The following is a 230,686-nucleotide window of genomic DNA, read 5'->3' as shown; positions in this document are numbered from 1 at the left end:
GACCTCGATAAAATGGATACACTTGCGCTAAGCAAGATTGCTGCATCTAAAGCAACTGGTTCTGCTGGGGCAAAAGCAATAGAGCCAGGTAAATATACAGTAATCCTTGAGCCGCTTGCAGCCAGTGATATGCTAGGTAATATGTTCCGTGGTTTCGATGCCAGAAGCGCAGACGAAGGGCGCAGTTTTATGAGTAAAAAAGGCGGTGGTACGCGTATCGGTGAGCAGCTTTTCTCAGAAAACGTAAATATATATTCAGATCCAATGAATCCGGATGTACCTACAGCTGCCTGGAATAATGATGGTGTTCCAATAAATAAAACACAGTGGATAGAGAATGGGGTGGTTAAAAACCTGTCTTACTCCCGTTACTGGGCAGAGCAAAAAGGCGTAAAACCTTTACCATTCAATCGCAGTATAGTTATGGAAGGTGGGACTCAATCATTAGAAGAGTTGATCAAAAGTACAGAAAAGGGTATTCTGGTAACACGTTTCTGGTATATCCGCTCCGTAGATCCACAGACTTTACTTTTGACAGGTCTTACACGTGATGGTACTTTTTATATCGAAAACGGAGAGATTAAATTCCCTGTCAAGAACTTTAGATTTAATGAAAGTCCGGTTATCATGCTGAATAACGTTGAAGCTCTCGGAAAACCAGTACGTACCGGAAATGGAATGATACCTCCGATGAAAATAAGGGACTTCACGTTCACTTCGTTATCTGACGCTATTTAAAAATAATTTTCTTATAACCGGCCAGCTGTATAGACAGAGCTATCGCTTTTGTGATACGGCCGGCTGGTTGAAAAAAAGAACAAGCACATGAGAAGAAGAGATTTTCTATATATGACCGGCCTTGGCCTGGGTGCATCGATGCTGGAAAGCGTTCCTGTTTTTGGAAGAGCGATCAGCATTGAAGAAGCACTAACTCCGGTGGATGTGAAATTAAAAAAACGCATGGCCGATGTAGCATTGAATTCCGCTAAGAGTAAAGGAGCGACGTATGCTGATGTAAGAATCGGCCGTTATCTCAATCAGGTAGTTGCGACACGTGAAAAACAAGTACAGAATATTGCGAATACCGAGTCCTATGGATTAGGTGTACGTGTAATCGCAAACGGAAGCTGGGGTTTTGCAGCAACAGATAATCTGAGTGATGACAGTATTGCAGCAGCAGCTGCATCAGCAGTGGCGATTGCGAAAGGTAACTCCAAGTTGCTAACGGAACCTGTCCAACTTGCCCCACAGCAGGGTTTTGGAGAAGTAAGCTGGAAAACACCTTTTGAAGTTAATGCGTTTGAAGTACCGATTAAAGAAAAGGTAGATCTGTTACTTAATGTAAACAGTGAAGCCCTGAAAGGCGGAGCAAAGTATGTAAACTCCAATTTGTTTATGGTCAATGAACAAAAGTATTTCGCGTCAACAGACGGTTCTTATATCGACCAGGATATCCATCGCCTGTGGCCAACTTTCACCGTTACTAAAATTGATTCAGCAGGTGGTAAATTTGAGACCAGGACTGCGATGAGCTCACCAATGGGAATGGGATTTGAATATCTTACGCCGAAAGACAGCGAGAAGATCAAAGGCGGCCCGGTAACCATGTACAAAAAGCGTTACGATATGCTGGAAGACGTTACAGAGGCTACAGTACATGTAGAAGAAAAGCTTAAAGCAAAACCAGTACAGCCAGGTAAATACGACCTGGTATTAGACCCGACCCACTTATTTCTGACTATCCATGAATCTGTGGGACACCCGACAGAACTTGACCGCGTTTTAGGTTACGAAGCGAATTTTGCAGGCACAAGCTTCCTGACACTCGATAAATGGGAGAGCAAGAAGTTCAACTTTGGTAGTAAACAAGTAAATGTTATAGCTGATAAAACAGAACAAGGCTCACTTGGCGCGGTAGGGTATGATGACGAAGGTGTGAAATGCGGTAAATGGGATATTATCAAAGACGGCATCCTTGTCAATTACCAGACCATCCGTGACCAGGCGCATATTCTGGGTTTAAAGGCTTCCCAAGCTTGTTGTTATGCAGATAGCTGGGATAGCATCCAATTTCAGCGTATGCCAAACGTTTCCCTGGCACCTGGGAAAGCGCCTTTAAGTGCGGCGGAGATGGTTAAGAATGTAGAAAAAGGCATTTATATGTTTGGCAGAAATTCATATTCCATAGATCAGCAGCGTTACAACTTCCAGTTCAGCGGACAGTTGGCTTATGAAATCAAGGAAGGTAAGATTGTTGGAATGCTTAAAGATGCATCTTATCAGTCCAATACCCAGGAGTTCTGGAATTCCTGTACACAGCTGTGTGGACAGGAAGACTATAGGCTTGGCGGTACATTCTCAGATGGTAAAGGCCAGCCAGGACAAGCCAGTGCCGTTTCTCATGGTTGCCCAACCTCCCGTTTTAACGGGGTAAATGTTATCAATACCGGAAGACAATTAGGCTAAAGCCATCTTCCTTGTTTAAATAACGATCCGGTACAGGTAATTAAAGCCTGTACCGGGTTTTTTTATGCAGGGAGATGCGCTCATCCGGTTATTCCGACAGGACAGCACAGGTTGCAATGTAAGGGGGTAAATGTTATTTTGCAGATTAGTTCTGAATAAAAGAGTAGCCAAATACAAAAATCCATATGAAAACCAAAATCTTCTTGTTGTCTGTTTTCCTGACTTCATTATTTTCTTTGCCAACACTATCGGCCCAGTCAATTCTTCGGCCGGTTCAGTTGAGATGCGAATACCTGGAAACACCTCTGGGTATAGATGCAAAATACCCACGCTTAATGTGGAAATTAAAAGACAGCAGGCAGGGGGCAAAACAAACTGCCTATCAGATTCAGATTAGTACCGATTCTGTATTTTCCGGTACATCCAACAGAGCAGAGGTTTGGGATTCAGGGAGGAAAACCTCCGCAGACAACCTCGTCTCTTATAATGGTAAACCACTGGAAGCATTTACTAAATATTTCTGGCGCGTAACGATTTGGGATAAAGACGGAAAACAAGCAGCACCCGTGGTGTCCAGTTTTGAAACCGGAATGGTGGATATGAAGAACTGGCAAGGCAATTGGATTAGTGACCGCGGTGATATCAATAAATTACCAGCACCCTATTTCCGCAAATCTTTTAATGCGGGAAAGACTGTAAAATCTGCCAGGGCGTATATCGCTGCCGGTGGGCTTTATGAATTGTATCTGAATGGAAAGAAAGTTGGAAATCACCGTCTTGACCCCATGTATACTCGCTTTGACCGCAGAAATTTATACGTGAGTTATGACGTTACCCCGCAGGTAAAGAACGGAGATAATGCGATAGGTGTGTTGCTGGGTAACGGATGGTATAACCATCAGTCTCTTGCAGTCTGGAATTTTGATAAGGCGCCATGGCGTAACAGACCAACATTCTGCCTGGATCTTCGCATTACCTATACGGATGGTACGACAGAAGTTGTTTATACAGATCAAAGCTGGAAAACACATGACAGTCCTATTGTTTTTAACAGTATTTATACAGCTGAACATTATGATGCCAGGCTGGAACAGAAAGGATGGAATACTGCTGGATTCGATGACAGTAAGTGGAAAGGATCTTCTTTGCGTGCTGCTCCTTCAAGAAATGTGGTTAGCCAGGCTATGCATCCCATTAGAAATGTAGAAACTATTCCGGCGAAAAGCATTAAGAAGATCAACGATACGACCTACCTGTTTGATCTGGGAAGAAATATCGCTGGCGTGAGTCAGATTAAAGTGAGGGGAGAACGCGGAACACGATTAAGTATTGCACATGGAGAACGTCTTAAACCAAACGGACGGCTGGATTTATCTAACATAGACGTGTATTACAAACCGGTATCCAGCAATGATCCCTTTCAAACTGATATATTTACCTTAAGTGGTGAAGGCGAAGAAGAATTCATGGCTAAGTTTAATTACAAAGGATTTCAGTATGTTGAAGTAACCAGTAATAAACCTGTTCAGCTGGATCAAAAGAGTATTATCGGGCATTTTATGCATAGCGATGTACCGGTAACCGGAGAGGTGAAAAGTTCGAGTGAAATGATAAATAAATTATGGTGGGCCACCAATAACTCCTATTTATCTAATCTTTTCGGTTATCCGACAGACTGTCCTCAAAGAGAGAAAAACGGGTGGACAGGAGACGGGCATTTTGCGATTGAGACAGGACTATACAATTTTGATGGGATTACTGTCTATGAAAAATGGCTTGCAGATCATCAGGATGAGCAACAGCCGAACGGTGTTTTACCCGATATCATACCAACTGGCGGTTGGGGTTATGGAACAGCAAACGGTACAGATTGGACAAGCACAATTGCAATTATTCCATGGAACATTTATATGTTCTATGGTGATTCCAGGTTACTGCATAACGTTTATCCGAATATAAAATCTTATGTGAACTACGTCACACAGATTAGCCCCAATGGATTAACCACATGGGGACGTGGAGACTGGGTACCTGTGAAATCTGAATCTCCACTCGAGTATACCTCGTCGGTCTATTATTATGCAGACGCTGTGATTTTGGCAAAAGCAGCTAAGCTGTTCGGGTATGATAGCGATTATCAGGAATATACAGCATTGGCGGAAAAAATTAAAAAGGCTATAAATGATAAATATTTTCATGCTGAAAAAGGTATTTACGGAACCGGATTGCAAACAGAACTCAGTGTTGCCCTTTTCTGGGGCATTGTTCCTGAAGAGTTAAAAGCCTCGGTAGCAGAGAAATTAGCTGAAAGAGTGAAAGCAGACCATATGCACCTTGACGTAGGCGTGCTGGGTGCAAAGGCTATTTTAAATGCATTGAGCGAAAACGGACAGTCCGAGATTGCTTATCAGCTTGCCGTGCAGGATACCTATCCGTCATGGGGCTGGTGGATTGCTAATGGTGCCACTACACTTTATGAAAACTGGAATATACAGGCAGAGCGTGATATTTCCTTAAATCACATGATGTTTGGCGAAATTGGTGGTTGGTTCTTTAAGGGATTGGGTGGAATTATGCCGGATGAAAAAGCACCTGGATTTAAACATATCCGGTTAATGCCGCACTTCTCTGGCAATCTGGCCGAGTTCGAGGCGAGCCATAACGGTCCGCAGGGATTAATCCGTTCGTCCTGGAAGAAAAAAGGTAAGCAGGTTTCTTACCAGGTAACTGTGCCTGCAAATTCTTCGGCAACAGTCTATTTCCCACTTAAAGCTGGTCAGTCTGCCTGGTTGGGTAAAAAGAAGTTGCCAGCTCAGTTCGAGATTGAAGCTGGTGAGTATCAGTTCGAAATCAGATAACCGGTAACGGAACCACAAAAGACTCGAAAGGGAGTGCCTGTTTTTTACAGCACTCCCTTTTTTTGTTTTTATATCCTTTTTGCAGGATGGAGCAGGTTGCCGCAGCAGGAGGGTTGCTCTATTTTTAGGTAACCAAATATATTCTGATATGACAACCCAAAGAAATTTACACCAATGGATTTCTGTTGTGATCTGTGTAACTATACTCGCCTTTGGCAATATAGATTCCGCATTTGCGCAACAGCATCGGGTTACTGGAAAGGTAACCGACAAAAACGATGGCAGCCCGATACCGGGCGTAACAATCAAAGTGAAAGGCAGCAATGCCGGTACCACCTCTAATTCCAATGGAGAGTACGTCTTGCAGACGAATAAAGAAGCGACTTTAACCTTCAGTTATGTGGGCTATGATGAACTTAGCCTGCAGGTTAATGGACAGTCTGCTTTGAGTGCAGTACTTGTTCCCAATAATCAGCGGCTGGATGAAATTGTTGTAATCGGTTACGGAACGACAACTAAAAAAGATGCAACCGGTGCGGTAGCGACATTATCTGCAGCACAAATCAAAGACATCCCTGTAAGTTCCGTAGACCAGAAATTAAAGGGACAAATACCAGGAGTACAAATCAGTACGACTACCGGAACACCCGGCGGTGGAACTTCCATCAAAATACGAGGTTCAGGATCCATAGGAGCAGGAGACAATCCTTTGTTTGTCGTAGATGGATATCCAATTTCAAATACATCCGGGCAGGTCTCTAATCCACTGAACGTGATCAATCCAAACGATATAGAGTCTATTACAGTCTTAAAAGACGCTTCCTCTACCGCTATCTACGGGTCCAGAGGTTCCAATGGAGTTATCGTTATTACAACCAAGCAAGGTACCAGAGGAGCTCCTGCAGTAAATGTCAGCGCTTACACGGGCGTGCAGACTGTTCCTCAGAAAGGCAGACCTCAGATGCTTAACGCAACTGAATTTGCGCAATTTAGAAAGGATAAGATTATTGACGATTTTGCTTTCAGAGGTTTAACAGCAACTGATGCAGATATACCAGAGGCATTTAGAAATCCCGCCCAATACGGAGAAGGAACAAACTGGTATAATGAAATTCTGCATACCGCTCCCCAGCAAAGTATAGATGCAAGTATTAGCGGCGGATCAGAAAACTCTAAATATGCTTTCTCGTTAGGTTATCTCAATCAGGATGGGACACTAAAATATACCGGGTTTGAGCGGCTCTCCGTGCGTATGAACACTGAAAGCAAGATCGGTAAGAGACTAAGAATCGGTTTGAGCCTGGCACCAACACACAGCGTACAGAGACTGAATAGTTTTGAAAATGACTTTGTAGATGTATTAAGCCGCAGCCTTTGGCTAAGCCCGCTTGTTCCGTTGACCGATGGGAATGGGAACCGTACTCCTTATGTTATTTCACCAGATATGTATGCCGGGCCTAATCCATTAAATTCATTGGAATTTGCGGGTACAAAAAGCAAGAGCTTCAGAGGACTTGGAACTGCATTTGCTGAGCTGGAGATTATGCCTGGTCTGAAGGCGAGGTACAGCTTTAACGTAGACTACATTCAAAACTCCTCTTTTGTATTTAACCCTTCTTTTGTGGGTGGTATTAATGCGCCGCCACCAGTAGTACCCAATTCATCAACCAATAAATCAAATAGCTTCAACTGGCTCTCAGAAGCACTGTTAACCTACGATAAATCATTTGGAACAGATCACCGGTTAAATGCTGTACTAGGTTATAGTGCGCAGCAGGAGCGGGCGGAGTCTTTAAGCTTGTTTGCTGATAATTATCCCGACGATAAAATCCAGACTATTAATGCAGCGTCAATTATAAGTTCCTTTGGAGAGGACGTACAGAAATGGTCTATTATTTCCTATCTGGCCAGATTGAATTACTCCTACAAAGATAAATACCTCTTTACGGCCACCGTACGTACAGACGGATCCTCCCGTTTTGGACAAAATAACCGGTACGGAACATTTCCTTCTGCGGCACTTGCCTGGCGGGTTTCACAGGAAGACTTCATGAAAAACATCAGCTGGATCAGTGACTTGAAACTGAGAGGAACCTATGGTTTATCCGGGAATTATAATATTGGTAATTACACCTATATCACCAATATAGGCTCATCTAACTATGCCTTTGGCGGTAACCTTGCAGGCGGCAGAGTTCCTACATCACTTAATAATCCAAATTTAACCTGGGAAGAATCATCGCAGCTGGACCTGGGTATTGATATGGGGATACTGAAAGATCGTGTCAACTTTACGCTCGACTATTACCGCAGAATTACTAAAGGGATGCTTTATAATAGCGAAATACCCCTTTCTTCAGGTTATTCTAATGCTATTATAAATTCTGGAGAGATCGAAAACAAAGGTTTCGAATTTGGTATCACTTCCAGTAACCTGCAGGGTGAGTTTAAATGGAATACCAGTGCGAATATAGCCTTTAACCGTAATAAGGTACTGGCGCTGAATGAAAATAATGACCCGATTTTCAGCGGAAGGAGCGGTGAGGGTTCCTACCAGCATATTACCCAGGTAGGGCGCCCCGTTGGAGAGTTCTATGGTTATGTTTTGGAGGGGATTTATAAAAACCAGGCCGATCTGGATAACTCGCCGAAGCATGTAACCTCAGTTGTTGGATCTATAAAATATAAAGATGTCGATGGTAATGGGATTATAGAGGCTGTAAAAGATTTTGATGTGATCGGCTCGCCTCAACCTAACTTTATCTGGGGTTTAACCAACAATTTTGCTTACAAAGGATTTGACCTGAACATATTGCTGGTCGGTTCTCAAGGGGGGCAAATCCTCAAAACAGCCAATCAGTTCCTGTTAAATACCGATGGAATTTTCAACGTAGATCGTAAAGTATTAAACCGCTGGAGATCTGAAGCAGATCCAGGTGACGGGATAACCCCCACAACCAATGGTGCCAGGGTTATATACAGAGATGTCAATTCATCCTGGGTTGAAGATGCAAGTTTTATGCGCATACAAAATATCACACTTGGCTATAAAATAAATGAAAAATTGCTGGCCTCTTCCAAAGTCATTAAAGGTGCACGAATTTATACCAGCGTGCAAAATCTGGCGACATTCACTAAATACAGCGGATCGAATCCGGAAGTCAGCAGGAATACGATTTCAGGAAATGCGGTGAGCAATGCCTTGGTTCCAGGAGAAGACTTCACCAATTATCCATTGCCAAGAACATTCATTTTGGGCGTTAATCTGACATTTTAAAAAGACAGACATGAAGAATCATTTAAAAACTATTATAACAGGCATCTTTATGGTAAGTCTTGCGGCAGCAGGCTGTAAAAAGAGCTTTCTCGATCAGACGCCGGAGGCTTCTCTGGCTGGCAATAATTTCTATCAAACCGAAACAGATTTCAAACAAGCCGTGAATGGCGCGTATTCGTCCTTGCGCGAAATGGGGTCTGTTAATTACTGGTTGTTTGGAGAAATGCGGTCCGACAATACTTACTATCAGTATAACCCGTCCGACAGAGGTTATGAACAACGTGAATTTATTGATCAGTTTCTCGTCGGTGCAACTGCAGAGCCGCTAAGTTCTTACTGGCAGCAGAATTATACGGCCATTGCCAGAAGTAATGAGATTATTTTCAGGATTGCAGACAAGCCCATCGCAGAGGAATTAAAGAAGCAGTATACTGGAGAAGCACTGTTTCTGCGTGCCTTCAATTATTTCAATCTGGTTAGACAGTATGGAGGAGTTCCTTTAAGACTCGAACCGACCAATTCCCCAGATGAAGCGCAATCTAAAGGCCGTGCATCAATAGACGAAGTATATGCACAAATTATCACCGACCTGAATGCCGCTGCAGAATTGCTTCCCGCAAAATATCCGGTAGCAGAAGCTGGCAGAGCAACAGCAGGTGCCGCGAGGACGGTACTAGGCAAAGTCTATCTCACCCAGAAGAAATATACCGAAGCGCTGACAGAATTCCGTAAAGTACAAGGACTAGGCTATGCACTGATGGCGAAATATGCCGATGTATTCAGTCCTGCCAATAAAAACAATAGCGAATCTATATTTGAAATTCAATACCTTGGAGCTCAGCCAGCTCTGGCGAGTAACTTCATGTATCAGTTTGCACCCTGGAATTCACTGAGCATTGTTACAGGAGATGCAGGCACTACACTGGGCGGTGGAAATGGCTGGAACGTTCCAACGCAGGATATGATAGATGCTTACGAGCCCGGTGATCTTAGAAAAGACATCTCTCTGGCCGTTGGCTTCACTGATCTTAGCGGTAAATTTCAACCCAATCCATATGTAAAAAAATACAACCATGGTTTTGTTGACAGGGGTAGAACAGACGATAATTTTCCGCTGCTACGGTATGCAGATGTCTTGCTGATGATCGCGGAGTGTCTTAATGAACAAGGGTTTGCGGCCAACGGAGAAGCATTTTCTCTACTGAATCAGATCCGTGAACGGGCACAGTTGAAACCAAAAACTGCCGGTAACGCCGATCCGGTATTGCGTGTGGAGACACAAGAAGCATTTCGCCAGGCTTTACTTCAGGAAAGAAGGGTAGAACTGGCTTTTGAGAATCACCGCTGGTATGATCTTGTACGCGCAGGTAAAGCCGTTGAGGTAATGAACGCGCATGGGAAGAAAGAAATGGTTGGTAAGATAACGGTACCTGCGGGCTCTTACCAAGTCAATGCGGCTAAACTGTTGCTACCTATTCCACAAAGAGAAATTAACCTGGATAATTTGACCCAGAATCCCCAATAAATAAAAAGAAGATGTTATGATGAAAAAAGAGCAGGTTACCCAGTTCTCCATTAGCAGAGCCGGTTCTGCCTTAATCCTGTTGAGTTCATTACTGAGCTCCGGGGTAATGGCACAGCAAATTCAAATAGAGGAGCTGAGAACAGAATACCAAAGCAATCCGATGGGCATAGACGAAGCCTCGCCGAGATTAAGCTGGAAAATCAAATCGGAACAACGTAATACCCTTCAGAAGAGCTACCAGATCAGGGTGGGGAAAGACTCTGCAGCGTTAATCAAGGGAAATCAGGTGTTATGGGACAGCGGGCAGCAACAGAACGAAACATCTGTACTGCTACCTTATTCCGGCCCTGCGCTAGAATCTTCCACTAAGTACTACTGGCAGGTTAAAATAAAAGATAACCACGGAAATGAGTCTCCATGGAGTATGGTCAGGAACTGGCATACCGGTTTACTCAAGCCATCTGACTGGACAGCACAATGGATCGGCACTACAGCAACAGATACACTTGCAGGACCATCACCGATCTTTAGAAAGACTTTTAACGTCGACAATAATATCCGGACTGCAACACTTTACATAACGGCGCATGGGATCTATGAAGCCAGAATCAATGGAAAACGGGTCGGTAAAGACTATATGGCGCCCGGCTGGACAAGTTACCATCAACGGCTACTCTACCAGACCTATGATGTGAGTGACCTGGTAAAAAAAGGACAGAATGCTATTGGCTTCATGTTGGGCGACGGTTGGTACCGTGGTAACATCGGGTTTAATGGGCAGCGTAGTTTTTACGGCAAAAGACTAAGCGGATTGGCACAGCTGCAGATCACTTATCAGGATGGCAGCACTAAAACCATTAATAGCGATGGAACCTGGAAATTCAGTAAAGGACCGGTACTGTATTCCGATTTGTACAACGGCGAAAACTACGATGCGAGACGCGAGAAAGCAGGCTGGTCTTTACCCGGATATTCAGATACAGAATGGAAATCCGTCAGTATTTTACCGGCTGGACCAGAAAAATTGATGAGTAGCATTGCGCCCCTTGCCAGAAAACAAGAAGAGTTTAAGGTACTGAAGGTCATCCGGACACCTAAAGGAGAGACCGTTCTTGATTTCGGGCAGAATCTTGTAGGCTGGGTACAGTTTAGGATGGCTGGTAAAGCTGGTTCGGTAATTAAGCTTGAGCACGGCGAAGTGCTGGATAAAGAAGGTAATTTTTACGATGCCAATCTACGAACTGCAAAACAGCATGTTAGTTATACATTTAAAGGTTCAGGCACAGAGACTTATGAGCCGCATTTCACCTATCAAGGATTTCGTTATGTAAAAGTAACAGGGTTAAATGGTGCGGCAGATCCTGCTGCGTTTAAAGCTATAGCCCTTTATGCTGATATGAAACCTACCGGCACTTTCAGTTCTTCTAACCCTTTGCTCAACCAGCTTCAGCATAATATCCAATGGGGGCAGAAAGGTAATTTCCTGGATGTACCAACCGATTGTCCGCAAAGAGACGAACGTCTGGGCTGGACAGGAGATGCGCAGGTCTTTTTCCGTACTTCCGCTTTTAATATGGACGTAGCTGGCTTTTTTACCAAATGGATGAAAGATGTAGCTGGCGACCAGTTGCCTAACGGAAGTATTCCATTTGTAGTGCCCAATGTAATGGGATCTGACGCAACAGGATCTGCCGGATGGGGAGATGTAGCCACTGTAGTTCCATGGAATATGTATCTCTCTTACGGTGATAAAGACATCCTTACTAAACAATACCCGAGTATGAAAGCATGGGTAGATTTTATGCAGCAGCGCAGTAAAAATGATCTTTGGAATGTAGGTTTCCACTTCGGAGACTGGCTTTATTTTCATTTGCAGGATGATAGTGACGGGCGGTCTGCCGTTACCGATAAATATCTGATTGCACAATCGTTTTATGCCTACTCCACACAATTACTTATAAATGCTGCAGAGGTACTTGGCAATAAAGCAGATGTAGATAAATATAAAGAGCTGCTTGGACGTATTAAAAAGGCATATATCAAAGAATATGTAACGCCAAATGGAAGATTGGTGTCGGGTACACAGACGGCTTACGTACTTGCCCTTCAGTTTGATCTGTTGCCCGAAGATTTAAGGGCGCATGCAGTAGAACAGCTCGTGGCCAACATTAAAAATTACGGAACCCATCTGACCACAGGATTTTTGGGTACTCCATATCTGTGCGAAGTACTGACCAGATTCGGCCGGAATGATGTTGCCTATGAACTGCTGTTGCAGGAAACTTATCCTTCATGGCTCTATCCGGTGAAAATGGGGGCGACTACAATCTGGGAACGCTGGGATGGTATAAAACCTGACGGAACTTTTCAGACTACGGGAATGAATTCCTTCAATCATTATGCTTATGGTGCTATCGGCGACTGGATGTACCGTACAATTGCAGGTCTGGATATGGATATTTCCGGTCCTGGGTATAAAAAGATCAATATCGCACCACAACCAGGTGGTAAACTTACCCAGGCTGCGGCGCAGCTTGACAGTCCCTATGGTTTGACGGGAAGTGACTGGAGTATTTCCGACGGGAAATTTAAAATCAAAGTAACTGTGCCGGCCAATACAACAGCACAGATTACTTTGCCAGGGGCTGCTGCCGCTGAAGTTTTGGAAAGCGGAAAAGCAATAGCCAGGGTAGAAGAAATCAACCAGGTCAAAAAATCAGGTAACGATTTAGTTCTGAAAGCCGGATCCGGCACCTATTCATTTGAATACACTTATAAATTGTAGATATTATAACCCTTAAACAGCGGAATGCATATTCCGCTGTTTAAACAAACCAGATATTACCAATGAATCAAGGTCAAAGACTAAAGCTTATCCTGCTATTGAGCTTATTTAGCTTTAACGGTTTGGCACAAAATATAACCAGTCCTTTTAACAATACTGCTGCCGGGCTGGAAGAAGGATTTCATAATCCACCAGACAGTATTCAGACCTCTATATACTGGTACTGGATGTCCGATAATATTTCGGCTGCTGGGGTAATTAAAGACCTGCACGCTATGAAAAAGGTAGGGATTAACCGTGCATTTATCGGAAATATTGGCTACCCATCCACGCCGTACGGAAAAGTGAAGCTGTTTTCTGAGCAATGGTGGGCAATCCTGGATACTGCCCTGCATACAGCCACGAAACTCAATATTGAGATCGGTATTTTTAACAGCCCTGGATGGAGCCAGTCCGGAGGACCATGGGTTAAAACAAGCCAGTCCATGCGCTACCTGACTTCCACCGAAAAAAAGGTGAAAGGCGGATTGAAGGTTAATATCAAACTGGATAAACCAAAAGATGAATTTCAGGATGTTAAAGTTCTTGCCTTTCCTGCGCCTGAAGGATATGGTCAGCATCTTTCAGGCTTAAAGCCAGTTATCAAAACAAATGTTGCTGTTTCTGGTGCAGCCGCATTAGCTGACGGTGATTATACGCATACAGTTAAATTACCGGCAGGCCAGCCAGTACAGATTGATTTGAAGATACCTGGTAAATTCACAGCAAGAAGCCTGGTTATTTATCCTGCTCACCGTTCTTTAAAAGCTAAAGCCGAACTTCAGGTATTTGATGGAACTATCTATACGACAATTAAAAAATTTGATATTGATCGCAGCAATCCTGCGCTTAATGTCGGGTTCGACCCCTTTGCGCCTGTCTCGGTAAGCTTCCCTGAGATCGCTTCAGGAGACTTCAGATTAATCATCAGTTCCGCTTCAGAAGGATTCGGATTGAATGAAATTGAAATTTCAGCAGCTCCTGTTATCGAAGACTATTCTGGCAAGACACTAGCCAAAATGTTTCAGTCTCCATTACCTTACTGGAATGAATACCAATGGAAAGCACAGGCTGTAGTGGGTTCAAGTGCCATGCTTATCGATCCCGGGAAAGTTATCGATGTCAGTGCCGGATTATCTACGGACGGCAGTTTTAGTTGGAAATTTCCTGCCGGTGACTGGATTGTAATGCGCACAGGCATGACGCCGACTAAGGTAACTAATAGCCCGGCCTCAGCAGAGGGAACCGGTCTTGAAGTAGATAAGATGAGCAAAGAACATATTGCCAGTCACTTCGACAGTTTTCTTGGAGAAATTCTCCGCAGGATTCCTGCAGAACACCGTAAAACGTGGCGGGTAGCTGTTGAAGACAGTTATGAAACAGGCGGCCAGAACTGGACAGATCAGATGCAGGAGAAATTTGTGGCGGCATATGGTTACGATCCGACTCCTTACCTCCCGGTTATCACTGGGAAAGTTGTAGGTAGTCAAGATCGTTCGGACCGTTTTTTATGGGATTTAAGGAGATTGATCGCCGACAGGGTGGCTTACGATTACGTGGGCGGCCTGAAGGCAATTAGCAATAAGCACGGACTAACCACCTGGCTGGAAAATTATGGACACTGGGGCTTTCCGGGAGAGTTTCTCCAATACGGCGGACAGTCCGATGAGATTGGTGGTGAATTCTGGTCTGAGGGTGAATTGGGAGATATTGAGAACCGTGCTGCATCATCAGCGGCGCATATTTATGGAAAAAATAAGGTGTCTGCTGAATCATTTACCGCTGGCGGTAAATCTTATGCCCGTTATCCCGCTCTGATGAAACAACGCGGTGATCGCTTTTTTACTGAGGGCATTAACAATACCTTGCTGCATTTATTTATTCAGCAGCCAGACGAAAGGGTTCCGGGTATCAATGCTGAATTCGGCAATGAGTTTAACCGGCATAATACGTGGTTCAGTTATATGGATCTTTTTACAGCTTATCTTAAACGCTGTAATTACATGCTTCAGCAAGGTAAATATGTGGCAGATGTCGCCTATTTTATTGGTGAGGATGCACCTAAAATGACCGGTGTAACCGACCCAGCTTTACCGGCAGGGTACGCTTTCGACTATATCAATGCAGAAGTTTTAATGACCCGTACGGTAGTTAAAGACGGCCGGCTGGTATTACCGGACGGTATGAATTACGGCTTGCTCGTTTTACCAAAACTAGAAACTATGCGTCCCGAACTACTTGCAAAGATCAGAATTCTGGTTGAGCAAGGGGCAAATATTTTGGGGCCAGCCCCCTTCAGATCACCGAGCCTGCAGGGTTATCCAAATGCAGATCAAGAAGTTAAAAAGCTTGCTGCAGCGTTATGGGGCGGGGTGCCAGCTACAGAAAAATCATTCAGAAAGTATGGAAAAGGGCAGGTTATGCAGAACGTCGGTATGCAGGAGGCTTTAAATCAGCTGCAGATCAGACCCGATTTTAGTTTGACACAAGAAGTACCCGTACTCTACATCCATCGCCGGCTTGCAGATAAAGACATATATTTTATCAGTAATCAAACTAGTAAAGAACTTCAGATCAGTCCTGCTTTCCGTGTGTCGGGTAAGGAGCCTTCATTATGGGATCCGGTTCAAGGCGTTACCCGTGCGCTACCGGAATATATTGCGGCAGACGGTCAGATAACTGTTCCACTAAAACTTGCGCCCTTAGAAAGCCTCTTTTTAGTTTTCAAGGCAACAGAAAAGCAGCGGGTTCATAATCAGCGTCAAAATTTGCCATCGGAGCGTCGGATAGTTAAAAATTTCCCAGAATTACAACTCGTAAAGGAGCTGACAGGTAGCTGGGAACTTTATTTCGAAGATCAGCAGCGTGGACCAAAAAAAACCGTCGTGTTTAACCAACTAGAAGATTGGACAAAAAGAGCCGAAGACAGCATCAGATATTATAGCGGTACGGTCAGATATCAAAAAATGTTTACTCATAAACCTCATAGCGGATCAGAAAGAATAATCCTTGAGACGGGTGAAATACGGGGAATGGCGAAAGTTAAAGTTAATGGAAAAGAAATTGGCGGACTGTGGACTGCGCCATGGCGTATTGATATCAGCCCGGCATTAAAACCTGGTGAAAATAAGCTAGAAATTTTTGTAGTCAATACCTGGGTAAACCGGCTTATCGGGGACAGTATGCTGGAACCAGAGCAAAGGACCACCTGGACCAGTGTCAATCCGTTTAAACCAGTAAATCCGCTGGAACCTTCGGGCCTGACAGGCCAGGTACGGTTATATAGCCTGCCTGTTGCAGGGAAATAAATTCAGACAATATTAGAAAAATACATGATGATAGTTAATTTACGCGCCTTCCTTTTCCTTCTGCTACTGGTCATTTCAAGCAGTATTTACGCACAGCTTCCACCAGTTTTTAAAGGCAGAGACACCGCTGGTATTTCCAGAGACCCCAGAACAAGGATGTATTTGAGTCCGACCCGTATTCTCTGGAAATCAGATAGTAGTGGTACTTATGTTAAAGATGCACATCAACTTCTGAAACCCGGTAACGGACAAGCAGAACTGGTCAATAAAGATCTGGTAACTCTAAAAAATGACGGCGTACACCAACCTGGTATCCTGCTGGATTTTGGCAAAGAAATACATGGGGGTATCCAGTTGGTCACTGGGTTAATGGCAAATCAAAAACCGCTTAAAGTGCGTATTCGTTTTGGGGAATCAGCTACTGAAGCAATGTCAGATATTGATACTTTGAGCGGTGCAACCAATGATCATGCGATCCGCGACATGATCGTAGAGCTGCCTTGGCTAGGCGGCATGGAGTTTGGCAATACAGGGTTCAGGTTCGTCAGGATCGACCTGATAGATCCGGGAAGAGAGCTCCTGTTGAAAGAAGCCAGGGCTATTTTCGTCTACCGCGATATCCCGTATAAAGGCTCCTTTCACAGCAGTGATGAGCGGTTAAACGAGATTTGGGCAACAGGCGCCTATACCGTTCATCTGAACATGCAGCAATACCTCTGGGATGGAGTTAAAAGAGACAGGTTGGTCTGGGTAGGTGATATGCATCCTGAAGTAATGACTATTAATAGTGTTTTTGGCTATAACGAAGTAGTTCCGCAGAGCCTGGATCTCATTAGAAATGTTAATCCTTTACCATCCTGGATGAATGGAATCAGTTCCTATTCTATGTGGTGGATCAGGATTCAGCGGGATTGGTTTAAATATCAGGGACGCAGAGACTACCTGGAAGCACAGCGCGGTTATCTGGTAGATTTACTGGGACATCTGATTAGTAAGATTAACGGTAATCAGGAGGCACTCGATGGAAATCGTTTTCTGGATTGGCCATCCTCAGAGAATAAAGCGGCCATACATGCTGGTTTACAGGCTATGATGATTATGACCTTACAGGACGGTGCCGAACTTTGCCGGGTTCTGGGTGAAGAAAAAACGGCAGTCCGTTGTGATCAGGCCATTTCCAGGTTGAAAAAACATGTACCTGAAATTGGCGACAGTAAACAGGCTGCCGCTTTAATGGCTATGGCAGGTCTGATTCCCGCAAAAAAAGCGAATGAATATCTGAAAATCGGAGGCACCAAAAACTTCTCGACCTTTTATGGCTATTACATGTTGCAGGCGAAAGCCAAAGCAGGAGATTATCAGGGTGCGATTGATAATATCAAAGAATACTGGGGCGGTATGCTCGATCTAGGCGCCACTACTTTCTGGGAAGATTTTGATTTAGACTGGACAAAAAATGCGGGCCGGATCGATGAGCTTGTTCCTGCCGGAAAAATAGATGTACATGCCTGTTACGGAGCTTACTGTTATAAAAACCTAAGACACAGTCTGGCACATGGATGGGCTTCCGGGCCTACGGCCTGGCTTACAGAACATGTTTTAGGTATTCAGGTTCTGGAACCAGGTAGTAAAGTTATTCAGGTGAGGCCACATCTTGGAGACCTGACCTTTGCACAGGGGACGTTTCCGACTCCGCATGGTCTTGTTACCGTAAAACACACACGGTTGGCGGACGGTGAAATTAAAACAGAGATTGATGCGCCGGAAGGCGTTCGTATAGTCAGGTAAAACGAAGAGATTTTGCTAATCAAAAATGAACATACACACAAAATAAATAATAAATGAAACCAGTAGATTATTTTAAATTTATTAAAGTCGATGACTATTCTGCAACCCCAAAATATTTACAGCTGAGTGATTCCATCATAGAGGCAGTTGAGCAGGGACTGCTTTTAAAGAATGATATTTTACCGTCTATAAATGAATTGAGCTGTGTTCTGGAAATATCAAGGGATACTGCAGAAAAAGGTTATAAGTATCTGAAAAATAAAGGCGTAATTGTTTCTGTGCCAGGTAAGGGATATTATATAGATCAAACTGATTTCAAAAAGAAGGTCAAAATATTTCTGTTATTCAATAAGCTTTCAGTCCATAAAAAGATGATATACGACTCCTTTGTCAGCGCACTGGGGGAAGATGCAACGATAGATTTCTATATCTATAACAATAATTTTGCGCTCTTTAAAAAGCTGATCCAGAATAAGCGCACAGTTTATACCCATTATGTAATTATCCCACATTTCGTAGAGGGTGGGGAAATGGCTCATGAAATAATAAACACGATACCGCCGGAGAAACTAATCCTGCTGGATAAAAAGATACCGGGTATTACAGGGGAGTATTCAGCGGTATACGAAGACTTCGAAAAAGACATCTATAATGCGCTTGGGGAAGCCCGGGATGCTTTAGCGAAATATCATACCTTGAAGATTGTCTTTCCAAAACACAGCTATTTTCCAAAGGAAATTATCAATGGATTCAGGCGGTTCTGCCAACAGTATGCCTTTAATCACGCAATTGTCCATGAAATGAAAAACGAGAAGATCACAGCCGGAGAAGCCTATATTATTCTGGTCGAAGATGATCTTGTTGTATTGATGGAGAACGTATTAGCGTGGGATCTGACGGTTGGTAAGGAAGTCGGTATTATTTCCTACAATGAAACTCCGCTTAAGAAATTCCTGCTTAACGGAATAACGACAATTTCAACAGATTTCAAGATGATGGGGACAATGGCAGCGGCAATTGCGCTGGGACATTCCGTTCAAAGTTATGCTGCCCCTTTCAAGCTTCAGTTAAGAAAATCCCTTTAATTTCAAAAAAGAGCTGTAGGGCAGGACAGTCAATGACAGTTAAGCCGGGCTAAAAAATTAATATCGCTGAATATTCTAACCAAATAAAGAACTTATGCAAATTATACTCGGTGTGTTATTCCATTTTATTGGTGGTTTTGCGTCTGGCAGTTTTTATATCCCTTTTAAAAAGGTCAAAGGATGGGCTTGGGAGAGCTATTGGATAGTGGGCGGCATTTTCTCCTGGTTAATTATCCCACCACTGGCTGCTTACCTGACTATACCCGATTTTTCGGCGATAATTAGTCATACGTCTGGTAATATATTGCTTTTCACCTACCTGTTTGGTGTGTTATGGGGTATTGGAGGGTTAACCTACGGATTAGGTGTCCGGTATCTTGGCGTGTCACTGGGAAGTTCAATTATCCTGGGACTAAGCTCTGTCTTCGGTGCTTTATTGCCCTCGGTTTATTATAATTTCTTTCCAAAAGCAGGAAAGGATACGTTTACAGATATGATCAGCAGCCCCTGGGGACAGCTGGTTATCCTTGGACTTGCAGTTTGTGTTGTTGGTATTATCATCTGCGGAAAGGCAGGTATGGCTAAGGAAAAGGATCTTGAAGGGCAGCACCCGACCGCAGAAAGCAAGGAATTTAAAATAGGATTGGGACTAACCGTAGCCGTTATTTCAGGGATTCTGAGTTCCTGCTTTGCCTTTGGTATAGATGCTGGGAAAGATATGGCGCATGAGGCCAATTTATATTGGCAGACGCTGCACCCCGGAGAAGGTGAATTTTTATTTCAGAATAATGTAACTTATGTTATTATACTTTGGGGTGGGTTGACCACCAATTTGTTTTGGTGTATGGTACTGAATACCAGAAATAAAACATTTAAAGATTATACAAATACCCAAACACCTTTGGTATCAAATTACATCTTTTCTGCCCTAGCTGGAATTACCTGGTTTTTACAGTTCTTCTTTTACGGTATGGCAGAGAGTAAATTAGGTAACGGTGCAAGTTCCTGGATTCTGCATATGGCTTTCATTATCCTGGTAGCCAATGTTTGGGGGCTGGTTCTTAAAGAGTGGACTGCTGTGAGTAAAAAAACTTTCAATACCGTACTAGCCGGAATAGCATGTATTATCCTTTCCATTCTGATTGTAGGGTATGGAAATTCAATTAAATAGAAAAAGAAATCAAATTAAATTTTATGTCTGACGAAAAAGACCGTTTCAAGCACGTCAATTATTTATGGGACAAGGCAGAAGCCGATAAACTGGAAGGTGATGAGGTTGGCCTGCTCATTTACAGGTCTAACTTATTAGGGGCCGACCTGAGACTAACAAATTACGGCGGTGGAAATACCTCCTGCAAAGCTATAGCAGCCGACCCGCTTAGTGGCGATCCGGTAGAAATCATGTGGATTAAGGGTTCAGGAGGCGATATAGGCACACTTAAACGCAATGGCCTGGCTGCATTATATGTAGAACGGTTACGTGAGCTGCGCAAAGTATACCGGGGAATCGCACATGAAGACGAAATGGTAGAGTTATTCAACCATTGTATTTACGACCTGGATTCCCGTGCGCCTTCAATTGATACGCCACTTCATGGCTTTTTACCCTTCAAACACATTGATCATCTGCACCCGGATGCTGCTATTGCAATTGCAGCGGCGAAAGATGGGAAGAAGATTACAGAAGAATTATTTCAGGGTCAGATAGGCTGGGTTGACTGGCAAAAACCAGGATTCGATCTCGGACTGCAACTGAAACAATGTCTGGATGAGAACCCGGGTATCCGGGGTATCATGCTTGGATCACACGGATTGTTCACCTGGGGCGACACAGCTTATGAAAGTTATGTGAATACTCTGGAAGTAGTAGAAAAATGCGCCGCTTATCTGGAGGAAAATTTCGGTAAGAAATCTCCCGTTTTCGGTGGTCAGCGGATCAGTTCCGCATCTTTAGAACAACGCAGAAATCAGGCAGCAGTTCTTGCGCCCGTTTTGAGAGGATTCTGTTCTAGTGAACGTCATATGATTGGGCATTTCAGCGATGATGCGCGTGTTCTGGAGTTTATTAATTCCCACGACCTGGAACGTTTGGCGCCGCTGGGTACGAGTTGCCCAGATCATTTTCTGCGTACTAAGATCTCCCCTTTGGTACTGGAACTCGAACCGGATGAAGATCTGCGGGATACTGAAGCAGTTAAAAATAAGCTGAAAGGTGCATTTGAAGCCTATCGTGAAATGTACAGAACTTATTACCAGACCTGTAAACAGGAGAATAGCCCGGCTATCCGCGATGCCAATCCTGTTATTCTGCTTTACCCTGGCATCGGACTGTTTTCTTTTGCGAAAGATAAGCAGACAGCCAGGGTGGCAGCTGAATTTTATACCAATGCAATTAATGTAATGAAAGGAGCGGAAGCAATTTCAAACTATACCGCACTACCGCGTCAGGAAGCCTTCAATATTGAATACTGGTTGCTCGAAGAGGCTAAGCTACAGCGGATGCCTAAACCTAAAGCACTCTCCGGAAAAATAGCATTAGTTACCGGAAGCGCAGGCGGAATAGGCAAAGCAATTGCTAAAAAGTTTGTAGAAGAAGGAGCTGTTGTATTGATCAACGATAACGATGCTGCGCGACTGGAACAGGCCGTTGCAGAGTTTAGTGCCAATTACGGGAAAGATGCATTTGCTTCTGCCTTGCTAGATGTAACCAGTCAGGCGGCTATCACACAAGCATTCGCAGAATCAGCTATCGCTTTCGGCGGTGTGGATATTGTGGTTAACTGTGCCGGGTTATCGATATCCAAGCCAATCGAAGAGCATACCGACAAAGACTGGGATTTATTATATGATGTATTGGTGAAAGGACAGTTTAATGTAACTAAGGAAACTGTTTTGATGATGCGTAAGCAGGGAACCGGAGGTGATATTATCAATATAGTTAGTAAAAATGCACTAGTCTCAGGACCAAACAACGCAGGATATGGTTCTGCGAAAGCCGCTCAGTTACATTTGAGCAGGTTGAATGCTGCTGAATTAGGCGCAGATCAGATTCGGGTGAATGTTGTAAATCCGGATGCCGTCATTTCAGACAGTAAGATTTGGGAAGGTGACTGGGCCGCCGGCAGGGCTAAAGCTTACGGGGTTAAAGTAGAAGACCTGCCGGCATTTTACGCTAAAAGGACTTTGTTGAATCAAATTATTCTGCCGGAAGATATAGCGAATGCTTGTTTTGTCTTTGTCGGAGGACAGCTGAATAAATCAACAGGTAATGTATTAAATATTGATGGCGGGGTTGCCATGGCATTTGTGAGGTAAGGAAGCCTAAAATTGAAGAATTAAAAAGAGGACCGTATGGAAATTACACAGAATCAACTGGAAGCGCATAATGATAGGGCTTCTAAAGCACATCAGCAGAGCTTTAACTTTATAGCTGCTACACAACAACGGGTTGAAGAAGTAATCAGTAAGCTCATTAGCTTTCAGGTCGCGATTCCAAGCTGGGCTTTAGGCACAGGAGGAACCCGCTTCGGACGTTTCTCCGGCGGAGGAGAGCCACGCAGCCTTGACGAAAAGCTAGCTGACATTGGCCTGCTGCATCGTTTAAACCAGTCTAGCGGTGCTGCCTCATTGCATATTCCATGGGACGTACCGCAGGACTACGCTGCAATCAGACAGCAGGCGCAACACTATAATCTTCGCTTCGACGCGATGAATTCCAATACTTTTCAGGATCAGCCAGATCAGGCACACAGTTATAAATTCGGCTCTTTACACCATGCAGATCCTGCTGTACGTAAACAGGCAGTTGAACATAATATTGAAGTGATCCGCCAGGGCATTGAGCTCGGCTCAGATACATTGTCTATTTGGCTGGCGGACGGTTCTTGTTTTCCGGGGCAGTTAAATTTCAGAAAAGCATTTCAGCGTACACTGGAGAGCCTGCAGGAAATATATGCGGCTCTACCGGAACACTGGAAAGTTTTTGTGGAGTATAAAGCATTTGAACCGAATTTCTATTCTACTACAATTGGCGATTGGGGACAATCACTGCTTTTCGCGAATAAACTCGGACCAAAGGCGTTTACGCTGGTAGACCTGGGACATCATTTACCAAATGCAAATATTGAACAGATCGTTTCTTTATTACTGATGGAAGAGAAACTCGGCGGATTCCATTTCAACGACTCTAAATATGGAGATGATGATCTTACTGCAGGAAGCATTAAACCTTATCAGTTATTTTTGATATTTAATGAGCTCGTCGAAGGTCTGGATGCCAGAGGACTCGACCATGCGACTGGTCTGGGCTGGATGATTGACGCGTCTCATAATGTGAAAGACCCCCTGGAAGATCTCTTACAATCGGTAGATGCAATAATGCTTGCTTATGCGCAGGCATTATTGGTAGATCGCGACGCTTTAACAGCGGCTCAGGACAATAACGATGTTACTTTATGTCAGGAGATTTTGCAGGATGCCTTTCGTACAGACCTCAGACCCGTGGTTCGTGAAGCGAGGTTGCGGGCGGGAGGAGCAGCGAATCCGGTAGGATTGTATCGTGAACTGCAGATACGTCAGCAACTGATCAGCGAGCGCGGATTGAAAACGGTAGCAACAGGATTATAATGATGGCAGTTCCGGTTATAGTTATATTCGATGTCGGTAAAACCAATAAAAAGGTTTTTGTTTTCAACGAAGATTATGAGATCGTTTATGAACGTTCTGCACGTTTTACCGAAACTTATGATGAAGATGGAGATGTCTGCGAAAATCTGGAAAGTCTTCGCTCTTCGGTTTTTAATGCGCTGCATGAATTATTGGCAAGAAAGGATTTTATGGTCAGGGCCGTGAATTTTTCCGGATATGGTGCCAGTCTCGTTTTTACCGATGAATCAGGAAAGCCGCTGACACCCCTATATAATTATTTGAAGTCTTACCCCCTTGACCTGCAAAATGAATTTGACAAGAAATATGGGCAGGGAGATAGGATTGCAGCTGAAACCTCGTCTCCGGCACTGGGGAGTTTAAATTCGGGAATGCAGCTTTACCGTGTCAAAAATGAAAGACCAGCGCTATTCAATAAAATCCGTTATGCCCTGCATCTGCCACAATACCTTAGTTTTATGGTAACTGGTCAGGCGGTTTCCGGCCTCACCAGTATTGGTTGTCACACCCGGTTATGGGATTTTGGCAAACAGAACTATCACCCTTGGGTTATCGAAGAAGAACTTGATAAGAAATTAGCTCCCTTGATGACCGAAGATCAGGCATTTGATGTTGAATTAGATGGACACAGCTTTAAGGCAGGTCCCGGCTTACATGACAGCTCTGCTGCTTTGATTCCTTATCTGATTAATTTCCACGAACCATTTATATTGATCTCTACAGGGACCTGGTGTATTACAATGAATCCGTTCAGGGAGGAAGTGCTTACCGCTCAGGAGCTCGATCAAGACTGCCTTTGTTATTTACAGTACAAGGGTAAGGCGGTAGCAGCTTCGAGAATATTTGCGGGTTATGAACATGAGCAACAGGTAAAACGAATTGCAGAACATTTTAACGAGCACACCGGATTTTACCGCGGATTTCATTTAAATGCAGAATTAGCTGAAAGGATTTTTCAGGAAAACGCAGAGAAAACGGAGAATTTAAAATGGAGCAAGACCTCTGGTTTTGACAAGAAAATGTTAAACAGATTTAAGACTGCCGAAGAAGCTTATTATTATTTTATACTCGATATTGTGAAGCAGCAATTTGTATCTTCCCGCCTTGTCATGAAAAGTAAACAGCTCAAACGAATCTTCGTTGACGGAGGTTTCAGCAAAAACCAAATATACATGAACTTTCTTGCACGTTTTTTTTCTGAAATGGAAGTCTATGCTGCATCGATGGCTCAGGCTAGTGCTATTGGAGCAGCTCTAGCTATACATGAGCACTGGAATACACAACCCATACCGGATCACATTATTGAATTGAAATATTATGCCGGAAAGATACCCTTCAAACCAACACATCTTTAACAAATGCCCGATAACCCTTTATCTCTCCGCATAGGGCTGTTCGTTCCCTGCTATGTAGATCAGTTTTACCCGGGAGCAGCAATAGCCACTTATCAGTTGCTCACTAAACTTGGAATGGATGTAACTTATCCGGAAAATCAGACCTGTTGTGGTCAGCCTATGGCAAACAGCGGATTTGAACATCTGACGGACGGATGTAATACCCTGTTTATAGATCAGTTCAGTGAGTTCGATTATATTGTTTCACCTTCAGGCAGTTGTGTACTGCACGTCAAAGAACACCTCAAGGACAAAAAACAGCCTGAAATGGCCATCGGAATTCGTAAAAAGGTCTATGAACTCGTCGAGTTTCTGGTCGATATTCTCGGCGTGCAGGAGCTCAATGCCAGCTTTCCACATAAAGTCGGTTTGCATCAAAGTTGTCACGGTCAGCGTGGGCTAATGCTTAGTCAGATGTCAGAACTGGCAGCACCATTTTATTCCAAACCTCTTCAATTACTTAAACTGGTGAAAGGACTTGAACTCGTTGAACTCAGCAGGGAAGATGAATGCTGCGGTTTTGGCGGAACATTTTGCGTGGCCGAAGAAGCGGTTTCTGTAAAGATGGGAAAGGACAGATTAAAAGATCATCTCAGCCATGGTGCAACTTTCATAACCGGATCAGATATGAGTTGTCTGATGCATATGGAAGGGATATTAAAAAGAGATGGGAGTAAAGTACAGGTATTGCACATTGCAGAAATCCTAAATGCAGAATAATGGCTATAGAAGCAGGAAAACAAACACATTCAGAACTTGCCGGTGGTTTCAATGCAGATGAGCAGCGTGTAGACTGGCATGATGAAACCCTATGGTGGATCAGGCAAAAAAGGGATAAAGCTGCACATGGGATTCCGGAATGGGAGCTTTTGCGCGAGACCGCGTCTCAAATTAAAAATAATGTATTATCAGGACTGGCAGCTTATCTGGAGAACTTTGAAGCACGTGCGTTAGAGAATGGCATCAAGGTACACTGGGCCGCCGATGCTGCCGCACATAATCAAATCGTATATCGTATTCTTAAAGAAAAAGAGGTTACGCAATTGGTGAAGAGCAAGTCTATGCTCACCGAAGAATGTCACCTGAATACTTTTCTTGAAGAAAAGGGAATAAGTGTGATTGACTCAGACTTAGGCGAGCGGATCGTGCAGCTTGCCAAAGAACCTCCAAGCCATATTGTGCTACCGTGTATTCATAAAAAAAAGGAGGAAATAGGTGAGTTGTTCCACGAACATCTCGGAACTGCAGCTGGCGAATCAGATCCGCAAGTTTTAACCGAAGCTGCCAGACAGCATTTACGCGAAGTATTTTTAACCAGCAAGGCAGCATTGACCGGAGTTAACTTTGCAATTGCAGAAACAGGTGAATTTGTAGTCTGTACAAATGAAGGTAATGCAGATTTAGGAGCCCACCTTGCCGACGTTCATATTGCAAGTATGGGTATTGAAAAAATTATCCCGGAGAGAGCACATTTGGGTGTATTCCTGCGTTTGCTAACCAGAAGTGCGACAGGACAGCCCATTACAACCTACTCAAGCCATTTTAAGAAGCCTGCTCCCGGTCAGGAAATACACCTGATCCTGGTCGATAACGGTAGAACTGAGCATATGGGCCGGGAAGATTTCAGGGCATCCCTGAAATGTATCCGTTGTGGTGCTTGTATGAATACTTGTCCTGTTTATCGCAGAAGTGGGGGACACAGTTACCATTACACTATTTCTGGTCCGATAGGAGCTATCCTTGCACCAAATCTGGACCGTAAAAAATATGCAGACCTTCCATTTGCATCTACACTGTGCGGGTCATGCAGTAATGTGTGCCCGGTAAAAATTGACATTCATCAGCAGCTTTATAAGTGGCGTCAGGTAATTGTTCAGGAAGGCCATGCCGATCTGGCTAAAAAATTAAGTATGAAGGGGATGAGTTTATTATTGTCTTCGCCTTCTGCATATCGTATCGCTGGTAAATCCGGCAGGTGGTTACTCAGGCATGCGCCGTTTGCGATGAACAATAAATTCAATCCCTGGTATAAGCAACGTGAAATGCCGGCTCCGCCTGAGCAGTCATTCTCTGAGTGGTACAAAAAAATGAAGAAATAATTTCCCAGAAATTCCATCCCATGCAAGATCCGCTATCACTACAAAGCCGGGCAAATATTCTGGCTGCCTTAAGACATAACCAACCAGAAAGTTCTGCACTTCCTCCTTTACTGTATTTTCCGCAGGCTCCGGCAGCTGAATTAAAGGAACAGTTTATTCGCATTGCAACTGGAATCGGTTCAGTGGTACTTACCGCAGATACATTTGAAGGTGCCGTGGAGCTTCTGCAAAATACTATAAAACCAGGTCAGAAAGTACTGAGTACAGTTCCTGAACTGTCATCTGACGAATTCATTTATCCTGGAAAAGACCAGGATCCACACCGCTACGCCGACCTGGATATAGCTATATTCAAACCTCTTGTCGCTGTAGCGGAAAATTCAGCCTTATGGATCACCGACGAGCAATTGATTACCAGAGCGCTGCCTTTTATTACGCAGCATATCTACATGCTTGTCGATATTTCGGTATTGGTTGCTGACATGCATGAAGCCAGCAGGATAACCGGTCTGGAATCTCAGAAATATGGTTTTGGTACTTATATCGCGGGGCCTTCCAAGACAGCGGATATTGAGCAGTCGCTGGTTCTGGGTGCACACGGTCCGAGAAGTATGACCATTTTTCTTTATGGGTCAGGGGCGTAAACAACCACCATATACGCTATCTGAGACCTCATCATCAAGCAAATTCTTAAAACAGAAATACAGATGGTAGGTATAACCCAGTTCGGTCCTTGTTTTTAACGCGAGAGTCTGCTGCCTGTCTTTTTTACTGCCTTTATAAATTTCTGAATACACTTGTTGTGTGTCGGTACAGTAGAGTAATATCATAGTCTGCTGGTTGGCCTCATCATGCATTAATTTAGTTTTGGTTTCCCAATGGAGTGTGATGTTTTGATCCTGTAGGCTTACGGTTAAGTTTTCCGGAGCAGGCAATGATCCGGAACTCAGCTGCACCATTTCCCAGTTTATCTGCTGTTCAGGAAAGGTGCCGGTTACTCCGTGTTTCAGATGATACGACTGACTTAGATTGTGGGTCGTTTTATTGTGTGTTATGCTTTTGGCTCTGTATCCTATTTTTATAAAATCTATGCAGGAGTTTAGTAAACCCGTTATTAACTTCAGTTTGTAGTTCTGTGCCTGTTGTGCCAGAGATCTTAGTTTCCCGGAAACTACAGATGGAGTCGTTCTCGCATAAACCTTTCCATGCATAGAATAAACAACCAGTGGCCCGATTTTCCCTGTTACCATGCCTAGAAGGCCATTTTTCACTCTCGCCATATTTTTTATTTTATTTTATTAAAAATGTTTTCTTTTCTGAGATATAATATAGTGTTTTTATGCTTAATAAGCAATTAAGTTTACATCTAATTCTTGTTTTGTGCATTTTTTATTCGATATTTCTTCAATTCCGATTGAAGGAACAATGAACGAAGTATGAACAAACTCCGAAGGAACTTTGTATTAACCACAAATTAAACCAGCAGAATACTGGGGCATATAGTTGATAACAACGAAAGTCTCCAAATAATATCGATGACAAACATTCCTCTGACCGTAGTGTTTCTATAAAAACCATTTTTTATGTCTATTTCATCTATTAATCCAGTTAACGGAGAGCTTATTCAAGAATATCCGGCAGACACTGTAAATCAGCTCCGAGAAAAAGTAGAACTTACCCATCAGTCCTGGCTGGATTACCGGAAAACCTCCTGGCAGACTCGTTCAGCCGGTTTGGATAGAATGGCCGAACTGTTACTGGAACGAAAACAGGATCTGGCCAGATTAATGGCCTTAGAAATGGGAAAGCCATTAAAAGATGGCGTTGCAGAAATTGAGAAGTGTGCAGCAGTCTGTCAATATTATGCAGCTCAGGGAGAAGGTTTTCTGAAGGATGAGACAGTCGAAACTGCTGCAGGAAAAAGTTATGTCACTTTTCAGCCAATAGGAGTAGTCCTGGCTATCATGCCCTGGAATTTCCCCTTCTGGCAGTTATTTCGTTTCCTCGCTCCGGCTTTAATGGCCGGTAATGCAGGTCTGCTCAAACATGCATCTAATGTTACTGGCTGTGCACTAGCTATTTCGGCTTTAGTGGAAGACGCAGGGTTTCCCGAAAATATCTTTAATGTATTAATTACCAGCAGTAAATATATACAGGAAGTGATTGCGCATCCGCTAGTTAAGGCTGTTACGCTCACCGGCAGTACAGCTGCAGGAATGAGTGTGGCAGAACAATCGGGTAAATTACTGAAGAAGACTGTGCTTGAGCTCGGTGGTAGTGACCCTTACCTTGTGCTGGCTGACGCCGATATCGAACTGGCAGCCAAAGTATGTGCCGAAGCAAGGCTAATTAATAATGGGCAGAGTTGTATCGCAGCTAAACGTTTTATCGTAGTGAAAGAAGTGGAAGAAGAGTTTACCACACTCTTCAGATCCCACATGGCCGCTAAAAAAACGGGTGATCCACTGCTCGCCGGTACAGATCTGGGTCCAATGGCCAGGGCAGATCTAAGGGACGAATTACATGGTCAGGTCCAAGAATGTATTAGTCAGGGTGCAAAATGCATATTAGGTGGAAATATTCCTGATTTCCCTGGTGATCATGCCTTTTACGAGCCAACCATCCTTAGTGGAATTAAACCGGGAATGCTCGTTTATAAAGAAGAGATATTCGGACCTGTCGCCGCCATTTTTACCGCAATAGATACTGATGATGCCGTCAGGATCGCGAATGACACAAATTTCGGTTTGGGTGCGGCCGTATTTACCAGAAATGCGGCATTAGCAGAAGACATTGCCAGAAATCAGTTGCAGGCAGGTTCTTGTTTTGTAAATACGAATGTCAAGTCAGACCCTAAATTACCTTTTGGAGGGATTAATCAAAGTGGCTACGGCAGGGAACTCGGTTTATATGGGATCAGAGAGTTCGTAAACATCAAAACCGTATTTATACAATAAATCGGATTGTTGGTAAACAGGAGTCTGCTATTATGTTTAATTAGGCAGGCTCCTGACTTCTTTTTCTGTAATCGGTTGGTTTGATGCCTGTTTTTTTCTTAAAAATTTTTGAAAAATAGAAACTGGAGTCAAAATTCAATTCGATAGAGATTTCTTTGATTGGTAAATTTGTCCCGCATAACATTTCCTTTGCTTTTTCTATTTTAAGCTGCAGATAGTATTGTCCCGGAGAAAGTCCGGTATAGTTTTTAAATAACTTACGGAAGGAAGAGTATCCTATATTAAGCTGCTGAGCTGCAAGCTGGGGTGAATATGAATTGTTAATATTTGAACGAAAAAGTAACATCGCCTTGTTAATAATGGTTTCTTCTTCTTTGTTTTCGGTTGAACTTTGCTTAATTACCGCGTGACATGCCCCAATCAAATGCAGTACCGCACCAGATACCAGCGGTTGATAACCTTGTTTTTCTTCTTTTGTCTTGTCGATTATACAATTGTAGAGATTAAAAATATTTTCATTAAAACCCACGTATAGGCAGGGTTTTTCAATGCTTAAATACCCGGATTGGACGAGGTTGTCTATAATGTTGCCCTTAAGTCCCACCCAATATTCATCCCATCCGGTTTGATTGTCTGGTTTATAACGATGCCGTTCATTGGGGAAAATAACAATTACGGTACCTGCTTTGACCTGTGTCTGTTTTAGACTGGCAGATTCAAACAGACCTTGTCCTTTAGTGATATAAATTATCTGATATTCCTGCAGAACTCTCCAAGTGTTCCAGTTAAAATTATGCGGTGCAGGATGCCCTTCAAACGGATAACAATCAGAGGCTTCAGTACGCGTACATCCCGCATTCAATACACTTAAACCCCAATTCTCATCTTCTTTACTAACAGGCAGGTATTTGTAAAAATTTATCATGGCCATTCATTCAAATTCCCGGTTTTATATTTGGTTGTTTTTTGCGGTTTTTAAAATATAAAAATAAGCATCCTTTGTAGAAGGGAGGCCTTTGTATCAAAAAATATATACGAATTATCAGTTTGTTAATTCTTCTCCCGGAAATTATCATTAAGCGAAAGCATCGTTAACACGACAGCCTGTTTCAGCCTGCAGAAATGATTCACTATTAATCAGAAACAGCAGTTCATTTATCAGAATAACCATTTAACAGAAGGAGCTATTCGGATACTTTTGAAATCAACCAAATATTAACCTAATTATTAAACCATCTTCATTATGGGAAAAAGACTTTTGCTTTTTGCGACGGGTAAACATTTCGCAATAATGGCTCTCGCATTATTATTTTATTTACAAGGTCAGGCACAGACCGTTGTGAAAGTGTCCGGTACTTTAACCGACGCCGCCGGTTCAGGACCGGTCTCAGGTGCTTCTGTTGCAGTGATGGGTTCAAACACCATTACACAAACTGATGGCAAAGGACACTTTTCCATCAGTGCCACTAAGGGATCAACGCTGATCATCCGTTTTATTGGTTATACAGAACAACGGGTCCTTGTCACAGATCAGACAAATCTAAAAATTCAACTCTCTGCATCTGCTGAAGGATTGCAGGAAGTTGTGGTCCTTGCCTACGGATCACAACGTAAAGGAGACATCACCGGTGCTGTATCTGCAATAGACTTGTCCAAATCTCAGGGTATTCCTGCATCTAATGTCGGCAGACTATTGCAGGGACAGGCAGCGGGTGTGGTCGCTAAACAAACCACAGGAGAGCCTGGACAGGAGTTGCAGGTAGAAATCCGGGGAAATAGTTCCCTTGGTGCTACCAGCGATCCCTTGTATGTTGTCGACGGTTTTCCAGTTGGTACCAGTGTCGGTACGGCATTAAACTCAAACGATATAGAAAGTATCACCGTTTTAAAAGACGCCGCTTCAACTTCAGTTTACGGTTCCAGAGGAGCGAATGGTGTCGTGCTGATTACCACTAAGAGTGGCAAAAAGGATGGGTTTAAACTAACGGTAAGTTCCAATAATGGATTTGCCAATGTACCGGATTCTCGTCGTGTTAAAGTGCTGAATGGCCCTCAATTTGCACAATTTCAGCAAGAAATTTTCACAGATAAGATTCGCTATTTTCAAAACAGGGAACCGTTAATCTCAGAAATTCCCGAAGATTTCCGCTACCCTGAAAAGACAACTGTTTCGACCGATTGGTATAAAGAAATTTTGCGTCAGAATGCGCCCTTCAGTGATTACAATATTTCATTGAGTAACGGTTCAGAGAAAACCAGTTCTTATTTGTCTATGGGTTATCTTAGTCAGCAGGGTGCCTTAAAGAATACCGGTTTTAACAGGGTTACCGCCAGAGCCAACCTAGATGGCAGACCTAATGACTATATCAATTTAGGTTTAATGTTATCCGGAGCATATTCCTGGGCAAAGAACAGTGATGCTGTTGCTGGAACTTATGGTAATAATATTGTAGACCAGGCCTTATTAATGGATCCAAGGGAACCTGTTTATAATGAAAACGGATCTTATAATAATTACATCGGGGGTCATGATAATATTTTCGGATTTCCCAATCCCGTGCAGCGACTTTACGAAGAGCAGCACAGGCAGTATAAGGGTAATTTGACCGCTAATGCTTATATCGAAATTAAACCTGTGAAGGATCTATCTTTCCGCACTAACCTGAACGGAAAACTGGAGGATGTTCGTAATCATGATTTTACACCTTCGGGGATTGCTGGCTTTAACAATGCGCCACCGCGAATGGCCAGTGCCAATGAAGCTTTCTATAATTATCTGAATTATGGAATGGATAACCTGCTTACCTATTCACCAAAATTTGAAGATCATAAACTAGAAGTAACAGTTGGACATATTTTTCAGAAAAATACGGTAAATACTGGTAGTGCAAACGGGACAAATTTCCCTGATGATCTGGTCGAATATGTTTCTGCTGCAAACCAAAGAGATGGGAGTTCTGGAATGGCTGCTTATACTATTGAGAGCTTTTTATCGCGTGTTAACTATTCCTACAAAGGAAAATACCTGTTTACTGCTGCGTTTAACCGGGAAGCAAGTTCCAGATTTGGGAGTAACAACCGCTGGGGAAGTTTTCCTTCGGCATCTGTCGGCTGGCGTATTTCGCAGGAGAATTTCTTTCCTAAGTTAAGCTGGGTTGATGATATGAAATTTCGCGCAAGTTATGGGATAACAGGCAACAATAATATAGGGAACTATACTCCGCAGGCTAATATCAACAACAGTAATTATGTGTTTGGAAATACTGTTGTACCAGGTGCGACAGTGGGTTCTTTTCCTAACATTAATTTAGGTTGGGAGCAGTCTAGACAGCTTGACATTGGTTTGGATCTGAGTCTGCTCAAAAATAAAATAAGTGTGACTGCAGAATATTATCGCAAACTGACCACAGATATGCTTCTGAACGTGGAAGTGCCTGCAGTAGCGGGCTTCAGTAATATTATCACTAACATAGGGAAATTGCAGAATAAGGGCGTGGAGCTTGGTATAAATTACAGAGACCGATTTAATCAGGTTACTTTTAATACTGGATTTAACATTTCCTTTAACCGAAACAAAGTTCTGGAAATTGACGGCGATAGAAATTCGCTGTTGAGCGGCGCATTCTATGATGGTTATAATATCACTCAGGTGGGCAAACCAGTAGGATTATTCTATGGTTACAAAGTGTTGGGTATCTATCAGAACCAGGCAGAAATTGATAACAGTCCGCATAATCCTAACCATATTCCCGGTACCTATCAATATCTGGACGGCAATGGAGATGGAGCTATTTCGTATGACACTGAAGATATGGTTGTTATAGGTAATCCAAATCCAAAGTTTACCTGGGGGTGGAATTGGAATGTCGGTTACAAACGATTTGATTTAAGTGTTTTATTAAATGGATCATATGGTGGAGATCTTTACCGCGCTATTGAAATGAATCTCGCTAATATTGATGGGGTATTTAATGTGCTTTCAGAAGTGCAGAACCGCTGGAGATCTGAACAACAGCCTGGAGCGGGAAAACAGGCAGGATCCAACACCTACTATTTCACCAGGGAATCAAATTCAAGGTATGTTTATAAGGGCACTTACGCATGGGTCAAAAACATCACACTGGGTTACACCATTCCGAGAGTCAGAAACCTTTTTGATGCCAAACTATTCGTTAGTGTTGACAACGCCTTCCTGTTCACAAAATATCCCGGTAATAATCCAGAAGTTAATGGGGCGAGAGCTAATAATGGCAACGATGTGATTAGTCCGGGCAGAGATATGGAGGCATATCCTGTACCGAGAACAATTTCTGTGGGCACAAGAATTAATTTTTAATCCAATTCTATTATCAATTAAATGAGATCATCATGAATTATCTATATAAAATATCATTGTTATGCTGTGTACTGACAATTACTTCCTGTAAAAAATCATTCCTCGACCTCTCTGACCCTACGAAGAAGACAGCGGACAGGTTTTATAAGAATGAACAAGAATTTCAGCAGGCCGTAAACGGTGCATACAGTTCTTTACAGGATCATGTGAATAGTCAGTACGTTTTTGCAGAGATGCCATCAGACAATACAACCATTCAGCTTAATCCCTCTGACAGGGGACAGACTGACCGGGCGGAAGCATTCGAATTCTGGAACTTAACTGCGACTAATGTCAATATTTCAGAGCTGTACAGTCAGAGTTATAACGCCTTATATAATATCAACTATGCGCTTTTGAAACTAAATGACGTGCCTGGAATCAGCGAAAAGAAAAAAAAACAGTATCAGGGTGAGCTTCAGTTTATCCGGGCGTATTATTATTTTAATCTTGTACGCTATTTCGGGCCTGTGGTTTTAATGACTGAACCACTCGAAAATTCTGCTGAAGCATTTAAAACCGTCCGGAGTGACGAGCAGGTCGTTTATAATCAGATTATTAAAGATTTGACAGAGGCTGCTGCCAGTTTACCGGCCAGAAGTGAATATGCGGCTGCGGACGTCGGACGTGCTTCTAAAGGTGCGGCTCTGGGGTTGCTGGGGAAAGTTTATCTGACCATCAAAGATTATCCAAAAGCTGAGCTAACTTTAAAAGAGGTTTTAACACTAGGTTATGCCCTGGTGGGAGATTACGCTGCTGTGTTTGATCCAGCCAGAAAAAATAACATTGAGTCTTTATTTGAGGTACAATACCAGGGAGGTAATAACCTTGGAGAATGGAGTAGTTTTATCTATGCATTTGCGCCGCGAGGTTCGGAGGGCGCGATTACCGGTTTTCCGACGAGTCGTCCTCAGGGGTGGAATATTCCAACCAGAAGCATAATCAACGAATTTGAAACCGGAGACTTGCGCAAGGCGGTTGCGTTGAAAGAAGGATATACTAACGCCAAAGGAGAATTTATAGGGATTCCTTTTGTCAACAAATATAACCATCCGCATACAATAGATGGAAGAACTGATGATAACTGGCCGGTACTGCGTTACGCAGATATTTTATTAATGCTGGCAGAAGCTATTAATGAACAGGGTGGGCCAGGGAATGCCTATCAGTACATTAATCAGGTGAGAACCAGGGCCGGACTTAAAAGTCTGAATGCATTGGGACAGGAAGATTTCCGGATTGCGATCCGTCATGAGCGCCGTGTAGAGCTGGCTTTTGAAAATGACCGCTGGTTTGATTTGAAAAGAGCATTGACAATTACACAGTTAACGGCTTTAATGAATGCACATGGACAGTCCGAGAAAGCCAATCCGACGGTAGATCGAAGCGGGGTTTCCTTTTCTCCGAATGACTATAAATTTGACGGTTATGAAGCATTCTTTCCTATACCGGACAGACAGTTATTCCTGAATTCAAATTTAACACAGAACCCGGGATACTAATATTGACGAAATCGAAACTTAGCTATGAATTTAAAAATGCATTTACTTCCGCGGATTTTCTTTGTCCTTCTGTTATCTGGCGTACCTACTACCTATGCACAATTACCGCTTCAAAACCTGCGCGTAAATTTTATTAAACCACCCGATGTTTACAAGCCTGGTGTTTATTGGTATTTTATGGATGGGAATATGACTGCAGCATCTATCACTAAAGATCTGGAGTCTATGAAAGAAGCCGGGATCGGGAACTTGATTTTTCTGGAAGTAAATGTTGGCGTTCCCAGAGGTAACGTCGATTTTTTAAGTGAAACCTGGAAATCGCTTTTCGTATTTGCCGAAAAGGAAGCCAGAAGACTGGGGATTGAAATAACTTTAGGTATCGGACCAGGCTGGACAGGGAGCGGGGGCCCCTGGGTTAAACCAGAGCAATCTATGAAGCATTTGGTCTCCAGCCAGGTTTCGGTATCAGGCGGCGAAGGTAAAAAGATCGTATTGCCTGTGCCACTACCTAAGAAGCCATTTTTTGGTGAAGGGAATCTCACTGATGATTTCAAAAAGGACTGGATGCATTATTATGAAGATGTGGCAGTACTGGCATTTCCGGAAGTGGAAAAAGGAAGTCCCATTGAAGATTATGAAGAAAAGGCGCTTTTTTACCGTGCACCATACAGTTCAGGAGAGGTGAGAGCATTAATGCCCTCGCCGTCCGCGCTGAAAGGAAACAGCAAGTCTGCTATTCAGAAAAGCAAAATTATAGATCTGACTGGAAAAATGCAGGCAGATGGTACGCTTAACTGGACTCCGGCCAGCGGACGTTGGACTGTAATGCGTTTTGTCAGCCGTAATAATGGGGCTATTACCCGGCCTGCATCCTTTCCTGGTCTAGGTTTTGAAGCAGACAAATTTGATACTACTGCGATTAATGCACATTTGGATGTCTACGTAGGCAGCTTGCTGAAAAGAATAGGGAAGACTAATAAAAGTAATGGCGGCGGATTAAAGCGTTTACATATGGATAGCTGGGAAATGGGCGCACAGAACTGGACCGCGAATTTCCGAAATGAATTTTTGCGGCGAAGAGGTTATGATCCGATCAGGTATTACCCGGTTTATGCCGGGAGCGTTGTGGGGAGTTTAGAAGAAAGTGAAAGATTCTTATGGGACCTGAGACAGACTTCTCAGGAACTGGTTTTAGAGAACCATGCAGAACATGTGAGGAAATATGCCCATCGTCATGGTTTGGAATTGTCGATTGAGCCTTATGATATGAATCCGACTTCAGATCTTGATCTGGGAAGTGTCGCAGATGTGCCCATGGCAGAATTCTGGAGTAAAGGTTTTGGGTTCAATTCGACTTATAGTGTTATTGAGGCAACTTCAATAGGCCATATAATGGGGAAATCACTAATTCCTGCGGAGGCTTTCACCGCGCAAGGGGGGGAAGGCTGGCAACAACATCCCGGGTCAATCAAAAATCAGGGCGACTGGGCTTTTGCGGCTGGGATAAACCGTTTTGTATACCATACTTTTCAAAATCAGTTCTTACCTGACTCTTTGAAACCCGGAGCGACTATGGGGCCTTACGGTGTGCACTGGGACAGAAGTCAGACTTGGTGGCCTATGGCAGGCAGCTATCATGATTACGTAACACGGTCTCAATATCTGTTACAACAGGGGCGTACGGTAGCAGATATACTTTACCTGACACCTGAAGGTTCACCGCTAGTCTTTGTACCGCCTTCAACAGCCATCGTTGGAGATACTATCGGCGACCGCAGAGGTTATAATTTTGATGGTTGTTCACCATTACAATTATTAAAAGCTTCTGTGAAAAATAAGCAGGTAGTATTTCCTGGTGGTGCCAGTTACCGGATTTTAGTATTACCTGCTTATGAATCTATGACGCCGGCATTGTTGACAAAAATAGGCGAACTGGTCAGTGCAGGAGCAACAGTCGTAGGCAGCCCTCCACGTAGATCGCCAAGTCTCGTTAATTATCCGGCCTGCGATCAGCAGGTGCTGACGATGAGTAACACTATCTGGGGAGGTTCACAAAATCCGGCTCAGGAAACATTTCGCAGTTATGGAAAAGGGCAGTTGATCTGGGGTGGACAAGTAAGTAGAAATCTCGATGATCTTTATCCACGTTATGAAACGACTGCTAAAATATTGAGTGCCCTGGATCTAATCGAAGATTTTAAAGCAGACGGCCCTGTTAGGTACACACACAGAACTGATGAGAACTGGGATCTTTACTTTGTTTCCAATACAACAGACAGACAAGTGGATTTGACAGCAGAATTCAGGTCTGTAAAAGGATCACCTGAATTCTGGAATGCGGTTACAGGGAAGATTACACAGACAGATCAGTTTGAGACGATTGGACAAAAGACATTGGTTCCTCTGCAACTGGATGCTTATGAAAGCATATTTGTGTTATTCTCAGCAGATAACACCTGGAAACCTGCTCTAATTAAAAAGAAAAAAAGTCTGGATCCGGTTTTGACGCTTGGAGGTCCCTGGGAAGTAAAATTCGACCCGGTATGGGGCGGGCCGGCAAATCAGGTTTTTCCTACACTAACGGACTGGTCTAAAAATGAGAATGAGGGCATTAAATATTATTCAGGTACAGCAGTTTATCAAAAGGAGTTTGATCTTTCAGCGTCGGATCTTAAAGCAGAAACACCGGTCTATCTGGATTTGGGTAAAGTCAAAAATATGGCAAGAATAAAACTTAATGGAAAGGACCTGGGCGTCGTCTGGACCGCGCCATGGCGAGTTGATATTTCCGGCCTTTTAAAGAAGAAGAATAAGCTGAGCATTGAGGTAGTTAATTTATGGCCGAACAGATTGATCGGTGATGAGCACAAACCATTTGACGGCGTGGTTAATGACCAGTGGCCGGCATGGTTACTAAACAATCAACCGCGTACCAGTGGGCGGTATACTTTTACGTCATCGCAGCCTTACAAGGCAGATACACCATTGTTCGAGTCTGGCCTGTTAGGACCTGTGACTATAGTCAGAGAGAAAATCAGAGAAATAAAATAAAATACATGTATACAAAAACAAAGGTGAAAGCCGGCCTCTTCGGTATAGGTCTGGAGGCTTATTGGGAGCAGTTTGACGGTTTAAAGGCGAGACTGACAGATTATTTGAATCAGGTCGCAGTAAATATGGAGGGTTTCGATGCCGAAATTGTAAATCTGGGTTTAATAGATACCCCGGAAAAAGCTTTTGAAGCTGGAACGACATTTAAAATCAAAGATGTAGATATTATATTTTTATACGTTCCTACTTATGCATTATCATCTACGGTATTGCCAGTAGTTAGAAAAGCAAATGTGCCGGTTATTATACTTAATCTTTCACCTGAGGCGAGTATAGATTATAAAAGTTTTAATAATTTAACTGATAGAACGGTAATGACCGGTGAATGGCTGGCACATTGTTCATCCTGTGCTGTTCCGGAAATAGCAAATGTTTTTAACCGCAGTAAAATTCCGTTTTTCCAGATAACGGGTATGCTCCGGAATGACGATCATGTCTGGAACCAGGTCCGGGAATGGATTGAAGCTGCCGGTGTAGCAAAGACAATGTATTATAACCGGATGGGAATAATGGGCAACTATTATAGTGGAATGTTAGATATTTATACTGATCTGGCTCTGCAGCTTGCCACATTCGGCGGGCATATGGAGGTGATTGAAGTGGATGAATTATCAGGTATAAGAGCGGAAGTTACAGAAACAGAGGTTTCTGCTAAGCTTTTGGATATTCATTCGGAATTTGATGTTCAAGATGATTGCCAGCAGGAAGAGTTACATAGGGCAGCTCAGACTGCGGTAGCACTGGATAAGCTGGTCAGCAAATATCAATTGGGGTCCCTGGCTTATTACCATAAGGGAAGTGGAAATCCGGTTAACGAGAATACTACAACTTCAGTTATTCTTGGTAATTCGCTCCTGACCGGACGTAATGTACCTGTAGCTGGCGAATACGAAATCAAAAACGTTCAAGCTATGAAAATTCTCGACAGTTTTGGCGCAGGTGGTTCCTTCACAGAGTATTATGCTATGGATTTTACCGACGACGTAGTGCTGATGGGGCATGACGGTCCCTGTCATCCGGGGATAGCAGAAGGGAAGATCAAAGTGCGGCCCCTACAGGTTTATCATGGTAAAGTTGGTAGTGGTTTGTCCGTGGAGATGTCTGTGAGCCATGGTCCTGTTACGTTGCTTTCAGTTGTCGAAACAGGAGATGGTCAATTGAAACTTCTGGTGGCTGAGGGTGAATCTGTGCCTGGCAGTATTCTGGAAATTGGCAATACCAACAGTCGTTACCGGTTTTCTTTGGGTGCAAGGAATTTTGTCGAAGCATGGAACAGGCAGGGACCAGCGCATCACTGTGCGATTGGTAAGGGACACCTAGCATCACGTATTGAAAAACTGGGAGAAATATTAAAAGTGAAAACGATACAGGTTTGCTAGGCTTCCAGGACTGATATTTATAATCGAGAAACAAAAAAGCAACCATTATTTAATGGTTGCTTTTTTATGGAATTACCTACAGGGGCGTTGTTGATCGTTGAGCGGGTGGGCTAAGGATCATAAGGTGGGGCAATCGGGACTATTTTTGTTCATATGACTAATATTGCTATGATATTTGTTATATTTGGTATATGGAAATACTAAGTGTTCAGGGGAAAAGAGTAATCGTAGTTTTTTGGAAAAATAATACAGAGAATCCTTTTGAAGTATTTTCTAATCTAAAGAACTTTTGTTTAAGCTATCCACAGTTTAATTACAATACCATTAGTAATTATTTGAGTAAGGCTAAAGTCGCTTATGAAAACCAGGAAATACGAATAGAACGTAAAAATATTATTTTAAAGCCTAAACCTGCTCCTGAACCCCGAATAAGGAAGATAGCGCCTGTATTAAGAAGGGTTATGCTGAAAGATGCAAATGATGAACAACATGATCTGATATATTGGTTGGGTCGGCCGGTAAAAGAGCGTGCTGCTGCAGTTACTCATATCATTTCTCAATCTTTAACAAAGGGACAAAGAATGGATAAAACTAAACTGGTAAAGAAAAGAATTTACGCATGACATTAGCCGAAGATTTTGAAGATTTTGTTAAATTGTTAAACCAATATAGTGTTGAGTACATGGTTGTGGGTGGTTATGCATTGGCATTTCATGGTAAGCCTCGTCACACAGGTGATCTCGATATTTGGATCAACGTATCTGAAGAAAATGCAATTCGAATGCTCAAAGTCGTCAATGATTTTGGGTTGCAATCTCTAGGCTTCCAGAAGGAGGATTTTTTAACAGAAGGATTAATTAGCCAGATCGGATATCCACCATTAAGGATTGACGTGCTGAACCTCATTGATGGAGTTAAGTTTAGTGATGCAATCTTAAACATGGAAAAGATAGAACTCGAGAATGATCTTGTCATCAACTATATTGGCCTTAATGATCTGGTGAAAAATAAACAAGTCTCCGGCCGCAGACAAGATATTACAGATGTTAAGACATTACAAAAGTTAATGAAATCTAAAAAGGGCAATTTTCTGGATCCTGCCGATGAAAATTAAAGATAAATTAATTGAATTATCGAATCGATACCCCAAAGACGTTATATTGCATAATTAGTAAATTAGGCGGTGCGGAGTTGAGCTTTACAGGACATTCGTTTGGCGGAGGATTAGCTCAAATCGCCCGATAATAGGTGCAGACTTAATGATTTTTTAGCCAGGCAACCTGTGACCATTTCAGTCCGTGATATCCCATTACATTTCGAAAAGTAAACAAATTAATATATTTATCGCAGCGTAAGGCCGCTGGTCTTTCCTAAAAGATTCTGGTCTTTTGAAAAGCCGCGGCCATTGACTTTATTACATGTGTTCTTAATTTATAGAAACTAACTACAGTTCAATTTACCCCTAAGGGCTTACTGTTTCTATATCACCCTCAGGATTCTCTTCGTCGTGATCTTCCGGCAATTCTGCGTCGGGTTCCTCCTGATCTTGTTCTGTATTTTTAATTGGCTTATCTTCCTGATCATCCGATAGTGTTTCTTCAGGACTGTTATTATTCTTCTGATCATTTGGTTTTCCATCTTTCTCTGTGTCTGGCGTAACCGTTTCGATATTTTTCTGGATCTCTTCTGTAGGATCGGGATGTTGTTGTGTGTTTTTTGATTCTTCCATTGCTTTAGGGATTTGTTTAAGCTGTCGTAATACAATCGTTATTTTGGAGAAATTGTTTTCAGGAGAATTTTTAAACAAATTAAAATGCTGAGGGTTAATGCTAAATACCAAATAAAAAAAAGATGGCGGACATAAATGTACAACCCAAGAGGAAGAGCTCATGGTGGTTCTGGTTAGTTTTGATTTTTATAGCAGCAGGTTTGCTTTACTTCCTGTTGAATAAAGACGGAAGAGAATCCACAGACCGAATGCGGACGATTCCGGCGACTTCAAATCCATAAAATTATTAAACAAACAAAACAGACCATGACTGCAGCAGAAAATTATGAATACAGGCGTTTAGAAAGTATTACCGGCAGCGATTTTGAAGTTGCGGACGGCGATCCCAATATAAAAGGGTGGGAAATTAAAGATCTTTTAGGGGAAAGGCTAGGGGAGGTCGATGATTTATTATTTAGTCCCGCCGCGTTGAAGGTAAGATACCTGGTGGCCAGACTAGATGCTGTTGCTGTTGTAGATGAGCCGAGAAAGATCCTGATTCCGATAGGCTTGGCAGAACTGCATGAAAGTGCAGACCTGGTATTTATACCGGGTGTTTCTATAGCACAGTTAAATTCGGCCCCGGTTTATGATCCGGACCAGTTTACTCCTGAAGGTGAGCAGGCAGTGCTCCAGACTTTTAGAACCGAAAGAGATCTCATCCCCGGCTTTGATGAAGAACGTTTATATGACCATGCGCATTACGACTTAAGGCATCTTTACGGAAGGCGCTTTCCCGACAGGGGAAGAACGGTTTAAATCTAATCTCAATTCTGGTCCGCACAATACCTATATTTCTGAAGTAAAGCGTAGACGGAAATATTTTCTGTACTAAATGTTGTGAGGCTGCATTGCGGACCAGCATTGAAACCTGCGTGCTCAATGCTTAAAAACTCAATTTTATCAGAAGTTCTGTTGGCTACAAGATAATGCGTCCCATCGGGAATGACTATACCCTTTCCGCAAGGGATATCCATCTGCCTGCCGTCAGTATAAAAAGAAACTATCCCATAAAGTGTATAAAGAATCGTTTGACAAGTGGTCTGGTAATAAAGTAGGTCGCTGCCATTAACTTCGACAAACATGTGTCTCACAGAGAGCGCATCATCTTCTCTGAACGTATGACCGCCTTCTGAATTACCCCAGAAATAATGTTTTATTCTACGTTTATCAGGCACCGTGTTCATCACAATTCAATTTTACATAGCCTACTATATTAAGTAGATCTCGTATACCAATTTATGGAATAATAAACGCTTAAAATCAAGTTTTTTAGTAAACATTTGTCATCTTAACGTTTGAAATAGCTTTTTTACCCAGAATTATAGGTATAGTTTGTCCCGTGCCATTTAAAAAAATATCTTTGGGGAGATCATGCAGATAAACACTCCGTATAGTTTTCATTCTGTGAGCTGGCTTAAATTCATTTTGCTGGCTTTAGTGGTTTCCTCATTTACGTTTTTTGAATCCGATCAGGCGGCTGTAAAACAAATACATCATTCCTATTATTATGATGATCCGCTTGATGACGAAATGCTGGAGCCTGCATCGACATTTGCCGGAAGCCGTTTATTCCGGCATATTCAAGCAACAATTACCCATAATCGTACGAATTCTGGAAATGGCAAAAACATTAAGTTTCAGCTGGATAATTTCATTTTCTGTGAAAATCAGTTTTTCCATCCTTATCGTATCTTTGACGATTACACCTTAACAGGCCACAGGTATGAACCTGAGTGGTTTCCTAAAGCCCAGCATATCAACCTGTTTCGCCAAACACTTTTCTAGACCTTTTCTTTTAAAAAATTTATTGATCCGGATCTATGCTGATCCGGAGGTTTCGAACAGTCTTTTTTACAGGACTGTCCGTCTTTTTATTGATTTTTAAGATAGTATCATGAAATTTAACTGGTTAATATTAGCCTTGATTATACTTGCGGGATGTTCCCGTCAGGAAAAGAAAACAACGACTGCCGAAGTGCCCAGCGAAATTCCGGTCATTAAACTACTAGCAAGAGACACTTCGTTGGCACATAATTATGTCACAGATATACAGTCTATTAAAAATGTTGAAATCCGTGCGAGAGTACAAGGTTTTATAGAGAAAATTTTAGTAGATGAGGGCCAATATGTAAAAAAAGGCCAGCTGCTTTTTCAATTGAATGACCAGGAGTACAGAATTGCACTTAGCAAAGCCGAGGCTGGTCTCAGCAGTGCCATGACCACGGTTAAAATTGCTGAGGTAGAAATGGAGCGGATTAGGACACTGGTTGATAAAAAAGTGATTTCAAAATCAGAACTTGATTTGGGCATGGCAAGACTCAACGAGGCAAAATCAAAGGTTGCAGACGCAAGAGCGACGATCGCTGATGCTAATCATAAACTTTCGTATATAGCTGTTCGTGCTCCCTTTGACGGTATAATTGACCGTATTCCATTAAAAACCGGAAGTCTGGTAAGTGAAGGAGCCCTTTTTACCACAGTGTCTGACAATCAGGAGATGTATACTTATTTCGATATCACAGAAAATGAATATCTGGAATACAAACGTACCGTTGACGGCAAATTTGCTCAAAATAAAGTTGCCAGGCTGATTTTATCTGATGGTTCACTTTACCCGATAGAAGGTAAGATTCAGACTCATGAATCCAAATTTTCGGATAATACCGGATCCATCGCCTTCAGGGCTAAATTTCCCAATCCAGATCACATGCTGAAGCATGGGGCTTCGGGTAAAATTCAGCTGGTTTCCGAATTGCAAAACAGCATCTTAGTCCCTCAGAAGGCAGTGTTTGAAATTCAGGATAAAAACTATGTATTTGTAATGGATTCTAAACAGCAGGTAAAAATGAAAAGCTTCGTGCCTTCGATGAGAATTGCAGAATACTTTGTAGTTGATTCCGGCCTGAAAGATGGTGATGTAATCGTTTACGAGGGCGTCCAGAATATCCGGGATGGTGTACAGATCAAGCCTGTTTTTCAGCAGGAGGATACCAAATTGGCTAGCAAATAATTTTCTAATTTTCATGGGTAGTCCAACCTTTTTAAAGGGGGATGGCTGCTGCATTTATTTTTTTCCGAGATGGTTGAAAACTTTATAAAAAGGCCAGTGCTTTCACTGGTGATTTCCTTGATTTTTATTTTACTGGGTCTGCTCGCTTTATTCAGATTACCTATTACCCAGTTTCCGGACATCGTACCGCCCTCAGTTGTTGTGACAGCCAGTTACAATGGTGCAAATGCTGAGGTCTGTGCAAAAGCCGTCGCTACACCGCTTGAAAGGGCAATTAATGGTGTGCCGGGCATGACTTATATGAACTCCGTGAGCAGTAATAACGGGGTAACACTAATCCAGGTTTTCTTTGATGTGGGAATAGATCCCGATCAGGCAGCCGTAAACGTGCAGAACAGAGTAACTACCGTTCTGGATGAATTACCAGAAGAGGTTATTAAGGCCGGCGTAACTACAGAAAAAGAGGTGAACAGCATGTTGCTTTATCTGAATGTAACCAGTTCTGACAAAGATATGAACGAGGAGTTCATCTATAATTTCTCCGACATCAATATCCTTCAGGAATTAAAAAGGATTGATGGTGTAGGATTTGTGCAGATTATGGGCTCCAGGGACTATTCTATGCGTGTTTGGCTCAAACCAGACCGGATGTTATCTCACAATATTTCCACAGAAGAAGTAATTGACGTGCTTCGCAAACAGAATATCGAAGCCGCACCTGGAGTAGCCGGTGAAAATTCAGGAAAGGATACGCAGGTTAAACAGTATGTGTTAAAATACGGAGGTAAATTTAATAAAGAGGAGGATTATGAAAAGATCGTACTTAAGGCAGATGAAACCGGTGCGGTTGTCCGCCTGAAGGACATTGCAGATATTGAGTTTGGTACCATGAGTTATGATATGGTGTCCAGAACCGATGGTAAGCCTTCTGCTTCTATTATGATTAAACAAAGGCCTGGATCCAACGCAAGCGAGGTTATCGAACAGATTAAACTCAAAATGGCGGAACTGAAAGAGACCAGTTTCCCACCCGGAATGGAATATAATTATGCTTATGATGTATCCCGGTTCCTGGATGCCAGTATTTCCGAAGTGGTTAAAACACTTGTGGAGGCATTTATACTAGTTTTTATTATCGTGTTTCTTTTTCTTCAAGACTTCAGAAGTACACTAATCCCGGCACTGGCCGTACCTGTCGCTTTGATTGGAACAATGGCATTTTTCCAGGTGCTGGGCTTCTCGATCAATATCCTCACCTTGTTTGCATTGGTATTGGCTATTGGCATCGTGGTAGATAATGCGATAGTTGTGGTTGAGGCGGTCCATGTAAAAATGGCTGAAAAGCATCTCCCACCTATGGAAGCAACGATTGAAGCCATGCGTGAAATCAGTGGAGCAATTGTAGCGATTACTTTAGTTATGTCGGCGGTATTTATTCCGGTCGCTTTTCTTTCCGGTCCGGTCGGCGTGTTCTACAGGCAATTCTCATTGACACTGGCAATCTCAATTGTTATATCCGGTATTAACGCGCTCACGCTTACTCCTGCGTTATGCGCTATCTTATTGCGTCCGCATGATCCTTCGTCTCCCAAAAAGAGCTTAATGGGTAAATTCTTTAATCGCTTTAATAAGGGATACGACAGAACAGAAAGAAAATTTGCCGGAACAGTATCTGCATTGGTTGGCCGTAAACCGGTTACCATTGCTTTATTTGTGTTTTTCTGTTTTGCTGCCTGGTTGGGAAGCTCAATATTACCTTCCGGATTTATACCTACAGAAGATCAGGGTATGATCTATGTCAACGTAACCACTCCGCCGGGTTCTACGGTAGAAAGGACTGAAAAGGTTCTGATCGATTTTGAGGAAAAGATCAAAGGATTTAAATCCGTGGAAAATGTGAGTACCCTGGCCGGTTACAGTTTAATGAGTGAAATATCCGGTGCTTCTTATGGAATGGCCATGATAAACCTGACAGCCTGGGATCAAAGGGAAGAATCTGTAGATGAGCTGATACAGCAGCTTCAGAAAGCCACCGGAAGTATTAGCGACGCTACAATTGAATACTTTCTTCCGCCAACAGTACCTGGATTCGGAAATGCCGGAGGGTTTGAATTACGCTTACTCGACAAAAATAAGGGAGAGGACTTGAATAAAACTGCAGAAATTACTAATGGATTTGTTGCCGCACTTCGTGCTGATGAAAAAATAGCTGGAGCATTTACCGGTTTCGATCCGACTTTCCCGCAGTATATGATTCATATAGATCAGGATGCGGCTGCTCAGAAGGGGGTAACTATAGACAATGCGATGAGCAATCTGCAAACCCTGATCGGTAGTTATTATGCGACCAATTTCATACGTTTTGGACAAATGTATAAGGTTATGTTACAAGCCTATCCACAATACCGGAGTAAACCAGAAGATCTGTTATTGCTCTACGTGAAGAATAGTATGGGGGAGATGGTGCCGTATTCTTCTTTTATTAGCCTGGAAAGAATATATGGTCCGGAACAGATTAACAGGTATAACATGTATACTTCTGCGATGATCAATGGTGATGCTGCAGCGGGTTTCAGCAGTAGTGAAGCGATTGCCGCTGTGGAAAGGATTGCGAAAGAAAAATTACCCAGGGGGTTCAGTATCGAATGGTCAGGGATGACCAGAGAACAGATTCTTTCGGGTAATCAGGCAGTCTATATTTTTATAGTTTGTCTGGTCTTTGTATACCTGCTGCTTGCCGCACAGTATGAAAGTTTTCTACTGCCGCTTCCGGTATTATTGTCTTTGCCGGCGGGTATTGCAGGGGCATTTTTTACCTTGAAATTCGCTGGCCTGGAAAATAACATCTATGCTCAGGTCTCGCTGGTCATGTTAATCGGCTTACTGGGGAAAAATGCAATTCTGATTATCGAATTTGCGGAGCTCAAAAGGAAGGAAGGGGCCACTGTAATTGAATCTGCGATTGCAGGGGCAGTGTCCAGGTTGAGACCAATTTTGATGACCTCCTTTGCTTTCATCGCTGGTTTGATCCCATTATGTCTTGCTTCGGGTGCAGGAGCTTTGGGTAACCGTTCTATCGGTACTGCATCGGTTGGGGGAATGTTATTCGGTACCATTTTCGGAATCTTCCTGATCCCCGGCCTTTACGCCATTTTCGCTGCATTGGAACAGCATAAAAACAAGAAAAAGAAACCTCTAAAAGAAATTACTGCTCATGTATAAAATCAATTTTAAAATATGGAACAAGTCCTGCATGGCGGGCAGCCTGATGCTACTTTTACTGCTCACAGGTTGTGGAGGAATGAAAGAAAGTGCGCTAACCGGACACCAGGCTATACCTGAAGCCTTTGAAGGGCAGACGGATACCACGCAGAACGGTCTCAGCTGGAAGGAGCTTTTTAGTGACCAGCGTCTTCAGGAATTGATTGATACTGCTATGCTGCACAATTATGAGATGAAAACGGGGTTGCAGCGCATTAATGTCGCAGAAGCAAATCTGAGACTTGCAAGATCCAGACAACTGCCATCAGTACAAGCCGATCTGTCTGCCGGACTTGATAAGTTTGGTAAATACACCATAGATGGGGTGGGAAATTATGATACCAACTTTTCACCGAATATTGACAGCAAAAGAAATATCCCGAATCCCACCGGGAATTTCTTTGCTGGCTTTAGAAGTTCCTGGGAGTTAGATATATGGGGTAAGCTAAATAAGCGAAAACAAGCTGCTTTTCTTCGGTATCTGGCTAGTAAAGAAGGGCAGCGGTGGTACCAGACCCAGCTGGTCAGTCAGGTTGCACTTTTGTATTTCGAATTGCTGACATTGGACAAGGAAGCCCATATTTTACAGCAAAACATAAGACTCCAGGAAAAAGGAGTGGAGATCATAGAAGCGCAGTTAGCTGGCGGAAGGGCTACAGCTTTGGCCGTAAGTCAGTTCAGGGCTCAGTTAATGGGAACTAAAGGCAGGGCATATGAAATTAGACAGTCTCAGAAAGAAACATAAAATGAACTGAATACGCTGATGGGCAGATATCCGGTAAAGATTGCCAGAGATACTAATACGCTTAATGTGGCAATCCCGCAAAGACTTCATATGGGCCTGCCTTCTACAGTATTGTTATCCCGTCCGGATATCCGCGAAGCTGAACTGGAACTGAAAGCAGCTAAAGCTGACATTTATGCAGCAAGAAAAGCAATGCTGCCAGCGCTAACACTAACGGCATATTCCGGGTACAATGCCTTTAAATTGCCTTTACTATTTTCTCCGGGCTCCTTAGCATCTGGATTTTTGGGTGGCTTAACAGCACCTGTGCTGAATAGAGCGGCTATAAAGACCGAATTCAGTCAGGCAAACTCTGCCCAGTTAAATGCATATTATAACTATCAGCAGAAATTATTACAGGGCTATCAGGAAGTGAGCACACAGTTAAGTGCAATGGATAATTACCATCAGGCTATGCTGTTGAAGGAAAGACAGGTAAAGGAATTGAAGGAAGCACTCTCTACGGCCAACGACCTTTATCTCGCAGGATATGCAAGTTATCTGGAAGTTATCGTTGCACAGGGAAGTGTACTTGATGCTGAAGTGGAATTTGTACGGATGAAGAAGGCTTCAGGAACTGCGCTGATAAGTCTGTTCAGGTCTATCGGGGGCGTCTGATTTTAAAAATAGTTTTTTTAGTTTTGTTTTGGAGAGCCCTGTTGCTAACGCGCAGGGCTCTTTTTTAATTTTCAGACTTGATTCACTTCAGCGGCAGGCTGAAGTGAAATTCTGAGCCACTTCCGATGTTACTTTCTACCCATATTTGCCCCTGATGGCGGGATATAATTTCAGCACAAAGGTATAAACCGATGCCAAAGCCTGAGATATGTGCAGTGTGTTTGTTCTCTACCCGGTAAAATCGTTCAAAAAGTTTCTGCTGATCGTATATTGAAATACCTATTCCATGATCCTTAACCTGTAGTTCTACCTGTTTTTCTTTTAGAGAGCAGCTGATGGTTATATCTTTTCCGGCGGGCGAGAATTTCACTGCATTACTCAGAAAATTTGAAATCACCTGCCCGATTTTGTCCCTGTCTGCAGACACAATAATCTCAGGACAGGGTATAAAGATAAACTTATGTGTATTAGTAAAAAGCAGCATTTCATCAAGAACCTCGCTAACCAGTGCAGAAAAATCAAATTCCTGTGTAGTCAGATAAATTTTACCAGATCCTATTCTTGATACGTTTAGAAATCCGTTGATCATAACAGCCATTTTTTTAACCTGCTGGTTTGCTTTGGATAATGCGTTTACTGCAAAATCATCCTGTCGCTTTTCTGCCTTATTTAATAGGAGCTGGATATACGCAGTTAGAGAAGTCAGGGGTGTTTTTAATTCATGACTTACCATACTGATAAAATCATTCTTTCGCTGTTCGTCCTGTTTTCTTTCTGTAATTTCGAGTATGGTTCCTGAGAAATTCGCCGGTTTGCCTTGCTCCTCAGGATATAATCTTCCGGTAGATTTAAGCCATCTTAACTTTCCGTCATTACGACCTGTAACCGGATGTTCAATATCGAAATTAGTGCCGGTCGCAATCGCGTCCTCTACAGCCTGAATAACCAGATTTCTGTAAGGTTGTTCAATTTGCTGCATTGCAGCTTCGTAGGTCATTTCTTCTGACTCTTCGAAGCCAAAAAACTCTTTCATCCTCGTTGAAGGAATGAAATCCCTGGTGTTAATGTCAATGTACCATGTGCCCAGTGCGGCGGAGTTAATTGCCAGGCGCAGCATTTCTTCTGCTCTTTCAATTGACTTACGGGAAAGCACAGTTTCAGTTACATTTACAGCAACAACCATAATATGGTCTACCTGGTGCGCCTGATTAGTCATTGGCTGATAGACGAAGTTGAGATAGACTTCTTTGAGTTCCCCTTCATATTCTAAAACAACCATCTTCTCATTGCCATAATAGGGTATGCCCGTAGTATAAACCTCATTTAGGATGTCGGGAAAGGACTGGCCTATGATTTCAGGAAGTGCCTCCAGCACTGGGAGTCCGATAATTGATTCATTTTTACCCCAGATCTCCAGCATTTTATTATTAGCGGAGTCTATGATCATATCCCGTCCGGACAACAGGCCTATCGCTACAGGTGCCTCAGAAATTAGGTATTTAGCCCTGGATTCGCTGATTTCCAGCTTTTGGTTAAGTTGCCTTATTTCTATATGCCTTTCCTGCTGCTGTAAATACCCAATTTCTCTGTTTTTATATTCCCGGATATTTATTAACTGTTCTGTGATATTATAGGTGCTGAAAAGTAAGAAGTCGACTTTGGTGCCGTCAGCTGATACCGGGACGATCTCAATATGCCACCATTGTGGTTCTAACGTTCCATCGGGGTTTGGAACACTATATTTGAATTCTTTAAGTATGATTTTTTCATTCTTTTCTGCTGCGCTGATTAACGCCCCGCGGAATTTATTCAGACTTTCCATATCTGATTTTTCCAGCACAAATGCGTCCCAAAGACTTTGGTTCGTAATATCTCTTCCCTGTAGATTCTTCCCTTCTTTAAATGCTTGATTGCATGCCATTATCGTAAAATCCGGGACATTGGCTTTCAAGATCATTCTGGGGATTGGTGTATGAAATAAGGCCTGGAAAAAAGGGTCTTTCGGTAAATTCATCTGAGCATGTTTGGCTCTCTTCTATGCCAATTTTTATGCCACAATCAGGTTTTTCTTGTTTTAGTGACAGGCAGGGAAGCGTGGAAACCTTCGGAATTTTCATTTTACAAACCAATTTTGCATCTTGATAGTTATTAGTTTATAGATTTACACCATGTCAGAACGCCGCTTGAGGAGCCCTTATTCTTTCTTTCTGTTACTCACTATACTTTTAAGTCTTAATTTCTCTGAAGTATTTGGCCAAATCCAGCTTCTTCCGGTTAGGGATACGCTTCCTGCGTCTCAGGATACTGTTTTGTACCAAATCCAAAAAGCACAGGCAACACTTGACGAAGTAAACATCAATAATCAAAAAGGATTTAACATCGCGCGTATCCGGAGTGGTCTGGAAGAAATGGAACAGAATTTGGAACCTCTGGAAGCCGATCTGGAAACAAAAGATAAGACGCTGGATATGAAGAGTCTCCAGAGTTATGGACTCATTTTAAAAGACTCCCGTGCAAAATTAATGGACTGGCAGTCATTTCTGGCATCACATCATCACGACCTGCTCGCGCAGCAGCTCCGGCTAAAAACTTTCAGTAAAGATAGTACCCTGGCTCAATACGATGGCGACAGCAGTTACCGGCAATTATATGCCACTCAGATTGTGGATGTCCGTGGAAAATTAGCACTGGGGTTAATCACGGTAGCTACAGAATTAGATTCGGTGAGTACACTGCTTGCCGATGTTTCAGCTAGTTCCAGCCGGGTAAATAACCTGCAGGCTATGCTGGATGAACAGTTAAAGATATCAGGTAAGTCGCAATTAGGTAAAGAATCCCCTTATATCTGGTCTGCGCCACGCGTAGCCGAAGATATCAGCATTAAAGATTTACTGAACTCAACTTTTCAGGGGCAGAATAAGATCCTGAAGTACTTTATCCGTTCTACCTGGGATAACCGGATCCTGCTATTGCTGATCTCGGTTGCATTTTTTGTATGGGTTTACAGAAATTTGAAAAAAGTTTCCTCCCCGGAATTGAAGGAGGCTGTAGGAGAGGTTAACCTGCTCTACCTGAACCGGTATCCAATACTAGCGTCATTAATTTTTCTTTTTAATCTTACACCCTTATTTGAACCGGAGTCACCGGCATTTTATATTGAGTTGAATCAATTCTTCTTGCTACTGGTGCTCACAGCCTATTTCTGGAAAAAAGTAAAACCTGAAGAATTAAAACACTGGCTATTGAGTGTCGTACTTTATATGATAGTCATTCTCACTACTGTGGTAGTACATAGTGCTATATGGATGCGGTTATGGCTGCTTATTCTCAATTTAGGTTCGCTGTACCTGGGCGTTGTGTTTTACAGGAGGTTGCAAAGGGCAAATTTTGATCAGAAGCTCGTTCGTCCTGTGTTAATTATATACCTCATATTTAATGTACTGTCTGTATTACTTAATGTGTTTGGCAGGGTAAGCTTGGCAAAAGCTTACAGTATCACCGCTATTATCGGCCTGACCCAAGTGATAGGCCTCGCCGTATTTATTCAAGTGGTCATCGAAGCAATTGAGATTCAGATTAGGATCAGCGCCTGCAGTAATGGATTGTTTTCCAGAATCAACATTGCCAAATCGAGAGCTACCTTCTACAAATTGCTGACTGGTCTGGCTATATTACTCTGGATGCTTGTCTTTTTGATCAATCTGGGAATCGCTTCCGGGGTCTATAATTTTATTGAACAGGTACTTACTAAAAGCAGGAGTTTCGGCAGTATCAGCTACCAGTTGAGCAATGTTCTTTATTTTGTAATTATCATTTATATCTCTAATCTGCTACAGAAGTATGTGGGTTTACTTTGGTCGGGAAACAATCTGACTTTCGCCGGCAAAACAGAACCCAAGAGCTCCAAACTTGCGCTGTTCAGATTACTGATTATCGTAATTGGTTTTCTTTTTGCAGTGATGGCATCGGGTATTCCAGTAGATAAACTAACTGTTATGCTAGGTGCTTTTGGTGTAGGTGTAGGTCTGGGTATGCAGAATATCATCAATAACTTCGTTTCTGGGATTATTCTGATTTTTGAGAAACCATTTCGTATAGGTGATTATATCGAACTAGCAGAAAAAAAAGGTAAGATACAAGATATTGGTATCAGGTCAAGTAAAATGCTTACGGCGCAGGGTTCTGAAGTTATTATTCCCAACGGAGACCTGCTTTCAGGGCGGGTGGTCAATTGGACTTTGAGTAACGATTACCTTAAAACAGAACTTTTATTTAAAGTAAGTAATGAGACAGATCTGGATATGCTGCGCAAGCTCATTGAGTCCGAGGTTAAGAAGTCGACGGTAATTGTTAAAAGGCTTGCTCCTGAAGTATTGGTTAATGCGATCACTGCCGACGCTGTGGAATTGAAAGTGATGGTATGGGTAAACAGCGTATATCAGGAAGCTAATTTCAAAAGTCAGCTGTTCACGGCATTACTTGCGCAGTTTAAAACTTTAGGTATAAAAATTCTTTAATCATTGTATATCTTTATGCTGAAACCTTTTAATCAAGTATTTATATGACATCGTCCCGTTTGAAAGCCCTGCGTTTTTCAGGCTTAATCCTTTTATTTTTCACTGTTTTTAATTTTTCAGCTTCTGCATCTTCGGCGAAGCGCCAGTTTTATCAATTACAGGTGTTTCATGTAAAAGACCAAATGCAGGAAAAAGAACTTGACCAATTTTTGGCTGATGCCTACCTGCCTGCAGCGCATCGGGCAGGTTTGAGCCAGGTTGGGGTTTTTAAGACATTTGGAATTGATACGGCTGCAGTCAAGAAAATTTATGTGCTTACTGCTTTTAATTCACTGGATGAGCTTTTGAAAATTAATAAGCGGTTGGAACTAGACGGGGAATTGATCAAAAACGGTAGCAATTTTGTAAATGCTACTTATAATAAGCCTGCCTTCATCCGTAAAGAAGTTATCCTGATGGAAGCTTTTACCGGGATGCCTGTATGGAAAAAGCCTGAGCTTAAGGGGCCGAAGGAGAACCGGATTTATGAACTCAGGAATTATGAAAGTACTTCAGACAAACTTTACCGGAATAAAGTCGCAATGTTTGATAAAGACGAGATGGAAATTTTTGAAAGGATTGACAGTCATCCGATGTTCTATGGAGAAGTAATCGCGGGGAGCCGCATGCCCAACCTCATGTATATGACTGTATATGCAGACCGTACTTCCAGGGATGAGCATTGGAAAACATTTTCCGGAGATCCGAAATGGAAGCAGATTTCTACATTACCCGAGTATCAAAATAACGTTGCCGTTGTTGATATTACATTTTTAAGTCCCGCTGCGTACAGCGATTTATAGTTTTTTATTAAATTGCTTTTTTTGAATCCTATCTGTCTTTTATTTATGCTATTTCTACGTTCCCGTTATATTTTGGTATCTTTTGGTTTACTATTATTCTCCTGTAAAAGTTCAGTCGACACTGTAGTCCTGCAATCTCAGGTTCTTGAAACTGATACGGTTTTCAAAGCGCAAAAGAATGAAAAATCTGAACTTCGTGTTTTTAATATTCCGAACGCCGACGCGTCTGCTGGAGAGAATACCGGGCCGCAGGTTTTTAAACTAAATCTGGGTGATCAGCCGCTTGCTATACAACCTGATGCAAAGAATCCTGAAAAACTGATTACCGAATTTGCATTTGCTAGCTTTATTAATAGTCAGCATACTGCTGCTCTAGTACAGTTACAGGATAACAGCGGTCTTGTTGCTCCATTTTATATTATAAGTCTTGATGGTGAAAAGGCGAAAGCTTATAGCCTCTATCGCGGGTCGGAAGGTCCACAAGATTCGAGATTTACCAAGGGACAAAGTGAAATTGGACGGTCGGGATACCTGATTAACAATGATTTTTTTGTTACCAGGGTGGATGGAAGAGTCTATAAATTGGCGAGACAAGAGCCCGGGCAGCGAATTCAAGGTCTGCATTTTATGAATTCTGCAGATCGGCAGACACTTGTATTCCTGGTTAATTCTGCCTTATATCAGGTGCATTATCCGAGTGGGAAGACCTATACACAGCCATTACCAGCTTCAGCTCCTAAAAAGCCCTCTGGACTATTTGCATGGATTCAGCAAAATATGGTGTGGGAACGTGATAAGGATCAGATTTTATGGTTAAAATCCAGTGCTGCTGACAACAGGGTCAGAAATTTAAATGAGTTCAAAAAATAAGACTAAATTTTCTACTTTTGGGGCATGACCAGGTTTCTGCTCTTCTTATTGCTTTTTCAATTTGCTACTGATTCTAATATACTGATTCAGCTGGCAAAATTTCCTGTGCTCATTGAGCATTATCAGGAACATAAGCAGTTGAACAGCAAAGTAAGGTTCACTGAATTTCTCTCCATGCATTACTGGGGAACCGATCTGGATGACGACGACGATGATAGAGATAGTCAGCTCCCTTTTAAAAGCGTAGACGCTAAAATTGTTCATTTTTTATATTTTCAACCAGCCCGGATAATAGCCGTTAAAGCCGCCGCTTATGGTTTCTCCCGGTCTTATCCGCTTTACCGTTTTCAGGATTTTTCTGATCCTTTGGTTGGTGTGCTCTTCAAGCCGCCGCGCGTTTAATTTTAATCAGGATTTCTAATTTTTGCTGTGCCGGATGTGGTTTTACCATCCGATATGCGGGTGTATTCCTGTGCACAGTGTATTTCTGTTAAAATTGAAAAGCAGCACTATGCTCAATAGAATTATTCAATTTTCCGTTCATCATAAACTGGTGATAGGAATATTTATGGCTATCTGGATTCTTTATGGAATTTTTGAAGTAAGCCGTTTACCGATAGATGCAGTACCTGACATTACAAGTAATCAGGTACAGGTTATTACTACAGCCCCTGCACTGGGTGCACTGGATGTGGAAAGATTAATTACTTTTCCGCTTGAACAGGCACTCAGTAGTATTCCCGGGCTCAAAGAGAGCAGGAGTCTTTCCCGTTTCGGACTTTCGCTGATTAGTATCACATTCGAAGATGATGCTGATATTTACTGGGCCAGACAACAGATCACCGAACGTTTGCAGCAAGCAGAAATTACCGCAGCTGCAGGTAAACCGGAACTTGCCCCGGTGACCACTGGATTAGGCGAGATTTATCAGTATGTGCTGCGGCCAAAGCCGGGTTACGAAGGCAAGTATTCGCTGTCCGAGCTGCGTTCTATACAGGACTGGTCTGTCAGGCGGCAATTACTTGGCACTAAAGGCGTCGCGGATGTTTCCACTTTTGGCGGGGAATTAAAACAATATGAAGTCGCTATAAATCAGCACCGTTTACAGGCGATGAACCTGACTATCACCGATGTGTTCACAGCTCTTCAGGCCAATAACGGAAATACCGGGGGTGGTTATATTGAGAAGGGCCCTTCAGTTTTATACATTCGAACAGAAGGTCTTGCCGGGAGCATAGAAGACATCGGACAGATTGTAGTTCGCCAGAATACCAACGGATCTGTTGTTCTGGTTCGTGATATTGCAGATGTAAAAATTGGTGCTGCAATTCGTTACGGAGCACTTACATTTAATCACACAGGTGAAGTTACCGGCGCTATTGTCATGATGCTGAAAGGAGAAAACTCTTCCGAAGTAGTAAAAAATGTAAAACTTAAAGTTCAAGAGATTCAGAAAACCCTGCCGGAGGGATTACAGATCGAACCTTTTCTGGACCGTTCCAAGATGGTTAAAAATGCAATTTCCACGGTTGAGCATAATCTGCTGGAAGGTGCATTGATTGTGCTATTTGTTCTAGTCTTATTTTTAGGCAATCTGAGAGCAGGTTTAATTGTTGCTTCTGTGATACCGTTGTCGATGCTTTTTGCCATTATGATGATGAATCTTTTTGGTGTAAGTGGTAATCTAATGAGTCTTGGTGCATTAGATTTTGGATTAATCGTTGACGGAGCAGTAATTATTGTAGAAGCGATTCTGCACCATATGCATTTCTCCAGAAAATATCAGTATTCCGATGCGCTCAGCCCGGCTGAAATGAACGAGGAAGTTTCATTTTCTGCTTCCAGAATGATGAATGCAGCGGTTTTTGGGCAAATTATCATTCTGATCGTTTACCTACCTATTCTTTCGCTACAGGGCATAGAAGGAAAAATGTTTAAACCGATGGCTCAAACTGTAGCTTTCGCTATTTTAGGTGCATTTATCCTCTCACTAACATATGTGCCGATGATTAGCTCACTTTGCCTGAGCAGGAAAGTTAAGCACAAGCCTAATTTCTCGGACCGCATTATGGCCAAACTGGAAAATTACTATACCAGAGCTTTAACCCGCGTTCTTAGATTCAGAAAAATGGCGGTATTGTTCGCGGTGGCTTTGTTTGTTATTGCAATTGGCTTATTCATGAGAATGGGTGGCGAATTTATTCCGCAGTTGGAGGAGGGCGATTTTGCTGTCGAAACAAGGTTGCTGGTGGGTACAAATTTGAAAAAGACCACAGAAACTTTTTTGCAGGTTTCCAAAATAATAATGGATGAATTTCCAGAAGTGGAAAAAATTGTTTCCCGTATCGGAAGTGCGGAGATCCCAACTGATCCCATGCCTATTGAAGGCGGGGATATGATTATTGTAATGAAAGATAAAAAGGAGTGGACCTCTGCACATACTTTTCCTGATATGGCGACGAAAATGGCTGCTGCCGTACAAGAAGCAGTTCCAGGTGTAACAACGGGTTTTCAATTTCCTGTCCAGATGCGTTTCAATGAATTGATGACCGGAGCCAAACAAGATGTGGTATGTAAAGTCTACGGGGAAGATCTTGATCGTTTATCTGACTATGCGGAAATTATCGGTGGAATCAGTAAAACCGTTTCCGGTACAGCAGATTGGTATATTGAGAAGGTTACCGGTATGCCGCAGATAGTAATTCGTTATAACCGTGCCGAAATGTCGAGGTATGGGTTGGACGTCGAAACGGTCAATCGCGTTGTCAATGCTGCTTTTGCAGGTGCAGCCGCAGGGAAGGTCTATGAGGGAGAAAAAAGTTTTGACCTTGTGGTACGTATAGACGAAGCCGGACGCAAAAGTGTCGACGATGTAAGGAATTTACTGATCGGGAACCGGGTTGGGCAACAGATACCATTGAACCAGATTGCCGATGTTAATGAGATTGAGGGACCTAATCAGATCCAGCGGGAGAACGCGAGGCGTCGTATCCTGGTTGGTTTCAATGTTAGAGGGCGGGACGTACAGTCCATCGTCATTGAGCTGCAAGAGAAGATCGCAGCTAAATTAAAAATGGAACCTGGGTATACAATTGAGTATGGCGGTGCTTTTGAAAATCTTCAGCAGGCAAAACAGCGACTTAGTATTGCCGTCCCAGTTGCGCTGTTGCTCATTTTTGTGATGCTTTATTTTGCATTTTCTTCTGTAAAGGAAGCTGCGCTGATCTACTCCGCTATTCCGCTTTCTGCGATTGGTGGTGTATTTGGTTTGGTACTGCGCGATATGCCGTTCAGTATTTCTGCTGGTGTGGGCTTTATTGCATTGTTCGGTGTGGCTGTGTTAAACGGTATCGTTATGATTGCAGAGTTTAACCGGATCAAGCTGGAAGGTAAGGTAACAGATACGCTGGAGCTGGTCATTTCCGGTACAAGGAACCGGTTAAGGCCTGTATTGATGACAGCCGCAGTGGCTTCTTTAGGGTTTTTACCGATGGCCCTGAGTAACGGAGCAGGAGCAGAAGTTCAGCGCCCGCTGGCGACAGTTGTAATAGGTGGCTTGATTACAGCTACACTACTTACTTTATTTATACTGCCGGCTTTATATATGCTGCTGGATAAGGTCTCTGTGAAAGTCACAAAAAGTAAGACCTTGGTGTTGCTTCCTTTGTTCTTGCTGATGAGCCCCCTGATGGGACATAGCCAGCAGGTAAATATTGATTTAACTCAGGCGATCCGGATTGCCGAAAAACATAATTCAGGAATATTGTCTGCCAGGCTTGCCGAACAAGCAGCCGGTATCCGGAAAAATGCTGGTGCAGATCTGGCTAAAACGCAATTTAGCGCTGATTACGGCCAGATGAACAGTGTGCAGCGTGATACCAGGTTCGGTGTTTCACAGGCGCTGAGTTTTCCGGCAGTATACCGTAATCAACGTGGGCAGTTCGAGGCACAATATAACGTGTCTGCCTCCAGGAATAAACTCACTGTAATTCAGGTAAGGTCTGCGGTCAGATCTGCTTTTTCAGAAGTGATCTGGTTAAAAGAGAAACAAAGACTATTGCTTTACGCAGATAGTATTTACACTTTATTCGCAGCGAAGACAGGTATTCGTTTCAAGGCAGGTGAAGCAAATATTGTAGAAAAAACTACAGCTAAGCTGCACAGTGAACAGATTACCAGCCAGCTGGCACAACTGCAGGGGGATTTAAAAATCGCCCTGGAGACGTTTAACCTTGTTCTCCAGGATTCCGTTACTTATGTTCCATCCAGTAGTTCTCTGCGTTTGAAGGGAATTAGTGATTTGCAGGTTTATCCTGAATCGGAACATCCTCAGGTTCAGCTCGCAAGGGCGGCGGCCGAAGAAGCGAACTGGCGGTATAAAACCGAAAAAAGCAAGCTTTTGCCAGATTTTTTTATTGGATATAATAATCAGAGTATTAACGGTATTCAGAACGAAAATGGAATCGAGAAGTTGTACGGCAGCAGCAAACGGTTTTCATACGTAAGTGCAGGAATAAATATCCCGGTTTTTTCAGGTGCACAAACGGCCAAATCAAGAGCAGCGCGAGTGGAATGGGAGCAGGCAAAAGCGGATTTGAACTATAGCAGTAATGCTGCACGTGTTAATTATTTGAACGCGCTGTCTGGCTTAAAGAAGCATCAGGACGCACTCGACTATTATGAAAAACAAGCACTTAAAGATGCGGAAGTGATTATGACCGCGGCAGATCAGCAATTTGCAGGGGGAGATATTGATTATCTGCAATGGGTAATTCTTGCCGATCAGGCTGTAAGAGTCCGTAGCGAATATCTGGACACACTTAGTGCTTACAACCAGTCTGTTATCAGGCTTTTAGAGTTAAATACCCGGGATTTTAATAATTAAAAAAATAATCAGAATGAAAAACTATATCATATTAGGTGTTACCATTTGCTGTCTTGCATCTTGCTCTTCGCCAAAAAAAGAGCCTGCTGCTCTGCAGGTCCAGGAAGATACGACACTGGTGAGCCTCAATCCAGCGCAAATTAAGAACGCAGGGATTGTAATTGGTTCTCCAGTGGAAAAAGATGTAAATCAGGTTTTAAAGGTACAGGGAACGGTTGAGGTTCCCCCGTCAGGACTGGTTAGCGTGAGCTTTCCTCTAGGTGGCTACTTAAGAAGAACAACCATGGTGGCAGGTATGCCTGTTAAAAAAGGTCAGGTGCTCGGTATGCTGGAAGATATTGCTTTTATTCAGCTCCAGCAGGATTTTCTGCAAACTAAAGCTACTGAAGATCTCGCTTTACTGGAGTATAAAAGACAGGAAGAACTTAATAGGAGTAAAGCAAGTAGTGATAAGGTACTGCAACAGGCAAAAACGGCCTGGGAAACCCAAAGGATCAGTAGAAAAGCGCTAGCTGAGAAGCTTTCCCTACTAGGTATTAACGCTGGTGGACTTACAGCATCAAATATTTCAGGAACGCTTGCAGTTCGATCTCCGATAGATGGTTTCGTTTCTAAAGTGAATGTAAATCCTGGAAAATATACAGCGCCTACAGATGTTCTTTTTGAACTGATTAATCCGAAGGATATTCATTTGTCTGTTCAGGTATATGAAAAGGATCTTTCACGTTTGCGTACAGGACAAAAATTACTGGCCTACACTAACGCAAATCCGGATCAGAAATACTTGGGAACTGTTGCGTTGATTAGCAGGGATCTGAATGCCGACCGCATGGCGGAAGTACACTGTCACTTTACTCAGTCTAACTTATCGCTTGTACCTGGGATGTTTATGGTAGCAGAGCTTGCATTAGAGGGGCAACGGGCTTTGACCGTTCCCGAGGAGGCTGTAGTGAGATGGCAGAATTTATATTATGTATTTGTAGCTGGCGGCAAGCAAAGTTTTAATATGGTTCCGGTGCAACTGGGTAACCTGCAGGACGGTGGACAGCAGATCATATCAGCAGCAATTAGTCCGGATACCAAATTGGTAGTGGCTAATGCTTATGCACTCTTGATGAAAATGAAGAATACTGCGGAAGAAGAATAATGGAATCCTGGCGCAGGCTCTGCTTATTTAAGTCTATTGAAATACTAGAAATAAATCAATAATGCTTAGCTTGCGCCAAATTTGGCTAAATCGTATAAAATGTCTTTGATTGAATTAAAGCAAATCACTAAAAGATTTCATCAGAAGGGCAGGGTTACCACAGCACTTGATCAAGTATCATTAACTGTACCGGCAGGTAAAATTGTCGGCGTAATCGGGGCTTCAGGTGCAGGAAAAAGTACACTGATCCGCTGTGTAAACTTGTTGGAACGGCCTGATGAAGGAGAAGTGATTTTGGGCGGGGTAAATTTAATGCAGCTTAAACCTGCTGCCCTCGCAAAAGAAAGAAGGAAGATCGGAATGATCTTTCAGCATTTTAATCTGATGTCTTCCAGAACGGTTTCTGAAAACATAGCTTTCCCGCTCGAACTTGATGGTCTTTCGAAAGGAGAAATTTCGACAAGGGTGCAGGAATTACTGCAATTGGTTGGTCTGCAGGACAAACAGCATCAGTACCCGTCAAATCTTTCCGGCGGACAGAAGCAAAGAGTGGCCATTGCCAGATCGCTTGCTAGTAATCCGGGTGTTTTATTGTGTGATGAGGCTACAAGTGCACTCGACCCGGCAACTACCGCATCTATTCTTACGTTGTTAAAGGATATTAACCGAAGACTGAACTTAACCATACTGCTTATTACACATGAGATGGATGTCGTTAAAAGTATCTGTGATCAGGTTGCAGTGATTAGCGAGGGAAAGCTCATTGAACAAGGAACCGTAAGTGAGATTTTTGCGCATCCGCGCACCGATCTGACACGCGAGTTTATTGCTTCTGCTATTAATCTGGATATTCCAGAAGCTTATCTGGAACGTCTTAAAGAATTTCAGGAACCCGGAACCCGGCCTTTACTGAAACTCGAATTTACTGGTGGTTCGGCAGATAATCCAGTAATCTCGGAGGTGAGCAGGCTATTTAATCTGGACAATAATATAATCTGTGCACAGATTGAAAATGCTGGCGGGGTTAAATTCGGTATTATGGTAGTCGAAGTATTCGGTGAGGATAAAGATCATTTGGATGCATTGAATTTTTATAAGGAGAGAAATATAAAAGTGGAGGTCTTGGGCTATGTCTGAACAAATGATAATGCTGCTCATTAAGGGCACATGGGAAACTATAGTAATGACTTTTACAGCCGGTTTCTTTGGCTTCGTTATTGGTTTGCCGACGGGTGTGATGTTATATCTCACACAGAAGGGACAGTTGCTGGAGCGCCGCTCACTAAATAATGTTATCTCTTTTATTGTTAATATATTTCGTTCAGTACCTTTTATTATTCTGATTGTCTGGATGATTCCCTTTACCAGAATGCTGGTCGGTACGTCCATAGGTGTAGAAGCCGCGCTGGTTCCTCTGAGTATAGGAGCCGCCCCTTTTATCGCTAGAATGGTGGAGAATAGCCTGATGGAAGTTCCACTGGGGCTTGTCGAAGCTGCGAGAGCAATGGGCGCTTCTCCTTTTCAGATTGTAAGAAAAGTTTTATTGCCGGAAGCATTGCCTTCTCTGATTAATACAGCGTCTATTACCTTAATTACTCTGGTAGGCTATTCTGCAATGGGCGGGGCTGTTGGTGCTGGCGGACTAGGGCAGATTGGTTATCAATACGGTTATGTAGGTTATGATGTTTTCGTGATGAATACAGTCTTAATCCTGCTGGTTATCCTGGTGTTTATTATCCAATATTCTGGTGACTTTATAGCGAGAAAAACAGATCACAGAAAATCATAATATAAAAAGCAGATAAAGCCTGATCCGGTTTATATTTGTAATTAGAAAAAAGCAATTCATTTGATATGAAATCTACAATTCAATCTTCTCTGGCTGCAGCAGCCTTTATTTTAGTGTCCATTTGGGGATGTGGTAATGGAAAGAAAAATGCCGACAATAATGTATTGAAGGTGGGTGTGGAATCTGGCCCGGAGTATGTAGTTGCTTTGACAGCACAGCAGGTAGCCAAAGAACAATTTGGACTGGATGTGGAACTTGTACAGTTTAACGATTACGTGATGCCTAATGAGGCTTTACATCAAGGAGATATTGATGTCAATGTCTTTCAGAACAGACCATATCTGGATGTTCAGGCAAAACAAAGAGGTTATAAGTTCGCGATCCAGGGGAATACTTTTGTTTTTCCGCTGGCTGGATACTCCCATAAAATTAAGAGTGTTAAAGAATTGAAAGACGGAAGTACTATCGTTATTCCGAATGACCCGACCAACCTGGGCCGGGCTTTATTGTTATTGCAGGCCAGTGGATTACTAAAGCTAAATCCAGCTTCTGGTTTGCTACCTAATGCAACTGATATAGTTTCCAATCCAAAAAATCTTAAAATTCTTGAACTGGAGGCTCCTCAATTGCCCAGGGCATTAGATGATAAACAAGTAACTATCGCAATTATCAATAATACTTTTGCCACACCGGCGGGTCTGGTAGCTAATAGAGATGGTCTGTTTATGGAAGGAAAAGAATCACCATACGTAAATATTATTGTCTCCAGGGAAGATAACAAGACTGATGAAAAGATTGGAAAGTTTGTGAAAGCTTACCAATCCAAAGAAGTTGAAAAAGTAGCTGAACAAGAATTCAAAGGGGGAGCTGTTAAAGGTTGGTAAATGGTTATTAATAAGCCTTCAGGGCTAATTTGTTCGGCGTTTTTGCTGATCAATATATTTTCGGCCTGCCGCAACAGTAAATCTGATGCACAGGCCGCTTTTTATTACTGGAAAACAGATTTTAATCTAACCGGGAAGCAACAGTCGTTACTGAAAGAAGTGGCTGCCAACAGGTTATATGTTCGTTTTTTTGACGTCGTATGGGATACCCGGTTGAACCAGTCTGTCCCGCGAGCAGTTTTAAAGGCTTCTGATATTTCTAAAGATTTGAAAATTATTCCTGTAGTTTATCTGACTAATCAGGTATTTGAGAGCACAAAAAAAGGCCCGGAATTAGATTCACTGGCGTCGCGGGTTAACCGTGAGATTTTGCATCTTGCAGAGAAGGCTGGTGTTAACTACGAGGAAGTTCAGATAGATTGTGACTGGACTGTGAGTACAAGGCCTGCCTATTTTTCTTTTTTATCGTTATTCAGAAAATATACAGGTAAAAAGCTTTCGGCGACAATAAGATTGCATCAGGTTAAATACCCGGAAAGGACCGGTATTCCTCCAGTGGATAAAGGGATACTGATGTTCTATAATATGGGTAAAATTTCTGCAGATCCTAAGCTTGCAAATTCTATATATAATATAAAAGACGCGTCACGGTACCTCCAGCGTATACGCTATTATCATTTACCGCTGGATGTGGCACTGCCTTTGTTCTCCTGGACTCTGCAGATCAGAGAGGGAAAGGTGATTCAGCTTTATGCGAAGATTACCCGCAAGGAACTGTCTGATGCTGATCGTTTTACTAAAACTAAATATCAGGATGTTTACCGGGCGAGAAAAAGTTTTTTCACCGGGGGTGTCTATATTAAGGAAAATGATCTGCTTAAACTGGAAGAAATTAATAAAAACACATTGAAAGAGGCTGCCCTTCAACTAACATCCGAACTGGCGGTTCTCAAAAAAAGAAATATCATTTATTATGAACTATCGTCCGAAAATGCCGCTGATTTTGATGCCAAAGATCTCCAGGAAATTTCTTCTTATTTTTAGTTTCTGCAGCGTTGCCATTGCAGGAATAGTATATGCTTGTGGCGATGGTGGCTGGGATGATCAGGACAATTCAAGTTTTGCACCGCAGGCTTTTGTTTCCGAAGACTATTCGCCATTTTTTTATACGAGCTGGACAACTTTATATATAAACGGCAGTAGCAGTAACAGCCGCTATAATGAAAGTATTGTTACGGAATGGCAGCAATGGTTCAAGAATAAAATTGATTCTACTACACTGGATGCGTTATTGTTACGCTCTTCTGAGTCAAGAGTGGATTCAGCTGCACTTTATGTGAAGGGAAAAATTAAAGTATTACCTGATGGATTGCCTGAGCTAAAGCAGTTTAAATCGGAGAAAAAAAAGGCAGCTCTCTTCTTTAATTATTTACAGATTGCTAAGGCGGCAGAAAGTTATGCAGTGGGTCCCGGGGAATATTCCTGGTATGCACCGGAAAAACAAGACAGACAGATTAGTGCTGAACTGGAACAACGTCTTTTAATAGCTATGAAAAAGGAGAAAGACCCTTTTATCAGAGAACGTCTGTGGTTTCAGACGGTTCGTTACTATTATTTCCTTTGTCGTCTGGACTGGGAGCGTTATAATAATGAAAAATATGACCTTCCGGCATATTTTGCTTCTACAGAGTCCGAATTTCCGAAGAATATATTGTATTACCGATCCCTTGGATATCTTGCCGGCTATTATTACCTGCGTAATGACTATAGTCAGGCGAATTATCTCTATAGTAAAGGATATGATTATGCCCTGAACTTTAAAATTCCAAGTCAATGGAGTTTTCATCCACAGGAAGAAAAAGATTGGGAGGCCACATTGGCCCTTGCTAAAAATAAGGATGAGAAGATCACACTCTGGCATTTATTAGGTACTACCAAAGATGAGCTCCGCGCAATTAACGAAATCTACAAGTTAAATGCCGCTTCTGAGAAGCTTGATCTTTTACTCAGCAGGTTAATTAACAAACGCGAGCTTAATGGTTCTGGATTACGTGATCAATCGGAGGGTGGCCAGGCGATACGTGCCGAAGCAGTAAGAGAAATTGAAGTTGTGAATAGTATCGCACGCAGCGGCCAGGTACACCAGCCTATTTTATGGAAAATGGGTGCAGGTTATTTAAACGCACTAGCTGGTCATTATATCGATGCACGCAAATTTTATGATGAAGCCGAAAAAATGCTTCCGGCGGATAATAAGTTATTACAGGCGCAATACCGGTTGTTAGACTGGACTTTGTATTTAAACACGCTTCAGAAGATTGATGCTAAAGCTGAAGCGAAAATGGTAGTTCCTTTAAACTGGCTTGCAGAACTTAGTCAGGAGAAAGGAGTGATTTCAGATCTGCGTTACAGTCGTGCACTGGGAGAAAGCATGACTATACTGGCGAATCTATATACCAAACAGGGAGAATTGGTTAAAGCTAATTGTTTTAGGCCGACGTCTCAGTTCTACCAGTCAAATACTCACATTAACGAGCTTAAAGCATTGCTCGGTAAAACTAATCAATCTGCATTCGAGAAAGCAATGCTTCGATTTTATCCTGTGAAGCTGGAGCAGCTTAACTATTTGCAGGCTTCACAGCTAGTTTACAGGGATCAGCCAGAAAAAGCGCTGGAACTTATGCAACAGGCTGGGGCAGGCGCTGGTTTTACTTTCCTGGGAAACCCTTTTAATATGAGACTTGTAGACTGTCATGATTGTGACCATGCGCAGGTGCTAAAGACACCTTTTACGAATCTGTCTTTTGTGGAGACACTGGTTAAAATTAAAGCACAACTTGCTCAGGGTAAAGATGTATCTAGAAATGCTTCTCTTTTAGCTAATGCTTACTACAATATTTCTTACTATGGGAATGGAAGAAGTTTTTACCAGTCTGATATCACAGGAAGTTTAGGAAATCTACCTTCGGATATTTCTGCACCTTTCCGGGATATTTTTACCAGCAATAAACTTGCTGAAAAATATTATCTGCTTGCCAGAAAAACAACTGAATCGAAGAATCTTCAGGCTAAATATACTTTTCTGGCCAGTAAATGTGAACGCAATGCGTCTTATAACGCAGTTTATTTCGCGCCTGAAAATAAAGGCACTTATTATGGTTATAATGATTTGTTGAAAATACCGGCTGGCCAGTATTATGCGCAGCTGAAAAAGGATTTCGCTAGTTCTGCATTTTACAATGATATCATTAATGAGTGTGGATATTTCAGGACTTATTTGTCTACAAACAATAACTAATCTTTGCATGAAAAAAATATGGATTGCCGCTTTTCTCCCGATTTTACTTTTTGCCTGTAAAGGGAATAACCATAATGGCAGGTTAGCTGAGGATGCTGTATCTCAGGAATTTTTAGCTACCGATTCGGTTTCGGGAAGCAAAATCAGTAAAACCTCAGAAATGCGTTTTCGGGTAAAGAATGTCCAGAATACAAAGGAGAAACTCAGTGAAGTGATTCAGTATGAAGGTGGATTTCTGGTTGAAGCATCAACCCAGAGCAATATTGTTGAAAATGAAAAGGTTGCTTACAGCATTGATTCTTTATTGGAATTGAATTCTTACCGTACTGACGGATTAGTGATTGCCAGAATACCCGCAGACCGTCTGGATGACTTTACTTCAAAGGTTGTGAAAATGGCTGTCTTTGTCGATTTCCAATCAATAAGAATGGAAGACCTCAGCGGAACATTTAAGGAGAATTCACGTAAAACTGCAGCTCAGAAAAAAGCGACTGCTGGGATGAATAAATTACCGCAGAATCAGGCACAGGTTATTGACAAAAAACTGCAAATTGAAGAACGTACCATAGCGCAGCAGGAGGCCAATCGTCAAATTAACGCAAAAGTTGCCTACAGCACGATTACCTTGAATTTCTATCAGGATAACAAGGTTCAGCGGCTGGTTACTGGAAATGATAAGCTTTCGGCCTATAAACCATCTTTTTTTCAAAGGGTAGGTCTTAACATTGTTGAAGGTTGGAGAATCTTTAAAGAAGTGATTTTGTTTATTACGCAGTTATGGCTGGTCATTCTCGCGCTAATCCTTCTTTATCTCGCTTACCGTCAATACAAGGCGAGGCGCGTCAAATGATTTATTTACCTTCGTCAAAAAGATTAATATGTTAGATATCATCTATCAGGACGAATACCTGATAGCTATAAATAAACCGCATGGCTTATTGGTTCACCGTACCGCGATGGCCAGCGACGCTAAAGAGTTCGCATTACAGCTGCTCCGGGATCAGGTGGGCCGCAAAGTAAGTCCGGTGCACCGGCTTGACAGAAAAACGGGCGGACTGCTCCTGTTTGCCTTCGATAAAGAAAACGAGATTGCTATGCAAAAGCAGTTTATGGAAGGACAGGTGAAAAAGAAATACCTGGCCGTGTTGCGTGGTTATGCGCCTGATAGTATGGATATTGACTATCCGCTCATGAAAGATAACGGCGTTATTCAAGGTGCATTCACCTCATTTGTAACTTTAAAAAGAGCAGAGCTGGATATTCCGTTTGGGAAACATCTGACTTCCAGGTATTCCCTGGTGGAAGCTAGCCCGACAACAGGCAGAATGCACCAGCTTCGGAAACACTTTGCACATATATTTTATCCGATTATCGGAGACCGGAAACACGGTTGTAATAAACAGAATAAGTTTTTTAAAGAGCAATGGGAGATGACGACAATGTTGCTGCATGCCTCTGAACTGAATTTCGTTCATCCGGTAAGTGGTATGCCGATAGCACTTAAAGCCGCTGTACAGCCTGAATTCGGCGCTGTCCTGGAAATGATGAAATTCGTATAGGGTTAGGCTGCAACAATTCCTTGCCGAAATTGTTAGTATATAAATTTATTACAGATGAAAGCAGTTCATTCCTATGCGGCCCAGGCAGCAGATCAGCCTTTGGCTCCTTATTCTTTAGATCGCCGGGAGCCGGGGTCCAATGATGTTGAAATTAAGATATTGTATTGTGGTGTATGTCATTCGGATATTCACACAGCAAGAAATGAATGGGGTGGTACAATGTACCCTGTAGTTCCCGGACATGAGATTGTGGGTAAGGTTAGCCGCGTGGGCGACCAGGTTACGCAGTTTAAAGTCGGCGACACAGTTGGAGTTGGCTGTTTTGTAGACTCTTGCGGACATTGTCAGAATTGTGATGAAGATAATGAGCAGTATTGTGAAAATGGAAACTCGCAAACTTATAATTCCCTTTTACAAGACAAAAAAACGATCACTTATGGTGGCTATTCAAGTCATATTGTCGTGACTGAAAAGTTTGTACTTCGCGTATCCGATAAACTTCCCCTGGAAAAAGTTGCCCCCCTTTTATGTGCCGGCATTACAACTTATTCCCCGCTAAAACACTGGAACGTAAAAAAAGGAGATAAACTGGCAGTTGTTGGACTGGGAGGCCTCGGACATATGGCTGTTAAGATCGCAGCCTCAATGGGTGCTGAGGTTACAGTTTTAAGCAGGTCAAAAGGTAAGGAGAAAGACGCCCAGCAACTTGGCGCGCATCATTTTGAATTAACTACCGATCCGGAAAATATGAAAAAACTGGCGAACAGTTTCAACTTTATTATTGATACGGTTTCCGCAGAACATGACTATAATGAATACCTGTCCTTACTGAAAACTAACGGTGTAATGGTATTACTTGGCGTACCACCGACTCCTGCTGATGTACATGCGTTTAATTTAATTGGTGGCAGAAGAAGTTTAGTCGGATCACTGGTCGGTGGAATCAGGGAAACTCAGGAAATGCTGGATTACTGTGCTGAACATCAAATTACTTCAGATGTGGAAATGATATCGATAGATCAGATCAATGAAGCTTATGAAAGGACACTTAAGGGTGATGTGCATTATCGATTTGTAATTGATATGGCCTCCCTGAATTAGTCCTGATTCAGGATCTTATCAGCATATAAAAAGGCAGCTCACCAATTGTGAGCTGCCTTTTTATATGCTGTTTGATTTTCTATTACGCCGATTGAAGATTATTTTACTTTTTCAAAAAGGAGTTCTGGTTCGTTGGTTGTGATATAGTCTGCACCTGTTTTAAGCATCTCATCCATAACTGCGGCATCATTCACTGTCCATACATTAATAGCGAGCTTATGTGCTTTCGCAGATTTAACCCAGTCCGGGTTCTTCTGCAAAACCGAATAGTGATAATCCAGCCCGAAGAAATGATCTGCAGCAAGTTCATCTGGGGATTTATCGCCTTTCAAGTAAGATACTTTTGCATATGGTGCGAGTTTAATAACTTCTTTACAGGCTGCATAGTCGAAACTGATATATTCGACCCAAGCCTCAGCTTTAAGTTTTCTAATGATTTTCAAAGCTTCGTGTGTGAGCTGAATTGAACGTTCAGGACTAACCACAGACGGTTTGATCTCCAGAATTAATTTGGTAGTTTGCTGATTCATACCCGCTTTAAGGAAATTCTCCAGCTGAGGTAGTGGTTCGCCATCTTTCAAACGGACAGTATTCAGTTTTGCCGCGTCACTTTTCTCCATTGATACACCTTGTATTTCGGGATCATGATTAACGAAAATTACGCCATCAGCGGATAAATGCACGTCAAATTCAGATCCGTAGCATCCTAGTTTTACGGCTTCTTTTAATGCAGCAATTGAGTTCTCCGGCGTTCCCATTTTTTTCCATGCACCACGGTGGGCTATTACTTTATTGCGGTTAAACTCATCTGCCAGCAGGGTGTAGTTTTCGGTATACTGCTGACCACCTTTACCGGCTGTGATGGAAATTTCAAGATTCTTAGGGCTTTTTTTTAGTGTAGCGGCTTTTACAACAAGCTCTCCGGACTTATTTATCTCGACGGAGCTTGCATCGCGGCCGCTGATTTTAAATTGTTTTAAAGGCTTGCCTTTGGCTGTCATCACCTGACCGATGTTGGCCTGCTTGTCGGAATAGGTGTACCCGGTTAAATAAATCATAGGCTGTTGTGCAAATGTAAAGGACACGGCTGCTAATTGGAATGCTAATACGGATAGGATCTTTTTCATAGAACTAAATTAAACAATTTGATTAAATTCAGGGCCTCTGAAGTACTAAAGAGACACTAATGCGCAAAACTAAAAGTTCAGTATAAGCTGTAAAGTAATTCTATATTAACAAATGGTTTATAAAACAGAATTATGAAAGTTTAAAGTCAAATCCTGTAATTTATTCGCTGAACTGGCACCTATCTTTGTGGAAACAAATGAATATGACAACAGCAAATTCTTTAGAAACCCTTTCTTTACCAGTATTGGGGATGACTTGTGCGGGTTGTGCAGTTAGCGTTCAGTCTATGCTTGCTGAGCAGCCTGGGATATCGAGTGCAGAGGTCAACTATGCTACTCAGGAAGTAACAGTTGCCTATAATTCCGAAATTATACAGCCTGAACAGTTTAAAAAAGTATTACAATCTGTCGGTTATGATCTTATTCTTGATCAGGTTTCAGGTAAGGAAAAGCAACAGGATATTCAGCGTGAACAATTTCAAGCCTTAAAAAAACGCACTATTTATGCGGCCGCTTTGACCTTTCCGGTAGTTGTACTGGGTATGTTTTTGATGGATATGCCCAATGCAAATTATATAATGCTTGTTTTTACTGCCCCGGTTTTATTCGTCTTTGGCAGAAGCTTCTTTATTAATGCCTATAAACAAGCCAGGCACGGTAAAGCAAACATGGATAGTCTTGTAGCACTGAGTACCGGTATCGCATTTCTTTTCAGTTTGTTTAATACTTTCTATCCTGAATTCTGGCACAGCAGAGGGATGCACCCGCATGTTTATTATGAGGCAGCTGCGGTGGTGATTGTTTTTATCATGCTAGGTAAATTGCTGGAGGAAAACGCGAAATCTAACACTTCATCTGCCATAAAAAAATTGATTGGTCTGCAACCGCAGACGGTTGTTTTGGTTGATGGTAATGGTCAGGAGCAGGAAATTCAAGTCTCTGCAGTTAAACAGGGTGATATACTGCGTGTTAAGCCGGGTGACAAGATTCCCGTAGATGGAAAAGTTTCTTCTGGAAACTCTTACGTTGATGAGAGTATGATTAGCGGTGAACCAGTAGCTGTGTTTAAAGAAGAAGGTAAGCAGGTTTTTGCAGGTACAATTAATCAAAAAGGAAGTTTTCAGTTTGTCGCTGAAAAGGTTGGTGCAGAAACGTTGCTTGCACAGATTATTAAAATGGTGCAACAGGCTCAGGGATCTAAAGCCCCGGTTCAAAAGTTAGTCGATAAAATTGCCGGCATTTTTGTCCCGGTCGTCTTATTAATCGCGATATGTACGCTGGGAGCCTGGTTGCTCTTTGGAGGAGAGTATAAACTTAGCCAGGGCTTACTCGCCATGGTGACAGTGCTGGTTATTGCATGTCCGTGTGCATTAGGACTGGCAACACCCACCGCTATTATGGTTGGGATAGGAAGAGGTGCTGAAAATGGTATTCTAATTAAAGATGCCGAAGCTTTAGAATCAGGTCACAAAATTGACACTCTTATTCTGGATAAAACCGGTACAATTACATTGGGTAAACCTTTAGTTACGGATGTTAAAATATCTGATAACCAGATGGTGAATTCTGATACTTTGCTTGGTATTCTTCTGGCGGCGGAGCAGCAATCAGAACACCCGCTTGCAACTGCAATTGTTAATGATCTGCGTAATAAAAAAGTTGTTGCGGCTCGGGTGTCTGACTTCAAAAGTATTACTGGAAAAGGTGTAGAGGTTATTGCAGATGGTCTGAAATATACTGTAGGAAGTCATAAGATCTTAAAACCGGAGATGCACATTCCTGAAAAACTGCAAACTGCGGTAATCAATTATCAGTCCGAAGCGGCAACGGTAATATATCTGCATAATGGCAAGGAATTATTACTCGTGCTCGCTGTAGCGGATCAATTGAAGGAGGGGGCCGCCGATGCGATCACTTTATTAAGGAAACAGGGAATCGAAATTCATATGCTCACCGGTGATAATGCATTTACAGCTGGAGCGGTCGCAAAGATGGCTGGTATTACTCATTTCCAGGCGGATTTGATGCCTTCCGATAAGGCAGATTTCGTAAGGAAACTTCAAAAGGAAGGCCGCATTGTCGGAATGGCCGGTGATGGAATTAATGATAGTGAAGCGCTTGCGCAGGCTGATCTTTCCATAGCAATGGCTCAGGGTTCGGCTATTGCTATCGATGTGGCTAAGTTGACTATAATCTCCTCTGATCTGCGCCAGATTCCTAAAGCACTGAAGTTATCGGGTGCAACAGTAAGAACAATCAAACAGAATCTGTTTTGGGCATTTATTTACAATTTGATTGGCATACCTTTGGCTGCCGGTATTTTATATCCTTTTAATGGCTTTTTGCTTAACCCGATGATCGCAGGAGCTGCAATGGCATTGAGTTCGGTTTCTGTTGTTGTCAACAGTCTCCGTTTAAAATTAATTAAACTTTAAATTCAAGAAAAATGGACACATTACAATTTAAAACAAATATTAAATGCGGCGGATGTATCGCAACTGTTAAGCCTCACCTGGATCAGCTTGCTGGTGTGAAAAACTGGGAGGTGGATACACTTGCCGCTGACAAAATACTGACCGTGGAAGCTTCAGGGGAAGTTAAAGATTCCGACATTATAAATACCTTGAGTACTGCAGGTTTCAACGCGGAAAGAATCTGATATGCAGCTCCATATTAAAAATATGGTTTGTGACCGTTGTATCCTGATTGTGGGACAACAACTTAAACAGCTTGGTTTCGAAATTGAACAGATTTCATTAGGCCTTGTAAATGTTGAACCTGAACCAAATCAGCAACAGCGTATTCAGATAGCCTCTGCTATGCAGGTGCTAGGTTTTGAACTGATAGACAAAGAGAAGGACAAGCTGACCGAACAGATTAAAAATCAGGTAATTTCAATCATTCATCAAAGTCCTTTAAATGAGTTGAAACAAAGCCCTGCCCAGTTGGTAGCAGAACGCCTTAACAAGGATTATGCTTATTTGAGCAGGTTGTTTTCCGAAATTGAAGGGACCACGATCGAAAAATACATCATTCAGCAGAAAGTCGAGAAAGTTAAAGAGCTGCTCGAATATGGTGAATATAATCTTAGTGAGATAGCGTTTCAAATGGGTTATAGCAGCAGTGCACATCTATCAACCCAGTTTAAAAGTGTAACAGGTCTTAGCCCGAGCAAATACAAGGCATTACCGCCAGGTAAACGTAAACCTCTCGATCAGGTTATTTAATAAAAACCGGCATATACTGCCGGTTTTTATGTTTTTAATCCGTTCACATCCTTTCGTGTAAAGTAATTGAACTCATTTTATAAATTTTTCTGACATTTTTCCAAATTGATTGTTGTAACAAGGGGCAGGGAATAAACCCAGTTAGCCTTCAAATCAATAGTCCATGAATAAATTTGATGCGATTGTAATCGGGGCGGGTCAGGCTGGTGTTCCGCTCGCCAAGAAATTGGCTGCTGCGGGCTGGAAAACAGCGTTAATAGAAAAAAGAGCAATAGGCGGCACTTGTATAAACGATGGATGCACGCCGACTAAAACCATGATTGCTTCAGCTAGAATGGCGTATATGGCTGGAAGAAGTGATGAGCTCGGTATCCATATTCCCGAATATAGAGTTGATTTTAAAGCGATCATGGACCGTAAATCCACCATCGTAAAGCAGTTTCGTGAAGGTGCAACCAAAGGTCTTGAAGAAACTAAGAATCTTACCGTTATTTATGGTACTGCCAGATTTGTCGACCCCCATACACTTTATGTGGATAAAAATGACGGTTCTTTCGAAAACTATACAGCGAAAAAGATTTTTATCAATACAGGTTGTACGCCTTTTATTCCAGATATTGATGGTTTGAAGGAGATCCCATATCTGACTTCTACTACTTTACTTGAAATTAAAGAAGTTCCTGAACATTTGCTGATTATCGGTGCTGGCTATATCGGTCTGGAGTTTGCGCAGTTGTTTCGCAGATTAGGCTCCCAGGTGACTATAGTCGAAAAGTCTAATAGGCTGATGCCAAAGGAAGATGATGATATTTGTACGGTTATGAGTGACATTTTTGATCAGGATGGTATTCGCGTATGGACGGAAACGCAGGTAGAGTCTTTAAGTCTTAAATTAGGAAAAGTGCATGTAAAACTCGACGGTGGAGGTAAAGGGCCTGCGAGTTTAAACTGCAGCCATGTCCTTGTGGCCTCTGGTAGAACGCCTCAAACCGCCGCTCTCGGACTGGAAAATACAGGGGTCGTATGTGACGAAAAAGGATTTATTAAAGTCAATAAGCGTTTGCAAACAGCCGAGCAACATATTTATGCACTAGGTGATGTGAAGGGCGGCCCGGCTTTTACGCATATTTCTTATAATGACCATCTGGTGATCACGGAAAATCTATTGAATGGTCGTCACAAAGATATCAGTAAACGTATGATCCCTTATTGTATGTTTACAGACCCACAGTTAGGCAGGGTCGGAATGAATGAAAGTCAGGCAAAAGAAGCCGGAATAGACTATCTTGTAGCAAGCATCCCCATGAAAAATGTAGCCCGGGCAATCGAGAGTGCAGAAACTCGGGGTTTAATGAAAGCGATTATTGATAAAAAAAGCCGCCGTATTCTCGGGGCAGCAATAATTGGTGAGCAGGGCGGCGAGATTATGACGGTGCTGCAAATGGCAATGATGGGAAAGATTACCGCCGATGAGATCAGGAGCGGAATTTTTGCACATCCTTTATATAGTGAATCTTTAAATAATTTATTTATGTCTGTATAACAAATGATTAAGGTAGAAAACCTAGTTAAATACTTTAATAATGAGGCTGCAGTTAATCAGGTCAGTTTTGAAATCGCCGAAGCAGAAAACCTAGTCCTGCTCGGTACAAGCGGTTGTGGCAAGACAACAACTCTTCGAATGATTAACCGTTTACTGGAACCCGATAGCGGCCGTGTATGGATACAGGGTACTGATACTAGTTTACAGGACCCTTCGAAATTGCGCAGGGGCATTGGATATGTGTTACAACACCACGGTCTCTTTCCTCACTTTACTGTTGCAGAAAATATTGCAGTTGTGCCAAAGCTTCTGAACTGGAAAGAGGACGCCATCAGGAAACGTACATTTGAACTGCTGGAAAAATTACGGCTGCCAGCGCAGATTGCGGGACTTTATCCGCAAAATTTGAGCGGCGGCCAGCAGCAAAGGGTCGGACTTGCCCGCTCATTAATGGTGAATCCGCCTGTGCTGCTTATGGACGAGCCTTTTGGAGCACTTGATGCTTTGACACGCAGAGACATTCGCGTGGAATTCCGGCAACTGGAAGAGTTGAAAAACAAAACGATCCTGATGGTTACGCATGATGTTCAGGAGGCTTTTGAACTGGGTGACAGGATCTGCCTTATGGATAAAGGTGAAATTCAGCAGATTGGGACGGCAATGGACTTGTTGTTTAATCCGGCAAATGCTTTTGTCCGCAGTTTTTTTAGTGACCAGCGAACGCAGCTTGAATTCAAGACGGTAATGCTTACTGATTTATTCACCAGCAGGGGTGTTCCGTCTAAAGTTTCAGTTTGGGATGTATTGGAAAACCGAACAGATGCCGGTGCGGAAATACCGGAACTGCCCGATATTTTAACTGCTTTTGAGAATTTTAAACGGCGATAAGATGGGTCAGGTTTTAGATTTTTTTAATTTCATACAGCAGCAGTCCGGTAAATTACTCAGTCAGACATTAGCTCATATAGGTCTGACGATGATATCGCTGGTCCTAGCCATTTTAATTGCTGTACCAGTGGGTATATGGATTAGCAGAAAGCCGAAATTTGCTGGCGGTGTTTTAGGGGTCGCTGGTGTTCTGCAGACAATTCCGAGTATTGCCTTACTTGGAATTCTTATCCCTATACTGGGAATCGGTCCAAGGCCGGCCATTTTCGCATTGTTTCTTTATGCGTTACTTCCGATAGTCAGAAATACATATACCGGCCTTGTGGGTGTTAGTCCAATTGTTATCGATGCAGCAAAAGGAATGGGGATGAATAATTTACAGATTTTATTTAAAGTGGAACTTCCTCTGTCATTTGAAGTGATTATGGCTGGTGTGAGAACGGCCACTGTGATTAATGTTGGTGTGGCCACGCTCGCAGCTTACATTGCAGCAGGCGGTCTGGGCGAATTTATCTTTGGAGGGATAGCCCTTAATAATACAAATATGATTCTCGCTGGCGCAATACCAGCGGCTCTTCTTGCTATTTTACTGGATTTTATGCTGTCAAGGGTGCAACGCTTCCGCTTAAAAAAGGTGGTGCTCTGGAAAGCTGCACTGCCAGTAATCATACTTATGCTGTCCTCTTTTTATCTCCTGCCCACTAAGCTTGGAGGAAGATTACTGGCTGGTTTTACGCCAGAGTTCATGGGAAGGGAGGACGGTTACATTGGCCTCAAATCTTTATATCACTTGGATATGGAGACCGTCGTGATTAGCGATGCGGTTATGTATAAGGCTGCAAGAGACAAGCATTTGGATGTGATTAGCGGTTATAGTACAGATGGCAGATTAAAAGCTTATAGTTTGATTACACTCGAAGATGATTTAAATCTCTTTCCTGCCTATCAGGCTGCTCCATTAATTAGAGAGGATGTGCTCTTGAAGTTTCCGGGATTGGAAGCTGTACTCAATGAGTTATCGGGGAAAATCAGCGAAGCGGCAATGACCGAAATGAATTATAAAGTTGACCAACTCAAACAAAGCCCTGAGAAAGTTGCTTTAGACTTTATGGTTTCCAATAATTTGTATAAAAAGCCGAGGCCATTAAAAGCAGGCCGGGTTCCGGCACTTACCGTGAGGATTGGGAGTAAAATCTTCGGAGAACAGTATATTCTTGCACAGATATACCGTATTTTAATTCTGGGAAATACGGATTTTCTGGTGGAAACTAAAACGGGGCTGGGCGGTACTAAGATTTGTTTCGATGCTTTGCAAAACAAACAGATTGATTTTTATCCTGAATATACTGGAACAGGTTTATTGGTCGTTTTGCAGCCAGATAAGCAGACGCGTGAGCGCCTACGTACAGATATTCCAGCTACGCGAAACTATCTCGACCAGGAGTTTCATAGGAAATATGCTTTAAAATGGCTTAAACCTATAGGATTTAATAACACTTATGCGCTAATGATGCGGAAGGAACAAGCCGCTGAATTAGGTATTAAAACAATAACAGACTTAACTAACCAAACCAAAAATTAAGCAAATGTCTCCAAATGAAAAATTTATGGCCGTCCGTTCTACAACGGAACGGATATGCTCAGCATTGGAAAAGGAAGACTATGTAGTACAGCCAGTGGTGGATGTAAGTCCTCCTAAATGGCATCTGGGCCATACTACCTGGTTTTTTGAAACTTTCGTCCTTTCCGTGCACGCTAAAGACTATCAACATTTCCATTCAGGTTATGATTATGTTTTTAATAGTTACTATGAAAATGCTGGTGCCCGTGTAATCAGGACAGATCGTGGTAACCTGAGCAGACCAACTGTGGATGATATTTTTTTGTATCGCCGGTATGTAGATCAGGCCATGTTAAAATTGCTGGAAAATGCAGGTTCTGATGTGTTGGATTTGGTTCAACTCGGGCTTAATCATGAGCAGCAGCATCAGGAATTACTATGGTATGATATTAAATACATTCTCGGGCACAATCCATTATTTCCCGCATATGGCGAAAACCATATTGAGAAAAACTTGAAAGGTGAAAATCCTGGCTGGGTTCGTAGTGAAGCCGGTGTTTACGAAATAGGTAATACCGGTGAAGGATTCTATTTTGATAATGAACTGGGGCGGCATAAAGTGTATGTACGGGAGTTTGAGATCTCGACTGCACTGGTAACTAACAAGGAATATGTAGAATTTATAGCTTCAGGCGGATATCGGGATTTCAATCTCTGGCACGCGGAAGGTTGGGACTGGGTAAAGCTACAAGGTATAAAGGCACCGCTTTACTGGTATGAGGTCGACGGGGAGTGGCAGCGATATGGATATTCTGGTTTGGAAAAATTAGACCTGGATCAGCCGGTGAGCCATATCAGCTATTTTGAAGCGTATGCATTCGCTGCCTGGAAAGGGATGCGTCTTCCAACTGAGTTTGAATGGGAGGTCGTATCTTCCCGGGTTAACTGGGGTATGCTTTGGGAATGGACGTCAAGTGCCTATTTGCCTTACCCTGGTTTTTCTAAAGCTCCTGGTGCTCTAGGAGAATATAACGGTAAATTCATGGTCAATCAGCAGGTACTGCGGGGCGCATCAATTGCTACTGCTGACGGGCATAGCAGGAACACATACAGGAATTTTTTTCACGCTGATCTGCGCTGGATGTTCAGCGGGATCAGACTGGTTAGATAATTTATGAATCAATTTTTAAAAGAAGTTTTAAGCGATCTTAGTCAGACACCTAAATGTCTGAATTCTAAATACTTTTATGATGAAACCGGCGATCGTATTTTTCAGCAAATCATGGATTGTCCTGAATATTACCCGACAAATTGTGAAATGGAAATCTTTCGGGAGAATAGTACCGAACTTGCTACTGCACTGAAAAATGGATTTTCGGACTTTGACCTGATTGAACTGGGAGCAGGGGACGCAACGAAATCGAGTTATTTATTGAAGGAGTTGATTGAGATGAAAGCAGATTTCACGTACATGCCGATTGATATTTCCTCCAGTATGATCGAATATCTCGATGAACATCTTCCACAGGACATTCCCGGATTAAGGGTTCATGGTTTAAATGGCGAATATTTTGAGATGCTCAAAAAGGCAAATCAGATTTCATCAAAAAGAAAGGTCGTATTAATGCTTGGCGGAAATATTGGAAATGAAAGTCCGGAAAATGCAGTGGCTTTTTGTCGGCAGATTAGGGAAACACTGAATTCTGGCGATCTGGTTCTTGTTGGTTTCGACTTAAAGAAACATCCAAGAACAATACTTGCTGCTTATAATGATGCTGCAGGTTTTACACGTGAGTTTAACCTGAATCTTTTGCATCGTATTAATAAAGAATTAGGCGGCAATTTTAATGTATCAGATTTTGAGCATTATCCATGTTATGATCCTGGATCGGGAGCCTGCAAAAGCTATCTAATTAGTCGTACTAACCAGAAAGTATATATTGGCGATCGGCATTTTGAATTTCAGGAACATGAGGTCATTTACATGGAAATTTCTCAAAAATACAGTATAGCGCAAACGGAGGAGATGGCAGTAGAAACAGGGTTTAAGCCTATTCAGCATTTCTTTGATCATAAAAAATGGTTTCTGGACACAGTCTGGCAATGTATATAATGTAGAAAGGAAAAGGAGGGGAAACCCTCCTTTTTTATGCAGTAAGATTTCTTGTTAAATAAAAAAAGCCCCGCAAATCTTGCGGGGCTTTTTTTATAGGATGAATCTCAGCTTAGTATAAAGTGAATTCTACCCTTCTGTTTTTCTGACGTCCGTCAGCAGTTTTGTTAGATGCAATTGGTTGGTTTGGACCATAACCTGTTGCTTCAATACGTGATGCGTTAGCACCTTGAGAAACTAAGTAAGCTTTTACTGATTCTGCTCTTTCTTTAGATAAACGTAAGTTTAAAGCCATTGAACCTGTGTTGTCAGTATGACCAGCTAATTTCAAGCTAAAGTTTTTCTCAACTAATAAAGCTGCTACTCTGTTTAGCGTGGTATACGAACTAGAACGGATTGTTGCTTTACTTAAGTCAAACTCCAGGTTTTTAATTGCTTCATCAACTACTTTACGATCTGCTTCAGTAATGATTACTTTTTCTGTCACAACTGGTCTTGGTTGTTTTAAAGGACAACCTGCACCGTCAACAACTGTGTTTGGAGGAGTTCCAGGACATTTGTCAAATTTGTTAGCAACACCATCATTATCGTCATCAGCTAAATCTCTTGCATATTGCTCCTGATCTCTTAATCTGTTCTGCTCAGCAGTTGACAATGCTCTTCTTAACTCAGCGCTTTCTGCTGCACTTTCTTCGCGAATAGCTGCAATTGCACTATAGTTCTGTAATTGAGATGTGCCTTTTTTACCTAAAGCGATCTCAACACCTGCATGGGCATAAGAGAACCTGTCATTTGCTCCACCACGCACACCGTCAAAATTGTCGGTTTTCATAAAGTTAACTGTATAACCTAAGTCAATGTTTACACCTTTAGATACACCGAATTTAAAACCTGCACCTACAGGGATAAACCAGTTTTCTTTGTATCCTGTGCTTGCACCGTTAGGAGCATCTGTATTTGCACTTGATGACATGTAACCAGCACCAGCTGTTAAATATGGAGATAATACATTACGTTTTTGATTCAGGCTCATGTTCGCAATCGTGAAATTCGCGCTTAAAGCTGCCGACCAGTCGATACGTGTTTCAAATCCGCTGTTTCTTTCTGCAGCCGTTGCACCAGCACCCAATCCATTTGGTCTGAATCCTTTTACTTTACCAGCAAGGAAATCTGCCTGGACACCAAATCCTGGAAGGATTTGCTTCTTAATATAACCTCCGTAACCCCAGCTCTCTTGCGGAGTTGCGAAATTGCCGTTTGATCTGCTGTTGAACGGAGTGTAGTGCGTTAACATACCACCATTTAATCCGATTGACCAAGTGCGGAAATCTTTTTTGTTAAAGCGAGCAGTGGAGTCAGACGTTCCGTCCTGAGCAAACACTGATGTTGATAATCCAATTAAGGATAAAAACAGTGCGGATTTTGTAATTCTTGAATTCATTTTTTCTATAATTAGATATTAAATTTTCAGTAGTTAACTGATCGATTAACACTTAGTAATAACCTTGCCAAAGCTTAATTAATTTCATTTTACTATTGAATTTATTGTAAATGAGGTTGTTACGTTAACCTTGATTCTATGTTAAATTTCAGATCATTTATAATTACTACTCAAATAAGTGTATAGTTTTCGATACAAAACGGCTATTTTGAGCTTGCATTGGTGCTATGAGACTATAATTAGATCACATGAGAATAAATAATAAGGATCTGGATATATCTTTATAATGGTCCATAACGTTATTAACTGAGGTTTTATAATATAATGCTCAAGGAAGATTAATGATTATCTTTCACGAAGGAAATAACACATAAATAATTTGACTATGCTGCTGCAGGAATTACTAAAAACAAAAACCAAAGGGAATCACGATCAACTGGAGGAGCTGATGTTTGTTCACGAAATAATGAATAAAACGTTGAGTCTCGAACAATATAAAACTTTGCTTGCTACTAACTACTTGGTTCATGCTAATTTAGAGTCTAAAGTTCACCTGGCTCTAGACGAAAATACAGCTAAACAGGTAGGTGCTGACCAGCGATATAAACTATCATCATTGATTGAAGATCTGAAAGAGGCGGGTATATCCAAAGATGAACTTGATCAGATTAACATCAACGTACCGCACAATGAATATAGTCCCGCTGCCGCATTGGGAGCTATGTATGTGCTTGAGGGTGCAACAATGGGTGGTCAGGTTATTCAGAAAAAATTGAGGGCAACCCCGGCTTTCGAAGGTTTAAATCTTAATTATTACACAATTTATGGTGATAATCTGATGCCTAACTGGAAAAGTTTTGTTGGAGTTTTAAATACTGCTGTACCGGAATCTGATTACCAACAGGTAATAGATAGCGCATCTGAGACTTTTAGGTTTATCGCAACGGTTTCTCAGCTTGTGAATACTACATTAGTATAACTTACAATACATTAGGGGGGGAGCCTACTTAAAGGCTGATGCCTTAGAGTATATAAGGTTCACCTTTTTCAGCAATGACTGCAGTATAGCCAGCTGCTTCTATAGCGCTGGCAAGACTGCTTAAACTGCTGTCCTCACCATGAACCAAAAACACCTTTTTTAACTGATTAGGGTCCTGGCCAACTATATTACTCATCAGGTCATCATGATCTCCATGACCACTCAGCAAATCTGTCTTTTTGATAGTTGCGTAAACACTCAGATCACGGTGGCGTAGGCGGACTATAGAATCGCCGCGAAGTAATCTGTGACCAAGTGTTCCCTTTGCACAGTAACCGATAAATAGAATTGTACAGTAGTAATTCTGAATGTTATGATAAAGATGATCCTGTATCCGTCCCCCTTCAAGCATGCCCGCAGAAGATATAATTATACAAGGTTCATGATAATTGGAAATAGAAATGCTTTCGCGTTTATCCTGTACATATGAAAGTGAATCAAATTCAAATTCATCTCCTGAGCGATGGTAAAAATCTTGAGCTTCATCATTTAACAGTTGATGATGCTTACGGTAAACGTCCGTCGCAAATTCGGCAAGAGGACTATCTACAAAGATCTTTACCGGAGGCAGCTCCCCGGAACTGAAAAGCTTATTCAGTGTAAATACCAAGGCCTGTGTTCTTCCGATACTAAATGCGGGTATAATAAGCCTGCCTGGGAATTTTATGCAGGTTTCCTCAATAATATCTTTGAGTTTGGCTGTGATTGTAGTGTCCTTACTATGTATTCTGCCGCCATAAGTAGATTCTGTAACCAGATAATCCACTGCCGGCAATGGTTGTGGGTCAACTAGAACAGGGTAGTTTCTACGACCGACGTCGCCAGTGAAAGCAATTTTCTTTGTTACGCCTTGTTCTTCTATTTCCAAAACTACTGCTGCTGCCCCCAATAAATGACCTACCGGGATGAATTGCAGGCTAATTCCCTGTCTGATCTGAAATATTTTATGGAAACCGATTGTAATGAAGCGTTCCACAGTATCCATTACATGTTTATGAAGATAAAGCGGTTTTGGGCCTGATCCTGATCTTTTCCCACGTGATCTCTTTTGTTGTTTACTCAAAAAGATATTAACAGAATCCATTAACAGTAATTCAGTAAGATCAGCGGTAGGTGGGGTACAAAGAATTTGTCCGTTAAACCCCATCCTTAGCAAGGTGGGTAGATTTCCTGAATGGTCTATATGTGCATGCGTTAATATAACTACATCTATTGACGCAGGATTAAATGGAAAGTATTGATTTTCTTCCTGAAATGTATCTCTCTCATAGTCCAGACCGCAATCTACTAGTATACTGTAATCTCCTACTTCCAGCAGGTGCATACTTCCTGTCACCTGTTTCGCAGCGCCCCATATCGTTAAATTCATCTATTCTAATCGTTTTACAATTAAATCTCCACCCTGAAAAAGGGAAAAAAGATTAGCAATATAATGTTTTATTGCTTTAGGTTGTTTTATTGGCAATTAGAAACTATATATCTTGTTGGTTGACAAGGTCATGTAAATTTAATCGAAATTTATAATTAAGTTCAGTCTTCAGACGGACGCTATCAATAATTTTCCAACTGTTTTTTTGAGGAATAAATTGAGGGAGAAGAAGTCCGGACCTCTTCGCTGCAGCGGTATAGAAGGACGTACGGTCAGGGTGTTCGGGAGAACATGCATGGTAAACCCCACCGTATTTTGCCTGACTGATTATACTGGTCAAAATGCCAATGCAATCATCTAAGCAGATCATGTTAACCGGAGAAAGCCCATTCGGGATATTAGTTTTACCAGCAAAAAATCGACCGGGGTCTCTTCCCGGCCCAAAAAGGCCTGCAAAGCGAACTATTGTAGTTCTGAAATCAGTTGACGAGGTTAAATTTTGCTCTGCTTCCAGTATAATCTTACCTGAGGCTGTTTCAGGAGCAGGCATATCATTTTCATCAAGCTGTTTGTTGTTATCCTGAAATACCGAAGTGGAGCTGATGAAAATAAATTCCCGGACACGACCCTTTGCTGCTGAATCGGCAACCTTTTTTATTTTTGCTGCGTACTGCTGCTGAATGATCGGGTCTTTTTTGGGAGGAATGCAGCAAATTAATATATCGCTCTTAAAAAAATCAAGATCTATATCAGGAGCTTCTTCATTTAAATTCAGCAGATAGGGGGCGATACCGGCATCCTGCAACGCGATCTTTTTTTCCGGAGTTGTGGTCGAGCCTTTCACTGTGTAACCTTTTTCGACCATCGACTCCGCGAAAGGGAACCCGAACCAGCCACAGCCAAGCACGCTGATTGTTTTTCTATTTGAAGACATATTTTACGGAAGACTTGATAAAAAAAAAAAGGGATAATGCGTCGCATTATCCCTTTTTTCAATAAGTTATTCTTAAAGAACAGTTACATTAGAAGCCTCAGGGCCTTTTTTACCGTCGTTTAATTCGAACTCTACATTGTCACCTTCATTCAATTCTCTGAATGAATCGCCTGCAATCGCAGAAAAATGCACGAAAATATCTTTTCCTCCATCTTCTGGAGTGATAAAACCAAACCCTTTTGCAGAATTAAACCATTTTACTTTTCCTGTTGTACGCATATTATTATTATAAATTTCGCTGTGAAAATAATGAATTGAATATTAATATCCAAAATCTAAATTTCTAATTTGATAATTAGACTTTGATTTAAATAATACTATCCGATTATCGGAATCCGATTTCATATAGAATTAAATTTTCAAAAAATGATGTTTTCAAGAACAGCAGCCTGCCTATAGTTGTTGTTAGCTACATATTTATGATTAATAGTTAGCTATGAGAACACCAGATAAAAACGCAGAACAAAAACATGTAAGGAAAAATATGTTAGAAAATGGTCATGATGAATCAACCAATCTAGGGCTAGATGCAGATGATTCTTCGTCAGGCAATGAACTTCTCAAAAATCTAAATTCCGATAATGACAGAATTTCCGGAAATCCTGATGGTGAAGATGACAGACATGATACTTCCGAGATTCCGGGCAGCTCACCATTGCAAGATAAATAAGAGAAAAAATAATCCAGCGGTGCCGTTTGGCATAGTTTTGGTAAATTGGATCTTGTAATATAAAATAATAAATTATGAGAAAGATACTTGCCATAGCTACTGTAGCATTGATGTTTGGTGCCTGCAGTAACGCTAAGAAAGAAGAAGCTATTAAAATAGCTACTATAAAAGCTGTAAAAGACAGTATCAGATTAGATAGTTTTAAAAGAGCAGATTCAGAAGCGAAGTTACAGGCTGCTAAAATAAAAGAGGAAAAACGTGTACTGATGCTTGCTGAAGAAAGGGCTGCAGAGAATGCTCCTGCTGCCAGAATAGCTGAGCCGACTGTACATAGCAGTGCTTCGAACTCTACTTCTACCCAAAATACCAAGAAAAAAGGGTGGAGTAGTGCAGCTCTCGGTACTGTAATTGGTGCGGGAGCCGGCGGTCTTGGGGGAGCCCTTATCGATAAAAAGAAAGGTCGTGGTGCAGCAATCGGGGGAGTTGCCGGTGCAGGCGCAGGTTATTTAATTGGCCGCGGACAGGATAAGAAATCAGGACGCGCGAATTAATACATCGTTTTCTTGGATTTTAAAAAGAATGGGGTTCAATGATAAATTTATCATTGAACCCCATTCTTTTTAAATCTGACTTTGCTCTTCAATCAAAAAAGAGGCATACAATTTCTTGCAGGCCTCTCTTATATCGGTTCAAATATCCGTTAACTATTTCTTCTCAGGAGGTGTGGATACGATTTCACCAAATTCATTTACATATGCCATCATACTTTCCAGGTCACCGCCTGTAGAATTTTGCTGACGTTCTTGTTTACGTTGCTCTTTATCTTCTTTTTTCTTTTGCCTGTTTTTTTCTAGTTGCTTCTTCATGAAGGTAGCCTGAGACTTAGCCATAAATTTCCGTATTTAGTTAAAAAATAACTCTTCTCTGCTATTACTTGTTAAGGCGTTCCATATACAAATCGTAAGGATCGATCTAGCCTGAATAAAATAAAGTTCCTGGACAACAACGGTTGAGGAGTCAGGAGAAATTGAGCCTAACCATTGGGTTGGTTAGCAAGTAGTAAAAGAGAATAGTGTGTTTGTTAATCCGTTTAATGCAAATATACAAAAAATATTTAAATCTTAAAAGAGACAGGGCCGGACGAATTCCGGGAGATTGTGTAGCGCTATATAGATTGACGCCAAAATAGAACGGTGCTGATTTTTCCGTCTATTGTTCTGCATTATTACAAATAAAGTGGAAATAGCTATTAGCTTAGCTTAAGTCAGTTAGCTTTAAATATAAGCACAGCTATAAAATCGGAACAGTGTTTGTTGTTGTTTAATTTTACGTATTTACACTTGAACAAGTTATGAAAAAAAGAATACATGTTTTAGAAGATGATCAGGATATTAGATATATAATTGAGTTTTTGTTAAAAGACGAAGGTTATGAACTGCAATTATCATCGACTTTCGCAGAATTGAAAAGTAAACTGAATGATGGCTTACCTGATCTTTTCATCATTGACGTGATGTTGCCTGATGGAAATGGTATTGAAATTTGTGATGATTTAAAAACTGACATTTTCACAAAACATATTCCTGTAATCGTAATGTCAGCTAATCCTGGAAGTAAGGAGAAAAGTGTGACTGCTAGTGCTGATGACTACATTAGCAAACCCTTTGATCTGGATTACGTAGTTAAAAGGATTGACAGATTGTTATCTACGAAGTTAGCGGGTTAAAATAATTCCTATGATATTTCTGGAAAATGAGCATCTGATAGCTGGATTTAATACAAAAGGAGCTGAATTACAAAAATTAGAACTCAAGTCTACAGGGCTGGATTACCTTTGGAAAGGTGATCCGGCTTATTGGGGTAAATTCAGTCCGGTATTATTCCCTATAGTCGGGGCGTTAAAAAATGATAGTTATATTTTTGAAAATAAAACTTATTCGCTTTCGCGCCATGGTTTTGCCAGGGATAAAGAATTTGAGGTGTCCCGTCCTGCTGATAATGAAATAATTTTTACATTAAGAAATTCAGCCGAAACACTTGTTGTTTATCCTTTTACGTTTGAACTTGCACTACATTATAAATTAGAAGATTCTGGACTTACCTGTACCTATAAGGTAAATAACCCCGGAGAAAAAGAGCTGCTGTTTTCACTTGGTGGCCATCCTGCATTTGCAGTTCCATTTACACCTGATACTTGCTATGAAGATCATTATCTCCTTTTTGACCGGGATGAGGATTTGTTCTTTAATAAAATTGAACACAACTTAATTAGTGATGAGCAAGGTGTGCTGACTTTAAAAGGTAGTAAGTTGCCTTTAAATCACGAGTTATTCAAAGATGATGCGTTGGTTTTCAAATCTCTGAAAAGTGAGAAAATTAGGCTTGCGAATAATAAGAATATCCACGGTCTTGAGTTTCGATTCTCCCAATTTCCGTTTTTTGGTATCTGGGCTACACCCGGTGCTGATTTTGTGTGTCTGGAGCCCTGGTGCGGAGTAGCAGATGGTATTCACCATAATCAGCAACTCAGAGATAAGGAGGGGATTCAAACCTTATCACCAGGCGTTAAGTGGGAAAGAAGCTGGCATGTATCACTATTTTAGTGATCGCATACCAGCTTCTCTTGTTCAGGATTACCAGTTCCTTCTTATAAGGGGCTGATTATATCCATTAGTATACCGGAATGCTGTCCTGATCCTGAATGAATACGTATCGTGGCTTTTTGGAAATCTCTTTCATCTGCTTTGTAAATATTCACGAATTTTTGAGGATTACGGTCTACTAATGGAAACCACGAGCTCTGTACCTGAACCATAATACGGTGTCCTTTTTTAAAGCAGTGTGCTGCGTCTTGCATATCAAATTTGACTGCCGTAGTTTTTCCAGGTTCAATTGCCTCGGGCAAAGAGAAACTGTTTCTATATTTTGCGCGCATTACTTCTCCACGTACCAACTGCTCGAAGCCCCCCATTTTTGTTCCTGTAATAGGACTGTCATCAGGTGCGTTGCTGGGATATACATCTACTAGCTTAACGATAAAATCTGCATCCGTGCCAGTTGCAGATATATAGAGGTCGGCAAATAACTCCCCCGAAATCGTTACGTCTTCTGTTAAGATTTCAGAACGGTAAACTAATACGTCAGGTCTTCTTGAAGCGAAACGCTGATCTTCATACATATAATCAGTTCCCCTGTCAATCCTGATCTGGTTGGTATAGGGTACTGGATTCTCGGGGTCACTAATGTATTCATCATATGTATCAGTTTTCTCAGACGGCTCATCAAATGATAGCTTTCCACCCGGATGAAAATATAGCTTCTTTGTTTTTGCGTCTGCAGGCGGCCAGGAATTATATTTTTTCCAGATATTGGATCCTGTTTCGAAGATAGTCGCCTTAGCCAGTTCAGGATTGGCAGTTCCTTTAAGGTAATGATTGAAGAATGCAAATTCTATTTCCTGTCTGTAATAAGGTCCTGTTGTAGAATTAAAACGGACATTTCCAAGAAAGGAGTTATCACCACGCGTCCAGCTGCCATGCGTCCATGGGCCCATAACCAAATGATTTGGTGATTTTGGTTTATTTTTTTCAATGCCGCTAAAAGTTTTTAAAGGGCCATATAAATCTTCCTGATCGAACCATCCACCAACGGTCATTATTGCCGGTTTTATTTTTTTAAGGTGTGGAACTGGCGTTCTGACTTGCCAGAACTCAGAATAATCAGGATTATCCATCATTTGGTTCCAGATCTTATTCTGACCTTTAAAATAACGATCATTTGCATTTTTTAGCGGGCCTAATTCTTTGTAGAAGTTGTAGGCATCGGGAGTTCCGTAACCGTTAAATGACGCAGCATGATCGGGAGTTGGTTCTGGCCGCGACGCGCCATAATACGATAAAAAGGAGAAAGTACCCATTAAGAAGAATGCGCCGTTATGGTGTCTGTCATCTCCCATGAACCAATCTGTCACAGGGGCCTGGGGTGAGGCAGCCTTTAATGCAGGATGGGCATCAATTGCAGTCATTGTGGTATAAAATCCAGGTGCTGATATTCCCCAGGTACCCACTTTACCATTATTTCCAGGTATATTTTTGACCAGCCAATCTATCGTATCATAGCTGTCGGAACTTTCATCTATATCTTTTTTGTTCTTTTTATTTGCAATATAAGGTCTGTTGGCTACAAAATCTCCTTCAGAAAGATAACGTCCCCTGACGTCCTGATAAACAAAAATATAACCTTCTTTTGCGAATAACATAGAAGGACCCAGGCTGTTCTTAAAATTCTCCTGTCCGTAAGGACCGGCACTATACGGTGTCCGGTCGAACATAATCGGATATTTTTTTTGCTGATCTTTAGGACTATAAATAACGGTGTGTAATTTTATTCCGTCACGCATAGGGATTTGCTTTTCCACTTTGGTATAGTTCTCCTGTATATACCGGGCGTCTAAAACTCCCTGAGATGGCCCTTGTGCAAAGCCTCCAAACGACATTACTGAGAGCGCCGCTGAGAGAAAGAAGGTTTGTTTCATATGGCCAAAATAAACAATTTTCTGATTTGATGCCCGCAAGTCTGGTATCCAAAAGATTAATCTTTAAAAATTCTATTGCCTGTAGAAAATTCATTTGGCTTATCGCGGAAATTATTAGCTTAGTTATCTCAAAAACCATAACGATGCAATTGACCAATGCTTCAAACTCTAAATTAACTGCTGCCATTCTGGTAGCCTCTCTGGGTTATTTCGTTGATATTTATGACCTGCTGCTTTTTAGCATTGTCCGGATACCCAGTCTCAAGTCGTTGGGGCTAACCGGGACACAATTAACTGATACTGGCATTTTGCTGCTTAACATTCAAATGATCGGCATGCTTATCGGTGGTGTCCTCTGGGGAATGCTTGGTGATAAGAAAGGGCGGCTATCTGTGCTTTTTGGTTCGATTTTTTTGTACTCCATCGCGAATATTGCGAATGGATTTGTTCATTCTGTCGAAGGATACGCCATATGGCGCTTTATAGCAGGATTGGGACTTGCGGGTGAACTTGGCGCTGGTATTACGCTGGTTGCGGAATTGATGCCTAAAGAGAAACGCGGTTACGCAACTACAATTGTTGCATCTGTAGGTGTAAGCGGAGCAGTAGTTGCATATTTCGTTGCGCAACTTTTCGACTGGCGGACCTCTTTTTTTATCGGAGGAGGGCTTGGTCTCGCTTTACTGTTGCTTCGCATTGGGGTGGCGGAGTCAGGTATGTTTGACTCTTCTAAAACTGCAGAAAACCGGGGTAACTTCCTAGCGCTGATTAGGAATAAAACGCAATTTATTAAGTACCTGCAATGTATAATGATAGGTATTCCATTATGGTTTGTGGTTGGCGTACTTATTACGTTGTCGCCTGAATTTGGAAAAGTACTTCGTGTAAAAGGTGAGGTAAGTGCAGGAGCGGCGGTTGCCTGGTGTTACGGTGGTATTGTGATTGGTGATATTGCGGGCGGTTTACTTAGTCAATGGCTAAAAAGCAGGCTCAAAGTTGTCTATTTATTCCTCGGTTTATCTACCCTTGGTATTGCCACCTATCTGATGAGCTACGATCTTAGCCTGAATCATTTCTATTGGTTATGCGGTTGCCTTGGCCTTACTGTAGGTTATTGGGTTATTTTTATGACTATTGCTACCGAACAGTTTGGTACAAATATACGGGCGACTGTGACTACAACCGTTCCAAATTTTGTGCGCGGGGCAGTTGTCCCCCTTACTCTTTTATTTCAGTTGCTAAAGAATTATACTAGTGGTAATATCATTTATTCTGCTATCATTGTAGCTATGATTAGTCTGGGTTTAGCATTTTATGCATTGAGTCGGATGAAAGAAACTTTTCACAAGGACCTCAATTACCTCGAAGAACTTTAATTTTAAAATATGGAATATATTCTTGGGATAGATATAGGTACTGGCAGTACTAAAGGTGTAGCTGTTGATCTTCAATATAAACCAATTGGCAGCAGTCAGTCTTTTTATCCTACTACCTCATCGGAACCGGGTTATAGTGAACAGAATCCCTTATTAATCTGGGAAGCATGCTGTAAGGTAATCACTGAACAAATTAATCTGCGTGGCCGGTCACCAAAAATAATAAGTTTGAGCTGCGCTATGCATAGTCTCATAGCAGTAGATTCTGGGGGAGAAGCGATTATTCCAATGATGACCTGGGCAGATAACAGAGCTGCTAATTTTGCAGATCAATTATTATCGCAGGGTTCCGGGATTGAAATTTATCTCAAAACAGGAACACCTGTTCATGCGATGTCTCCTTTATGTAAGATCGGCTGGATCCGATCGCATCTTCCAGAGGTTTTCAGCAGAACGGAGAAGTTTATATCTATAAAGGAATATATCTGGTTTAAATTATTCGGTGTTTTTGAAATTGATCATAGCGTGGCTTCTTGTACGGGGCTTATGGAACTGGACAGTCTATGTTGGTATACTGCAGCACTGAATGCTGCAGGAATTCAAGAAGAACAATTGTCCAGACTGGTATCTACAGCTTTTTACAGAGCTTTCCCTGAAGCTATTCCTGGTATGGAGGCTGTTACAGCTGGTGTACCCGTGGTCATCGGTGCAACGGACGGTTGCCTGGCTAATTTGGGTACAGGGGCAATTGCTCCAGGAATAGGAGCATTAACTATTGGTACCAGCGGCGCACTTCGGGTTTCCGCAGAATGCAGCAGGTTTAACAAGGAGGCTATGACTTTCAGTTATCGGCTGGATGAAAAAATCTATATTAACGGGGGCCCTGTTAATAATGGTGGTATAGCCTTGAAATGGCAGTTGAAGAATATATTGGGCACTAGTCAATTAAGGGAGGAAGATTATGAAACTGCTTTTCGCAGTGTTTCTAATTTAGGCCCTGGTGCAGATGGTTTGTTGTTTTTACCGTATCTGCAGGGGGAGCGTGCCCCGGTATGGGATGCCAGGAGCTGCGGCGTTTTCTTCGGTTTAAACTTATCTCATACTTCAGACCATATGACACGTGCAGTAATTGAAGGAATCTGTTTTGCACTGGAAGATGTGCTGAATGCGTTGGAGAGATCGGGGCAGCAGGTTGACAGGATCCATGTGAGCGGAGGTTTTGTCGCATCTGCGGTATGGTTACAGATCTTGGCAGATATTACCGGAAAAGAATTGGTTCTGATCTCTGTAGATGATGCTTCTGCTATCGGAGCAACCATTCTCGCAGCGAAAGCGATCGGTTTGGAGTCAGATTATCCCATGCCTAATATCAAGGAAGCAACCAGGATTTATCCTGATAAGCAGACTCACAAGAAATATATGGAGATATTTGAAATTTACGTGGCACTTTACCCTGCTCTTAAAGAACAGATGCACCGTTTACATAAACTATCCAATAATCCATCATCAGCCGGTCTGCTTTGATACGGCTGATGACGGTTCTAATCTATTCCTGCGTACTGTGCACGGAGTTATAGGCTTTTACAAATGAAATAATTGTTTTAGCATCAAATTTTTTGGTGTCTTTCAAACGGTTTACCAAATCCTGGTCATCAGACATATATTCGCTTAATGTAGTTCTGATATAATTAGAATTCTGTTCACTCTGATCTCCGTCCGGTGTAATCTCAAGTATGGTATCGGGGGTTTTAGCTGAAGCAATATAGATTAGCGCTCTGCGATCTGGTCTTGCCTGAGCATCATCATCTCTTCGTCCACCGCCAAAACTGATTCCGCCACCCATTCCGAATCCGCGATAACCTCCACTTCCTATTCCAAGTCCGATAGAAGGGCTGAACTGAATTTTCTTTTTAGGTTTTGTTTTTGCACTTGTTTTCCCACCCATCGTGTAGAGGTTTATGTTTCCGTGCTCTATAAGTTTAAAAAAACGGTAATCTGTTTTACTATTACTTACAAATGCCTTACTAACATACGTTTCCCCATTCCACTGGAATTCCTGAATATCTTTAGCCTGATATTGGTTGAGTGTACCTTCGTCGTTCTTCATTCCGACAGTTTTATAATCTGTACCCTGGATAGTTCCGCGGATAAAATTACCGGGACTAATAATAATCGCATCCTGGGCAAATGTGCTTAGCGAAAGGATAGAAAAAAAAGATAGTAAACTCAGAAATTTTGTAGCTTTCATATTGTCTCAAATAACGGAAAATTTTCCTGATTGTTGTCATGCACAGATCAGAAGTTTTATCCCCGCTTTTTCTATAAAACAGTTTTACCAGTACGACCATTACACCGGACTCAGCTAAATTGATTTGGTTGGTATTGTTTAATTGTTAAATTTGAGATAACCAAATATTAAATCTGATGCCTGAAACTTCACCGGAGCTAACTGAGTTGACCAGTCGTATCGCATTATATAATAGTGAACATGCGTATGAGAAACTCTACAAATTTCTTTATCCCGGGTTGCATAGATTCTGTTTCTGTCTGCTTAAATCGAAGGAATCAGCTGAAGAAGCCGCCAATGACGTACTGATTGGTATTTGGAGAAACCGGGAAAAGTTAACAGCTATCAATAATATTCGTGTATATGCATTTGTAATGGCGAGGAACCTTTGTCTTAACTTGTTAAACAAATCAGGGAAGCAGGTTTTTGTATCACTTGATGATATTAATGTAGATATCGCGCTTAAAACGAAAAATCCTGAAGAACTACTAATTAATGAAGAGCTTAAACTTAAACTAGATCAAGCTACCAGTGCACTTCCTACACGGTGTAAACTCGTTTTCAAGCTGATCAAAGAAGATGGTTTAAGTTATAAGGAGGCAGCTGCTATTTTAAATATATCCGTTAAAACTGTGGATGCACATCTGGTAGCAGCTGTTAAAAAACTGACTACTATTCTGCAGCTGGAATTCAATCTGATTGATTAATTTATTTTTTTTTTATTCTTGACTAGGGAGTTTTTCCGAAAATATTGTCTTATACCTTGAAACCAATATAAACTAATATTTACGGGCCTCTGATGGATAGAAGCAGAATTATAGAATTACTTGCCCGTAAATTGGCTGGTGAAGCAAATTCCTCTGAATTGGAAGAGCTTGCATCGTTAATTTCGCGATACCCTGATTCAGTATATTACGAGGAATTATTAGGTCAGCTCTGGGAAGAATCTCCTGCAGAAAACGACCTTGATATGGATACCATATACCAAAAGCATCTTCGAAAGTATGCAGCAGATTTCGACGCTGATCTTTTACTCCCTGGAACATATCCGGATGAAGAACCTTCCACTAAGAAATCTTATAATGCATTTGCAACGATCGCAATTTGTCTGGTTGCATTAAGTAGTTTGCTTTACCTGACCAAGAGAACAGTTGCAAAAACAGACACCCAAATCGTTGCCGGAAAGGGAGTGAGAAAAAATGTAAAGCTTCCAGATGGGACAATGGTCTGGCTTAATTCAGATAGCAAATTGTCTTATTCCAACAAGATTTCCCAGCAGAAAAAAAGAATAGTCCACCTCCAGGGAGAAGCTTTTTTCGACGTTGCACATCGAGATCATCAACCTTTTATTGTTAAAACTGACCGTATGTGTGTAAAAGTACTCGGAACTGCTTTTAATGTAAAAGACTATGCCTTGGAAAGTAGCTCGGAGGCAACATTACTTAGAGGATCTATAGAGCTTTCTGTCAATGAACGTGCCCAACAAAAAATATTGCTTAACCCATCAGAGAAATTTGCGCTTGTAGAAGGACGCAGTAAAAAGAATGGAAAGGCACCTCGTTCTGCAGATATGACAATGACCATTGCACACGTCTTGCCTATTACCATCGGGGATGAACAGTATATAGAAGAAACTTCCTGGAAAGACAACACACTGGTTTTTAAAAATGAAACACTAGAAGAGCTTAAGCCACGCCTGGAACGTTGGTTCAATGTTAAAATTCATATCGAATCCAGTCAGGCAGGGAGCTATCGTTTTACCGGTGCTTTCAAAAAAGAGGAGATCAGAGAAGCGATGACTGCCTTGCAATTAATCAAACCATTCACCTTTAAACTAAAAGAACATGACTTGATCATTTACTAAAAAATAGAGGGAGCAAATGCGCCAACATTCCTCCCCCTTTAACCATTCCAGCCGCTATAAAAAGATAGCGGCTTCAGATTTATTAATTGATAACTCACAAATCTATGAAAAAAAAAGGACTGTGCAATAAGGTGCTATGCGTCCCATTTCCCAAAAACAAATTCTTATTAATGTTAAACTGGACTTTTGTTTTATCACTGGTTTTCTGTATGCAGGTGTCGGCAAACAGTTACTCCCAATTCAGGAAAGTTAACCTGGAACTGAAGCAAGTAAACCTGAAAGAAGCATTGGCTGTTCTGGAAAGTAAAGGGAGTTTCCGTTTGCTCTACAGTGAAGCAGATCTTCCATCCGGTAAACTGGTAACCCTGGTCCGCAAGGACATGCCGGCAGATGAAGCACTGGCGCATCTGCTCAGAAATACGGGGTTGAAATTCCAGACTATGGAAGATAACCTCATTATTATCCGTCCCGAATGGCTAGCTAAGGCTGACATTCCTGTTAAAGGAAAAGTGACAGATGTACAGGGGCAGGGAATTCCTGGCGTAAGTGTAAAACTTAAAGAAGGTTCCACCGGGTCAATGACTGACGCTAATGGTAACTATAGTGTGAAAGTTCCTGAAAACGGAACACTTGTATTCTCTTACATGGGTTACTTTACCCAGGAAATTCCTGTAAAATCCACACTGACAATTAATGTAAAATTAGTCGAGAATACACAGGCGTTGTCTGAGGTAATCGTCGTAGGTTATGGTACGCAGAAAAAGGCAGTTGTTTCAGGAGCAGTTACAGCTGTCAAAGGTTCAGAACTGGCGAAGTCACCTACAGCCAATTTATCTAATTCGCTGGCGGGAAGATTGCCCGGAGTGACAGCTCAACAGGCAAGTGGCGAGCCAGGAAAAGATGGTTCTACTATCCGGATACGTGGTGTAAATTCACTCGGTAATAATGACGCTTTAATCGTTATCGACGGGGTTCCTAACCGTGCGGGTGGCTTGGAGCGGATCAACCCAAATGATATTGAAAGCGTATCTGTATTAAAAGATGCTTCTGCTGCCATTTATGGCTCAAGGGCGGCAAATGGGGTCATCCTGGTTACAACGAAACAAGGTAAGTCGGGAAAGCCTCAATTGTCGTACGATTTTAGTTACGGACTGCAACAGCCTACCCGTACACCTAAAATGGCGAATTCTGAGCAATATGCAGAGATTCTGAATGAACTGACTATTTTTGGTTCTGATGTGCCGGCCAGCCAATGGGGAGCCGCTCAGAAAAGCTTCAATTCAACAGGGTCTTACCTGAAATCAGACGGAACAACATTAAATGCCGCTTACCGTCCGGACGAAATTGCAAAGTTCAAAGATGGGTCAGATCCACTTAGATATCCGAATACAGATTGGTTTGGGACCACTTTAAAGAACTGGTCTCCGCAACAACGCCATAACCTTCAGATCAACGGGGGGGCAGATAATATTAAATATCTGATCTCCATGGGATACCTGGATCAGGATGGCTATTACAAAAAATCGGCGACCGGTTATAAACAATATGATCTGAGAATTAATCTGGAAGCTAAACTGAATAAGTACGTAACTGCTTCATTAGGCGTAACCGGACGTGAAGAAGTACGTAATTCTCCGACAGTAGGCGCTAATGATATCTTCAGAATGCTAATGCGTGGAAGACCGACAGAAATTGAGGTATATCCAAATGGTTTACCAGGACGTGATATTGAGTTTGGTTATAATCCATACGTCGTGACTACCGATCAGACAGGTTATGACCGGGACACCCGAGATTATTTCCAATCGACCGGTAAACTTGATATTCAGATACCTGGTGTAGAAGGTTTGAAAGTAACAGGTACAGCATCGATCGATAAGTTCTCCGGCAGACAAAAAAGATGGCAGACTCCATGGACTTTATACGATTGGGATAAAGTTAGTTTCGAAGCTGATGGCGTAACTCCGGTTCTGGTAGGCTCAGTTCGTTCTGAAAGGACAGATGCAAGTCTGACTGAAACAGCGGGTGGACAATTGGGTATTAACCTAATGGGTATGATCAACTACGACAAAAAGCTGGGCAACCATACGTTGAATCTGATGGCTGGTGTAACCCGTGAAAAAGTAAACAATGATGGTTTCAGTGCAACTAGAAGGTATTTTCTATCTACAGCATTGCAGGAGTTACTGGCAGGTAATGAAAAAGAGCAAAATATCACTAATCCGACCACTGAACCATATAGCCTGTTTAACCGTGCAAGGCTCAGTTATTTTGGTCGTGTAGGATATAATTACAAGGAGAAATACATGGCCGAGTTTCTATGGCGTGCAGATGGTTCTTACATTTTTCCTGAAGACAAACGTTTTGGATTCTTCCCTGGAATCTCTGCGGGCTGGAGAATTTCAGAGGAAAGTTTCTTCAAAAACAATGTCAGCTTTGTCAATAATCTGAAACTTCGTGCTTCGTGGGGTCAGATGGGGGCAGAGGCATATTTCGGAGATGCATTGGCAGAATACCAATATCTGAGCACAATGGGTTTTGGAAACTATGTCATTAATGACCAGATGAATCAGACAGTTACAGAAAACCGTGTTCCGAATCTTAACTTCGGGTGGGAGGTAGCTAATAATTCCAATATTGGTTTAGACGCTTCATTCCTCGACAATAGATTGAGTTTTGAATTTGACGCTTTCTATAATAAAAGGACTAAAATCCTGATCAGCAGAGGTAATTCTATTCCTGGAAGTTCTGGTATTACAGATAAACTTCCTCCGGTAAACCTGGGTAAAGTAAACAATAAAGGTTTTGAATTCAGATTAGGCTGGGCCGACCGTGTTGGAGAAGTACAATATAACGTCAGTGTAAATGGTGGATATGCTAAAAATAAGATCATTTTCTGGGATGAAACTCCTGGTGCTCCGGATTGGCAGCGCTCAACCGGAATGCCAACAGGAACCGTACTTGCTTATGAATATGCAGGTGTGTTCCGTGATCAATCAGAAATCGATGCTAATAAAACTGACTATAGTGGATTAACAAATCAAATACTTCCCGGTGATATGAAATTCCGGGATATTAATGGAGACGGTATTATCAACGGTGATGATAAGGTGAGAATGGATAAAACCAATACACCAACGTTTACAGGTGGATTTAATCTAAGTCTGCAGTATAAAAACTTTGATTTCTCTATGCTTATTCAAGGTGCGACCGGCGGTCTTCAAATGATAGGCTTAACCGAATCTGGAGATATCGGTAACTTTTTGGAATGGTCTTACCTGAACCGTTGGAGTGTTGACAGGCCAAGCAGCGTAGATCCACGCCTTTCTAACCGTGGTAAAACATACTATACTGATACTAATAATGCAGCTGATAACACCTATTGGTTACGTAGCAATAATTATATGCGTGTGAAGAATGTAGAATTGGGATATTCATTATCTCCGGAATTCAGTAAGAAGATTGGTATGGTAGCACTTAGAGTATATGTAAGCGGATTAAATCTTTTCACGTTTGATAAGATAAAAATCTGGGATCCTGAATCTACGAACTCAAGCGCGCAGTATTATCCACAGGCGAGAGTTATCAATACAGGAATTAAAGCTACGTTCTAAGTTTTCAAGTACAGGTAAAAGAAAAAAATTCAGTTATGAAACCAATTTTTAAAAATACATATATAGCAACCTTTGCATTCGTCGCGCTGATGTCCGGCAGTTGCAAAAAAGACTTCCTCTCTGTTTCACCACCAACGCAAATTAGTGCAGAACTGGTGTGGAAAGATGCAGGATTAGCTCAGGCTTTTGTGACAGATATCTATAATGGACTTAACGTCGGTGGGTTTTCAGAAGAGATGCTTTCTTCTGTCTCCGATGAGTCCTTATTCACTCACCCTAACCGTGGTATAGACCTGATCAATTCAGGTACAATTAATCCAACTACGTTGGGTTGGGTAAATGATACTTGGGAATATAGTAGAATGTACAATAAGATCCGGGCTTGTAATATCACTATCGAGCGACTCGGCACTGACGAAAATAATGGTATCGCAGATAAAGCGATTAAAGATCAGATGTTAGGAGAAGCACATTTCCTGCGGGCTTATTTTTACCATCAGTTAGTTCGTTTTCAGGGCGGTGTACCGCTAATTTTGCGCAGTTATGCATTAGATGATGATTTTGCTGCCAAACGTGCCACGTTTGAAGAATGTGTAAATCAGATCTTACTGGACTGTGATGCAGCCGAAAAACTACTTACTGGTAAAAACCTACCTAAAGGAAGGACTTCATCTCTGGCAGCAGACGCACTTAAATCAAGAATTCTGCTTTATGCGGCGAGTGACTTGCATGATATACCGACTGCAAAAGCAAAATCTACAGTGATTGCAGGTTATGCTAATCCTGAATATCTAGGTTATACCACTGGTGACCGTACTTCAAGATGGAAAGCAGCTCAGGATGCAGCACTGAAAGTAATGAACAGTGGTTCGGGTTATAAGATGAACCTGACTGCGAAGGCAACAGCTGAAGAAGGTCAGCGTAATTATAAGAGTATAGCTATGGGCGGAGGAAGTAAGGCTCCGGGAGTAGATCCCGCTGCAGCCTCCGAGCTATTATTTGCCAGATATTTTATTGACCGCAGTGATATGCGTTATGGTCGTGCAAATGGTCCGAATGGCTATCATAATTGGGCAGGAAATACGCCTATTGGTTTATTAGTAGATGACTACGAAATGCAGGATGGCAGCAAATTTAGCTGGAATAATGCTGCCCAGAAGGCTAGTCCTTATACTGACCGTGATCCCCGTTTTTATGCAACTGTATTATATGACGGTGCGAAGTGGAAGCCGAGAAACCTGGTGTCAGGAAATGTTGATCCGGCTAACCAGATACAGACCGGTGAATATGATTTGATGAAATCCGGTACCAAGACTTTATTTAAAGGTTTGGATACTCGGGGTAGTGAAATCGAGAATTGGAACGGAAGCTGGACAGGTTATTATACGCATAAATTTATTGATCCAGATCCTGCAATCATAGAATCCTCTATGCCACAATTTGTTCCATGGCCATTTTTCAGATATACAGAGGCTGTGTTAAATTATGTGGAAGCCAGTATCGAGTTAGGGCAGCTGGATCAGGCAGTATTATGGTTAAACCGTATCCGTTTCAGAGCAGGAATGCCAGCAATCAGTATTACTTCTCAGGATGAAATGAGGAAGATCTATCAGCATGAACGCCGTATAGAGCTTGTTTATGAAGAGCATCGTTATCATGACGCACGCCGGTGGATGATTGCAAATGAAACGCTTGGCAGAAAAACGACATATATCAAAGTAAGTGGTAAATTTAAAGATGGTAAAACACAAAATGCACCATATCACTACGATCCTGCAGTTTATCAGTATACGTATACACCTACTGTCGAAACAGCACAGGAAAACAGAGCTTGGAATGATAAATTGTATTTCAGACCATTTAGTCGTGACGAGATTAACCGTAACAAAGAGCTGTTGCAAAATCCAGGGTATTAATATCCAATTTACGCCTGAGGTATTTCCTCAGGCGTTATCCTAGCATAAAATATGAAAGTTAACAAAAAAGTATTTTTCCTTCCGCTACTCTTAGGGTTGCAAACCGCTGTTGCACAAACCCAGAAACCTTACGAACAGAAAATCAGCGGTACAAATTTATCATTCAGTATGCAGGCTATTCCTGCGGGTAAATTTAAGATGGGTAGTAATAATGGAAAGGCAGACGAAAAGCCTGTAAATGAAGTTACAATATCACCTTTTTGGATGGCAACGTATGAATTGACCTGGGATCTTTATGAACCGTTTCTGTATAAAGATTATGAGGTGAACCACAGTACTTCGGCAGTACCGGCTGCAGTCGATGCGGTGACCAGACCGACTAAGCCCTATCTGGATATGACATTTGGGATGGGAAAGGAAGGCCACCCGGCATTAGCGATGACTAATTACAATGCAATACAGTATTGTAAATGGCTATATGCCAGAACAGGAGTATTTTATAGATTGCCTACTGAAGCAGAATGGGAGTACGCTTGCCGTGCAGGTAGTACTACAGAGTTCAGTTTTGGTGCAGATCCTGAGGCTTTGAATGAATATGCCTGGTATAAAGGTAATAGCGACGGTAAGACCCATAAGGTCGGAACAAAGAAGCCTAATGCGTGGGGATTGTATGACATGCACGGAAATGTTTCTGAGTGGACCTGGGATCAATATCTTTCGGATTTTTATGCAGGTTTAAAGGGTGATAAACTGAAGGACCCTTTAGCTGTGCCTACAAAATTGTATGCGCATAGTATTCGTGGGGGATCTTACGAAGATCAGCCTTCTGAATTGCGTTCTGCAGCCAGGTTGGGCTCTGATCCTGTTTGGAAACAGCTGGATCCGCAGATTCCTAAAAGCAATTGGTGGTTCCCTGAAGCTCCTTTTATTGGAATGCGTCTGGTGAGACCAGTTACTCCGCCCTCCGAAGCAGAAATAAAGGCTTACTATGACCAGCCCGTAATCCAGGATTATTAGAAATACATATATATAATAAAACTTGAACTAAGAACCACAGATAAAATGATTAAAAATGAAGAATTGCGCGATAAGCGCAGGGATTTTATTAAGACCTCGGCGTTACTTGCAGGTGGCGTTTTTTTGAATCAGTTTGCATTTGCTGCCGGGCATTCGGGTGTAGACGATACAATTAAGATTGCACTGATAGGTTGCGGGGACCGCGGTACAGGTGCAGCATTTCAGGCCTTAAGTACAAAAGCCAATGTGAAACTTGTCGCTATGGCTGATGCTTTCGAAGACCGGATGGAAAGTAGTTATAAAATATTATCCGATAAGTTTAAGACTAAAGTTGACGTACCTAAAGAAAGACGTTTTACCGGTTTTGATGCTTATCAGAAAGCCATCGCACTTGCCGATGTGGTCCTGTTGACTACGCCTCCCGGATTTCGTCCGTCCCATTTTGAGGAAGCAGTAAAACAGGGCAAACATGTATTTATGGAAAAACCAGTTGCAGTTGATGCACCGGGTATCCGTAAAGTCCTGGCTACAGCGGAGATTGCAAAACAGAAAAAACTCAATGTCGTTGTTGGTTTACAGCGCCGATATCAGGCCAATTACCGGGAGACCATGAAAAGAATTCAGGACGGTGCAATAGGTGATATTTATAGCGGACAGGTTTATTGGAATAGCGGGGGCGTTTGGGTAAAGAAAAGACAACCTCAGCAAACAGAAATGGAGTATCAGATGCGTAACTGGTATTACTTCAACTGGTTATGTGGCGATCATATTGTAGAACAGCACGTTCATAATATAGACATTGCTAACTGGGTTAAAAATGCCTATCCAGTATCTGTGCAGGGAACAGGTAGCAGAGCCTGGAGAACTGGCAAAGATTATGGTGAGATCTACGATAATCATGCTGTGGAATTAACCTACGCCGACGGATCTGTTATATATAGCCAGTGTCGTCACTTTGAAGGCACAGAGAACAGAGTAGATGAGACATTCCAGGGAACAAAAGGCCGTACCTATCTTTCGGCAGGTAACCAAGGCATATTATGGGATCATAAAGGAAAAGAAATTTTTAGCCATCCGACCAAGGGTAATGCTAATCCTTATCAGACTGAGCACGACGAGTTGTTTGATGCAATTTCCAAAGGAGAATATAAATTTAGTGATGCAGAACGTGGTGCGAAAAGTTGTCTTACCGCTATTATAGGTCGTTATGCAACCTATTCAGGTCAGACAATCAAATGGGATGAAGCTTTGAAAGCAAATAATAGTTTGTTTCCTGACCAGCTCAGCTGGTCTGCCAAACCTAAAGTTTTGCCAGATGAAAACGGACTTTATCCGATTGCAATGCCTGGAAAAACCAAAGTACTTTAATTCATATTGGTTAAATGTATAAACATTTAAGCCTGGTGCTTTTGCTGCTGTGTATTTGCCTCGTAAAGGGAAATGCACAGCAGCTATTTTTACTAAAGGGACTGGCGCAGGGAACGGATTATTCCATTAGTTATTATGCCAGTAAACCTTTGCTTGAACAAGCGGAAATTGACAGTATTTTATTGGAAATCGATCTTTCAATGTCCTTGTACCGGTCTGATTCCCGTATTTCTATTTTCAACGCTGGCTCTTCGGATATGCAAATGGATGGACATATGTCAAAGGTGATTAAGAAATCTTTTGAGGTTTACCATTTAACACAAGGTAGGTTTGATATAACGGTAGCACCACTCGTACAAGCCTGGGGCTTTGGCGCAAAGCCAGTACAACATTTTCCCGACAGTGCTGAAATCAGAGAGATTTTAAAGACCGTCGGGATGAAAAATCTGACTATCCGTGGAAATTTACTTCAACGTAAAAAGAAGGGAATAAAGATAGATTTAAATGGTATCGCCCAGGGTTACACTGTAGATCTGGTGGCGGATTATATGCTGGCAAAAGGGATTACTTCTTTCATAGCTGAGATCGGTGGAGAATTGCGGATGCAGGGGAAAAAGCCGGACGGTGAAGGGTTTAGAATCGGTGTTGAAGGACCATCATTAAAATCACGAGCTGAGCCAGTTATCAGACATGTGATCACATTTGATCAAGGAGCTGTCACCACCTCAGGTAATTATCGTAAATTCCTGGAACAGGGCGGACATAAGGTGAGCCATTTGGTCAATCCTGTTACTGGTTATCCCCTGGATAATCGATTGATAAGCGTGACAGTGTACGCAAATGATGCATTAACTGCAGATGGGTATGATAATGCATTGATGGCAATGGAACCGAAAGCAGTGCTTGAATTTATAAAACTCATCCCGGGAATGGAGGTTTATTTGATTTACAGGAAAGCCGATGGCAGTATTGATGAAATGATGAGCCCCGGGTTCAGCAGAATGATTATCAACTAATTGTATATTTTAATTTGACTACAAAAAAAATACCAATGAACAGAAATGAGTTTTTAAAGAATAGCCTGGTAGCTACAGGTTCACTGGTTATGGGGTCCTCGCTGACTTCGGCAGCAGCGGATATACAGGCAAGTAACAGTAATGCAGGATTAGCAGCTGAAAAGACATTCAATCTGGATTATGCCCCGCACGAGGGTATGTTTGCCAATTCAGCTGGGAAAAGTTTTCTGGATCAGATTCAGTTTATGTATGATCATGGTTTCCGGTCTATCGAAGATAATGGTTATCTCAACAGACCTGTTGATGAGCAGGTTAAAATTGGGAAGCTACTAGAGAAATTGGGTATGAGAATGGGTGTTTTTGTTGTAGATGGCGGAGATAACTGGAAGGTTTCCCTTACAACCGGAAAGAAGGAATTTCTTGATGTATTTACTAAAACATGTAAGGCTTCTGTTGAGGCTGCCAAAAGGTGTAATGCCAAATGGTTAACTGTTGTACCTGGATTCTATGAACGGAAACTTCCTTACGGCATACAAATGGCCAATGTTGTTGAAGCGATGCGTGCTGGTGCAAAGATTTTTGAGCCGCATGGATTAATTATGGTACTGGAGACTTTGAGCGATACGCCGGAACTCTTTTTACAGCAGACTCATGAGACCTATAATGTCTGTCGCGCAGTAAATAGTCCATCTTGCAAAATTCTTTATGATATTTATCATATGCAGAAGACAGAAGGAAATCTGATGGTAAATATTGACCGTTGCTGGGATGAGATAGCATATATCCAGATTGGAGATAATCCCGGAAGAAAAGAACCGACAACTGGTGAGATCAATTATAAGAACCTTTTTAAGCATCTTCATACTAAAGGTTATAAAGGCGTTATGGGCATGGAGCACGGTAATTCTAAACCTGGAAAAGAAGGGGAGCAAAGGGTGATACAAGCCTACCGAGAGGTTGATGCATTCCTGGTTTAAAACCAATTTTATACCGCTGCATTAAATATCATCGTATTAAACACAGATATCCCCGTTTTACAAAGCCGGGGATATTTTTTTTTATCTTAAATTAGCAGAACAAAACTACAACATGGATTTTATTCACAGCATACTTGGAGATGATATAAATGCGGCTCTGTTAATTATTCTAAACTTGATTATTATTGAGAGTTTACTGTCGGTAGATAACGCAGCCGTATTAGCAACAATGGTAATGGATCTGCCTAAACATCAGCGCGAAAAGGCATTGAAATATGGGATAATCGGCGCTTATGTGTTCCGCGGAATCTGTTTATTGCTTGCAGCCTGGCTCGTCCAGATCTGGTGGCTAAAGCCGCTCGGTGGATTATATCTGCTGTATCTATCCGTTTCATACCTCCTTAAAAAGCATGGGAAAAAGGAAGAAACTGAAGTTGTTGATAAACAAAAGAGCTGGTTCTACCGCTCTACAGTAGGGTTAATGGGGACATTCTGGGCTACTGTTGCCCTGGTGGAAATTATGGATCTTGCCTTTTCCATTGACAATGTATTCGCTGCTGTAGCGTTTACCGATAATATCAATCTAATTTATATCGGGGTATTTATTGGTATTCTGGCGATGCGTTTTGTCGCACAGGCATTTGTGAAACTGATGGAGAAATTCACCTTTCTGGAAACGATTGCGTTTATTGTGATTGGTGTTCTGGGTTTAAAACTTACATCGTCATTTTTTACCCATTTGTATCCGGACAATGGAATTTCCAGATGGATTGATTCAGAGCATACAGATATGATGGTATCGGTATTTACAGTTTTGATTTTCGTTTTGCCTGTCCTATCTTCTCTAATATTCAATTTTCCGAAGAAGCATATTCCGCATCAGGATGAAGACTTAAATACTGTTATGGAAGAACAGGAGAGTGGCAGGTAACCCGAAGCATCCAATTCTTCACTTGACTGTACTGGTTTTATTTTTCCGTTCTGTAATATATAGAGCTGGTCACTGATTCGGAGAGTTTCCTCATAATAGTGATCAGTGATTAGTATTCCTTTTTGCTTGCTCGCTTCTCTAATTAATAGACTCATTTCCTGAATTATAACGGGACTAAGATGACTGAAAGGTTCGTCCAGTAAAGCGAAAGATCCCGGAGTGAACAACAACAGGTAGGTCTCTATAAATCTGCGACTACCACCCGATAGCTGCCTGAATTTTAGATTGCTGCCGGATGCTATATGAGAAAATCTGGAAACAAAAACGTCGTAATCGAGTTCGAAATCTTTAAAGAGGTCAATGATTTTTCTGTCTGCGGGAACGCAGTTGAATTGCGGCAGGTAGCTTATTAAGCCCCTTTCCAGATATGGTTTATGGATATAATGGCCATTGACACGTATCGACTTGGTCATTGGCGTGAGCGTTCCAAAAAGAATTTTCATCAAGGTGCTTTTTCCCTGCCCGTTTCTCCCTAAGAGCCCGGTAATCCGACCAGTTTCTATTTTAATATATATGTCGGACAGAATTCGTCTCCTTCCAACTTCAAATACGATACTATCTGCTTCAAGTGTATCTCTCAAAACTTGACGCTTACGTTAACAACTCCATTCGGATTTTTTTTTGGACTCATAATAAGAAGAGCAATGTTGGGATAAATATAAGCATGTCGAGAATAAAAACTCCGGCGCCGAGTTGCAATTTAGATGCTCCCAAATTATAATAATAATAAAGTTGCTGCTGCTGATAATTAAAGCTGTACAAAATGAAAATTATGGTAGAAATTATTTTAAACCAGCAGACAACAGGAATTGTAACTGCGCCATAAATCCAGAAGGTAAAGCAACAAAAAAAGCTGCAAATCAGCAGTGGAATACATAAGCTTTGAAAGAAACGGCCTATAAAATGAATTTTTTTAAAATAATTGTGCATCTGGTGCTTGAAGGTAAGCATTTCCTTTATAGATTTGATTTTAGCACGAATGAAAAAAAATGTAAAATCTATTCCTGTATTTCAACTGCCTGAAGGCACCACAAATGGACTTGAAGTCATGCAATTTCTTGATTTTACATCTGGACCCGAAGCTATTATGCCTGTACACAGAGATGAACATTACATTTTTATCTTTCAGCAGAGTGGCACCAGCGTATTCGAAGTTGATTTTAAATCAATGATTCTCGAAGGTGCAGGTTTAATGTTAGTGCGATCAGGGCAGGTTCATCAGGTTCAAAACTGTAGCGGCATCACTGGATGGATCCTTGCATTGGATAAAACGCTTATAGACGACAAATTCAGGCTTATTTTCGAAAATTGCGAGGGAATGCTTCCACTTTATCCGGAAAAAGAATGTCTGCAGTTAGTTGAAAAAACAATACAGTTGATCAGTGAAGTACATCATAATAAGCTTCATGCAAGATTTCACCGTGACAGTTTATCATTACTGGTAAAAGCTTATACAGGCTTTTTTGCAGGTACAATTGAGTCCTCTTTGGTGCAAACGGCAAGCAAGCCTTCGCGGCCGGTTTCCATTTCTAATGCTTTTAAACTTGCACTTTCCAGGGATTTCAGGGAAGTTAAACAGCCGGCTGCTTATGCAAGAGCATTATGCCTGTCTTTGTCCTATCTGAATGAAGTTGTAAAACAAGTGACCGGTTTTCCTGTAAGCTACTGGATTAAAGACATCATTTTATTAGAAGCTAAGCGTCTGTTATGCTATACTGACCTGAATATTAACCAGATTGCCGATGAACTGGGTTATACCGACTATGCCTATTTCAATAGACTTTTTTCTCGTAATACCGGAACCTCACCGTTAGAATTTCGCAGAAAATACCACGGATAGTCCAATCATTCCCATGTTTTTGCCCTTGAAATAACCTTGTGTTTTGCCTTGATTTGTTGATATAAACTTGGTTATGAATATAATTCAGAAAAAAGCAATGCAGCTGATTGAAAACAGCATGCTTAAGTCCGGTACCGTTCTAGCTGTCAGAAGCTGGGAACCGGCAACATTTCACGAAATAGATGTCCATTTGCCAGGTGTGAATATGTATAAATGGCAGTCGGTGCAACATATTAAGGTTAAGGTTGCACCATATACCTATCGGGATTATACACCAACACTATGGGACCCAATTACCTGTACCTGTACATTGATGATTAGTGCGGCACATTATGGGCCCGGCAGTCAATGGGCCGCCTCACTTACAGCGGGGGCTACATTGGATTATATGGGTATCGGGTCTACATTACATAAACCCGTAGACGGAGATATACTGGTTATCGGTGACCAGTCCAGCCTGGGACATTTTCTTGCCTTGAGACAGTTAGCTCTGGGTATAGGAGAACTGCAAGGAGCCATCGGGTTTAGTTTGAAAAGCCATGTCCAGGAATTCAGATCCTATTTTGATACCTTATTTCAGCCTGTACATGAGCAAAGCTGGGACTACTCTTTAGTTTCCTGGCTAGATAAACAGGATTTGGATAACGAAACTGTGTATCTCGCCGGACATATCCCCACTATAGTAGAATTGAGGAAAAACCTTAGAATTCGAAAAGACTTTACGGGCAAAGTAAAAGTACAGGGCTTCTGGAGTTAGTTGTTGTTAAAACATTTAGCTTCCCGAATCCGTTTAGTTCAAATGCCGCTATATAAAAACGAAAAAGAGAATATTCAATTAGTTGAATTTCCCTGGATCAGGAAACTTGTTTACCTGATGGATGAACAGTTCCGCCTGCCCGGTACAAATTTTAGATTTGGTTTGGACCCTTTGATTAATCTGTTTCCTTTCGCCGGAGATATTAGTGGTTTTCTCATTTCTGGTGGTTTGGTGATGGCGATGGCACGAAAAGGTATTGGTAGCAAGATTGTTGTGCTTATGTGTATCAATATTTTTCTGGATGCTGTCATTGGCGGAATACCATTAATCGGGCAAGTATTTGATTTCTTTTTTAAAGCTAATAGCCGTAACCTGCGTTTGATGAAAGCGCATTATTTAGAAGGAAAATATCAAGGTAGCGGAAGGAATACCTTAATTCTTGCATTAATAATATTAACAATCATGTTTGCCGGACTATTGTGGGCATTGTGGGTGATGCTCAGCTGGTTTGTACATATCTTTTAAAATAAAGGGCAGATGTTTTTAAAAACATCTGCCCTTTATTTTTAACCTGAAAATAGGTTTATGGATTTGGTGCCGGATTAATCAGCATTTGGTTTTTATATTCAGTGATTGCAGTTGTAATATTTTGTACAATCTCTCTACGCCCTTCAGGGGAGTTCATATAATCTTCTTCATCCGGGTTGCTTATAAACCCGATCTCTGTAAGTACCGCTGGCATCCCTGCTCTTGCCAGTACAGCCAAACTTTGTTCTTTTACTCCACGGTTCACGCGGCCTGCAGAAACATACTGACTTTGAATTAAAGTAGCAAGTTTAATACTCTGTCTGCGGAAGCCGTTTTTCATTAGTGAGAGAATAATAAAACTCTCAGGATCATTTGGATTGTACCCTTCGTAGTTCTGTTTATAATCTTTCTCTAGCAGGATTGAAGCATTCTCACGAATAGCAACATCTTGTTCACCCATTCGACCAGATCCGGAAACAAATGTTTCCACACCATTAGTTAAAGTTCGGCCTCGCATATTAGAGGGCATGGAATTACAGTGAATGGAGATGAAAAGATCTGCATGTGCTCTGTTAGCAATATCGATTCGCTCATAAAGAGGAATGAATACGTCCTCAGTTCGTGTGAATATTACTTTTGCATTTGGTATTTCTTTCTGAATATTCTCGCCAAGTGCCAGTGCAACACTCAGTGCTACATCCTTTTCTTTCGAATATACACCTCTGGTAGAGCCGTCTTTACCACCATGGCCTGCATCCAGAACTATGGTTATTGGCTTTGCTGGGGTTGGGGCGGGGGTATAGGTTTGTGCGTGAACCAATCCTGTGGTGCTGATAAATAAAGCGGTAAAAAATATGCGTATGGTTTTAATCTTAAAAATAACTTGCCCGGGCATGTGTGTGTTACGGTTATATAAGGTGAAATGTGTGTGTTAGCTTCAAATTTATAATGATAACGTCGAATTATCCAACCTATTTTATCATTATGCTTATACTGGAGAGAGTTGTAAAGCAGCGAAAAGTTTAATCCAAGTAAAAAAAACACTATAACCTTTTATGCTGATCAGCTTCATACGAAGAACCAGGTCTGGTATTTCCTAAAGTGTATGGGGTTTAATTGGGTGTTTTTGCGGGTAAAATTAAACCGGAAATGCCTGTAACCACTTCTTCCTCTTCTTCTTTAGCTTGTTTTCCTTTTTTCTTTTTCTTTCCGCCACGCAATTGTTCTTCGACAAATTTGTCGTATTCAGTCTGTTGTTCACCTTTTAAAATACTTCTGATTTTTTCGGTGTTTTCATTTTGTAATTTATAAGATCTGGCGACATCGTTCTCAGTAAACGTACCATTCTGTTGCTTTTTTGAAATAGCAAGCTGCTCTTTATACATATCTAATGTATAATTATAGATTATATTTTTCTGGGTAGGATTTAATTTAAGCCTTTTATCCATTGCGTCAATACTTTTAGCCGTAAGCTCTGTAGCTGTAGGCACTTTTTGCTGTGCGTTGGTATACGTAGTGATACCGAAAAATAGAGCAAGTACTAAAAAATATTTCTTCATTTCCTTTTAAATTAAAATAGCGCCGTCACCCGCGCGGTTTAAACAGCGCTAATTTATAAATAATCTATCATTCCAGAAAAGCTAAAATTTAGAATTTAAGCGATTAAAATTTAAATACTCCTGTTAGCCTTCAGATAATTCAAAATCTAATTATTTATGGAGAATAGTTTCGGTCTCCATTATAAAACGCTCAATTTTTTTCGTGCGATTAAAAGCTTTTAATACTAATACCTTATGGTTACCATCCTGTGTGTCAATTTTTATTCCAGCGTCAGTTCCCGAATAGATGAAATTTGTCGTCTTACGAATAATGCTAAAACCCAAATAGGCACTGAATGGGTACTCTTTCTTTTTTATTCCTCCCATAGTCGTTTTGAGTATCGTCCGACTATTAGTATCAAAAATGATTTTATTATTGGCACCAATAAGGATGAGTAATCCGAAGATAAACGGGATAAAAGTAATGAGCAGTGGGTTATTCAAGGAGAGCGCATTTGTGCTAAAAAAAGAATATACGCTCCAAATAACCAAAGTAACACCTAAGACGGCATTTATTGCAGCACGGAATTTTAGCGTGTAAACACCCTGATCTAAGGTATAGTACTCAAATGTGGTAATTGCTTCAGGTGCCGGTTCTGTTGTGAAAACATCTTTTAGAAAATCTTCAATTAAGGGGAATACCTCTTCAGTAAAAGCGATCGCATTCTTATCGGTTTCTTTTCCATAACCAGAGGAGATTCTTATTCCTTTTCCATGTCTGTCGGTTTTTTTAAAAACCTGAAAATTAAAAGCTGTCCCGTACAGGTATACAGCATTCACAGCCGCAATATTATCAAAGGGCACAGACCGGATGGTAAAAAGGCCAAACAATCTTACATACAGTTTCTGGTCTATACGGTCAAAGATGATCTGATTTCTAGCCAATAGGAAGAAAAGGACAGGCACTGAACCAAAAATGATAAAATAAAACGTCAGTGTTCTGGAATTGGAAAGTAATTCATTCTGAGTATAAATACCCAGGCCAATAAAAACCAGCAGAAATAAAATACCAAAGGCATTGAGAATCAGATTAGGCTGCAGAATAATCCGGTCAGCTTCTGTTTTCCATTTTGTTTTAAACATAAATTTTAGTGTTTTTTCAATGTAGATCAATTTTTCCCGCTAATTAATCCTTTGTGCGTTCAAAATATCAAATATACTTCTAATTGCCCTCTAGTTCATATTTCGTGCCGGGATTCCGATTTGTTTGCAGATGTTTTTCAAAAACATTCACCTTATATCTTTTATATGAACAACAGTTTATTTCAAAAATTGAGTCTGCTTCTATCTTATTATAGATGCCTGTGCGAATTAAAACCGAGACGTGTCTTAAAAAGAATCCGGGAGCTCAGCGAGTATAAATTCAAAGACCAAACATTTAAAAAATAATATCACGATAACATAGAGGTTTTATGTTTACCGGACTTTTGGAAGTATAATAAATCTAAAACCTTTATGAAGTTAGAAATTAAGCTTACGCTGGTCGGATTACTCTGTGTCAGCAGTTTATTCGCCCAGGAAAAGGCAAGCGGTTATGTTTATCTTGACCATAATGGAAACGGTAAACGTGACAAACAGGAGCCAGCCATTGCCGGTGTGACGGTAAGTAATGGAATGCTGGTTACCACAACCGATAGGCAAGGGAAATACATGCTTCCGGTGTCCAATGACAACATCCTGTTTGTAATTAAACCTGCGGGATATAGTGTACCGCTGAATAGACTTAACCAACCGCAATATTATTATATTCATAAACCTTCGGGATCTCCCGAACTCAACTTTAAGGGGAGTAAACCCACTGGTAAATTACCTGAATTAGTAAACTTCGCTTTAGAAGAATCTAAAGAGCCTGAAAATTTTACAGCACTGATCTTTGGTGATCCTCAGGCTTACACACCGCAGGAAATAGATTTTTTCGCAAAAGGAGTGGTGTCGGAGGTAGAAAGTACGAAAAAGGCATTATTTGGCTTAAGTCTGGGAGACCTTGCCGGTGACGATCTTTCGTTGCATCAACCCTATATCAAAGCTGTTAGCAAAACAGGTTTGCCCTGGTACAACCTGATAGGTAATCATGATATGAATTACGATGCGGTTACAGACTCACTTTCAGATGAGACTTTTGAAGCCAACTTTGGTCCCGCAAATTATGCGTTTAATTATGGAAAGGCACATTTTATCGTACTGGATAATATTCTCTATCCCGATCCAAGAGACAATAACGGCTATTGGGCAGGGTTTCGTAAAGATCAGCTGGATTTTATAACTAATGACCTAAAAACCGTTGACAAAACTAAACTGATAGTACTTGCATTCCACATACCACTGCTACAAATGGGTGGAGAAACTACGTTCCGGCCACAGGACCGTCAGCAACTTTTCGATCTGTTAAAGGATTTTCCGAATACTTTGTCCATCTCTGCACATACGCATTTGCAAAGGCAAAATTTTTATACCGCTAAAGACGGCTGGAGACAAAAAAGCCCACATCATGAGTACAATGCAGGAACTACCTCCGGTGACTGGTATTCCGGAGAACTGAATGCTCAGGGGATTCCGGTTTCAACTATGCGTGACGGCACACCAAAAGGGTATGCGTTTTTAAATGTCAAAGGAAATAACTATACTATAGATTATAAGGTTGCTGGTCAGCCAGATGACTATCAGATTAAAATTTATCATCCCAAAGTAGTTGCCCTTGGAAGAAATACAGCTGCAGCGATATATGCGAACTTCTTTATGGGACACCAGGGAAACAAAGTAATGTACAGCGTAGACCAGGGGGAGTGGAAGCCGATGGTTTATGAGGAAGCTGCGGATCCGGACTTTATCCAGTCTTTGGGACGATGGGATAACGCTGACGAGTTAATGGCAGGACGACGTCCTTCAGGTGCAGAGAAAAGCACACATCTCTGGAAAGGGTCGATTCCTGTCAAACTTGATGCGGGCGAACATAATATCGAAGTAAAAGCAGAAGATATGTTTGGCCGCATATTTACTCAAAAAAGCAGTTATCGCCTTGAGGCAGCAAAAGAAATAAAATAATTAAGATAGGTAAGCCAGCGATGTGAACCCGGTTTGTTTTTAAATAAAAACACGATCTTTGTCAGATACCAGTTGATACCGAGCAAATGAAAACGTATATATTTCTTTTAATAGCAATTTTTGCAGAAACTATAGCAACAACAGCCTTAAAAGCGTCGGAGGAGTTCACGCGCTTCTGGCCGTCGGTTGCCGTCATAACAGGTTATGGAATTGCGTTTTACTTCCTGAGTCTCGTGCTTAGAAATATGCAGCTTGGTATAGCCTATGCACTTTGGTCAGGAATAGGGATCGTATTAGTTACCATTATGGGTGTACTGATATATAAGCAACGTCCGGATGTACCAGCAATTATTGGTATTCTATTGATTATCGGTGGTGTTTTAGTTATTAACCTTTATTCGAAAACTGCAGGTCACTAATTGCCAGCAAGAAAAAAGCTTGATTGAATTAGTCCCAGACGCAGTTTTTTCTTAAATCTTGTTTAAGTAAAAGAATAAAAACTTTAACCGTTTTCTTTTGTTAAATTTCGAAATTAACGGAATATGAAGACTCTAAAAGTTATCCTGGCTGAAGATCATCACATTGTCAGAGATGGCATTAAAATGTTATTGGATAAAACCGACATTATTGATGTTGTAGGTGAAGCAATTAACGGAAAGCAGGTTCTGGATATGCTTGATTCAGGAATCAAAGCCGATGTGATTCTTGCAGATATGAATATGCCTGAAATGGATGGATTATCGCTGGTAAAGGAAGTTACGCGCAGAAAGATCAATTCGAACGTAGTTATTCTATCTATGCTGGATAATTATAAATATGTAACCGAAGCCTTTGCTGAAGGTGCGTTAGGTTATTTGCTTAAAAATGTCGGGATAGATGAGTTGGTTTTTGCGATTCGTCAGGCTAGCAAGGGTCAAAAGTATTTATGCGCCGAGTTATCTTTCCAGTATATGAATTCTGCAATTCAACAATCTGAAACTACAACTGCAAAGCCGGGGTATGCGATTGATCTGTCATCCAGGGAAATGGAAGTACTCGGTCTGATCGCCGAAGGCTTGACTAATAACGAAATTTCTGATCAGCTGTTTATTAGCAGACGAACTGTTGAGGGCCATCGTCAGGCTTTGATTGAAAAAACAGGAGTTAAAAATACTGCTGTTTTGATCCGGTATGCCTATCAGAATGGTATTCTTAAATAGAAACACTGGCTTTTAAATATCTTTAACGAATTATAACCAGGTGTTCAATCCTATTTTAATTAGATTGAACACCTGGTTTTTTATTTTTCAGCTTCAGATGCTCCCTGCATTAAACCCCCACGGCTAGCAGATAAATCATACATTAGTTAAATTATTTATTTGAAAAGCTAAAGACATGAAAAAGTCAAACAACGGAAAATATGTTGAAGGGGAAATGACAGAGCTTAATGTAGCTGATATCGAAAGAAATAATGAGCCCAAATTTTTCCCAATAATTGCAATGGGAGGTTCCGCTGGATCCTTTAGTTCCTTTGAGCAATTTTTTCTGCACGTTCCGGCGAGGTGTGGCTATGCTTTCGTTGTCATTATGCATATGGATCCTGCTCAGAATATGGACGTTGCGGGGCTTCTTCAGCAGTCTTGCTCAATGCCGGTGGTAGAAGCACAGGACGGGGTTAAGCTGTCACCTGACCACGTCTATATTATCCCGCCGGATGCAGATATGGGTATTCATAATGGACAGCTGTTGTTGTTTAAAGCATCGAGGCCGAAAGGTGCCCACATGTCAATAGATTATTTTATGCAAAGTCTGGCAGAAGATCAATGGAATTATGCTGTAGGAATTATTTTTTCCGGCATGGGTGCAGATGGGGAGACGGGAATAAGAATGATTAAGGAGAAGCTCGGAATGACAATGGTTCAGCTTCCCGAGACCGCGGAGTATCCGAGTATGCCGGCAGCAGCTTTAGCGACCGGTATGGCAGACTACATACTTCCGGTCGAAGAGATGCCAGGTAAGTTAATTCAATACCTGAGTCACCCGGTGTTAAAGGTTATAGGGGCAGATGAGCTGATCAATGAGCGGAATAACCTTACTCATTTAAATAAAATATTGTTATTACTCCGGTCACATACCGGGCATGATTTCACCTTATATAAAAAGAATACTATTACAAGGCGTGTGGAGCGCAGGATCGCTTATCACCAGCTCCCGGATTATATTCATTATGTGAATTTTTTAAGGGAGAATCCACAGGAGATTGAAGTGCTTTTTAAGGAGTTACTTATCGGGGTCACTAAGTTTTTTAGAGATGAACCGGCATTTGACGTCGTAAAGGATCAGCTGTATGCTAAATTATCCGTTAAAGGAAAAAGCGACCCGATCCGTATATGGATAGCAGGCTGTTCTACAGGAGAAGAGGCCTATTCTATTGCGATACTAGTGAGTGAGTTTCTATCGACAGTAAAAACCTCTCCTTTACCGAAAGTACAGATTTTTGCAACTGATTTAGATCCTAATGCGATTGAACACGCACGTAGTGGATTTTATTTTTCTAATATAGTTTCTGAAATTTCTGAAGAAAGACTTGAACGCTTTTTCTCACAGAAAAACAACGGTTATGTTGTCAAAAAGGAAGTCCGCGAAATGATCGTATTTGCGCAGCATAATCTAATTAAAGATGCCCCATTTACCAGATTAGACCTTCTGTGCTGTCGGAACGTAATGATTTATCTGACGGCAGACCTGCAAAAGAAGTTAATGCCCATATTTCATTACTCCCTTAATATTGGCGGTATGTTATTTCTTGGACCTGCTGAGTCTGTTGGTATTTATAATGATGCATTTTTGGTTTTGGATTCTAAATGGAAATTGTATGAGCGAAAGAATGGTGCTCCGGCTACAGCTAAACTAATAGACTTTCCATTTAATATTACTAACCAGATTGACAAGAATAATAAAGGTATCGAACATAAGCCGGTTTCGAAAAGCTTGCTTGCAGAACGTTTTCATAAAGTTTTACTTGAAAACTATTCTCCAGCATCGTTATTGGTCGATGAGAAGGGGGAGATTTCTTATATAAACGGAACAGTCGAGAAATATCTCAAATTTTCTTCCGGTGAAGCATCGATGAATATACATAAGGTAGTGATTGAGGAGCTTAGATATGTGCTTGGCAACGCTCTTCATCAGTGTGCGTTAAAAAAGAATATAGTTACTTATACCGGATTAAAAATTATGCATAACGGTATCGTTCATCTTATAGATTTTACCGTCGATTATCTGAATGATATGCAGCTGCATAATTTATATATCCTTGTGTTTTTTGATCGCGGACCGGTAAAAAAGAGAAAATCTATTATTGGAATTACCAATTTAAAGCACGGTACAGTCGTAGATGAGCTGGAAAAGGAATTGGTTTATACTAAACAGCAATTGCACACCACTATTGAGCAGATGGAAACTTCATTGGAAGAGCTTAAATCTACTAATGAAGAATTGCAGAGCACGAATGAAGAACTGCAGAGCACCAATGAGGAAGCTTTAACCACCAAGGAAGAAATGCAGTCTTTGAATGAAGAACTGATGACTATAAATCTTCAATATCAGAATAAAGCTGAAGAGCTTACCCGCATGAATAATGATATGAAGAACCTGCTCGATAATACCGATATAGGAACTATTTTTTTAGATAACAGTCTTAATATTCTGAGATTTACGCCACAGGTTAACAAATTATTTAATGTAATTGGATCTGACATCGGTCGCTCGATCACGCATATCGCATCAAACTTCGATTATCCTGCTATTGAAAATACCATTCTTGAAGTGATAGAAAGGTTAAATGGTAAAGAGCTTGAAGTTAAAACCAGAAATAATGAATGGTACAATCTTAAAATTATGCCCTATAGAACTATGGATAATTTTATAAGCGGTGCAGTACTAACTTTTACTAAAATTACACCTGTTAAGGCGCTTGAAAGTAAATTCTCAAGCCTTTTAGGCTATATCCAGTATGCTGTTGATGATTTAAAAGAAGCGGCAGTTATTCTTGATCATGAAGGTAAAATAATAGTTGTTAACAGATTGTTTTTGGTAATGTTTCGTCTGAGAGAAGATGAAATAAAAGAACAATTTTTCATGGAGATTGTTCACACCCAATGGAATACAAATAAGCTGAATGACCTGTTCCATAAGGATAGATCTCCAGCGGAAATTTATTTTCAGCATAACTTTCAAGGCGTAGGATTGAAAAAGTTACTAATTGCTGTGAACTATATACCCAGAGATATTTCCGCGGAACATTATGTATCTGTAATAACCTTCATAGAGAAAGAGTGTGAACAAGAAAAATAGCAATAATAAAGGGAGTCTTCTCTCACAAGTTCGTGAACGCATAGAAAGTACTGCGGTCCCTGTAGCCGGTGTAAAAGAGGGTATCACCGATCAGGAACTCGCCGAATTACTGGGCGAACTGGAGATCTTTCAGTTGGAACTGGAAATGCAGAATGACGAACTTTCTGAGTCCTATCAGCTATTGGAAAGTGAGCGGGCGAAATTTGCCGGCTTATTTAACCTTGCTCCGGTCGGATACTTTATTTTAGATCATATTGGAATTATCGAAGAGGCAAATCAGACTGGATCAGACTTGCTTGGGCAGGTAAAAACAAACCTGAGGGAAAAGCTTTTTCAAAGTTATATCTCGCCGAATCACTGGGAACTTTTTTATAGCTTCCTGCATAAATTGCAGACTACCCTTACTAAGCAGAGTAGCGAAATTGTAATGCTTATACCAGGCGGTAAAGAACTGTATACAAGAATGGAAGGAATATCCGTTTTTGATACATTTACCAGAAAAAATAAATTCTACGTGACTTTAATCGACATCACCGAAAGTAGAAGTGCCCAGCAGAAATTAATGGATACAACTCATCGGCTAGAAATGACACTCAGAGCCTCTGGTACCGGAACCTGGACGATGGAGTTAGGAAATAATAAGTTATTTCTAGATAGCTTCAGTTATTCAATTCTCGAATTAAACGTATGGGATTTTGATGGAACTATTCAAAGCCTCCTGGACTTAATTCACCCGGATGATCATGCCGTTGTCAGAAGAAGCATCATCAACACAATTAATGTGGCTGAAGATCTCGATCTGGAATTTAGAGTTATGACCAGCTCGGGGAAAACAAAAAATATATCTTTAAAGGGGCATCAGATTAATAGGGAGGTTTACACGGCCTATTTTGCTGGTATTATTGTAGATATTACGGAGCGTAAAAGAATAGCCAAGATTTCTGAAGATCTGAAAATTGAGCGGCAAAAACTAATTATGTCGGCCACAATTGATGCACAGGAGAAGGAACGATCTCAAATTAGCAGTGCGTTGCATGATAGTGTTTGTCAAATACTTTACGGTATAAGGTTAAATCTGCAGAATGTGCAGTTAACTAAAAACCTCAAAAATGACTTCGATAAAATAAATCAGTTACTTGATCAGGCTATACAGGAAACAAGAGATTTATCTTATGAACTGACTCCTTCCGTTTTAAGAGATTTTGGTTTTAAAGCTGGTATCAGGGAGATGGCGAAACGCCTGAGTACACCAAAATTTACAATCAATACCAATATACATAGTTCGGCGGACAATATGACTCCTGAAGTGCAGCTCTATATTTTTCGAATTATACAGGAGCTGGTTAGTAATAGTATAAAACACGCCAGTGCATCTCTCTCAGAAATAACTGTTTCTCAAGGCGATGATTTATATACAATTTTCGTCAGAGACAATGGGATCGGTTTTAATCAGGACATCGAATCTGCATTATCTCTGGGGTCTGGGATAAGGGGTATTAAAAACAGGATTTTTCTTTTAAATGGGAATATGGATCTTCAGACATCACTTAAAGGCACAGCGATCTCTATCCAATTTAGAGTTGACGCCTACCTTTCCTAATATGAAGATTTTAAATCTAGCGGTATGGATAATTATGACGTAAAGAATATTATTACAATAGGTGCTTCTGCCGGGGGAATCAGTGCGGTGTCAGAACTGGCAAGCGGTTTAAAATTAGAATTAGATGCGGCTGTATTTGTCGTTATTCATATCTCCAAAAACTCATTGGTAGAGATTATTCGTCAGCAGATACAGAAAAGAACAAGTCTTAAATGTGTCGTAGCCGCCGATGGGGACAGGATAAAAAAGAATGTTATTTACCTGGCACCCCCTGACCGGCATATGATGCTTGAAAAAGGAAAGATATTAGTTGAAAAAGGGGCCTATGATAGCCATTGGAGACCGTCTATCGATGTGCTGTTTAGATCCGCTGCTGCGACGTATGATAGTTGCGTAACCGGTATAATATTAACCGGTTTATTAGACGATGGTACTTCCGGTATGACTGCCGTCAAAAGAAGCGGAGGGGTTTGTATTATACAGGATCCGGAAGAAGCAGAATTCCCGGATATGCCTCAAAATGTACTTAAAGCTATAAAAGTAGACTTCAAGGCTCCATTATATGAAATAGGTTATATTCTTTCAGACCTACATTCGCGTAAACCTTGCGAAGTCGGAACTGTTCCCGATGAAGTAAAACTGGAAGCGGAGATTACGAAACGTTTGAGCAGCGAAACAACAGAAAACTTTTCTCAGGTAGATCAAAGTAAGGAGTTGGAAGAATCACTTTGGATAGCTATAAGAATGATGGAGGAACGCAGGAACCTCTTGGAAAATATGACAAGCTACAACGATGCCGGAAGAAATGAACGGATATTCCAACTTGGAAAACATCTCAATAGACTAAAAAGGTTATTGCTTGAATTGGGAGCAAATAAAAATTGAACCAGAATAAGCAGAAGACCAAAAAAATTAAAATATCATGTTACAAGTAGTATTAGCAGAAGATCATAACATTGTCCGGGACGGAATTAAGATGTTATTGGAAATGGATAAGAATATAAATATTGCTGCCGAAGCAGAGAATGGAGCCCAGGTAATGGAGTTTGTCAGAACAGGTGCACCTGTGGATGTGATTTTGGCAGATATTAATATGCCGCAGATGGATGGACTTACATTGCTGAAGGAAATCAAATTATTTGATCCGCGCATCGCGGTGATCATGTTATCTATGCACGACAACGATAAATATGTTACCCAGGCGTTTTCAGCAGGTTCTTCCGGTTACCTTCTGAAGAATGTTGGCGCCGATGAATTAATTTTTTCTTTAAAATATGTGGGCGCCGGAGGTAAGTATATTTGTTCTGAACTTGCTATGAGACAGTTGGATATGATGTTTAAGCAGGGGAGTCATAACTCAACCTTGGCAATAGACTTTTCATTACGGGAAATAGAAGTACTGCACTTAATAGCAGAAGGGCAAACGAATCAGGAAATGGCAGAAAAACTATTTATAAGTAAAAGAACTGTGGAGGGGCACCGTCAAAATCTGATAGAAAAAACAGGTTCTAGAAATACCGCTGCATTAATACGTTATGCAGTATTAAATGGCATTATTCAATAGTGAGACTATAAAATGATAAGTACAACCAGAGCAGATAATATTCTAAGTTTAATTAACGTAGCGTGTTTTCAACTGGATTCGGAGTCCAATTTTATTTATGGAAACAGGAAAGCTGCGCAGCTGTTCAACCTGAACATTACACAAATCATTGGAAAGCACGTATGGAAGGTTTTTGATATCAGCCTTTCTCCTGAAGCATTCAACGTGATCGAGAACGCGATTGTTTATCAGAAATCTTCGAATATCGAATACTTTTGCCGGGTCACTAACCATTGGATGTCACTGAACGCTGTGCCTGCTAATGGTGGAACGGTGTTAATGTTCACTGACGTTCAGATTACCAAGGGTCAGCTGCTAGAAGAACAGCGAAGGTTGAAGCTTGCACAGGAAATTGGAAATATAGGTTATTTCGAGGGGATTTTGCCAGATGGTAGATTGGAGGCGAGCGACGAACTATATCGTATTTTTGGAATTAAGCCGCAAAGTGAAGTTTTAACATGGCAACGAATCTATGAATTTATAGATGCCAGGGAAGCAGCGAACACTATTAGCTTAATAAAAAATCTGACCGGTCAGCAAAAGGAATTCGAATTGCATTTTCCAATTATCACCTTTGATAAAGAGCGGAAAATACTTAATATGAAAGTCCGCTTTACTGCCGATAGCATTAGAAATGTTCATAGGATCCACGGCGTTATTCATAATATAACTGATTATTTTAATGCGAAAGAGGAACTTCGGGAAAGCAAAGAATTAATCCAGTCGGTATTTGATACCAGTTTGGTTGGTATGTGCCTGCTTAAACCTGTGAGGGATGCAGATGGAGAAATAACTGATTTTAGGATTGAACTTGTAAGCCGGGAAATGGAAAGGGAAACCAGCAGGAATGACCTGGTAGGGAAATTATATGCGGCTGAGTTTCCGGGTATCAAAAATGTTGGACTGTTCGATACGATGTTAAAAGTATTAGCTACAGGCAACCCTGCGCAGATGGAATTCTGGTATCCTTACGACGGTTTTGACAAATGGTATTCCAGCGTATTTGTAAAAATGGAAGACGCAATCGTGGCGACACATCTTGACGTCAGTCCAGCAAAGTTTGCGGAGCAAGAGCAGCTTAAGGGTTTATCTCTTTTACAACAATCAGAAGAGCTTGCAAGAACCGGCAGCTGGGAATATGATCTGGTTTCCGGAGAATTTACTTGTTCTGATGGAATGTACAAGCTATTTGATTTAACAAAAGAAACTGCTATTAAGCCAGAACATTACCTCGAATACTCCACTGTAAACTCCAAACCTACGGCTCAAAAAATACTACAATCACTGAAAACAGGAGATTTGGGATTTGAAGAAATTATTGAGTTGAAAACAAGCAAATCCGACCGCGTGCTTAAGGTAAAAACATTTATTTTCAAAGAAAATGGCATTCCGCAGAAGGTACTTGGCGTTAACGTGGATATCACGTTACAATTGGCATTGAGTCTGAAAAATGAACAGCTAAAACTCGAGAGAGCTGAGTTAGAAAAGAAACAACAGCAGGAAATTTTCAAGACTATTCTTTCTACTCAACAAGAGGAACGTAAGGTTATAGCCGAAAGTTTGCATAATGGGCTTGGCCAACTTCTTTATGGAGTTAAACTCAGATTGGAAAGAAATATCTATACCCTGGGAGAGGTTTCTAACGATGCCCAGTTGGACAATATGCTGGAAACTGAGCGGTTACTTGCCGACGCAATAAGAGAGAGCCGGCGTTTTTCACATCAGCTAATGCCCACTATTTTAGAAGACTTTGGGCTGGAGGTAGCGCTAAATGATGTAAAGTCTCAACTCGAAGTCACTGTTCGGATTGAGGCCACTTATTCGGGTTTAGCACATCACCTGGATCAATATTTGCAGATTTCAGTCTTCAGGATTGTGCAGGAACTATTGCTCAATGTCGTTAAACACGCTGAAGCAGCATGTGCTAAACTTAAAGTTTGTATTACAAAAAACACCATACAAATTGTTGTGGAGGATGATGGAAAGGGTTTTGAAGCCGGGCCAAATTTTGCAAATGGACTAGGCCTAAGAATGATTCAAAGCAAGGCAAATCTACTAAATGGTAAACTTCAAATTTCACCCAGATCTGGGAAAGGTACCAGAATAGAAATAAATCTTCCAAATTTAGAGTCGGCTAACGGCGGATAAGGCGAAGATTAACACGTATTTATCTCAGTATCTTTAAGTAAAATTACTATCGAATAATTGATACCGTTTATTAAATTTACGTTATATCTATTCTCTCGATTGGAGGCAGCGGCACGGAATTAACACCGAGGCTTATACTTCCGCTAATGATATCCTATGAGTAATAATCTTGCGCAACAAGGGGACTATATTTTTAAATTTCTATTGAAAAGGAGTGGTGGCAGCCCATATAATACCTGGCTCATATTAATACCTGTACTTTTAATTCTGACAGGTCTGTCTTTGGAAGTTCTATATTTCAAGGGTTTTAATTCTCCTGTATACCTGATTTTTCTGCTTGCAGTAATTCTTACTGCTTTTTTTTGTGGGGTCAAAAAGGCATTTCTTGTAAGTATTTTTACAGCTGCGCTCTCCATAGTTTTCATGGTATTCTATCATTCGGGAATTACCTTGACCATTTTTAATGATGTCTCACAGTTTTTATTATTCATCTTCGCCCTCTTTTTTCTTAACGGAATATTTTACCTGCTCAAACTGCAATTAAGGGATGTTGAGCATGAACGCATGTTGAGACAAATAGCAGAGAAGGATTTGCAGATGCATGAAAAACGGCATGAAGATTTTGTGCACATGGCAGTCCATGAATTAAAGTCTCCAATTACGGTGCTTAAAGTTTATGTACAGATGATTGTGCTCAAAATTCAGAAAGAGAAATTCTACAAGAATATAGAAATGGTGGAGAAGATGGATCACCAGCTTGATAAAATGTTAAATCTTGTTGCAGATATTTTAGATGCTGCAAAAGCTGGTTCTGGAACGATCCACTGCGTCATGAATGATTTTCATATTAATGATCTGCTTAAAATGAGTTATGAAAACGTTCAGGCCATCTATCCTGTGTATAACATTGAATTGCAAACAGATCCGGCTAACCCAGTTATAAATGGTGACCGCGACAGACTTGAACAAGTATTAAATAATTTTATTACCAATGCAGTTAAATATTCCTCACAGGATAAATTCATTAAAATCTCCAGCCGCATTCAGGATGGAAAAGTCTATATAGGTGTAGCCGACAAAGGCCTGGGAATTCCGGAGTCAAAAATTAAGCATGTTTTCAAACAGTTTTACAGAGTTCATTCTTTAAAAACTCAAAGTCTCCCGGGTTTGGGCCTGGGTTTGTTTATCTGTGAGGAAATTATCAAAAAGCATAACGGACAGATCGGAGTTGACAGTAGAGAAGGTGAGGGCTCTACATTTTGGTTTTGTATTGACATCAAGAACGACCGGCAAAAGCACTACAGGTAAAAAACTCGTGCGAATGTCATAAATACCTGAATTTAATTATTCTTAAAACTTCATATAACAGTTTTTGTTCTTCATAAAAATAGGAAAATGAAGACATATGAGAGTGAGACGTTGCAGGATCCAGGATCTGCAACACGTATAATAGGTGGAGCAAATGCTGAATATCAACACAAAAAGGTAGATCATATATTGAAACCTAAAGCGAAGGAAAAACGAGAAAAGCCGGATTTCTTACTAAGGCTCCTTTAGTTCAAACAGAACCGGATGATTTATAGATTATCCGGTTTTTTTTGAGCCCTAATTTCAACAACAATCCCCAGATCTACTATAGCTTTCGAATGGATATAAGCAAAAGAACTACAGGAATAAATTTCACAAATAATAAGATGGCTACCATCAATATATGGGCTCCTGAAGCGCAAAATATTGAGGTGCAGTGCGGCAAATTCACAATTAGCCTTCACAAAGATGAATTTGGTAACTGGATAGGTTTCACAGACCTGATTAAGGCCGGCGATTTATACTGGCTGGTAATAGATGGTCAGAAAAGAATACCGGATCCTGCTTCTCTAAGCCAGCCTGAAGGGGTGCATGGGCCTTCCTGCGCAATTGATCTGCACTACGAATGGAATGATCAAAATTGGAAGAATCCAGAGCTGAAAGATTATATCTTCTATGAATTGCATACTGGTACCTACACTTCGCAGGGTGATTTTCAGGGAATAATAAACAAACTGGATTATTTGGTTGAATTAGGAATTACCGCTATAGAGATCATGCCTGTGGCTGCATTTCCTGGAGAAAGAAATTGGGGTTATGACGGCGTATTCCCTTATGCAGTACAGTGGTCATATGGCGGAGCAATGGGATTGCAGCAGCTGGTCGATCAGTGTCATCAGAAAGGCCTGGCAGTCGTACTCGACGTGGTCTACAATCATCTTGGTCCCGAAGGAAACTACCTGACCGAATTAGGGGGCTATTTTACCGATAAATACAAAACTCCATGGGGGGCAGCGGTAAACTATGATGACCGGTATAGTGATGGTGTGCGTAAATTTATAATAGAGAATGTGTTAATGTGGTTTAGAGATTTTCATATTGACGCATTGCGGCTTGATGCAGTACATGCCATTAAAGACTTTAGCGCAGTGCATATCTTACAGGATATCAGAAAGGCAACTGACAAACTGATCAAAGAAAGCGGACATGTACATTATCTAATTGCGGAATCAGATCTGAATGATCCCAGGTATATTACCAGTTTAGAAGAAAACGGTTTAGGTATGCATGCACAATGGACAGATGAGTTTCATCATGCTTTAAGAGTTTCTGCCGGCGAGTCGAAGACCGGGTATTATAGCGATTTTACGGGAGTAGATCATTTGGCAAAGGCTTATAAAGACGCGTATGTGTATACTGGGACGTACTCCAGTGAAAGGGCAAGGAAATTCGGTCGCGGAACTACTGGCCATCCAGGCAGCCAGTTTGTAGTTTTCTCACAGAATCATGACCAGACAGGAAACAGGATGCTGGGTTCCCGTTCTGGCACTCTTTATAGTTATGAGATGCAAAAATTGCTGGCAGGTGCAGTTATCCTTTCTCCGTTTTTACCACTGCTTTTTATGGGGGAAGAATATGGAGAGAAAAATCCCTTCCTTTATTTCGTTAGCCATACTGATCCCGGGCTTGTTGAAAATGTCAGAAGCGGGCGAAAACAGGAATTTGCAGCCATGCACCTGGAAGGGGAAGCACCCGATCCTCAGGATCCTGCAACGATGCAGCAGTCCCGTCTTAACTGGAGTGCATTAAGAGAAAAAAGCCATCAGACTATGTTTCTTTTCTATCAGGCAATTATTGCATTGCGTAAAAGTCATACGCAGCTCTGTTCCGATGAAAAAGTGCTAACCAGGTGCATTGCGCTTAAGCCGTTAAATTGTCTCCTTTTAGAGCGCTGCGCGACTGGAAGTTCGGAACTGGTTTTTTGTATGCTGAACTTTTCTTCAGAAGTACAACAAATTTCCGTTCCTGTAAATATTAAACTGGACGCTGTGCTTTTTAATTCGGCAGCCCTGGTATGGGGCGGGCCGGGAGATGTTTCAGAAGAACAGCAGCCCGAACTCCAGGAAATTTCAATTCAACCAGAATCTTTTATTGTATACCAGGCAAATTATGTTTAACCCTAATTCAACTTACCGGGTGCAGTTCCACTCCGGCTTTACATTTGCCGATTTTGAGGCTATCATCCCGTACCTGAGCCGTTTGGGTATCAGTACTATATACGCATCTCCGATTTTTGCGGCCGTTCCTGGAAGTACACATGGTTATGACGGTACAGATCCGAATGTAATTAATCCGGAAATAGGGAGTATCAGTGATTTGAAGAGGATCTCTGCTAAGCTCAACAAACTGGACATGAAATGGATACAGGATATTGTTCCTAACCATATGGCATATGATGCACAAAATTCCTGGTTAATGGATGTGCTCAAAAATGGAGAAGCATCTGTCTATCGTGAATATTTCGATATTCTTTCTGCTGATCTTAATCAGGACCCTTTAATGGCGCCTTTTTTAGGAAAAGATCTCCAAGATTGTATTCGCGACGGAGAATTGGAATTGGTGAAAATTGAGCAAGACTGGTTTGTCCGGTATGGCGAGAATACCTGGCCTCTGCGTGCTGGTACTAATCCAGAAGATTCCCTGGAAAAAATTCTTTCGCAACAATATTATCGGCTATGCACATATACCGAGGCCAATGCGAGAATGAATTACCGGCGTTTTTTTACCGTAAACAGCCTGATTTGCCTGAATATACAAAATGAAAAAGTATTTGAACATTACCATCGCTTGATTAAAGATTTGGTTGATGCCAGAATATTTCATGGATTGAGAATTGATCATATTGACGGTTTGATGGATCCTGCCGGGTACCTAAGCAGGTTGCGCCAGCTCTGTGGAGGCGAGGTCTATATTGTTGTCGAAAAAATTCTTGAACCCGGTGAACAGCTCCCGTCAGCTTGGCCGGTACAAGGTACGACTGGTTATGACTTCCTTGGACTGGCTAATCAGTTGTTTACGAATGAAAAAGCAGAAAACAAATTCAGCAGTTTTTATAAAAATCTGCAACACAAATATGCCCCCGTTACTGTACAAATCAGAAAAAAGAAAGAAAGCTTTCTAAATACCTATATGCAGGGTGAGTTAGACAATTTATGTCAGTTGATTATATCAACCCCCGTTGTCGAAAAGGCAAATCCAGATGAGGGACAAATTGCAATCATACGCCAGATTATAGCAGAACTGCTTGTCAGGTGTCCAGTTTATAGATTTTACGGCAATGGATATCCGCTGGATAAATATGAGAAAAAAGCTATCGATTCAATATTTAGAGAACTAGAAGAAATAGTAGAGTACAGGCCGTCATTGAAGCTGATACGCAAGGTTTTATTGGAGAAAAACATCCATTGTTACCAGCGTCTTATGCAGATCTCCGGACCGCTTATGGCGAAGGGAGTGGAAGATACTTTAATGTATACCTATAACCGTTTTATTGGTAATAATGAAGTCGGTGACTCGCCGGCTTTGTTTGGAATAACCCCGGATGAGTTTCATAAGACTATATTGAGCCGCTCTACTGCCTGGCCAATTGCTATGAATGCCACAGCTACGCATGATACAAAAAGAGGGGAAGACGCGCGCGCCAGGCTTAATGTGCTGACAGATATCCGCCATGTATGGATCAACGAAATCAATCGTTGGGAAGAGCTGAATGAATCATTACATACAGCAGGCAAACCAGACCGGAATGATGCATACTTTATATACCAGACCTTAATTGCCACTTATCCTGAAACCGACAGCGAAACTGAAGATTACAAGGACCGGCTGCAAACATATATCGAAAAAGCTTTGCGTGAGTCCAAAAGGAATTCTGAATGGGAGCAACCTGATTTACAATACGAAAAGGCAACCCGGAATTTCATAGAGGGGCTGCTTAATCCTGAACGTGAATTCTGGCATGTCTTCAGCTCTTTTATGAACAATGTTTTCCAGCAGGCAAGAAAAATATCTCTGGGCTCGCTTATTATTAAGTTTGGTACTCCCGGTATTCCGGATACTTATCAGGGAACTGAATTCTGGGACCTGAGTATGGTAGATCCAGACAACCGCAGGCCGGTTGATTATGCCGCGAGAGCCAACTTCCTGAAAGAAATAGAAGAAGGAAATTTTAACCTTGCTGATTTAGTAGAAAATGCGGGCAATGGAAAAATTAAATTGTATCTGCTTCGTCAACTACTGCATTCCAGATTGAGAAATCCTGAATTGTATGCCAGCGGCCTTTATATTCCATTAGAAATTAAGGGTAAATTTGCTACCCATCTGATTGCCTTTGCCAGACGTTCGGGAAATCGCTGGGCATTGTTTGTTGTTGCAATAAACCCTTCGATGGTGCCTGACCCGGCATCAGACCTGCAAAACTGGGAAGATACACGTGTCATTCTACCTACTGAGGCTACCGGTAATTATCATGAACTCGTTCATGATATTAACATCAGGGTATCAGGTGAGCTGTCATTGCAGGACCTTTTTAAGGTATTACCTTTTGCAGTACTGGAGTGGTGCGGAGGCCAGCGTGAGCGTGGTGCAGGTATCTTATTACACGTTACGTCTCTTCCATCAAGGTATGGAATAGGAGATATGGGACCGGGTGCATCCGATTTTTTGGAGAATCTGGTGAGTGCCCGCCAGCAATACTGGCAAATTCTTCCGATTAATCCTGTAACTGCAGGCCAGCTGTATTCCCCGTATTCCTCTACATCTACGATGGCAGGCAATGTCTTACTCATTAGTCCCGAACTTTTGTGGTCCGATGGGCTTGTGAATGACGGACAGCTTTTACAGGCGCAGCAGAAGAACGGTGCCAAAGTTAATTTTCAGCTTGTAGAGAAAAAGAAAGATAAGCTTTTGAAACAGGCATTCGCTTCTTTTCAGGATTTGAATCCGGACGACCAGCTCGTAGTCGACTTTAACCGGTTCATTAAAGATGAGGATTTTTGGCTTGATGATTATGCGCTATACGAAGTGCTAAAAATGATTCAGCAGGGACAGCCCTGGTATCACTGGCCGGAGAAAATCCGGCGGCGGGATAAAGAAACTCTTGCAGGTGTAAAAGCGGACTGTGAGAATGAAATGCAGGAAACTAAATGGAGGCAGTTTATCTTTTACCGGCAGTGGCGGGCCCTCCGTAAACAAGCAAATGCCCTGGAAATTAAAATAATCGGAGACCTGCCTTTTTACTGTGCATGGGATTCCGTAGACGTATGGGCTAATCAACAGCTCTTCAGTCTGGATAAACGAGGGCGTATGAAGGCAGTTGCAGGCGTTCCACCGGATTATTTTAATGCAGACGGGCAGTTGTGGGGTATGCCGGTATATAACTGGAGAGAGATGGCTAAAACGCAATATCGTTGGTGGACCTCACGCATCGATAAAAACAGACTGGATTATGATTTAATTCGACTGGATCATTTCCGTGCATTTCATGCTTATTGGGAAGTTCCTGCAAATGAGTCCTCGGCCCGCTTTGGCGCCTGGCAGCAGGGGCCGGGAGCCGATTTCTTTAACGCGCTGTTAAAAGCTAAATCCGGGCTCCCGTTCATTGCCGAAGACCTTGGTGAGATCACAGATGGTGTGTTTCGTTTGAGGGATCATTTTGGTCTGCCCGGCATGCGCGTCTTACAGTTCGCTTTTGGGGCAGATGCTGCTGACTCCCTTCACGCACCACATAATTTTACTGGTCCACATGGGCTTGTTTACACTGGTACACACGACAATAATACGTTGAAAGGTTGGTACAAAGATGAGCTGAATTTAACAGAACGTTCTCGAATTGAAGCTTATACCGGGCAAACTGTTTCTGCAAAAAATATACATTTGATCATTATAGGATTGGCTTACGCATCTGTCGCCGGTATAGCGATAATTCCTATGCAAGATATTTTAGGTAAAGGCTCTGCCTCCAGGATGAATGTCCCTGCCTCCGTTAAGGATAACTGGGGATGGAGAATGAAATCAGGAGAATTTAAAAACGATATGGTGGATTATCTCAGATCTCTGGCCCTGCGCTATGGAAGATAGGGGTAGGTAAATGTTTTTTATCCTAATGATCCTTTATATTTGCTAGTATAAACCAGCGTTATGAATAAAGCTACGAATGCAGAAATCCGGGCCAGATTTGACCAGGATGTTGAACGTTTCTCCAATCTTGAAACCGGACAGTTAACTACAATTGACGCGACGATTACGATGGACCTCTGTACGGAGGCTGCAGCATACATTAACCCCAACGCTTCCGCTCTGCTTGATATCGGCTGCGGGGCAGGTAATTACACGCTTAAAATGCTCTCCAGACTCCCAAATCTAAACTGTACGTTGAACGACCTGAGCAAACCAATGCTCGAAAAAGCTTTCGAAAGGGTGTCTGAAGTGACAGCCGGTAAAGTAACCGTGGTGCATGATGATATGCGAAATCTCGAGCTTGGCGAGCATACGTTTGACATCGTATTAGCTGCCGCAACACTCCATCACTTACGTGACGATGCAGACTGGGAAATGGTCTTCCGTAAAATCTTCATCGCTCTGAAACCCGGTGGTAGTTTTTGGATTTCTGATCTGATAACGCATGACTCTCCATTAATCGGGAAGCTATTTGAATCTCGCTATGGTGATTACCTGGAAACGCTTGGCGGGCCGGATTACCGTCAAAAGGTTCTTGACTACATCGCTTATGAAGACACGCCGCGTTCGCTGAATTATCAGCTGGACCTTATGAAAAGGATAGGCTTTCGCGATACAGATATTCTGCATAAGAATTCTTATTTCGCCGCTTTCGGCGGAATAAAATAGGCGGGTATTAATTATATTTTCTTTCTTATTTATTTTACTTTTTATTCGCTGTTCTTCGGTGTTGATATACCCTTGCGATACCCTTGGTATACCCTTGCAATACCCTTGGTATACCCTTTTGGGTAAAGGAAGGGTATACCAAGGGTATTGCAAGGGTATATCAACTCCGCAGATGATAAACAGGAAAGAAGTAGTAGAGACACTTGAAGTAAGAAGTTGGCTTGTACTGGTCTACATTAGTTACCCAAGCTAAATTATCACTTGCAGTCCAGTAATTTCGATAGTGTACTGAAGAAGAGGATCCAAGTTTTCCCTCGTAATAGATAAAGAAAAAACGCTTAATTTTATTATTATATCTAACTTTGCCGGTTATATGGGAATCTTTTCAAAGACTTGTGAATATGCCATGCGGGCAGTGTTTTTTATTGCACACCGGACAGCTGACGGAGGGAAAGTAGGTATAAAAGAAATTGCTGAAGGTATAGATTCTCCAGAACATTTCTTAGCGAAAATTCTTCAGGATCTGAGCAGACGAAATATTGTGAAATCTGCGAAAGGACCAAATGGAGGGTTCTATATGGATGCTGTGAGCTTAAAAAGGCGATTGTCTGAGGTAGTCGAAGCGGTTGACGGAAATGGATTATTTACAGGATGCGGGCTTGGATTACACTATTGTTCTGAGACTAATCCCTGTCCGCTACACAACGAATTTAAAGTGATTAGAAATCAGATTTTCAATATGCTGCAGAACACGACTATTGAAGATTTTAATGAAGACCTGAATCTTGGAATTACAAGCTTAAAAAAATAAATTTGAAGAGGTAAAGCTGATTATTCCCTGCAGTACCTCTTCATAAATGATTAACTCAACTGTAGTGTTTGAGGTCCAAATTCTTCAAAAAATATTGAATTTTTATTGACACCTATATTGACCAGATCTTTGTACTGTTTCTCAATAAAAGGCGCCGGGCCGCAAACATAGTAAGCCGTTTGATCAGTGTGTATGTCTTTTCCAAGCTTGGTGAGATCTACCCAGCCTTCATAATGATTTTCCACGTCTATTTCCGATCCTATAGTGTTATAAAAGATATGTTTTTGAATGAGTGGATATTCAGCCGCCCATTTTTCTACGTTCTCTTTAAAAGCATGTACGCTCTTGTCCCGGCACCCATGAATCCAGGTTCCCTGGCGTTGCCCACTTTTAATCAGGTTTTCGAGCATACTGAGTAGGGGTGTTTGTCCGACTCCTCCGCTTATAAATACTACGGGGCCGGGATGATCTTTTAAAAAGAAATTTCCCGCGGGTGCTGATACGTCAATAAGATCACCAATTTGAATATTCTGATGAAGATGATTGCTGATCATTCCTTCAGGCGTCTCTTGAATACCTGGCTCTCTTTTAACAGATATACGATAGTATTGACCGTTTGGGGCGCTGGATATGCTATATTGCCTGGGTTGCAAAAGGTTGAGTTCAGGTAGAAATAAGCGAACACTTAGGTACTGACCGGGTATAAAGTCTGCTACTTGACCTTGGTCTGCCGGGTAGAGGTAAAAAGAAGTGATCTCTGTGGATTCGACAACTTTATTTTTCACTAAAAAGGGTCTCCAACCAGACCATCCGCCTTCTTTTTGAACTTGCTGGGTATATAAACTACTTTCATGTCCAGACATGAGTTCCGCCAGCTGGAAATAGGCAACTTCCCAGGCTTTGAGTAATTCCGGTGTTGCAGCTTCTCCCAAAACTTCTGCAATCGACGCCAAAAGATGTTTTCCCACAATGTGGTAGTGTTCTGGTCTGACACTTAAACTGGTATGTTTCTGCCCGATATGATCCAAAACTGGCAATAATACTTCCGGATTTTCTATATGTTCTGCATAAGCTAAAACGGCCATTGCCAGCGCAGTTTGCTGCTTGCCATTATGTTGGTTCCCCATATTAAAGACATGTTTGAGTTCTGGATTGTGCTCAAACATGCGTTTATAGAAATAAGTTGTTAGGAGTACTCCATGCTCTTTGAGGATAGGCACTGTAGCTTTAATGAGATTTTTTTGTTGAGAAGTGATCATAATTATAAGTTGATAATAACAGAATACATTAACCGGATAATAACACCCTTATGTCTTTTATTTTGGGATATTATTAGTTGATTTTTAACTCCGGTAAAAGTATAACATGGTTCTGTTATATAAAAGATGTTTTTGTCTTTTATTATTTTATTGCTTTTTGCTGATAAATAGTAGACGGGGGTGTGGGCTATATGCTCATTCTCCAGGTCGGATAATTAGCATATAGCCTGCACCGCGTACATTTACAATGCTCACGGTTGGATCTTCTTTAAGATGGGCACGAAGCCTGCTTATAAATACATCAAGGCTTCTGCCTGTAAAAAAACTTTCATAGTCCCAAAATTCCTCCAGGATTTCCTTCCTTTTAAGAATGGAGTTTTTATTTTCAAAGAGTTTTTTTAACAGTTCAGACTCCCGGTAAGAAAGCCTGATATATTTATCATCCAGTATAAGCCGCTGATTTTTAAAATCTGCGAAGTACTTACCTATCATGTCCCGTTTGATCAGATCAGGATTTCTCAACTTAAGCTGGAAGTTCATCCTGACAATTAATTCGTCGATACTAAATGGTTTTTTTAAATAATCGTTCGCACCTATTTCAAATCCATGAACAACATCTTTGGTTTGCGTTCTGGCTGTTACAAAAATGATGGGTATTTTCAGATCTGTTTCTCTGATTTTTGAAGCAAGGGTGAATCCATCTGTTTCCGGCATCATAATATCAAGAACAATAATATCCGGCTTTTCGGCGTTAAAACTGCCTAATGCTTCTGTTGCATTGGTAAAATGTGAAACTTTATATCCTTTGTAAAGTAGGCTGTCGGCAACAATTTTAGCCAGGCCCTGCTCGTCCTCTATGTATAATACATTCATAATCAATCTTTAAAAGTTATCGCAATGGTGAAAGTACTACCTTGTTCGTTGCTTTGAACGGTTACTATTCCTTTATGAAGTTCTACAACCTGTTTGACATAAGACAGGCCGAGTCCAAAACCTTTTATAGTAGCCGTCTGCTTACCTGGAACCCGGAAAAACCTTTCGAAAATGTCTTTATGGTAGCTTCTGGGGATTCCTATACCAAGATCAGTCACATGAAGTAACCAGACCCCTTTTTCATAGGTGCTTGCTATAGTAATCCTTTTGTTATCAGCAGAATATTTGACTGCATTATCTATCAGATTTCGCACAGCATTTAAAAGATGAACCGGATCAAGGAATAGGTCTGGTGTATGCGGGTCATAATGAAAAATTAATTCAATATCGCTGTAAGACAGTTGATAACTTTCGATAAGTTGTTCAAGAAGCTGGTTAATATTGGTATGTTTTTTCTCGAGATGCATTTTATCCGTATCGAAAACCGATTGTTGTAAGATCATTTCTATAAGCTTCGAAAGGTGATCAATTTCATTCTTCGAAATATTCAGATAGAGCTGAGTTTTATCACTGTCTTCCAGCGCACCATAATTTCGCATCGCTTCTACTGCAACGGCTACAGTTGCCAAAGGTGTTTTGAGTTCATGGGTCATGTTATTAATGAAGTCATTTTTCATCATGGAAATTTTTCGCTGTGTATATATAGTTATGAGCATATATATCAGACAGCTTGAAGTAATGATAATTAGCAGCAGTGAACCACCAAACTGCCATTTCATTTTATCTATGATATAGGAAGATGGCGCTTTATATGGAATCGCGCTATATAATTCAGCTGGAACGGAGCTTGTTGCATTTACCCGGCGGGTTACACTAGTTGGTAAGGTTGTGACCGCCAGTCCGCTCACCGGGTTGTCTTCTGTAGGATCTACCCCCGGAACTCTGGTAGCATGTACTCCGCGTACAGCTATTCCTTGAATATTTTCATGAACCATCATGGTTGTAGCCATACGTGGTACTACTCTTGTTGGGTAGGCGATAATAGATTGCGCTACTTGTGCTCCATCTACTTTTTTTACATCGACCGGTAGTGCCGGCATAAAAAACTCATACTGAGTAGAGAACAGCGGCTGACTGCTATAATATTTATAATCTTTATATAACCAGAAAAATTGTGTCAGTATTAAACCGAGAATTGAAATTGTTATAAATCCAAATATGTATTTGATCCGGTTATTCATACTTAATAATTTCATCGGTCAAATATAATTTTAGGTTATGTAGGATTACCAGCCATTCACACTTTTTAACAAATTGTAACATTCGTTAACATTTCGCCCCTGCATATTTGCCACTGTTAATTATACAAATGGCATCTATGAAATCCAATTCACTTATTTTACTGATTTTTACGGGGATACTTACAACCGTCCTGACAGCTTGTAAGACCAACAATAAAATCGGATTCGATGATAATGACCCGCTTACTGTCGAGATCAATGACAGCATAAAAGTTATCGCTTCTACTTACTTACTGGATTCTCTGCCATCGTCAAATACAGGTACGATTATGCTAGGCGCTAATGAAGACCCCGCATTTGGAAAACTGAAACTTTCTTCCTATTTCCGAATTAAAGCTCCGGCGCAGTCAGACTTGCCAAAAGACGCAGTTTTTGATTCATTACGTCTGGTATTAAAGTATAGTAAATACAGTTATGGTGATACGATAAAATTACAGCAGTTGGTCGTACACCGTCTAAAAGAGTTGATTAAGCTCCATAAAGTCAATAATGATGTGGAGCCGGAAGAGAAACCCTTATTTGTTACAAATGAGGATGCGCTATTTACCACAAGTACTGTTAAATATGATGCTACGCCAATAGGAACGCATAGCTATAAACCTTCACCAGGCAGTAAAGACAGCGTTTCTATAAAATTGGACGATAAATGGGGTAATGAACTGTTTAAGATGCTCGTGGAAAAGGATAAACGACTCTCCAGTGCAGACGATTTCCTGAATTATTTTAAAGGTATGCATATAGAATCCATTAATAGTTCTGCAGTCATTGGATTTAATGCAGATAACCTGAAAATGCTTGTACACTACCACTATCGTAATAATAATGGTTTCCCTGAAACTGGCAAAAGTGAATTTGTAATGCATGATAAGCAGTATCAGTTTAACCATATTGAGGCAGACCGGCAGGCGACCAGCCTTAAAGGGCTAAATCAGAAGAATCAGGAGGTGGATGCTTTAACTACCGGTCAGCAGCTGTTCCTACAAGGCGGAAGTGGTATTGTTACAAAAATTTTGTTGCCTGGGTTAACACAATTTATGCACGAACCGGGTATTGTCGTGAATAAAGTAGAACTAATAATTCAGACAAAACCATCTACTTATGCGCTCTACAAGGTACCTGCTTCACTCATCCTTTTCATAGCTAACGATCGGAATACACCAAAGTTTACTATTCCTGATGCCTATGAAACAACCACACAACAGGCTGCATTCCGACCTGGGAACGATAATGGAGCTTTAGCCAGTTTCACTTTCAATCTGTCAGAATACGCAGACAAAATCAAGAAGGGTGAGTATAAAAATACATCACTTCTTCTTAGCCTGCCGATCGACGATCTTATTAAAACGGTTAATAGGGCACATATTACAAATGATAAATCAACATTGTCAGTCTCGACAAGAATTACTTACACTAAATACTAATAAAAAATGCTTAAAAAGTTATTAAATCTATCGCTGATCATGATGATCGTATTCGTCGGTTCTTGTAAAAAATCGGGTGACGATGATCCGGATGAATGGACAAAGGGTTCTGATTTTGAAGGAATTCCGAGAAGCGGGGCAGCCAGTTTCGTTATCGATGATGTTGTCTATGTAACTGGAGGTTTTGATGGCGAGAAGCGACTCAATGATATCTGGTATTATAACAATAAGTTAACCAACTGGTATCGTGTTACAGACGCTGATTTCCCGGGAAAGGCCAGGAATTATGCTATGGGATTTAGTATAAATGGAAAAGGTTATCTGGGCGGTGGTTTTGATGGAACAAATGGACTTACTGATTTTTACGAATTTGATCCCGTTCAAAAGAAATGGAAAGCCATAGCCGATCTCCCTGGCGATGGCAGGTACGGAGCTGTTGCCTTTTCTCAGGATGGAAAAGGATATGTGGGCACGGGAACAGGGCTTAACGGCGATTTGAAAGATTTCTACAGTTATAATCCTGCTAACAATACCTGGGTACAGGTAAGCAGTCTTCCTGGTACTAAAAGAGTGTATGCATTCACTTTTACTATTGGTGAAACTGTGTATGTTGGCAGCGGACGGAATAATGGACTATACCTAACTGATTTTTGGTCTTACAATGCAAAAACCGACAAATGGAATATTCTAAAGGATTTGAAGAACACTGAGAAGTCGAATGAATATAACCTCGGTCGTGAAAATGCTGCGACTTTCGTACTGAATAGCAAAGGATATATCGTTGGTGGCAGTTCTGGTTCGGTTTTAAGCAACACATGGCAGTATACTCCAGCGACCGACAGCTGGAAAAAATATCAGGATTTTAAAGGATATGCAAGAGAATCGGCAATTGGTTTTGCCATCGGAGATAGGGGCTATATTACAACTGGCAGAAATGGAAGCAGCCGGTTCGATGACACCTGGCTATTTAAACCTAATAATTAATTATAAGATCTTTCTATTGTTTTTTAAGGCAGCCTTCGTTTTTGCGGGGGCTGCTTTTTAATGCATATGGTTTTTAAGAAATGGTATTTTTCAGACACAATAATAATGCAACTAAGATGCATTTGATTAGATTTGAAAAAATAATCATATGAACAAATTACCTGTAACAGTTCTCAGCGGATTCCTGGGAAGTGGAAAAACGACTTTACTTAATCATATCCTGCATAACAAGGTAAACCTGCGTGTTGCTGTTATCGTAAATGATATGAGTGAAGTGAATATAGATGCACAATCAGTTAGGAATGAAGGGGTGCTGTCAAGGACTCAAGAAAAGTTAATTGAAATGACTAATGGGTGTATTTGCTGCACATTAAGGGAAGACCTGATGCTGGAAGTGGAGAGGCTTGCTGCGGAAAACCGTTTTGACTATTTATTAATTGAGAGTACGGGTATATCTGAGCCAATACCTGTTGCCCAGACTTTCTCTTTTATTGATGAAGAAAAGGGAATTGATTTGTCGCGTTTCAGTTACGTTGATACCATGGTTACTGTGGTTGATTGTTTTAATTTCTACAAGGATTTCGGATCACCGGAACGATTGAAAGACCGTCAGCTGACAGACATGGAAGGCGACGAACGGACTATAGTAAATTTGCTTACTGATCAGATAGAATTTGCCAACGTAATTATTTTAAATAAAACGGATCTGATTAAAACGTCTGATTTAGATGTTTTAAACGCGCTAATCAAAAAGCTTAATCCGATGGCCAGAATTATAGAGAGTTTATATGCTGCCGTAGATCCGAAAAACATAATTAATACTGGTTTATTTGATTTTAATAATGCGTCTGCATCTGCTGGATGGATTCAGGAGTTGAACAGTATTCATACACCAGAAACTGAGTCCTACGGAATCAGTTCAGTTGTTTTCCGGGATAAAAGACCTTTCCATCCAATTCGCTTTATGAATTTCCTGGAAAATGATTTCCCCTCGAACCTGATTCGTTCGAAGGGCTTGTTCTGGATGGCTGACCGGGCAGACGAAGCTTTAAATTTTTCTCAGGCCGGCGGTTCGTCAAAATTGGAGGGAGCTGGGGTATGGTGGTGTAGTATGTCTTTTAACGAACGGCTTGACTACCCTGATTTTATCGAAAATAAGGAATTTATAGAGGCAAAATGGGATCTGGATTTCGGTGATAGATTGAATGAAATTGTATTTATTGGGCAACATTTGAACAAAGCAGAGTTAATTGCAAAACTGGAAGAATGTTTACTCGACGACTTTGAATTATGTGACTTTAAAGCGGGAAAGTTTAATCCTTTACAAATAATTAAGAATAGTTAATCTAGTATCAGCAATTAGCCCCAAACGAGCTCTTTAACAGAATTTAATTTGCGAACGTCTTTTAAGAATTGGTTAATGGTTTCATGAAAAATAATATTATCTTGATATTGTCTAACTTAATAAAGTTGATCCTTATTTGCATTGTGCATATGTTTTTGATACAAAGATATATAGCTTGTGTTTTGTGAAGTTGGGTTTTGATTATGTCGACGTCTGTTTTTGTGCGGTTTCTATATAAGGAATTTGGTTTCTTAAAGTTATAATAAGGTATGCTGAAATGGTGATTCAGATCATTTTTATTCATGATCTGTGATATTATTAATCTTTATTAGCGTATTATATTTGCTTCATAAGTATAAGCTTGTCTTATGCTAAAATATTTTTCACGATGATAAGAGTATTGAAACTGCTTTCAATTTTTAGTCTTTTTAGTTTATACGTTGACGGACAGGAGCTGGTCAAAGCAGACTCCACGAAGATTAAAATCACAATGAAAGGTCTCTTTCAGGCCAGATATCTTTTCAATACAAATAAAAATATCGATTTAAATGGTTTACACCATACTGATGGCAAAGCTACTTACAATGATTTTGATATAAAAAGGGCCAGACTTCAGTTTGCCTCTAAAATTTCCGACAGGACAGATGTAGTCTTATTATTAAACCTTGCAGATTTTAAATCGGATCCTAAAAACAAAGTTCTTGAGAACGCTTATATTACTTATAAGCTCAATTCGTTCCTTAACGCTAAGATGGGGCAGTTCCGGCCGGCTTTCGGACTGGAAGATATGTACCCTGTAGATGTAATCAAATCTATGGATTATTCAAATCAATATACTGCATTTGGAAATAATGGTTGGCAGAGTTTTCAGATCGGTGCAAGTATTTATGGTGCAACCACAGGTAAATTACCTGTGAAATATGAATTGTCCGTCGTCAATGGGAATAACAGGAATCAAGCAATGGATAATGACAATGGAAAGCATTTTTCTTCCAGAGTCGAATTAGGACTGGATAAGAAATATGCAATTAAAGTCGGACTGAATGGCGGGTTGGCTGTGGTCTCAGGATCTGGAGCTTATGCCTCTGGTATTGACTTATCGGGTACACTTCCTTTGGCTAAAAAGTTATCGTTGGAAATGGAAACGGAGTTCAAACAAGGAAATAACCATGTTTTGTATTATAGCATTGAAGAAGCGAAGCGTGAGGGAAATCTGAAAAAATATCAAATGCGTGGTTTTTATTTTTTACCAAACCTACGCTATGCAATAAACTATCATCGTCTCAGCTCTCTTGAGTTCTCCTGTAGATACGAGTATTTCGATAAAGATTTCAGGCATCCTGGGAGTAAAAGGGAAACGTGGACTCCCATGCTGAGTGCTGAATTTTTAAAAGCTTATAGCGCAAGAATACAACTGGGCGTAAATATAGACCGCTATAAACAGAATATAGCAGGTACGACACAATACAATAACTCCACTTTCATCTTACAGGTTCAATCCAGGTTATAATCATTATAATAAATTGTTATGAACGCCAAATCAACTATAATCGCTGAACCTCCAGCTAAGGCACCAAAAGAAATTCAATTGATCCCATTAGCAGCAACCGTTGCTATTGGTGCAATCATCTGGTTTATTCCTGTGCCAAATGGGGTGAAACCGGAGGCGTGGCACCTGCTTGCCATTTTCCTTGCAACCATTTTCGGAATTATCCTTAAAGCGGCAAGCATGGGTACACTCTGTATGATGGCTATAGCGCTTGTCGCTCTGACGGGAGTGTTGGCTCCAGGAGATCCCGGCAAGTCTATAACGCTCGCTCTTAAGGGGTTCGGTGATAAGGTGATCTGGCTAATCGGAATTAGTTTTTTTATAGCAAGAGGTTTTATAAAAACAGGTTTGGGCAGTAGAATTGCCTATGTTTTTATCAGGCTGTTTGGCAAAAGCTCATTGGGGCTTGCCTATAGTCTGGGCGCCGCTGATTTAATTCTGGCACCCGCTATACCGAGTAATACAGCCAGAGGAGGAGGAATCATTTATCCGATTATGAAGTCAATGGCTATTAGTTTAGGTTCCTTTCCCGATAAACAGGAGACGCACCGGAAGGTCGGAGCTTACCTGACTCTGAACAGTTATTATATGAACCTGATAGCCTCAGCTATGTTTCTTACTGGTACTGCAAGTAATCCGATGTGTCAGAAATTTGCGGCCGACCTGGGTATTCACATCAGCTGGATGTCCTGGTTCTGGGCTGCAATTATCCCGGGTATCGCCTCAATCCTGATCATTCCCTTTTTACTTTATAAAATATTTCCACCAGAATTAAAGAAAACGACGCAGGCACCTGCCATGGCTATAGAAAAGTTAAAGGAAATGGGTTCTATCACCAGAAATGAGATCTTAATGCTCATGGCATTTGTGATATTGCTTGTTCTCTGGGTTACCGGTGATTTGTTTAAGATTGATGCAACTACGACTGCATTTATAGGTTTATCTATTTTATTGCTTACCCAGGTTCTTACCTGGGAAGATATTAAGGCCGAGAAGGGTGCCTGGGACACTATAGTCTGGTTTGCTACATTGGTGATGATGGCAGGAGCTTTAAACGAGCTCGGCTTTATCCCCTGGTTCGGTAAATTAATTCAACAGTTGTTGCTGGAACTATCTTGGACCGTCGCTTTTCCAATTATTATCATCACTTATTTCTTTAGTCATTATCTTTTCGCCAGTGCGACAGCGCATGTGGCCGCTATGTACGCCGCATTGCTGGCAGTGGGGGTTGCGATGGGTGTGCCGCCGATGCTGCTGGCACTCATGCTGGGTTTTACCGGTTCGTTATTTGGAACTTTAACCCACTACGCGCACGGTCCGGCACCGGTCTTCTTTGGAAGTACCTATGTGGACATTAAGCAATGGTGGATTATGGGGTTGATAATTGGTGTTACTCTGCTGGTAATCTGGATGGGGCTGGGTGGAATCTGGTGGAAAATAATAGGTGTTTATTAATCTAAATTTCTTGATATATGAGCGTATTATTAATGGAGAGTACATTGTTGCGGAAAAACTTAATGGCCCTTACGGGTCTGTTTCTTTGTTTTTTTCTGGTTATTCATCTGTTGGGAAATTTGCAGTTGTTACTCCCGGCAACTCGTGCCAGTGAAAGCTTTAATAGTTATTCGGCATTATTATCAGGAAACATATTTATCAAGGTTGTGTCCTATATACTTTATTTTTCTTTGATAGCCCACGCGGTAGACGCCCTGGTTATTACGATTAAAAATAAAAAGACCGCCGGAAAATATGCTTATGATAAAAGGGGCAGTGCGAGTAAGTGGTATTCCAGGAATATGGGCATACTAGGTTCTTTGCTGTTAATATTTTTAGTAATACATTTTAAAGATTTCTGGTACGTCTATAAGTTTCAATCGGTGCCGGTAGACAGTAACGGAAACAAAGATCTTTATGCAGTGGTCATTTATGCTTTTGCTTCCTGGTGGTATGTACTTTTATACGTCCTGTCGATGTTTGCATTAGGATACCATTTATTGCATGGGTTTAAAAGTGCAGTAAGGACTTTAGGTGTTTATCACCCTAAATATGCTGCCTTTGTAAATTCCTTTGGTATTATTTACAGTTATGCCATCACATTTGGTTTTGCTATTATTCCAATTTATGTTCATCTTACTCATTTCGGCTTATGACTTTAGACGCTAAAATTCCTGAAGGTCCATTGGAAAAAAAGTGGAGCAGGTATAAGGATCACGCTAAACTGGTTAACCCGGCTAACAGAAAAAAGCTGAGTATAATAATTGTAGGAACCGGACTCGCTGGTGCTTCTGCGGCCGCATCTATGGCTGAGCAAGGCTATCAGGTGCAATCTTTTTGTTTTCAGGACTCAGCACGCAGAGCGCACTCGGTAGCAGCACAAGGTGGAGTTAATGCTGCGAAAAATTACCATAATGACGGGGATTCGGTCTATAGAATGTTTTATGATACGTTAAAGGGTGGCGATTTCAGGTCCAGAGAGGCGAATGTATACCGTCTTGCCGAGTGCTCTTTAAATTTAATAGACCAGGCAGTTGCCCAAGGTGTTCCATTTGCACGTGAGTACGGAGGCTATTTAAGTAACCGGTCATTTGGTGGTGTACAGGTAAGCCGAACGTTTTATGCACGTGGACAGACCGGTCAGCAATTGTTATTAGGCGCCTATCAGTCTTTAATGCGGCAGGTAAGTCTTGGTAAAGTTCATTTGTATTCCCGGTATGAGATGCTGGATCTTGTTTTAGCGGATGGTAAAGCAAAGGGGATAATTGCGAGAAACCTGGATACAGGTGTTTTGGAGCGGTTTGCTGCGGACGCAGTAGTGATTGCAACTGGCGGGTTTGGTAAGATTTACTATCTGTCTACACTCGCCATGGGCTGCAATGGGTCGGCAATCTGGCGCGCACACCGTCGTGGTGCGTTAATGGCTTCTCCGAGCTGGACACAGATTCATCCGACCTGTCTGCCTCAGTCTGGCAGTTATCAGTCAAAACTTACGCTGATGTCAGAATCGCTGCGTAATGACGGTCGCATCTGGGTGCCGAAGTTAGAGAACGAAACACGCGAGCCTAATCTGATCCCAGAACAGGAAAGGGATTACTACCTGGAAAGAAGGTACCCGTCTTTCGGGAATCTCGCGCCTAGGGATATTTCCTCCAGGGCTGCTAAAGAAAGAATAGATGCCGGATTTGGTGTTGGGCCGCAGAAAAATGCCGTATATCTGGATTTCTCCAAAGCCATCAACGAGCAGGGTAAGGATAAGATTACCGAAAAATATGGCAATCTATTTTCGATGTATAAAAAGATAACTGCTGATGATGCCTATCAGATACCAATGAAGATATCTCCTGCAGCACATTTTTCTATGGGCGGTTTGTGGGTCGATTATGAATTGATGACGACTATACGCGGACTATTTGCTATAGGTGAGGCTAATTTTGCAGATCATGGCGCAAACAGGCTAGGCGCAAACTCCCTGTTACAGGCATGTGTTGATGGCTATTTTATACTTCCATATACATTAGCAAATTATCTTTCGGGAGAATTGAAGTCAGCTAAAGTCGGAATTGACAGTCCGGTTTTTGAAGAAGCAGAAAGAGACGTTCGTAATAGAATAGATAGGCTGGTCCATATTAAGGGATCTCAGACAGCCGATTTTTTTCATAAAGAACTCGGGAAATTATTATATGATAAATGCGGGCTTTCCAGAACAGCAGCAGGGCTGCAGGAGGCCATTGATGGAATAGCTAATTTAAAATCAGCGTTTTATAGAGATCTGCTGATACCCGGTGAGGCTGGTGATATGAATGCAGAACTAGAAAAGGCCGGCCGTGTCGCTGATTATCTGGAGATTGCCAGTTTAATGTGTTTTGATGCCTTAAAGCGGAACGAATCCTGTGGCGCCCATTTTAGAGAAGAGTATCAGACGCCTGATGGCGAGGCTTTAAGAGATGACGAGAATTTTTGTTATGTATCTGCATGGGAATGGCCCGGTGATGATAAAGAGCCTATTCTGCATCCCGAACACCTGGAGTTCGAATTTATTAAATTATCAGTGAGAAGCTATAGCTAAATAATTATGAAAGTACATCTTAAAATATGGCGTCAGAAAGATGCAGCAAGTAAAGGCAGGCTGGTAGACTATGATCTTGATCAGGTAGACACACATATGTCTTTTTTAGAGATGATAGATACCTTGAATGAAAAACTAGTCCTGAAAGGTGAGGTTCCCGTCGAATTTGACCATGATTGTAGGGAAGGGATTTGTGGAATGTGTGCGATGACCATCAATGGAGAGGTTAACGGTCCGGTAGCAGGGTTGACGGTGTGTCAACTGCATATGCGGGAATTTAAAGATAATTCGACAATTTATATTGAGCCGTTCAGAGCCAATGCTTTTCCTCTCAAACGTGATTTGAAAGTAGACAGGTCGGCATTTGACCGGATCATACAGGCAGGAGGCTATATTTCTGCTAGTACGGGCCAGCCGACTGAAGCTAACACAATTTTAATTTCCCACGACCAGGCCGAATCTGCATTTGATTCTGCTGCATGTATTGGCTGCGGTGCTTGTGTAGCTACTTGTAAAAATTCCAGTGCCGCTTTATTCACTTCGGCAAAAATTTCACACCTGGCTAAAGTTCCGCAAGGAAGGGAGGAAGCGCAGAAACGTGTTTTGAAAATGGTGGCACAGATGGATGCGGAAGGTTTTGGTCACTGTAGTAATACAGAGGCTTGTGAAGCAAGGTGCCCGCAGGGAATATCTGTATTAAATATTGCACAAATGAACTGGGAGTATAATAAGGCTCTTGTTTTACGTTAACTATGTTGTCGAAACCTAAGTGGTTTGGCATTGTTAATGTGTTTGAATAAGGGTTATAGAGTTATTAAATATTTAAATTATGAAAATTTCCATTTTTTACACACTGCTGCTTTCCGGCAGTGTATTATTTGCAGGTTGTGTGAGCAACAAAAAGTATAATGACCTACAGACTAATTTTAACCAGTTACAAGAGCGTTCAAGAAGTCTGAACCAGCAGTATCAGCAAGCTAAAAATGACCTTTCGGGTTCTACTGTGAGAGTAAAGAGTTTAGAAGAACAAATTGCTTCTGCGCAGGCAAATGTATCGTCTTTGCAGGATGCCTTAAATAAATGTCTGAACTCAAGTAATCAGGGTAATGTTAATATTTCTAAGTTAGTCGATGAAATAAATGCCTCGAACAGCTACATCAAACATTTGGTAAATACTAAAAATAAGAGTGATTCCTTAAACCTGGTGCTGACAAACAATCTTACGCGCTCATTAAGCCGCGAGGAGATGCGTGACGTTGATGTACAGGTACTTAAGGGGGTTGTGTATATCTCATTGTCTGATAATATGTTATATAAGTCAGGTAGCTATGAAATATCAGATCAGGCGGGGGAAACTTTGAACAAAATTGCAAAGATCATCAAAGACTATAAGGATTACGAAGTACTAATAGAGGGTAATACCGATGACGTGCCTATTTCTCAGAAAAACATTCGTAATAACTGGGATTTAAGTGCACTACGGGCATCCTCTGTGGTTCAGTCTTTACAGATGAATTATGGCGTAGATCCGAAGCGGTTAACTGCAGGTGGCCGAGGAGAATACAATCCGGTTGCTGCTAATGATTCGGAAACTGGAAGAACTAAGAACAGACGTACCCAAATTATCATTACTCCAAAACTAGATCAGTTTATGGAATTAATTGGAAAAGCACCTGAAACTGCTGCTCAATAACAGAATGATAAAATGTACTAAATGCCGCCTGTTCAGGCGGCATTTTTTGTTTCAGAACACAGCACTGCAGGGTGGATAATATTTTTATTATTTATTAAATAAATAATTTATCAATTACTAATTTGTGATTGTGTCTATTGTAGTTATAATATTGTGCTCGTAGTATAAAATTCTTAATACACTGCATGTGGGTGGGAATTTGAATTGCTATCTTAGTTTTTTAACTCATTAACTAACATATGAAAATAAAACTACTCCCATTTGTGGCCGGCGCGATGCTGATCACTTCGGTTGTTCAGGCCCAAACTGCAGATCCTGTAGTATCTGGAATTGTCAAGGAGGCAACTGAAAATTCTCAACTTCGTAAACTGGCACACGAGCTATTGGATGTTATAGGGCCGCGGTTGGTTGGTTCTCCTCAAATTAAACAAGCACATGAGTGGGCTGTAGATAAATATGCAGGTTGGGGAATTTCAGCTAAAAATGAACAGTGGGGAACCTGGAGAGGATGGGAAAGAGGCGTCTCTCATATAGATATGGTCTATCCGCGTGTAAAATCCCTTGAAGGAATGCAATTGGCATGGAGTCCGGGCACTAAAGGAAAAGATATCACCGCAGAAACAATTATTCTTCCTTTAGTCACAGATTCTATAGCCTTCCAAAAGTGGCTTCCAAATGCAAAAGGCAAAATCGTAATGATTTCTATGAACCAGCCAACCGGCAGACCAGAGTATAACTGGACAGAATTTGCCACCAAAGAATCTTTTGATAAAATTAAAGCTGAAAAAGCAGAAGAAACTAAAGCTTGGGCTGAAAGAATCAAAAATACAGGATTCAACGCGAAGAGTTTAGCATTGGCATTAGAAAAAGCAGGTGCAGCAGCGATTATGGCATCTAACTGGTCAAATGGTTTTGGGGTAAATAAGATTTTCGGAGCAAATACGACTAAAATTCCGACAGTAGATATCGCCCTTGAAGACTATGGATTGTTATTCCGGTTGACAGAAGGAGGTTCTAAACCCAAAGTGCGTATTAAAGCTGAGTCGAAAGAGTTAGGTGCAGTACCTACGTTTAACACAATAGCATCTATTAAAGGTTCAGAAAAACCTAACGAATATGTAATCCTGTCTGCACATTTTGACAGCTGGGATGGTGGAACTGGTGCTACTGATAATGGTACAGGTACCATAGTGATGATGGAAGCCATGCGCATTTTAAAGTCCGTTTATCCAAATCCAAAACGTACAATTTTAGTTGGTCACTGGAGTTCTGAAGAACAGGGATTAAATGGATCGAGGGCTTTCGTAGAAGATCATCCTGAAGTGGTAAATAATTTACAGGCATTATTTAATCAGGATAATGGAACTGGAAGGATTGTAAATATATCTGGTCAGGGTTTTGCAAAATCGGAAACTTATCTGACCCGCTGGATAAATAGAATTCCCGAAAAATACCGTGCAGAAATTAAAACCAGTTTCCCTGGTTCTCCGGGGGCAGGTGGTTCTGATTTTGCTTCTTTTGTAGCAGCAGGTGCGCCTGGGTTTTCATTGAGTTCATTAGGATGGAGTTATGGTAATTACACCTGGCATACAAACCGTGATACATTTGATAAAATCGTATTCGATGATGTACAAAGTAATGCTATTGTAGCTGCAATTATGGCCTACGCGGCTAGTGAAGATCCAGAACGCTCTTCGACTGAAAAAAGCATTTTACCTAACAATACAAGGACTGGACAACCAGGGGTTTGGCCGACTCCAGTTAAACCAAACCGCAAAGGCGGGCAATAAAAAAATAGATCGTAAAAGCCGCTCGGGAGGGCGGCTTTTTTTATGGCAGGAGCAAACCTCGATTTAATCTTTATCCGTTTTTTCTAACTTTTCAATGTCCATTGCAGTCAGATACTGAAGATTCTCTGTGATTTTTTCAATCTCCCAATCCCACCATCGCAGTGTCAGAAGCTTGTGTATAACATCATCAGAGAATCTCTTTCTAATTGCCGTTGCCGGGTTTCCACCTACAATAGTATAGGGCGCTACGTCTTTGACTACCGTAGAATTAGTCGCAATTATCGCTCCATCTCCTACAGTAACACCGGCCATTATTGTCGCATTATAACCGATCCATACGTCGTTACCGATTACGATATCGCCTTTTGTCGGGTATTGTCTTTCGCCCATTGCGTTCTCCCAACCATTTCCGAAAATTGCAAAAGGATAGGCCGACAACGCATTTGTTAAGTGATTAGCTCCATTCATGATAAACTTTACATCTGAAGCAATCATACAAAATTTACCAATTATGAGTTTATCATTAATAAAATCAAATTGATATTTTACGTTTTTCTCAAAATTCTCTACGTTATCAAAATCATCGTAATAGGTATAATCACCGATAATTATATTTGGATTTTTAATAATGTTTTTAAGAAAGCAAAACTTGTCATAATCCTTTAACGGAAATTTCACTTCTTTATCTGGTCCATTCATTCGTATATCGTTTTATTGCCATTTTGAGCGTGCGCTAATTGGTGATCTCATTTTGCTGTTTTCAGTCGTATGAAAGCAATTTGTTTCACCAGAGAAGGGCACTGCAGATTTTGCAGGCTGGCTATTTATGCAGTGGCGTAAAGGTATCAGAACAAACCTGTCACACATCTCAAATCAATCTTGAACAGATTATTATTATTAAGTTGAGCTGTTTACGCAGAAATTCTTCTTGAGAGAGCGTCAAATTTTAAAATGAGAATTTAATCAGATGAATTCTGCTCATCTTTCTCTGTGGAGGTTTTAACATTTTGTTTTGGAGCAATGTATACCGGATAATCTTCGATCGAGGGAAATTCTAAATATATTGACATATCTTACTAATTTAGTGTTTGTACTTACAATAAACCTTAAAAGCCCAAATTGTTTCTATAATCAATAAAATCGTTACAAGAATTAATAATCAGTCAGGGTCGTCTTGCCTGTCCGGCAGCAACAGGTTAACCGTACAAAAAGAGCCGCCTCTATTATATTGAGGCGGCTCTTTCAGACCTGGCAAAATGACGTTTATAGTGAATAACGCAGTGTTACGCCATACGTTCTTGGATCTCCAAGCACACCCGCGTATAAGCCAGAATTTCCAGCTGCTGCTTGTAATTGTTCATAATAATTTTTATTTGCAATATTTCTCGCCCAGACAAATACGGAGAATTTATCAGATTTAAATCCTAGTCTGGCATTCAGCAATGAATAACCTTCAACGTTTAAAATACGGGACGGTGTTGGATTGGAAGAATATTGTGAACGGTAGCTGGCGTCGGCAGCAATAAAATATCTTCCTGCTGTGGTCGCCAGATTACCAGGGTTGCTGAATTCTGCGCCACCAGAAACATTCCATTTAGAAATACCTGGCAATCTACCGCCAGAAGCATCTTTAAAGGCTACCTGAGTAGCTACGCCGTTAATGAGTTCGGTATGTCCTGTTTCCTCCAATGGCAGCGGTGCGTTTGTGAACTTCACATACTTACCGTCAAGATAAGCCATAGCAGCATTTAAAGTTAAAAATCTACCTAATTGGTACGTTCCATCCACTTCCAGGCCTTTCACATTAACTTTCTCTGCATTCGAGAGGTAACCTCTGTTAACACCTAACTGTGGCGATTGTACATTGGTTTGATAATCTTTAATATCTGTATTAAATGCACTTATGTTTACGATTGCGCCTTTTACAGGTTTAGTTTTAATACCCAGTTCGTAATGTTGAACATATTCTGGTTTAACTACCGCCAGAGATAGGTCTGCTTGTCCATTTGAGGTTGTTGGTAAGCCTCCAACATTCACACCAACAGGCTTGTAAGCTGTAGAGAACGTTCCATAAGCATTTAGTTTAGGAGTAGGTCTGTAAGAAAGTGTGACATTTCCCGATAAATTATTGTTATCTACACTGGTATTGAATTGCTGATTACTGTAAACAGCGGCTTTCAGCGCTAGCAAATCGGCATTTGAAGTTTGCAGACCTCCGTAAGTCACGCGATCATAGTTAACGTCTTTTTTATCATAAGTATATCGTAAACCGGGTAAGATATGCAGGTTTTTCAGAAATTCCCAGTCTGCCTGTGCGAATACTGCCGTACTTAGTGATTTGATAGTTGAGTTAGTTCTGATGCCGTATCCGTCTAATAAACCTGGTGTTGAGTATAATGCCTGAGCTCCGGTATTACCTGTTTGTACAAATCTCCATTGATCTTTACCAACTTCTTCTGTCTGATCTAAACCCTTCAGATTTTGGGCAAGTGCGAATACGCCGACCACACCACTTACTTTATCTGCTATATTACCAGCATATCTAATCTCCTGGGAATATTGGTCGTGGCGTGAGTTTCCCTGAGACTTGGTAAGTGCAGATAACTCGGAGAAATCCCTGTCGTTAGTCGGGTTCCAGTTCCAGAATCTCCAGGCAGTGGTTGAGGTAAGTGTGCCATTACCTATCTTATAATCGACGTTTACGGAGATCCCACCAATTGACTGATCATGTTTCCAGGGCGTATTGGTATTGATCGTTCTGGAAGACGGATTTACTACCGGCTGCTGATATCCTAAGTCAGATACAATTTTAGCGTACTGGCGGTAAGCACTTCTCTCTGTTGTGGTAACACCTGCAATCACAAGTGGATAACCTGCTGGGTGCTGAATACTGACATCACCACTCAGTAATACCTGCAATTTATCTGACGGCGTGTAGTATAACTGGCCTTTAAAGCCCAGATTATTCTGGCCACTGTATCTGCGTTCTTCTTTGGTATTAAAAATTGTACCGTCCCGCTGAGTTCCGGAAATAGATAATCTTGCAGCAAGGTTTTTTGCGACACCACCTGTAACTGATGTTTTCGCCTGCATAAAATTGTAGTTTCCAAAGCTAAGTTCAACTTTTCCGCTTGGTGTTTGGGTTGGTTTGGCTGTAGTTATATTAAATGCACCTGCAGTCGTATTTTTACCAAAAAGCGTTCCTTGCGGGCCACGAAGTATCTCTATTTGTTCTATATCAAGAAAATCTGTAGAGGTAGCGGCAGGACGGGCCTGATAAACGCCATCTACATAGAAACCTACGCCAGGATCAATTCCGTCGTTCGTTAGACCAAATGTTGAGCCTAATCCTCTGATATTAAGTGTGGTATTCCTGGCATTAGAAGCATATAACTGCACGGAAGGAACCAGCTCTTTTAAACGATTAACATTAAAGGCACCTGCATTTTCCGCTGCTTGCCCTCCGATGACAGTAATTGCAATCGGAACATCTTGCAGGACTTCTGATCGTCTTCTTGAAGTTACAACAATCTCATCCAGTAGTTCGCTCTCAATCAGGACTAACTCAAAGGGCGTCTCCTGAAGCTTTAAAATCTGAAAATCCTGCGACTTATATCCAACAGAACTGACCCGGAGATAAAAGGGGAGGTCTTGCTTTGAGTCAATGCTGAATTTACCTTCAGCATCTGCAATCGCTGAAATCTTAGTGCCTCTGATGAAAACCGTTGCATTAGGTACCGGGGCACCATTACTGGTTTTTATGATCCCTGTTATGGGACTTTGTGCAAAAATATAATTTGCCATAAGTAAGAATGGCAGTATAATAAGTAAACGTTTCTTCATCATATTAATCTTAAATGGGTTTTGATTGTACGCACCAAATATCTGGGCGTGTGTTAGTTTCGGTTGTTTATCGGGAGCTATTTGCATAGCAAAGCCATAACGTTGTTTTCGGCATCCGTTCAGGTCTAAAATATGCGAGGTAATAGGTTTTTTGCCCGGTGATTACTGGAACAGTTTCAACAACAACAGTTACAAGCTAGTAGAACGAGCGTTCTTTCTTTAGCCGTTTTTCTTTTCATTTTTATAAAATGCAAGTCTGTTTTCATTAGGTTAGGTTGTAAAGTTTTATTTTGATTATACGAATATAGGATTCTTTTTTAATTAACAAATAAAATCTATAGATTTTGTAGTGTTTATTTAAGATACCTGTTAAAATGCGGTGGTTTTTAATTCGAAATTGTGTTAATAGGTTGGTTTATAGGATTGTTTAAGTTTAATTCCCGTCCAGTTGCTAATGATAGTGATCAGATGAAAAACAACAAGTTTAGAATTGTCATTAACTATTTAGACTTATTCCTAATAAAGGATTATATTCGCGTCCTTTGAGAGGTAAGTAAATAATTGTGAAGATTCTGAAGAATAATAAAGATGATACGCTGATAAACAAAATAGACGAGGCAAGTTTTCGCGCTTTGTTTAATCAATATTGGAAACGATTAGTCGCCTTCTGTCAATATCATATCAACGACGATGAGGTCGCAATGGATATTGTACAGGATATTTTCTGCTCAATCTGGAAACGTAAAGACAATCTTCATATCGAGACCAATATAGAGCACTATCTTTTTCGTGCCGCCCGGATGAAAATTACGGATCACTATCGCGAGAAATTCAAGAAAGAAAACCACAGTAAGTGCTTGTCCGAAAGCTTTTGTGAAAGTATTAACAATACGGAAGAGACTATTCTTTACAAAGATTTAGATCACTTTGTGGATGGGCTTGTCAGCAGATTGCCCTGTCGTTGTAAGCAGGTCTATACTTTGAGTCGTAATAGCGGACTTAGTATACCTGAAATAGCCAAACAGCTAGTCCTGTCCGAAAAAACGGTGGAAGCTCATTTAACTAAAGCCTTACGTTTCCTAAAAACGTACCTGATTAAACAACCCAATGAAAAATAAATTATTTTTCAACTAAGGGTAAACCCTCCTACCTACGACTTGTACTATAAAAGCGGTTCATGTTGGTAGATCATCATTTATTAGAAAAGTATTGGGCAGGGTTATGTAACCCCGAAGAACGCGAGGCTGTAGAAAAATGGATGCTGGACGGAACTCCGGAAGAGTCTTATGAATTGCGTTCCGGAGATGCAGAAGTTATGGTAAAATCTGAGCTGTGGGAACGCATATCTGACGCCCGTCTCGAAGAGAGAAACCCTAATAAGATCATTCGCATCTCAATGTGGTCTAAAATGAGCATAATCGCCGCGGTATTGTTTTTACTAATTGGTGCGGGCGTATATATCTCAGATCATTTCGCACTTGATAAATCTCCTATAAACAACTTAGTGGCCTATCAGGAAGTTAGTCTTCCATATGGAAAAAAAGCGAGGGTAACGTTGCCTGACGGGACTAAAGTGTACCTCAATGCAGGAAGCAAATTAAGGTATCCACCGAAATTTTCAAAAACTGAGAGAAGAGTTCTGTTGGATGGTGAGGGATTTTTCGAGGTAACAAAAGATCCGAAGAAACCTTTCTTTATCCAGACCCGGGAAACCACCACCAGAGTTCTGGGCACAAGATTTAACCTCCAAAGTTGGGAAGGTCGTCCTGATATATTGAATGTGGAAGAAGGTAGGGTCCAGTTCAGGGCTAGAAGATCGAACGGGACATTGATACTAAATGCGAATACACAAGGTGTTTTTGATGGTCATTCGCTCACGAAAACCATAGTTAACAGTAGAAATAGAGTCGCATGGACCAAAGGTCTACTGATATTTAACGACGTAAAATTAGGCGAAGTTATCCTAGAACTGGAGCGATGGTATGCCGTTAAAATCCACCTGGGTGACCCTGAATTAGCAAAAAACCGGTTGAAAGTTCAGTTTGATAATGCGTCGCTTACCGAGGTGTTGCGGGATATCAGCTTTGCGCTGAATATTAAATACAAAATCAAAGATAAGGAGGTTATGTTGTCGAGATAAATATAATTCTTAACAAGAATACCCGGTGTACGCATCGCCAAAATTGTCCACCGGGTAGGAGCAATGAAATCTTTAATTGAATCAATCACATTACTTTTAATCAAAAATATGAACTTTTTGCTATTTAGAGCAACCTTGTTTTCACACGCATTGAAAACGAGTATTTTAATAATTTTAATTTTCGTCACAAGTATCTCAGCCTCGGGACAAACTTCCATACTAAAAAAACGCATCAGTATTCAGGTTAGTAACCTAAGTATTGCCAATGCTCTGGGCGAAATAGAAGCCAAAGCAGGATGTAGCTTTGTGTATAGTCCGGATTTGTTAAATGCAGACCGTAAAATCAGTTTTTCACATCAAAATGCGACTGTAGAATTTATACTTCAGGATATCTTCGGTGAACAGATACGCCGGGTAGAAGTACAGGGAAACCGGATCAATATTCAACCATCTAATGGTAAAGGAACTATTTCAGGAAAGGTAGTTACGAGTGACGGTCTTCCAGCCGCTTATGTCAATGTTGACATTGAAGACAGGAAAGTACAGGCAGATGAAAATGGACTTTTTAGTTTTAAGAATATAGAGGTCGGAACGTATAGGATCACCGCAAAGTATGTGGGGTTAAAGGGGCAGAAACAAGAAGTCACAGTTACGCCGAATGGAACAACTAAGATTTCTTTTACCCTATATGAAGATATGAATGCCTTGCAGGAAGTTGTAGTAAATGGCGAACGTGTAAATAGATTTGCCAACAAAACAACAGAATATGTATCCCGTTTGCCTTTAACAAATTTGGAAAATCCCCAGGTTTATAGTGTGGTAACAAAACAGCTTATGCAGGAACAGGTTATCGTTTCAGTTGCAGATGCATTGCGTAATGCCGGCGGGGCAGTTGCTATTACCAATCCATCTGGAGGAGTTAGCGCCTATTTCAGAGGGTTTGGAACAGGAATTAACGCCCGGAATGGAATGGAGTCTACTTCCGACCGTTCGGCATTAGATTTGGCGAATATTGAACGTATAGAGATTATGAAAGGACCTTCAGGAACCTTATTTGGAGCATCGGTATCTTCTTTTGGCGGGGTCGTAAACGTAGTCACAAAGAAACCGATAGAAGCGAAAAAAACCGAGTTGAGTTACACAACCGGAAGCTTTGGTTTAAACCGGCTTACTTTAGACGTAAATACGCCATTGGACAATGAGAAGCGCGTGCTGTTTAGGGTAAATGCTGCTTCGCACCGGGAGAGAAGTTTTCTTGATTATGGCTTCAACAATACCTTTTTAGTTGCTCCAAGCATCACTTACAATGTTAATGAGAAGCTAACATTAAATGTAGATGCAGAGTTATTACAGGTCCACAATACGCAACCTATGAATTATGTGTTCAGGTCTGCGGAAATTAAGCAGCCTAGTGATTTGTTACTAGATAACAAGAAATCTTTGTTCCATGATAATGTAGATGTAAAGAATTATGCAACCAGGGTCTTTGCTGAAGCAGTGTATAAGTTATCAGATAACTTTAAATCAACTACACTTTTCTCTTTCGTATCTGAGAATGTAGACCATAGTTATCAGCGATTAGTGATTTGGTCTTCGCCGAGTAATGTTACACGTGCTTCCTATGTATATGGTCCAGTGTATAACGGTTATACAAACATCCAGCAAAACTTTAATGGAAAGCTAAAGACTGGCGGACTTACGCACAATATTCTTATCGGAGCCAATTATCGTCATTATAGTTCTAGTTTTCTATTTGCCGAAATACAACCTATCGATCAAATAGACGTTACAAAGCCATTTAAACCAATTGTTCGCCAACAAATCGATGACGCAGTAAGTTTTGAACCTTTTCCCTCTCCTTCGCAGCAAACGGCTAGTGTTTATGCATCGGACATGATTAATATATTACCCCGCCTTTCGGCAATGTTATCCCTGCGTCTGGATCGATACAATAGAAAAGCGATTGAAGGTGAAGATGGTTATAAACAGACTTCATTAGCGCCAAAATTGGGCGTGGTATATGAAGTTTTACCAAAATCTATATCAATTTTCGCCAATTACATGAGCGGCTTTCAAAATGTGGCTCCCGCTTCACAACCTAATGGTACCCGCCAAGTGTTAGATCCAATATTTGCCAATCAGGCCGAAGCAGGGGTGAAAGCAGAACTTTTTGAGAAAAAGTTGAGTTTTACCGCAAGTTATTACCGTATCAATATTGATAATGCAACCCGTATGAATGAAGAATTGTTTACCATACAGGATGGTAAACAATTGAGTAAAGGTGTGGATCTGGAGTTGATCACACAACCATTACCCGGTTTGAACATCCTGGCAGGGTACGGGTATAATGACAACCGTATTGTGAGGGCTGAACTAGATGCTAAAATTGACGGAAACAGGGTTGGAAATGCACCGGAGAACGTAGCGAATTTATGGGCTTCCTATGCATTTCAAAAACAACTCAAAGGTTTTGGGTTTGGTGCCGGTATAAATTATGTAGATAAAATGTACAGGGCTGCAGACAACAATTTCTTTATTCCGTCTTACACTTTAGTTAATGCTGTGGTTTTTTACAATAAACAAGCATGGGGTCTGCAAGTGAAAGCTAATAATATCTTCAATGAGAAATATTGGGATAGCTGGGCCAATTTCCAGGCACCATCAAATTTGACAGCTAATCTTTCATTCCGTTTTTAGACGAGTTTCAGGCAGCAGGAGGGTGACTTCTTTGCTGCCTTATTTTTTACATATGAAGTTAAAAACAATATTAATTTCTATCCATTTATGGGTAGGTGTTTTATCGGGGCTAGTCGTAATCATATTGGGGCTAACGGGCTGCGTGCTTACATTTGTTGACGAAATCCGGCCATTGGTATATAGGGATAGGATGGAGGTTGCGTCAACGAAAGAAACGCAGTTATCTCTGCAGATTATGCTGCAAAACGCAAGAAATATATGGGGTAAGAACAAGCCTGTCTCAGCTTTAGAGATTCAGAATTCCCCTAATAAAACCTTTCATTTCAGAGCTTATCAGGAAGATAGTAATGAAGGTATTTGGTACTGGAATGAAAAGAAGTATTATGAATCATTATTCATGGATCCATATACAGGAAAGCTGGTTTTTCATGAACAGTCAGAGTTTGAGTTTTTCCGGGTTATTCTATATTTACACTGGAGTCTGTTGTTTAAGACAGACTTGGGGCAGCCTGTTGTCGGGATAGCGACATTGCTATATTTGATTTTATTACTTACGGGAATTTATCTATGGTGGCCGAAAAATAAAAAGGCAAGGCGTGTACGGTTTTTGTTTCGGTGGAAAGCAGATACAGGGAACAAGCGTAAGAATTACGATTTACATAGCATACTGGGTTTTTATTCTTTAAGTGTTGGTATTGTAATCGCATTAACCGGTTTGGTTTTTGCATTTCCTTGGTTTAGCAATGGAGTTCAAAGATTGTTAAATATAAGAACCCAGGTAGAAACGTCGCCAGTAATCAATACTGAGCAAGAAATTCCAATAGAAAAACCACTTGATAATATTCTGGCAGATGTTAAAAAGAAATATCCCGATGCAACGGCCTATCATTTTTATTTCCCAAGAGGTGGCTCATCCGTTGTAACCATACTTGCACGATATGAATCAATTTTTAAAACAACTCAAGCACAATACAATGTAATCTCTGGCAGATTAATTCAGGCAAGTACATATGACGGGAAAGATGGCCGGGAAAAATTAAGGGATATTAATTATGGCATTCATACGGGAAGTATTTTAGGCTTACCAAGCAAAATATTAGTTTTTTTGATATCGCTGGTTTCTGCTTCTCTTCCAATAACCGGATTTTTAATCTGGTATAATAAAAAATGGGGTAAGCGGAGGAAGCGTAACCGAAAAAATCCTGTTGGTATGGAGTAAAAATTAGTAGCAGGCCAAAACTAAACGCAGTGTGACTCTTTTAAGATCTGATCGAGAGTTTCTCCATATTTCTTTCGCATACGCTGTTTTGATTTTTTAACAGCGTCTATCGTGATTCCAAGCAGGTTAGCAACTTCCTGATTATTCAGACCTAATTTTTGCAATAAGATAATTCGGAGATTAGACTCAGTTAAAGCTGGTAAGGTGTTCAATACATCATCATAGAATTCTTCTTTTTCTGCAATAAAAGCGTTTTTAAACAGCATCCAGTTTTCGTCAGTCATTAGGTGCGAATCCAGTAAACTCTCTAATGACTGTCTTTCCGACTCATTCTTTATTTTGTCAATTTCATATTCAAGCTGGTCTATTTGCTCATTCTTTTTTTCGAGATAAACCTGATAAGACGATAATGTGTTATTGGTTTCTTTAAGCAACTTTTCAGAGCGGATTTTTTCAAACTCAAAAGAGAGTAGTTTCCTCTCAAAGTGGAGGCTTTGAAACTTTAAACGCCGATTGTATGACAAAAATGTAAGTACGATAATCAGACACAGTAAGAAACTTACAGTTGCCCAGGTCCATTTTAATATAGACGATTTGTCCAGTTTTGCCTGTTCGGCTTCTAACTGCCATTTGATTCTTTCCTTCTGCGTTTGCCAGTTTACTTTATCAACAATCTCCTGACCATCTGTAACCGATAGATGCAAGTTTATTTTGTCGAGTTTTTTTCTCAAAGCTAACTCAGATTGACTGTCTTGTTTTGCCTGGGCAATCTTTAACTTAATCTCTAAAATTTCTTTTTCAAATCCTTTTAAATAAAGCTTCGTCGTCGCATATAGAAGCGCCTTACTAATTATTTGTTCGGATTTGTCTAAGCGTCCGATCTTAAAATAGAGCTTTCCCAGCTGTATTTGAGCATACATGGTATTGCGTTGGTCGCTTTTTTTTTCTGAGATGGCGATGTCCTCCAAAAGATAAATTTCCGCTTTATCAGTATCGCCCCGCATACTATAGATAATAGCTAGCTCGCCTAGCGCTTTCGCACGCCGCATTTCGTCTGCCGTATTATTTGCAGAGGTTATCGTACGCAGGAAGTAAGTCTCAGCCTCTTCAAGCGCTTCTTTTTTCAGATATAGTGCGCCAATCGCGTAAAGGATGTTCCCATATTCTGAAGATGACCGGGGTGTAATCTCTAACCCTGTTTCTAATAATTTTATGGATGTTTGGTGGTCGTCTATCGTGCCGAAAAAATATGCGTTTTTAATCAAAACACGACTCGCCTCCGGAACTTTTGATATTGGAAATGATTCCAGTGCTCTCGATGCGCTTAAATAGTAAGGCAGAGCACTTATGTATTCGCTGTATGTATAATAATAATTTCCAAATTCGGTATTGGCCCATATTAGAATTCCAGTGTGATGGGTTTGTTCTGCTAATGTGATTGCTTCGCGATACAGCTGTTCGCTGGGGGCATTTTTTCTATCGTTTTTTTTTGAATAAAGGTGTGCCAGGAGCGTCTTGTAAATAATCTTTAAGAACGGCTTCTCCTCAGTTTTTGATTTCTGAATGAGGGAATCGAAGGAGTATGTTAGACGATCTTCTTGCGTATAGGAGCGGTATTTGGCGAGAAGACGATCCAAATGAGTTGAGGGATGTTCCGCTTTCGAGTAGGACGAAAGAAGGGTAAATAAGAAACAGGTGAAGATTAATTTAAAGTAACGGCTCATCCATTTGTTTTTATCAAAGATAGCTTTTTACCGCCAATCGATTAAATTTATATAGTTGTGAAAATAGATTTCTTTAGAACATTTCCTGACGCTGAAGTAGCTGATAACCTGGTTATCATAAATTTTAGAATCTTGTGAAATTCCGAATGTATGGTACAAGTAAAGACAATGCTGCGCTTAAGAACAAAGAGCCAGGTATAATATTATAATTACTCTTGTTTTTACTGTTTGAACCGGTTTTCTAATCACTTTCTAATGAGTTTTTAATTTCGTGGTCATCATTTCGTCAAATGCTTGGTGAAATCACGAAATTTGTTTGTGATAAACTCTGCAATAATATATTTGCGGGCAGATGGTGGCTGTTTTTAGACGTAAAATTTTGATTTGTTTGTTCAGTATGGTGTTGTTTTTTGCCTTTGGCCTTAAAGCGACAGCCTCTATTGGTAGATGGTCATCTTTTTATCTGGTAATGGAAGATGAGCCTGTTACTGAAGAGGAAAAAAATACGAACAAGGAAAAGTCCGGTAGATCTGCAAAAAAAATGTGGTATGTCGGCTCGACGGATACGGATCTCTTTTGGTCAAAAATTTACATAGCTACCGAAGCCCACAATAAGCGCTATCTGGTAGCTAGACTCTCCGAGCCCCATATTGCAATACCTACTGAACCGCCTGAAAACGCGGCAGGTTTTCTACGCGTATAAAATACGGGTAGGTAATTTTCAATTTCCCTGACACTTAAATTTCAAAGTTTATCATGAACAAAAAACATGATGTGCCGGCGCTCAGGCCCTGGCAACGCCTGGTTGGAATACTCCATTATGAGCGATCCACTATTAATTACATATTTTTTTATGCGGTACTGATCGGATTGCTCGGACTGACACTACCCTTGGGCACGACAGCAATTTTCAATTTGCTGAGCAATGGTTCAATGTATAGTTCAACTTACATCTTAATTGGGGTTGTGCTTATTGGGATATTGATTGGTGGTCTGCTGCTTATTGGTCAGCTGACGCTTGTGGAGCTTGTTGAGCAAAAGATATTCGCAAGAACTGCTCTGGAGTTTGCCTATCGTTTACCACGGATCAAAAAGGCCGAATTATCGGGTGAATATCCTCCCGAACTGGTAAACCGTTTTTTTGATATCCTGACGATCCAAAAGGGGCTTGCCAAATTAGTCGTAGAAATGATATCGTCAGCTGTGTTAATTTTTTTCAGTGCAATATTACTATCCTTTTATCATCCGGTATATATGGCCTTCGGTATCTTCATCACATTCGTGTTGGTATTTGTCGTTGCACTTTATTATAAAGATGCTGTGCGGACTAGTATTGAGGAATCAGGACATAAATATCAGGTGGTCGCATATTTAGAAGATGTAGCTGCAAATCTCGATCATTATCGTGGCAATAAAAGTAAAATGAAGGAAGCGATGGAAAAGACGGATGACATTACTTCAAGATACCTTAAGGCACGTACCAGTCACTTTAAAGTGTTGCGTAAATTTTTTGCCAGTTCCATAGTTATACGGGCTATACTAATGGGCGCACTGCTTTTAATGGGCTCATATTTTGTCATCGACAGGCAAATGACTTTCGGTCAATTTGTGGCGGCTGAAGTTATTGTGGTGCAGATCAGCTATGCAGTAGAAAAACTGATGACAAGCATGAATACGGTATTCGATATGGTTGCCAGTGCAGAAAAGCTGGCAGTGGTAACCGATCTGGAATTGGAAGAAGGACAGGAGGTAAACCATGTCTAATCATCATCAGGTAAACCACCAGGCTAATTGGGAAAACCTTGGAGAAAAGACCAGTCAGTCTTTACTGCGTATGCGTAAGGTGTTGGTACTGGAAAGGATCATGCTGGTTGCATTTTTACTTTCGATTTGTATTTTGTTTTTACCATGGCGGCAAACGATTCCGGGCAAGGGCACCGTTACTGCACTGCGGCCTCAGGATAGACCTCAGACTATTCAAAATCAAATTGGGGGCCGAATAGAACGTTGGCATGTCAGCGAAGGGCAAAAGGTGAAGCAAGGCGACACCATACTGTTGATTTCAGAGATAAGTCAATCTTACTTTGATCCTGAACTTCCACTTAGATTGAAGGAACAGCTAAAAGCAAAGCAAGGAAGTGAAGCAGCTGCAAGGCAAAAGATGCGTGCTACTGAAGATCAGATCGGTGCACTTAGTCGCGGATTAAACTTTCAGCTGATAGCCGCAGAAAATAAGGTTAAACAGAGCATCAACTATGTGCAGAGCGATAGTGCGGACATGCAGGCTCTGCGCCAGTTTTACCGCGTAAGCCAATCGCGTTTAGCGCGTTACGAACAAGGGTTTAAAGACGGATTGTTTTCTCTTACCGATATAGAGACCCGCCGCCTGAACGTCCAGAACGATAATGCCAAGCTGATTGCTCAAGAGAATAAGCTAAACAGTTCAAAACAGTCGATGCTTATTGCACAGATCGAATTGGATAACATCAGGGCTAAATACCAGGAATCTCTGGCTAAGGCGCAATCTGATATGGGAACTGCACTATCGGGAGAGGCCAGTGCCCAGGGCGATATAGCAAAATTACGCAATGAGATTGCAAACATTGATTTCCGCAGAGGTTTGTACGTGGTTCGTGCGCCACAAGATGGTTACGTGATTAAGACCATGAAAGCGGGTATTGGCGAGAACATTAAAGATGGGGAGTCGGTCGCTACGCTGCAACCAGAAAACCCTCTGGTGGCGGCAGAAATTTACGTAAATGCAATGGATGTTCCGCTAATGACGGAAGGGAGTGAAGTTCGGATACAATTTGAAGGTTGGCCTTCGGTACAGTTTTCTGGCTGGCCGTCGGTAGCCGTAGGTACGTTTGCCGGCAGGGTATTTTCGATAGATAGAATGGTAAGCGCAAATGGTACTTACCGGGTGCTGGTTAAGCAAATGGTTCCGGTTCCTCAGACTGACGAGCCGTGGCCGATTCAGCTAAGACAAGGATCGGGGGTATTTGGCCGAGTCATTTTAAACTCTGTACCAGTTTGGTATGAGATATGGCGACAGTTAAATGGTTTTCCTCCAAGCCTGGAGAGAGAACCGAAAAGTGTTGGTAATCAAGGCAAATAGAAATATTTTATGAAGTTGTTATTAATCTTAATTATATCCTTCGGTTTACTGAATTCCCCTGCACAATCACAAACCGATACTGTCGATGTATTTATGTTACAGGATCTGGAGTTAATGGTGTTTCGCAACCACCCTGTGGTTAAACAGGCAGCGCTATTGAGCGAGTCTGCACGCGCTAATGTAATGCAGTCACTTGGTTATTTCGATCCTGGAATCAAGGCAGGCTTCGACAGGAAGATGTTTGGCGACAAAACCTATTATAACCGCTGGTCCAGCGAGCTGAAAGTTCCCCTTTGGCTTGCTGGTGCCGATCTTAAAATAGGATATGACCGTAATGTTGGCGAATTTGTAAACCCGGAAACCCATACATCTACAGCTGGTCTTGCGGGTATTGGCCTCAGCATTCCTCTAGGCCAGGGTTTGCTGATAGATTCTAGAAGAAATATCTTAAGGCAGGCAAAAATTATGGTCAATTATGCAGAAGCAGAACGCGTAAAGCAGATTAATGCTATTTGGTACAATATAGTTAAGGACTACTGGAACTGGTATTTCTCTTATAATCAATTTCAACTGATTAGTGAGGGGCTGGAACTGGCACAAACTAGATTTAAGGCAATAAGCAGACAAACGCTATTGGGCGACAAGGCGAGCATTGATTCGGTTGAGGCAGCAATTACAGTGCAGGATCGAATGATTCAGTATGAAAAGATGAAAATAGACCTGCTGAACTCCAGGCTTACTTTATCTAACCACTTGTGGAGTGATGAAGCGCAGCCTCTGGAATTGCCAGAGAACGCCAGGCCGCTTCAGGCTGTAGAATTGAATGATAAACCTAAAAAGGAAGTATTAGACACTCTGCTGGAATTTGCTGCAGGTAGCCATCCTGAATTGATCAAGTTGCGTGCGAAAGGGGAGCAGCTCGCTGTGGAGCGCTCTTACCGAAAAGAAATGCTGAAACCTAAACTTAATGTAAGCGGATCGTTATTATCTACCCGTAGAAGTTTTAATAGCTATGTTCCCGATAATTACGATTTCAATATGGGTAACTATAAGCTCGGATTCGAATTCGCACTACCTCTTTTCCTTCGTGCAGAGCGGGGGAAGCTAAGAGAGGTAAAGATAAAGCAGCGGGAATTAGAATATGATATGCAGCAATCCAACCGTGAAATAAGAAATTCGGTACTCACAAGTTACAATCATTTAAATGCTTATAGCGAACAGCTTGCGGTGCAAGTGAAAAGCATTTCAAACCAGCAAGTGCTGTTAAGTGGTGAATCTTCCAAGTTTGATTTGGGTGAAAGCACATTGTTTCTGATCAATACCCGTGAATCTAAATTGATTGATATGAAAATCAAGCGAGAGGAAATGATTGCGGGTTATCAGAAAACATTAGCAGAGCTTTATTATAAAGCGGGTAGCAGGATGTAAAGAAACTAGTAAATTTCAGTCGTGATCGTGAATTTTTGACATTTTGTACTGCAAATTTTTCATTGTTTCTGAAATTTTTTCAGTTGATTTTGGCTTCTCAGGCGTTGGCATTCCAGTTGATACATCTTTTTCGAACGTGAAGTTCAAGAGTTTAATTAATTATAAGTTTTAATCATTAAAAATTAAGGAGGAAAAACCTATGACACTGGTTAAATTTAATCCCAACAACAGCAACAAGAAAAATGGCTTGATGCCAGGCATTAATGATGTGTTTGACTCTATCTTCAATGACACATTTTTTTCTGATCGTATGATGAGCCGTGTTCCTGCTACCAACATTAGCGAAAGTAAAGACCATTACCATTTAGAACTGGCTGCGCCGGGTCTGAAAAAAGAAGATTTTAAGCTTTCTCTGGAAAGAGATGTTTTGAGCGTTTCGGTAGAGCAATCTTTGCAGAATGATTCGCAGGAGCGTAACTTCAATAAGCGTGAATTCAGTTATAATTCATTTGTACGCTCCTTCAAACTTCCGGAATCTGCAGAAGAAAATGGCATTGAGGCAAGTTACGAAAATGGTGTACTGGCTATTAATATCCCGAAACGGGAGGAGGCTAAAGTGCAGAGCCGCCAGATTGAAATTAAATAAGTTAATTTTATTGATTACTAATGTTGAGCCGCCATTCTCAGGCGGCTCTTTCATTGTAGACTGCTTTAGCTCGGGCAGGAAACAATGAAGCTACGCCTCGTCCTTAGTGTTTTTTACTAATCCTACGCCTGTGAAAAAGAATATTACTCCAATAACACCAAATACGATTAATTGCCTGGTTGCGCCACTATGTTGTGTGTATCCATAACCGGCATAGATCAGACCGATAATTCCAAGGATGGTCAGGATGGTCCCGAAGGTACGTTTGACATTCATAAGTTGAGATTTTAGATGTGTCCGAGCATATGCAATATCTATGCCTAACATATTGTTAAGCTATCCAATGCTAACAACTTAGAGACCTGGTCCCTAAAATGATGTAATTGCCGAATCTTTCTCCTGAGAGCGAATGCTTCCGTCCAATTTTAGGAACGCCTTAAAAGTCGAACCTTTACCTGGTGTACTATCCACTGTAATCTTACCTCCCGAATTTTCGAGAATTTGTTTTACCAGATAAAGTCCAACACCATTTCCTTCTATTGATGTTGTTACACGTCGAAACTTCTCAAAGATTGAACTCAAATTTTCTGGGTCTATACCAATTCCATTGTCTGCGATGCTGATAACCATAAATTCATCTTCTGAATAGGTCTCAATATGTATTTCCGGACGGCGATCCGGAGCTTTATATTTAATGGCATTATTCACAAGATTATACACAATACTTCGGAGCTTGCGCCTGGCAAAGGTAATTTCCGAAAGACCAATATGTTGCTTGATTTTGGCGTTTGATTCATTTATTTGTGGAGCGAGCGTAAGCTTCACATCTTCAATTATATTTTGGAGGTCGAGCATTTCTTCCTCCGCCTGATACCGGTGTTCATGCCATCGTGATTGCACTAAATCATTAATAATCATTTTCATCTTCGTCAGGTTGCCCTCCACCTTTTCCAAGAGAGACGGGAATTTTTCCATGCCCTTTTCCTGGAACTTTTTTAGCATGCCTATTCCTATCCCTAATGCTGTCAACGGGTTTTTTATGTCGTGTGCAATGGTATCAAGTAACAATTCATGTTCAGCGATTAATTTTTCCTGTTCTTTTAAATCCTTGATACGCGAAGTAATGTCCACAAACGTGATAATTACACCATTGGTTTTATTCTCTTTTCTCAACACATATGGAAGAATGTTCATCTGATACCAGCGCAGATCTGTCGTCTGGATTTCTTTTTCCAGGATTTCGCCCGTCGTGATTACCAGATTGATATTATCAATGATTGTCGGAAACCGAAAATTTTCTTTTACATCAATTAAGGGCGTTCCTATATGTTCCTTTTTTAATTTGAACTGCCTCATGGCAGGTGGGGTGAACTTACGTAGAATCAGATCTGCATCTACAAAGAGCTGCGGTATGATTGTATTTTGAAAATAGTTTTCCAATTCTTCGTTGAGTTCGATTAATGTATTGATATTTTCAGTGTTCTTGTGCATGAGCGTAATTAAATAGGGGCTAAGGTACATATTTTAGCCCCTATAACGGTGTGCCTTATTTTAGGGCATCAGCCGTATAGCTGCTCCATTGTGCAACACCGTCGGGCTCTGATTGTTTGACTTCCTCACTACGTATTTTACTCATCTGCAAATTTATTTTCTCGGTTTCCTCCAGTTCTTCAGCCAGATCGTCGCCGGGTATACTTAGTCCTTCAGTCTCGGCAATATGACTAAGAGGGTCTGATACGTATTCCCATTGCTTACCCATGGCAGGCATTTCACCTTCATTCCATGGACCGCGTACGCTCTGTGATGGTGAAAGGTTAAAATACTGCTGCGTAAAACGCGGGTCAGCCTGTAATACTCCTGGAGGGAAATTTGGTTGAATAGTTTCCAATGCGGCCTCAAACATTTTATAATGCGCTACTTCTCTAGTCATCAGAAATGACAACGTTTCTTTTACGTAAGGATCGTCAGTAAATTTCATAAGGTGTTCATAAACTAATTTTGCCCGCGACTCAGAAGCAAGGTTACTTCTTAAATCGACTGTCAAATCACCATTAGAATGAATGTAAGACGCACACCATGGAATGCCCATACTGTTACGCAACGTTGGCCCGCCACCTGTTATAATTGGGAACTGAGGGTTCGCACTAAGTGCTGCATGAATAATGTTTTCTTTAGCGGCTTTGCCATCCAATACTTGCATAATCTCGGATGCGTCGGCTGCATCTTTCAGTTCACCGTTTACACCTTTAAGTAGCATTTGGATTGTAGCGCCAACAATTTCAAGATGTGAAAATTCTTCGGTCGCAATGTCCATAAGCATATCGTACTTGTCGGGATGTGGTTGCTTAGCTCCGAAAGCTTGTGTGAAGTACTGCATAGCGGCTGCCAGTTCGCCATTCTCTCCTCCAAACTGTTCTAACAGAATGTTTGCGAAAGCAGGATCAGGGCGGGATACTCTAGCATTAAATTGTAAATCTTTTGAATGATGAAACATAATAGGTAGGGTTAATTGAGGTTTGCTAATTTGCTCACCAGTCATACTAACCTGCACTATGTCAAATAGTTTTCGGGGATTATACCTGTTTATATCTGTATTTATACCTTAAACTATTCGCAGATCGCATCAATAAAATTAAGCTGTTGCCGGGTTGATAGCCAGTTGATATTTTTCTTCATCAAATTCTTTCTCACTTTTAGCGATCACCACCACGGCGATACCGTTGCCAATTAGATTGGTGATTGATCTGGCTTCCGACATAAACCGGTCTACACCCAATAAGATAGCCACATTTTCTACGGGCATGATATTTAAGGAAACCAGTGTCGAGCTGAGCACAATAAAACCACTACCGGTAACGCCGGCAGCACCTTTTGAAGTTACCATTAAGATGCCCATCGCTGCGATCTGCTCTGTGATTCCAATCTCGACTTTGAATGCCTGGGTTAGGAAAATCAGGGCAATAGAAAGATAAATAGAAGTACCGTCGAGGTTAAAAGAATAACCGGTAGGAATTACCAGTCCTACGACTGATTTCGAGCAACCAAAACGTTCCATCTTTTGAATCATGCTTGGCAGAACAGATTCCGAAGAAGAGGTTCCAAGCACTACTAAGATCTCTTGACGAATATATTTCAGGTATTGCCAAAGGCTAAATTTATAGAGGTAACAGATGAAATTGAGCACTACAAAGATAAATAACAAGCAAGTGATGTAAACGACCAACATTACTTTCCCCATCGGAATCAGTGTAGAAAGGCCATAGTTACCAACAGTAAATGCCATTCCTCCAAATGCACCGAGAGGGGCAAGTTTCATTACAAATTTCATTATATTGAAAATAACCTGAGAGAGGTTCTCAAAAGCGACGATGGTATGTCTCCCGGCCCGGCCCATTTTGCTTAATGCAAAACCGAACAAGATGGCAAAAAAGAGGATTTGCAAAATATCGCCTTTGGCAAAAGACTCGAAAATATTCGGAGTAATGATGTTACTTATGAAATCCATCCAGCCCATACTAACAGGAGCTGCAACCGTGGGCGCATGGATGGTGGCAGGATTGCCAGATACAATTGCTGCAGTCGCAGTACTGGGATGGCCTACCACTGGATCTAAGCCATCACCGGGTCTCATTAAATTGGCCGTTACCAGGCCGATAAAAATAGCTATAGTCGTAATTAATTCGAAATAAAGTAGTGCTTTCCCACCAACGCGTCCCACCTTTTTCATATCCCCCATTTTGGCAATGCCGAGCACAATAGTGAAGAAAATGATTGGAGCTATCAACATGCTGATCATGTTGATGAAAGTTTTGCTGATCAGTTTGGCAGTATTTGCAAAAGTGGGGAAGAACATCCCGACCAGGATGCCAAAAATTATTGCAATGATCACCTGAAAAGTTAGGTGTGTGGTGATGTTCTTCATCATGTTGTAACTAGTTTGTCTATAATTGAGTAAAAAAAAGCGTCTTAAACCTCTAATATAAGATATCGGCATCTTAATGGAGGTAAAATTATTGAGTCTATAATTATATCTTTGGTAATTCCCAATTTTCAAGTTCTATATGTCTCCACAGGATATTTTAAAAACCCATCTTGCTAAAACTATTACGCTAACAGATACAGAGTTCGATTATTTTTACTCGCACTTTAAGCCTTATTCGTTTAAAAAAGGAGAGTCGATAATCAGTGTGGGAGATCGTGTGGACTGTGAGTATTTTGTGCTGGAAGGATGCTTGAAAACTTTTTATGTCAACGACGAACAAAAGATGTTTATCCTTCAGTTTGCGATGTCTACCTGGTGGGCTTCTGATTTTAACTCTTTATACAATGGAGATCTTGCGACTATTGGTCTTGATTGTATCACCGATTCTGAAGTTTTGTGCTTGAGAAGTGAGGATAGAGAAAGGCTGTGCAGGGAAATTTATCCGCTGGAGTATTTCTTTCGCTGGCGCTCCAATAGAGGATATGTAGCCTCTCAGAAACGACTGTTGTCCTTCATGAATAACGATGCCAAAACCCGTTATGAAGAATTGCTGGCCATGTACCCGCAATTGTATAATATAGTTCCAAAACAGCTTATTGCAGCTTATTTAGGCGTATCTCGCGAAACGTTAAGTCGTTTGCACTAAACCTTGACGCCTATAAGTAAACCCCAAAAGTTGGGCAAAAACTTTTGGGGTTTACTTCAATCATTGGATGCGGCCTTTTTGATGATGATACTATGCTTCTAAAAGAGCAATCATCTTTTGAGCGGTACCACGTGCAGATGCTGGATTTTGTCCGGTCACCAGGTTGTCATCGGCAATACTGTGGTCTGACCATGGTGCTGCCGCATGAAATTTAGCTCCTTGTTCAGTGAGTGCACTTTCCAGCGCAAATGGAACATCCGCCCTGGCATAGTTGTTCTCCTCTTCATTGGTAAAAGAAGTAATGTTTTTATCCTTAAGCAAAAAGGTGCCGTCGCTAAGTTTTACATTGAGTAGTGATACCGGACCGTGGCATACGGCACCAACTATGGCTTTTCTTTCATAGGTTTCAGCAATTACCTCTTTTAACAGTTCATTTTCAGGCATATCGACCATAGGTGCTAAACCGCCCGGAACAAAAATTGCATTATAGATACTCACATCCACTTCCGAAAGTTTGCTATTATGCTGCATCTTTTCCCATCCGGCCTCTTTTAGGAATCTTGCATTTGATGCTTCGTCTTTTGCTTGCATATTATCGAGGTGGGGAACCTCTCCGGTAAGACTTGCAAAATCAATTTGATAGCCTGCGTCTTCAAATTCTACATATGGATGAGCTACCTCGTCAAGAAACACACCGGTTTTTCTGTTATCTGGGCCAATAAATTTTGCATTGGAGACGATAAATAATATTCTTTTTGACATGATGATTTTTTTTTAAAAAAGTTTGTTTAAGATGTTAACTTCACGGATTTCTAAATGTGGAATAATTTGCTCTAATACGGTTTTTTGATAATGCTTAGAGCCTTTGTGAGCCTCTACCGCGTCAGCGTCAACATAACATTCATGCAGAATAATCTCATTGGTATTTTCAACCGATTGATAGATATTATATAAGACATTACCCGGTTCATTTCTGGTATTCTCAACTAGTTCTTCCAGCAGGGTCAAAATTCTTTGAGTTTCACTTTCTTTTATTTTCCACTTTACGATGAGTTCTTTTTCCATGTTATTCTTTTTATAATTATTTCATTTATCAACCGTGTTACCAGCAGATCTTCAATATTTTAATGAAGTATTGGTTAGTTGACAGGTCAAAGATGAGCCTAATAGAAAAGAAAAGCAGGTGATGTAAATCACATTCGGAATATTGTGGATTAATGTGATTTACATCACTCTAAATGAATACTAGTTCTGCGGGGCTTGACTGGACTTTTCAAAGTATAATGAAATATAAATTTTTTGTGTAAAATTGATAGTCAGATAACCCGCATTACCAGACTTGCAAAACTTAACAAGACAGAATTGAGAAATAAACAATCTAATGTTCTTAAATTTCCATTGTCACCACTTGCTAAGGCAGGTATGATCATAAAGAATATAGAACACGATGCTCATGTTTCTGAACATGACCACTCACGGCCCCACAGGGATGATCATTATCTGTTACTGTTCGCTTCTAGCGGTGATCTGTTAATGAGTATTGACTTTAAAAATATCACAATATTAGGGCCTACACTTTTGCTAATTTTTCCCGGGCAGATTCACTATACGGTTTCGGCACATAATCTCAAAGGTTGGATAATTAGTATAGATCCGGCCCTGGTGGACAAAGAATTCCAGTTAATTTTCGAAAGAAGCTTTCAGCATCCTTTATTCATAAATGAAAATTCTCTTCTTTATGGACACTCTTTCACTTTTTTGGAACAGATGGAGAGATTGCAGGAACAATCAGCGAACCCATTTAAGCTGCGTGCAAAGCACTCTATACTCGACGCCCTGCTTGGACTGCTAGCGGGAGAAACCAGTAACATTCATAACACTGGGAGGGTAAAACCCAATCGCGGATTTATTATACAAGAGGCATTTACACAGCTGCTTAAAGTACATTATAGAGAATGGAAACAACCTGCAAGGTATGCCGCTGAGTTGAACATATCTGCAGCACATCTATATGATACCATCAAAGGTCTTACGGGTGATTCTGTATCTGCCTGCATTCAGCAATACTGCATACTCGAAGCAAAGCGGCTGCTCTGTTTTTCTAAACTAACAGTGAAGGAAGTTGCTTATCAACTCGGCTATGAGGAACCTGTATACTTTGGGAAGCTTTTTAAAAAGATCACAGGTTCGACTCCTTTGGAGTTCCGTAAACAATACCTCGATCAGGACTATTAATTCAAGGTTTTGTTCTATTGTGCCCTACTTTTATCTGCGTTCTTTGTCCTATAAAAGAAACAAATGAATCAGCAAATAAATACTCAATCCATTTTGGACGCCGTAAGAAAAGCGGGAGACCTATTTCTTCAGGATTATAAACTAAATTCCATTCCAACGACTAAAAATGAATTTTTTCGACAGCTTGAAGCGATTGATGAACGCTGCATGTCGGTTTTAAAAACAGGATTAAACGATAAGTTTCCTGATATTCCGTGGAACACTATTAATGAATTTGACAACAATGGACAAAAGCGACCCTTGCAGTTACCGGAATATTGGATTTGTGATGCCATGGATGGTGCCATACAGTATTTGCAGCATATTCCTGGTTGGACGATTAATCTTGCAATGATAAGGAATGAGGAGGTGTACTTTTCGGTGATTTATGATCCCCTGTCCAATGAAATTTTCTGGGCACAAAAAGGATCGGGTGCATTTATGAACGGCAGACATATCAGCCCGGTTGTGAAATCAGATGCTGAAATAATGGTTGCTGCATTTGAATATGGGCATCAAGAGTCTGCTGATCGAGGGTTTAATCAACAACAAGGAGCTGCAGTGACTGGCTTGCTCAACCAGTTTGGAGTTGTAAGGAATTATGGTCCGCATGGTTTGCAATTGGCTTATGTTGGCTGTGGTAGAATTGATGTGTTTTATCAACTGGGACTAGATACTTTCAATTGGTTGGCAGGTATTTTAATCGCCAGCGAAGCTGGAGCTGAGATTCTGAACACCAAAGGCGATGTTTGGAAATGGGGAGATGAAAGCCTGCTGGTGTCTGCCCCAGGTGTTGCAAAAAGGTTATTCCCAGTTAACTAATCCCAAAATAAAAGTAAAAATGAATATTACAATAATCGGAGCGTCGGCTGGTATAGGTTTAGCCACACTCCACCAAGCCTTATCGCAAGGACATCGCGTAACAGCTTTATCCACTCAAACCCAAAGTATACCCGCTGATCCCAACTTGGTAAAGATTAATGGTAGCGCCACTTCGCTAACTGATTTGAAGAAAGTTATGAAGGATGCGGATGTGGTCATTGTGACGATCGGTACAAAAAATAAAAAACCAAATACGCTATTTTCAGATACCGCTCACGCACTTGTTAAGGCAGGAGCAATATTGGAATTTAAAGCGCCGATTCTAATTATAACCGGCTTTGGAGCAGGGGAGAGCCGTGGATTCTTAAGTTTTTTTATGCGGGCAGTGATTCAGATTTTCCTCAAACATCAGTATCTCAATAAAACTGTAATGGAAGAGATCATTTCAAAGAGCAATCTCAATTGGGAAATTATTCGACCCGGAATACTCACAGATAGTTCCCTGACTCAAAAGTATAAAGTGTTGCCAAATCTTTATAAAGGGATCAAAATAGGTAAGATTTCTAGAGCCGACGTCGCGCATTATCTATTGAAGGAAGCAGAAAACCCGACTATGCTTAAAAAATATCCTGCATTGACCTCTTAAGTTAACTTATAGTCTTATCACCTCTTGGTGATAAGACTATAAGTTTCAAAGAATTGAATTTTACACAGTTTTTTGCTGAAAAATAAATTTGAAACGACAAAGCCGCATTCGAAAACAGCTTTGTTGCTGGGAAAATTATTTATACTTAATAAATGTTGCCCGGATTTTCTTCTCTTTGATATCGGTAGTGGTGCTGCTCGAAAAACCTGTTGCTTTGTTCGCCTTTTTTGTATTTACACTACCGCTCCCTGAGCTAGTTGTAGCAACAACTTCTTCATCCATTGTAAAGATTACGCCATCAGCACCTTTCTTCTTCGCCAGTTCGATGATCTTTGCCTGGGTTTTTTCTAACGAACGGAAACCTTTATCAAGTTCAGTTTTTCCCATAACTGTATATTCCTTCGTTACATCAGCATTCGCGTAAAACTCATCTACATTTTGTGTTGGTGTATAAGTTTTTCCGAAATACTTCTGCGCGTAGGTATTACTTAAAATGAACGTTCCAAACAGTAAGGTTAAAATTAACTTTTTCATGTTTTTAAATTATTTTTTTATTTAGGGCTCAAAGGTATACTGTACCGCTATTCGGAAATTAAGTTTTCAGTTGAAGTGATTAAATTTGGGTTTGAAGTGGCAGATTGCATTGTTAAAAGATTGCAAAATCTTCTTCAACAGAGTTTAAGAAACCTAGGGCAGGAAAACAATTATTAAGCGTAAAAATGAAGTATTGAAAAAGTATATTCAATACTTTTTGTATTCAAAATAACTGATTTCAATAGTTTAAGTTATTCTACGTTTCCAAATAACAACTTGTGTCTGGCAATTTATAAAGAACACGATATTGACTTTGTTCGAAAATCGAATTACAACAATTGTATCATCACACCCGGCAATCGGCAAATATTACCTGTGTAGGCATCCTTGCCCACGAAAGTGCGATGGAGGGCTATACTAAGATAAAACTCCAGACTTCACAACATCTTAACTAGGAACTCATTATGGGGATGGTGCCAGATTGTGAATAGGTGTATTTTATGTATATTATCCAGCGATAAACGTTAACTAAATTACTCGTGTCGAAAACAATAAAACTACTTATTTTATATTTTCTCTCGATAGCTACTCCGCCGGTAAATGGTCAGCCGGGAGACCGGCTAATTCAATATAGCAATAGTTTGTACCGCCAACTAGGACAAATAAAAAACCAAGAAGAAAAAGCGGTGGGTTTGCTTGATTTGAGTTTCTTCTGGTCTGATCACAATGTCACCAAAGCTTTGCATTATATCTCTGAAGCAAAAAATCTATTAGGAACAAAGATACAAACAGATTATTATGGAGGGTTGATTGCTTTTTATACAGCTTCCGTTTATTTCGATAAAGACCCAGATAAGGCAAAAGATTTATATATGGAGGCTGAAAGATTGCTTCAAAAAGTTGATAGAGCCCAGGAATTAAAAGCTGTTCGCTATCGTGCGCGTATTTGGGGAAGCTATGGTGCGCTTTTGCAACGTGAAGATAAAGCAAATGAGTATGTTGATATTCTATTGGATAAAGTGATTCCCTTAGCAGAGCAAACAAAAGATGTTACTCTTCTTGGTATTAATTATCAAAACGTCGCCATGAACCTGATGAATCTACAGGAATATGCAAAAGCGGCTCAGTACTATCGTAAAGCTTTAAGCTTACTCCGGGAACAGGCAAATGCTTCGGAAGAAAGATTAACACTTTATGTCAATGCGGCACGAAATGCACTTTATGCAAAGGAGTATCATCAATCTAAAATGATGCTTGATACAGCCTCCGTGATTGCAAATTTGATACCCAACTCTATCTATGTTCCTATGTACCATACGGTCGCGGGGAGTTATCATGCTGCTGTTAAAAATTTTGAGAAAGCCCATGAACATCTTTCAGAAGGACTTATTACAGCAAAAATACTAAAGAATGATGAGCTGATTTCAACCCTTTTGTATGATCAGTTCAAAGTATATCAGCAGAATAAGCAGCATGTGAAAGCTAAGGGCAAATTATTGGAAGTGCTCCCGTATGTAGAAAAAACATCTTCTTTGGCAAACAAACAGATGGTTTATTACCATTTAGCCACAACGACTGTTTCATTAAATCAATATCAAGAGGCAGTCAAATGGTACGAAGCTTATAAAGTTGTTACCGATAGCCTTTTCACAAATAAAAACCGGGCACAAATATTGGAATTGGAACGCAAATACCAAACTACTGAAAAAGAAAAAGAGTTATTGAAAATTAAATCCCAACATCAGGAGCAATCTTTAGCCCTACAAAAAAACCGAAGCATCGCCATCATATTTGCCTCGCTATGCACGCTTCTTTTTGTATTAGGATTTACATGGTATAGAACACAGAAAAGCAAAAAAAGGTTATTGGAGCAAAAAGAATTGCTGCTGCAGGAAGAGCTTAAAAATCATCGGCAAAAATCGACGATTCACCAATACAATGCTATGTTGCAGGGTGAAGAAAAAGAACGGAGCCGATTAGCAAGAGATTTGCATGATGGGTTGGGGGGTATGCTGGCTAGCGTAAAGATGAAGCTTTCTGCTGTAACGGATAATATGGGCTTACAGCGAGTTGATGCTGTCGCCATTGGAGATTTGCAAAGCATTATAAGTCAGCTTGACCAATCTGTAAACGAACTACGTCGGGTGTCGCATAACCTCATGCCGGATTCACTGTTATATAGAGGTCTTGAAGATGCAATAAGAGATTTATGCAAAAGTATGACCCAGTCCTGTATGTCCATTGATTTTCAGTCCTTTAGGCTGAGGGGTGATTATTCCCATCTTTTTTTGATGTCGGTGTACCGTATCGTGCAGGAATTGTTGACCAATGCACTGAAACATAGTGAAGCTGATCAAGTTTGGGTTCAATGTTCGGAAGAGAATGATATTTTACACCTCTCCGTGGAAGATAATGGTAAAGGGTTTAAACAAAGCACCGAAAATGTAAACAATATAGGCATGGGGTTGTCAAATATCCGCAACCGCATCGCATTGTTAAACGGGCATTTCGAAATAGATACATATCCAGGAAAAGGTTCGTCGTTTCACGTTCAGATACCTATGTATGAACAACAGAATGTACCGAATTCATGAATTCGGTAAAACAAATACGTATATGAATAATATGATTTCGGTAATAATAATAGATGACCATCCATTGGTATTAAATGGATTCGAGTTTATACTCAATAATCATGCGGATATCAAACTGCTGAATACTTTTACCAATGCGGAAGACGCCCTAAAGTTTTTGGAGACTAATGAGGCAGATGTGGTTTTAGCTGATATCAATATGCCGGGGATGAACGGTATTGATGCTACAGTAGCCGTTAAAAAGAATCAACCCAAAACACAGATTATTGCCATCAGTAATATCAGTAAGGGTAGTATTGTCCAGCGTATGCTAGATGCAGGAGCTTCAGGATATTTGCTCAAAAATGTTTCTGCGAGCGAGCTTATAAATGCTATCCGTTCTGTAATGAAAGGTGATAAAATTTTAAGCGCTGATATAGAGCCTATTATGAATCAAACGGATGGCGCCGTTCCCAAAATCACTCAAAGAGAACAAGAAGTACTTCGGTTAATGTCAACTGGAAAGACCACCCCCCAGATAGCTGAACAAATGTTCATTAGTCCGCTCACCGTAGAAAGTCACCGAAGAAATCTATTGCAAAAATTTAAAGTGAGCAATTCTGCCTCTTTGATACATAAAGCAACGGAAATGAAATTCATATAAATAGAATAGGAAGGGCCAAATATCGTATCAATCATATTGCTGGGTGAATGCTCTGCAGTGCTTTATAAACGATTAATGGTACCGATGCGATAAGTGAGTAAGTGAAATTCTGAAAAATCCCTGTTTTCGTGGATTGTTGATCAACTCTTTTGCCCTTAAATTTGTGATATTATCATTTTAAAATTGAAAATAGGCAAAAACTATTAGGCAGTTTATTATGGGGAAGCGAATCTCTACCATAACGCGGGTCCGATATGCCATCCATAATTAAACAAACTCATAAATCAAAACGATGAAAAAGAAAAATTTATCGCTGATAGTGGTATTTCTTATGCTACTATCAGCCTGTTCAAAGGAAAATAATGGGCCAGATGTTGGTGAAAATGGCTACCCATCCGCGTTAAAGGGAACAATATATTACGACTGGGCATCCGAGGGAATTCTTAAAGTAAGTTTACCGGATGGTGTGGGGTCCGCCTTTATTCCCGATAACTCCAAACTTAATAATTTCGACATCTCCCGTGATGGTAAATACAAACTCACTGTAGTAAATGAGCAAACTTTGGGTAAATACCCCATACGTTTTACCCTCAGTGATATTTCAAATGGTAGCATAATAGAGGAATTTGTGTACAATAGTCCGGGACTGAATGGATACTGTAGGGGCTATCTGTCATTTGATAACAGTCATATTCTGGTGCTTTCGAATGATAAGGAAGACGGTATCACTATCCTAAAACGAAATGGTGAGTTTGTCGGACGGATCCACGATATCAACGGACAAGAACTAGGTTTTAATGACCAACGCTTATGGCTTCCTGGCAATGCGCTGTTGATCGTGCATAAAAACAATATCATACGTTTAGACCCACCTTACACCTCCGGTAGTGTACTTAAAGAAATGAATTATCAAGACTGGAGCGACTTAGCCGTCAATCCGGCCGGCAATCAACTCGCCGTGCGTATTGCTAACCATGTGTACACTATGGCTATGGATGGATCAAACGTGAAACAGGTTACCACCAGTAATTTTAAAGAAGCCGTACCCGAGTTTTCTCCCGATGGAAAGTACTTGCTTATAGGCACAGAATACAAACAGACTGGACCATTCGGCTGGATGTGGACGCTAAAAATTATCCCTAACGATGGCAAAGAGTATAATGTGGATCCGATTGCACCAAATACTCCTGGCGTAATCCCCGTTTTCGTGAAAGGCAAAAACAAGATTGAAACGTCAGGTGGACAGATGATCTGGCGGTAACTGACTATTTTAATTTCAAGCTTTTATATATATATTCTTTATAAATAATAGGTAGCAATAAGGTGTAATAACTGGAACTTTAGCCTACTCATAGCATCACTTATCTACACTCACTGTACTCACTGATCCCGGAGGGGGGGAGAACTATACCATAACTCACCCTTCCTGGATCTCCAAATCAAAATAAAAAGTTGATCCGATATTTTCTTCGCTTTCAACCTCAATTTTACTGGCGTGCTGACGCAAGATTTCTGAAACAAGATAGAGTCCGATTCCAAATCCTGTTATACCCCCTGATTTGTCGTTGCTTACCCTGTAAAACCTTTCAAACAGTCTGTTTTGGTCTGCCTTACTGATCCCTATGCCCTCATCGCGAACGAAAACCTTTACCTTTCCTGGCTGCTTCTGACAGCCAATATTAATAGTTCCGCCCATAGGTGAATATTTTATCGCGTTACTTACCAGGTTCATAAGGACTTGCCCTATCTTATTTCGGTCGGCGTGGAGGGTGATCTCCTCGCAATCAACCAGCCTTATCGTATGTTTTGTGCTTAGTATCTGAACATCACCGGTAATTTCCTCAATCAGTGTATGAAGTGCAAACGTTTCTTTGTTAAGCTGTATTTTCCCGTCCTCCAATCTTGCCAGATTCAGGAAGTCATGAGTCATCGAGGTCATTTTTTTTGCCTGGGCGTGAATTCTCGTCAGTGCCTTAAAATCGAAGTCGTCTTCATTTTTGGCATTTTTTATAAGTAGCTGAACATAGGACATGATTGTTGTTAAGGGTGTTTTAAGCTCGTGGCTGACCATCGTGACAAAATCGTTTTTCCGTTGTTCTTCCTGTTTTTTTTCAGATATGTCCCTTGCTATAGTCGATAAGCCGGTCATATTACCATGGACATCCCTGATGGGTGATATTGTTAAGGACATGTCGAGTATCCGGCCGGTTTTAGTAAGCCTCTTGGTTTCAAAGTGTTCCATCTGATCACCGTTCTGTAACCGCGAGAGAATGTGGGATTCTTCATCCTGCCGGTCCGGTGGTAACAGCTTTTGGATCGGCTGTCCGATAATCTCAACACTCGTATAACCGAATATTCGTTCTGCTGATTCGTTCCAGCTGGTTATGGTTCCGTCTAAGGTTTTACTAAGGATGGCATCATTAGAAGAATCGATGATGGCAGCCTGTTGCTCCAGTACAAGCATCAAGTCCCGGTTTCTCTGTTGTTCTTGTCTAAAGGCAGAAATATCGCGGGTAAAGCAACGGGTGTGTATAAATTTGCCGTCTTTCCTCAGGACGTTTGAGCTTATGAGTACGTGCTTAACGGACCCGTCCCGGCATTTAAGTCTTGCCGGGTAATTATGAAGTGTTTCATTGTTGACCAACCGCATAAGGATGTTCTGTATAGCCTCCTGATCTGCATGAAAATTACTGATCGGAAATCCGATATATTCTTCTTTGCTGTATCCGAAAGTATCTAGCTCAGCTTGGTTCGCCCATATAATTTTCCCAGTTCCATCGACCCAGTGAAGCGGGACGGAAGCATTTTCAACGAAATCAGTGAGCTCTTCGACCTTATGTTTCAGTTTTCTGTTTTCCTTTTCGTAACGGGCAAGCCTTTCTTCAATTTTCTTAAAATCTTCCATGGGGTCGCAAAATAAGCCATTTCTAAGCAAATTCTATTGCTAAATGTAGCAATTAAAAGCGACCTTAGTCTTGCGATTTGACTATCCACAGTCTATCAGCATTCAAAAAATATCTGGTGCCTTCTTATAAATTTGTTATTGAACTAATTTTTAACTAAATCACTTACCATATAACAGTTATGAAAAGAATCATATTTATTACCCTTATTTCGTTTTTTATCTTTACAAGTTCCGGAAGAACTAAGCAAAATTCAAACCAATCTGATGATCAAAAAGGTTGGTTTTCTTTGTTTAACGGTAAAGACATCAAGGATTGGTTTGTAAAGGTGAATCACCATGAAGTTGGTGAGAATTTTGGAAATACTTTTAGGGTTGAAGATGGGATCATTAAAGTGAGATATGATCAGTATGGTGATTTTAATGACCAGTTCGCGCATCTGTATTATAAAACACCCTTCTCTTATTATCATTTGAAATTCGAATATCGGTTTGTTGGAAAACAGCAAAAAGGGGCGCCAGATTATACTTTATTAAATAGTGGAGTAATGTTCCATTCGCAGGATCCCAGAACAATGTTAAAAGAACAGGATTGGCCGATCTCTATCGAGATGCAGCTTCTTGCCGGTCTAGGTGATGGAAACCCAAGGCCTACAGGGAATATGTGTTCGCCCGGAACGAATGTAGTGTATAAAGGGAAAATCTCTGATCAACATTGCTTAAATTCTACTTCAAAAACATACGAAGGAGATCAGTGGGTAAGGGGTGAGCTGATTGTTCTTGGCGATTCTTTAATCACTCATATTATCAATGGTGACACCGTGTTGCAATACTCTAAACCTCAGATCGGTGGTGGTGTAGTAACGGGTTATGATCCTAAAATTAAGATAGATGGTAAGCTATTAAGCAACGGCTTTATTGCTCTGCAAAGCGAAGGACAGCCTGTTGATTTCAAAAACATCGAAATAAAAGAATTGTTTCATCCGTAAATATTTTATGTTGGCTAGTTAAAGCAAAGGGGTTTATAATTCAATCAGGATCAGACGCTAACGCCAAACCCCTCCAATTCCGTATTTAAATATTCTTATGATTGATCAGTGGGAGCGGCACATAATAAGGAAACTATGATGTTGGCTCGTGCATTTTGTGCCCAATGGTAATTGGATATACAAACCGTAGGTTTGGTTTTATTTCAGACGCGTTTAGAGATTCGAGCATTATCGATTTCTTTAAAATCTGAGCCCGCAAAAAGCAACAATCTTTTAGTATCTTCTTGGAAAAATATATATTATTTACCTGTGTAAGACTTTTTGTTCTTGTTGGACAGAAGCACGGATTGTGGATTAGCTCGCTGCGCTCGCTGATCCCCGAAGGGGGTGGCTTCAACCAAAAATGCTGTCGCTGCGCTCCTGGCAATTTTTTGTTTTAAACCTGGCCTTTGACCTGAAGGGTTCAGGCCGGTTTAAAACAAAAAATGCCACCCGAAAAGGGTAGCATTTTTGTTTGGCGGAGAGTGGGGGATTCGAACCCGCGGACCTTTAACAGTCAACAGTTTTCAAGACTGCCGCAATCGACCACTCTGCCAACTCTCCGCGACAAAAGTACAAATATGGTCTGATTTTCCAAATCAGGATATCTATTATTTTTCTGTAAACGGGTAACTGATTAGTAATGAGAAAGAATAATTTTGATTATAGCTGTTTAGGGCTGTTAGAAAGCGGTTTTTTGAACAGATTAAACGGTTGTTTGATGATTTTAACGGACCTTTTACTCAGATCTACGCTCGCGTTAAGCTCAAAACCTATCAAAAGTATGAGAGAATTTAAGTAGAGCCAGATCATCATTACAATCAATGTACCTATAGAACCATATACCTTGTTATAAGATCCGAAGTGGTTAATATAAAAGGAGAAACCCCAGATTGTGAGAAAGGCGAGGATAGTGGCCAACCAGGATCCGGCGCTGAACAATCTCCATTTCTTGGTGTTAGCCGGGCCATACCGGTATAGAATTGAAATAGTCACGAAGTAGAGGATTCCCAGCAGGCCCCATCTTGAGAAATCTATAATGTACGCTATAAAATGCCCCTTCAGGTGCAGCTCTCTATTAATATATTTCAGTGCAATTTCGCCTACTGTCATCGCGGCGATTGTAGCGATTAATGAAAAGGCGATGACCAAGGTCAGGATCAATGCGATTAGCCGTTGTTTTGCCCAGCTTCTTGTCTCAATGATCAAGGAAGATTTGTTGAAGGCCTTCATCAGGTTATGCATGCCATTAGTGGCGAAGAAAATCGAGAGGATTATACCAAAAGATAATAAACGGCCATTTTGGATTTCTACGATTTCTTCGATTGTGTTTTCGAATGCAGTAAATGCCTGTGCTGGTAAGATGAGTCGTAATAAGACCATGAGCTGCTCCTGAAATCCAATTCTCTTAGGGATATAAGGGATCAGCGTAAATAAAAAGATAATGCCGGGGAAGATAGCCAGCATGAAGTTATAAGCCAGAGAAGACGCTTTATTAATTAACGAGTCTTTGCCGATCTCCTTGAAGAAAAAAGACGCTACAGTATACAAAGGCAGCGGACTAAAGCCCGGTAAGACACAGACTTTTGTCCATGCGATAAACCTGGAATATATACTTAATTTTAATAATTGCTTATGGATCCAATTCATTTAATACCGTATCAATAGGATGATAGCACAGCTATGTTTTTTCGCTGAGCTAATGTGCTATTTGCTTGAAATTAAATAATTTATGCGAAATATTCTTGAATTCGCTCTATAAAGTAATCTGGTGGGGGACACGGACGTTTCTTTTCCATGTCAAAAAAGACTAAAATAGTGGAGCCGATATTAATAAGTTCCTGCTCTTCATTATATATCTCGTAATCAAAAGTCATTCTGATTCCCGGCAGCGTTTTTACTGAAGTTCTGATCGTAAGTTCCTGGTCATAGAGACCAGGTTTGATAAATTTACATTTGAGTTCAAGCAATGGGAGCATAATGCCGCTTTCTTCCATTTTGCCATAACTCATTCCGAGGCTCCGCATCATTTCTACGCGTCCAACCTCATAGTATTGAGCATAATTGCCGTTGTATACGTAACCCATTTGATCTGTCTCACTATATCTAACCCTGATTTTGGTTTCGTGTTGGTACATACTATCTGAAAATGTTTCTCTTGTTTAAAGCTTGTCTGTATTTATTTGCATTGATCTCATGTTGTTCCTTTGTCTCCGCGAAAGCATGGTATCCGGAAAAATCTTCCTTTGCACACATATAGATATAGCTGTTTTTTTCCGGCGATAATACTGCATCAATAGCTTTTATACTTGGCATCATGATAGGGCCCGGAGGCAAACCTGCATATTTATAAGTATTATATTTAGAATCTACACGAAGCAATGCATTGGTAACTCTTTTAACGGTAAAGTCGTTGTTGGCAAAAATTACGGTAGGGTCGGCTTGTAGTAAAATCCCTTTATTCAAACGATTTAAGTAAAGACCTGCAATAGTTGGCATCTCTTTATCAAAAATTGCTTCACCGTCTACGATTGAAGCCAGAATGGTAACCTGCTGGGGAGTTAGATTCAGAGCAGATGCCTTTTGTTTACGTTCAGGCGTCCAGAACTTAGTGTACTCTTTTTGCATCCTGTCGAAAAACTCCAACGGTGTTGTATTCCAGTACATCTCATAAGTATTCGGGATGAACATTGTATAACTATTATCGGGCGTAAATCCGTATTTCTCAATTAAAGCTGCAGAATCCAACACCTTGATGAATTCCGAAGAATCTGCTTCGAATGTTCTGGATAAATAGCCGGCGAAATCATCTTTCTTTCTGATGTTCTGGAATTTTAGCGCTACCGGTGTTTGGTTTCCGGATTTTATTGTATTGATAAGCGTGCGGTTATTCATTCCCTTTGTCAATTTATAACGTCCGGGTTTGAGTCTCTCTGCCAGATCCATTTGCGCAGCTGCCTGGCTGAATGTACCGACATCTTTTAATAAATCCTTGTCCCTTATCTCCTGAAACACCTGGTCTATATTTCCACCGGTACGTACATACAGAAAGGTGCCATTTTCAGCCACATTAGGTGCAAAATAGACCCTGTAGAATTTTATTCCATAGAATCCTGCGATAGCAAGAATGATAAGCAGGCCTGCAAATATGAATTTCGTATTTTTTTTTAACCCCTTAGTATTTTCGGTAGTCATATAGATAATAGCTCTAATTTAAGTTTTTATTGGACAGCGTTATATTTACAGGTGTACCGATTTTAACCTTCGACAAAGTATCAGAAAGTACCGGAGACTGCATGATAATAACGGCATTTGCGGTGTCAGTAATATTTCCTTCGTAAGTTATTATTCCCAGTTTCAAATTTGAGCCTTTCAATGAAAAAACAGCCTCATCTTTGGTGAATCCCATTAAGGTTGGTATTTCCACCTCCTCATTTCCACGGCCATCGCCCAGAAGCAGATCAATCTTTGATCCTTTTGGTATTACATCGCCCGGATGAACTGCCGAACCTCCGAATGAAATTTCCAGTACAACATCACGACTTACATCAGCCTTATAAGCTGTATCACCAACTTTTAAGCCAAAGCTTGCAATTATGGCTTGTGCCTCAATAAATGATTTAAATTGTATATCAGGAAACTTAACGTTAGGTGCCTGAGCAGTGTTAATAGTCAGATAAATTGTTCTGTTGTCCTTAACGAAGGTATTTGCTTCCGGATCCTGATCAATCACAATGCCAGGAGGCATATCCATAATATATACAGAATCTACCTCGTATCGTAAGCCAAGTTCTTCTAATTTCGATACAGCCTGATTAAAAGATAACCCTTTAACCACGGGCACATTTAACCCCTGACCATGTTTGGTATAATAACGAAGACTGAAAAATGCAATCAGTAATAAGCCGACTACAGTTGCGACTGCAGCTACAAGATTATTTCTAAATGATTTGGTTTTAAGATACGATAGGAAATTTGCCATTAATAGTATGATATACGATGTATTGGGTTCAAATTTAGGCTAAAAATATATTTTATCGGAATATAAATGAGATCTCAATAAAGTATTTTGATAATTTTGAGGAGTAATGGCGCCTAATATATATGTCAGCGGCGGTAATGGCCAGTGTTTAACATAGCCCGAAAAAGTTTAAATAATATTCTAATGAAAAAAATAATAGCCCTGCTAACAGGCGGTACAACTAACGAATGGGTAATTTCCGTTAAAAGCGCAGCGACAATTGCACATCATCTTGATACTGATAAATTCGAAGTTTATAAAATAATGCTAACGCAGCAGGGCTGGTTCTATGAGCCTGCTGATTCTGTGAAAATTGAGGTAGATAAGAATGATTTCTCTCTACATTTTAACGGTAGGAAAGTAACTTTTGACGGCGTATTTATCGCTATTCATGGCGCGCCGGGAGAGGACGGGAAATTGCAGGGTTATTTTGATATGCTTCATATACCTTATACGACCTGCGATGCACTTACTTCTGCGGTTACGATGAATAAAGGCTATACCAAAGCGATAGTCAATGGAATCTCTGATCTTTTTATAGCGCGATCTATGCAACTCTTTAAACATATGCCTGTAGATTTAAGCAGTATAAAAGAAGAGCTTACGCTTCCATATTTTGTAAAACCCAATAATGGAGGGAGCAGTATTGGAATGAGTAAAGTTAAAAATCAGTATGATCTGAAAGACGCAATAGCTAAAGCTTTTAAAGAAGACGATCAATTGTTGATTGAAGAATTCATCTCCGGTCGTGAATTTACTGTAGGCGTAGTGAAGCTCGACGGCAAGATTGTAGTGTTACCGGCAACTGAAGTGGAAACAGCGAAAGAGTTTTTTGACTTCGATGCAAAATATACACCGGGCGTCGCCACCGAAACAACGCCGGCACCGATTAGAGCAGACACACGTGCACGTGTAGAGAAGATAGCGACAGCCGTTTACGAAAAATTAAACTGCAGGGGAGTTGTACGTATTGATTTTATACTGACTGGCGATGAAGGTGATTTCTATTTCATTGAAATCAACACGATTCCGGGGCAGACGGCGACAAGCTTTATTCCTCAGCAAGTTGCTGCGCATGGAATGGATTTAAAAACATTTTATTCCAAACTTATCAAAGAAACGATTAGTTAATCTAAAATGATTATCGAAGAACTAAGCCTGCTCAGCCATAAAAATGTAGCTTATAAAAAAGGGGAGGTGATTTATAGTCCCGGGCAGCAGCCGAGATTTGTTTATTTTATTAGTAGAGGACAGGTAAGGATGGTAACGGTGAATGGAGATGGCAAAGAATTTATCCAGGGAATCTTCAAAAAGAATCAGTATTTCGGCGAGCCGGCGATGTTATTGAGTAAGCCTTATCTTGCTTATACTATTGCTACTGAGGATACTTCGCTGATTCTGCTGGAACGGGAACAGTTTCTTAGTCTTCTGGAAAATAACCGGGAATTCAGTGTAGAGGTAATTACAACCTTAAGTAAGCGACTCTTCTATAAATCTATGATGCTGGAGGAATTAGCCAATGAACATGCCGACCACCGTCTGCGCACACTAATAACTTATCTGTGTAAAGAACTGAAACCAGATGAGGTTCTTCCGGTTACCCGGCAAGCGCTGGCAGACATGAGCGGACTGCGCGTAGAAACCGTGATCAGATTAATTAAAAAGATGAGTAAAACGGGCGAAATAAAACTATTAAGAGGGAAAATTGTCAAACAGTAATATATGATGCAGGTCATAAAACAATCACTTAATTAGTAGTAAATTTGCAGTGTTAAATAAGATCATATGGAACCAATATCTAAATTACAGGCAGTCATACAATGTAAATGTCCGAGATGTAGAAAAGGTGATGTTTTTACAGGGAATATGTATTCACTCTCTTTCAGAGGACAAACGACCAACGAATTCTGTCCTTATTGCAATCTCCGTTTTGAACGCGAGCCTGGTTTCTTCTATGTTGCTATGTTTATTAGCTACGCGATGAACGTGGCAGAAATGATATCTGCCAGCGTTGCCATTTATATACTGGGCTTACCGCTGGTTTACGATAATCTCTGGTATTATGTTGGAGTTTTACTTTTAACCGTGTTTATCTGCTCTCCGTTTAATTACCGGTATTCCAGAATATTTCTTCTGCATTGGCTTACACCAGGCTTGGGTTATGTTCCAGGAAGCGGCGATGACCAGGTGCATAATTCAAAAATCGTTTCTCCGCAGTAATCAATTTATAAAATTATAAAAAAGGGGCTGGTCATTGTAAAATGGCCAGCCCCTTTTTTATGCCATGTAATTATCTCCAGACGATAGGGTGCGTTTCGTCATTGTATCGAACCTCGTTTAAATTGTCTTCGCTGTTTCTCCATATTACCTCCAATACCGATTGAACAAACAATGAACGAAGTATGAAGAAACAGTGAACGAAGTATGCATCGAATGTTGACGAAACCAGCACGTGATACAATTAACTGCTGGTTAAAATAAGACAGCATTAATGTGTATGAACCTACGGAATCGGATAGCTGGCTTAGATACTGTAAGCCTTAATCATGTCTTCGTCAACCTTGCAACCTTTTCCGGTTGATATATCTATCATTACATAATCAAACCAGCCGTCTGAGGCTATTTTTCCAGTGCGTATATTTTCAATTTCAAACTGTACACGGCAGCCTTTTTCATTAATTGTAAGTATACCAGTTCTCACTTTAATCTGATCTCCCAGGATCAGGGGGCGTTTAAATTCTACCATTGCTGTCCGGACAACCCATCCCAAACCACTTTTCAGAAAGCTTTCCATCGGCATTTTATAAAACAGCTCCATTTGATCATATCTGGCAGCCAGTACATAATCAAAGTATTTACTGTTATGTACGTGGTTGAACATATCTATGTCGTCAGGACGGACTTTAAGTTCTGTTTCAAAGACGCTGTATGCGGTTTTTTCCATATGACAAAAGTAAAGGTTGGCGCTTATTTAAGGAAATGCTGGGGGTGTTTTGTTAATATATTAGGAATTTATCTGTTTGTATTTGTGGTGTACCCATGTTAACATCTGTTTTACAGTCATTTATAAATGACCGCGCTGTGCTAAATGATTTATAGGATTCTTGTTTATCCTGAAAACTTAAAGTATATTTGCACCAATTAATTAATCATATACACTTTAGTATAATTCAAGTAATGTATTTAAGTAAAGAAGTAAAAGCCGACATTTTCAAAAAACACGGCGAAGTTGAGACAAACACAGGTTCTGCAGAAGGTCAGGTAGCGTTATTCACATACCGCATCGCACACTTAACAGAACATTTAAAGAAAAACCGTAAAGATTTTTCTACACAATTGTCTCTTCAAAAATTAGTAGGTAAACGCCGTGGTATTTTGGCTTACCTGTACAAAAAAGATATCAACCGTTACCGTGCTATTATCAAAGCTTTAGGGCTAAGAGATATCATCAAACCATTAGGTTCGAGAGATAGCAAATAAACGTTGTAATATCAGGAAAAGCCATTCTCAGGGATGGCTTTTTTACTTTGATAAATAAAAAAATATATATAAATCTGATGTGTAGAAAGAGGAAAACACATCGCAAATTTTTCTAAATGAATGTAATAAAAAAATCGTTCGATCTGGGCGATGGACGGACAATCGAAATTGAAACTGGCAAACTGGCTAAACAAGCAGATGGAGCCGTTGTAGTAAGAATGGGAGATACCATGCTTTTGGCTACTGTAGTATCTTCTGTAGGTGCTAAATCCGGTGTGGACTTTTTACCATTATCAGTAGATTACCAGGAAAAATATGCAGCTGCAGGCCGTATCCCAGGTGGATTTTTACGTCGTGAGGCGAGATTGTCAGATTATGAGGTTTTAATCTCACGTCTGGTAGACAGAGCTTTGCGCCCGATGTTCCCTGAAGATTATCACTCGGATACACAAGTGATGATTTCCCTGATATCTTCTGATAAAAACATAATGCCGGATTCATTAGCGGGATTAGCTGCATCTGCGGCAATCGCTGTTTCTGATATACCATTTAATGGCCCGATCTCAGAAGTGAGAGTTGCGAAAATTGATGGCAAGCTGGTAATCAATCCTTATGTTAGTGATTTGGAACGTGCAACTATGGAATTCCTGGTAGCTGGTACAGAGCATGACATCGTGATGGTGGAAGGTGAAGCTGATGAAATTTCTGAAGAGGAAATGGTAGAAGCTATCGAATTTGCACACAAAGCAATTGTTATTCAAGTTAAAGTTCAGAAAGAACTGACTGAATTAGTAGGTAAAACAGTGAAACGTACTTATTCTCATGAAGACAGCAATCCTGAGCTGAAAGAGAAAGTTTATGCTGCTACTTATGATAAAGTATATGCAGTAGCAAAAAGCCAGACTTCAAAATCTGAACGTGGTGATAAATTTGGTGAGATCTTAATGGATTTTATCGCTTCATTAGGTGAAGGTATTGACGATGTAACTGGTTTCTTATCTAAAAAATACTTCCACGATGTACAATACGACGCAATTCGTAACCTTGTATTAGATGAAGGTATGCGCTTAGATGGTCGTGATGTTAGAACTGTACGTCCTATCTGGAGTGAAGTAAGTTATTTACCTACTGCTCACGGATCGGCTGTATTTACACGTGGTGAAACACAATCATTAACTACAGTAACTTTAGGATCTAAAGATGATGAGCAAATGATTGACGGAGCTTTCGTCAATGGTTATAACAAATTCCTTTTACACTATAATTTCCCTGGATTCTCTACTGGAGAGGTTCGCCCCAACCGTGGTGCAGGAAGACGTGAAATTGGTCATGGTAACCTGGCTATGCGTTCTTTAAGAAAGGTATTACCAGGACTTGAAGAAAATCCATATACTATCCGTATCGTTTCAGATATTCTTGAATCAAATGGTTCGTCATCAATGGCAACAGTTTGTGCTGGTACTTTAGCATTAATGGATGCCGGTATTAAAATCAAAGCTCCTGTATCAGGTATCGCAATGGGATTAATTACTGACGAGAAAACTGGTAAATACGCCATTCTTACAGATATCCTTGGAGATGAAGATCATTTAGGTGATATGGACTTTAAAGTTACAGGTACCGAAAAAGGTATTGTAGCTTGTCAGATGGACTTAAAAATCAATGGTTTGAAATGGGAAGTTTTAGTTGCCGCCCTTAAGCAAGCTAATGAAGCGCGTTTACATATTCTGAATGAGATGAAGAAAACTATTTCTGCGCCTCGTGAAGATTATAAAGACCATGCTCCACGTATTGTTTCCCTGAGTATTGATAAGGAATTCATTGGTGCTGTTATCGGACCCGGTGGTAAAATTATTCAGGAAATGCAACGTGAGACAGGTGCTTCAATCTCAATCGAAGAAGTTGGTAACAAAGGTATCGTTGAGATTTTTGCAGATAACAAAGCTGCAATTGATGCTGCAGTTAAACGTATCAATGCGATTGCTGCTAAACCAGACATAGGTGCTACTTATGATGGTAAAGTTAAATCTATCATGCCTTTTGGTGCTTTCGTAGAAATCATGCCTGGTAAAGACGGTCTGTTGCATATCTCTGAGATTGCATGGGAACGTCTGGAAACTATGGATGGTGTCTTAAAAGAAGGAGATAAAATTCAGGTTAAATTACTTGATATAGATAAACAAGGAAAAATGAAACTTTCCAGAAAGGCATTATTGCCGCGCCCTCCGAAACCGGAAGCCGCACAAGATAACAAGCCTGCTTAATTTTATAAAAACCCCGCCTTCGCGGGGTTTTTTGTTTTATAAATAACTTAATTCCTATATTTAATCAATCTAAGCCACTATTGGAAAATAGCAATAACCAACCTGGTTATACTGGTCTTAATTTTAATATAGAACAAATGAAACACCTTATCGCACCTTCGGTGCTTTCTGCGGATTTTGCTAATCTGCAACGTGATATCGAGCTCATCAATTCGAGCGATGCAGACTGGTTTCATGTAGACATTATGGATGGCGTTTTTGTACCCAATATCTCTTTTGGCTTTCCAGTAATGGAGGCTATCCGGAAATATGCCACCAAACCATTAGATGTACATTTAATGATCATTAATCCAGATGAGTACATAGAACGTTTTGTTAAAGCAGGAGCCTATATGGTTACTGTGCATTACGAAGCCTGTACGCACCTTCACAAGACTATTCAAACGATAAAGAATGCAGGTGCTAAAGCCTGCGTTGCCTTAAACCCGCATACACCGGTAGAATTACTTACCGATATTCTCGGAGATCTGGATATGGTACTCATCATGTCAGTGAATCCTGGTTTTGGGGGACAGCACTTTATACCGCATACCCTCGATAAAATCCGCAGGCTGAAAGCAATGTCTGTAAAGCTGAATCCTGATCTGCTCATTGAAGTTGACGGAGGTATTAGCCTGCTGAATACAGCTGATCTACTGGAAGCTGGAGCGGACGTACTAGTTGCCGGAAGTGCTATATTTTCGACTGCTTCCCCAGCAAAAACAATTACTGCAATGAAGGATGTGAATGTTATAAAACAACATACTATATAACTTCTATTATTTGAGTAGTTTTTGTCTTTGACAAGGGCTTTATTTATTTAAAACTATTACATTTACAATCAACAAAAAGCAAATATAATGAGACATAATTTTGGAGCAGGTCCCTGCATTTTACCTCAGGAAGTATTCAGACAGGCATCACAAGCCGTGTTGGATTTCAAGGACGGCTTATCTATTTTAGAAATTTCGCATCGTACTCCTGAGTTTGAAGCAGTAGTTACTGAGGCTGTTAAATTGGTTAAAGAGTTATTAAATGTACCTGAAGGCTATTCAGTACTGTTTCTGCAGGGTGGAGCAAGCCTCCAGTTTGCTATGGTTCCCATGAACCTTTTAAGCGAAGGACAGACTGCAAGTTACCTGGACACTGGTGTTTGGGCGAATAAAGCAATTAAAGAAGTGAAATACTTTGGAAACGCTCATATCGTAGCTTCGTCGAAAGATGCAAACTATACTTTTATCCCTAAAGATTATAGCATTCCAGAAGACAGTGCGTATTTCCATTGCACGTCGAACAATACAATCTATGGAACTGAAATGTTTAGTTTACCCGAAACAAATGTTCCTATCGTATGTGATATGTCTTCTGACATTATGAGCAGGGTAATTGATGTTTCAAAATATGATCTTATTTATGCAGGTGCACAGAAAAATATCGGTCCTGCCGGTACAACTGTGGTTATCGTAAAAGATGAGATCCTGGGTAAAACTACTAATAAGATCCCGTCAATGCTTGACTACACTCAGCATATTGGTGGTGGCTCTATGTATAACACGCCTCCGGTATTCTCTATTTACGTGGCCATGCTTAATCTGCGCTGGTTAAAATCTAAAGGCGGTGTTGCTGAAATTGAAAAGGAAAATATTGCAAAGGCACGCACGCTTTATACCGAAATTGACAGAAATCCATTATTCAAGGGTACTTGTGCGGTAGAAGACCGTTCCAGAATGAACGTTTGCTTTGTAATGGAAGATAAAGAGCTGGAAAAAGAATTCCTGAAACTGGCCGAGGAAAATGGTATAGAAGGAATTAAAGGTCATAGAAGTGTCGGTGGCTTCAGAGCTTCGATATATAATGCCTTATCTATTACCAGTGTACACAGATTAGTTGAACTCATGCAGATTTTTGCAGAAAAACACCAAAAATAATAATTTAGATGATTAAGATACTTGCGAATGACGGTATTGATCCCGTTGGTAAAAGGTTATTAGAAGAAGCTGGTTTTATTGTAGATACAGAGACAGTTGCTCAGGATAAGCTGGTAGAAGCGTTGCAACAATATGATGCCATTACAGTTAGAAGTGCCACCAAAGTAAGAAAAGAATTAATAGACCAGTGCCCGAACCTTAAATTGATAGGCAGGGGTGGAGTTGGTATGGACAATATTGATGTTGACTATGCCAGGGAAAAAGGTCTGGCGGTAATTAATACGCCTGCAGCGTCATCTTTGTCAGTTGCAGAATTAGTATTTGCACATTTATTCACAGGAATTCGTTTTCTGCAGGATTCAAATAGAAAAATGCCCTTAGAAGGTTCAACCAATTTCAACGGACTTAAGAAAGCATATGCAAAAGGAACAGAATTGAGAGGTAAGACTCTTGGTATTATCGGTTTCGGACGTATCGGACGAGAAACTGCAAAAGTTGCTTTAGGACTAGGTATGAATGTACTTGCCTATGATCTCTATCCGTTCGAAGGTACACTTACGCTGAATTTCCAGGGTAATCTAAGTCTGGATATTCCGGTGAAAACCGTTTCTCTGGAAGAAGTAATTGAAAATAGTGATTTCATCACTTTACATACACCATTTGCTGATAAGCCTATTTTAGGCGAAGCTGAGTTTAGTAAAATGAAACCAGGTGTTGGTATTGTTAACTGCTCCAGAGGCGGTATAATCGACGAAACTGAATTGGTTAATGCATTGAATTCAGGTAAAGTAGCTTTCGCCGGTCTTGATGTATTTGATAATGAGCCAACGCCGTCGGCATCACTTTTACAACATGCTAAAATTTCACTAACTCCTCATATTGGAGCAGCCACAAATGAAGCACAGGAAAGAATTGGAGAGGAATTAGCTTCTCTGATAATTTCACATTTCAAAAAATAAGTCTGTTTGGTTAGGGATTTATTATATTGGATCCCTAACCAAATTTGATTGATTTATGCCTTCTATAAAGCCTTTCCGGGCACTGATACCATCGTATCATGAATGTTCTGTTATTGTAACCAGGCCCCTGGATAATTACAGTACCGGAGAAGCCAGACTCATTGCTACGGAAAACCGATACTCTTTTCTCCATTTAATTGATCCTTCTCTGGCTGAGCCGTCATGGCGAGATATGCGTACAGAATTGATTTATCGAAAAATAAACTTAACTATTAAAGAGTTTCTTGATTCCAGGAAACTAATACTGCAAAATATACCTGCTTTATATATTTATGAATGTGTACATAATGGACTGGCACAGAAAGGTATATGGTCTCTATGCGAAACGGATGATTATTTATCTGGTGCAATTCGTAAGCACGAGGTTACGGTGGAGCGGAGGGAAAAACAGCTTGCCGATTATTTGATTAATACCGGATTAGATAGTAATCCGGTATTAATCACTTATCCGCCTCTGCCTGCCATAGATCAGGAAATAGATAAATATTCGAAAACACCGCCTTTAATAGATTTGCTGTATAATGATGGATCCAAACATAGATTATGGGCAGTGGAAGACAAGGACGACATTCAGGAAATTGAAAATGCAATTGCGTCATTAGATGTATTGTACATTGCTGATGGCCACCATAGAGCAGCAGCTATGAAAGGGCAGGGGCAGTTTTCTGCTGTACTTATGAATACTTCAGAAATAAAAATTCATGAGTTCAACAGATTAATAAAGGGGCTGAACGGTTTAACGGCATCTGAAATTATAGAGAAGGTATCTGAAAAATTTGAGCTAACTGTATCCAATGAGCCTGTCTATCCTACTAAAATACATGAAATAGGAATGTATCTTAAAGGTATGTGGTACAGACTAATACCGAAGTTTACGAACTTTAATGAAAAACATGATCTGGTAGGCAATCTCGATGTCAGTATTTTGCAGGAACATATCTTAGCGCCTGTATTGGGCATATCGGATCCTAGGACAGACGCAAGAATAACATTTCAGGGGAGGATAACGGGAAATACCGCCAGGATTCAGGATAGTGTAGACCACGGGCCTTATTCAATCGCATTTACCTTATTTCCGATAACAGTAGAACGTTTGCTAATGGTCGCTGACGCGGGGTTAATTATGCCCCCTAAATCTACATGGATTGAGCCCAAATTCCTGGTAGGACTACTAACTAATTACACCCCTAATTCAAAGAGTTTGTAAGGGCCCAGTATCTGTAGGCAATAATCCCTTTTTCAAGATTGGATAATTTTAAAGGATCTTTCTGATAAAGGCTGGGCAGTATAAAATTATTTAACCGCACCAGAAATTTAAATATTGACTTTTTCATCTCTTATGTTTTAAGGTTATTAATTGTATTGATTTTTTTATGCAAGGCGAATATATAGATCAGCGCAGCCAGAAATAATGCTCCTAATACTATATTGATAAGTGTAAAGGTTCCTGTTTTTTTATCTGTTTCGTCTACATTATGTCTTAAAGTTTCATTTTCATCCTGCAGTTTTTTTATAGTTTGCATATAAGCTTCAATCCTTTTACGGCTATTGGCTTCATTGGATTGTACCTGGGAAACCTCTTGGTCTTTATAGTTCATTAATACTTTAAGTTCCCTGAATATATTGTTGTCATTCAGTATGATACTCCTAAGTATTTCATTGGAATTCTTTAAGTCATTTTTAGTCTGCAAGCCAAAAATTCCAGATCTGGCACTTAAACTTAAGTCGTACTGTCCAAACCTTGCGCTCCGTTCTGCCAGCAGCATATTAATCTTTTGACGTTGGGTTTGATAAGCTGAAGTGTCATTTTGGAATGCATATGTTTTAAATCCCGAAAATATGATCAGACTGAGAACTAATATTCTGATAGAAAATTTCATAATTATAATTAAGCAAATTTGATGCCTTATTGAAATATAAGGGGAATTGATTTTTATGGGTGAAATTGAATCCTGACTATGTCTCCCAGGTGTAAACCAAGTAATCCGCTGGCTTTACCTTTATTGATAGCGATTTCCAGGTGATTGCTGATTCCGAAAATACATAGTTTCTCTCCTTCAGGTACTTCGTTGTAGTGCCAGCTTAACTGGGTTATAGTTTCACTTTTACGGAAGTAAAGGGTGAAGTCGCGGTTGCGCTGAATTTTGGTGAATAACTCTTTCGTAATATTAGTTATCACATTACAGAATGTGTCGATATAGATCACACTTCCCCTGATTATATCCTGCTCAATAACAGGGTGCAACAGCATCCGTTCTTCAATGCTTGCTGTAGGTATCCCAATGTCTTTTAACTTTCCACCTTTAGCCAGGTGAATTGCAGCCTTTACAAAAATATCTACAAGAGGGAAGTGAAGATATTTCAGATCCTGCATTATGTTGAGCTCTACAATTTCGTCAGGAGATCCATCAAACAGAAGCGAAAAAATTCCATTGTCAGCGCCCACGAAATAGTGATCCTGATATTTAAGTCCTACGTATTTGGTATTTTCACTAAAGACTGAATCGATACCGATCAGATGAACAGTACCTTTTGGGAAATAGTTGTAAACGTTCTTTAAAACGAATGCGGCATAAGAGATATTGAACGAAGGAACCTCATGGGTAATATCCACAATTGTCGCAGTAGGAAGGATCGTCAAAATACTGCCTTTGAGGGCAGCCTGATAGAAATCCTTGGAACCTAAATCTGTTGTTAAAGTGATAATCGCCATTAAAAATTGAATATTTATTCTTAATCTTGCGTATACGGCAAGTCGCCTGCAAATATTCAAATTTAAATCAAAATATACACCTCAATCTTAAAAAACAATATTTTGAACGAATTAAAACTCACATTAGAGACAACAGATCCACTACAATTCTGGGGCGCAAATAATGAGCACTATGAGTTGATCAAACGCGCTTTTCCAAAGCTGAAAATTGTTGCCAGGGGTAACGAGGTCAAGGTGTTGGGAGATGAAGCGGAACAGAATATTTTTAGTCAGAAGTTTGCTGGTTTAGTCCAGCATCTCGATCAGTATGGTACGTTGACATCTGGTGACATAGAAACTTTATTATCGTTAAAACCAGATTCCTCAGGACCGGTTCAGACACCGGTGGATAAGGCTGCTAGTAATGGTGGAGAGGTAATTGTTTTTGGAACTAATGGTCTGATGATCAAGGCCAGAACTGCGAACCAGCGTAAGATGGTAGACAGTCTGATCAAAAACGATGTGCTATTTGCCATCGGACCCGCAGGTACTGGAAAAACATACACAGCCGTTGCTCTCGCAGTCCGTGCTCTTAAAAATAAAGAAATCAAAAGAATTATCTTAACCAGGCCTGCAGTTGAGGCTGGAGAAAATCTGGGGTTTTTACCAGGTGACTTGAAAGAGAAGGTCGATCCCTATTTGAGACCTTTGTATGACGCATTGGATGATATGATCCCACCAGATAAACTTAAATTATATCTGGAGAATAGAACTATTGAGATAGCGCCGCTCGCATTTATGCGGGGAAGAACGTTAGATAATTGCTTTGTTATTTTGGATGAAGCACAAAATTCCACAGATTTGCAACTTAAGATGTTTTTAACACGGATGGGGCCAACGGCAAAGTTTATTGTTACAGGTGATGTGACGCAAATTGACTTACCAAAAAAACAGATGTCAGGTCTGCATAATGCTTTACGGATTCTGGACGACATACCCGGCATTGAGATCATCTACCTTAACGGCGATGATGTACTGCGCCATAAGCTGGTTAGACGCATCTTGAAAGCGTACGGAGATATACAATAATTTTTACACTATAATTGATGGAGTTCCATCAGCACTATGAAAGCAATCAGAGAAACAAACTTCAATTTTCCAAAACAGAATAATTTCTATAAAGGTAAGGTACGGGACGTATATACTATCGATCATCGTTTAATGGCCATGGTTGTAACAGATAGGATTTCTGCATTTGATGTCGTCCTGCCTGAAGCTATTCCGTTTAAGGGACAGGTTTTAAATCAGATTGCAGCTAAATTTTTAAAAGCTACAGCTGATATTGTACCTAACTGGGTGCTGTCAGTACCAGATGAAATGGTTACAATTGGAAGGATCTGTGAGCCTTTTAAAGTGGAAATGGTTATTCGTGGTTATCTCGCAGGTCATGCCTGGAGGGAATATAGCGCTGGAAAAAGGTCAGTATGCGGTGTATCTTTGCCAGATGGCCTTAAAGAAAATGATAAATTGCCACAACCGATCATTACACCTACTACTAAAGCAGCGGTAGGGCATGATGAAGATATCTCAAGGGAAGAAATCCTGGCTAAAGGAATCGTTTCCATCAGCGACTACGATAAATTGGAAGAGTACACGCACGCCCTTTACCAAAGAGGTACGGAAATGGCGGCTGAGCGCGGACTGATTTTAGTAGATACTAAATATGAATTTGGTAAAGTAGGTGAGGAGATTTATCTTATCGATGAGATTCATACCCCGGATTCCAGTCGCTATTTTTATGCTGAAGGGTATCTGGAGCGTCAGGAGTCAGGGGAAGCACAAAAACAACTGTCTAAAGAATTTGTACGTAAGTGGTTAATTGAAAACGGTTTTCAGGGGAAAGACGGGCAGGTTGTTCCGCAAATGAATGAAGAATTAGTTGAATCAATTTCCGCGAGATATATTGAGCTTTTCGAGCAAATTACGGGAGATGAGTTCATTAAAAATACGCAGGATGATATTCAGGAACGTATCGAGAAAAACGTTCTGCAAAGTATAGAAGAACTTTTGTCAGTATAATTGTTTAAATTGGTAATAAGCAAATAAGCCTATGAAATTTTCAGTAGATAAACACGAAAAGTATGTTGTTATCAGGCTTGATGAAACTAAATTTACAGATTTTAATGTGCCCGGGCTTAAATCGGAATTTATTTTATTAAATGCAGATGGATATTGTAATATCGTTTTGGATTTGTCTGAAGTAAAGTCATGCGATGATTCTCAGGATCTGAGTTGCCTGCTTGTAGCAGACAGGCTATGTAAAAAGGCTAATGGTTTGTTTATCGTTACCGGCGTAGCTGACTGTATTGCAGAGATACTCAGACTTTCATCTGTAGATCAGTCCCTGCACATCCTGGGTTCGTTAGCTGAAGCTGAGGATCTTATTTTTATGGAGGAGATCGAAAAAGAGTTGTTGGGAAGTTTTGATGAGGATGAATAAATGAAATTTGAATTAACCATTTTGGGCAGCAGTTCTGCTACCCCTGTATTTAATAGAAATCCTTCCGCCCAGTTACTGAATTGTAATGAAAAGTTCTATCTGATTGATTGTGGTGAGGGTACTCAGCAGCAGTTGATCAAATTTGGCCTAAAGGCGAGCAAAATAGATACTATCTTTATTAGCCATTTACATGGAGATCATTATTTCGGATTAATCGGTTTGATTTCTACGATGCATCTGAATGGCAGAATTAAGCCGCTTTATGTTTATGGGCCAGCTGCCTTAAAAGATATATTAGATATACAGTTTAAATACTCGGATACGGTATTGAGATTTCAATTGTTATTTAATCCTGTAGTGGCTGATGAACCGAGGGTTATTTTTCAGAATCAGGATGTAGTGGTCGAAACTATAATCATGAATCACAGGATACCCTGTACCGGATTTAAATTTTCTGAGAAGAAGCGATTAAGAAAGGTAATTGCAGATAAATTGGAGGAAGCAGGTATTGCTCCGGAGTATTATCCACTTCTGAAAAAAGGACTTGATTTGACTTTACCTGGCGGCAGGTTCATTAAGAATAGTGATTACACAGTAGATTCAGATGCCCCTAAAAGTTACTGTTACTGTTCAGATACGCTGGCGGACGGAAGTTATCTGGAGAGTCTGACAAATTGCACCGTACTATATCATGAAGCAACGTTTCTTCATGAGCTAATTGAGCGTGCGAACACTACTCATCACAGCACTGCATTACAAGCCGCTGAGATAGCACAGGAAGTCGGCGCAGGCAAATTGATCATTGGTCACTTTTCATCGCGGTACAAGGTGTTATTGCCCCTGCTTGAAGAAGCGAAAGGTAAGTTTCACTCAACAGAGCTGGCTTTAGAAGGCCATACTTATTCCATCTAGAAATATTCAAAAATAACAGACATAAAAAAAGCGCCTATTTAGGCGCTTTTTTTATGTCTGTTGAAACTGGACGTTTATTATTTGTCCTTTTTATTTCCACCTCCGAAAACAGAGAAGTGTACATAACGTTTAGGATTCTCTTTCAGATCAATAATTAGGTTGTCCAGATTTTTGGAAGCATTGTTTAGATTATCATACATTTTAGTGTCGTTAACTAACAGCCCTAAAGTACCTTGACCGTTATTAACTTTGGTCACGATACCCTGTAAATCTGAGACAGCTTTGTTTGCATTATCTAATGTCTGTTTGAAATTGGCAGCAGCCACCTGATCGGTGATAGTATTAATGTTATTTAGGATAGCGTTGATTTTTTCATTATTGTTTTTAAGGTTCAGTGAGATACTTTCTGCGTTGGCGAGAATAGCAGCGATCCTTTTACTTTCTGTGCCTACCAGTCCGTCAACCTTTTTAGAAGTTCCTTCCAATGAAGTCAGTGTAGCAGCGATACTGTTAAAGCTTTTATCCACATTTTTCTGAAAATTAGGATTTAGAATAGTATTGACACTGGTTAGAATCGAGTCCATCTTACCGATTATCAATTCTGCTTTTTTCTGTACCGGCTGAACGGCTTCCATCAGGTTTTTCTCGACATTAGCATTAAGCGTATCGCCATCCTGTGCAAAGTCCTGTCCTGTTCCCAGAGCCATAACGATAGCCTTACTTCCCAGTAAATCAGTACTTTCTAACTTTGCAATGCTGTTTTTAGGAATGTCATACTTACCCTGGATCTTTAATGTAGCGATGATAGTTCCGTTAGGCTGCAAAATAAGCTTGTCTACACGGCCGATTTGAAACCCGTTAATAAGAACAGGTTTAGAAACCGCAAGGCCGTCCACCCTCGAGTATCTAGCATATAATACTGTTTCGCTTGAAAAGATGGAGTTTCCTTTAAGGAAGTTGTAGCCAATAATTAATAAGGCGATGGAAAAGGCTGCTAATATGCCTACTTTGGTTTCGTTTGCTATTTTCACTTAGGGTGGTTTACTTATTTTACTTCTGTTTCTTTTTTATAGGTCTTCACGGAATCAAAAATTGCACTTACAATTTCATTCTGTCCGCTGGCAGAATTCATATAACTTTCTTCAGAAGGGTGGGATATAAACCCAATTTCAGTAAGAACAGCTGGCATACCGCATCTCTGCAGGACCAAAATACCTTGTTCTTTTACTCCTCTGTTCAGTCTTTTATTCTTCTTGGTATAATTGTTTTGCATTAACCGGGCCAATCTAAGACTTTTGTCCCTGTATAGATTTTTAAACAAAGATAAGATAATAAATGTTTCGGGATCTTTAGGATCATAACCATTATAATTCTTTTTATAATCCTTTTCCAGGGCAGCATCAGCATTCTCTCTAATAGCTAGATCCTGCTCATTAAGCCGGTGACTACCGGCAACAAAAGTCTCAGTTCCCCTTGTTACTTTATTCTTGACATAACCATATCTGGGAATCCTTTTACCTTTTCGCACGGTATGCCCTGTTACTACTCTTCTATCGGGCATAGAATTGCAATGGATAGAAATGAATAGATCGGCTTTCGCATTGTTAGCTATTTCGGCACGCCTGTATAAAGAAACATCTATATCCGTTTTACGTGTATAAATAATTTGGACACCAGGCATATCCCGTTGAAATTTTCGCCCAAGTTTTAAGGCAACCTGCAGGGCTACATTCTTTTCTTTGGAGAAACTGCCTGAAGCACCCGGTTTATTGCCGCCATGACCAGCGTCAATCACTATTCTTTTTACTTTATATCCCTGTGCAAAGGAGCTGAGTGTACAAAAAAGGAACAAGAGCGGCAGCAGAAATATATTTCTTTTGAATATCATCAAATAACTTGGTTTAAAGGTGTGAAATTAGACCGCAAAGATAGTATAATAAATTTTTTAGCCCATAAACGAGGGCAAAAACGTAAAATTCAACGACGACTGATGAAATTTTGAAATGTTAAAAATGCAATCTGGGTAATGTGTTAATCGATTGTAAATCAGTGTTATATTAGGTCTTTAACAATAATTAACGGACAAACACTCATTTACATGATTCTATGCTATATTTTTCATTAATTTTGGACGTTTTGGCTTAAACAACAATTTGAAGTTATATTCCGCTTATAATTTGAAACTTTTACACAGATCCGTCTTCTTGCTTAGTCTATTGCTTATGGTTATTACCAGTGAGGCAAGCTATGCTTATAACTACAAATTCCAGACACCGGTTGTTCAGCAACAAGACACTGTTGGAACAGATACTTTAAAACCTGTACAGCCCAGACAACCCGGCAAGGCAGAAGAAGTTTCAAAAATCGAATATTCTGCACAGGATTCAACTAAATATAGTAAGGACAAAAGCATTATCTATTTATATGGTAAAGCCCGCGTTATTTACGGTTCATTTGAACTGGACGCAGATTATATTACTTATAATTCCAAAGACAATACCGTATTTGCGAGCGGAAGGAAGGCTGCCAATGGAAAATATCTGGGCAAGCCAATTTTCAAAATGGATCAGCAAGGGTCTTCAAGTGCAGATTCGCTTTTCTACAATACTAAATCAGGTAAGGGTACAGTATTTAATACGTTCACCGAACAGGAGGGGGGCTTCTTCTCCGGCGGCCAAAGTAAGCGGCAACCGGATAATGAAATCCATATTAAGGGTGTGACATACAGTACCTGTAATCTACCGCATCCGCATTTCGGGATTTATATTACTAAAGGGATCGTTACCGATAAGCAGATTATAACAGGTCCGGTATATTTGAAGATAGAAGACATTCCTTTACCACTCGGCCTGCCTTTCGCATTTTTCCCCAAACCGAACAAACGTAATTCGGGTATCATCATGCCCTCATTTGGAGATGACTTTACCAGAGGATTCTTTCTTAGAGATGGTGGTTACTATATGAACCTCAATGATTATTGGGACGCTAAAATTCTTGGAACTTATTTTACAAGAGGATCTTATGGCGCATCTGTTACTTCAAACTATGTGAAAAGGTATAAATATAACGGTAATCTTAAGTTAGATTACGGGAGCAACCGTTATGGTTTGGAAGGAACACCACAATATGAACCTAAGAAAGATTACAGCATACAATGGGTACACTCCCAAAATGCCGCCGCAAATCCGGGAACTACATTTTCTTCCAGTGTAAACATCAAAACGAGTGCATACAATTTAAACACAGCAGGCGGAAACTCCTTTAATTTTCAAGCTATTACAGAGAATCAACTTTCATCCAGTATTAGCTATGGTAAGACAATGGCCGATGGCAAAATTACTTTTGCGGCAGCTGCACGTAGTAATCAGAATACACAAAGTAAAACTGTAGATGTAACCTTACCGGATATGTCTCTTTCTGTGCAATCTTTCAGCCCTTTTAATTCAAAAAATAATGTGGGAGAGCAGAAGTGGTACCAAAAGGTCACGATGGGCTATAATATGGTCTCTGCTAACTCCATCACTTCACCAGATAGTCTTTTATTCAGAAAGGAGTCCCTGACCCAGTTTCGAAACGGTATCCAGCAGACTGTGCCGATTAGTATCAACTTTACAGCGCTGAAATATTTTGTTTTTAACGCTGGAGGTACCTATGTCGAAAAATGGCATTTTATGTCGACCAGACAAAAAGCAATCAGGGGCATTCTGAATAACGGGGTAATTGGTCCTGATCAGATTGTTATGGATACTGTAAACGGCTTTAACCGTTCTGGGGAATATAGCTTTAATATGGGTTTGTCAACAAAAGTTTATAATACACTGCAGTTTAATAAAGGAAAATTAAAAGCTTTACGATTGGTAACAACACCCTCCACCAGTTTTAGCTACCGTCCCGATTTTGCTGCTACTAAATATGGTTATTATAAGCCACTGCTTTATCAAGATGGAACAAATGTAATTGATCCGGTTACGAATAAAAACAGACTATATTCAATTCATGCGGGAACTTTATACGGCGGACCTTCTCAGGGTGAGAATGCGAGTATTAACTTCGGATTGGAAAATACCCTGGAAGCTAAAGTGTTTTCTTCCAAAGATACAACCGGAACGGGAACAAAGAAAATACCTATTATTCAGGGTTTGAGTATTAATGGGTCTTACAACTTTCTGGCACCTGAGTTTAAATTGTCCAACCTGAACTTCAACGGAAGATCACAGTTCACTGATAAATTTGGCGTTACCTATACAGGTACACTGAATCCATATGCAGTGGAAGATATTCGTGATGCCAGTGGAAGGGGTGTTCAGGACGCAAACGGAGTTCAAACCAGGCAGGTGGTGGACAGGATTACGGTACCACGGCTGGTGAACTTTGGTTTATCTTTCGGTTACAGTCTTAATGCAGAAGCCTTCAAAAAAAGAAATGAAAACCTGGATAACCTCACTGAGCAAAAGCAAAAAACAGGAATGACGCCGGAGCAGGCAGCGGAACTTGCCCAGATCAGCAGTGATCCAAATGCATTTGTCGACTTTAAGATTCCCTGGAATTTCACGTTCACTTATAGTTATTATTATTCAAAGTTGGCTAATGGATTATCTCCAACAAGTACAAATACCTTGAACTTTAATGGTGATTTTAGCGTTACACCTAAATGGAAAGTGGTATTTACTTCAGGGGTGGATTTTAAAAATAAAGGTCTGTCACCTACATCTTTCGCAATTTACAGAGATCTGCATTGCTGGGATATGAATATTAACTGGATCCCGATCGGGCCGTACAGAAGTTACAGCTTAACAATACGTGTTAAAGCATCGGTATTGCAGGATCTTAAACTAAGTAAACAACAAGCGTACTATACGCGTTTTTAATTACATATGTTAGCTGAAATTATAACCATTGGTGATGAAATTCTTATCGGTCAGATAGTTGACACAAACTCCGCCTGGATGGCGAAAGCTTTAAATCAGGCTGGAATAAAAGTTAAACAGATCACCTCTGTCTCGGATGATGAATCACATATCCTTGATGCACTGGCATTAACCGAAAACCGGGCCGACCTGATTTTAATGACCGGCGGACTCGGGCCGACAAAAGACGATATCACGAAATTCACACTTGCCAAGTATTTTGGTATGGGGATGAGGAATGATCCCGCTGTGCTGAAGCATGTTACAGAAATATTCAGTAAGAATGGCCGACCGATGTTAGAGGCTAATATCAGACAAGCCGATGTTCCGGATGGTTGTACCGTAGTACCGAATTTAAACGGAACCGCACCTTGTATGTGGTTTGAAAGAAACGGAAAGATCTTCGTGTCTATGCCTGGTGTTCCTTTTGAAATGATGTACTTAATGGACGAAGAGATCATCCCCAGAATAAAGCAAAGATTTGAACTGCCTTTCATCTACCATAAGACTATTCTCACTGCCGGTCTGGGTGAATCATTTTTAGCTCAGCGTATCGAAGATATAGAAGATAGCTTGCCTGAAACTATAAAATTGGCCTACCTGCCTAAATTAGGACAAGTAAGGTTACGTTTAAGTAGTTCTGGTAAGGATGAGCAGCAGCTCCAGCAAAACGTAAATCTGTATGCCAATCTGATTACCGATCGGTTAGGAGCTTATGTTGTGAGCGATGATGATATTGATCTGGAAAAGGTTATGCTCAATATTATGGATCAGAAGGGGTTGACATTATCTGCTGCCGAGAGTTGCACGGGTGGTTATTTATCACATCTGATCACTAGACACCCTGGCTGCTCAAGTGTTTTTGCGGGTGGTGCTGTCGTGTATTCTTATGAGCTTAAAGAATCTGTTTTAGGGGTTAAACCGCAGACGCTTGAAGCTTACGGTGCAGTTAGTGAAGAAACAGTAAAAGAGATGGCTTTGGGCGCGTTGAAACATTTTAAAACTGATTATAGTGTTGCAGTAAGTGGAATCGCGGGCCCCGGTGGGGAGACTCCCGGAAAACCTGTAGGAACAGTTTGGGTAGCAGTAGCTAACCGGAATCGCGTGGTTGCGAAACTGCATCATTTTAGCAATAAAAGAGCACAGAATATAGAGCGTTCAGCTGCCGCTGCATTGACCATGATTGTGAATCTCCTGAAAGAAGATGAAGAATTAGTCTAAAAAAGACTTACTTTTGCAGCTGATTGGAAAAACCAAATTTACTATAAACTAAATGGCACAATACGAATTATTATTACCCAAAATGGGCGAAAGTGTTGCGGAAGCAACTGTTATCAAATGGTTGAAACAACCAGGTGATATGATCAGTTTGGATGATACCCTTTTAGAAATAGCCACCGATAAGGTAGATTCAGAAGTACCCTCTCCGGTAGCGGGTAAACTGATAAAACAATTGTATCAGGAAGACGACGTCGTGCAGGTAGGTGCAGTTATCGCGTATATAGAAACCGATGGTGAAAATGCAGAGGAAATAAAGAATGTAGATGAGCCAGTTGAAGACGATATCGAAGAAAATATTCTGACTGAAATTCCAGGCACTACGCAATTAGAAGTTAAACCGGATACAGAAGAGCCGGTAAAGTCTGATTCCGATCGTTTCTATTCTCCTTTAGTCAGGAGTATCGCCAGCCAGGAAAATATAAGCACAGCAGAGCTGGAAAACATTAATGGCAGCGGTGCAGATGGCCGCCTGACAAAAGATGACTTGTTAAGTTATATTCAGCAGAGCCGCCCTGCGGCAGCGGTAGTTAAGGAAGCTGCTGCTGAAAATAAACAAGCAGGCACGCCAAACTCAAAGGAAGCGCCGGTTAGCGCTGCTCCGGTAATATCTAATCCTGCAGGTGTAAGTGTCTCAGGTGCCGATGAGATCATAGAGATGGATCGTATGGGTAAGCTCATTTCAGACCATATGGTAATGAGTAAGCAAACCTCAGCTCATGTGACGTCATTTGTGGAAGCAGATGTAACCAATATGGTTCTATGGCGTGATAAGGTTAAAAAGAATTTTGAGAAGAGAGAAAACGAAAAAATAACGTTTACACCAATTTTTATTGAGGCGGTTACTAAGGCTATCAAAGATTTTCCGATGATCAATGTATCTGTAAATGGTACCAAAATCATCAAAAAAAGGGATATCAATATTGGGATGGCAGCAGCACTACCTAGTGGCAATCTGATTGTACCTGTAATTAAAAATGCAGACCAGCTGAATCTTGTAGGGTTGACCAAATCTGTTAACGACCTTGCAGTTCGCGCAAGAGCATCTAAGCTTAAACCAGATGAAACTCAAAACGGTACGTTTACTTTAACTAACGTCGGGTCGTTTGGTAATGTGATGGGGACACCTATTATCAATCAGCCACAAGTGGCTATACTTGCAGTAGGGGCAATTAAGAAAAAACCTGCAGTTTTAGAAACTGAATACGGAGATGTTATTGCAATCAGACACATGATGTATCTTTCGCTATCCTACGATCATAGGGTTGTTAATGGAGCTCTTGGTGGTACTTTTGTACGCCGGGTGGCGGACTATCTCGAGAACTGGGATATTAATCGCGAAATCTAATAAAAAACAAAGCAGGCCGGTTAACCCGGCCTGCTTGTATCAAAACACACAAAATATTAGTTATAACTAACTTCTTCTCCGGCAATTACCTGGATCTGCTGATCTGTATAAGTATACCTGCCGGTATGAGCAATAAATACATCTTTTTGTTGTAACAGATCCCGGTTGGCAAGGAGTGACTTTAAGCTCACGCTTCCAATTACGTATTTATAGTCATTTCTGACAAAACGTTCCAGAATATTTTCAATTTTCAGCTTCTCTACGGTGTACTCATGGGTATAGCGCAGATAAACCTCAATATTCACCTGATCGGTATGGATAAGGCCGTTATGCTGGTGGAATTTTTTGTATTCATACTTGTATCCATATCTTAATGCTGCTATGTCTGACAACACTGCCGCACCGGTAGGGTGACCGCCAGCTCCCTTCCCGAAGAAAAATTGCTTGTCTGCGAAAGCTGCCTGAACAGTTACTCCGTTATATTCATTTTCCACGTTGTAAAGGAAATCATCAGACTTAACAAATTTGGGAAGTACGTAGGTAATCACCTGCTTCGTGCTGATCTTTCTTGCAGTCGGAACCAACTTTATTTTAAAGTTCTTTTCCCTTGCATACTGAATATCCTGCTCCGATAAATTCTGGATACCAACGTTCAGTATTTTATCCGGGTCAATAAACAGACCGTATGCATGCGCAGTTGCAATAGCAAGTTTAAATTTAGGATCGTATCCGCCAACGTCCATAATTGGATCGGTTTCGGCGAATCCTAAATCCTGAGCTTGTTTTAATGCAACATCATAGGGCATATTCTCATTGAATATTTTGGAGAGAATATAGTTGGATGATCCATTGAAAATTCCGCTTATTCCGTGAAGGAGTTCGTTATCATAATATTCCTCCAGATTACGAATGATAGGAATACTTCCGCAAACTGCGCCTTCATAAAGTAGTGAGGTTCCGTGTAATTCCTGTAATTTAACAAGTTCTTCCAAATGGTTAGCGATCATTTTTTTGTTCGCCGACACTACATGTTTACCAGTGCTCAGTGCCTTTTTAACAATCTTGAAAGCAGCATCTGCATCATCAATTAATTCGACGATGGTATTGATATCCGGATTATCTAGTATTTCATCATGATCGGTCGTAAAAAGACTACTATCCAGTGATCTCTTCTTATTTGGGTTCTTTATAGCGATTTTAATAATTTCCAGGTTCAGGTCTTGTCCACGGATAATATCATGTAATCCCTGGCCAACGACACCAAATCCAAAAATTCCTATTTTTAGTTTCGTGCTCATCTATGCTGTTTTATGAAGTTTAACAATTTTATTTTTTGCATTTTCCTTTAGGAAATTGCCTATGATATTAGTTAGTTCGTCGGTTTCAATCAGAAAGCCATCATGCCCATAAGCAGATAGAAGTTTCTGGAATTTGGCATGAGGGATATGGTTTGCGAGATACTCCTGTTCACAAAGTGGAAACAACAAATCATTAGGTATTCCAATTACCAGGGTATCGGCTTTAATTTGCTGCAGTGCTTCTGCAACGCTTTTTCTGCCCCGGCCAACATTATGACTGTCCATAGCCTTGGTCAGATACCAGTAGCTGTAAGCATTGAAACGTTTACACAGCTTCTCACCCTGATAATTCTGATAAGATGATGCCCGAAAGCCGTCCGTCTTCTCGTTTACACTCTCCACTTGTGTCGCAACATAAGCGTCGTAAGTACGATAGGAAAGTAAGGCAATGCTTCTGGCTGCTTTAAGACCTTTTAAACCGCCATTAGGGCTCTGGGCATAAAATGTGCGGTCTGTAGTGATCGCCAGGCGCTGACTTTCATTGAAAGCTATTCCCCATGGGGAATGGAAAGCATTCGTCGCAATAAGTATCAGGTTTTCAGTAAAATCAGGATTGCTTACTGCCCATTCCATTGCCTGCTGCCCACCGAGTGAACCACCAATTAATACCTTAAGTTTACGGATGCCAAGATCATCGGCGAGCAACTGGTGTGCTTTAACGATGTCCCTTATACCAAATTCCGGGAAGGAAAGGTAATAGGGCAGACCAGTGACCGGATTTGTACTCAGCGGATTGGTAGTCCCATAATGCGAACCCAATACATTTGCACAGATAATAAAATGTTCTTCCGGATTAAATAATGAGTTTTCGCCGAAAAGACCTTTCCACCAGTCCAGAACATCTGCATTTGCGGTTAGTGCATGACAAGCCCATATTACATTTGATTTATCGGCATTTAATTTACCATATGTATGATAGGCAATCTGTAAACCTCGTACCTTTTTTCCGTTCTCGAGTTTAAAAAGCTTATGGTAATTGAAAATATGGTTAGATGACATATAGGCTTGTTCTTGCAATGGATACTATAATTTTATTTTTTCGAAAGCTTGTTCAAAGTCTGCTTTGATATCGTCGATGTGTTCAATTCCGACAGACACACGCAGTAATTGTGGAGTGATCCCGGCAGCCAGTTGCTCCTCCTCATTAAGTTGCTGATGTGTAGTGGCAGACGGTTGGATAATTAATGTTTTTGCATCACCCACATTTGCCAGATGGCTAACTAATTCTAAAGAGTTTACGAAGTTAATCGTCTGGTCTTTATCGCCTTCCAGTTCGAAAGATAATACAGCACCGAACCCGTTTTTAAGGTATTTCTTAGCATTGAGGTGATATGGGCTGCTTTCCAGTCCGGGATAATATACTTTTTTGACCGCTTCGTGGTTTTCCAGCCAGTTAGCCAAGGCCAACGCATTATCTACATGTCTTTGAACACGAAGTGAAAGTGTTTCCAATCCTTGAATCAAAAGAAAAGAGTTAAAAGGAGACTGTGACGGACCAAAGTCTCTTAAGCCTTCAACTCTCGCCCGGATAATAAACTGAATATTTCCCAGTTCACTATTCACACCGAATACGTCACTGAAAACTAGTCCGTGATATCCTGGAGAAGGCTTACTGAATTGTTCGAACTTTCCATTTCCCCAGTTGTAATTACCGCCATCAACGATCACTCCGCCAACACTTGTACCGTGTCCGCCGATCCATTTAGTAGCGGATTGTACGACGATATGAGCACCATGTTCTAAAGGTTTAAACAAATAGCCTGCAGCACCAAAAGTATTGTCGACGACTAATGGGATGTCGTATTTTTGCGCCAGTAATGCTAATTTTTCAAAATCAGGTATACTGAATGAAGGGTTCCCAATACTTTCCAGGTAAATTCCTTTTGTATTATTATCTATTTGAGCTTCAAAATCCTCAACCTGATCAGTGGCTGCAAATTTTGCATCGATACCCAGTCTTTTAAAGGCGACTTTAAATTGATTGTAGGTTCCACCATATAAATGAGGCGAAGAGACGAAATTGTCACCAGCCTGCAGAAAATTACTCAATGCAATAAATTGAGCTGCCTGACCTGAAGAGACTGCCAATGCGGCAACTCCACCTTCCAATGCGGCAATTCTTTTTTCAAATACATCCGTTGTCGGATTCATCAGTCTGGTATATATATTACCGAATTCTTTTAGCGCAAATAGATTTGCACCATGCTCGGCACTTTTAAAACCATAAGAAGTAGTTTGGTAGATAGGGACTGCTCTTGACCCTGTCGTTGGATCGATTTCTTGTCCTGCGTGGATCTGTAAGGTTTCAAATTTATAGTTGGCTGACATATATTTGGGTTTTTAAGGTTGTAAAATGAAGTGTAGGGTGATTTATACAGCAAAGCATGCTTATCAGAACCTCATTCAGAGGCTTTCCGGGAAAAATGGTCGGAATTAGTATTTATTATTCAGCGCAACAACACATATAATTGTGTACGTAAGCAAGCTTAATAATATTTAAAGAAGTTTTGCGCATTCGCGCTAGAGGCATTGTAATTTTCATTTGTCTAAATTTATCTTTCCAATCAGCAATATGCTGTCTGGTCAGGAATTGGCACCTTCTCCATTTGGGAGGGTTGCCAGTGGGTCTAGGAGCCTGTCTCTCGCCACTTCTTTATAAATCAAACCTGTGCAGGCTGACTTGAAAAGCTCTCGCTTTATGGTTACAAATGTAGTGTTCTGTGATTAATATCCAAAATTAAATTTTGAATTACTCACAAAACACTCATTTGCAATAGTTTATTGTTGAGTTTTAAACTCATTTTTAGCGTAAAGCCTGCTCGAAATCGGCAATCAGATCGTTTACATCTTCAAGTCCAATAGATATCCGAATTAAATTCTGTGGCGTTTTTGTGTCAGGACCCTCTACTGAGGCCCGATGCTCAATTAAACTTTCTACACCGCCAAGACTGGTAGCTTGAGCGAACAGATGAACTTTATTAACTACTTTTTTAGCATTTTCTCCATCGCCCTTAACCAACACAGACAGCATTCCGGAAAAGCCTGTCATTTGTTTAACAGCGACTTCATATTGTGGGTGTGAAGGTAAACCAGGGTAATACACTTTTTCAATTAACGGGTGCGCTTCCAGATACTGAGCAAAAAGTAATGCGTTTTCAGCATGACCTTTCATCCGGTAATGAAGAGTTTTTAAACTTCTCAGTAACAGAAAGCAGTCGAAAGGGGAAGGAACTGCACCGCCAATCTGCTGAATATTCCTGATCTTGTCCCAATAAGCAGAAGGACCAGCTGTAATCAGGACACCGCCGAGTACATCACTGTGGCCGCCTATATATTTGGTAGTAGAATGCATTACCAGATCTGCTCCCTGAAAAATTGGATTTTGGAAACATGGAGAGGCGAAAGTGTTATCACAGGCCAGAATCAGTTGATGCGACTTTGCGATCTTAGAAATGGCCGTGAGATCAGTGATTTTAAGGAGTGGATTAGAGGGTGTTTCTGTCCAGATCATCACCGTATTTGATTTGATCGCTGGGGAGACGAGTTCAGGCTTAGTCAGATCTATAAAATCAATCTCCAGGATCCCTTCGAAAATAGACAGTAGTTGTTTTTTAAAACCCCAGTACATATCGTCGGGGGCAATAATATGGCTTCCTGGCGCTAAAGCCTGGAACGCTGCCATTCCAGCGGTATTACCTGATGAAAATGCACAGGCTTCTGTTCCTTTCTCCAGTTTTGCCAGTATTGTCTCTAAAGCAGTACGGTTCGGATTGCTGACACGGCTATACATGTGTCCGCCCGGGTATCCGCCGTTTTCGTCTCTGTAAAAAGTTGTAGATAAACTAATTGCAGGAGTCACATCTCCGGTTGCACTTGGTGTTATATTTCCTCCGTGGATGGCTGTAGTTTTGTTATGCATAGAATTTCTGTTAAATAGGGTTTTTGGCAGGGTTTGTGTAAGTTGACTTTCAAAAACACAAGTATATGAAAAGAATATTAGTAATAGCAGCCATTTTATGCAGTTCATTGATGGTTTTACAGAGTTGTTCATCCACAAAAAATGCTTCCGCAGGTGCTAGCCTGAAAAGAGGAAATGTGACTGGAAACTGGGTATTAAATGATATTACGTTTGAGGGAGTACCGGCAGCGAATGTGAAATCACTGTTTAATGAAGCATCTTATAAATGTTTTATAGGTAGTACCTGGAGATTGACAAACAGTGGAAATGGTTCTTATATGCTGCCTGGAACTACTGATTGCCCGAGCAGAACTCAGGACATTTTCTGGTCTGTGAGTACTACTGACGAGACTTTCCAGTTTAAAAAACTGAATGAAGGTGATAAAGCGAAAAATGTAACAGAAGGTTACAGACTTATCCTTTCACACGCCGACGACAATAACCTGACTTTGAAGTCACCTGTTGAATACGGTAGTTCTTCTGCATATATTGTTTTGAACTACACTAAAGCAGCGAAATAACACGCTATAAACGCAATTTTCAAAGGCTGATCATCACATCATGATCGGCCTTTTTCATGTCCTGATTTTTCGAAAGCGTTGTTATGGTATAGCTATGACACAAAACTGACAGCCAAAACAGCCTCTGGAACCATCTTCTGATGTTTTTATCTTACTTTTGACTTTATAATTGATAATAAATGGACACGACACAAAAACTCGCTTTCCTGATTTCCGATAAAGATCTGTCTCCAGAACTATTGGCCATCGCAGAGAAAGTAGAGCGCGAAGAGAGAATTTCCTTTGATGACGGAGTATATCTTTATAAGTATGCGGAACTAGGTTATTTGGGTGTACTGGCTAATTATATCAGAGAGAAAAGACATGGTAACCGTACTTTCTTTAACCGTAATTTTCATATAGAACCGACAAATGTTTGTGTATACAGTTGTAACTTCTGTTCCTATTCACGTTTAATTAAGAACAAAGAAGAAGGCTGGGAAATGAGTGTCGACGCCATGATCGACGCGTTGAAAAAATATGATAATGAACCTGTAACTGAAGTACACATTACCGGTGGCGTCGTTCCAAAGCAGAACCTCGACTTTTATGCCGAATTTTTCCGCAGGTCTAAGGCACACCGTCCCGACCTTCACATTAAGGCATTAACTCCCGTGGAGTATTATTATATCTTTAAAAAAGCGAAACTCAGCCACTATGATGGTATGAAGTATATGCAGGATGCTGGACTGGACTCTATGCCGGGTGGTGGTGCAGAAATCTTCCATCCCGAGGTGCGAGAGAAGATTGCACACGATAAATGTAACGCAGAGCAGTGGCTGGATATCCATGAACAAGCTCACAAGATTGGAATGCGTACAAATGCGACGATGCTTTATGGCCATATAGAAGAGTACTGGCACAGAGTAGATCATATGGAGCGTTTGAGACAACTACAGGATAAAACAGGTGGTTTTCAGGCATTTATTCCGTTGAAATTCCGTAATCAGAATAATCAGATGGATCATGTGCCCGAGGTTTCAGTTATAGAAGACCTTCGTAACTACGCAATTGCGAGGATTTATATGGATAATTTTGATCACATTAAGGCCTATTGGGCGATGATTAGTAGAGAAACAGCTCAATTATCTCTAAATTTTGGCGTTGATGACATTGATGGCACCTTGGATGATACGACTAAGATTTATTCGATGGCCGGGGCAGAAGAGCAGCATCCTGGTATGAGTACCAGAGAGCTTGTTAATCTCATTAAACAGGTTAAACGTGAACCGATTGAAAGGGATACGCTTTATAATGTTGTTACCGATTATACAAATGTGGAATTTGAGGAAGATGTTAAACCTCAGTTCTATAAACTTCCGGTAATTAATTCCTAGGATAAAAATTCAAAACATGAGTTTATAACCCCAAAAGGTTATAGCCATTATAAGCATATAACATTGAATAAGATACGTATTTCAGCTGTTTCCTATACTAATACTAAACCCTTCATTTACGGAATTGAACATTCCCCAATCTTACAAGAGATTGACCTGAGCCTTGATATTCCAACTGATTGTGCTGCTAAAGTAATTGATGGTACCGTAGATATCGGACTGATCCCTGTAGCGGCGATTCCATTAATTGCCGATCCGCATATTATTTCAGATTATTGTATCGGCTCGGTTGGTGCAGTCAACTCTGTGTTTATTTTTAGTCATTTACCAGTAGAAGATATTCGTACTTTACGTTTGGATGCACATTCCAGAACTTCTAACAATTTATCCAGGGTACTGCTTAAATTTCATTTCAAAAAAGACGTATCCTTCACAACTGAACCAGATGCGGTTACTGATGCTATTGTACTGATCGGAGACCGCACATTCGGCCAGAAAGATAAGTATCCCTATGTTTATGATATGGGTGAAGAATGGATGACGTTTACCGGTCTTCCTTTTGTTTATGCTGCATGGGTCGCCAATAAAAAAATAGATGCTGAATTTATAGCTGCTTTCAATCGGGCTTTAAAAAAAGGCCTGGATTCGAGAAAGGAAGTTATAAAAGGCCTGCCTGAAGTTTCTGGTTTCGATATGGAAGATTATCTGATGCACAAACTTGACTTTGAGCTTACTGCCGCCAAGAGAGAGGCTCTGCAACTCTTCCTTAATTATATTGCTGCTTTATAATTCGTATCAGATTAGCTTGAAATTGCAAAAAAAAGCACAAAGCTAATCCCTAGATAGTATATTTACAGCTTTGTAATTTTATATAACATTTTGGCTAAAGATAAAACGAAAGAGACACCGTTAATGCAGCAGTATAATGCGATCAAAGCAAAATACCCGGGTGCATTATTATTGTTCAGAGTAGGAGATTTTTATGAGACATTCGGAGAAGATGCTATTAAAACCTCCCAGATTTTAGGGATTGTATTAACCAGGCGTGCAAATGGATCTGCAGCCTATATAGAGCTTGCCGGTTTCCCTCACCACTCCCTGGACAATTATCTTTCTAAGTTAGTCAGGGCTGGTCAGCGGGTTGCGATCTGCGATCAGCTGGAAGATCCAAAAACTACCAAAACTATCGTTAAGCGCGGCGTAACCGAATTGGTTACTCCCGGCGTCGCATATAGTGATAATATCCTTAGTCAAAAGTCTAATAATTACCTTGCAGCGATCTTCATTGATAAAAATGCAATTGGGATTTCTTTCCTGGACATCTCTACAGGAGAGTTTCATGTTGCACAGGGAAATGCAGAATACATTGATAAACTATTACAGGGGTTTAAGCCGACTGAAGTTATCTTTCAGAAAAGTAAACGCCAGGAATTTTTTGAGCTCTTCGGCGACAGATTCTACACGTATGCACTGGAAGACTGGGCTTTTACATCCGATTATGCCGATGAAGTATTAACTAAGCATTTCGAAGTTACCTCGCTGAAAGGTTTTGGTGTTGAAAAACTGGTTATAGGTTTAGTTGCCTCCGGAATTGTGCTACATTATCTAAATGAGACTGAGCACAGAAATCTTAAACATATAACCTCTATTTCCCGGATAGAAGAAGACCGATATTTATGGCTGGACAGATTCACTATCAGAAATCTGGAGCTGGTTAGTTCGGCAAACGAAAATGCAGTGACATTATTTAATGTGCTGGATCAGACTTCGACTCCAATGGGTGCTAGAATGCTGCATAAGTGGATTGTTATGCCGCTTAAAGAATTGAAGCCTATTCAGGAACGTCTGGGGATGGTTGAATACCTGATTGAACAGGATACCTTGCTGGAAGACCTGCTTGCTCCTGTAAAGCTGATAGGGGATCTGGAACGTTTAATTTCAAAGGTTGGCTTGCTCCGTTGCGGTCCCAGAGAACTTTGTCAATTAAAAAAGTCATTATATCAGATTGAGCTTATCAAAGAAAAAGCGCTCGAAACCAATAACCCGTATCTGATGCAACTTGCTTCACAGCTCGATCCATGTCTGAGCATTCGCGAGAAGTTGGAAATTGAGCTGCAACAGGAACCACCCGCTCTTCTGGTGAAAGGTAATGTCATTGCAGATGGGGTGGATCAGGAATTAGACAGACTACGGGCAATTTCTACAGGGGGTAAAGATTTTCTTGTCGAAATCCAAAAGAGAGAGGCAGCTAGTACTGGCATACCTTCGCTGAAAATTTCGTTTAACAATGTCTTCGGCTATTATCTGGAAGTAACCCATACCCATAAGGATAAGGTTCCTTCTGACTGGACACGAAAACAAACCCTGGTTAATGCCGAACGATATATTACGCCGGAGCTGAAGGAATACGAAGAACAAATCCTTGGTGCCGAAGATAAGATTCAGCAGATTGAAGTTAGATTATATGAAGCTTTAATGTTGCAGGTTGCAAGCTATATCAGACCAATACAGCAAAATGCAAACTTAATTGCGCAACTGGACGTCCTGTTATGTTTTGCGCAGCTAAGTTTACAAAATCACTATGTCAAGCCAATATTAGATAACTCCAGAGCGCTGGATATTAAAGGCGGAAGACATCCTGTTATCGAAAAAAGACTGAAAATAGGGGAGGAATATATTACCAACGACGTATTCCTTGATAATGATACCCAACAGATTATAATTATAACCGGGCCAAATATGTCTGGTAAATCTGCGATCCTTCGTCAGACAGGTCTTATCGTGCTCATGGCGCAGATGGGTTGTTTCGTCCCTGCAAAATCTGCTGCTATCGGTCTGGTGGATAAGATATTTACGCGCGTAGGTGCATCTGACAATTTATCAGCTGGAGAAAGTACATTCATGGTAGAGATGAATGAGACGGCGAGTATTCTAAATAATATTTCAGACAGGAGCCTGATTCTACTCGACGAAATTGGCAGAGGAACGAGTACATACGACGGAATATCCATTGCCTGGGCTATTGCAGAATTTCTGCATACTCACCCCTCAGCAAGACCCAAAACACTCTTTGCAACCCATTATCATGAACTGAATGAACTGGCTGCAACGATGAACAGGATCAGAAACTACAACGTGTCCGTGAAAGAGATGGCCGGTAAAGTAATTTTTCTGCGTAAGCTGGTTCCGGGCGGTAGTGAACATAGTTTTGGTATTCATGTGGCAAAGCTTGCCGGTATGCCACCTAAACTACTAAACAGAGCTAACGAAATCCTTAAGAAACTGGAAATTGACAGAACTGAAGGACAAAGTATTAAAGATAGCTTCAAAAAAGTACAGAACCAGGCTTATCAGCTCCATATGTTTGCTGTGGATGATCCGGTTCTGGTACAAATCAGAGATATGTTGAATAATATGGATGTAAATGTTCTCACTCCGGTGGAAGCATTATTGAAATTGGATGAAATTCAAAGGTTGATCAAACAATAAAACTAAAACCAATGAAAAAAGTATACCTACGTTATTTTCTATTGGCGCTCACCTGGACGATAATTTTCACTTCCTGTTCGAGCAGGAGACACACGTCAAATGCTAATACTGGCAGCAGAGGTGCAAAAGCGGCTGATGCGATGGCTGCATTAGATAGTAAAAAACTGTATCGTTTTATTACTGACTGGACCGGGGTTCCATACCGGTTAGGCGGATTGAATAAGAAGGGGATCGATTGCTCTGGTTTTGCGCTACTTTTAAATCAGGAGATTTATGGACAAAAGTTACCCAGGCGCTCCCGCGATCAGGCAGATGTAATCAGGAAAAAAGACTTTTCCAGACTTCAGGAGGGAGATTTGATTTTCTTTTCTTTCGGCGGACGGGAAATAGATCATGTAGGCGTATACCTAAATAACGGATATTTCGTTCATGCTTCTACTTCAAAGGGTGTAATTGTAGATGACTTGAATTTACCAGCCTACCAACGGGTGCTCATTAAAGCGGGCAGTGTCAAAAACTAAGCGTAATCTAAAATGAAAAAGACTGTTGATAAAGACCCTTTCTGGACTAAATATAAAAAATTCGCAACAACTGAAATATTGATGTATCTTATCATGATAATTGGTATTGGCTTAGGCATAATATTTCTTAGCTAAGAACTTTTGTATCAATATTAGTATTATAAAAAATATACCAATGAAATTAAATTTAATCCGTCCTCTTGCTTTTTTTGATCTGGAAACAACCGGAATTAATGTGGGATCTGACCGCATCGTTGAAATTGCAATATTAAAAGCTATGCCAGATGGAACTGAGCAGATCAAAACTCTCCGTGTCCATCCTGGCATGCCTATTCCGCTTCAATCATCTTTGATTCATGGTATATACGATGAACATATTGCAGATGCTCCAAAATTTGCAGAAGTTGCACAGGAACTTGCTGCGTTTATCGGTGATGCAGATCTTGCAGGTTATAATTCTAACCGTTTTGATATTCCGGTATTACTTGAAGAATTTTTGCGTGCAGGTGTTGATTTTGACATGGCAGACAGAAGATTTGTTGATGTACAGAATATCTTCCATCAAATGGAGCAAAGAACCCTTCGTGCGGCTTATAAATTTTATTGCAACAAGGATATTATTAATGCACATTCGGCAGAGGCAGACATTACAGCTACCTATCACGTATTACTGGCTCAGCTGGAGCGATACGAGGGTGCAGATTTTGAGGATAAACAAGGTAAAATATCTCAGCCGGTTATAAATGATATTGATGCACTTCATGCATTTACCAACATGAATAAACCGGTAGATTTTGCTGGTCGTATGGTTTACAACGATCAGGGAGAAGAAGTGTTTAACTTCGGTAAGCATAAGAATAAGACGGTGGAAAGTGTATTTGACATTGAGCCGAGTTATTACGCATGGATGAAACAAGGGGACTTTCCTTTGTACACAAAGAAGAAATTGGAAGAAATCTGGACGAGATGGAACAAAAAGAAAGATTTGAACCGCGTACCAAAAGCACCCGGCTCTACGGCACCGCCAGCTCATAACCAGAAACCATCAGGTAATCCGGTAAGAACTGCGCAACAGCAGCCAAGAAAAGAAAAACCAGCTGAGAATGTCACCTCAGATATGCTGGAACAGTTAAAAATGAAATTCGGTAAATAAGTTTTATCATCCCGCCCGCAGGTCCGTACCAATTATGGTGGGGTCTGCGGGTTTTTGTTTACAACAATATTTTTTGTAAAATGAGCGCCAAAATATAGATTGACATGAAGAGATTTACATTTATCTGTCTGGTCTGTCTGATCAGTTATAGCCTATCTGCCCAACCGGGATTACCTATCTCACCTGAACTGCAAAATGCCTATAAAAAAGGCACCAGGGCAATTAATGGGAAACCTGGACTTGCTTACTGGCAGAATACTGCAGATTATCAGCTGGACATTCATTTCAATCCACAGACAGGATTGTTGGAAGGTACTGTAGACATTGATTACAGCAACCATAGCCCAGATACATTGAAACAAATCTGGTTTAAATTATACCCTAATCTTTATCAGAAAGGCGTCAAAAGAGACTCTAAAATTTCAGAGAAAGATTTAGGGGAAGGTGTTAAACTGGCCTCTGTAATTATAGGGAATAAAAAATACCAGGATACAGCGCTACATATTGAGGGCACGAATATGTATACTGCAGTTCCACCAGTTGCGCCCGGTCAACACGTTAGAGTGAAGATAAAATACAGTTATCTGGTGAATAAAGGTTCTCATGTCAGAACCGGGAGAGTGGATGACGGGGCATGGTTTATCGCTTATTTCTTTCCCAGGATCGCAGTATACGATGATATAGATGGATGGAACAAATACCCTTATACTGGTGATGCAGAGTTTTATAATGATTTTTGCACTTTCAATGCGAAAATAACGCTACCCGGTAACTTCAGTGTTTGGGCAACTGGAGATCTCCAGAATACCGCTGAATTATTTCAACCAGAAATCGCAGAAAGGATAGCTCTGGCAGAAAAATCTGATCAGACGATAGATGTGATTACAGAAGCAGATGTAAAATCTGGAAAGATCGGTTCCGGCCGGGAAAGCCAAACCTGGAATTTTAAAGCGTCTCATGTTCCGGATTTTGCGTTTGCGGTAAGTGACCATTATTTATGGAAGTCGACCAGTCTGGTTGTAGATTCAATCAGTGGACGCAGGACGCGAGTTGATGCAGTGTTTAACGCTAGCCACCAGGACTACTATGAAGTAATTGATTTTGCCAGAAAAACAGTCGACGCGATTAGCTTTAAATTTCCAATATGGCCATTCCCTTACAGTCATATCACCATTTTTGACGGGTTAGACCAGATGGAATATCCGATGATGGTTAATGACAACCCTGTAGATAGAAGGGAAGATGCGATCACATTGACTGTCCATGAGATATTTCACAGCTTGTTTCCATTTTATATGGGAACTAACGAGACGAAACATGCTTGGATGGATGAAGGTTGGGCCACAATAGGAGAATGGCTGATTGCGCCTATGATTGAACCCGCAATGATCGATGACTATGGGATTAAACCGACTGGAACAACATCAGGTACTAAAAATGACACGCCCATCATGACTTTGACTCCTGAATTGAAGGGGAGTGGCTCGTTTACGAATTCGTATCCGAAGCCAGCACTGGGTTATCTGTATGTTAAAGATTATCTGGGTAATGAATTATTCCTGAAAGCACTGCATCACTACATGGAGCAGTGGCATGGTAAACACCCGGTTCCTGCAGACTTCTTTAACTCAATGAATGCAGGATCTGGCAAAAATATGGACTGGTTCTGGAAGCGTTGGTTTTATGGTAAAGGTGAACTGGATTTAGGTATTTCGTCTGCAACAAAAACTAAAGATGGTTATACCTTTATAGTTAATAATCAAAGTAATAAGCCATTGCCAATTTACCTGGAACTGGAGTTTGCAGACGGTTCTAAGACCAAGATCCACCAGACAATTGGTATATGGGAACATGCAGATAAGCAGGTTAGAATACCTTATCAAACCAACAAGAAAATAAGAAAAGTGAAATTGGGCGATACCTATGTCCCGGACAAGAATCAATCAAATAACACACTTACTCTGAAGTAGGGGTTTCGTTAACCGGGTTTTGTTTAATGAAATCCAGATTACGCACGAGGCCTTTGAATTTAGTCCGTTTTACTGCAGAATTTTTGAATAATTTGCTAAATACGTCTTCTGTAATATCCAGCCAGTCATCTCTTTTCATCTCCAGGAGATTGGGGGCCGGCTGGAATTCAGGTTCCTGATTAGGCACTGCAAAGCGGTTCCAGGGACAAACATCCTGGCAGATATCACAACCGAACATCCAATTGCCCATCTGTTGATTGAACTGCGCCGGAATTTCGTCCCGCAATTCTATAGTTAGATACGAGATACACTTGTTTGCGTCGATAATCGCGGGCGACAGGATTGCGTCGGTCGGGCATGCATCAATACATTTGGTGCAGCTTCCGCAGTGATCTGTAGTAAAAGGCTGATCGGGTACTAAATCCAGGTCGATAATCAGCTCCGCCAGAAAGAAAAATGAACCGGTTTTCTTACTGATGATATTACTGTTTTTACCTACCCAGCCAATTCCGGCACGTTTTGCCCAGGCCCGGTCAAGCACCGGGGCAGAATCTACAAACGCCCTTCCACTTACTTCTCCAATTTGCTCCTGAATAAAACCAAGGAGTTGAAATAGCTTGTCCTTGATTACCAGGTGATAATCTTTTCCATAAGCATATTTGCTGATTCTGGGGGCATCGGGATCGATTTGCTGTTGTTCCGGGAAATAATTAAGTGTTAAAGAAATTACAGATTTAGCATCATCCACCAATATTCTAGGATCCAGCCGTTTATCGAAATGATTCTCCATATAGCTCATAGATCCGTGATGTTGGTTTTTAAGCCATTTCTCTAACCTAGGCGCTTCTTCTTCCAGGAAATCGGCCTTTGCAATTCCGCACTGCTGAAAGCCTAGTCTCAGGGCTTCATCTTTAATCAGCTGGGTATAATTTACAGAATTTGGACGCATAAGAGCACAAAGGTAAATATTAAGGCGCAAACCTTTTTAGTACTCTCGTGTTATTTGCTTTGAAAACCAAACCTTATTAACATGGAAAATTTGAATGATAATAATCGAAAAAATGAGGAATTACCGGGACAGGAACCTGATTTAAGTCAAAATGTTGAATCTGAACAGGAATCAGCGTATGTAGAAAGCACAACCAATGTCATTCATGAGGAAGCACCAGGTCGACAACCTGTGCCAGTTGAAGACAATTATTCTCAACATGAACATAACCCGGGTCCATCTCCGGAGGCTGTAAATGAAGATAACGACAAAGGGGCGGGGCCGGTAATGAAATGGCTTATCCCGATCATTGTCGTTATCCTTTTAATTTATTGGTTTCTAATCAGAAAATAATTATTTTAATAACCTCACTTCGTAAAGATCTTTTCTGCGATCCTGTAGAATCTTTACCGTGCCGAAATGATGCACTTCATCTAATAAATGAAGGTCTACATCTACAACAAGCATCATTTCGGTATTCGGAGTGGTTTCGGCCTTCACCGCATTGGTGGGAAAAGCGAAATCAGACGGTGTGAATACCGCAGACTGTGCAAACTGAATATCCATATTATTTACTTTTGGCAGATTACCTACACAACCGGCAATAGCCACATAACATTCATTTTCAATAGCTCTGGCCTGTGCACATCTCCTTACACGCGTATAACCATTCTGTGTATCGGTAAGAAATGGTACAAATAAAATCTGCATACCCTGGTCAGCATAAATACGGCTAAGCTCGGGGAATTCTACGTCATAACAAATCAGAATACCAACTTTACCACAGTCGGTATCAAATACTTGAATTTTGTCTCCGCCAACCATTCCATAATATTTCAATTCATTCGGTGTGATATGGATTTTACGGTATTCATCAGTTTTTCCGCTACGGTGGCATAGGTAAGTTGCGTTGTACAGCTTATTATCCTCAATAATTGGCATACTGCCAGAGATAATGTTAACGTTATACGACACAGCATAACTTTGGATTCTTTCTACAATTTCTGCCGTAAGTTCTGCTAGTTTACGCATCGCTTCCATTTCTGGCAAATGATTATAGGGATGTAGGAGAGGTGTATTGAAAAATTCCGGGAAAAGAAGAAAATCGGACTTATAACCACTAACAGAATCTACAAAAAATTCTACCTGTTCATAAAAAGCCTCCATATCCGGGAATAAGCGCATTTGCCATTGTACCAATCCCAGACGTATAGTTTTCGCTGAGCGTGCGGAAGCATCAATTCCCTGATAGTAGATATTATTCCATTCTATCAGTGTGGCGAACTCCTTCGATTCATGATCGCCCGGCAAATAATTCTTTAATACTTTCCGTACGTGAAAATCATTTGAAAGCTGGAAAGTAAGGGTAGGGTCATACAGTTCCTTTGCTTTTACCTTATCTATATATTGTCTTGGAGTTAATTCATCAGCATGTGAGTGGTAACCTGGTATACGTCCGCCGGCGATAATACTTTTGAGGTTAAGGCTTTCACAAAGCTCTTTTCTAGCTTCGTACAGACGTCTGCCCAAACGAAGACCACGGAACTCAGGGGAGACGAAGATTTCTATACCATACAACGTGTCTCCATTGGGATCATGCGTAGAAAAAGTATATGCCCCGGTTATTAATTGATAAGTATGTTTGTCACCGTATTCATCGTAATCCACGATAATAGATAGTGAACAGGCAACGACCTTATCATCAACGGCAATACAAAGCTGCCCTTCTGGAAACAATTTTAAAAGTCTTGCGATTGTATGCTTACTCCAGATCTGGCCGCCTAAAGTATCGTAAGCCTGTTCCATAGATTCTTTCAGATCGTCATAATCTTCAAGTGTAAGTTTTCTTGTTTCGATGTTCATATATGTATAGTATTTTAGCAAAAAACGCAAATATATCCAGAATTATACTGAAATAGGTACGTTTTTTATGAGCTGATTAATTAATACAGAACATGCACAAATGATGCCTGAACAGGCCGGAGATCAGAATAATCTACCGGACTGTGCCTGATAGGAACGGCCAAGATGTTTATAAGCCGCTTCGGTGACTTCACGACCACGGGAAGTACGCATCATATAACCTTCCTGAATCAGGAATGGTTCGTAAACTTCTTCTATTGTGCCCTCGTCTTCACCAACTGCGGTAGCTATGGTTTTTAGTCCAACCGGGCCTCCTTTGAATTTATCAATAATAGTCAGCAGGATCTTGTTATCCATTTCGTCCAGACCATGCTCGTCAACATTAAGTGCAGTCAACGCATATTTTGCAATCTTGGTGTCGATCGTTCCGTTACCTTTGATCTGGGCGAAATCCCTGGTTCTGCGTAACAATGCATTTGCAATACGCGGTGTCCCGCGGCTTCTTCTTGCAATTTCATAAGCTCCTTCCTCGGTAATTGGTGTTTTAAGAATTTGTGAGGAGCGAAGCACAATCGTTGTTAATAGTTTGGCATCATAATAAGCGAGCCTTGAATTAATGCCGAAACGCGCCCGTAAAGGCGCAGTCAGCAAACCTGAACGTGTTGTCGCACCAACTAATGTAAACGGATTCAGGCTAATCTGCACTGAGCGTGCATTTGGACCACTTTCCAGCATAATATCAATCTTGAAGTCTTCCATGGCAGAATACAGGTATTCTTCTACCACCGGGCTCAGTCTGTGTATCTCATCAATAAACAAAATATCGCCGGTTTCCAGATTAGTCAGTAAGCCCGCAAGGTCACCTGGCTTATCTAACACTGGACCTGAGGTGACTTTAATACCCACGCTCATTTCATTAGCAATAATATAAGAAAGCGTGGTCTTACCTAAACCAGGAGGGCCATGCAATAGTACATGATCCAGCGGTTCACCACGTAACTTAGCTGCCTTAACAAAAATCTTTAGATTCTCCATGATCTTTTCCTGACCAGTAAAATCTTCGAATGCCTGCGGCCTTAAAACTTTTTCTATATCTCGTTCAACCGGGGATAGATTCTCTGCTGAAGCATCGAGGTTTTCATTCATGTTTATTGATTTAAAAATTTGGAAGCAACATTGGCTTCCTTTATACCCTGACTGTAATCGTAAAAACCCTCACCAGATTTTACGCCCGTCTTGCCTGCCATAACCATATTTATGAGTAATGGGCAGGGTGCATACTTAGCCTGTCCGAAGCCTTGTTGCAGTACCTGTAATATTGCCAGGCAGACATCCAGCCCAATAAAATCGGCTAGTTGGAGTGGGCCCATAGGATGAGCCATTCCCAGTTTCATTACCGTGTCAATCTCCTTTACGCCTGCAACACCTTCAAATAAGGTGGTGATTGCTTCGTTAATCATTGGCATCAGAATCCTGTTTGCCACAAATCCCGGGTAGTCATTTACTTCTACGGGAACTTTATCCAGTTTGGCTGAAACCGCCATAATCTGATTGGTTGTTTCATCGGAGGTCGCGTAGCCGCGAATCACCTCGACCAACTTCATTACAGGCACTGGATTCATGAAATGCATTCCGATTACCTGGGTACCGCGGCCTGTGACAGCCGCTATCTGCGTAATTGATATCGAGGAAGTATTACTTGCCAGAATAGCTTCGGGCTTGGCATATACGTCCAGTTCGCGGAAAATATTCAGTTTTAATTCTATATTTTCGGTTGCAGCTTCTACAACCAGATCTGCCTGTGAAACGCCGGCTTTAAGATCTGCTGTTGTATGAATTCTGGAGAGAGTTGCTTCTTTATCTGCGATGGTTATACTACCTTTCGTCACCTGCCTGTCCAGATTCTTACCAATAGTTTTAACAGCATGGTGGAGTGCCTCTTCATTTATATCTATCAGATTTACCTGGTAGCCAAATTGTGCGAAGGTATGTGCAATACCATTTCCCATAGTTCCTGAACCAACAATAGCTATTTGTTTCATATGAATCTTTTATATTAGGTTAGATTAGGGAGCGAGTCTAGAAATCACCCATACTCCATTGTCAAAGGTATAATTTATCCTGTCATGTAATCTGCTCGGACGGCCCTGCCAGAACTCCATTGCCTGCGGTTCCAGAATATATCCGCCCCAATGCTCAGGACGCGGGATCTCAACCCCCTGAAACTCGTTTTTCAAAACGGATACTTTTTCCTGAAGGTATTCACGGTTCGGAATAATCTGACTTTGTGGCGACGCCAGAGCTCCGATCTGACTACCCGCAGGGCGGGAATGAAAATAACTATCAGAAGCTTCGGCACTAACACGGCTGACTATTCCGTCAATTCTGACTTGACGTTCCAGTTCCGGCCAGAAAAAAAGCAGGGATGCCTGTGGATTTTCGGCCAGTTGTTTTCCCTTTTTACTCTCATAATTCGTATAGAAAACAAAACCAGTATTATCGAATTCTTTCAACAGGACAATTCTCGCTGAGGGTTTACCCATGGCATCGGCGGTTGCCAGTGTCATCACATTAGGCTCAAAAAGCTGCGCGCCGAGAACATCCTTAAACCAGTTGGCAAATTGATCTGTAGGGTTAGCAGCAACATCGCTTTCTTGAAGCTCTGCTGCCTTATATTCCTGTCTCAGATTCTGAAGATTTTCTTTAGTCAGTTCCATTTCACAAAAATGGTTATAGTTTTTTTAAAATTATCAGTAAATTTCCTAAATGATCAATCATTCAGAGCCGGAAGCAGGTAAATTGCTTATTTCAGAACCTTTCCTTAACGATCCGCATTTTACACGCTCGGTTATTTTGCTGGTCGATACTACACCCGAAGGAACATTAGGTATGATTATTAATCAGCCTACGGCTTTACTGGTTAGTGATCTGTTACACGACCTGGTGGGTGCAGACTTTCCTGTTTATAGCGGAGGACCAGTAAATACAGAATTGATCCATTTTATTCATCGCTGTCCAGAAAAAATAAGCGAGGGACAGGAGCTGGCAAAAGGAATTTTCTGGGGAGGAAATTACGAAGACTTTAAAAGATGTATGCTTGAGCACACATTGTCGAGAGATGAAATCCGTGTGTTTATCGGTTATGCAGGATGGGATCCCGGTCAGCTGCAGAACGAACTCTCAACCAATACCTGGATCGTATCGGATCAATACGATGCAGATATGGTTTTTAATGTAGATGAAGCACAACTCTGGCGGGATGTGGTTGTTAATATGGGCCCGAGATATGCCCATATCAGCCAGTTTCCGAAAAACCCGAATCTGAATTAATTATTCAGATTCAAGTTCAGCAGCAGTTTCTTCTACTTTTTTACGCAGTTCGTCTTTGTAGTCCTGCATTTTTACCGCAAGACTTTCATCTGCCGTAGAGAGGATTTGAACCGCAAGTAGTCCTGCATTTTTCGCTGCATTTAAGGCAACCGTAGCGACAGGAATCCCGTTAGGCATTTGTAAAATAGAAAGAATGGAATCCCATCCATCAATAGAGTTCGATGATTTTACGGGTACGCCAATAACGGGC

The 230,686-nt window shown here is 40.9% G+C and carries 187 protein-coding genes, 1 tRNA gene and 1 riboswitch (2 of these 189 only partly in view); of the genes, 137 read left to right on the top strand and 51 right to left on the bottom strand.

Features of this window, described 5'->3' with window-relative positions; translation table 11 throughout:
- From BM192_RS02010 to BM192_RS01935, 16 genes are all read left to right on the top strand, one after another.
- Positions 1 to 738, top strand: the 3' portion of a protein-coding gene (locus BM192_RS02010) for a TldD/PmbA family protein (protein WP_037444634.1). It extends 579 nt beyond the left edge of the window; the window shows 738 of its 1,317 coding nt (coding positions 580-1,317); the start codon falls outside the window, past its left edge; it ends in the stop codon at positions 736 to 738.
- A gap of 87 nt (positions 739 to 825) precedes the next feature.
- A complete protein-coding gene (locus BM192_RS02005) occupies positions 826 to 2,466 on the top strand; it encodes a TldD/PmbA family protein (protein WP_037444631.1) in 1,641 nt (546 codons plus the stop codon).
- Positions 2,467 to 2,651: 185 nt separating this feature from the next.
- Entirely contained in the window at positions 2,652 to 5,324 is a 2,673-nt protein-coding gene (locus tag BM192_RS02000) for an alpha-L-rhamnosidase (RefSeq protein WP_037444629.1), read from the top strand.
- A gap of 148 nt (positions 5,325 to 5,472) precedes the next feature.
- Positions 5,473 to 8,601, top strand: coding sequence for a SusC/RagA family TonB-linked outer membrane protein (locus BM192_RS01995; RefSeq protein WP_139218387.1), 3,129 nt, complete (start codon positions 5,473 to 5,475; stop codon positions 8,599 to 8,601).
- 10 nt (positions 8,602 to 8,611) lie between these two features.
- The gene (locus BM192_RS01990; RefSeq protein WP_037444626.1) at positions 8,612 to 10,126 is read left to right on the top strand and encodes a RagB/SusD family nutrient uptake outer membrane protein; all 1,515 of its coding nucleotides are present in this window, start codon (positions 8,612 to 8,614) and stop codon (positions 10,124 to 10,126) included.
- Positions 10,127 to 10,142: 16 nt separating this feature from the next.
- Positions 10,143 to 12,911: a glycoside hydrolase family 78 protein gene (locus BM192_RS01985; RefSeq protein ID WP_234797487.1), complete on the top strand. Its 2,769-nt coding sequence runs from the start codon at positions 10,143 to 10,145 to the stop codon at positions 12,909 to 12,911.
- A gap of 62 nt (positions 12,912 to 12,973) precedes the next feature.
- Positions 12,974 to 16,258, top strand: a complete 3,285-nt coding sequence (locus BM192_RS01980; protein ID WP_037444624.1) for a glycosyl hydrolase — start codon at positions 12,974 to 12,976, stop codon at positions 16,256 to 16,258.
- A 24-nt stretch (positions 16,259 to 16,282) separates the two neighbouring features.
- Positions 16,283 to 18,046 carry an alpha-L-rhamnosidase-related protein gene (locus tag BM192_RS01975; RefSeq protein WP_234797486.1) on the top strand — a complete coding sequence of 588 codons (1,764 nt, stop codon included), beginning with the start codon at positions 16,283 to 16,285 and terminating at the stop codon, positions 18,044 to 18,046.
- A gap of 53 nt (positions 18,047 to 18,099) precedes the next feature.
- Positions 18,100 to 19,131 (top strand): GntR family transcriptional regulator, encoded by a 1,032-nt coding sequence (locus tag BM192_RS01970; protein WP_037444623.1) that lies wholly within the window; start codon positions 18,100 to 18,102, stop codon positions 19,129 to 19,131.
- Positions 19,132 to 19,225: 94 nt separating this feature from the next.
- Positions 19,226 to 20,302, top strand: a complete 1,077-nt coding sequence (rhaT, locus tag BM192_RS01965; RefSeq protein WP_037444621.1) for an L-rhamnose/proton symporter RhaT — start codon at positions 19,226 to 19,228, stop codon at positions 20,300 to 20,302.
- Between the two features lie 23 nt (positions 20,303 to 20,325).
- Complete coding sequence (locus BM192_RS01960; protein WP_037444619.1) at positions 20,326 to 22,446, top strand: bifunctional rhamnulose-1-phosphate aldolase/short-chain dehydrogenase; 2,121 nt, start codon at positions 20,326 to 20,328, stop codon at positions 22,444 to 22,446.
- 36 nt (positions 22,447 to 22,482) lie between these two features.
- A complete protein-coding gene (locus BM192_RS01955; RefSeq protein ID WP_037444617.1) occupies positions 22,483 to 23,757 on the top strand; it encodes a sugar isomerase in 1,275 nt (424 codons plus the stop codon).
- Positions 23,757 to 25,151: an FGGY-family carbohydrate kinase gene (locus tag BM192_RS01950; protein WP_037444615.1), complete on the top strand. Its 1,395-nt coding sequence runs from the start codon at positions 23,757 to 23,759 to the stop codon at positions 25,149 to 25,151. The genes BM192_RS01955 and BM192_RS01950 overlap by 1 nt, the downstream gene beginning before the upstream one ends.
- A 3-nt stretch (positions 25,152 to 25,154) precedes the next feature.
- Positions 25,155 to 25,910: a (Fe-S)-binding protein gene (locus BM192_RS01945; protein WP_037444612.1), complete on the top strand. Its 756-nt coding sequence runs from the start codon at positions 25,155 to 25,157 to the stop codon at positions 25,908 to 25,910.
- Positions 25,910 to 27,289: a lactate utilization protein B gene (locus tag BM192_RS01940; RefSeq protein WP_051760268.1), complete on the top strand. Its 1,380-nt coding sequence runs from the start codon at positions 25,910 to 25,912 to the stop codon at positions 27,287 to 27,289. Before BM192_RS01945 ends, BM192_RS01940 begins: the two co-directional genes overlap by 1 nt.
- A 20-nt stretch (positions 27,290 to 27,309) precedes the next feature.
- Positions 27,310 to 27,933 (top strand): LutC/YkgG family protein, encoded by a 624-nt coding sequence (locus tag BM192_RS01935; RefSeq protein WP_037444609.1) that lies wholly within the window; start codon positions 27,310 to 27,312, stop codon positions 27,931 to 27,933.
- Here the strand turns inward: BM192_RS01935 and BM192_RS01930 are convergent.
- Positions 27,922 to 28,569, bottom strand: coding sequence for a DUF6266 family protein (locus BM192_RS01930; protein WP_037444607.1), 648 nt, complete (start codon positions 28,567 to 28,569; stop codon positions 27,922 to 27,924). The two genes, BM192_RS01935 and BM192_RS01930, sit on opposite strands and share 12 nt — an antisense overlap.
- A 303-nt stretch (positions 28,570 to 28,872) precedes the next feature.
- On the opposite strand from BM192_RS01930, the gene BM192_RS01925 reads away from it, so the two are divergent.
- Positions 28,873 to 30,246 (top strand): NAD-dependent succinate-semialdehyde dehydrogenase, encoded by a 1,374-nt coding sequence (locus BM192_RS01925; protein ID WP_037444604.1) that lies wholly within the window; start codon positions 28,873 to 28,875, stop codon positions 30,244 to 30,246.
- Positions 30,247 to 30,286: 40 nt separating this feature from the next.
- Here the strand turns inward: BM192_RS01925 and BM192_RS01920 are convergent, their stop codons facing one another.
- Positions 30,287 to 31,171, bottom strand: a complete 885-nt coding sequence (locus tag BM192_RS01920) for an AraC family transcriptional regulator (protein WP_051760339.1) — start codon at positions 31,169 to 31,171, stop codon at positions 30,287 to 30,289.
- A gap of 318 nt (positions 31,172 to 31,489) precedes the next feature.
- Between BM192_RS01920 and BM192_RS01915 the strand changes: the two genes are divergently transcribed.
- The 6 genes from BM192_RS01915 to BM192_RS01890 all read left to right on the top strand — a co-directional run bounded on the left by BM192_RS01915 (position 31,490) and on the right by BM192_RS01890 (position 41,727).
- Positions 31,490 to 34,582: a SusC/RagA family TonB-linked outer membrane protein gene (locus BM192_RS01915; RefSeq protein ID WP_037444599.1), complete on the top strand. Its 3,093-nt coding sequence runs from the start codon at positions 31,490 to 31,492 to the stop codon at positions 34,580 to 34,582.
- 32 nt (positions 34,583 to 34,614) lie between these two features.
- Positions 34,615 to 36,123, top strand: coding sequence for a RagB/SusD family nutrient uptake outer membrane protein (locus tag BM192_RS01910; protein ID WP_074963866.1), 1,509 nt, complete (start codon positions 34,615 to 34,617; stop codon positions 36,121 to 36,123).
- A gap of 36 nt (positions 36,124 to 36,159) precedes the next feature.
- Positions 36,160 to 39,174, top strand: coding sequence for a glycosyl hydrolase (locus BM192_RS01905; protein WP_234797485.1), 3,015 nt, complete (start codon positions 36,160 to 36,162; stop codon positions 39,172 to 39,174).
- Positions 39,175 to 39,179: 5 nt separating this feature from the next.
- Positions 39,180 to 40,613, top strand: coding sequence for an arabinose isomerase (locus BM192_RS01900; RefSeq protein ID WP_037444594.1), 1,434 nt, complete (start codon positions 39,180 to 39,182; stop codon positions 40,611 to 40,613).
- Positions 40,614 to 40,804: 191 nt separating this feature from the next.
- The gene (locus BM192_RS01895; RefSeq protein WP_051760266.1) at positions 40,805 to 41,236 is read left to right on the top strand and encodes a hypothetical protein; all 432 of its coding nucleotides are present in this window, start codon (positions 40,805 to 40,807) and stop codon (positions 41,234 to 41,236) included.
- Positions 41,233 to 41,727 (top strand): nucleotidyltransferase, encoded by a 495-nt coding sequence (locus BM192_RS01890; RefSeq protein ID WP_070808232.1) that lies wholly within the window; start codon positions 41,233 to 41,235, stop codon positions 41,725 to 41,727. The genes BM192_RS01895 and BM192_RS01890 overlap by 4 nt, the downstream gene beginning before the upstream one ends.
- A 348-nt stretch (positions 41,728 to 42,075) precedes the next feature.
- Here the strand turns inward: BM192_RS01890 and BM192_RS20695 are convergent, their stop codons facing one another.
- Positions 42,076 to 42,342, bottom strand: a complete 267-nt coding sequence (locus tag BM192_RS20695) for a hypothetical protein (RefSeq protein ID WP_139218386.1) — start codon at positions 42,340 to 42,342, stop codon at positions 42,076 to 42,078.
- A 122-nt stretch (positions 42,343 to 42,464) separates the two neighbouring features.
- On the opposite strand from BM192_RS20695, the gene BM192_RS20845 reads away from it, so the two are divergent.
- The gene (locus tag BM192_RS20845; RefSeq protein ID WP_157282951.1) at positions 42,465 to 42,623 is read left to right on the top strand and encodes a hypothetical protein; all 159 of its coding nucleotides are present in this window, start codon (positions 42,465 to 42,467) and stop codon (positions 42,621 to 42,623) included.
- Positions 42,624 to 42,648: 25 nt separating this feature from the next.
- Positions 42,649 to 43,140, top strand: coding sequence for a PRC-barrel domain-containing protein (locus BM192_RS01880; protein ID WP_037444590.1), 492 nt, complete (start codon positions 42,649 to 42,651; stop codon positions 43,138 to 43,140).
- 8 nt (positions 43,141 to 43,148) lie between these two features.
- Here BM192_RS01880 and BM192_RS01875 read toward each other — a convergent pair whose 3' ends face one another.
- On the bottom strand, positions 43,149 to 43,568 hold the full coding sequence (locus BM192_RS01875; RefSeq protein WP_037444587.1) for a hypothetical protein: 420 nt from the start codon (positions 43,566 to 43,568) through the stop codon (positions 43,149 to 43,151).
- A gap of 187 nt (positions 43,569 to 43,755) precedes the next feature.
- Here BM192_RS01875 and BM192_RS01870 point away from each other — a divergent pair, with 187 nt between their 5' ends.
- The 5 genes from BM192_RS01870 (at position 43,756) to BM192_RS20685 (ending at position 50,057) form a co-directional block, all read left to right on the top strand.
- Positions 43,756 to 44,169 carry a hypothetical protein gene (locus BM192_RS01870; protein ID WP_037444583.1) on the top strand — a complete coding sequence of 138 codons (414 nt, stop codon included), beginning with the start codon at positions 43,756 to 43,758 and terminating at the stop codon, positions 44,167 to 44,169.
- Positions 44,170 to 44,278: 109 nt separating this feature from the next.
- Entirely contained in the window at positions 44,279 to 45,394 is a 1,116-nt protein-coding gene (locus BM192_RS01865; RefSeq protein ID WP_037444581.1) for an efflux RND transporter periplasmic adaptor subunit, read from the top strand.
- Between the two features lie 69 nt (positions 45,395 to 45,463).
- On the top strand, positions 45,464 to 48,616 hold the full coding sequence (locus BM192_RS01860; RefSeq protein WP_037444579.1) for an efflux RND transporter permease subunit: 3,153 nt from the start codon (positions 45,464 to 45,466) through the stop codon (positions 48,614 to 48,616).
- The gene (locus tag BM192_RS20690) at positions 48,609 to 49,400 is read left to right on the top strand and encodes a TolC family protein (protein WP_088776010.1); all 792 of its coding nucleotides are present in this window, start codon (positions 48,609 to 48,611) and stop codon (positions 49,398 to 49,400) included. The genes BM192_RS01860 and BM192_RS20690 overlap by 8 nt, the downstream gene beginning before the upstream one ends.
- A gap of 18 nt (positions 49,401 to 49,418) precedes the next feature.
- The gene (locus BM192_RS20685) at positions 49,419 to 50,057 is read left to right on the top strand and encodes a TolC family protein (protein ID WP_088776009.1); all 639 of its coding nucleotides are present in this window, start codon (positions 49,419 to 49,421) and stop codon (positions 50,055 to 50,057) included.
- Positions 50,058 to 50,139: 82 nt separating this feature from the next.
- Here BM192_RS20685 and BM192_RS20610 read toward each other — a convergent pair whose 3' ends face one another.
- Complete coding sequence (locus tag BM192_RS20610; protein WP_051760264.1) at positions 50,140 to 52,071, bottom strand: PAS domain-containing sensor histidine kinase; 1,932 nt, start codon at positions 52,069 to 52,071, stop codon at positions 50,140 to 50,142.
- 154 nt (positions 52,072 to 52,225) lie between these two features.
- Between BM192_RS20610 and BM192_RS01840 the strand changes: the two genes are divergently transcribed.
- The 14 genes from BM192_RS01840 to BM192_RS01775 all read left to right on the top strand — a co-directional run bounded on the left by BM192_RS01840 (position 52,226) and on the right by BM192_RS01775 (position 70,949).
- Positions 52,226 to 54,574 carry a mechanosensitive ion channel family protein gene (locus BM192_RS01840; protein ID WP_051760262.1) on the top strand — a complete coding sequence of 783 codons (2,349 nt, stop codon included), beginning with the start codon at positions 52,226 to 52,228 and terminating at the stop codon, positions 54,572 to 54,574.
- Between the two features lie 44 nt (positions 54,575 to 54,618).
- Positions 54,619 to 55,416: an NIPSNAP family protein gene (locus BM192_RS01835; RefSeq protein ID WP_037444577.1), complete on the top strand. Its 798-nt coding sequence runs from the start codon at positions 54,619 to 54,621 to the stop codon at positions 55,414 to 55,416.
- Positions 55,417 to 55,461: 45 nt separating this feature from the next.
- The gene (locus tag BM192_RS01830; RefSeq protein ID WP_037444574.1) at positions 55,462 to 56,286 is read left to right on the top strand and encodes a hypothetical protein; all 825 of its coding nucleotides are present in this window, start codon (positions 55,462 to 55,464) and stop codon (positions 56,284 to 56,286) included.
- A gap of 24 nt (positions 56,287 to 56,310) precedes the next feature.
- Positions 56,311 to 56,688, top strand: a complete 378-nt coding sequence (locus tag BM192_RS01825) for a hypothetical protein (protein WP_051760260.1) — start codon at positions 56,311 to 56,313, stop codon at positions 56,686 to 56,688.
- Between the two features lie 109 nt (positions 56,689 to 56,797).
- On the top strand, positions 56,798 to 61,171 hold the full coding sequence (locus BM192_RS01820) for a CusA/CzcA family heavy metal efflux RND transporter (RefSeq protein WP_037445027.1): 4,374 nt from the start codon (positions 56,798 to 56,800) through the stop codon (positions 61,169 to 61,171).
- A 13-nt stretch (positions 61,172 to 61,184) separates the two neighbouring features.
- The gene (locus BM192_RS01815) at positions 61,185 to 62,318 is read left to right on the top strand and encodes an efflux RND transporter periplasmic adaptor subunit (protein ID WP_051760258.1); all 1,134 of its coding nucleotides are present in this window, start codon (positions 61,185 to 61,187) and stop codon (positions 62,316 to 62,318) included.
- 99 nt (positions 62,319 to 62,417) lie between these two features.
- Entirely contained in the window at positions 62,418 to 63,455 is a 1,038-nt protein-coding gene (gene metN / locus BM192_RS01810) for a methionine ABC transporter ATP-binding protein MetN (RefSeq protein WP_280513374.1), read from the top strand.
- Positions 63,448 to 64,107 carry a methionine ABC transporter permease MetI gene (locus BM192_RS01805; RefSeq protein ID WP_037444570.1) on the top strand — a complete coding sequence of 220 codons (660 nt, stop codon included), beginning with the start codon at positions 63,448 to 63,450 and terminating at the stop codon, positions 64,105 to 64,107. Before metN ends, BM192_RS01805 begins: the two co-directional genes overlap by 8 nt.
- 65 nt (positions 64,108 to 64,172) lie before the next feature.
- Positions 64,173 to 64,991 carry a methionine ABC transporter substrate-binding lipoprotein MetQ gene (metQ, locus tag BM192_RS01800; protein ID WP_037444569.1) on the top strand — a complete coding sequence of 273 codons (819 nt, stop codon included), beginning with the start codon at positions 64,173 to 64,175 and terminating at the stop codon, positions 64,989 to 64,991.
- The gene (locus BM192_RS01795; protein WP_051760255.1) at positions 64,992 to 66,035 is read left to right on the top strand and encodes a hypothetical protein; all 1,044 of its coding nucleotides are present in this window, start codon (positions 64,992 to 64,994) and stop codon (positions 66,033 to 66,035) included. It abuts the gene before it with no gap.
- Positions 65,965 to 68,289, top strand: coding sequence for a hypothetical protein (locus BM192_RS01790; protein WP_070808231.1), 2,325 nt, complete (start codon positions 65,965 to 65,967; stop codon positions 68,287 to 68,289). The genes BM192_RS01795 and BM192_RS01790 overlap by 71 nt, the downstream gene beginning before the upstream one ends.
- Positions 68,290 to 68,296: 7 nt before the next feature.
- The gene (locus BM192_RS01785) at positions 68,297 to 69,139 is read left to right on the top strand and encodes a DUF4349 domain-containing protein (protein WP_051760254.1); all 843 of its coding nucleotides are present in this window, start codon (positions 68,297 to 68,299) and stop codon (positions 69,137 to 69,139) included.
- Between the two features lie 28 nt (positions 69,140 to 69,167).
- Entirely contained in the window at positions 69,168 to 69,848 is a 681-nt protein-coding gene (locus BM192_RS01780) for a pseudouridine synthase (protein ID WP_037444567.1), read from the top strand.
- 54 nt (positions 69,849 to 69,902) lie between these two features.
- Positions 69,903 to 70,949 (top strand): NAD(P)-dependent alcohol dehydrogenase, encoded by a 1,047-nt coding sequence (locus BM192_RS01775; protein ID WP_037444566.1) that lies wholly within the window; start codon positions 69,903 to 69,905, stop codon positions 70,947 to 70,949.
- A 98-nt stretch (positions 70,950 to 71,047) separates the two neighbouring features.
- On the opposite strand, the gene BM192_RS01770 is transcribed toward BM192_RS01775, so the two are convergent.
- A complete protein-coding gene (locus BM192_RS01770; RefSeq protein ID WP_037443565.1) occupies positions 71,048 to 72,076 on the bottom strand; it encodes a glycerophosphodiester phosphodiesterase in 1,029 nt (342 codons plus the stop codon).
- Between the two features lie 203 nt (positions 72,077 to 72,279).
- On the opposite strand from BM192_RS01770, the gene BM192_RS01765 reads away from it, so the two are divergent.
- From BM192_RS01765 to BM192_RS01730, 8 genes are all read left to right on the top strand, one after another.
- The gene (locus tag BM192_RS01765) at positions 72,280 to 74,511 is read left to right on the top strand and encodes a heavy metal translocating P-type ATPase (RefSeq protein WP_074963909.1); all 2,232 of its coding nucleotides are present in this window, start codon (positions 72,280 to 72,282) and stop codon (positions 74,509 to 74,511) included.
- Positions 74,512 to 74,522: 11 nt separating this feature from the next.
- Positions 74,523 to 74,735 carry a heavy-metal-associated domain-containing protein gene (locus BM192_RS01760; protein ID WP_037443566.1) on the top strand — a complete coding sequence of 71 codons (213 nt, stop codon included), beginning with the start codon at positions 74,523 to 74,525 and terminating at the stop codon, positions 74,733 to 74,735.
- Position 74,736: 1 nt separating this feature from the next.
- On the top strand, positions 74,737 to 75,303 hold the full coding sequence (locus tag BM192_RS01755) for a helix-turn-helix domain-containing protein (protein WP_037443567.1): 567 nt from the start codon (positions 74,737 to 74,739) through the stop codon (positions 75,301 to 75,303).
- 163 nt (positions 75,304 to 75,466) lie between these two features.
- Positions 75,467 to 76,846 carry a mercuric reductase gene (locus BM192_RS01750; protein ID WP_037443569.1) on the top strand — a complete coding sequence of 460 codons (1,380 nt, stop codon included), beginning with the start codon at positions 75,467 to 75,469 and terminating at the stop codon, positions 76,844 to 76,846.
- A gap of 3 nt (positions 76,847 to 76,849) precedes the next feature.
- Positions 76,850 to 77,734, top strand: a complete 885-nt coding sequence (locus tag BM192_RS01745; RefSeq protein WP_051760169.1) for an ABC transporter ATP-binding protein — start codon at positions 76,850 to 76,852, stop codon at positions 77,732 to 77,734.
- Between the two features lies 1 nt (position 77,735).
- On the top strand, positions 77,736 to 79,316 hold the full coding sequence (locus tag BM192_RS01740) for an ABC transporter permease/substrate-binding protein (protein ID WP_037443571.1): 1,581 nt from the start codon (positions 77,736 to 77,738) through the stop codon (positions 79,314 to 79,316).
- Between the two features lie 4 nt (positions 79,317 to 79,320).
- Positions 79,321 to 80,466, top strand: coding sequence for an ergothioneine biosynthesis protein EgtB (gene egtB / locus BM192_RS01735; protein ID WP_037443573.1), 1,146 nt, complete (start codon positions 79,321 to 79,323; stop codon positions 80,464 to 80,466).
- 3 nt (positions 80,467 to 80,469) lie between these two features.
- A complete protein-coding gene (locus tag BM192_RS01730; protein ID WP_037443575.1) occupies positions 80,470 to 81,408 on the top strand; it encodes an L-histidine N(alpha)-methyltransferase in 939 nt (312 codons plus the stop codon).
- 112 nt (positions 81,409 to 81,520) lie between these two features.
- On the opposite strand, the gene BM192_RS01725 is transcribed toward BM192_RS01730, so the two are convergent.
- On the bottom strand, positions 81,521 to 82,849 hold the full coding sequence (locus BM192_RS01725; RefSeq protein WP_037438210.1) for an OmpA family protein: 1,329 nt from the start codon (positions 82,847 to 82,849) through the stop codon (positions 81,521 to 81,523).
- A 385-nt stretch (positions 82,850 to 83,234) separates the two neighbouring features.
- Here BM192_RS01725 and BM192_RS01720 point away from each other — a divergent pair, with 385 nt between their 5' ends.
- A complete protein-coding gene (locus BM192_RS01720) occupies positions 83,235 to 83,828 on the top strand; it encodes a biliverdin-producing heme oxygenase (protein WP_037438209.1) in 594 nt (197 codons plus the stop codon).
- Between the two features lie 43 nt (positions 83,829 to 83,871).
- Here BM192_RS01720 and BM192_RS01715 read toward each other — a convergent pair whose 3' ends face one another.
- The 3 genes from BM192_RS01715 to BM192_RS01705 all read right to left on the bottom strand — a co-directional run bounded on the left by BM192_RS01715 (position 83,872) and on the right by BM192_RS01705 (position 86,470).
- On the bottom strand, positions 83,872 to 85,257 hold the full coding sequence (locus BM192_RS01715) for an MBL fold metallo-hydrolase (RefSeq protein ID WP_037438208.1): 1,386 nt from the start codon (positions 85,255 to 85,257) through the stop codon (positions 83,872 to 83,874).
- A gap of 103 nt (positions 85,258 to 85,360) precedes the next feature.
- Entirely contained in the window at positions 85,361 to 86,191 is an 831-nt protein-coding gene (locus tag BM192_RS01710) for an SDR family oxidoreductase (RefSeq protein ID WP_037438207.1), read from the bottom strand.
- Between the two features lie 72 nt (positions 86,192 to 86,263).
- Positions 86,264 to 86,470, bottom strand: coding sequence for a cold-shock protein (locus BM192_RS01705; protein ID WP_037438206.1), 207 nt, complete (start codon positions 86,468 to 86,470; stop codon positions 86,264 to 86,266).
- 217 nt (positions 86,471 to 86,687) lie between these two features.
- Here BM192_RS01705 and BM192_RS01700 point away from each other — a divergent pair, with 217 nt between their 5' ends.
- Together BM192_RS01700 and BM192_RS01695 are read left to right on the top strand one after the other, a co-directional pair.
- Positions 86,688 to 86,921, top strand: a complete 234-nt coding sequence (locus tag BM192_RS01700; protein ID WP_037438205.1) for a hypothetical protein — start codon at positions 86,688 to 86,690, stop codon at positions 86,919 to 86,921.
- Positions 86,922 to 86,995: 74 nt separating this feature from the next.
- Positions 86,996 to 87,472: a YMGG-like glycine zipper-containing protein gene (locus tag BM192_RS01695; RefSeq protein ID WP_037438204.1), complete on the top strand. Its 477-nt coding sequence runs from the start codon at positions 86,996 to 86,998 to the stop codon at positions 87,470 to 87,472.
- A gap of 153 nt (positions 87,473 to 87,625) precedes the next feature.
- On the opposite strand, the gene BM192_RS01690 is transcribed toward BM192_RS01695, so the two are convergent.
- Positions 87,626 to 87,811, bottom strand: a complete 186-nt coding sequence (locus BM192_RS01690; protein ID WP_069381983.1) for a hypothetical protein — start codon at positions 87,809 to 87,811, stop codon at positions 87,626 to 87,628.
- A 461-nt stretch (positions 87,812 to 88,272) separates the two neighbouring features.
- Here BM192_RS01690 and BM192_RS01685 point away from each other — a divergent pair, with 461 nt between their 5' ends.
- The gene (locus tag BM192_RS01685; protein WP_037438203.1) at positions 88,273 to 88,647 is read left to right on the top strand and encodes a response regulator transcription factor; all 375 of its coding nucleotides are present in this window, start codon (positions 88,273 to 88,275) and stop codon (positions 88,645 to 88,647) included.
- A gap of 10 nt (positions 88,648 to 88,657) precedes the next feature.
- Positions 88,658 to 89,524: an aldose 1-epimerase family protein gene (locus BM192_RS01680; protein WP_037438202.1), complete on the top strand. Its 867-nt coding sequence runs from the start codon at positions 88,658 to 88,660 to the stop codon at positions 89,522 to 89,524.
- A 44-nt stretch (positions 89,525 to 89,568) separates the two neighbouring features.
- Here the strand turns inward: BM192_RS01680 and BM192_RS01675 are convergent, their stop codons facing one another.
- The gene (locus tag BM192_RS01675) at positions 89,569 to 91,455 is read right to left on the bottom strand and encodes a CocE/NonD family hydrolase (protein WP_037438201.1); all 1,887 of its coding nucleotides are present in this window, start codon (positions 91,453 to 91,455) and stop codon (positions 89,569 to 89,571) included.
- 143 nt (positions 91,456 to 91,598) lie between these two features.
- Between BM192_RS01675 and BM192_RS01670 the strand changes: the two genes are divergently transcribed.
- Together BM192_RS01670 and BM192_RS01665 are read left to right on the top strand one after the other, a co-directional pair.
- Complete coding sequence (locus tag BM192_RS01670) at positions 91,599 to 92,831, top strand: MFS transporter (RefSeq protein ID WP_051759576.1); 1,233 nt, start codon at positions 91,599 to 91,601, stop codon at positions 92,829 to 92,831.
- A gap of 9 nt (positions 92,832 to 92,840) precedes the next feature.
- On the top strand, positions 92,841 to 94,355 hold the full coding sequence (locus BM192_RS01665; RefSeq protein WP_037438200.1) for a gluconokinase: 1,515 nt from the start codon (positions 92,841 to 92,843) through the stop codon (positions 94,353 to 94,355).
- 22 nt (positions 94,356 to 94,377) lie between these two features.
- On the opposite strand, the gene BM192_RS01660 is transcribed toward BM192_RS01665, so the two are convergent.
- Positions 94,378 to 95,079, bottom strand: coding sequence for a hypothetical protein (locus BM192_RS01660; RefSeq protein ID WP_037438199.1), 702 nt, complete (start codon positions 95,077 to 95,079; stop codon positions 94,378 to 94,380).
- Positions 95,080 to 95,255: 176 nt separating this feature from the next.
- Here BM192_RS01660 and BM192_RS01655 point away from each other — a divergent pair, with 176 nt between their 5' ends.
- The 9 genes from BM192_RS01655 to BM192_RS01615 all read left to right on the top strand — a co-directional run bounded on the left by BM192_RS01655 (position 95,256) and on the right by BM192_RS01615 (position 107,821).
- Entirely contained in the window at positions 95,256 to 95,825 is a 570-nt protein-coding gene (locus BM192_RS01655; RefSeq protein ID WP_051759568.1) for an RNA polymerase sigma factor, read from the top strand.
- 92 nt (positions 95,826 to 95,917) lie between these two features.
- Positions 95,918 to 96,982: a FecR family protein gene (locus tag BM192_RS01650; protein WP_037438198.1), complete on the top strand. Its 1,065-nt coding sequence runs from the start codon at positions 95,918 to 95,920 to the stop codon at positions 96,980 to 96,982.
- A 170-nt stretch (positions 96,983 to 97,152) separates the two neighbouring features.
- Positions 97,153 to 100,596, top strand: a complete 3,444-nt coding sequence (locus BM192_RS01645) for a SusC/RagA family TonB-linked outer membrane protein (RefSeq protein WP_234797484.1) — start codon at positions 97,153 to 97,155, stop codon at positions 100,594 to 100,596.
- A 35-nt stretch (positions 100,597 to 100,631) separates the two neighbouring features.
- Positions 100,632 to 102,512, top strand: a complete 1,881-nt coding sequence (locus BM192_RS01640; protein ID WP_037438197.1) for a RagB/SusD family nutrient uptake outer membrane protein — start codon at positions 100,632 to 100,634, stop codon at positions 102,510 to 102,512.
- 51 nt (positions 102,513 to 102,563) lie between these two features.
- Positions 102,564 to 103,529 carry a formylglycine-generating enzyme family protein gene (locus BM192_RS01635; RefSeq protein ID WP_037438196.1) on the top strand — a complete coding sequence of 322 codons (966 nt, stop codon included), beginning with the start codon at positions 102,564 to 102,566 and terminating at the stop codon, positions 103,527 to 103,529.
- Positions 103,530 to 103,574: 45 nt separating this feature from the next.
- Complete coding sequence (locus BM192_RS01630; RefSeq protein WP_051759566.1) at positions 103,575 to 104,897, top strand: Gfo/Idh/MocA family protein; 1,323 nt, start codon at positions 103,575 to 103,577, stop codon at positions 104,895 to 104,897.
- A 14-nt stretch (positions 104,898 to 104,911) separates the two neighbouring features.
- Positions 104,912 to 105,913 carry an FAD:protein FMN transferase gene (locus BM192_RS01625; protein ID WP_037438195.1) on the top strand — a complete coding sequence of 334 codons (1,002 nt, stop codon included), beginning with the start codon at positions 104,912 to 104,914 and terminating at the stop codon, positions 105,911 to 105,913.
- A 35-nt stretch (positions 105,914 to 105,948) separates the two neighbouring features.
- On the top strand, positions 105,949 to 106,890 hold the full coding sequence (locus BM192_RS01620; RefSeq protein WP_037438194.1) for a hydroxypyruvate isomerase family protein: 942 nt from the start codon (positions 105,949 to 105,951) through the stop codon (positions 106,888 to 106,890).
- A 112-nt stretch (positions 106,891 to 107,002) separates the two neighbouring features.
- A complete protein-coding gene (locus BM192_RS01615; protein ID WP_037438193.1) occupies positions 107,003 to 107,821 on the top strand; it encodes a TerC family protein in 819 nt (272 codons plus the stop codon).
- On the opposite strand, the gene BM192_RS01610 is transcribed toward BM192_RS01615, so the two are convergent.
- A complete protein-coding gene (locus BM192_RS01610; protein ID WP_037438192.1) occupies positions 107,770 to 108,462 on the bottom strand; it encodes an ATP-binding cassette domain-containing protein in 693 nt (230 codons plus the stop codon). The two genes, BM192_RS01615 and BM192_RS01610, sit on opposite strands and share 52 nt — an antisense overlap.
- A gap of 398 nt (positions 108,463 to 108,860) precedes the next feature.
- Here BM192_RS01610 and BM192_RS01605 point away from each other — a divergent pair, with 398 nt between their 5' ends.
- The 3 genes from BM192_RS01605 to BM192_RS01595 all read left to right on the top strand — a co-directional run bounded on the left by BM192_RS01605 (position 108,861) and on the right by BM192_RS01595 (position 111,003).
- The gene (locus BM192_RS01605; RefSeq protein ID WP_051759563.1) at positions 108,861 to 109,721 is read left to right on the top strand and encodes a helix-turn-helix domain-containing protein; all 861 of its coding nucleotides are present in this window, start codon (positions 108,861 to 108,863) and stop codon (positions 109,719 to 109,721) included.
- 73 nt (positions 109,722 to 109,794) lie between these two features.
- The gene (locus tag BM192_RS01600) at positions 109,795 to 110,478 is read left to right on the top strand and encodes an SIP domain-containing protein (RefSeq protein ID WP_051759561.1); all 684 of its coding nucleotides are present in this window, start codon (positions 109,795 to 109,797) and stop codon (positions 110,476 to 110,478) included.
- Between the two features lie 42 nt (positions 110,479 to 110,520).
- Positions 110,521 to 111,003: a DUF4112 domain-containing protein gene (locus BM192_RS01595; RefSeq protein ID WP_037438191.1), complete on the top strand. Its 483-nt coding sequence runs from the start codon at positions 110,521 to 110,523 to the stop codon at positions 111,001 to 111,003.
- Between the two features lie 58 nt (positions 111,004 to 111,061).
- Here BM192_RS01595 and BM192_RS01590 read toward each other — a convergent pair whose 3' ends face one another.
- The 3 genes from BM192_RS01590 to BM192_RS01580 form a co-directional block, all read right to left on the bottom strand.
- Complete coding sequence (locus BM192_RS01590) at positions 111,062 to 111,901, bottom strand: N-acetylmuramoyl-L-alanine amidase family protein (RefSeq protein ID WP_051759559.1); 840 nt, start codon at positions 111,899 to 111,901, stop codon at positions 111,062 to 111,064.
- A 217-nt stretch (positions 111,902 to 112,118) separates the two neighbouring features.
- Positions 112,119 to 112,565 carry a hypothetical protein gene (locus BM192_RS01585; protein WP_037438190.1) on the bottom strand — a complete coding sequence of 149 codons (447 nt, stop codon included), beginning with the start codon at positions 112,563 to 112,565 and terminating at the stop codon, positions 112,119 to 112,121.
- A 150-nt stretch (positions 112,566 to 112,715) separates the two neighbouring features.
- Positions 112,716 to 113,687: a hypothetical protein gene (locus BM192_RS01580; RefSeq protein ID WP_074963864.1), complete on the bottom strand. Its 972-nt coding sequence runs from the start codon at positions 113,685 to 113,687 to the stop codon at positions 112,716 to 112,718.
- 372 nt (positions 113,688 to 114,059) lie between these two features.
- On the opposite strand from BM192_RS01580, the gene BM192_RS01575 reads away from it, so the two are divergent.
- The 14 genes from BM192_RS01575 (at position 114,060) to BM192_RS01515 (ending at position 134,357) form a co-directional block, all read left to right on the top strand.
- Positions 114,060 to 115,646, top strand: coding sequence for a calcineurin-like phosphoesterase C-terminal domain-containing protein (locus BM192_RS01575; protein ID WP_037438188.1), 1,587 nt, complete (start codon positions 114,060 to 114,062; stop codon positions 115,644 to 115,646).
- A gap of 86 nt (positions 115,647 to 115,732) precedes the next feature.
- On the top strand, positions 115,733 to 116,065 hold the full coding sequence (locus BM192_RS01570) for a DMT family transporter (RefSeq protein ID WP_037438187.1): 333 nt from the start codon (positions 115,733 to 115,735) through the stop codon (positions 116,063 to 116,065).
- 123 nt (positions 116,066 to 116,188) lie between these two features.
- Positions 116,189 to 116,845 carry a response regulator transcription factor gene (locus BM192_RS01565; RefSeq protein WP_037438186.1) on the top strand — a complete coding sequence of 219 codons (657 nt, stop codon included), beginning with the start codon at positions 116,189 to 116,191 and terminating at the stop codon, positions 116,843 to 116,845.
- Positions 116,846 to 117,020: 175 nt separating this feature from the next.
- Positions 117,021 to 119,981 carry a CheR family methyltransferase gene (locus BM192_RS01560; protein WP_051759557.1) on the top strand — a complete coding sequence of 987 codons (2,961 nt, stop codon included), beginning with the start codon at positions 117,021 to 117,023 and terminating at the stop codon, positions 119,979 to 119,981.
- A complete protein-coding gene (locus tag BM192_RS01555; protein ID WP_074586569.1) occupies positions 119,965 to 121,581 on the top strand; it encodes a PAS domain-containing sensor histidine kinase in 1,617 nt (538 codons plus the stop codon). Before BM192_RS01560 ends, BM192_RS01555 begins: the two co-directional genes overlap by 17 nt.
- 24 nt (positions 121,582 to 121,605) lie before the next feature.
- A complete protein-coding gene (locus BM192_RS01550) occupies positions 121,606 to 122,466 on the top strand; it encodes a chemotaxis protein CheB (protein ID WP_037438183.1) in 861 nt (286 codons plus the stop codon).
- A 37-nt stretch (positions 122,467 to 122,503) separates the two neighbouring features.
- Positions 122,504 to 123,145 carry a response regulator transcription factor gene (locus tag BM192_RS01545; RefSeq protein ID WP_037438182.1) on the top strand — a complete coding sequence of 214 codons (642 nt, stop codon included), beginning with the start codon at positions 122,504 to 122,506 and terminating at the stop codon, positions 123,143 to 123,145.
- A 12-nt stretch (positions 123,146 to 123,157) separates the two neighbouring features.
- A complete protein-coding gene (locus BM192_RS01540; protein ID WP_037438181.1) occupies positions 123,158 to 125,332 on the top strand; it encodes an ATP-binding protein in 2,175 nt (724 codons plus the stop codon).
- A gap of 156 nt (positions 125,333 to 125,488) precedes the next feature.
- The gene (locus tag BM192_RS01535; protein WP_037438180.1) at positions 125,489 to 126,640 is read left to right on the top strand and encodes a sensor histidine kinase; all 1,152 of its coding nucleotides are present in this window, start codon (positions 125,489 to 125,491) and stop codon (positions 126,638 to 126,640) included.
- An 87-nt stretch (positions 126,641 to 126,727) separates the two neighbouring features.
- The gene (locus tag BM192_RS20840; protein WP_157282760.1) at positions 126,728 to 126,889 is read left to right on the top strand and encodes a hypothetical protein; all 162 of its coding nucleotides are present in this window, start codon (positions 126,728 to 126,730) and stop codon (positions 126,887 to 126,889) included.
- 89 nt (positions 126,890 to 126,978) lie between these two features.
- Positions 126,979 to 128,817, top strand: coding sequence for a malto-oligosyltrehalose trehalohydrolase (gene treZ / locus BM192_RS01530; RefSeq protein WP_037438179.1), 1,839 nt, complete (start codon positions 126,979 to 126,981; stop codon positions 128,815 to 128,817).
- The gene (gene treY / locus BM192_RS01525; RefSeq protein ID WP_037438178.1) at positions 128,810 to 132,778 is read left to right on the top strand and encodes a malto-oligosyltrehalose synthase; all 3,969 of its coding nucleotides are present in this window, start codon (positions 128,810 to 128,812) and stop codon (positions 132,776 to 132,778) included. The genes treZ and treY overlap by 8 nt, the downstream gene beginning before the upstream one ends.
- A 60-nt stretch (positions 132,779 to 132,838) precedes the next feature.
- Positions 132,839 to 133,546 carry a class I SAM-dependent methyltransferase gene (locus tag BM192_RS01520; RefSeq protein WP_037438177.1) on the top strand — a complete coding sequence of 236 codons (708 nt, stop codon included), beginning with the start codon at positions 132,839 to 132,841 and terminating at the stop codon, positions 133,544 to 133,546.
- A gap of 373 nt (positions 133,547 to 133,919) precedes the next feature.
- Positions 133,920 to 134,357 (top strand): RrF2 family transcriptional regulator, encoded by a 438-nt coding sequence (locus BM192_RS01515; RefSeq protein WP_037438176.1) that lies wholly within the window; start codon positions 133,920 to 133,922, stop codon positions 134,355 to 134,357.
- Between the two features lie 50 nt (positions 134,358 to 134,407).
- On the opposite strand, the gene hmpA is transcribed toward BM192_RS01515, so the two are convergent.
- From hmpA to BM192_RS01500, 3 genes are all read right to left on the bottom strand, one after another.
- Positions 134,408 to 135,616, bottom strand: coding sequence for an NO-inducible flavohemoprotein (hmpA, locus tag BM192_RS01510; protein WP_037438175.1), 1,209 nt, complete (start codon positions 135,614 to 135,616; stop codon positions 134,408 to 134,410).
- A 195-nt stretch (positions 135,617 to 135,811) separates the two neighbouring features.
- Positions 135,812 to 136,489, bottom strand: a complete 678-nt coding sequence (locus BM192_RS01505) for a response regulator transcription factor (RefSeq protein ID WP_037438174.1) — start codon at positions 136,487 to 136,489, stop codon at positions 135,812 to 135,814.
- Between the two features lie 2 nt (positions 136,490 to 136,491).
- A complete protein-coding gene (locus BM192_RS01500) occupies positions 136,492 to 137,745 on the bottom strand; it encodes a sensor histidine kinase (protein ID WP_051759555.1) in 1,254 nt (417 codons plus the stop codon).
- A gap of 113 nt (positions 137,746 to 137,858) precedes the next feature.
- On the opposite strand from BM192_RS01500, the gene BM192_RS01495 reads away from it, so the two are divergent.
- The 10 genes from BM192_RS01495 (at position 137,859) to BM192_RS01450 (ending at position 150,635) form a co-directional block, all read left to right on the top strand.
- Positions 137,859 to 139,211, top strand: coding sequence for a DUF4270 family protein (locus BM192_RS01495; protein WP_037438173.1), 1,353 nt, complete (start codon positions 137,859 to 137,861; stop codon positions 139,209 to 139,211).
- Between the two features lie 6 nt (positions 139,212 to 139,217).
- On the top strand, positions 139,218 to 140,195 hold the full coding sequence (locus BM192_RS01490) for a Kelch repeat-containing protein (protein ID WP_037438172.1): 978 nt from the start codon (positions 139,218 to 139,220) through the stop codon (positions 140,193 to 140,195).
- 148 nt (positions 140,196 to 140,343) lie between these two features.
- Positions 140,344 to 141,540: a GTP-binding protein gene (locus tag BM192_RS01485; protein ID WP_037438171.1), complete on the top strand. Its 1,197-nt coding sequence runs from the start codon at positions 140,344 to 140,346 to the stop codon at positions 141,538 to 141,540.
- 388 nt (positions 141,541 to 141,928) lie between these two features.
- Positions 141,929 to 143,050 (top strand): porin, encoded by a 1,122-nt coding sequence (locus BM192_RS01480; protein ID WP_037438170.1) that lies wholly within the window; start codon positions 141,929 to 141,931, stop codon positions 143,048 to 143,050.
- An 18-nt stretch (positions 143,051 to 143,068) separates the two neighbouring features.
- A complete protein-coding gene (locus BM192_RS01475) occupies positions 143,069 to 144,544 on the top strand; it encodes an anion permease (RefSeq protein ID WP_051759552.1) in 1,476 nt (491 codons plus the stop codon).
- A gap of 17 nt (positions 144,545 to 144,561) precedes the next feature.
- Positions 144,562 to 145,239: a succinate dehydrogenase cytochrome b subunit gene (locus BM192_RS01470; protein WP_234797483.1), complete on the top strand. Its 678-nt coding sequence runs from the start codon at positions 144,562 to 144,564 to the stop codon at positions 145,237 to 145,239.
- On the top strand, positions 145,236 to 147,152 hold the full coding sequence (locus BM192_RS01465) for a fumarate reductase/succinate dehydrogenase flavoprotein subunit (protein WP_037438169.1): 1,917 nt from the start codon (positions 145,236 to 145,238) through the stop codon (positions 147,150 to 147,152). Before BM192_RS01470 ends, BM192_RS01465 begins: the two co-directional genes overlap by 4 nt.
- Before the next feature lie 6 nt (positions 147,153 to 147,158).
- Positions 147,159 to 147,902, top strand: coding sequence for a succinate dehydrogenase/fumarate reductase iron-sulfur subunit (locus tag BM192_RS01460; RefSeq protein ID WP_037438168.1), 744 nt, complete (start codon positions 147,159 to 147,161; stop codon positions 147,900 to 147,902).
- A 79-nt stretch (positions 147,903 to 147,981) separates the two neighbouring features.
- Positions 147,982 to 148,845, top strand: coding sequence for an OmpA family protein (locus BM192_RS01455; protein ID WP_088775956.1), 864 nt, complete (start codon positions 147,982 to 147,984; stop codon positions 148,843 to 148,845).
- Between the two features lie 239 nt (positions 148,846 to 149,084).
- On the top strand, positions 149,085 to 150,635 hold the full coding sequence (locus BM192_RS01450; RefSeq protein WP_037438166.1) for a M20/M25/M40 family metallo-hydrolase: 1,551 nt from the start codon (positions 149,085 to 149,087) through the stop codon (positions 150,633 to 150,635).
- Positions 150,636 to 150,698: 63 nt separating this feature from the next.
- On the opposite strand, the gene BM192_RS01445 is transcribed toward BM192_RS01450, so the two are convergent.
- Positions 150,699 to 151,334, bottom strand: a complete 636-nt coding sequence (locus tag BM192_RS01445; protein ID WP_037438165.1) for a CatB-related O-acetyltransferase — start codon at positions 151,332 to 151,334, stop codon at positions 150,699 to 150,701.
- A 564-nt stretch (positions 151,335 to 151,898) separates the two neighbouring features.
- Complete coding sequence (locus tag BM192_RS01440; protein ID WP_234797482.1) at positions 151,899 to 154,439, bottom strand: TonB-dependent receptor; 2,541 nt, start codon at positions 154,437 to 154,439, stop codon at positions 151,899 to 151,901.
- Between the two features lie 602 nt (positions 154,440 to 155,041).
- Here BM192_RS01440 and BM192_RS01435 point away from each other — a divergent pair.
- From BM192_RS01435 to BM192_RS01420, 4 genes are all read left to right on the top strand, one after another.
- Complete coding sequence (locus BM192_RS01435; protein ID WP_051759550.1) at positions 155,042 to 155,596, top strand: RNA polymerase sigma-70 factor; 555 nt, start codon at positions 155,042 to 155,044, stop codon at positions 155,594 to 155,596.
- A 59-nt stretch (positions 155,597 to 155,655) separates the two neighbouring features.
- Positions 155,656 to 156,618 carry a FecR family protein gene (locus tag BM192_RS01430; RefSeq protein WP_037438164.1) on the top strand — a complete coding sequence of 321 codons (963 nt, stop codon included), beginning with the start codon at positions 155,656 to 155,658 and terminating at the stop codon, positions 156,616 to 156,618.
- A gap of 108 nt (positions 156,619 to 156,726) precedes the next feature.
- Positions 156,727 to 159,315 carry a TonB-dependent receptor gene (locus tag BM192_RS01425; protein ID WP_088775957.1) on the top strand — a complete coding sequence of 863 codons (2,589 nt, stop codon included), beginning with the start codon at positions 156,727 to 156,729 and terminating at the stop codon, positions 159,313 to 159,315.
- Positions 159,316 to 159,367: 52 nt separating this feature from the next.
- Positions 159,368 to 160,534, top strand: coding sequence for a PepSY-associated TM helix domain-containing protein (locus tag BM192_RS01420; protein WP_074963863.1), 1,167 nt, complete (start codon positions 159,368 to 159,370; stop codon positions 160,532 to 160,534).
- Positions 160,535 to 160,554: 20 nt separating this feature from the next.
- On the opposite strand, the gene BM192_RS01415 is transcribed toward BM192_RS01420, so the two are convergent.
- Positions 160,555 to 162,258 carry a tetratricopeptide repeat protein gene (locus tag BM192_RS01415; protein ID WP_037438162.1) on the bottom strand — a complete coding sequence of 568 codons (1,704 nt, stop codon included), beginning with the start codon at positions 162,256 to 162,258 and terminating at the stop codon, positions 160,555 to 160,557.
- Between the two features lie 352 nt (positions 162,259 to 162,610).
- On the opposite strand from BM192_RS01415, the gene BM192_RS01410 reads away from it, so the two are divergent.
- From BM192_RS01410 to BM192_RS01390, 5 genes are all read left to right on the top strand, one after another.
- The gene (locus BM192_RS01410) at positions 162,611 to 162,961 is read left to right on the top strand and encodes a hypothetical protein (RefSeq protein ID WP_037438161.1); all 351 of its coding nucleotides are present in this window, start codon (positions 162,611 to 162,613) and stop codon (positions 162,959 to 162,961) included.
- A 53-nt stretch (positions 162,962 to 163,014) separates the two neighbouring features.
- A complete protein-coding gene (locus tag BM192_RS01405) occupies positions 163,015 to 164,022 on the top strand; it encodes an ABC transporter transmembrane domain-containing protein (RefSeq protein ID WP_037438160.1) in 1,008 nt (335 codons plus the stop codon).
- Complete coding sequence (locus BM192_RS01400; protein WP_037438159.1) at positions 164,015 to 165,376, top strand: HlyD family secretion protein; 1,362 nt, start codon at positions 164,015 to 164,017, stop codon at positions 165,374 to 165,376. The genes BM192_RS01405 and BM192_RS01400 overlap by 8 nt, the downstream gene beginning before the upstream one ends.
- Positions 165,377 to 165,385: 9 nt before the next feature.
- Complete coding sequence (locus BM192_RS01395) at positions 165,386 to 166,804, top strand: TolC family protein (protein ID WP_037438158.1); 1,419 nt, start codon at positions 165,386 to 165,388, stop codon at positions 166,802 to 166,804.
- Positions 166,805 to 167,003: 199 nt separating this feature from the next.
- Positions 167,004 to 167,450, top strand: a complete 447-nt coding sequence (locus BM192_RS01390) for an Hsp20/alpha crystallin family protein (RefSeq protein WP_037438157.1) — start codon at positions 167,004 to 167,006, stop codon at positions 167,448 to 167,450.
- Positions 167,451 to 167,540: 90 nt separating this feature from the next.
- Here the strand turns inward: BM192_RS01390 and BM192_RS01385 are convergent, their stop codons facing one another.
- The 4 genes from BM192_RS01385 to dctA form a co-directional block, all read right to left on the bottom strand.
- Entirely contained in the window at positions 167,541 to 167,726 is a 186-nt protein-coding gene (locus BM192_RS01385) for a hypothetical protein (RefSeq protein WP_037438156.1), read from the bottom strand.
- Positions 167,727 to 167,819: 93 nt separating this feature from the next.
- The gene (locus BM192_RS01380; RefSeq protein ID WP_051759549.1) at positions 167,820 to 168,941 is read right to left on the bottom strand and encodes a sensor histidine kinase; all 1,122 of its coding nucleotides are present in this window, start codon (positions 168,939 to 168,941) and stop codon (positions 167,820 to 167,822) included.
- Positions 168,942 to 168,996: 55 nt separating this feature from the next.
- A complete protein-coding gene (locus BM192_RS01375) occupies positions 168,997 to 169,944 on the bottom strand; it encodes a manganese catalase family protein (RefSeq protein ID WP_037438216.1) in 948 nt (315 codons plus the stop codon).
- Positions 169,945 to 170,082: 138 nt separating this feature from the next.
- Positions 170,083 to 171,375, bottom strand: coding sequence for a C4-dicarboxylate transporter DctA (dctA, locus tag BM192_RS01370; protein ID WP_169741362.1), 1,293 nt, complete (start codon positions 171,373 to 171,375; stop codon positions 170,083 to 170,085).
- A 136-nt stretch (positions 171,376 to 171,511) separates the two neighbouring features.
- Here dctA and BM192_RS01365 point away from each other — a divergent pair, with 136 nt between their 5' ends.
- Positions 171,512 to 172,078: a Crp/Fnr family transcriptional regulator gene (locus BM192_RS01365; RefSeq protein WP_037438155.1), complete on the top strand. Its 567-nt coding sequence runs from the start codon at positions 171,512 to 171,514 to the stop codon at positions 172,076 to 172,078.
- Positions 172,079 to 172,168: 90 nt separating this feature from the next.
- On the opposite strand, the gene BM192_RS01360 is transcribed toward BM192_RS01365, so the two are convergent.
- Positions 172,169 to 172,840 carry a type 1 glutamine amidotransferase domain-containing protein gene (locus tag BM192_RS01360; protein WP_037438154.1) on the bottom strand — a complete coding sequence of 224 codons (672 nt, stop codon included), beginning with the start codon at positions 172,838 to 172,840 and terminating at the stop codon, positions 172,169 to 172,171.
- Positions 172,841 to 172,852: 12 nt separating this feature from the next.
- The gene (locus BM192_RS01355) at positions 172,853 to 173,143 is read right to left on the bottom strand and encodes a putative quinol monooxygenase (RefSeq protein WP_037438153.1); all 291 of its coding nucleotides are present in this window, start codon (positions 173,141 to 173,143) and stop codon (positions 172,853 to 172,855) included.
- A 297-nt stretch (positions 173,144 to 173,440) separates the two neighbouring features.
- Here BM192_RS01355 and BM192_RS01350 point away from each other — a divergent pair, with 297 nt between their 5' ends.
- The 3 genes from BM192_RS01350 to BM192_RS01340 all read left to right on the top strand — a co-directional run bounded on the left by BM192_RS01350 (position 173,441) and on the right by BM192_RS01340 (position 175,820).
- A complete protein-coding gene (locus tag BM192_RS01350; protein ID WP_157282758.1) occupies positions 173,441 to 174,313 on the top strand; it encodes a helix-turn-helix domain-containing protein in 873 nt (290 codons plus the stop codon).
- Positions 174,314 to 174,376: 63 nt separating this feature from the next.
- Entirely contained in the window at positions 174,377 to 175,174 is a 798-nt protein-coding gene (locus BM192_RS01345) for an inositol monophosphatase family protein (protein WP_037438151.1), read from the top strand.
- A 19-nt stretch (positions 175,175 to 175,193) separates the two neighbouring features.
- Positions 175,194 to 175,820: an NAD(P)-dependent oxidoreductase gene (locus BM192_RS01340; RefSeq protein ID WP_074586637.1), complete on the top strand. Its 627-nt coding sequence runs from the start codon at positions 175,194 to 175,196 to the stop codon at positions 175,818 to 175,820.
- Between the two features lie 135 nt (positions 175,821 to 175,955).
- On the opposite strand, the gene BM192_RS01335 is transcribed toward BM192_RS01340, so the two are convergent.
- Positions 175,956 to 176,354, bottom strand: a complete 399-nt coding sequence (locus tag BM192_RS01335; RefSeq protein ID WP_037438150.1) for a hypothetical protein — start codon at positions 176,352 to 176,354, stop codon at positions 175,956 to 175,958.
- Positions 176,355 to 176,893: 539 nt separating this feature from the next.
- Between BM192_RS01335 and BM192_RS01330 the strand changes: the two genes are divergently transcribed.
- The 3 genes from BM192_RS01330 (at position 176,894) to BM192_RS01320 (ending at position 180,852) form a co-directional block, all read left to right on the top strand.
- A complete protein-coding gene (locus BM192_RS01330; protein ID WP_037438149.1) occupies positions 176,894 to 178,948 on the top strand; it encodes a tetratricopeptide repeat-containing sensor histidine kinase in 2,055 nt (684 codons plus the stop codon).
- A 22-nt stretch (positions 178,949 to 178,970) separates the two neighbouring features.
- Positions 178,971 to 179,591 carry a response regulator gene (locus BM192_RS01325; protein WP_169741361.1) on the top strand — a complete coding sequence of 207 codons (621 nt, stop codon included), beginning with the start codon at positions 178,971 to 178,973 and terminating at the stop codon, positions 179,589 to 179,591.
- 292 nt (positions 179,592 to 179,883) lie between these two features.
- Positions 179,884 to 180,852, top strand: coding sequence for a TolB-like translocation protein (locus tag BM192_RS01320; RefSeq protein ID WP_037438148.1), 969 nt, complete (start codon positions 179,884 to 179,886; stop codon positions 180,850 to 180,852).
- Between the two features lie 156 nt (positions 180,853 to 181,008).
- On the opposite strand, the gene BM192_RS01315 is transcribed toward BM192_RS01320, so the two are convergent.
- Positions 181,009 to 182,496: a PAS domain S-box protein gene (locus BM192_RS01315; RefSeq protein ID WP_051759545.1), complete on the bottom strand. Its 1,488-nt coding sequence runs from the start codon at positions 182,494 to 182,496 to the stop codon at positions 181,009 to 181,011.
- A 179-nt stretch (positions 182,497 to 182,675) separates the two neighbouring features.
- Here BM192_RS01315 and BM192_RS01310 point away from each other — a divergent pair, with 179 nt between their 5' ends.
- Positions 182,676 to 183,482, top strand: a complete 807-nt coding sequence (locus tag BM192_RS01310) for a 3-keto-disaccharide hydrolase (RefSeq protein WP_037438147.1) — start codon at positions 182,676 to 182,678, stop codon at positions 183,480 to 183,482.
- A 515-nt stretch (positions 183,483 to 183,997) separates the two neighbouring features.
- Here BM192_RS01310 and BM192_RS01305 read toward each other — a convergent pair.
- From BM192_RS01305 to BM192_RS01285, 5 genes are all read right to left on the bottom strand, one after another.
- A tRNA-Ser gene (locus BM192_RS01305) sits at positions 183,998 to 184,085 on the bottom strand.
- A gap of 99 nt (positions 184,086 to 184,184) precedes the next feature.
- Positions 184,185 to 185,171 carry a YihY/virulence factor BrkB family protein gene (locus tag BM192_RS01300; protein WP_037438146.1) on the bottom strand — a complete coding sequence of 329 codons (987 nt, stop codon included), beginning with the start codon at positions 185,169 to 185,171 and terminating at the stop codon, positions 184,185 to 184,187.
- Between the two features lie 80 nt (positions 185,172 to 185,251).
- On the bottom strand, positions 185,252 to 185,659 hold the full coding sequence (locus BM192_RS01295) for an acyl-CoA thioesterase (protein WP_037438145.1): 408 nt from the start codon (positions 185,657 to 185,659) through the stop codon (positions 185,252 to 185,254).
- Position 185,660: 1 nt separating this feature from the next.
- Positions 185,661 to 186,716, bottom strand: coding sequence for an endolytic transglycosylase MltG (mltG, locus tag BM192_RS01290; RefSeq protein WP_037438144.1), 1,056 nt, complete (start codon positions 186,714 to 186,716; stop codon positions 185,661 to 185,663).
- 13 nt (positions 186,717 to 186,729) lie between these two features.
- Positions 186,730 to 187,503, bottom strand: a complete 774-nt coding sequence (locus tag BM192_RS01285) for a PASTA domain-containing protein (RefSeq protein WP_037438143.1) — start codon at positions 187,501 to 187,503, stop codon at positions 186,730 to 186,732.
- A gap of 183 nt (positions 187,504 to 187,686) precedes the next feature.
- Between BM192_RS01285 and BM192_RS01280 the strand changes: the two genes are divergently transcribed.
- The 3 genes from BM192_RS01280 (at position 187,687) to BM192_RS01270 (ending at position 189,762) form a co-directional block, all read left to right on the top strand.
- A complete protein-coding gene (locus BM192_RS01280) occupies positions 187,687 to 188,673 on the top strand; it encodes a D-alanine--D-alanine ligase (RefSeq protein ID WP_037438142.1) in 987 nt (328 codons plus the stop codon).
- 6 nt (positions 188,674 to 188,679) lie between these two features.
- Positions 188,680 to 189,261: a Crp/Fnr family transcriptional regulator gene (locus BM192_RS01275; RefSeq protein WP_037438141.1), complete on the top strand. Its 582-nt coding sequence runs from the start codon at positions 188,680 to 188,682 to the stop codon at positions 189,259 to 189,261.
- A 66-nt stretch (positions 189,262 to 189,327) separates the two neighbouring features.
- Positions 189,328 to 189,762, top strand: a complete 435-nt coding sequence (locus BM192_RS01270) for a hypothetical protein (protein WP_037438140.1) — start codon at positions 189,328 to 189,330, stop codon at positions 189,760 to 189,762.
- A gap of 304 nt (positions 189,763 to 190,066) precedes the next feature.
- On the opposite strand, the gene BM192_RS01265 is transcribed toward BM192_RS01270, so the two are convergent.
- On the bottom strand, positions 190,067 to 190,486 hold the full coding sequence (locus tag BM192_RS01265) for an acyl-CoA thioesterase (RefSeq protein WP_037438139.1): 420 nt from the start codon (positions 190,484 to 190,486) through the stop codon (positions 190,067 to 190,069).
- Positions 190,487 to 190,719: 233 nt separating this feature from the next.
- On the opposite strand from BM192_RS01265, the gene rpsO reads away from it, so the two are divergent.
- From rpsO to BM192_RS01235, 6 genes are all read left to right on the top strand, one after another.
- Positions 190,720 to 191,022: a 30S ribosomal protein S15 gene (gene rpsO, locus BM192_RS01260; RefSeq protein ID WP_037438138.1), complete on the top strand. Its 303-nt coding sequence runs from the start codon at positions 190,720 to 190,722 to the stop codon at positions 191,020 to 191,022.
- A gap of 116 nt (positions 191,023 to 191,138) precedes the next feature.
- Positions 191,139 to 193,286, top strand: coding sequence for a polyribonucleotide nucleotidyltransferase (gene pnp / locus BM192_RS01255; RefSeq protein ID WP_037438137.1), 2,148 nt, complete (start codon positions 191,139 to 191,141; stop codon positions 193,284 to 193,286).
- Positions 193,287 to 193,423: 137 nt separating this feature from the next.
- Positions 193,424 to 194,098, top strand: a complete 675-nt coding sequence (gene rpe / locus BM192_RS01250) for a ribulose-phosphate 3-epimerase (RefSeq protein WP_037438212.1) — start codon at positions 193,424 to 193,426, stop codon at positions 194,096 to 194,098.
- A gap of 87 nt (positions 194,099 to 194,185) precedes the next feature.
- Positions 194,186 to 195,253: a 3-phosphoserine/phosphohydroxythreonine transaminase gene (gene serC, locus BM192_RS01245; RefSeq protein ID WP_037438136.1), complete on the top strand. Its 1,068-nt coding sequence runs from the start codon at positions 194,186 to 194,188 to the stop codon at positions 195,251 to 195,253.
- 8 nt (positions 195,254 to 195,261) lie between these two features.
- Positions 195,262 to 196,212 carry a D-2-hydroxyacid dehydrogenase gene (locus tag BM192_RS01240; RefSeq protein WP_170844836.1) on the top strand — a complete coding sequence of 317 codons (951 nt, stop codon included), beginning with the start codon at positions 195,262 to 195,264 and terminating at the stop codon, positions 196,210 to 196,212.
- A 55-nt stretch (positions 196,213 to 196,267) separates the two neighbouring features.
- The gene (locus BM192_RS01235) at positions 196,268 to 197,479 is read left to right on the top strand and encodes a DUF1015 domain-containing protein (protein ID WP_037438135.1); all 1,212 of its coding nucleotides are present in this window, start codon (positions 196,268 to 196,270) and stop codon (positions 197,477 to 197,479) included.
- 130 nt (positions 197,480 to 197,609) lie between these two features.
- Here the strand turns inward: BM192_RS01235 and BM192_RS01230 are convergent, their stop codons facing one another.
- Together BM192_RS01230 and BM192_RS01225 are read right to left on the bottom strand one after the other, a co-directional pair.
- On the bottom strand, positions 197,610 to 198,152 hold the full coding sequence (locus BM192_RS01230; protein WP_074586666.1) for a hypothetical protein: 543 nt from the start codon (positions 198,150 to 198,152) through the stop codon (positions 197,610 to 197,612).
- A gap of 53 nt (positions 198,153 to 198,205) precedes the next feature.
- Positions 198,206 to 198,985, bottom strand: coding sequence for an SAM hydrolase/SAM-dependent halogenase family protein (locus tag BM192_RS01225; protein WP_037438134.1), 780 nt, complete (start codon positions 198,983 to 198,985; stop codon positions 198,206 to 198,208).
- 102 nt (positions 198,986 to 199,087) lie between these two features.
- Between BM192_RS01225 and BM192_RS01220 the strand changes: the two genes are divergently transcribed.
- From BM192_RS01220 to BM192_RS01205, 4 genes are read left to right on the top strand one after another with little or no spacing between them, the layout of a single operon-like run.
- Positions 199,088 to 200,053 carry a PhoH family protein gene (locus tag BM192_RS01220; RefSeq protein WP_037438133.1) on the top strand — a complete coding sequence of 322 codons (966 nt, stop codon included), beginning with the start codon at positions 199,088 to 199,090 and terminating at the stop codon, positions 200,051 to 200,053.
- Between the two features lie 36 nt (positions 200,054 to 200,089).
- Positions 200,090 to 201,043, top strand: coding sequence for a phosphoribosylaminoimidazolesuccinocarboxamide synthase (locus tag BM192_RS01215; RefSeq protein ID WP_037438132.1), 954 nt, complete (start codon positions 200,090 to 200,092; stop codon positions 201,041 to 201,043).
- A gap of 31 nt (positions 201,044 to 201,074) precedes the next feature.
- Entirely contained in the window at positions 201,075 to 201,464 is a 390-nt protein-coding gene (locus tag BM192_RS01210; RefSeq protein ID WP_037438131.1) for an STAS domain-containing protein, read from the top strand.
- Positions 201,465 to 202,376 carry a ribonuclease Z gene (locus BM192_RS01205; RefSeq protein ID WP_037438130.1) on the top strand — a complete coding sequence of 304 codons (912 nt, stop codon included), beginning with the start codon at positions 201,465 to 201,467 and terminating at the stop codon, positions 202,374 to 202,376.
- Positions 202,377 to 202,453: 77 nt separating this feature from the next.
- Here the strand turns inward: BM192_RS01205 and BM192_RS01200 are convergent, their stop codons facing one another.
- Together BM192_RS01200 and BM192_RS01195 are read right to left on the bottom strand one after the other, a co-directional pair.
- Positions 202,454 to 203,407 (bottom strand): MlaD family protein, encoded by a 954-nt coding sequence (locus BM192_RS01200; protein ID WP_074586678.1) that lies wholly within the window; start codon positions 203,405 to 203,407, stop codon positions 202,454 to 202,456.
- 14 nt (positions 203,408 to 203,421) lie between these two features.
- Complete coding sequence (locus tag BM192_RS01195) at positions 203,422 to 204,264, bottom strand: N-acetylmuramoyl-L-alanine amidase family protein (RefSeq protein ID WP_037443954.1); 843 nt, start codon at positions 204,262 to 204,264, stop codon at positions 203,422 to 203,424.
- Positions 204,265 to 204,598: 334 nt separating this feature from the next.
- Here BM192_RS01195 and BM192_RS01190 point away from each other — a divergent pair, with 334 nt between their 5' ends.
- Genes BM192_RS01190 through BM192_RS01180 form a run of 3 tightly spaced genes read left to right on the top strand, consistent with a single transcriptional unit; the run spans position 204,599 to position 209,909 of the window.
- On the top strand, positions 204,599 to 207,244 hold the full coding sequence (locus tag BM192_RS01190; protein WP_234797481.1) for a putative LPS assembly protein LptD: 2,646 nt from the start codon (positions 204,599 to 204,601) through the stop codon (positions 207,242 to 207,244).
- 6 nt (positions 207,245 to 207,250) lie between these two features.
- Entirely contained in the window at positions 207,251 to 208,504 is a 1,254-nt protein-coding gene (locus BM192_RS01185; protein ID WP_037443952.1) for a competence/damage-inducible protein A, read from the top strand.
- Positions 208,505 to 208,556: 52 nt separating this feature from the next.
- A complete protein-coding gene (locus BM192_RS01180) occupies positions 208,557 to 209,909 on the top strand; it encodes a dihydrolipoamide acetyltransferase family protein (protein ID WP_037443950.1) in 1,353 nt (450 codons plus the stop codon).
- A 56-nt stretch (positions 209,910 to 209,965) separates the two neighbouring features.
- Here the strand turns inward: BM192_RS01180 and BM192_RS01175 are convergent, their stop codons facing one another.
- The 4 genes from BM192_RS01175 to BM192_RS01160 all read right to left on the bottom strand — a co-directional run bounded on the left by BM192_RS01175 (position 209,966) and on the right by BM192_RS01160 (position 215,186).
- Complete coding sequence (locus BM192_RS01175; RefSeq protein ID WP_037443947.1) at positions 209,966 to 211,207, bottom strand: homoserine dehydrogenase; 1,242 nt, start codon at positions 211,205 to 211,207, stop codon at positions 209,966 to 209,968.
- Entirely contained in the window at positions 211,208 to 212,266 is a 1,059-nt protein-coding gene (locus BM192_RS01170; protein WP_037443946.1) for a homoserine O-acetyltransferase family protein, read from the bottom strand. It abuts the gene before it with no gap.
- A gap of 24 nt (positions 212,267 to 212,290) precedes the next feature.
- A complete protein-coding gene (locus tag BM192_RS01165) occupies positions 212,291 to 213,595 on the bottom strand; it encodes an O-acetylhomoserine aminocarboxypropyltransferase/cysteine synthase family protein (protein WP_037443944.1) in 1,305 nt (434 codons plus the stop codon).
- Positions 213,596 to 213,816: 221 nt separating this feature from the next.
- Positions 213,817 to 213,929: riboswitch (SAM riboswitch) on the bottom strand.
- 141 nt (positions 213,930 to 214,070) lie between these two features.
- Complete coding sequence (locus BM192_RS01160) at positions 214,071 to 215,186, bottom strand: trans-sulfuration enzyme family protein (protein WP_037443941.1); 1,116 nt, start codon at positions 215,184 to 215,186, stop codon at positions 214,071 to 214,073.
- 65 nt (positions 215,187 to 215,251) lie between these two features.
- Here BM192_RS01160 and BM192_RS01155 point away from each other — a divergent pair, with 65 nt between their 5' ends.
- From BM192_RS01155 to BM192_RS01125, 7 genes are all read left to right on the top strand, one after another.
- On the top strand, positions 215,252 to 215,746 hold the full coding sequence (locus tag BM192_RS01155; RefSeq protein WP_037443939.1) for a lipocalin family protein: 495 nt from the start codon (positions 215,252 to 215,254) through the stop codon (positions 215,744 to 215,746).
- A gap of 179 nt (positions 215,747 to 215,925) precedes the next feature.
- Complete coding sequence (mqnE, locus tag BM192_RS01150) at positions 215,926 to 217,122, top strand: aminofutalosine synthase MqnE (protein ID WP_037443937.1); 1,197 nt, start codon at positions 215,926 to 215,928, stop codon at positions 217,120 to 217,122.
- 63 nt (positions 217,123 to 217,185) lie between these two features.
- Positions 217,186 to 217,911 (top strand): menaquinone biosynthetic enzyme MqnA/MqnD family protein, encoded by a 726-nt coding sequence (locus BM192_RS01145; protein WP_037443935.1) that lies wholly within the window; start codon positions 217,186 to 217,188, stop codon positions 217,909 to 217,911.
- Positions 217,912 to 218,001: 90 nt separating this feature from the next.
- Positions 218,002 to 220,611 (top strand): DNA mismatch repair protein MutS, encoded by a 2,610-nt coding sequence (gene mutS / locus BM192_RS01140; protein WP_037443933.1) that lies wholly within the window; start codon positions 218,002 to 218,004, stop codon positions 220,609 to 220,611.
- 11 nt (positions 220,612 to 220,622) lie between these two features.
- Positions 220,623 to 221,132, top strand: coding sequence for a C40 family peptidase (locus BM192_RS01135; protein WP_037443931.1), 510 nt, complete (start codon positions 220,623 to 220,625; stop codon positions 221,130 to 221,132).
- 175 nt (positions 221,133 to 221,307) lie between these two features.
- A complete protein-coding gene (locus tag BM192_RS01130) occupies positions 221,308 to 222,285 on the top strand; it encodes a 3'-5' exonuclease (RefSeq protein ID WP_037443929.1) in 978 nt (325 codons plus the stop codon).
- Between the two features lie 104 nt (positions 222,286 to 222,389).
- Positions 222,390 to 224,255, top strand: a complete 1,866-nt coding sequence (locus tag BM192_RS01125; protein WP_037443927.1) for a M1 family metallopeptidase — start codon at positions 222,390 to 222,392, stop codon at positions 224,253 to 224,255.
- Here BM192_RS01125 and queG read toward each other — a convergent pair.
- Positions 224,242 to 225,204, bottom strand: coding sequence for a tRNA epoxyqueuosine(34) reductase QueG (gene queG / locus BM192_RS01120; RefSeq protein WP_037443925.1), 963 nt, complete (start codon positions 225,202 to 225,204; stop codon positions 224,242 to 224,244). The two genes, BM192_RS01125 and queG, sit on opposite strands and share 14 nt — an antisense overlap.
- An 81-nt stretch (positions 225,205 to 225,285) precedes the next feature.
- Between queG and BM192_RS21100 the strand changes: the two genes are divergently transcribed.
- On the top strand, positions 225,286 to 225,597 hold the full coding sequence (locus tag BM192_RS21100; RefSeq protein WP_234797480.1) for a hypothetical protein: 312 nt from the start codon (positions 225,286 to 225,288) through the stop codon (positions 225,595 to 225,597).
- Here BM192_RS21100 and BM192_RS01110 read toward each other — a convergent pair whose 3' ends face one another.
- From BM192_RS01110 to pdxH, 4 genes are all read right to left on the bottom strand, one after another.
- Complete coding sequence (locus tag BM192_RS01110; RefSeq protein WP_037443923.1) at positions 225,598 to 227,106, bottom strand: bifunctional GNAT family N-acetyltransferase/carbon-nitrogen hydrolase family protein; 1,509 nt, start codon at positions 227,104 to 227,106, stop codon at positions 225,598 to 225,600.
- Between the two features lie 123 nt (positions 227,107 to 227,229).
- The gene (ruvB, locus tag BM192_RS01105; RefSeq protein WP_037443921.1) at positions 227,230 to 228,252 is read right to left on the bottom strand and encodes a Holliday junction branch migration DNA helicase RuvB; all 1,023 of its coding nucleotides are present in this window, start codon (positions 228,250 to 228,252) and stop codon (positions 227,230 to 227,232) included.
- A gap of 2 nt (positions 228,253 to 228,254) precedes the next feature.
- On the bottom strand, positions 228,255 to 229,148 hold the full coding sequence (locus BM192_RS01100) for a 3-hydroxyacyl-CoA dehydrogenase family protein (protein ID WP_037443919.1): 894 nt from the start codon (positions 229,146 to 229,148) through the stop codon (positions 228,255 to 228,257).
- A 24-nt stretch (positions 229,149 to 229,172) separates the two neighbouring features.
- Positions 229,173 to 229,823: a pyridoxamine 5'-phosphate oxidase gene (gene pdxH / locus BM192_RS01095; protein WP_037443917.1), complete on the bottom strand. Its 651-nt coding sequence runs from the start codon at positions 229,821 to 229,823 to the stop codon at positions 229,173 to 229,175.
- A 49-nt stretch (positions 229,824 to 229,872) separates the two neighbouring features.
- On the opposite strand from pdxH, the gene BM192_RS01090 reads away from it, so the two are divergent.
- Positions 229,873 to 230,436 carry a YqgE/AlgH family protein gene (locus BM192_RS01090; protein ID WP_037443916.1) on the top strand — a complete coding sequence of 188 codons (564 nt, stop codon included), beginning with the start codon at positions 229,873 to 229,875 and terminating at the stop codon, positions 230,434 to 230,436.
- Here the strand turns inward: BM192_RS01090 and purE are convergent, their stop codons facing one another.
- Positions 230,437 to 230,686, bottom strand: partial view of a 5-(carboxyamino)imidazole ribonucleotide mutase gene (gene purE / locus BM192_RS01085; protein WP_037443914.1) — the 3' portion only. Its footprint extends 242 nt past the window's final position; 250 of the gene's 492 nt are visible here — the last part of the coding sequence; its start codon lies beyond the right edge, outside the window; the stop codon is at positions 230,437 to 230,439.

Origin of the sequence: Pedobacter antarcticus, assembly GCF_900112985.1 — a bacterium.
GTDB classification, from domain to species: Bacteria; Bacteroidota; Bacteroidia; order Sphingobacteriales; family Sphingobacteriaceae; genus Pedobacter; species Pedobacter antarcticus.
Note: the sequence above shows the minus strand (reverse complement) of the source record. Positions and strands in the feature narration are given on the sequence as shown.

What these genes read in the sequence shown, in the direction of transcription:
- BM192_RS01280 (WP_037438142.1), top strand. Translation starts at nt 187,687, where the DNA reads ATGAAAAAAATAATAGCCCTGCTAACAGGCGGTACAACTAACGAATGG.
- BM192_RS01720 (WP_037438209.1), top strand. Translation starts at nt 83,235, where the DNA reads ATGCTGCTGCAGGAATTACTAAAAACAAAAACCAAAGGGAATCACGAT.
- BM192_RS01195 (WP_037443954.1), bottom strand. Translation starts at nt 204,264, where the DNA reads ATGATATTCAAAAGAAATATATTTCTGCTGCCGCTCTTGTTCCTTTTT.
- BM192_RS01695 (WP_037438204.1), top strand. Translation starts at nt 86,996, where the DNA reads ATGAGAAAGATACTTGCCATAGCTACTGTAGCATTGATGTTTGGTGCC.
- BM192_RS01860 (WP_037444579.1), top strand. Translation starts at nt 45,464, where the DNA reads ATGGTTGAAAACTTTATAAAAAGGCCAGTGCTTTCACTGGTGATTTCC.
- BM192_RS02000 (WP_037444629.1), top strand. Translation starts at nt 2,652, where the DNA reads ATGAAAACCAAAATCTTCTTGTTGTCTGTTTTCCTGACTTCATTATTT.
- hmpA (WP_037438175.1), bottom strand. Translation starts at nt 135,616, where the DNA reads ATGATCACTTCTCAACAAAAAAATCTCATTAAAGCTACAGTGCCTATC.
- BM192_RS01645 (WP_234797484.1), top strand. Translation starts at nt 97,153, where the DNA reads ATGTTAAACTGGACTTTTGTTTTATCACTGGTTTTCTGTATGCAGGTG.
- BM192_RS01650 (WP_037438198.1), top strand. Translation starts at nt 95,918, where the DNA reads ATGGATAGAAGCAGAATTATAGAATTACTTGCCCGTAAATTGGCTGGT.
- BM192_RS01960 (WP_037444619.1), top strand. Translation starts at nt 20,326, where the DNA reads ATGTCTGACGAAAAAGACCGTTTCAAGCACGTCAATTATTTATGGGAC.
- BM192_RS20685 (WP_088776009.1), top strand. Translation starts at nt 49,419, where the DNA reads ATGGGCAGATATCCGGTAAAGATTGCCAGAGATACTAATACGCTTAAT.
- BM192_RS01210 (WP_037438131.1), top strand. Translation starts at nt 201,075, where the DNA reads ATGAAATTTTCAGTAGATAAACACGAAAAGTATGTTGTTATCAGGCTT.
- BM192_RS01385 (WP_037438156.1), bottom strand. Translation starts at nt 167,726, where the DNA reads ATGAATGTCAAACGTACCTTCGGGACCATCCTGACCATCCTTGGAATT.
- BM192_RS01615 (WP_037438193.1), top strand. Translation starts at nt 107,003, where the DNA reads ATGGATTTTATTCACAGCATACTTGGAGATGATATAAATGCGGCTCTG.
- BM192_RS21100 (WP_234797480.1), top strand. Translation starts at nt 225,286, where the DNA reads ATGGAAAATTTGAATGATAATAATCGAAAAAATGAGGAATTACCGGGA.
- BM192_RS01470 (WP_234797483.1), top strand. Translation starts at nt 144,562, where the DNA reads ATGAGCGTATTATTAATGGAGAGTACATTGTTGCGGAAAAACTTAATG.
- BM192_RS01505 (WP_037438174.1), bottom strand. Translation starts at nt 136,489, where the DNA reads ATGAATGTATTATACATAGAGGACGAGCAGGGCCTGGCTAAAATTGTT.
- BM192_RS01875 (WP_037444587.1), bottom strand. Translation starts at nt 43,568, where the DNA reads ATGAACACGGTGCCTGATAAACGTAGAATAAAACATTATTTCTGGGGT.
- BM192_RS01400 (WP_037438159.1), top strand. Translation starts at nt 164,015, where the DNA reads ATGTCTAATCATCATCAGGTAAACCACCAGGCTAATTGGGAAAACCTT.
- BM192_RS01130 (WP_037443929.1), top strand. Translation starts at nt 221,308, where the DNA reads ATGAAATTAAATTTAATCCGTCCTCTTGCTTTTTTTGATCTGGAAACA.
- BM192_RS01945 (WP_037444612.1), top strand. Translation starts at nt 25,155, where the DNA reads ATGCCCGATAACCCTTTATCTCTCCGCATAGGGCTGTTCGTTCCCTGC.
- BM192_RS20610 (WP_051760264.1), bottom strand. Translation starts at nt 52,071, where the DNA reads ATGAATTTACCGAAAGACCCTTTTTTCCAGGCCTTATTTCATACACCA.
- BM192_RS01715 (WP_037438208.1), bottom strand. Translation starts at nt 85,257, where the DNA reads ATGAATTTAACGATATGGGGCGCTGCGAAACAGGTGACAGGAAGTATG.
- BM192_RS01460 (WP_037438168.1), top strand. Translation starts at nt 147,159, where the DNA reads ATGAAAGTACATCTTAAAATATGGCGTCAGAAAGATGCAGCAAGTAAA.
- BM192_RS01185 (WP_037443952.1), top strand. Translation starts at nt 207,251, where the DNA reads ATGTTAGCTGAAATTATAACCATTGGTGATGAAATTCTTATCGGTCAG.
- serC (WP_037438136.1), top strand. Translation starts at nt 194,186, where the DNA reads ATGAGACATAATTTTGGAGCAGGTCCCTGCATTTTACCTCAGGAAGTA.
- BM192_RS01955 (WP_037444617.1), top strand. Translation starts at nt 22,483, where the DNA reads ATGGAAATTACACAGAATCAACTGGAAGCGCATAATGATAGGGCTTCT.
- treY (WP_037438178.1), top strand. Translation starts at nt 128,810, where the DNA reads ATGTTTAACCCTAATTCAACTTACCGGGTGCAGTTCCACTCCGGCTTT.
- BM192_RS01565 (WP_037438186.1), top strand. Translation starts at nt 116,189, where the DNA reads ATGAAGACTCTAAAAGTTATCCTGGCTGAAGATCATCACATTGTCAGA.
- BM192_RS01795 (WP_051760255.1), top strand. Translation starts at nt 64,992, where the DNA reads ATGGTTATTAATAAGCCTTCAGGGCTAATTTGTTCGGCGTTTTTGCTG.
- BM192_RS01190 (WP_234797481.1), top strand. Translation starts at nt 204,599, where the DNA reads ATGGTTATTACCAGTGAGGCAAGCTATGCTTATAACTACAAATTCCAG.
- BM192_RS01365 (WP_037438155.1), top strand. Translation starts at nt 171,512, where the DNA reads ATGTCTCCACAGGATATTTTAAAAACCCATCTTGCTAAAACTATTACG.
- BM192_RS01825 (WP_051760260.1), top strand. Translation starts at nt 56,311, where the DNA reads ATGACCAGGTTTCTGCTCTTCTTATTGCTTTTTCAATTTGCTACTGAT.
- BM192_RS01605 (WP_051759563.1), top strand. Translation starts at nt 108,861, where the DNA reads ATGAAAAAAAATGTAAAATCTATTCCTGTATTTCAACTGCCTGAAGGC.
- BM192_RS01345 (WP_037438151.1), top strand. Translation starts at nt 174,377, where the DNA reads ATGAATCAGCAAATAAATACTCAATCCATTTTGGACGCCGTAAGAAAA.
- BM192_RS01710 (WP_037438207.1), bottom strand. Translation starts at nt 86,191, where the DNA reads ATGTCTTCAAATAGAAAAACAATCAGCGTGCTTGGCTGTGGCTGGTTC.
- BM192_RS01475 (WP_051759552.1), top strand. Translation starts at nt 143,069, where the DNA reads ATGAACGCCAAATCAACTATAATCGCTGAACCTCCAGCTAAGGCACCA.
- BM192_RS20690 (WP_088776010.1), top strand. Translation starts at nt 48,609, where the DNA reads ATGTATAAAATCAATTTTAAAATATGGAACAAGTCCTGCATGGCGGGC.
- BM192_RS01480 (WP_037438170.1), top strand. Translation starts at nt 141,929, where the DNA reads ATGATAAGAGTATTGAAACTGCTTTCAATTTTTAGTCTTTTTAGTTTA.
- BM192_RS01490 (WP_037438172.1), top strand. Translation starts at nt 139,218, where the DNA reads ATGCTTAAAAAGTTATTAAATCTATCGCTGATCATGATGATCGTATTC.
- rpsO (WP_037438138.1), top strand. Translation starts at nt 190,720, where the DNA reads ATGTATTTAAGTAAAGAAGTAAAAGCCGACATTTTCAAAAAACACGGC.
- BM192_RS01540 (WP_037438181.1), top strand. Translation starts at nt 123,158, where the DNA reads ATGATAAGTACAACCAGAGCAGATAATATTCTAAGTTTAATTAACGTA.
- BM192_RS01760 (WP_037443566.1), top strand. Translation starts at nt 74,523, where the DNA reads ATGGACACATTACAATTTAAAACAAATATTAAATGCGGCGGATGTATC.
- BM192_RS01170 (WP_037443946.1), bottom strand. Translation starts at nt 212,266, where the DNA reads ATGTCATCTAACCATATTTTCAATTACCATAAGCTTTTTAAACTCGAG.
- BM192_RS01665 (WP_037438200.1), top strand. Translation starts at nt 92,841, where the DNA reads ATGGAATATATTCTTGGGATAGATATAGGTACTGGCAGTACTAAAGGT.
- BM192_RS20840 (WP_157282760.1), top strand. Translation starts at nt 126,728, where the DNA reads ATGAAGACATATGAGAGTGAGACGTTGCAGGATCCAGGATCTGCAACA.
- BM192_RS01205 (WP_037438130.1), top strand. Translation starts at nt 201,465, where the DNA reads ATGAAATTTGAATTAACCATTTTGGGCAGCAGTTCTGCTACCCCTGTA.
- BM192_RS01915 (WP_037444599.1), top strand. Translation starts at nt 31,490, where the DNA reads ATGGGAAAAAGACTTTTGCTTTTTGCGACGGGTAAACATTTCGCAATA.
- BM192_RS01680 (WP_037438202.1), top strand. Translation starts at nt 88,658, where the DNA reads ATGATATTTCTGGAAAATGAGCATCTGATAGCTGGATTTAATACAAAA.
- BM192_RS01990 (WP_037444626.1), top strand. Translation starts at nt 8,612, where the DNA reads ATGAAGAATCATTTAAAAACTATTATAACAGGCATCTTTATGGTAAGT.
- BM192_RS01970 (WP_037444623.1), top strand. Translation starts at nt 18,100, where the DNA reads ATGAAACCAGTAGATTATTTTAAATTTATTAAAGTCGATGACTATTCT.
- BM192_RS01940 (WP_051760268.1), top strand. Translation starts at nt 25,910, where the DNA reads ATGGCTATAGAAGCAGGAAAACAAACACATTCAGAACTTGCCGGTGGT.
- BM192_RS01575 (WP_037438188.1), top strand. Translation starts at nt 114,060, where the DNA reads ATGAAGTTAGAAATTAAGCTTACGCTGGTCGGATTACTCTGTGTCAGC.
- BM192_RS01450 (WP_037438166.1), top strand. Translation starts at nt 149,085, where the DNA reads ATGAAAATAAAACTACTCCCATTTGTGGCCGGCGCGATGCTGATCACT.
- BM192_RS01670 (WP_051759576.1), top strand. Translation starts at nt 91,599, where the DNA reads ATGCAATTGACCAATGCTTCAAACTCTAAATTAACTGCTGCCATTCTG.
- BM192_RS01285 (WP_037438143.1), bottom strand. Translation starts at nt 187,503, where the DNA reads ATGGCAAATTTCCTATCGTATCTTAAAACCAAATCATTTAGAAATAAT.
- BM192_RS01980 (WP_037444624.1), top strand. Translation starts at nt 12,974, where the DNA reads ATGAATCAAGGTCAAAGACTAAAGCTTATCCTGCTATTGAGCTTATTT.
- BM192_RS01765 (WP_074963909.1), top strand. Translation starts at nt 72,280, where the DNA reads ATGACAACAGCAAATTCTTTAGAAACCCTTTCTTTACCAGTATTGGGG.
- treZ (WP_037438179.1), top strand. Translation starts at nt 126,979, where the DNA reads ATGGATATAAGCAAAAGAACTACAGGAATAAATTTCACAAATAATAAG.
- ruvB (WP_037443921.1), bottom strand. Translation starts at nt 228,252, where the DNA reads ATGAATGAAAACCTCGATGCTTCAGCAGAGAATCTATCCCCGGTTGAA.
- BM192_RS01270 (WP_037438140.1), top strand. Translation starts at nt 189,328, where the DNA reads ATGGAACCAATATCTAAATTACAGGCAGTCATACAATGTAAATGTCCG.
- BM192_RS01675 (WP_037438201.1), bottom strand. Translation starts at nt 91,455, where the DNA reads ATGAAACAAACCTTCTTTCTCTCAGCGGCGCTCTCAGTAATGTCGTTT.
- BM192_RS01730 (WP_037443575.1), top strand. Translation starts at nt 80,470, where the DNA reads ATGAATCAATTTTTAAAAGAAGTTTTAAGCGATCTTAGTCAGACACCT.
- BM192_RS01235 (WP_037438135.1), top strand. Translation starts at nt 196,268, where the DNA reads ATGCCTTCTATAAAGCCTTTCCGGGCACTGATACCATCGTATCATGAA.
- BM192_RS01570 (WP_037438187.1), top strand. Translation starts at nt 115,733, where the DNA reads ATGAAAACGTATATATTTCTTTTAATAGCAATTTTTGCAGAAACTATA.
- BM192_RS01520 (WP_037438177.1), top strand. Translation starts at nt 132,839, where the DNA reads ATGAATAAAGCTACGAATGCAGAAATCCGGGCCAGATTTGACCAGGAT.
- BM192_RS01500 (WP_051759555.1), bottom strand. Translation starts at nt 137,745, where the DNA reads ATGAAATTATTAAGTATGAATAACCGGATCAAATACATATTTGGATTT.
- BM192_RS01705 (WP_037438206.1), bottom strand. Translation starts at nt 86,470, where the DNA reads ATGCGTACAACAGGAAAAGTAAAATGGTTTAATTCTGCAAAAGGGTTT.
- BM192_RS01100 (WP_037443919.1), bottom strand. Translation starts at nt 229,148, where the DNA reads ATGAAACAAATAGCTATTGTTGGTTCAGGAACTATGGGAAATGGTATT.
- BM192_RS01920 (WP_051760339.1), bottom strand. Translation starts at nt 31,171, where the DNA reads ATGATAAATTTTTACAAATACCTGCCTGTTAGTAAAGAAGATGAGAAT.
- BM192_RS01835 (WP_037444577.1), top strand. Translation starts at nt 54,619, where the DNA reads ATGACATCGTCCCGTTTGAAAGCCCTGCGTTTTTCAGGCTTAATCCTT.
- BM192_RS01320 (WP_037438148.1), top strand. Translation starts at nt 179,884, where the DNA reads ATGAAAAAGAAAAATTTATCGCTGATAGTGGTATTTCTTATGCTACTA.
- BM192_RS01495 (WP_037438173.1), top strand. Translation starts at nt 137,859, where the DNA reads ATGGCATCTATGAAATCCAATTCACTTATTTTACTGATTTTTACGGGG.
- BM192_RS01905 (WP_234797485.1), top strand. Translation starts at nt 36,160, where the DNA reads ATGCATTTACTTCCGCGGATTTTCTTTGTCCTTCTGTTATCTGGCGTA.
- BM192_RS01930 (WP_037444607.1), bottom strand. Translation starts at nt 28,569, where the DNA reads ATGGCGAGAGTGAAAAATGGCCTTCTAGGCATGGTAACAGGGAAAATC.
- BM192_RS01310 (WP_037438147.1), top strand. Translation starts at nt 182,676, where the DNA reads ATGAAAAGAATCATATTTATTACCCTTATTTCGTTTTTTATCTTTACA.
- BM192_RS01690 (WP_069381983.1), bottom strand. Translation starts at nt 87,811, where the DNA reads ATGGCTAAGTCTCAGGCTACCTTCATGAAGAAGCAACTAGAAAAAAAC.
- BM192_RS01880 (WP_037444590.1), top strand. Translation starts at nt 42,649, where the DNA reads ATGACTGCAGCAGAAAATTATGAATACAGGCGTTTAGAAAGTATTACC.
- BM192_RS01375 (WP_037438216.1), bottom strand. Translation starts at nt 169,944, where the DNA reads ATGTTTCATCATTCAAAAGATTTACAATTTAATGCTAGAGTATCCCGC.
- BM192_RS20845 (WP_157282951.1), top strand. Translation starts at nt 42,465, where the DNA reads ATGGCGGACATAAATGTACAACCCAAGAGGAAGAGCTCATGGTGGTTC.
- BM192_RS01895 (WP_051760266.1), top strand. Translation starts at nt 40,805, where the DNA reads ATGGAAATACTAAGTGTTCAGGGGAAAAGAGTAATCGTAGTTTTTTGG.
- BM192_RS01110 (WP_037443923.1), bottom strand. Translation starts at nt 227,106, where the DNA reads ATGAACATCGAAACAAGAAAACTTACACTTGAAGATTATGACGATCTG.
- BM192_RS01155 (WP_037443939.1), top strand. Translation starts at nt 215,252, where the DNA reads ATGAAAAGAATATTAGTAATAGCAGCCATTTTATGCAGTTCATTGATG.
- BM192_RS01870 (WP_037444583.1), top strand. Translation starts at nt 43,756, where the DNA reads ATGCAGATAAACACTCCGTATAGTTTTCATTCTGTGAGCTGGCTTAAA.
- BM192_RS01775 (WP_037444566.1), top strand. Translation starts at nt 69,903, where the DNA reads ATGAAAGCAGTTCATTCCTATGCGGCCCAGGCAGCAGATCAGCCTTTG.
- dctA (WP_169741362.1), bottom strand. Translation starts at nt 171,375, where the DNA reads ATGATGAAGAACATCACCACACACCTAACTTTTCAGGTGATCATTGCA.
- BM192_RS01180 (WP_037443950.1), top strand. Translation starts at nt 208,557, where the DNA reads ATGGCACAATACGAATTATTATTACCCAAAATGGGCGAAAGTGTTGCG.
- BM192_RS01135 (WP_037443931.1), top strand. Translation starts at nt 220,623, where the DNA reads ATGAAAAAAGTATACCTACGTTATTTTCTATTGGCGCTCACCTGGACG.
- BM192_RS01755 (WP_037443567.1), top strand. Translation starts at nt 74,737, where the DNA reads ATGCAGCTCCATATTAAAAATATGGTTTGTGACCGTTGTATCCTGATT.
- BM192_RS01165 (WP_037443944.1), bottom strand. Translation starts at nt 213,595, where the DNA reads ATGTCAGCCAACTATAAATTTGAAACCTTACAGATCCACGCAGGACAA.
- BM192_RS01660 (WP_037438199.1), bottom strand. Translation starts at nt 95,079, where the DNA reads ATGAAAGCTACAAAATTTCTGAGTTTACTATCTTTTTTTTCTATCCTT.
- BM192_RS01425 (WP_088775957.1), top strand. Translation starts at nt 156,727, where the DNA reads ATGAACTTTTTGCTATTTAGAGCAACCTTGTTTTCACACGCATTGAAA.
- BM192_RS01410 (WP_037438161.1), top strand. Translation starts at nt 162,611, where the DNA reads ATGGTGGCTGTTTTTAGACGTAAAATTTTGATTTGTTTGTTCAGTATG.
- BM192_RS01395 (WP_037438158.1), top strand. Translation starts at nt 165,386, where the DNA reads ATGAAGTTGTTATTAATCTTAATTATATCCTTCGGTTTACTGAATTCC.
- BM192_RS01900 (WP_037444594.1), top strand. Translation starts at nt 39,180, where the DNA reads ATGTATACAAAAACAAAGGTGAAAGCCGGCCTCTTCGGTATAGGTCTG.
- BM192_RS01445 (WP_037438165.1), bottom strand. Translation starts at nt 151,334, where the DNA reads ATGAATGGACCAGATAAAGAAGTGAAATTTCCGTTAAAGGATTATGAC.
- BM192_RS01415 (WP_037438162.1), bottom strand. Translation starts at nt 162,258, where the DNA reads ATGAGCCGTTACTTTAAATTAATCTTCACCTGTTTCTTATTTACCCTT.
- BM192_RS01995 (WP_139218387.1), top strand. Translation starts at nt 5,473, where the DNA reads ATGACAACCCAAAGAAATTTACACCAATGGATTTCTGTTGTGATCTGT.
- BM192_RS01785 (WP_051760254.1), top strand. Translation starts at nt 68,297, where the DNA reads ATGAAAAAAATATGGATTGCCGCTTTTCTCCCGATTTTACTTTTTGCC.
- BM192_RS01685 (WP_037438203.1), top strand. Translation starts at nt 88,273, where the DNA reads ATGAAAAAAAGAATACATGTTTTAGAAGATGATCAGGATATTAGATAT.
- BM192_RS01985 (WP_234797487.1), top strand. Translation starts at nt 10,143, where the DNA reads ATGATGAAAAAAGAGCAGGTTACCCAGTTCTCCATTAGCAGAGCCGGT.
- BM192_RS01700 (WP_037438205.1), top strand. Translation starts at nt 86,688, where the DNA reads ATGAGAACACCAGATAAAAACGCAGAACAAAAACATGTAAGGAAAAAT.
- BM192_RS01090 (WP_037443916.1), top strand. Translation starts at nt 229,873, where the DNA reads ATGATCAATCATTCAGAGCCGGAAGCAGGTAAATTGCTTATTTCAGAA.
- BM192_RS01440 (WP_234797482.1), bottom strand. Translation starts at nt 154,439, where the DNA reads ATGGCAAATTATATTTTTGCACAAAGTCCCATAACAGGGATCATAAAA.
- BM192_RS01935 (WP_037444609.1), top strand. Translation starts at nt 27,310, where the DNA reads ATGCAAGATCCGCTATCACTACAAAGCCGGGCAAATATTCTGGCTGCC.
- BM192_RS01585 (WP_037438190.1), bottom strand. Translation starts at nt 112,565, where the DNA reads ATGAAGAAATATTTTTTAGTACTTGCTCTATTTTTCGGTATCACTACG.
- rhaT (WP_037444621.1), top strand. Translation starts at nt 19,226, where the DNA reads ATGCAAATTATACTCGGTGTGTTATTCCATTTTATTGGTGGTTTTGCG.
- BM192_RS01420 (WP_074963863.1), top strand. Translation starts at nt 159,368, where the DNA reads ATGAAGTTAAAAACAATATTAATTTCTATCCATTTATGGGTAGGTGTT.
- BM192_RS01580 (WP_074963864.1), bottom strand. Translation starts at nt 113,687, where the DNA reads ATGTTTAAAACAAAATGGAAAACAGAAGCTGACCGGATTATTCTGCAG.
- BM192_RS01635 (WP_037438196.1), top strand. Translation starts at nt 102,564, where the DNA reads ATGAAAGTTAACAAAAAAGTATTTTTCCTTCCGCTACTCTTAGGGTTG.
- BM192_RS01625 (WP_037438195.1), top strand. Translation starts at nt 104,912, where the DNA reads ATGTATAAACATTTAAGCCTGGTGCTTTTGCTGCTGTGTATTTGCCTC.
- BM192_RS01225 (WP_037438134.1), bottom strand. Translation starts at nt 198,985, where the DNA reads ATGGCGATTATCACTTTAACAACAGATTTAGGTTCCAAGGATTTCTAT.
- BM192_RS01340 (WP_074586637.1), top strand. Translation starts at nt 175,194, where the DNA reads ATGAATATTACAATAATCGGAGCGTCGGCTGGTATAGGTTTAGCCACA.
- pnp (WP_037438137.1), top strand. Translation starts at nt 191,139, where the DNA reads ATGAATGTAATAAAAAAATCGTTCGATCTGGGCGATGGACGGACAATC.
- BM192_RS01910 (WP_074963866.1), top strand. Translation starts at nt 34,615, where the DNA reads ATGAATTATCTATATAAAATATCATTGTTATGCTGTGTACTGACAATT.
- BM192_RS01265 (WP_037438139.1), bottom strand. Translation starts at nt 190,486, where the DNA reads ATGGAAAAAACCGCATACAGCGTCTTTGAAACAGAACTTAAAGTCCGT.
- BM192_RS01240 (WP_170844836.1), top strand. Translation starts at nt 195,262, where the DNA reads ATGATTAAGATACTTGCGAATGACGGTATTGATCCCGTTGGTAAAAGG.
- BM192_RS01600 (WP_051759561.1), top strand. Translation starts at nt 109,795, where the DNA reads ATGAATATAATTCAGAAAAAAGCAATGCAGCTGATTGAAAACAGCATG.
- BM192_RS01830 (WP_037444574.1), top strand. Translation starts at nt 55,462, where the DNA reads ATGCTATTTCTACGTTCCCGTTATATTTTGGTATCTTTTGGTTTACTA.
- metQ (WP_037444569.1), top strand. Translation starts at nt 64,173, where the DNA reads ATGAAATCTACAATTCAATCTTCTCTGGCTGCAGCAGCCTTTATTTTA.
- BM192_RS01125 (WP_037443927.1), top strand. Translation starts at nt 222,390, where the DNA reads ATGAAGAGATTTACATTTATCTGTCTGGTCTGTCTGATCAGTTATAGC.
- rpe (WP_037438212.1), top strand. Translation starts at nt 193,424, where the DNA reads ATGAAACACCTTATCGCACCTTCGGTGCTTTCTGCGGATTTTGCTAAT.
- BM192_RS01950 (WP_037444615.1), top strand. Translation starts at nt 23,757, where the DNA reads ATGATGGCAGTTCCGGTTATAGTTATATTCGATGTCGGTAAAACCAAT.
- BM192_RS01655 (WP_051759568.1), top strand. Translation starts at nt 95,256, where the DNA reads ATGCCTGAAACTTCACCGGAGCTAACTGAGTTGACCAGTCGTATCGCA.
- BM192_RS01275 (WP_037438141.1), top strand. Translation starts at nt 188,680, where the DNA reads ATGATTATCGAAGAACTAAGCCTGCTCAGCCATAAAAATGTAGCTTAT.
- mqnE (WP_037443937.1), top strand. Translation starts at nt 215,926, where the DNA reads ATGGACACGACACAAAAACTCGCTTTCCTGATTTCCGATAAAGATCTG.
- BM192_RS01890 (WP_070808232.1), top strand. Translation starts at nt 41,233, where the DNA reads ATGACATTAGCCGAAGATTTTGAAGATTTTGTTAAATTGTTAAACCAA.
- BM192_RS01335 (WP_037438150.1), bottom strand. Translation starts at nt 176,354, where the DNA reads ATGAAAAAGTTAATTTTAACCTTACTGTTTGGAACGTTCATTTTAAGT.
- BM192_RS01590 (WP_051759559.1), bottom strand. Translation starts at nt 111,901, where the DNA reads ATGCCCGGGCAAGTTATTTTTAAGATTAAAACCATACGCATATTTTTT.
- BM192_RS01790 (WP_070808231.1), top strand. Translation starts at nt 65,965, where the DNA reads ATGAACTATCGTCCGAAAATGCCGCTGATTTTGATGCCAAAGATCTCC.
- BM192_RS01770 (WP_037443565.1), bottom strand. Translation starts at nt 72,076, where the DNA reads ATGAAAAAGATCCTATCCGTATTAGCATTCCAATTAGCAGCCGTGTCC.
- BM192_RS01405 (WP_037438160.1), top strand. Translation starts at nt 163,015, where the DNA reads ATGAACAAAAAACATGATGTGCCGGCGCTCAGGCCCTGGCAACGCCTG.
- BM192_RS01175 (WP_037443947.1), bottom strand. Translation starts at nt 211,207, where the DNA reads ATGAGCACGAAACTAAAAATAGGAATTTTTGGATTTGGTGTCGTTGGC.
- BM192_RS01750 (WP_037443569.1), top strand. Translation starts at nt 75,467, where the DNA reads ATGAATAAATTTGATGCGATTGTAATCGGGGCGGGTCAGGCTGGTGTT.
- BM192_RS01325 (WP_169741361.1), top strand. Translation starts at nt 178,971, where the DNA reads ATGAATAATATGATTTCGGTAATAATAATAGATGACCATCCATTGGTA.
- metN (WP_280513374.1), top strand. Translation starts at nt 62,418, where the DNA reads ATGTCTTTGATTGAATTAAAGCAAATCACTAAAAGATTTCATCAGAAG.
- BM192_RS01360 (WP_037438154.1), bottom strand. Translation starts at nt 172,840, where the DNA reads ATGTCAAAAAGAATATTATTTATCGTCTCCAATGCAAAATTTATTGGC.
- BM192_RS01390 (WP_037438157.1), top strand. Translation starts at nt 167,004, where the DNA reads ATGACACTGGTTAAATTTAATCCCAACAACAGCAACAAGAAAAATGGC.
- pdxH (WP_037443917.1), bottom strand. Translation starts at nt 229,823, where the DNA reads ATGGAACTGACTAAAGAAAATCTTCAGAATCTGAGACAGGAATATAAG.
- BM192_RS01780 (WP_037444567.1), top strand. Translation starts at nt 69,168, where the DNA reads ATGTTAGATATCATCTATCAGGACGAATACCTGATAGCTATAAATAAA.
- BM192_RS01630 (WP_051759566.1), top strand. Translation starts at nt 103,575, where the DNA reads ATGATTAAAAATGAAGAATTGCGCGATAAGCGCAGGGATTTTATTAAG.
- BM192_RS01430 (WP_037438164.1), top strand. Translation starts at nt 155,656, where the DNA reads ATGTTGGTAGATCATCATTTATTAGAAAAGTATTGGGCAGGGTTATGT.
- BM192_RS01545 (WP_037438182.1), top strand. Translation starts at nt 122,504, where the DNA reads ATGTTACAAGTAGTATTAGCAGAAGATCATAACATTGTCCGGGACGGA.
- BM192_RS01380 (WP_051759549.1), bottom strand. Translation starts at nt 168,941, where the DNA reads ATGCACAAGAACACTGAAAATATCAATACATTAATCGAACTCAACGAA.
- BM192_RS01740 (WP_037443571.1), top strand. Translation starts at nt 77,736, where the DNA reads ATGGGTCAGGTTTTAGATTTTTTTAATTTCATACAGCAGCAGTCCGGT.
- BM192_RS01455 (WP_088775956.1), top strand. Translation starts at nt 147,982, where the DNA reads ATGAAAATTTCCATTTTTTACACACTGCTGCTTTCCGGCAGTGTATTA.
- BM192_RS01620 (WP_037438194.1), top strand. Translation starts at nt 105,949, where the DNA reads ATGAACAGAAATGAGTTTTTAAAGAATAGCCTGGTAGCTACAGGTTCA.
- BM192_RS01550 (WP_037438183.1), top strand. Translation starts at nt 121,606, where the DNA reads ATGGATAATTATGACGTAAAGAATATTATTACAATAGGTGCTTCTGCC.
- BM192_RS01535 (WP_037438180.1), top strand. Translation starts at nt 125,489, where the DNA reads ATGAGTAATAATCTTGCGCAACAAGGGGACTATATTTTTAAATTTCTA.
- BM192_RS01215 (WP_037438132.1), top strand. Translation starts at nt 200,090, where the DNA reads ATGAAAGCAATCAGAGAAACAAACTTCAATTTTCCAAAACAGAATAAT.
- mltG (WP_037438144.1), bottom strand. Translation starts at nt 186,716, where the DNA reads ATGACTACCGAAAATACTAAGGGGTTAAAAAAAAATACGAAATTCATA.
- BM192_RS01640 (WP_037438197.1), top strand. Translation starts at nt 100,632, where the DNA reads ATGAAACCAATTTTTAAAAATACATATATAGCAACCTTTGCATTCGTC.
- BM192_RS01355 (WP_037438153.1), bottom strand. Translation starts at nt 173,143, where the DNA reads ATGGAAAAAGAACTCATCGTAAAGTGGAAAATAAAAGAAAGTGAAACT.
- BM192_RS01840 (WP_051760262.1), top strand. Translation starts at nt 52,226, where the DNA reads ATGTCAGAACGCCGCTTGAGGAGCCCTTATTCTTTCTTTCTGTTACTC.
- BM192_RS01295 (WP_037438145.1), bottom strand. Translation starts at nt 185,659, where the DNA reads ATGTACCAACACGAAACCAAAATCAGGGTTAGATATAGTGAGACAGAT.
- BM192_RS02005 (WP_037444631.1), top strand. Translation starts at nt 826, where the DNA reads ATGAGAAGAAGAGATTTTCTATATATGACCGGCCTTGGCCTGGGTGCA.
- BM192_RS01465 (WP_037438169.1), top strand. Translation starts at nt 145,236, where the DNA reads ATGACTTTAGACGCTAAAATTCCTGAAGGTCCATTGGAAAAAAAGTGG.
- BM192_RS01160 (WP_037443941.1), bottom strand. Translation starts at nt 215,186, where the DNA reads ATGCATAACAAAACTACAGCCATCCACGGAGGAAATATAACACCAAGT.
- BM192_RS01725 (WP_037438210.1), bottom strand. Translation starts at nt 82,849, where the DNA reads ATGAATTCAAGAATTACAAAATCCGCACTGTTTTTATCCTTAATTGGA.
- BM192_RS01820 (WP_037445027.1), top strand. Translation starts at nt 56,798, where the DNA reads ATGCTCAATAGAATTATTCAATTTTCCGTTCATCATAAACTGGTGATA.
- queG (WP_037443925.1), bottom strand. Translation starts at nt 225,204, where the DNA reads ATGCGTCCAAATTCTGTAAATTATACCCAGCTGATTAAAGATGAAGCC.
- BM192_RS01865 (WP_037444581.1), top strand. Translation starts at nt 44,279, where the DNA reads ATGAAATTTAACTGGTTAATATTAGCCTTGATTATACTTGCGGGATGT.
- BM192_RS01300 (WP_037438146.1), bottom strand. Translation starts at nt 185,171, where the DNA reads ATGAATTGGATCCATAAGCAATTATTAAAATTAAGTATATATTCCAGG.
- BM192_RS01595 (WP_037438191.1), top strand. Translation starts at nt 110,521, where the DNA reads ATGCCGCTATATAAAAACGAAAAAGAGAATATTCAATTAGTTGAATTT.
- egtB (WP_037443573.1), top strand. Translation starts at nt 79,321, where the DNA reads ATGTCTCCAAATGAAAAATTTATGGCCGTCCGTTCTACAACGGAACGG.
- BM192_RS01975 (WP_234797486.1), top strand. Translation starts at nt 16,283, where the DNA reads ATGATGATAGTTAATTTACGCGCCTTCCTTTTCCTTCTGCTACTGGTC.
- BM192_RS01925 (WP_037444604.1), top strand. Translation starts at nt 28,873, where the DNA reads ATGTCTATTTCATCTATTAATCCAGTTAACGGAGAGCTTATTCAAGAA.
- BM192_RS01315 (WP_051759545.1), bottom strand. Translation starts at nt 182,496, where the DNA reads ATGGAAGATTTTAAGAAAATTGAAGAAAGGCTTGCCCGTTACGAAAAG.
- BM192_RS01560 (WP_051759557.1), top strand. Translation starts at nt 117,021, where the DNA reads ATGAAAAAGTCAAACAACGGAAAATATGTTGAAGGGGAAATGACAGAG.
- BM192_RS01815 (WP_051760258.1), top strand. Translation starts at nt 61,185, where the DNA reads ATGAAAAACTATATCATATTAGGTGTTACCATTTGCTGTCTTGCATCT.
- BM192_RS20695 (WP_139218386.1), bottom strand. Translation starts at nt 42,342, where the DNA reads ATGGAAGAATCAAAAAACACACAACAACATCCCGATCCTACAGAAGAG.
- BM192_RS01230 (WP_074586666.1), bottom strand. Translation starts at nt 198,152, where the DNA reads ATGAAATTTTCTATCAGAATATTAGTTCTCAGTCTGATCATATTTTCG.
- BM192_RS01805 (WP_037444570.1), top strand. Translation starts at nt 63,448, where the DNA reads ATGTCTGAACAAATGATAATGCTGCTCATTAAGGGCACATGGGAAACT.
- BM192_RS01485 (WP_037438171.1), top strand. Translation starts at nt 140,344, where the DNA reads ATGAACAAATTACCTGTAACAGTTCTCAGCGGATTCCTGGGAAGTGGA.
- BM192_RS01745 (WP_051760169.1), top strand. Translation starts at nt 76,850, where the DNA reads ATGATTAAGGTAGAAAACCTAGTTAAATACTTTAATAATGAGGCTGCA.
- BM192_RS01515 (WP_037438176.1), top strand. Translation starts at nt 133,920, where the DNA reads ATGGGAATCTTTTCAAAGACTTGTGAATATGCCATGCGGGCAGTGTTT.